The sequence below is a fragment of the Chryseobacterium viscerum genome (assembly GCF_002899945.2).
Classification (GTDB): Bacteria; Bacteroidota; Bacteroidia; order Flavobacteriales; family Weeksellaceae; genus Chryseobacterium; species Chryseobacterium viscerum.
Genome location: NZ_PPEG02000003.1, coordinates 1 through 230,686, shown reverse-complemented (window position 1 = coordinate 230,686; position 230,686 = coordinate 1). Strand labels below are relative to the sequence as shown.

General features: G+C 36.2%; 207 protein-coding genes and 1 riboswitch (1 of these 208 cut by a window edge). Of the genes, 88 read left to right on the top strand and 119 right to left on the bottom strand.

Annotated features, from left to right (window positions below):
* The 5 genes from pnuC to C1634_RS07590 all read left to right on the top strand — a co-directional run.
* Window positions 1-576, top strand: the 3' portion of a protein-coding gene (pnuC, locus tag C1634_RS07610; RefSeq protein ID WP_103233107.1) for a nicotinamide riboside transporter PnuC. The gene continues 96 nt to the left of window position 1, outside the view; the window shows 576 of its 672 coding nt (coding positions 97-672); its start codon lies off the left edge, out of view; it ends in the stop codon at window positions 574-576.
* Window positions 577-580: 4 nt separating this feature from the next.
* Window positions 581-1,264, top strand: a complete 684-nt coding sequence (locus tag C1634_RS07605; RefSeq protein WP_103233106.1) for a hypothetical protein — start codon at window positions 581-583, stop codon at window positions 1,262-1,264.
* An 89-nt stretch (window positions 1,265-1,353) separates the two neighbouring features.
* Window positions 1,354-2,121, top strand: a complete 768-nt coding sequence (gene dapF / locus C1634_RS07600; protein ID WP_109738161.1) for a diaminopimelate epimerase — start codon at window positions 1,354-1,356, stop codon at window positions 2,119-2,121.
* A gap of 33 nt (window positions 2,122-2,154) precedes the next feature.
* Entirely contained in the window at window positions 2,155-3,180 is a 1,026-nt protein-coding gene (gene mltG / locus C1634_RS07595) for an endolytic transglycosylase MltG (protein WP_103233104.1), read from the top strand.
* Window positions 3,181-3,313: 133 nt separating this feature from the next.
* A complete protein-coding gene (locus tag C1634_RS07590; RefSeq protein WP_109738160.1) occupies window positions 3,314-5,902 on the top strand; it encodes a TonB-dependent receptor domain-containing protein in 2,589 nt (862 codons plus the stop codon).
* A gap of 45 nt (window positions 5,903-5,947) precedes the next feature.
* Here C1634_RS07590 and C1634_RS07585 read toward each other — a convergent pair whose 3' ends face one another.
* The 3 genes from C1634_RS07585 to C1634_RS07570 form a co-directional block, all read right to left on the bottom strand.
* A complete protein-coding gene (locus C1634_RS07585; RefSeq protein WP_103233102.1) occupies window positions 5,948-6,400 on the bottom strand; it encodes an adenylyltransferase/cytidyltransferase family protein in 453 nt (150 codons plus the stop codon).
* A gap of 136 nt (window positions 6,401-6,536) precedes the next feature.
* On the bottom strand, window positions 6,537-7,559 hold the full coding sequence (gene galE / locus C1634_RS07580; protein WP_103233101.1) for a UDP-glucose 4-epimerase GalE: 1,023 nt from the start codon (window positions 7,557-7,559) through the stop codon (window positions 6,537-6,539).
* A 444-nt stretch (window positions 7,560-8,003) separates the two neighbouring features.
* The gene (locus tag C1634_RS07570; RefSeq protein ID WP_109738158.1) at window positions 8,004-9,128 is read right to left on the bottom strand and encodes a DegT/DnrJ/EryC1/StrS family aminotransferase; all 1,125 of its coding nucleotides are present in this window, start codon (window positions 9,126-9,128) and stop codon (window positions 8,004-8,006) included.
* A gap of 88 nt (window positions 9,129-9,216) precedes the next feature.
* On the opposite strand from C1634_RS07570, the gene C1634_RS07565 reads away from it, so the two are divergent.
* Entirely contained in the window at window positions 9,217-10,818 is a 1,602-nt protein-coding gene (locus C1634_RS07565) for a S8/S53 family peptidase (protein WP_109738157.1), read from the top strand.
* Window positions 10,819-10,995: 177 nt separating this feature from the next.
* Here the strand turns inward: C1634_RS07565 and C1634_RS07560 are convergent, their stop codons facing one another.
* Window positions 10,996-13,530: a phosphoenolpyruvate carboxylase gene (locus C1634_RS07560; protein WP_109738156.1), complete on the bottom strand. Its 2,535-nt coding sequence runs from the start codon at window positions 13,528-13,530 to the stop codon at window positions 10,996-10,998.
* 132 nt (window positions 13,531-13,662) lie between these two features.
* Here C1634_RS07560 and C1634_RS07555 point away from each other — a divergent pair, with 132 nt between their 5' ends.
* The 6 genes from C1634_RS07555 to C1634_RS07530 all read left to right on the top strand — a co-directional run bounded on the left by C1634_RS07555 (window position 13,663) and on the right by C1634_RS07530 (window position 18,464).
* Window positions 13,663-14,394, top strand: coding sequence for a hypothetical protein (locus C1634_RS07555; protein ID WP_103235083.1), 732 nt, complete (start codon window positions 13,663-13,665; stop codon window positions 14,392-14,394).
* Between the two features lie 190 nt (window positions 14,395-14,584).
* Window positions 14,585-16,069, top strand: coding sequence for a serine hydrolase domain-containing protein (locus C1634_RS07550; protein WP_109738155.1), 1,485 nt, complete (start codon window positions 14,585-14,587; stop codon window positions 16,067-16,069).
* Between the two features lie 88 nt (window positions 16,070-16,157).
* Window positions 16,158-16,724 carry a Crp/Fnr family transcriptional regulator gene (locus C1634_RS07545; RefSeq protein WP_109738154.1) on the top strand — a complete coding sequence of 189 codons (567 nt, stop codon included), beginning with the start codon at window positions 16,158-16,160 and terminating at the stop codon, window positions 16,722-16,724.
* A gap of 56 nt (window positions 16,725-16,780) precedes the next feature.
* Window positions 16,781-17,362: a peptide deformylase gene (gene def, locus C1634_RS07540; RefSeq protein ID WP_103235425.1), complete on the top strand. Its 582-nt coding sequence runs from the start codon at window positions 16,781-16,783 to the stop codon at window positions 17,360-17,362.
* A gap of 54 nt (window positions 17,363-17,416) precedes the next feature.
* The gene (locus tag C1634_RS07535; RefSeq protein ID WP_103235424.1) at window positions 17,417-17,821 is read left to right on the top strand and encodes a hypothetical protein; all 405 of its coding nucleotides are present in this window, start codon (window positions 17,417-17,419) and stop codon (window positions 17,819-17,821) included.
* 37 nt (window positions 17,822-17,858) lie between these two features.
* Window positions 17,859-18,464 carry a hypothetical protein gene (locus C1634_RS07530; RefSeq protein ID WP_103235423.1) on the top strand — a complete coding sequence of 202 codons (606 nt, stop codon included), beginning with the start codon at window positions 17,859-17,861 and terminating at the stop codon, window positions 18,462-18,464.
* Between the two features lie 252 nt (window positions 18,465-18,716).
* Here the strand turns inward: C1634_RS07530 and lpdA are convergent, their stop codons facing one another.
* Window positions 18,717-20,117 (bottom strand): dihydrolipoyl dehydrogenase, encoded by a 1,401-nt coding sequence (gene lpdA, locus C1634_RS07525; protein WP_109738153.1) that lies wholly within the window; start codon window positions 20,115-20,117, stop codon window positions 18,717-18,719.
* Window positions 20,118-20,216: 99 nt separating this feature from the next.
* Here lpdA and C1634_RS07520 point away from each other — a divergent pair, with 99 nt between their 5' ends.
* The 5 genes from C1634_RS07520 to C1634_RS07500 all read left to right on the top strand — a co-directional run bounded on the left by C1634_RS07520 (window position 20,217) and on the right by C1634_RS07500 (window position 24,307).
* The gene (locus tag C1634_RS07520) at window positions 20,217-20,624 is read left to right on the top strand and encodes a winged helix-turn-helix transcriptional regulator (RefSeq protein ID WP_109738152.1); all 408 of its coding nucleotides are present in this window, start codon (window positions 20,217-20,219) and stop codon (window positions 20,622-20,624) included.
* Between the two features lie 156 nt (window positions 20,625-20,780).
* Entirely contained in the window at window positions 20,781-21,944 is a 1,164-nt protein-coding gene (locus C1634_RS07515; RefSeq protein ID WP_103231769.1) for an iron-containing alcohol dehydrogenase, read from the top strand.
* Between the two features lie 204 nt (window positions 21,945-22,148).
* The gene (locus C1634_RS07510; protein WP_103231770.1) at window positions 22,149-22,610 is read left to right on the top strand and encodes a lipocalin-like domain-containing protein; all 462 of its coding nucleotides are present in this window, start codon (window positions 22,149-22,151) and stop codon (window positions 22,608-22,610) included.
* Between the two features lie 64 nt (window positions 22,611-22,674).
* The gene (locus tag C1634_RS07505; protein ID WP_103231771.1) at window positions 22,675-23,331 is read left to right on the top strand and encodes a GDSL-type esterase/lipase family protein; all 657 of its coding nucleotides are present in this window, start codon (window positions 22,675-22,677) and stop codon (window positions 23,329-23,331) included.
* Between the two features lie 10 nt (window positions 23,332-23,341).
* Window positions 23,342-24,307: a tetratricopeptide repeat protein gene (locus tag C1634_RS07500; RefSeq protein WP_109738151.1), complete on the top strand. Its 966-nt coding sequence runs from the start codon at window positions 23,342-23,344 to the stop codon at window positions 24,305-24,307.
* 39 nt (window positions 24,308-24,346) lie between these two features.
* Here C1634_RS07500 and C1634_RS07495 read toward each other — a convergent pair whose 3' ends face one another.
* From C1634_RS07495 to C1634_RS07475, 5 genes are all read right to left on the bottom strand, one after another.
* Window positions 24,347-25,699, bottom strand: a complete 1,353-nt coding sequence (locus C1634_RS07495) for a DEAD/DEAH box helicase (protein ID WP_103231773.1) — start codon at window positions 25,697-25,699, stop codon at window positions 24,347-24,349.
* Between the two features lie 184 nt (window positions 25,700-25,883).
* Window positions 25,884-26,393, bottom strand: a complete 510-nt coding sequence (locus C1634_RS07490; RefSeq protein ID WP_103231774.1) for a hypothetical protein — start codon at window positions 26,391-26,393, stop codon at window positions 25,884-25,886.
* Window positions 26,394-26,456: 63 nt separating this feature from the next.
* A complete protein-coding gene (locus tag C1634_RS07485; RefSeq protein WP_103231775.1) occupies window positions 26,457-28,106 on the bottom strand; it encodes an ABC1 kinase family protein in 1,650 nt (549 codons plus the stop codon).
* A gap of 118 nt (window positions 28,107-28,224) precedes the next feature.
* The gene (locus tag C1634_RS07480; RefSeq protein WP_103231776.1) at window positions 28,225-28,431 is read right to left on the bottom strand and encodes a cold-shock protein; all 207 of its coding nucleotides are present in this window, start codon (window positions 28,429-28,431) and stop codon (window positions 28,225-28,227) included.
* A 38-nt stretch (window positions 28,432-28,469) separates the two neighbouring features.
* Window positions 28,470-28,679, bottom strand: coding sequence for a cold-shock protein (locus C1634_RS07475; protein WP_103231777.1), 210 nt, complete (start codon window positions 28,677-28,679; stop codon window positions 28,470-28,472).
* Window positions 28,680-28,861: 182 nt separating this feature from the next.
* Between C1634_RS07475 and C1634_RS25940 the strand changes: the two genes are divergently transcribed.
* Together C1634_RS25940 and C1634_RS07470 are read left to right on the top strand one after the other, a co-directional pair.
* Window positions 28,862-29,026 (top strand): hypothetical protein, encoded by a 165-nt coding sequence (locus C1634_RS25940; RefSeq protein ID WP_165835285.1) that lies wholly within the window; start codon window positions 28,862-28,864, stop codon window positions 29,024-29,026.
* An 81-nt stretch (window positions 29,027-29,107) separates the two neighbouring features.
* A complete protein-coding gene (locus C1634_RS07470; protein WP_103231778.1) occupies window positions 29,108-29,290 on the top strand; it encodes a hypothetical protein in 183 nt (60 codons plus the stop codon).
* Window positions 29,291-29,349: 59 nt separating this feature from the next.
* Here C1634_RS07470 and C1634_RS07465 read toward each other — a convergent pair whose 3' ends face one another.
* Complete coding sequence (locus C1634_RS07465; RefSeq protein WP_103231779.1) at window positions 29,350-30,858, bottom strand: carbon-nitrogen hydrolase family protein; 1,509 nt, start codon at window positions 30,856-30,858, stop codon at window positions 29,350-29,352.
* A 54-nt stretch (window positions 30,859-30,912) separates the two neighbouring features.
* Here C1634_RS07465 and C1634_RS07460 point away from each other — a divergent pair, with 54 nt between their 5' ends.
* The 3 genes from C1634_RS07460 (at window position 30,913) to C1634_RS07445 (ending at window position 33,151) form a co-directional block, all read left to right on the top strand.
* On the top strand, window positions 30,913-31,566 hold the full coding sequence (locus C1634_RS07460) for a hypothetical protein (protein ID WP_103231780.1): 654 nt from the start codon (window positions 30,913-30,915) through the stop codon (window positions 31,564-31,566).
* 333 nt (window positions 31,567-31,899) lie between these two features.
* Window positions 31,900-32,646 carry a hypothetical protein gene (locus C1634_RS07450; protein ID WP_103231782.1) on the top strand — a complete coding sequence of 249 codons (747 nt, stop codon included), beginning with the start codon at window positions 31,900-31,902 and terminating at the stop codon, window positions 32,644-32,646.
* A gap of 202 nt (window positions 32,647-32,848) precedes the next feature.
* Entirely contained in the window at window positions 32,849-33,151 is a 303-nt protein-coding gene (locus tag C1634_RS07445) for a hypothetical protein (protein WP_103231783.1), read from the top strand.
* Window positions 33,152-33,203: 52 nt separating this feature from the next.
* Here C1634_RS07445 and guaA read toward each other — a convergent pair whose 3' ends face one another.
* The 10 genes from guaA to C1634_RS07395 form a co-directional block, all read right to left on the bottom strand.
* Complete coding sequence (gene guaA, locus C1634_RS07440; RefSeq protein WP_103231784.1) at window positions 33,204-34,733, bottom strand: glutamine-hydrolyzing GMP synthase; 1,530 nt, start codon at window positions 34,731-34,733, stop codon at window positions 33,204-33,206.
* A 138-nt stretch (window positions 34,734-34,871) separates the two neighbouring features.
* On the bottom strand, window positions 34,872-36,110 hold the full coding sequence (gene purD, locus C1634_RS07435) for a phosphoribosylamine--glycine ligase (protein ID WP_103231785.1): 1,239 nt from the start codon (window positions 36,108-36,110) through the stop codon (window positions 34,872-34,874).
* A gap of 90 nt (window positions 36,111-36,200) precedes the next feature.
* On the bottom strand, window positions 36,201-37,718 hold the full coding sequence (purH, locus tag C1634_RS07430; protein ID WP_103231786.1) for a bifunctional phosphoribosylaminoimidazolecarboxamide formyltransferase/IMP cyclohydrolase: 1,518 nt from the start codon (window positions 37,716-37,718) through the stop codon (window positions 36,201-36,203).
* A gap of 141 nt (window positions 37,719-37,859) precedes the next feature.
* Window positions 37,860-38,423 (bottom strand): phosphoribosylglycinamide formyltransferase, encoded by a 564-nt coding sequence (gene purN, locus C1634_RS07425; RefSeq protein WP_103231787.1) that lies wholly within the window; start codon window positions 38,421-38,423, stop codon window positions 37,860-37,862.
* Window positions 38,424-38,565: 142 nt separating this feature from the next.
* Complete coding sequence (purM, locus tag C1634_RS07420; protein ID WP_103231788.1) at window positions 38,566-39,558, bottom strand: phosphoribosylformylglycinamidine cyclo-ligase; 993 nt, start codon at window positions 39,556-39,558, stop codon at window positions 38,566-38,568.
* Between the two features lie 282 nt (window positions 39,559-39,840).
* Entirely contained in the window at window positions 39,841-40,392 is a 552-nt protein-coding gene (locus C1634_RS07415; RefSeq protein WP_103231789.1) for an NADPH-dependent FMN reductase, read from the bottom strand.
* A gap of 37 nt (window positions 40,393-40,429) precedes the next feature.
* Window positions 40,430-41,158, bottom strand: coding sequence for a pirin family protein (locus tag C1634_RS07410; RefSeq protein ID WP_103231790.1), 729 nt, complete (start codon window positions 41,156-41,158; stop codon window positions 40,430-40,432).
* A gap of 452 nt (window positions 41,159-41,610) precedes the next feature.
* A complete protein-coding gene (locus tag C1634_RS07405) occupies window positions 41,611-43,029 on the bottom strand; it encodes an MFS transporter (protein WP_103231791.1) in 1,419 nt (472 codons plus the stop codon).
* Complete coding sequence (locus C1634_RS07400) at window positions 43,029-43,547, bottom strand: nuclear transport factor 2 family protein (protein WP_103231792.1); 519 nt, start codon at window positions 43,545-43,547, stop codon at window positions 43,029-43,031. Before C1634_RS07400 ends, C1634_RS07405 begins: the two co-directional genes overlap by 1 nt.
* 9 nt (window positions 43,548-43,556) lie before the next feature.
* Entirely contained in the window at window positions 43,557-45,416 is a 1,860-nt protein-coding gene (locus C1634_RS07395; protein ID WP_109738150.1) for a glycoside hydrolase family 13 protein, read from the bottom strand.
* 206 nt (window positions 45,417-45,622) lie between these two features.
* Between C1634_RS07395 and C1634_RS07390 the strand changes: the two genes are divergently transcribed.
* Window positions 45,623-46,615 carry a sterol desaturase family protein gene (locus tag C1634_RS07390; protein WP_109738149.1) on the top strand — a complete coding sequence of 331 codons (993 nt, stop codon included), beginning with the start codon at window positions 45,623-45,625 and terminating at the stop codon, window positions 46,613-46,615.
* Window positions 46,616-46,686: 71 nt separating this feature from the next.
* Here the strand turns inward: C1634_RS07390 and C1634_RS07385 are convergent, their stop codons facing one another.
* The 4 genes from C1634_RS07385 to C1634_RS07370 form a co-directional block, all read right to left on the bottom strand.
* Window positions 46,687-48,843 (bottom strand): glycoside hydrolase family 97 protein, encoded by a 2,157-nt coding sequence (locus C1634_RS07385; RefSeq protein ID WP_103231794.1) that lies wholly within the window; start codon window positions 48,841-48,843, stop codon window positions 46,687-46,689.
* Between the two features lie 74 nt (window positions 48,844-48,917).
* Window positions 48,918-50,036 (bottom strand): SusE domain-containing protein, encoded by a 1,119-nt coding sequence (locus C1634_RS07380; protein WP_103231795.1) that lies wholly within the window; start codon window positions 50,034-50,036, stop codon window positions 48,918-48,920.
* An 18-nt stretch (window positions 50,037-50,054) separates the two neighbouring features.
* The gene (locus C1634_RS07375) at window positions 50,055-51,656 is read right to left on the bottom strand and encodes a RagB/SusD family nutrient uptake outer membrane protein (RefSeq protein WP_109738148.1); all 1,602 of its coding nucleotides are present in this window, start codon (window positions 51,654-51,656) and stop codon (window positions 50,055-50,057) included.
* A gap of 11 nt (window positions 51,657-51,667) precedes the next feature.
* Complete coding sequence (locus C1634_RS07370; protein ID WP_103235329.1) at window positions 51,668-54,421, bottom strand: SusC/RagA family TonB-linked outer membrane protein; 2,754 nt, start codon at window positions 54,419-54,421, stop codon at window positions 51,668-51,670.
* A 336-nt stretch (window positions 54,422-54,757) separates the two neighbouring features.
* On the opposite strand from C1634_RS07370, the gene metG reads away from it, so the two are divergent.
* The 3 genes from metG (at window position 54,758) to C1634_RS07355 (ending at window position 57,924) form a co-directional block, all read left to right on the top strand.
* Window positions 54,758-56,797, top strand: a complete 2,040-nt coding sequence (gene metG / locus C1634_RS07365; protein WP_109738147.1) for a methionine--tRNA ligase — start codon at window positions 54,758-54,760, stop codon at window positions 56,795-56,797.
* Window positions 56,798-56,812: 15 nt separating this feature from the next.
* Entirely contained in the window at window positions 56,813-57,175 is a 363-nt protein-coding gene (locus C1634_RS07360; RefSeq protein WP_103233825.1) for a hypothetical protein, read from the top strand.
* 77 nt (window positions 57,176-57,252) lie between these two features.
* On the top strand, window positions 57,253-57,924 hold the full coding sequence (locus C1634_RS07355; RefSeq protein WP_103233826.1) for a hypothetical protein: 672 nt from the start codon (window positions 57,253-57,255) through the stop codon (window positions 57,922-57,924).
* 211 nt (window positions 57,925-58,135) lie between these two features.
* Here C1634_RS07355 and C1634_RS07350 read toward each other — a convergent pair whose 3' ends face one another.
* The 7 genes from C1634_RS07350 to C1634_RS07320 form a co-directional block, all read right to left on the bottom strand.
* Window positions 58,136-58,840 carry a class I SAM-dependent methyltransferase gene (locus C1634_RS07350; protein WP_103233827.1) on the bottom strand — a complete coding sequence of 235 codons (705 nt, stop codon included), beginning with the start codon at window positions 58,838-58,840 and terminating at the stop codon, window positions 58,136-58,138.
* Between the two features lie 257 nt (window positions 58,841-59,097).
* Window positions 59,098-59,910, bottom strand: a complete 813-nt coding sequence (locus tag C1634_RS07345) for a siderophore-interacting protein (protein ID WP_103233828.1) — start codon at window positions 59,908-59,910, stop codon at window positions 59,098-59,100.
* 105 nt (window positions 59,911-60,015) lie between these two features.
* Window positions 60,016-62,226, bottom strand: coding sequence for a TonB-dependent receptor (locus C1634_RS07340; RefSeq protein ID WP_103233829.1), 2,211 nt, complete (start codon window positions 62,224-62,226; stop codon window positions 60,016-60,018).
* A 305-nt stretch (window positions 62,227-62,531) separates the two neighbouring features.
* A complete protein-coding gene (locus C1634_RS26285) occupies window positions 62,532-64,124 on the bottom strand; it encodes an MFS transporter (RefSeq protein ID WP_228410021.1) in 1,593 nt (530 codons plus the stop codon).
* A 109-nt stretch (window positions 64,125-64,233) separates the two neighbouring features.
* Window positions 64,234-65,349 carry an HlyD family secretion protein gene (locus C1634_RS07330; protein WP_109738146.1) on the bottom strand — a complete coding sequence of 372 codons (1,116 nt, stop codon included), beginning with the start codon at window positions 65,347-65,349 and terminating at the stop codon, window positions 64,234-64,236.
* A 24-nt stretch (window positions 65,350-65,373) separates the two neighbouring features.
* Complete coding sequence (locus C1634_RS07325; RefSeq protein WP_109738145.1) at window positions 65,374-66,684, bottom strand: TolC family protein; 1,311 nt, start codon at window positions 66,682-66,684, stop codon at window positions 65,374-65,376.
* 89 nt (window positions 66,685-66,773) lie between these two features.
* Window positions 66,774-67,619, bottom strand: coding sequence for a helix-turn-helix domain-containing protein (locus C1634_RS07320; protein WP_109738144.1), 846 nt, complete (start codon window positions 67,617-67,619; stop codon window positions 66,774-66,776).
* Between the two features lie 74 nt (window positions 67,620-67,693).
* On the opposite strand from C1634_RS07320, the gene C1634_RS07315 reads away from it, so the two are divergent.
* Window positions 67,694-68,167 carry an Mpo1 family 2-hydroxy fatty acid dioxygenase gene (locus tag C1634_RS07315; RefSeq protein ID WP_109738143.1) on the top strand — a complete coding sequence of 158 codons (474 nt, stop codon included), beginning with the start codon at window positions 67,694-67,696 and terminating at the stop codon, window positions 68,165-68,167.
* Here the strand turns inward: C1634_RS07315 and C1634_RS07310 are convergent.
* Complete coding sequence (locus tag C1634_RS07310) at window positions 68,164-69,231, bottom strand: DUF2891 domain-containing protein (RefSeq protein ID WP_103235023.1); 1,068 nt, start codon at window positions 69,229-69,231, stop codon at window positions 68,164-68,166. The genes C1634_RS07315 and C1634_RS07310 overlap by 4 nt on opposite strands.
* A 168-nt stretch (window positions 69,232-69,399) precedes the next feature.
* On the opposite strand from C1634_RS07310, the gene C1634_RS07305 reads away from it, so the two are divergent.
* Window positions 69,400-70,293, top strand: coding sequence for a DUF4349 domain-containing protein (locus tag C1634_RS07305; protein WP_109738142.1), 894 nt, complete (start codon window positions 69,400-69,402; stop codon window positions 70,291-70,293).
* A gap of 223 nt (window positions 70,294-70,516) precedes the next feature.
* Here the strand turns inward: C1634_RS07305 and C1634_RS07300 are convergent, their stop codons facing one another.
* From C1634_RS07300 to dnaA, 4 genes are all read right to left on the bottom strand, one after another.
* Entirely contained in the window at window positions 70,517-72,316 is a 1,800-nt protein-coding gene (locus tag C1634_RS07300; RefSeq protein WP_109738141.1) for a lytic polysaccharide monooxygenase, read from the bottom strand.
* A gap of 489 nt (window positions 72,317-72,805) precedes the next feature.
* Window positions 72,806-73,504: an SAM-dependent methyltransferase gene (locus C1634_RS07295; RefSeq protein ID WP_103234265.1), complete on the bottom strand. Its 699-nt coding sequence runs from the start codon at window positions 73,502-73,504 to the stop codon at window positions 72,806-72,808.
* A 31-nt stretch (window positions 73,505-73,535) separates the two neighbouring features.
* Entirely contained in the window at window positions 73,536-74,000 is a 465-nt protein-coding gene (locus C1634_RS07290; RefSeq protein WP_103234264.1) for a low molecular weight protein-tyrosine-phosphatase, read from the bottom strand.
* A gap of 99 nt (window positions 74,001-74,099) precedes the next feature.
* Window positions 74,100-75,554 (bottom strand): chromosomal replication initiator protein DnaA, encoded by a 1,455-nt coding sequence (gene dnaA, locus C1634_RS07285; RefSeq protein WP_109738306.1) that lies wholly within the window; start codon window positions 75,552-75,554, stop codon window positions 74,100-74,102.
* A 135-nt stretch (window positions 75,555-75,689) separates the two neighbouring features.
* On the opposite strand from dnaA, the gene C1634_RS07280 reads away from it, so the two are divergent.
* The 5 genes from C1634_RS07280 (at window position 75,690) to C1634_RS07260 (ending at window position 81,220) form a co-directional block, all read left to right on the top strand.
* Window positions 75,690-76,100, top strand: coding sequence for an acyl-CoA thioesterase (locus C1634_RS07280; RefSeq protein ID WP_103234266.1), 411 nt, complete (start codon window positions 75,690-75,692; stop codon window positions 76,098-76,100).
* Between the two features lie 301 nt (window positions 76,101-76,401).
* Window positions 76,402-77,250 carry a prephenate dehydratase gene (pheA, locus tag C1634_RS07275; RefSeq protein ID WP_103234262.1) on the top strand — a complete coding sequence of 283 codons (849 nt, stop codon included), beginning with the start codon at window positions 76,402-76,404 and terminating at the stop codon, window positions 77,248-77,250.
* Between the two features lie 364 nt (window positions 77,251-77,614).
* The gene (locus tag C1634_RS07270; RefSeq protein WP_103234261.1) at window positions 77,615-78,325 is read left to right on the top strand and encodes a hypothetical protein; all 711 of its coding nucleotides are present in this window, start codon (window positions 77,615-77,617) and stop codon (window positions 78,323-78,325) included.
* A 109-nt stretch (window positions 78,326-78,434) separates the two neighbouring features.
* A complete protein-coding gene (locus C1634_RS07265) occupies window positions 78,435-80,669 on the top strand; it encodes a DUF2339 domain-containing protein (RefSeq protein WP_103234260.1) in 2,235 nt (744 codons plus the stop codon).
* Between the two features lie 113 nt (window positions 80,670-80,782).
* Window positions 80,783-81,220 carry a hypothetical protein gene (locus C1634_RS07260; RefSeq protein ID WP_103234259.1) on the top strand — a complete coding sequence of 146 codons (438 nt, stop codon included), beginning with the start codon at window positions 80,783-80,785 and terminating at the stop codon, window positions 81,218-81,220.
* A 50-nt stretch (window positions 81,221-81,270) separates the two neighbouring features.
* Here the strand turns inward: C1634_RS07260 and C1634_RS07255 are convergent, their stop codons facing one another.
* Window positions 81,271-82,548 carry a replication-associated recombination protein A gene (locus C1634_RS07255; protein ID WP_109738140.1) on the bottom strand — a complete coding sequence of 426 codons (1,278 nt, stop codon included), beginning with the start codon at window positions 82,546-82,548 and terminating at the stop codon, window positions 81,271-81,273.
* Window positions 82,549-82,650: 102 nt separating this feature from the next.
* Between C1634_RS07255 and yidD the strand changes: the two genes are divergently transcribed.
* Together yidD and lgt are read left to right on the top strand one after the other, a co-directional pair.
* Window positions 82,651-82,902, top strand: coding sequence for a membrane protein insertion efficiency factor YidD (gene yidD / locus C1634_RS07250; RefSeq protein WP_047423501.1), 252 nt, complete (start codon window positions 82,651-82,653; stop codon window positions 82,900-82,902).
* 444 nt (window positions 82,903-83,346) lie between these two features.
* On the top strand, window positions 83,347-84,195 hold the full coding sequence (gene lgt / locus C1634_RS07245) for a prolipoprotein diacylglyceryl transferase (protein WP_103235391.1): 849 nt from the start codon (window positions 83,347-83,349) through the stop codon (window positions 84,193-84,195).
* A gap of 103 nt (window positions 84,196-84,298) precedes the next feature.
* On the opposite strand, the gene C1634_RS07240 is transcribed toward lgt, so the two are convergent.
* A complete protein-coding gene (locus C1634_RS07240) occupies window positions 84,299-85,816 on the bottom strand; it encodes an NAD(P)H-hydrate dehydratase (protein WP_109738139.1) in 1,518 nt (505 codons plus the stop codon).
* Window positions 85,817-86,061: 245 nt separating this feature from the next.
* Here C1634_RS07240 and mscL point away from each other — a divergent pair, with 245 nt between their 5' ends.
* Window positions 86,062-86,439: a large conductance mechanosensitive channel protein MscL gene (gene mscL, locus C1634_RS07235; protein WP_103235038.1), complete on the top strand. Its 378-nt coding sequence runs from the start codon at window positions 86,062-86,064 to the stop codon at window positions 86,437-86,439.
* Window positions 86,440-86,505: 66 nt separating this feature from the next.
* Here mscL and C1634_RS07230 read toward each other — a convergent pair whose 3' ends face one another.
* Window positions 86,506-87,465 (bottom strand): D-2-hydroxyacid dehydrogenase, encoded by a 960-nt coding sequence (locus C1634_RS07230; protein WP_103235037.1) that lies wholly within the window; start codon window positions 87,463-87,465, stop codon window positions 86,506-86,508.
* Window positions 87,466-87,551: 86 nt separating this feature from the next.
* Window positions 87,552-87,962: an LNS2 domain-containing protein gene (locus C1634_RS07225; RefSeq protein ID WP_103235036.1), complete on the bottom strand. Its 411-nt coding sequence runs from the start codon at window positions 87,960-87,962 to the stop codon at window positions 87,552-87,554.
* A 290-nt stretch (window positions 87,963-88,252) separates the two neighbouring features.
* Here C1634_RS07225 and idi point away from each other — a divergent pair, with 290 nt between their 5' ends.
* The 3 genes from idi to gcvT are packed head-to-tail and all read left to right on the top strand — an operon-like array spanning window position 88,253 to window position 90,321.
* Window positions 88,253-88,762, top strand: a complete 510-nt coding sequence (gene idi / locus C1634_RS07220) for an isopentenyl-diphosphate Delta-isomerase (RefSeq protein ID WP_103235035.1) — start codon at window positions 88,253-88,255, stop codon at window positions 88,760-88,762.
* Window positions 88,762-89,235 carry a hypothetical protein gene (locus C1634_RS07215; protein WP_103235034.1) on the top strand — a complete coding sequence of 158 codons (474 nt, stop codon included), beginning with the start codon at window positions 88,762-88,764 and terminating at the stop codon, window positions 89,233-89,235. Before idi ends, C1634_RS07215 begins: the two co-directional genes overlap by 1 nt.
* Before the next feature lie 9 nt (window positions 89,236-89,244).
* Window positions 89,245-90,321 carry a glycine cleavage system aminomethyltransferase GcvT gene (gcvT, locus tag C1634_RS07210; RefSeq protein WP_103235033.1) on the top strand — a complete coding sequence of 359 codons (1,077 nt, stop codon included), beginning with the start codon at window positions 89,245-89,247 and terminating at the stop codon, window positions 90,319-90,321.
* Between the two features lie 57 nt (window positions 90,322-90,378).
* On the opposite strand, the gene C1634_RS07205 is transcribed toward gcvT, so the two are convergent.
* From C1634_RS07205 to C1634_RS07195, 3 genes are all read right to left on the bottom strand, one after another.
* On the bottom strand, window positions 90,379-90,567 hold the full coding sequence (locus C1634_RS07205) for a hypothetical protein (RefSeq protein WP_103235032.1): 189 nt from the start codon (window positions 90,565-90,567) through the stop codon (window positions 90,379-90,381).
* Between the two features lie 78 nt (window positions 90,568-90,645).
* A complete protein-coding gene (locus tag C1634_RS07200; RefSeq protein WP_103235031.1) occupies window positions 90,646-90,987 on the bottom strand; it encodes a hypothetical protein in 342 nt (113 codons plus the stop codon).
* Entirely contained in the window at window positions 90,984-91,340 is a 357-nt protein-coding gene (locus C1634_RS07195) for an arsenate reductase family protein (protein ID WP_109738138.1), read from the bottom strand. Before C1634_RS07195 ends, C1634_RS07200 begins: the two co-directional genes overlap by 4 nt.
* Before the next feature lie 121 nt (window positions 91,341-91,461).
* Here C1634_RS07195 and C1634_RS07190 point away from each other — a divergent pair, with 121 nt between their 5' ends.
* The 4 genes from C1634_RS07190 to C1634_RS07175 all read left to right on the top strand — a co-directional run bounded on the left by C1634_RS07190 (window position 91,462) and on the right by C1634_RS07175 (window position 95,998).
* On the top strand, window positions 91,462-91,929 hold the full coding sequence (locus C1634_RS07190; RefSeq protein ID WP_109738137.1) for an acyl-CoA thioesterase: 468 nt from the start codon (window positions 91,462-91,464) through the stop codon (window positions 91,927-91,929).
* Window positions 91,930-92,161: 232 nt separating this feature from the next.
* Window positions 92,162-92,229, top strand: a riboswitch (Fluoride riboswitch).
* Between the two features lie 31 nt (window positions 92,230-92,260).
* Entirely contained in the window at window positions 92,261-93,568 is a 1,308-nt protein-coding gene (locus C1634_RS07185) for a voltage-gated chloride channel family protein (RefSeq protein WP_185145118.1), read from the top strand.
* A gap of 325 nt (window positions 93,569-93,893) precedes the next feature.
* Window positions 93,894-94,769, top strand: a complete 876-nt coding sequence (locus tag C1634_RS07180; RefSeq protein ID WP_109738136.1) for a LysR substrate-binding domain-containing protein — start codon at window positions 93,894-93,896, stop codon at window positions 94,767-94,769.
* Window positions 94,770-95,062: 293 nt separating this feature from the next.
* A complete protein-coding gene (locus tag C1634_RS07175; protein ID WP_103234004.1) occupies window positions 95,063-95,998 on the top strand; it encodes a YeiH family protein in 936 nt (311 codons plus the stop codon).
* A gap of 79 nt (window positions 95,999-96,077) precedes the next feature.
* Here the strand turns inward: C1634_RS07175 and C1634_RS07170 are convergent, their stop codons facing one another.
* From C1634_RS07170 to C1634_RS07135, 8 genes are all read right to left on the bottom strand, one after another.
* Window positions 96,078-96,266 carry a hypothetical protein gene (locus C1634_RS07170; RefSeq protein ID WP_103234002.1) on the bottom strand — a complete coding sequence of 63 codons (189 nt, stop codon included), beginning with the start codon at window positions 96,264-96,266 and terminating at the stop codon, window positions 96,078-96,080.
* 169 nt (window positions 96,267-96,435) lie between these two features.
* Complete coding sequence (locus C1634_RS07165) at window positions 96,436-97,677, bottom strand: MFS transporter (RefSeq protein ID WP_103234001.1); 1,242 nt, start codon at window positions 97,675-97,677, stop codon at window positions 96,436-96,438.
* Window positions 97,678-97,750: 73 nt separating this feature from the next.
* Complete coding sequence (gene rny, locus C1634_RS07160; RefSeq protein WP_103234000.1) at window positions 97,751-99,319, bottom strand: ribonuclease Y; 1,569 nt, start codon at window positions 99,317-99,319, stop codon at window positions 97,751-97,753.
* A 226-nt stretch (window positions 99,320-99,545) separates the two neighbouring features.
* On the bottom strand, window positions 99,546-99,833 hold the full coding sequence (locus tag C1634_RS07155) for a cell division protein ZapA (RefSeq protein ID WP_103233999.1): 288 nt from the start codon (window positions 99,831-99,833) through the stop codon (window positions 99,546-99,548).
* Window positions 99,833-100,135 (bottom strand): hypothetical protein, encoded by a 303-nt coding sequence (locus tag C1634_RS07150; RefSeq protein ID WP_109738135.1) that lies wholly within the window; start codon window positions 100,133-100,135, stop codon window positions 99,833-99,835. The genes C1634_RS07155 and C1634_RS07150 overlap by 1 nt, the downstream gene beginning before the upstream one ends.
* A 139-nt stretch (window positions 100,136-100,274) precedes the next feature.
* Window positions 100,275-101,057: a type IX secretion/gliding motility protein PorT/SprT gene (porT, locus tag C1634_RS07145; RefSeq protein WP_103233998.1), complete on the bottom strand. Its 783-nt coding sequence runs from the start codon at window positions 101,055-101,057 to the stop codon at window positions 100,275-100,277.
* Between the two features lie 3 nt (window positions 101,058-101,060).
* Entirely contained in the window at window positions 101,061-101,792 is a 732-nt protein-coding gene (ubiE, locus tag C1634_RS07140) for a bifunctional demethylmenaquinone methyltransferase/2-methoxy-6-polyprenyl-1,4-benzoquinol methylase UbiE (protein ID WP_103233997.1), read from the bottom strand.
* Between the two features lie 3 nt (window positions 101,793-101,795).
* Window positions 101,796-102,365, bottom strand: coding sequence for a hypothetical protein (locus C1634_RS07135; RefSeq protein WP_103233996.1), 570 nt, complete (start codon window positions 102,363-102,365; stop codon window positions 101,796-101,798).
* Window positions 102,366-102,466: 101 nt separating this feature from the next.
* Here C1634_RS07135 and C1634_RS07130 point away from each other — a divergent pair, with 101 nt between their 5' ends.
* Both C1634_RS07130 and C1634_RS07125 read left to right on the top strand, forming a co-directional pair.
* Entirely contained in the window at window positions 102,467-103,534 is a 1,068-nt protein-coding gene (locus tag C1634_RS07130) for a 3-oxoacyl-ACP synthase III family protein (protein WP_109738134.1), read from the top strand.
* A 69-nt stretch (window positions 103,535-103,603) separates the two neighbouring features.
* Window positions 103,604-104,809: a metallophosphoesterase gene (locus C1634_RS07125; RefSeq protein ID WP_103233994.1), complete on the top strand. Its 1,206-nt coding sequence runs from the start codon at window positions 103,604-103,606 to the stop codon at window positions 104,807-104,809.
* Window positions 104,810-104,946: 137 nt separating this feature from the next.
* Here the strand turns inward: C1634_RS07125 and C1634_RS07120 are convergent, their stop codons facing one another.
* The 3 genes from C1634_RS07120 to C1634_RS07110 all read right to left on the bottom strand — a co-directional run bounded on the left by C1634_RS07120 (window position 104,947) and on the right by C1634_RS07110 (window position 109,710).
* On the bottom strand, window positions 104,947-105,699 hold the full coding sequence (locus C1634_RS07120) for a polysaccharide deacetylase family protein (protein ID WP_109738133.1): 753 nt from the start codon (window positions 105,697-105,699) through the stop codon (window positions 104,947-104,949).
* Window positions 105,700-105,783: 84 nt separating this feature from the next.
* Window positions 105,784-106,749, bottom strand: coding sequence for an NAD-dependent epimerase/dehydratase family protein (locus C1634_RS07115; protein ID WP_103232400.1), 966 nt, complete (start codon window positions 106,747-106,749; stop codon window positions 105,784-105,786).
* A gap of 105 nt (window positions 106,750-106,854) precedes the next feature.
* Complete coding sequence (locus C1634_RS07110; RefSeq protein WP_103232399.1) at window positions 106,855-109,710, bottom strand: TonB-dependent receptor plug domain-containing protein; 2,856 nt, start codon at window positions 109,708-109,710, stop codon at window positions 106,855-106,857.
* A 237-nt stretch (window positions 109,711-109,947) separates the two neighbouring features.
* Here C1634_RS07110 and ggt point away from each other — a divergent pair, with 237 nt between their 5' ends.
* Window positions 109,948-111,636, top strand: a complete 1,689-nt coding sequence (gene ggt, locus C1634_RS07105; protein ID WP_103232398.1) for a gamma-glutamyltransferase — start codon at window positions 109,948-109,950, stop codon at window positions 111,634-111,636.
* Between the two features lie 200 nt (window positions 111,637-111,836).
* Here the strand turns inward: ggt and C1634_RS07100 are convergent, their stop codons facing one another.
* On the bottom strand, window positions 111,837-112,094 hold the full coding sequence (locus C1634_RS07100; RefSeq protein ID WP_103232397.1) for a hypothetical protein: 258 nt from the start codon (window positions 112,092-112,094) through the stop codon (window positions 111,837-111,839).
* 1 nt (window position 112,095) lies between these two features.
* The gene (locus C1634_RS07095; RefSeq protein WP_123921415.1) at window positions 112,096-114,147 is read right to left on the bottom strand and encodes an ADP-ribosyltransferase domain-containing protein; all 2,052 of its coding nucleotides are present in this window, start codon (window positions 114,145-114,147) and stop codon (window positions 112,096-112,098) included.
* Between the two features lie 290 nt (window positions 114,148-114,437).
* On the opposite strand from C1634_RS07095, the gene C1634_RS07090 reads away from it, so the two are divergent.
* From C1634_RS07090 to C1634_RS07075, 4 genes are all read left to right on the top strand, one after another.
* On the top strand, window positions 114,438-115,718 hold the full coding sequence (locus tag C1634_RS07090) for a dicarboxylate/amino acid:cation symporter (protein WP_103232394.1): 1,281 nt from the start codon (window positions 114,438-114,440) through the stop codon (window positions 115,716-115,718).
* A gap of 166 nt (window positions 115,719-115,884) precedes the next feature.
* Window positions 115,885-116,700 (top strand): helix-turn-helix transcriptional regulator, encoded by an 816-nt coding sequence (locus C1634_RS07085; protein ID WP_103232393.1) that lies wholly within the window; start codon window positions 115,885-115,887, stop codon window positions 116,698-116,700.
* Between the two features lie 115 nt (window positions 116,701-116,815).
* The gene (locus tag C1634_RS07080; protein ID WP_103232392.1) at window positions 116,816-117,349 is read left to right on the top strand and encodes a cytochrome b; all 534 of its coding nucleotides are present in this window, start codon (window positions 116,816-116,818) and stop codon (window positions 117,347-117,349) included.
* Window positions 117,350-117,361: 12 nt separating this feature from the next.
* A complete protein-coding gene (locus tag C1634_RS07075; RefSeq protein ID WP_109738131.1) occupies window positions 117,362-117,826 on the top strand; it encodes a DUF1772 domain-containing protein in 465 nt (154 codons plus the stop codon).
* A gap of 38 nt (window positions 117,827-117,864) precedes the next feature.
* Here the strand turns inward: C1634_RS07075 and C1634_RS07070 are convergent, their stop codons facing one another.
* From C1634_RS07070 to gyrB, 6 genes are all read right to left on the bottom strand, one after another.
* Window positions 117,865-118,755, bottom strand: coding sequence for a diacylglycerol/lipid kinase family protein (locus C1634_RS07070; protein WP_394337095.1), 891 nt, complete (start codon window positions 118,753-118,755; stop codon window positions 117,865-117,867).
* A gap of 4 nt (window positions 118,756-118,759) precedes the next feature.
* The gene (locus C1634_RS07065) at window positions 118,760-119,584 is read right to left on the bottom strand and encodes an RsiV family protein (RefSeq protein ID WP_109738305.1); all 825 of its coding nucleotides are present in this window, start codon (window positions 119,582-119,584) and stop codon (window positions 118,760-118,762) included.
* Between the two features lie 105 nt (window positions 119,585-119,689).
* A complete protein-coding gene (locus C1634_RS07060; RefSeq protein WP_109738130.1) occupies window positions 119,690-121,624 on the bottom strand; it encodes a transglutaminase-like domain-containing protein in 1,935 nt (644 codons plus the stop codon).
* A gap of 2 nt (window positions 121,625-121,626) precedes the next feature.
* On the bottom strand, window positions 121,627-123,519 hold the full coding sequence (locus tag C1634_RS07055) for a DUF3857 domain-containing protein (protein WP_109738129.1): 1,893 nt from the start codon (window positions 123,517-123,519) through the stop codon (window positions 121,627-121,629).
* Between the two features lie 393 nt (window positions 123,520-123,912).
* Window positions 123,913-124,335 carry a DUF5684 domain-containing protein gene (locus tag C1634_RS07050; RefSeq protein ID WP_103235178.1) on the bottom strand — a complete coding sequence of 141 codons (423 nt, stop codon included), beginning with the start codon at window positions 124,333-124,335 and terminating at the stop codon, window positions 123,913-123,915.
* A gap of 81 nt (window positions 124,336-124,416) precedes the next feature.
* A complete protein-coding gene (gene gyrB, locus C1634_RS07045) occupies window positions 124,417-126,351 on the bottom strand; it encodes a DNA topoisomerase (ATP-hydrolyzing) subunit B (protein ID WP_103235179.1) in 1,935 nt (644 codons plus the stop codon).
* A 232-nt stretch (window positions 126,352-126,583) separates the two neighbouring features.
* Here gyrB and C1634_RS07040 point away from each other — a divergent pair, with 232 nt between their 5' ends.
* The 3 genes from C1634_RS07040 to C1634_RS07030 are packed head-to-tail and all read left to right on the top strand — an operon-like array spanning window position 126,584 to window position 129,452.
* Window positions 126,584-127,927, top strand: a complete 1,344-nt coding sequence (locus tag C1634_RS07040) for a cytochrome ubiquinol oxidase subunit I (RefSeq protein WP_109738128.1) — start codon at window positions 126,584-126,586, stop codon at window positions 127,925-127,927.
* Window positions 127,924-128,928: a cytochrome d ubiquinol oxidase subunit II gene (locus C1634_RS07035; protein WP_109738127.1), complete on the top strand. Its 1,005-nt coding sequence runs from the start codon at window positions 127,924-127,926 to the stop codon at window positions 128,926-128,928. The genes C1634_RS07040 and C1634_RS07035 overlap by 4 nt, the downstream gene beginning before the upstream one ends.
* On the top strand, window positions 128,916-129,452 hold the full coding sequence (locus tag C1634_RS07030; RefSeq protein WP_317047486.1) for a ClbS/DfsB family four-helix bundle protein: 537 nt from the start codon (window positions 128,916-128,918) through the stop codon (window positions 129,450-129,452). The genes C1634_RS07035 and C1634_RS07030 overlap by 13 nt, the downstream gene beginning before the upstream one ends.
* A 36-nt stretch (window positions 129,453-129,488) precedes the next feature.
* Here C1634_RS07030 and lysS read toward each other — a convergent pair whose 3' ends face one another.
* The 4 genes from lysS to C1634_RS07010 form a co-directional block, all read right to left on the bottom strand.
* The gene (gene lysS / locus C1634_RS07025) at window positions 129,489-131,183 is read right to left on the bottom strand and encodes a lysine--tRNA ligase (RefSeq protein WP_103234142.1); all 1,695 of its coding nucleotides are present in this window, start codon (window positions 131,181-131,183) and stop codon (window positions 129,489-129,491) included.
* 387 nt (window positions 131,184-131,570) lie between these two features.
* A complete protein-coding gene (gene rlmF, locus C1634_RS07020; RefSeq protein WP_103234143.1) occupies window positions 131,571-132,503 on the bottom strand; it encodes a 23S rRNA (adenine(1618)-N(6))-methyltransferase RlmF in 933 nt (310 codons plus the stop codon).
* A gap of 3 nt (window positions 132,504-132,506) precedes the next feature.
* Window positions 132,507-132,881, bottom strand: a complete 375-nt coding sequence (locus C1634_RS07015; RefSeq protein ID WP_103234144.1) for a c-type cytochrome — start codon at window positions 132,879-132,881, stop codon at window positions 132,507-132,509.
* On the bottom strand, window positions 132,881-133,099 hold the full coding sequence (locus tag C1634_RS07010) for a hypothetical protein (protein ID WP_103234145.1): 219 nt from the start codon (window positions 133,097-133,099) through the stop codon (window positions 132,881-132,883). Before C1634_RS07010 ends, C1634_RS07015 begins: the two co-directional genes overlap by 1 nt.
* A gap of 192 nt (window positions 133,100-133,291) precedes the next feature.
* On the opposite strand from C1634_RS07010, the gene C1634_RS07005 reads away from it, so the two are divergent.
* The 12 genes from C1634_RS07005 (at window position 133,292) to lipB (ending at window position 143,399) form a co-directional block, all read left to right on the top strand.
* Window positions 133,292-133,744 (top strand): cupin domain-containing protein, encoded by a 453-nt coding sequence (locus C1634_RS07005; RefSeq protein WP_103234146.1) that lies wholly within the window; start codon window positions 133,292-133,294, stop codon window positions 133,742-133,744.
* A gap of 155 nt (window positions 133,745-133,899) precedes the next feature.
* Window positions 133,900-134,541 carry a hypothetical protein gene (locus C1634_RS07000; protein WP_103234147.1) on the top strand — a complete coding sequence of 214 codons (642 nt, stop codon included), beginning with the start codon at window positions 133,900-133,902 and terminating at the stop codon, window positions 134,539-134,541.
* Window positions 134,542-134,790: 249 nt separating this feature from the next.
* Window positions 134,791-136,215, top strand: a complete 1,425-nt coding sequence (locus tag C1634_RS06995) for an anthranilate synthase component I family protein (protein WP_103234148.1) — start codon at window positions 134,791-134,793, stop codon at window positions 136,213-136,215.
* 41 nt (window positions 136,216-136,256) lie between these two features.
* Window positions 136,257-136,859: an anthranilate synthase component II gene (locus C1634_RS06990; RefSeq protein WP_103234149.1), complete on the top strand. Its 603-nt coding sequence runs from the start codon at window positions 136,257-136,259 to the stop codon at window positions 136,857-136,859.
* A gap of 41 nt (window positions 136,860-136,900) precedes the next feature.
* Complete coding sequence (trpD, locus tag C1634_RS06985) at window positions 136,901-137,887, top strand: anthranilate phosphoribosyltransferase (protein WP_103234150.1); 987 nt, start codon at window positions 136,901-136,903, stop codon at window positions 137,885-137,887.
* 180 nt (window positions 137,888-138,067) lie between these two features.
* A complete protein-coding gene (trpC, locus tag C1634_RS06980) occupies window positions 138,068-138,847 on the top strand; it encodes an indole-3-glycerol phosphate synthase TrpC (protein WP_109738126.1) in 780 nt (259 codons plus the stop codon).
* A gap of 12 nt (window positions 138,848-138,859) precedes the next feature.
* Window positions 138,860-139,555, top strand: coding sequence for a phosphoribosylanthranilate isomerase (locus C1634_RS06975; protein WP_103235633.1), 696 nt, complete (start codon window positions 138,860-138,862; stop codon window positions 139,553-139,555).
* A 16-nt stretch (window positions 139,556-139,571) separates the two neighbouring features.
* Window positions 139,572-140,084, top strand: a complete 513-nt coding sequence (locus C1634_RS06970; RefSeq protein WP_109738125.1) for a hypothetical protein — start codon at window positions 139,572-139,574, stop codon at window positions 140,082-140,084.
* Window positions 140,081-140,629, top strand: coding sequence for a GNAT family N-acetyltransferase (locus tag C1634_RS06965; protein ID WP_109738124.1), 549 nt, complete (start codon window positions 140,081-140,083; stop codon window positions 140,627-140,629). Before C1634_RS06970 ends, C1634_RS06965 begins: the two co-directional genes overlap by 4 nt.
* A gap of 4 nt (window positions 140,630-140,633) precedes the next feature.
* Window positions 140,634-141,818 carry a tryptophan synthase subunit beta gene (gene trpB, locus C1634_RS06960; protein ID WP_103233735.1) on the top strand — a complete coding sequence of 395 codons (1,185 nt, stop codon included), beginning with the start codon at window positions 140,634-140,636 and terminating at the stop codon, window positions 141,816-141,818.
* An 86-nt stretch (window positions 141,819-141,904) separates the two neighbouring features.
* Complete coding sequence (trpA, locus tag C1634_RS06955; RefSeq protein ID WP_109738123.1) at window positions 141,905-142,639, top strand: tryptophan synthase subunit alpha; 735 nt, start codon at window positions 141,905-141,907, stop codon at window positions 142,637-142,639.
* 31 nt (window positions 142,640-142,670) lie between these two features.
* The gene (gene lipB / locus C1634_RS06950) at window positions 142,671-143,399 is read left to right on the top strand and encodes a lipoyl(octanoyl) transferase LipB (RefSeq protein ID WP_103233737.1); all 729 of its coding nucleotides are present in this window, start codon (window positions 142,671-142,673) and stop codon (window positions 143,397-143,399) included.
* A gap of 131 nt (window positions 143,400-143,530) precedes the next feature.
* Here the strand turns inward: lipB and C1634_RS06945 are convergent, their stop codons facing one another.
* Window positions 143,531-144,091, bottom strand: coding sequence for a DUF6705 family protein (locus tag C1634_RS06945; protein WP_103233738.1), 561 nt, complete (start codon window positions 144,089-144,091; stop codon window positions 143,531-143,533).
* Between the two features lie 9 nt (window positions 144,092-144,100).
* On the bottom strand, window positions 144,101-145,600 hold the full coding sequence (locus C1634_RS06940) for a hypothetical protein (protein ID WP_123921413.1): 1,500 nt from the start codon (window positions 145,598-145,600) through the stop codon (window positions 144,101-144,103).
* Window positions 145,601-146,299: 699 nt separating this feature from the next.
* Between C1634_RS06940 and C1634_RS06935 the strand changes: the two genes are divergently transcribed.
* Together C1634_RS06935 and C1634_RS06930 are read left to right on the top strand one after the other, a co-directional pair.
* Window positions 146,300-147,259 (top strand): protein-glutamine glutaminase, encoded by a 960-nt coding sequence (locus tag C1634_RS06935; RefSeq protein WP_123921411.1) that lies wholly within the window; start codon window positions 146,300-146,302, stop codon window positions 147,257-147,259.
* 106 nt (window positions 147,260-147,365) lie between these two features.
* Window positions 147,366-147,641: a hypothetical protein gene (locus C1634_RS06930; RefSeq protein WP_103233741.1), complete on the top strand. Its 276-nt coding sequence runs from the start codon at window positions 147,366-147,368 to the stop codon at window positions 147,639-147,641.
* Window positions 147,642-147,676: 35 nt separating this feature from the next.
* Here the strand turns inward: C1634_RS06930 and C1634_RS06925 are convergent, their stop codons facing one another.
* Window positions 147,677-148,429, bottom strand: coding sequence for an SDR family oxidoreductase (locus C1634_RS06925; protein ID WP_103233742.1), 753 nt, complete (start codon window positions 148,427-148,429; stop codon window positions 147,677-147,679).
* 266 nt (window positions 148,430-148,695) lie between these two features.
* Here C1634_RS06925 and C1634_RS06920 point away from each other — a divergent pair, with 266 nt between their 5' ends.
* From C1634_RS06920 to C1634_RS06905, 4 genes are all read left to right on the top strand, one after another.
* Window positions 148,696-149,328 (top strand): NAD(P)H-dependent oxidoreductase, encoded by a 633-nt coding sequence (locus tag C1634_RS06920; protein ID WP_103233743.1) that lies wholly within the window; start codon window positions 148,696-148,698, stop codon window positions 149,326-149,328.
* A 31-nt stretch (window positions 149,329-149,359) separates the two neighbouring features.
* Entirely contained in the window at window positions 149,360-149,794 is a 435-nt protein-coding gene (locus C1634_RS06915) for a MarR family winged helix-turn-helix transcriptional regulator (protein ID WP_109738121.1), read from the top strand.
* A complete protein-coding gene (locus C1634_RS06910) occupies window positions 149,795-150,220 on the top strand; it encodes an organic hydroperoxide resistance protein (RefSeq protein WP_103233745.1) in 426 nt (141 codons plus the stop codon). It begins immediately after the preceding gene.
* 161 nt (window positions 150,221-150,381) lie between these two features.
* Entirely contained in the window at window positions 150,382-150,816 is a 435-nt protein-coding gene (locus C1634_RS06905) for a hypothetical protein (RefSeq protein ID WP_103233746.1), read from the top strand.
* A 72-nt stretch (window positions 150,817-150,888) separates the two neighbouring features.
* Here C1634_RS06905 and C1634_RS06900 read toward each other — a convergent pair whose 3' ends face one another.
* The 9 genes from C1634_RS06900 to C1634_RS06860 all read right to left on the bottom strand — a co-directional run bounded on the left by C1634_RS06900 (window position 150,889) and on the right by C1634_RS06860 (window position 160,404).
* Entirely contained in the window at window positions 150,889-151,524 is a 636-nt protein-coding gene (locus C1634_RS06900) for a peptide deformylase (protein ID WP_103233747.1), read from the bottom strand.
* Window positions 151,525-151,729: 205 nt separating this feature from the next.
* Window positions 151,730-152,602 (bottom strand): ChaN family lipoprotein, encoded by an 873-nt coding sequence (locus C1634_RS06895; protein WP_109738120.1) that lies wholly within the window; start codon window positions 152,600-152,602, stop codon window positions 151,730-151,732.
* A gap of 181 nt (window positions 152,603-152,783) precedes the next feature.
* Window positions 152,784-153,812 carry a hemin-degrading factor gene (locus tag C1634_RS06890; RefSeq protein WP_109738119.1) on the bottom strand — a complete coding sequence of 343 codons (1,029 nt, stop codon included), beginning with the start codon at window positions 153,810-153,812 and terminating at the stop codon, window positions 152,784-152,786.
* A gap of 4 nt (window positions 153,813-153,816) precedes the next feature.
* The gene (locus tag C1634_RS06885; protein ID WP_103234971.1) at window positions 153,817-154,467 is read right to left on the bottom strand and encodes a class I SAM-dependent methyltransferase; all 651 of its coding nucleotides are present in this window, start codon (window positions 154,465-154,467) and stop codon (window positions 153,817-153,819) included.
* A gap of 2 nt (window positions 154,468-154,469) precedes the next feature.
* Window positions 154,470-155,243, bottom strand: a complete 774-nt coding sequence (locus C1634_RS06880; RefSeq protein WP_103234972.1) for a heme ABC transporter ATP-binding protein — start codon at window positions 155,241-155,243, stop codon at window positions 154,470-154,472.
* Window positions 155,243-156,283, bottom strand: a complete 1,041-nt coding sequence (locus C1634_RS06875; protein ID WP_109738118.1) for a FecCD family ABC transporter permease — start codon at window positions 156,281-156,283, stop codon at window positions 155,243-155,245. The genes C1634_RS06880 and C1634_RS06875 overlap by 1 nt, the downstream gene beginning before the upstream one ends.
* Window positions 156,267-157,145 (bottom strand): heme/hemin ABC transporter substrate-binding protein, encoded by an 879-nt coding sequence (locus C1634_RS06870; RefSeq protein WP_103234974.1) that lies wholly within the window; start codon window positions 157,143-157,145, stop codon window positions 156,267-156,269. Before C1634_RS06870 ends, C1634_RS06875 begins: the two co-directional genes overlap by 17 nt.
* 21 nt (window positions 157,146-157,166) lie before the next feature.
* A complete protein-coding gene (locus C1634_RS06865) occupies window positions 157,167-158,282 on the bottom strand; it encodes an HmuY family protein (protein ID WP_228410017.1) in 1,116 nt (371 codons plus the stop codon).
* A 16-nt stretch (window positions 158,283-158,298) separates the two neighbouring features.
* Window positions 158,299-160,404, bottom strand: coding sequence for a TonB-dependent receptor plug domain-containing protein (locus C1634_RS06860; RefSeq protein ID WP_109738117.1), 2,106 nt, complete (start codon window positions 160,402-160,404; stop codon window positions 158,299-158,301).
* A gap of 95 nt (window positions 160,405-160,499) precedes the next feature.
* On the opposite strand from C1634_RS06860, the gene C1634_RS06855 reads away from it, so the two are divergent.
* The gene (locus tag C1634_RS06855; RefSeq protein WP_103235000.1) at window positions 160,500-161,306 is read left to right on the top strand and encodes a T9SS-dependent choice-of-anchor J family protein; all 807 of its coding nucleotides are present in this window, start codon (window positions 160,500-160,502) and stop codon (window positions 161,304-161,306) included.
* 195 nt (window positions 161,307-161,501) lie between these two features.
* Complete coding sequence (locus tag C1634_RS06850; protein WP_103235001.1) at window positions 161,502-162,794, top strand: T9SS type A sorting domain-containing protein; 1,293 nt, start codon at window positions 161,502-161,504, stop codon at window positions 162,792-162,794.
* Window positions 162,795-162,966: 172 nt separating this feature from the next.
* Here C1634_RS06850 and C1634_RS06845 read toward each other — a convergent pair whose 3' ends face one another.
* The 4 genes from C1634_RS06845 to C1634_RS06830 form a co-directional block, all read right to left on the bottom strand.
* The gene (locus C1634_RS06845) at window positions 162,967-163,257 is read right to left on the bottom strand and encodes a putative quinol monooxygenase (RefSeq protein WP_109738116.1); all 291 of its coding nucleotides are present in this window, start codon (window positions 163,255-163,257) and stop codon (window positions 162,967-162,969) included.
* 88 nt (window positions 163,258-163,345) lie between these two features.
* Complete coding sequence (locus C1634_RS06840) at window positions 163,346-164,233, bottom strand: sulfite exporter TauE/SafE family protein (RefSeq protein ID WP_103235003.1); 888 nt, start codon at window positions 164,231-164,233, stop codon at window positions 163,346-163,348.
* 1 nt (window position 164,234) lies between these two features.
* Complete coding sequence (locus tag C1634_RS06835; protein WP_103235004.1) at window positions 164,235-164,426, bottom strand: hypothetical protein; 192 nt, start codon at window positions 164,424-164,426, stop codon at window positions 164,235-164,237.
* Between the two features lie 88 nt (window positions 164,427-164,514).
* The gene (locus tag C1634_RS06830; protein ID WP_103235005.1) at window positions 164,515-164,922 is read right to left on the bottom strand and encodes an RrF2 family transcriptional regulator; all 408 of its coding nucleotides are present in this window, start codon (window positions 164,920-164,922) and stop codon (window positions 164,515-164,517) included.
* Window positions 164,923-165,074: 152 nt separating this feature from the next.
* Between C1634_RS06830 and C1634_RS06825 the strand changes: the two genes are divergently transcribed.
* The 5 genes from C1634_RS06825 (at window position 165,075) to C1634_RS06800 (ending at window position 169,269) form a co-directional block, all read left to right on the top strand.
* Window positions 165,075-165,503 carry a DUF4268 domain-containing protein gene (locus C1634_RS06825; RefSeq protein ID WP_109738115.1) on the top strand — a complete coding sequence of 143 codons (429 nt, stop codon included), beginning with the start codon at window positions 165,075-165,077 and terminating at the stop codon, window positions 165,501-165,503.
* A gap of 111 nt (window positions 165,504-165,614) precedes the next feature.
* The gene (locus tag C1634_RS06820; RefSeq protein ID WP_103235289.1) at window positions 165,615-166,253 is read left to right on the top strand and encodes a hypothetical protein; all 639 of its coding nucleotides are present in this window, start codon (window positions 165,615-165,617) and stop codon (window positions 166,251-166,253) included.
* Between the two features lie 595 nt (window positions 166,254-166,848).
* Window positions 166,849-167,133: a bacteriocin-like protein gene (locus tag C1634_RS06815; RefSeq protein ID WP_103235290.1), complete on the top strand. Its 285-nt coding sequence runs from the start codon at window positions 166,849-166,851 to the stop codon at window positions 167,131-167,133.
* A 6-nt stretch (window positions 167,134-167,139) separates the two neighbouring features.
* Window positions 167,140-168,228 carry a TlpA family protein disulfide reductase gene (locus C1634_RS06810; protein ID WP_103235291.1) on the top strand — a complete coding sequence of 363 codons (1,089 nt, stop codon included), beginning with the start codon at window positions 167,140-167,142 and terminating at the stop codon, window positions 168,226-168,228.
* A gap of 375 nt (window positions 168,229-168,603) precedes the next feature.
* Window positions 168,604-169,269: a hypothetical protein gene (locus tag C1634_RS06800; protein ID WP_109738113.1), complete on the top strand. Its 666-nt coding sequence runs from the start codon at window positions 168,604-168,606 to the stop codon at window positions 169,267-169,269.
* Window positions 169,270-169,337: 68 nt separating this feature from the next.
* Here C1634_RS06800 and gldG read toward each other — a convergent pair whose 3' ends face one another.
* From gldG to kbl, 4 genes are all read right to left on the bottom strand, one after another.
* Entirely contained in the window at window positions 169,338-171,008 is a 1,671-nt protein-coding gene (gene gldG / locus C1634_RS06795) for a gliding motility-associated ABC transporter substrate-binding protein GldG (RefSeq protein ID WP_103233879.1), read from the bottom strand.
* Window positions 171,009-171,012: 4 nt separating this feature from the next.
* Window positions 171,013-171,741 carry an ABC transporter permease gene (locus C1634_RS06790; protein WP_109738112.1) on the bottom strand — a complete coding sequence of 243 codons (729 nt, stop codon included), beginning with the start codon at window positions 171,739-171,741 and terminating at the stop codon, window positions 171,013-171,015.
* 45 nt (window positions 171,742-171,786) lie between these two features.
* Window positions 171,787-172,338, bottom strand: coding sequence for a CopD family protein (locus C1634_RS06785; protein WP_103233881.1), 552 nt, complete (start codon window positions 172,336-172,338; stop codon window positions 171,787-171,789).
* 172 nt (window positions 172,339-172,510) lie between these two features.
* Window positions 172,511-173,707 carry a glycine C-acetyltransferase gene (gene kbl, locus C1634_RS06780; protein ID WP_109738111.1) on the bottom strand — a complete coding sequence of 399 codons (1,197 nt, stop codon included), beginning with the start codon at window positions 173,705-173,707 and terminating at the stop codon, window positions 172,511-172,513.
* Window positions 173,708-173,865: 158 nt separating this feature from the next.
* On the opposite strand from kbl, the gene C1634_RS06775 reads away from it, so the two are divergent.
* Window positions 173,866-174,744 carry a cupin-like domain-containing protein gene (locus tag C1634_RS06775; RefSeq protein WP_103233883.1) on the top strand — a complete coding sequence of 293 codons (879 nt, stop codon included), beginning with the start codon at window positions 173,866-173,868 and terminating at the stop codon, window positions 174,742-174,744.
* Between the two features lie 59 nt (window positions 174,745-174,803).
* Here the strand turns inward: C1634_RS06775 and C1634_RS06770 are convergent, their stop codons facing one another.
* From C1634_RS06770 to C1634_RS06675, 20 genes are all read right to left on the bottom strand, one after another.
* The gene (locus tag C1634_RS06770; protein ID WP_103233884.1) at window positions 174,804-176,735 is read right to left on the bottom strand and encodes a M1 family metallopeptidase; all 1,932 of its coding nucleotides are present in this window, start codon (window positions 176,733-176,735) and stop codon (window positions 174,804-174,806) included.
* Window positions 176,736-176,818: 83 nt separating this feature from the next.
* On the bottom strand, window positions 176,819-178,288 hold the full coding sequence (gene dacB / locus C1634_RS06765) for a D-alanyl-D-alanine carboxypeptidase/D-alanyl-D-alanine endopeptidase (protein WP_109738110.1): 1,470 nt from the start codon (window positions 178,286-178,288) through the stop codon (window positions 176,819-176,821).
* A 161-nt stretch (window positions 178,289-178,449) separates the two neighbouring features.
* Window positions 178,450-180,897, bottom strand: a complete 2,448-nt coding sequence (priA, locus tag C1634_RS06760; protein WP_109738109.1) for a replication restart helicase PriA — start codon at window positions 180,895-180,897, stop codon at window positions 178,450-178,452.
* A gap of 232 nt (window positions 180,898-181,129) precedes the next feature.
* Window positions 181,130-181,678 (bottom strand): DUF6705 family protein, encoded by a 549-nt coding sequence (locus C1634_RS06755; protein ID WP_109738108.1) that lies wholly within the window; start codon window positions 181,676-181,678, stop codon window positions 181,130-181,132.
* 355 nt (window positions 181,679-182,033) lie between these two features.
* On the bottom strand, window positions 182,034-182,588 hold the full coding sequence (locus C1634_RS06750) for a DUF6705 family protein (RefSeq protein ID WP_123921409.1): 555 nt from the start codon (window positions 182,586-182,588) through the stop codon (window positions 182,034-182,036).
* Between the two features lie 19 nt (window positions 182,589-182,607).
* Entirely contained in the window at window positions 182,608-183,243 is a 636-nt protein-coding gene (locus tag C1634_RS06745) for a hypothetical protein (RefSeq protein WP_109738106.1), read from the bottom strand.
* A 408-nt stretch (window positions 183,244-183,651) separates the two neighbouring features.
* Window positions 183,652-185,151, bottom strand: coding sequence for a hypothetical protein (locus C1634_RS06740; protein WP_123921407.1), 1,500 nt, complete (start codon window positions 185,149-185,151; stop codon window positions 183,652-183,654).
* 354 nt (window positions 185,152-185,505) lie between these two features.
* Complete coding sequence (locus tag C1634_RS06735) at window positions 185,506-186,414, bottom strand: AEC family transporter (RefSeq protein ID WP_109738104.1); 909 nt, start codon at window positions 186,412-186,414, stop codon at window positions 185,506-185,508.
* 251 nt (window positions 186,415-186,665) lie between these two features.
* Window positions 186,666-189,125, bottom strand: a complete 2,460-nt coding sequence (locus tag C1634_RS06730; protein WP_109738103.1) for a beta-mannosidase — start codon at window positions 189,123-189,125, stop codon at window positions 186,666-186,668.
* Entirely contained in the window at window positions 189,118-189,504 is a 387-nt protein-coding gene (locus C1634_RS06725) for a GxxExxY protein (RefSeq protein WP_103234401.1), read from the bottom strand. Before C1634_RS06725 ends, C1634_RS06730 begins: the two co-directional genes overlap by 8 nt.
* A 213-nt stretch (window positions 189,505-189,717) precedes the next feature.
* On the bottom strand, window positions 189,718-190,380 hold the full coding sequence (locus C1634_RS06720) for a copper homeostasis protein CutC (RefSeq protein WP_103234402.1): 663 nt from the start codon (window positions 190,378-190,380) through the stop codon (window positions 189,718-189,720).
* A gap of 21 nt (window positions 190,381-190,401) precedes the next feature.
* A complete protein-coding gene (locus C1634_RS06715) occupies window positions 190,402-190,956 on the bottom strand; it encodes a hypothetical protein (RefSeq protein ID WP_103234403.1) in 555 nt (184 codons plus the stop codon).
* A gap of 209 nt (window positions 190,957-191,165) precedes the next feature.
* The gene (locus tag C1634_RS06710; protein WP_103234404.1) at window positions 191,166-192,158 is read right to left on the bottom strand and encodes an isoaspartyl peptidase/L-asparaginase family protein; all 993 of its coding nucleotides are present in this window, start codon (window positions 192,156-192,158) and stop codon (window positions 191,166-191,168) included.
* Between the two features lie 146 nt (window positions 192,159-192,304).
* Window positions 192,305-192,787, bottom strand: a complete 483-nt coding sequence (locus C1634_RS06705; RefSeq protein WP_103234405.1) for a DUF6691 family protein — start codon at window positions 192,785-192,787, stop codon at window positions 192,305-192,307.
* 28 nt (window positions 192,788-192,815) lie between these two features.
* Window positions 192,816-193,379: a YeeE/YedE family protein gene (locus tag C1634_RS06700; RefSeq protein WP_103234406.1), complete on the bottom strand. Its 564-nt coding sequence runs from the start codon at window positions 193,377-193,379 to the stop codon at window positions 192,816-192,818.
* A gap of 12 nt (window positions 193,380-193,391) precedes the next feature.
* Entirely contained in the window at window positions 193,392-194,813 is a 1,422-nt protein-coding gene (locus C1634_RS06695; RefSeq protein ID WP_103234407.1) for an MBL fold metallo-hydrolase, read from the bottom strand.
* 85 nt (window positions 194,814-194,898) lie between these two features.
* Entirely contained in the window at window positions 194,899-195,693 is a 795-nt protein-coding gene (locus C1634_RS06690; protein WP_103234408.1) for a sulfite exporter TauE/SafE family protein, read from the bottom strand.
* Window positions 195,694-195,951: 258 nt separating this feature from the next.
* Window positions 195,952-196,593, bottom strand: a complete 642-nt coding sequence (locus C1634_RS06685) for a Crp/Fnr family transcriptional regulator (RefSeq protein WP_103234409.1) — start codon at window positions 196,591-196,593, stop codon at window positions 195,952-195,954.
* A 201-nt stretch (window positions 196,594-196,794) separates the two neighbouring features.
* Window positions 196,795-197,505, bottom strand: a complete 711-nt coding sequence (locus tag C1634_RS06680; protein WP_123921405.1) for a hypothetical protein — start codon at window positions 197,503-197,505, stop codon at window positions 196,795-196,797.
* A 19-nt stretch (window positions 197,506-197,524) separates the two neighbouring features.
* Complete coding sequence (locus C1634_RS06675; protein WP_109738102.1) at window positions 197,525-199,786, bottom strand: glycoside hydrolase family 20 protein; 2,262 nt, start codon at window positions 199,784-199,786, stop codon at window positions 197,525-197,527.
* A 234-nt stretch (window positions 199,787-200,020) separates the two neighbouring features.
* Between C1634_RS06675 and C1634_RS06670 the strand changes: the two genes are divergently transcribed.
* A complete protein-coding gene (locus C1634_RS06670) occupies window positions 200,021-200,836 on the top strand; it encodes a DUF4197 domain-containing protein (protein ID WP_103234982.1) in 816 nt (271 codons plus the stop codon).
* 361 nt (window positions 200,837-201,197) lie between these two features.
* Here the strand turns inward: C1634_RS06670 and C1634_RS06665 are convergent, their stop codons facing one another.
* Entirely contained in the window at window positions 201,198-201,851 is a 654-nt protein-coding gene (locus C1634_RS06665; protein WP_109738101.1) for a CoA transferase subunit B, read from the bottom strand.
* Between the two features lie 122 nt (window positions 201,852-201,973).
* On the opposite strand from C1634_RS06665, the gene C1634_RS06660 reads away from it, so the two are divergent.
* Complete coding sequence (locus tag C1634_RS06660) at window positions 201,974-203,776, top strand: ABC transporter ATP-binding protein (RefSeq protein ID WP_109738100.1); 1,803 nt, start codon at window positions 201,974-201,976, stop codon at window positions 203,774-203,776.
* Between the two features lie 48 nt (window positions 203,777-203,824).
* Here C1634_RS06660 and C1634_RS06655 read toward each other — a convergent pair whose 3' ends face one another.
* Complete coding sequence (locus tag C1634_RS06655; protein ID WP_109738099.1) at window positions 203,825-204,526, bottom strand: CoA transferase subunit A; 702 nt, start codon at window positions 204,524-204,526, stop codon at window positions 203,825-203,827.
* Window positions 204,527-204,920: 394 nt separating this feature from the next.
* On the opposite strand from C1634_RS06655, the gene C1634_RS06650 reads away from it, so the two are divergent.
* Window positions 204,921-206,453 (top strand): toxin-antitoxin system YwqK family antitoxin, encoded by a 1,533-nt coding sequence (locus tag C1634_RS06650; protein WP_109738098.1) that lies wholly within the window; start codon window positions 204,921-204,923, stop codon window positions 206,451-206,453.
* A 137-nt stretch (window positions 206,454-206,590) separates the two neighbouring features.
* Here C1634_RS06650 and C1634_RS06645 read toward each other — a convergent pair whose 3' ends face one another.
* Window positions 206,591-209,329 (bottom strand): fibronectin type III domain-containing protein, encoded by a 2,739-nt coding sequence (locus tag C1634_RS06645; protein WP_109738097.1) that lies wholly within the window; start codon window positions 209,327-209,329, stop codon window positions 206,591-206,593.
* A 295-nt stretch (window positions 209,330-209,624) separates the two neighbouring features.
* Between C1634_RS06645 and rplS the strand changes: the two genes are divergently transcribed.
* Window positions 209,625-209,981, top strand: coding sequence for a 50S ribosomal protein L19 (gene rplS / locus C1634_RS06640; protein ID WP_103232944.1), 357 nt, complete (start codon window positions 209,625-209,627; stop codon window positions 209,979-209,981).
* 71 nt (window positions 209,982-210,052) lie between these two features.
* On the opposite strand, the gene C1634_RS06635 is transcribed toward rplS, so the two are convergent.
* Both C1634_RS06635 and C1634_RS06630 read right to left on the bottom strand, forming a co-directional pair.
* Entirely contained in the window at window positions 210,053-210,496 is a 444-nt protein-coding gene (locus C1634_RS06635) for an SRPBCC family protein (protein WP_103232943.1), read from the bottom strand.
* A 312-nt stretch (window positions 210,497-210,808) separates the two neighbouring features.
* Window positions 210,809-211,591, bottom strand: coding sequence for an AraC family transcriptional regulator (locus C1634_RS06630; protein WP_103232942.1), 783 nt, complete (start codon window positions 211,589-211,591; stop codon window positions 210,809-210,811).
* A 76-nt stretch (window positions 211,592-211,667) separates the two neighbouring features.
* Here C1634_RS06630 and C1634_RS06625 point away from each other — a divergent pair, with 76 nt between their 5' ends.
* Window positions 211,668-212,810: an MFS transporter gene (locus C1634_RS06625; protein WP_103232941.1), complete on the top strand. Its 1,143-nt coding sequence runs from the start codon at window positions 211,668-211,670 to the stop codon at window positions 212,808-212,810.
* A gap of 122 nt (window positions 212,811-212,932) precedes the next feature.
* Here the strand turns inward: C1634_RS06625 and C1634_RS06620 are convergent, their stop codons facing one another.
* From C1634_RS06620 to rpsA, 4 genes are all read right to left on the bottom strand, one after another.
* Window positions 212,933-213,925, bottom strand: coding sequence for an alpha/beta fold hydrolase (locus tag C1634_RS06620; RefSeq protein WP_103232940.1), 993 nt, complete (start codon window positions 213,923-213,925; stop codon window positions 212,933-212,935).
* Between the two features lie 83 nt (window positions 213,926-214,008).
* Window positions 214,009-214,995, bottom strand: a complete 987-nt coding sequence (locus C1634_RS06615) for an EamA family transporter (protein ID WP_103232939.1) — start codon at window positions 214,993-214,995, stop codon at window positions 214,009-214,011.
* 124 nt (window positions 214,996-215,119) lie between these two features.
* On the bottom strand, window positions 215,120-217,741 hold the full coding sequence (locus tag C1634_RS06610; RefSeq protein WP_228410015.1) for a T9SS-dependent M36 family metallopeptidase: 2,622 nt from the start codon (window positions 217,739-217,741) through the stop codon (window positions 215,120-215,122).
* A gap of 519 nt (window positions 217,742-218,260) precedes the next feature.
* Window positions 218,261-220,048 (bottom strand): 30S ribosomal protein S1, encoded by a 1,788-nt coding sequence (gene rpsA / locus C1634_RS06605; protein ID WP_109738095.1) that lies wholly within the window; start codon window positions 220,046-220,048, stop codon window positions 218,261-218,263.
* Window positions 220,049-220,453: 405 nt separating this feature from the next.
* Here rpsA and C1634_RS06600 point away from each other — a divergent pair, with 405 nt between their 5' ends.
* Together C1634_RS06600 and C1634_RS06595 are read left to right on the top strand one after the other, a co-directional pair.
* Window positions 220,454-221,719, top strand: coding sequence for a carcinine hydrolase/isopenicillin-N N-acyltransferase family protein (locus C1634_RS06600; protein ID WP_109738094.1), 1,266 nt, complete (start codon window positions 220,454-220,456; stop codon window positions 221,717-221,719).
* Window positions 221,720-221,759: 40 nt separating this feature from the next.
* On the top strand, window positions 221,760-223,067 hold the full coding sequence (locus C1634_RS06595; protein ID WP_109738093.1) for a DEAD/DEAH box helicase: 1,308 nt from the start codon (window positions 221,760-221,762) through the stop codon (window positions 223,065-223,067).
* Window positions 223,068-223,218: 151 nt separating this feature from the next.
* On the opposite strand, the gene C1634_RS06590 is transcribed toward C1634_RS06595, so the two are convergent.
* A complete protein-coding gene (locus C1634_RS06590; RefSeq protein ID WP_109738092.1) occupies window positions 223,219-224,112 on the bottom strand; it encodes an SMP-30/gluconolactonase/LRE family protein in 894 nt (297 codons plus the stop codon).
* Window positions 224,113-224,370: 258 nt separating this feature from the next.
* Here C1634_RS06590 and ccoG point away from each other — a divergent pair, with 258 nt between their 5' ends.
* A complete protein-coding gene (gene ccoG / locus C1634_RS06585; protein WP_103234521.1) occupies window positions 224,371-225,813 on the top strand; it encodes a cytochrome c oxidase accessory protein CcoG in 1,443 nt (480 codons plus the stop codon).
* A 218-nt stretch (window positions 225,814-226,031) separates the two neighbouring features.
* Here ccoG and C1634_RS06580 read toward each other — a convergent pair whose 3' ends face one another.
* Complete coding sequence (locus C1634_RS06580) at window positions 226,032-226,913, bottom strand: AraC family transcriptional regulator (RefSeq protein WP_103234522.1); 882 nt, start codon at window positions 226,911-226,913, stop codon at window positions 226,032-226,034.
* Window positions 226,914-227,008: 95 nt separating this feature from the next.
* On the bottom strand, window positions 227,009-229,690 hold the full coding sequence (locus C1634_RS06575) for a reprolysin-like metallopeptidase (RefSeq protein WP_103234523.1): 2,682 nt from the start codon (window positions 229,688-229,690) through the stop codon (window positions 227,009-227,011).
* A gap of 182 nt (window positions 229,691-229,872) precedes the next feature.
* On the opposite strand from C1634_RS06575, the gene C1634_RS06570 reads away from it, so the two are divergent.
* A complete protein-coding gene (locus tag C1634_RS06570) occupies window positions 229,873-230,217 on the top strand; it encodes a MerR family transcriptional regulator (RefSeq protein WP_105703076.1) in 345 nt (114 codons plus the stop codon).
* The last annotated feature ends 469 nt before the right edge of the window (window positions 230,218-230,686 follow it).

Genomic DNA, 230,686 nt, shown 5'->3' with positions numbered 1-230,686 from the left:
GTGTATTTTTCGATTAAAAAAAATATCTGGGTATATCCTACCGGAATTATTTCTACGCTGATCTATGTTTATATTCTTTTCAATTTCGGGTTATTGGGAGACTGCCTGATCAATGTTTATTATTCTGTGATGAGTGTCTACGGATGGATTTTGTGGGCCAAAAATTCCGAAGACAATGTTCACGTGGAGGTTACCTGGGCCACTAAAAAGGAATGGATCTATGCCTCCCTCCTTTTTATCCTGAGTCTGGCACTGGTTACTCTTATTTATTACTACAAACCTTATATCGATAATCAGTTTTCTATGGAAGGAACCAGTTTAGGATTGTATCATCTGGACTGGGCCAATTGGATGGATGTTTTTACCACTTCAATATTTTTAGTAGGAATGTGGTTTATGGCCAAACAGCGCATTGAGAACTGGATTTTCTGGATTATCGGAGATCTTATTTGTATCCCTATGATGATTTTTAAGGGACTTGGGATCACTTCGGTTCAATATTTGGTATTTACTATAATGGCTATCTTAGGATACCTTAATTGGAAAAAAAGTTTTAAAGAAAAAAAAGTACAATAAAGTCATGAAAAATTTATTAAAAATAGCATTCAGTATTTTTGCTATTACCAGCTTAACATCTTGTTTAGCATATACCGATGGATACGGAAGCAATAATGGTGGTTATGGATACGGTGATCCCTATTATAACAACGGATATTACTATGCTCCTTCCGGATATTACGGAACTGGCGGGTATTACGGTAATGATGGCTATTATTACAGAAACAACGTTAATTACTACTATGATAATGGCATGCCCTATTATTATGACAATTATAATAACTCCAGAAGAAAAGTCTACGTAGAAAGAAGATCTACTGCTTCTTCAAGACCTCAAAATGGATTCCAGAATACACGTACGACCAATAACAATGGTTCATATAATAATAACGGAGGTTTCAACAATAATAGCAGCAGAACCAACAATGGCGGATTCAGAAACCAAAACAGCGGTTATCAGAACAACCAGGGAAATCAGAATAACCAAAACAACGGATTCAGAAACCAGAACAGTGGTGGATTTAGAAATCAAAGCAGCGGTACTCAGAATACTCAGGGAAGCCAAAATAACAGTGGATTCAGAAATTCTGAAAGCAGCACCAGATCAGAATCTTCCGGTGGCGGATTCAGAAACAGCTCAGGCAGCCAAAGCAGTGGCAGCAGTAGTTCAAGCAGACAACAGAGCGGCGGAGGCGGCTTTAGATAAAACGATTATAAATAAGGAAACGAACAGCTAACACTGTTCGTTTTTCATTTTAAATATATTAATTTTGCTTCTTCATTTAACAAGAAAATATGGAATTTTATAAATATCAGGGAACAGGGAATGATTTTGTAATGGTAGACAACCGTGATCTGCAATTTACTAAAGATAAGGAGAGTATTGAAAAATTATGTGACAGACGTTTCGGAATAGGAGCTGACGGTCTTATTCTATTGGAAAATGATCCTGGCTATGATTTCAAAATGGTATACTACAATTCTGATGGAGGAGAAAGTACCATGTGTGGAAACGGCGGGAGATGTCTTGTGGCATTTGCTTTTTTCCTGGACATTTTTGAAGATAAGTGCAAATTCATTGCTACTGACGGGGAACATGAAGCCGAAATCCATAATGGAATCATTAAATTGAAAATGATCAACGTAGATACTGTTTCACATGATGGAAATGACTTTGTTCTGAACACCGGATCTCCCCATTATGTAAAATACGTAGACAATCTGAAAGATCATCCTGTTTATGACGAAGGATATGGCATCAGAAATTCTGAAAATTATAAAGAAAAAGGAATCAATGTCAACTTTGTAGAAAAAATTTCTGATAATGAAATTTTCGTAAGAACCTATGAACGAGGCGTTGAGGACGAAACTTACAGTTGTGGAACAGGAGTTACAGCTTCTGCTTTAACTTTTCTACAAAAACATAATCTAACCTCTGTAAAAGTTAAAACTTTAGGTGGAAATCTTAAAGTATATGCTGAAAAAAGCGGTGATGCATTCCAGAATATTTGGCTGGAAGGTCCTGCAAAGCAAGTTTTTAGAGGTAAAACAGATCTTCTTTAAAAACAAAAAACTTTTAATCAACATTTAATAAGAATGAAAAAAGCTATTCTCATTATCATTCTGCTGGTTTTTGTAGCCGCAGGATTTTTTGGTTTGAGATTTTATAATAAATATTTAGGAAACAACGTAGAAAAGGACGGTTATGTTCTGATTCCTCATAGAGCAGGTTTTAAACAGATCCTCGACTCTATTGCTCCTTATATTAAAGACAGGGAATCTTTTGAAGCCGTGGCTAAAGAGAAGGGTCTTGATACCAATTTTAAAGCAGGGCGTTATCACATCGAAAGCGGAACGGGAAACAAAAACCTTGTGAATATGATCAAAGCGGGTAATCAAACAGCAAATTCTTACAGAATCGGAGATTTTGGAGATATGTACCAGATGATCGGCAAGGTGACCAAAAAAACAGAAATTGATTCATTACATTTTGTCAATGATCTGGATGCTGTGGCACAGGAGAAAGGCTATAAAAATGTTGAAGATTTAAAAAAATATTTTTTCATTGATACTTATAAATTCTTCTGGACAGTAAGTCCGAGAGAATTCTTCGCAAAGTTTGAGAATCAGTATAATGATTTCTGGACAAGTGAAAGAAAAAATAAGGAACAGCAATCCGGTCTTACAAGAGATCAGATCTACGCTCTGGCTTCTATTGTGTATAAGGAATCAGGAGGAAAGAAAGATGAAATGAAAACGATTGCAGGATTGTATTTAAACCGTTACAGAAAAGGCATGAAACTACAGTCTGATCCTACGGTGATCTATGCGATCAATAAGCAGACTAATTTTAAAGAATCTATTAAAAGAGTATTTTATAAGCATTTGTCTACACCATCACCTTATAACACTTATGCCAATGCAGGTATTCCTCCGGGACCGATTTGTGTAGTGGATAAGAATTCAATAGATGCTGTTTTAAATGCGGAAAACAACAATTATATATTTATGTGTGCTGATCCGGCAAGGTTTGGATACCATAAGTTTACAGCAAGCGCTGAAGAGCACGCTGTGAATGCAAAGGCTTACCAGAACTGGCTGAACTCAAAAAATATAAAATAAGCTTAGAAAGCACCTAAAAATTTATACAGCTAGAAAAACAATAAACAACCATAATGTTTTAAATATCAAATTGATATGGATATGTAAAACATTAAGGGTTATTCTTTCACGATTTTATACAAAAAAATAACCTATGAAGAATAAGACAGAAATTGTCAATATTTTCACCAAAAAAACTTTAGGACTCACCCTGGTACTTTCGGCGGCAGCACTGGCTTTTGCACAGGACAAGGCAGGCGTTTCAGGGACTATTGTCAACAAAAAAAACCAGCCGGTTCCTTATGCCTCAGTCACGTTTAGCAATAAAGTGACCAAGTCATTGAGCGATGCCGTATTGACAGATGAAAAGGGACAGTATAAGCTTCAGCTTATGCCAGGAGATTATGACATTACAGTAGAGGCTATTGATTACAAAAAAAGTGTAATCAGTAAAAACATTACAGCAGCAGGTAATATCGGAGCATTATCCATTGAACCTGAAGCAACCTCAACTGTTGATGGGAAAACAAAAGAAATTCAGGGTGTGGTTATCACCGCTTCTGCAACCAAAGCATATAAAGTAGAGCTCGATAAAAAAACTTACGATCCTTCACAGGACATCGTGAGCAAAGGAGGAAATCTTCAGGACGTTTTAACCAATGTTCCTTCAGTTTCTGTAGATACGGACGGAACGGTTTCTATGAGAGGGAATTCCAATGTGAAATTTTTGATCAATGGAAAGCCATCTTCCCTTCTTGGAATAGATGACGGAGCTAATGCACTGCAAAGTATCCCGGCTGATCAGATTGAAAGAATTGAAGTAATTACCAACCCTTCTTCAAAATTTGAAGCAAGCGGAACTGCCGGTATCCTGAATATCATTCTTAAAAAGGATAAGAAAATGGGCTTCAATGGTACTGTAACCGGAACTTTGGGCTATCTTCCAAGAACCAACCTTAACGCTAACCTTAACTGGAGAAAAGGCAACTGGACATGGTTCCTTAATGGTGGCGGCGGCTATCAGAAAAATGAAAGTACCATGAAGAATACGACCACCAGAAAGGATGATATTGGCAGCCTGGCTTCTGATGCATTCCCTTTTACACAGTATTCTCAACAAAATGGTAAAACGACAAGAGAAAGTGATACCTATAACGTTACGGCAGGCTTCACTCATGATTTCAGTGATAAAACGTCCATCAACTTTTCAGGAATGATCAGAAGTTTTGACACCGATCAAACAGGTCTTAATTCTTATAATGAAAGGCAGTATACTACTCCTACTTCTGGTGTAAGCAATGTTTTAAGAGAAAGAAACAGCTACGGAAACAATAAAAACCTGGCCACTCAGTTTGACTTTGGGCTTGACCAGAAAATTGGAGATAACGGACAGTTATTATCTGCATCTGCAAGTTACCAGACGAATAAAACAGACGGAACCAATAAAATTGTCCAGAGAACATTTATTCAAAATATTTTACAGCCTCTTGGCAACATTACTAATAATGTAAGCACAGATTCTAAAACTGATACATTCATCGGAAAAATAGATTATGAACTTCCAATAGGTGAAAAATCTAAATTAGAAGCTGGAGCACGTTATGATTATAATAGAAATACCTACAATTATTTTGTAGATCAAATTAATAATGGACAGCCTGCATATACAAGGTATGATTTTACAAGTAACACGGTATATTCTGAAAAGATTTTGGGACTTTATGCACAGTTTAAAAGTAAAATCGGAGAAAAATTTGCTTATCAGTTAGGATTAAGAAGTGAAACTTCAAAAATTGATGTCAACTTCCAGAATTTTGATCTCAACGGAAATCCGGCAAATACTCCGGAAGTCAATAAGAACTATACCAAGTTTTTCCCTTCTGTATTTTTAAGCTATGATCTGGCGAAGAACAATCAGATTTTGTTAAATTATTCAAGAAGAATCAACCGTCCGAGAGCTTTTTCTTTGATTCCTTTTATGTCTTTTGATGATGACAGAAACTATTTCAGAGGAAATCCTAACCTTAATCCAACGTACGAAAACTCTTTTGAACTTGGATATAATCTTTCGAATAAGAAAATCACCTTCAACCCGACTTTATATTTCAGAAAGTCTGAAGATGAGCAAAACAGGTATCAGTATATAGATCAGACAGGAGCCGTAAACACAATTCCTTTTAACGTAGGAACAGAAACCAATTACGGTTTGGATCTTAACGGAACTTATGACCCATTCAACTGGTGGAAAATCATGCTTTCTGCTGACCTTTACGGATATAAAAATACAGGGAGCTACAACTTATTCCCTGATAATCCAAAAACCTTCAATGATTTTTCTGGTTCAGGTTTCTCATACAGAATTCGTTTTAACAATACCTTCAAGCCTACCAAGAACTTAAGCTTTCAAATCCAGAGCTTCTACAGAGCTGCTGAGAAAACTGCTATGAACAACCGTAAAGCGATGTATGGTATAGATTTAGGGGTAAGCCAGACGATCTGGAAAGGAAACGGAATTATCGGATTCAATATCAGAGATATCTTTAATACAAGGAAGATGAAAAATTTCTCTGATAATGCACAGTTTACCAGGGAAATGGAGATGCAATGGCAGCCGAGACAATTTGCTTTGTCTTTCACTTACAAATTCAAACAGGGTGAAAAGGTTGATGCCAAACCAAAAGTTAAAAAAGACATTAACTCCAATACAAAAGGAGACGAAGAACAAGGCGGTGGCCCAATGTAATACAACAAAAATCCCGAAAATTACTTTTCGGGATTTTTTATTATTTTATTTTACAGTTTCTATTTTGTCGTCTTTTTCTTTTTCCGCCTCATAAATTCTTCTTCTTAAGTCGCTGGTGGAAAATCTGTGATCTCTTTTGTTGTAAAAGATTTCAATTCCTTTTTCTTCGCAGTACTGTTTCCCGGTAAAGTCTCTGTCCATGTAATCGTCTCCGATGATTCTTACATCAATTACAAAAGATTTCAGGATGTCCAACAGGTCTTCTTCCGTATAATAAGGAATGATTTCGTCTACAGCATTCACCGCTTTCAGTTGAATATATCGTTCAACGATAGTCTGGCTTGGCTTATTTTTGTTGGGACGATCGTGGGATGGGTCAATTTGAAGTCCTACGATTAAATAGTCACATACAGTTTTAGCTTCTTCAAGCATTTTGATGTGCCCAGCATGCAATAAGTCAAATGAGGAAAATGTAATACCTATTCTTTGTGTCTTCATATTAATGTTAAATTAAAGCTTCGCTGAAATCAATATTCTAAACAAAAAATTCAGAGAAGGTGTTTTTATAATTTGTTTTTATGATTGTTTTAAATTATTCTTTCATAGGACACAGAATATTTCTCAATATCCAAGTCTATGAATTTCTGGTGTTTAGATATTTTTGCCATTCCCAAACCGTTCTTAAGGATTCTTCCAAAGACGTTTCGGACTTCCAGTTCAGTTCTTTCTGAGCCTTCTCAGGATTGGCGTAAGCAACCGTAATGTCTCCTTCTCTTCTCTCACAGATTTGATAAGGTACTTCTACATGATTTGCTTTTTCAAATGCTTTTACCACCTCCAACACTGATGAACCTTTTCCAGTTCCCAAGTTGTAAGTATCAATCACAGCATCTGTTGTCGGGTCTTCCATCAACTTCTTCAATGCTGCAACATGCGCTTTGGCAAGGTCAACAACATAAATATAATCACGTACAGCTGTTCCGTCCTCTGTTGGATAATCGTCTCCCCAAATACTTAATTTCTCACGTATTCCTGCAGCAGTCTGCATTACATAAGGTACTAAATTATTAGGAACTCCGATTGGCAATTCACCAAGTTTTGCAGATGAGTGGGCTCCGATAGGATTAAAATATCTTAATACCGAAATTTTACGGTGATATGCTTTTGCAAAATCAATCAGGATTTCTTCTCCCATCTGTTTTGTTTTCCCATATACACTTTCAGGTTTTTTCAGCTGAGTATTTTCGTCTATAGGCATTACATCTGCCTGTCCATATACGGTACATGATGAACTGAAAATAAAGTTAGAAATTCCTCTTTCTTTAAACTCCTTAAGAATATTAATTAATGAGAATAAATTATTTTCATAATAATCCACAGGTTTGATCTGACTCTCTCCTACAGCTTTAGAAGCAGCAAAGTTGATACAGCCATCAATGTGATGGGCATCAAAAACCTGAGTAAGAAGTTCTTTTCTTCTCAAGTCAAAAGGATAAAAAATCGGCTTTTTACCTGTAATTTCCTCTATATTGTTTAAAATAAATCTCTCCGAATTGGATAAATCATCTACAATAACCACTTCAAAGCCGCTATTGATAAGTTCTACTACAGTATGAGAACCAATATATCCAAGTCCCCCTGTAACTAGTATTGCCATTCTATTTTTATTTTTTGTGTTTTCCTATATCATCTAATTCTAGAAATTGTACTCTTTTATTTTTAAAAATATTCGTCATCAATAAAAAAACCGACATAATAGAGAAAATAAAAAATAATATCAAGATATCACCTTTCTCAAACGAGTTTTGAATCATAAACTTTATATATTCAAAAATAAAAAATAATAAAACTAAAATATAGTTTAAATTTAAATATAGAATTGTTTTTTTGCTTTTAAATAAAAAAGTAATTAAACTTAAAAATGTACTTATAAATAGAGTCAGAGTAAGAAGAAAAATAAAATTCTCCATTGAAAATATTTCTCCTATACTGATTTCCAAAGATGATCTATAAGTACCAAAGCAAAAAAATAAAAATAAAAACAATTGGAATAGAAATACGACTACTCCAATTATTCTATATTTAAATATTGTATTTTTCATTATCCCATAAACTCAAGCACTGCATCCGTAATATACTTCAGCTGCTCTTCGTCCAGTTCGGTATGCATAGGTAAAGAAATTACCTGATCCAGAAGCTTGTCTGTATTCACAAAATCGGCATCATTACTTTCCTGATAGTATGCTTTCTGCTTTCTTAATGCTACCGGATAGTATATCATCGCAGGGATTTCTTTTTCTGTCAGGAACTTTTGAAGTTCGTTACGTTTTCCGTTCAAAATTCTTAAAGTATACTGGTGGAATACGTGAGTAGAATTTTCAGCTCTTTTTGGAGTCAGAATATTTGGGTTTCCTTCGAAAGCTTCATCATAAAAATCTGCAGCTCTTCTTCTTGCTTCGTTATAAGAATCAAGATGTGGAAGTTTCTTTCTTAAAACGGCCGCCTGAATGCTGTCTAAACGAGAGTTCACCCCTACTTCTTCATGGTAATACCTTTCGTACATACCGTGGTTTACAATACCTCTTAAACGGTGAGCCAGTTCGTCATTATTCGTGAAAATAGCACCTCCATCTCCGTAGCATCCCAGATTTTTTGAAGGGAAGAAAGAGGTTGTTCCTACCGTAGACATTGTTCCTGCCTGGTTTACAGTCCCATCAGAGAATGTGTATTCTGAACCAATTGCCTGAGCATTATCTTCGATAACGTATAAGTTGTGCTCTTCAGCAATTTTTAAAATCTCTTCCATATTGGCACACTGTCCGAAAATATGTACCGGGATAATTGCTTTTGTTCTTGGTGTAATTGCTTTTTTAATCTGTTCTGTAGAAATGGTGAATGTATCATAATCCACATCTACCAATACTGATTTTAATTTAAGCAGGTGAATTACTTCTACTGTTGCAGCAAAAGTAAAATCAGCTGTAATAATTTCGTCTCCTTCTTTCAGATCTAAAGCCATCAGCGCAATCTGTAAGGCATCTGTACCATTGGCACATGGAATCACATGTTTTACTTCTAAATAAGATTCCAATTCATTCTGGAAAGACTTTACTTCAGGACCGTTAATAAATGCTGCAGAATCCATTACATTCAAAACTGCATTGTCTACATCGTTCTTTATTTTATAATACTGACTTTGCAAGTCAACCATCTGAATTTTTTTCATATAATAAATATTTGTGTAAAAATAAGGAATTTAAAATCCTATCAAAAATTTTATTGATTTTGTTTTTATCTTTATACAAAATAATCTTATGAAAAAACTTTTACTCTTTTGTTTCCTAACTGGTTATCTCAACGTATCTGCACAGACGGAACTTGTTTTTGTTTATTTCACGGACAAGCCTAATAAAGCTGCGTTTTATGCTAATCCACTTTCGGAACTCAGTCAGAAATCACTCAACAGACGTACTGCATTGGGTATTTCGCTTAATGATCAGGATGCTCCTATTGAACAATCTTATCTTCAAAATCTTCAAAATTTAGGGTTTACGGTTACAGATTATTCCAAATGGCTCAACGGAGCAGCGGTAAATGCTACACTGGCACAAAAAACTTTACTTCAGTCCCAATCTTTTGTTTCATCTGTTGAAAGCTTTGCCAGAAACAGTTCTACTACCATAAAAACGGCACCGGTAAAATGGAAAGATGATGTTATCCTCAATAAAACGCTGACCAATTTTAACTATGGTTCAGGTGCGGGACAAATAGATCAGGTCAATATACGGCCTCTTCATCTGGCAGGCTATACCGGAACTGGAATTTCTATAGCAGTAATTGATGCAGGATTCCCCACAGTAAACACAGGAACTGCTTTTTCAAGGCTATGGACAGGCAATCATATAAAAGCCTCATATGATTTTGTAACCAAAACCGGAGATATTTATAATACAGCTCTCAGTCCGCACGGCTCTGTTGTTTTAGGGGCTATTGGCGGCTACCTGGAAAATATTTTTGTAGGAGCTGCCCCCGATGCTGATTTCTATCTTTACCGCAGTGAAAATGCTGCTGTAGAGATCCCGGAAGAAGAGTTATATTGGATTGAGGCAGCTGAAGAAGCAGACAGAAAAGGGGTGGAAATCATTACCTCATCACTTGGATATAATGTTTTTGATGATACCCGTTACAATTATACCTATGCAGATATGAATGGAAATACTTCCTTCATTGCCCGCGGAGCAGGAATTGCTGCTGAAAAAGGAATTTTTGTGCTTGCAGCTGCCGGAAATTCAGGGCAGCAGCCATGGCATTATCTTATGACGCCATCCGATAATGCTAAAGTATTTTCTATCGGATCTGTAGATTCTGCCGGAAATGCATCAGGATTTTCTTCTTACGGACCCAATTCTCTTGGAGTGGTAAAACCTGACGGAAGTGCTCAGGGTACCGGTACCACAACCGTTTATGATAATGCAACTCTCATTGTGAACGGAACTTCCATTGCTACACCCATTGCTGCCGGAGGTGTGGCGTGTCTTATCCAGGCATTTCCAACGATGAACAGGGAGCAAATAAGAACAAGATTAAGACAAACCGCTTCCCTGTATCCTGCTCATTCTGATCAGATAGGATATGGTATTCTTAATTTCGGAAGTTTGTACAACATCGTTCTGAATACTTCTGAACTTGTAAAAAAGGAAAAATTATCCATATTCCCAAATCCGGTTAAAAACATTCTCAATATTGCTTCAGAACAAGAGATCATATCTTTGGAAATCTATGATAACCTGGGAAGATTAATCAGAAAAAGTAATAACCAGAAATCGATAAAAGTAGAGGATTTTGCGAAAGGAACGTATTACCTGAAAATTCAGACAAAGGATAACGTTTTGTATGAAAAATTCTTAAAAGAATAATTTTTTTGTTTCTCGCAGATTCAGCAGATTCAATCCCATATAACATCTGCGCGATCTGCTTAATCTGCGAGAGATATTATCGTTTTAATAATTATGAGCTATAGTTACTGTATGGTTTATAATAAAAAAACGGGCTAAAGCCCGTTTCTATTGATATTCCTGTTTTTTTAAAATAATTTAAGCCGAGTTTCTGCTCGCATTAATATTCCCGAATAAAGAACGTGTCACCAGCTTCCCATAAGCTTCCAAATCACCTTCTCCTTTCTGAATCTTCATCAAGGCATACTGCTGTATACTCAACAATGGAAGTACAATCTTTTCACGGATCTTCACTGATTTTCTGGATAATGGATCTTCTTCCTGCAGCATTTTAAATCCTGTCAGCTCCAGCATAATATCTCTTGAAAGCTCATATTCATCGAAAAGAACATTCCAGAAGGCGCCAAACTTAGGATTGCTTTTAATATAATACGTCAGAGGGAAATACGACTTGTTCATACTCATCATTGAGTTCAAAACTAAAGTTTTAAAGAAATCCGAACCTTTATACAATTCTCTTACTTCTTCAAATCTCCCTTGTTCTTTCATCTTCTGCATCGCATATCCAAAGCCGAAGAATCCGGGAACATTCTGCTTTAATTGGGACCAGGAACCCACAAATGGTATAGCCCTCAAGTCTTCAAATTTCAGCTCACTTCCGTTTCCTCTTTTTGAAGGACGGCTCCCAATATTCGTTTTCCCGTAATATTCCAATGTACTCATCTCCTGAAGATAAGGAACAAACATAGGATGGGCTTTCAGATCAGAATATTTTTGGTAACTGATATCTGCTAATTCTATAATTAAAGCTCTCTCCTTTTCTGTAAGATCTTTCTTTGCATTTTTGAATACATCATTTTCCACCCCAGCCGTCAGCAGCTGCTCAAAGTTATATTTTGCCTGTTCTTTATTTCCAAAAATACTGGTGATTGTCTGTCCCTGAATGGTCAGTTCAATTTTATTATTGGCAATCGTTTTTCCTTGGGAAGCATAGAAATCGTGGGTTTTTCCTCCTCCCCTGGCTGGCGGACCTCCTCTACCATCGAAGAATACAACTTTAATATTATTCTGTTCGGAAAGCGTTGTCAGCAGTTCTTTTGCTTTATAGATCTCCCAATTGGCTTTTAAATACCCCCCATCTTTGGTTCCATCTGAGAACCCAAGCATAATAGTCTGTTGATTTCCTCTTTTTTCAAGATGCTTTTTATACACTGGATTCTGATACAGTTCATTCATCACATGTTCAGCATTGGCAAGACCTTCCATCGTTTCAAAAAGCGGAACAATATCCATGTTGATTTCTTCGTCTTTATACCCGCAAACCTTAAAGAATGCATAGACGTTCATGACATCTTTCACTGCATCAGAATTGGAAATAATATAGCGGTTCATTCCTCTCAACCCGTTTAGGTCCTGAATTTCCGAAATCTGTGAAACCGTTAATAAAGTATCCTTTACAATATCTTCAAAACCTTCTGTATTTATTTTCTCAGAAACCTGAATCAGCTGATTGAATTTCTGTTCATCATCTGCCTCTTCATTTCCATATACTTTTGCAAATACCTCATCAATGACTTTCTGATGAATCCTGCTGTCCTGACGGATATCCAAAGTAGCAAAGTGAGTTCCAAAGATCATCACACGATCTCTGAAATTAGCCAAAAGATCCAGGAACAAAGAGTTATGTTCATTCACCAATATTTTTTCTGCTTCATCAGCTTTCTTTAAAATATCTTCTGCCGTAATATTTTTTCCATCAAAAATGGCAGCATACAGTTCTTCGCTTAATTGAGTTAAAACTTCAGAAACCCCTCTGAAACTCAATCTTCTTCTGATGAATTTCAAATGGCTGTAATATGACTTCAGAATGGCTGAACGAAGTTCTTCCGCTACTCTTTTTGTCACATCAGCAGTTACAAAAGGATTTCCATCCCTATCTCCTCCTGGCCAGAAACCAAGCTGGATAATATCTTCATGAAGGTGGAAATGCCCGTTGCCAAAAGTCTTTTTGATCTTTGTAAACAGCTCTCCAATGGTATCATAATACACATATCTCAGGTATGAAATAATACTCAGGGCTTCATCTATAGGAGTGGGTTTTTCTTTATTAACAAAAGGGGTTTTCCCCAGCTGCTGCAGAAGCATATCAATCTGAGTGACAGAATCACCGGTAATAGCACCTCTTAAATCCTGAATAATTCTCTGTACTGAGCTTGGGTAAAACTGAGTGGGGTGTGCTGTAAATACAACCTTTATACTAAAATCCTTCAATTTTTCACGTACTTTTTCAATTTTATGATCCTGAAAAGAACGTTCAAAAAGATTGGTCACCGTACCGCTGTCGCTTTCAGAGTGAAGGTTGGGAAATGCCGCATCTTCAATACTGTCAAACAAAACCACCTGCCTTTCTATATACTGAATGATTTTGAAAAGCAGTTCAAGCTTTTGCTCTTCATTCTGAAGATCGGTATGGTTTTTAAAAAATTCTTCAACAATATCTTCAGGGGTTTTCCCGGCTTCATAGCCGGTTCTGCTTTCTTCATAAAGAAATGGAAGCAGCATCCCGATATTCGTCATTTTATCATAAGGCAGGCTCATAAATAATGAATTGTAGATCTGGAACTTATTTTCCACAATCTGCCTGAATTTTTCTGCGCGTTGGTCGTGTATCATAGTAACAAATGTAAGTGATTTTGAAATTAATTAGATTGACAAATGACAAAAAATATAGTCATAAAAATGAAATTTACATTAATTTTTGTTCAGGAAAATTGATTAGTTTTGGCTTCCTTTTAAAAACTTACCATGATCAAATTCAACTTCAATGCCGATGTGAATATCAAAACAAATGGAAATAAGGTCGATAAAAAGGGACTGAAGATCATTTTAATGGTATTTGGTTTGTTTTTTTTGCTTGTTATTTCTTCAATAATAGGTTTTCTCTTTTTCATTTCTAGTAGCCTAAATTCCATGGAACAGGCTGTGGATGATTATAATAAACAAGTAGATTCGGTTGCCGCTTTACCGGTTCTGAAATGTAAAATCTATACTGATAAAGCCATCATATCCCCTATGTCAGGAAAAGAGGCTGCATTCTATTTTCTTCGTGTTGGTTATGTTAATTATAATACTTATAAAATGACCAAACGTCCATCTGAAATTTACGAAAAGTTTGATTACAGCGTCATTGCAAAGTATCCTAAAGGGGCCCAGCTTTCAGTCAATAGCCAATTATATCCTATTGATTTTAAACTATGTATCGCAGATAATATAAGTGGTGCAGAACATTTCACACAGGACACTTACTCCACCAATTACAAAACATCTTACTATTTAAAAAATTATAGACCAACAGAAAATCATAAGATTTCTCTCTTAAAAGATCAGCACCCATGGGTTAACTCATTTCTTGAACCCTATGGTTTAACCAATCTGCTGGTGAAAGAATATGTTTTTAAAAATGGTGATTCGGTTTATATCAAAGGTAAAATTGAAAATGGCCGAATTGTTCCGTTTGTGGAGCATATGATCAACTAAATGATGTGATAAAAAATAACAAAATAGACTTTCATATTGTTATTTATTGTTAAAGCACTAAAATAAAGATAGTTGGATAACTATTATCATATCTGAAATATTAATAATATCTTTTTCATTTAAAATATTATTTACAGCAGACATGTAATGAAGTCAGATTCCAGGGTGTTTTACTTATAAATCCGTCCATATGAAAGTTCTATTAACCTCAGTATTTTTTCTATTAATGCTCCATGGGTCTCCACTTTTGGGGCAGAAAGCACCACAAAACACCTCTGACAGTATTGATATTTTTATCAAAGGTAAAATGGATCAGCTGAGGATCCCGGGACTTCAACTGGGAGTTATTAGGAATGGAAAAATTGAAAAGCTTACCAACTACGGACTGGCAAATATTGAACACCATACTGCCACACAATCTAAAACCGTTTTTTCGATCAATTCTATGACCAAAGCGTTTGTGGGAGTTGCTATTTTACAGCTTCAAGAACAGGGGCAATTAAACATAGATGATCCTATATCCAAGTACTTTACTGATATCCCCAATGAATGGAAACCCATCACTCTCAAACAATTACTAAGCAATACATCAGGTCTTCCCAATAATATTGATGAGAAAGAGCAGGTGCTGGGTGACGGAACAGAAGAAAAAAACTGGGAAATAGTGAGAAAACGTCCTATGGAATTTGTTCCCGGCAGCCAATTCAGCTATAATCAAACCGGTTATTATATTTTAGGAAGAATAATCACACAATTGAGTGGAAAACATTTCACACAATTTATTGAAGACAATCAATTCAAACCCTGCAAGATGCTTGTTACTCAATTTGGTGATTCCAACGATATTATTGAGAACAGTGCCGGGGCCTACTCTACGATCATTAATAAAGACGGTAAATGGATCAATGACGGATCTCTTCACATTGCATTTGCAAGCTTTCCTGTCTTTTTCCGGACGGCTACAGGAATTATTTCTTCGGCTGAAGATATCAGCAAGTGGCTAATTGCTTTGCAGGAGGGAAAATTGCTTAAAAGCGAAAAAAGCGTCAAACAACTTTTTACAACAATACCTCTTAATAATGGCAGTATTGGTGGTTTTAACAAGCTGACTAATGGATATGCTTTAGGCTGGCCAACAGTAGTACGATCTGAACATCCTGCCGCAGCTCCTGTTGGAGGTATGCGCTCAGCTCTTTTTGTATATCCCGAAGACCATTTGTCAATCATTGTTTTAACTAATTTGCAGGGATCAAATCCAGAATGGTTTATCGATGAAATTGCAGGATATTATATTCCTGATATGAAAATTGAAAATGGTTTTAGGCTAAGCCGTAATATGAAGCTTTTACATCATCAGATTATTCAGGATGGATATCAGAACATTGAAAAAGCTTATCAAAAAATACAGAAAAAGCAGAAAAAATTTAAGGTGTCCGAAGAGGAGGTAAATACCTGGGGTTACCAGCTTATGGGTCGCAACCTGAAAGATAAAGCGCTTCAGGTTTTCAAATTAAATACCATCTTATTTCCGAACAGTTCCAATGTCTACGACAGCTACGGGGAAATATTAGATGGATTAGGGTACCAGAAAGAAGCCATTATTAATTATAAAAAATCACTACAACTCAACCCAGGCAACACAAATGCTGCTGATTATTTAAAAAATAAAAGATAGTTTGAATATATTGATTCATCAATTTCAATCAAAAGAGGAATGCCCGCCTTTTTAAAAAACAGTAATTTTATAGATTATTTAAATATCTATGGGATATATCAGAGAATATTACGAACAGATCGTCAAGCTGCAGGAATCGGAATGGGCGTTTATAGCGGGACATTTTCACAGAAAAATTTTTGCTAAGAATGAGATTTTTACTCAGCAGGGCGATACAGAGAATTACTTATCTTTTATAGAGTCCGGGCTGGTAAGGTTTTATATTCCTGATGATGAGTATGGCTATACTTTCAGTTTTAGTTTTGAAAAAGAATTCAGCTGTGCCTATGATTCTTTTCTTACTCAAACTCCTTCTGAGTACGAAATGCAGGCTTTGACAGAGACTGTGGTATGGCAGATTTCCTATGATGATCTGCAGAAAATCTACAGCCAGACTAATGTAGGGAATCATTTGGGACGTTTTGCTTCTGAAAAACTGTTTCTGGCCAAAAGCAAAAGAGAGCTTTCTTTACTAAAACTTACAGCTAAGGAACGTTATCTGAAGTTATTTACAGAACAACCGGAAATGCTGAGACGCGTTCCTTTAAAATATATTGCTTCCTACATCGGAATTACACCGCAGGCTTTAAACAGAATCCGCAGACAGATTAATTAACATAGGTTCATTGTATATCCTTTCTCTTCTGCTGAACTTTGCTGAAAAATATGACAATGAATTTATCTATTCTCGCCTATGGAAACCGCATTTTAAAGCAGAAATGCCTGCAGATTGAAGAAAATACTCCTGACCTACAGACATTGATCGCCGACATGTGGGATACGATGGAAAACGCCAATGGCTGCGGTCTGTCCTCTTCTCAAATCGGAAAACCTTTACAGCTTTTCATTGCTGACAGTCAAGTGGCTTTTGAAAATTTTGATTCGGAAGACCGAATCCTGTACTTTGAGAAAAATGACAAAGGCATAAAAGAAACTTTTATTAATGCAAAAATCATCCACACTTCCGAAGAAACCTGGGAAGATTACGAAGGATGCCTGAGTATTCCCGGACTTTCTCAAAAGGTAAATAGACCCTGGAAAATTACTATTGAATATCTGGATCAGGATTTCATAAAGCATACTAAAGTCTTTACGGGTTTAACAGCCAGAATTATCCAGCATGAATATGATCACACGCAGGGAATTTTATATACCGACCGCCTGAAACCTCTTACAAAAAAATTGATGGAGTCTAAGCTTAAAAAAATTGTCTGTGGGAATATTGCTGTGGGATATCCGATGAAGTTTTTATAATTTTGATCACAAAATATTAATAACTAATTTTACTTTTCACACCATCCATAATCCATGAAAAAAATATTTACTTTTTTACTCATAGCACTTCTGTTCATCTCATGTGAAAAAGATTGTTACAATGCACCTCTGCCCATTCTTTTTAAGTTTGTAGATTCTAATGATGAAAATCTTATTGCCAACGGGACATTGACAAGCTATTCGATTCAGGAAGAAAATAATACCAGTGTACAATTATCCAAAACATCCGACAATATGGTTATTTTGGAAAACGTGGGTGCCTATAATGGTACAAAAAAATATAGTTTCTCTTCCAATGTTAAATCTTTTGATTTTTCAATACAATCATCAGAATTTAAAGGAGGATGTGATGGCTATCAAATCAATAAATTAACATTTACAGGCATAGGTATTGATGTAACTGATGAAAAAGGATATTATAAAATTGTATTCAAATAATTCTCTTTCTTAAATTTGCACTGGAAACACATTCTCTATGAAAGTAATCATCACATTTTCTCTGATATTCTCCAATCTGCTTTATAGCCAGATCAAAGTTCCCGATGATTATAAAAAAATTCCTGATATTCTTGATACCGTAGATTATCTCTATCCGTTTATTGTACCGGCTAAAGACTATGCTTACTGGCGCGTTTTCAGCAATGATATTGATTATGAAAAAGCAGTGATCTATGAAAGTCAGGCTCCCGATTTTATGACGATCAATGAACCTGTTCCTGAAAGAGGTTTTTTCCAGAAATGCATTGGAAACAACTGTTTTTCATATATTCTGGCGTGCAGAAATGAAAGATCTGTTTATTTTTCTAATGAACAGCAGTTGAGAGATTTTATCGGAACGGTAGATAATCTTCCTGAGGCTATTTTACTGGCAAAAACTTATGGTTATTCTGTAGATACCAATAACCGCTTTACCGGAGCCTATACCATTGAAGACCGTCATATTTCCTTGTATCTTATGCAGTCTAAGGGCTGTCCGGCTGTGAAAGAATCTTTTTTAGTTAAAATCAATAGAAAGACAGGAAAACTGGAAGCGAAAAGTAATGGTATTTATGCAAAGGATGAGAACTGTTCTTCTTTGTAGTATATTTTTTGAAAATGCTAAGGCGCAAATAAATTTATAAATGCTATGCTTTAAAACGCAAGGATTTTATCTTTGATAAAATTGATAACCGAATATTTTAAACCATTAAGATTTTTTAAGCTGATAAGAATAGTTAAGGGAATAGCTAAAGCTATTTTTCAGTGATCTGCTTTATTTTCCCTTCAGAGATGGATCTTAATTATTCTTCACTTCTTCACAGATCTTAATGGTTTAATTTTAATACTGCTTCTTTTATATATTAATCGCTCCTTGTCCGGAAGCAATCAGGTAAGCTTCTTTCAACGTTTCAGAATAGGTTGGATGGGCATAGGAAATACGGAACATATCTTCTGCAGTCACTTCAAATTCCTGGGCAATAACACCTTGAGCAATCAAATCGGCAGCTCTGGCTCCAATGATATGAACCCCCAGCACTTCACCATATTTCGGATCTACCAAAACTTTGGCAAAACCGTCCATATCCATTGAAGCCCGGGCCCTTGCACTGGCTGAAAATGGAAATTTCCCTACATTATAGGCTATATTATTTTTTTTCAGATATTCCTCGGTATATCCTACTGAGGCTACTTCCGGCCAGGTATACACCACAGAAGGAATTCGGTTGTAATGAATATGGCGTTTTTGTCCGTTAATGGTTTCTGCTACAAAAACTCCTTCTTCTTCAGCTTTGTGAGCCAGCATTGCTCCTCCAATAACATCTCCGATAGCATAGATATTGGAAGCTGATGTCTGATTATTTTCATTCACTTTAATAAATCCTCTCTCATCAATCTGTACATCTGTGTTTTCAAGACCGAGACCTTTTACATAAGGACTTCTTCCTACCGCCACCAAAATATAGTCTGCTTCCAGCGCTCCTTCTACTCCATTTTTATCTTTAAAAAACACTTTGGCAGCAGAACCTGTATTCTCCGTTTTATAAACAGCCTGATTAAGACGAATATCAATTCCTTCCTTTTTAAGAATTTTCTGGAGATTTTTTCCCAGTTCATGATCCATCGCAGCAATCAGATGGTCTGCATATTCTAAAATGGTCACTTTCGTTCCGATACGGCTGAAAATAGAAGCCATTTCTACCCCGATTACTCCTCCTCCAATAATCACCATGGATTGCGGTTTTTCTTGTAAGGACAATGCCTCCGTGGAAGTGATGATTCTTTTTTTATCAATATCTACCCCCGGAATACTTGAAGGTTTTGAACCTGTCGCAATAATATAATGCTGTGCAGTAATCTCTTTTACTTCAGATCCGTTTATAATTTTCACAGTAGAATTATTGACAAATCCTGCTGTTCCTGTCAGCCTTGTAATTTTATTTTTATTCATTAAAAAGTCGAGACCTCCGGTATTCTTTGAGACTACATCTGTCTTTCTCCCGTACATTTGTGAGAAATCGAGTTTTATAGTATCCAGTTTAATCCCGTGGTCATTGAACTTGTGCTGTGCATCTGCATAGTGATGGGTACTGTCCAGCAAAGCTTTGGTTGGAATACATCCTACATTGGTACATGTTCCCCCCAAGGTATCATACTTTTCTATAATCACTGTTTTATATCCCAGCTGTGCACTTCTTAAGGCTGCTACATATCCTCCGGGTCCTGAGCCTATTACGGCAATGTCATAATGATCCATTTGATTTATTAATTTTTTATGATTAAATTTACTTGCAAAATAAAAGTAAAATTAATAAAAACACTTTTATTTTGCAAGTATTATTTTAACATTAACAAAATGAGTAAAAAAAGATCCACCTGTCCGATCAGCTGTTCACTGGAAATGTGGGGTGACAAATGGTCCCTGCTCATCATAAGAGATCTTATGCTGAAAAAGGAATGTACCTATGGTGATTTTCTTAAAGCAGACGAAAAAATTGCCACCAACATCCTGGCTTCCAAGCTTCAGAATCTATTGGACAATGGCATTATTGATAAGAAAGACCATCCGGACAGCAAATTGAAAATTCTGTATTTCCTGACTCAAAAAGGAATCGACCTTATTCCTGTAATTGTGGAGATCAATCTTTGGGGCGATCAATACCTTACTATTCCTGATGACCGGAAAAAGCTTCTGGAAGACATAAAAAGGGATAAGGAAGATTTTATAAAAAGAGCAAAAGCCTATCTTTCTCCTGAAGTTTAATGAACTTGTGAAAGCATATAAAAAGAAATATTACCAATACTTCTAAACAGCTAACGGTAATAGTTTTCATAAAATTTAATAATAGCAATTTTAAAATTTCATTAACTCAGTTTTCCTTTTTCATTCCGTAAATTTGACTAAAATAAATTTAGAACAATGCTTAATTTCGAGTTTAAAAATCCTACAAAAATACTTTTCGGGAAAGGCGAAATCGCTAAAATTTCCAAAGAAATTCCTAAGGATGCAAGAATATTAATGATTTACGGTGGTGGAAGCATCAAAAATAATGGGGTATACGACCAGGTAAAAGAGGCTTTGAAAGATCATGAAGTATATGAGTTTGGCGGAGTTCCTGCCAATCCAGAATACGAAGTCTTAATCAATGCTCTTAGCTTTATTAAAGAAAAAAATATCACTTACCTTCTTGCTGTAGGTGGCGGATCTGTGATTGACGGAACCAAGTTTATCTCTGCAGCAGCCCATTATGATGGTGAGCCATGGGATATTCTGAAAATGCCGGTAAGAACATTTGAAGGGCAGGGAATGCCTTTTGGAAGTATTCTGACGCTTCCTGCAACAGGTTCTGAAATGAATTCAGGATATGTAATCTCAAGGAGAGAAACCAATGAAAAACTATCTTCAGGAGGTCCTGGACTTTTCCCACAATTTTCTGTGTTGGATCCGGAAGTTATCAGATCAATTCCAAAAAACCAAATCGTTAACGGAATTACAGATGCGTACACTCACGTATTAGAGCAATATATGACGGCTCCTTCTTCTGCCGACCTTCAGGAAAGAATTGCAGAAAGCATTCTGATCAGTCTTCAGGAAACAGCTCCTAAAGTGTTGGCCGATGACTTCAATTACGATGCTGCCGGAAACTTTATGTGGTGCTGTACAATGGCTCTGAACGGACTGATCCAGAAAGGAGTAATCACAGACTGGGCAGTACACGCAATGGGTCACGAACTGACCGCCTATTTCGGCATTGATCATGCGAGAACCCTGGCGATCATTGCTCCATCGCACTACCGTTACAATTTTGAAGATAAAAAAGGAAAACTGGCACAATATGCTGAGAGAGTTTGGGGAATAAAGGACGGAACTGTAGAAGAAAAAGCAGAACTGGGAATCAAAAAAATGGAAGAATTCTTCCACAGTCTTCATATTAAAACCAAACTTTCTGAATATACAGAAGACTTTAACGGAACGGCTGAAAAGGTTGAAAAAGCCTTTACAGAAAGAAACTGGGTAGGTCTTGGAGAGTATAAAAAACTGACTCCGCAGGATGCTTATAAGATTGTAGAGATGAGTTATTAATAGTTTCGGAGTGCGCGATTTCGAGATTCGGGGGTAAGTGTTTATATTAAGTTTCAAACTCAAAATAGATAACCCGAAACCCGCATCTTGTATTGCCACTCCTATAAAATTATTTAATTTACAAACATTCGTTTAAAAATTCGTTATTTCATTATAGATATTTCAAATTTATTTATATTTTAGCATATTCTTAAATTTGTGAAAATGAAAAAACAGCTACTTTTATTTGCCTTTTCTGCCCTAGCGCTTACTTCTTGTAAAGATGACAATCTTGATGCATACGAAATGGATATCATGAAGGGAGATTGGAAGGAAGTTAAAAGGGAAGTAATTTCCGGAAAAGATAATAAAACAGTGCTTTATACTGAAACTTTAACAGGGTGTGCAACCAAAAATACTCTTTTCTTAAGAACAGATTATTATGTAAGCTACACAGCGTATACGGGAGAAGGTGCCAATTGTACTGCAGCTCCGAAAACTGAAGGAAGATATACCTACGATGCTGATTCGAAAATTATTGGAATCAAACTTGGTGATGATGCATCAATCAACTACAAAGTGGAGGTCTTGACAGGCAAAGATCTTAAACTTGCTCAGCAATCAGGAATCTTTGATATGAATGGAGATAAAATTCCTGACATTCCTTACGTTACCTACAAAAGATAAATCATAGACTCCCGTTAATCGGGAGTTTTTTATTATTTTTATATCTAATTTAAAACTGAATATAATGAAGAAGATTCTTACAGCATTTCTGTTGCTGTGTTTTACTATTGCCTTTTCTCAGGAAAAAAAACCGATGTTCTGGCAGGACATTCAGGAATTCAAAAAACAGGATCAGCAAAACCCGCCACAAAAGGATGCCATTTTATTTCTGGGAAGCTCATCATTCACAAAATGGACTGACATCGCTGATTATTTCCCTGACAAAATGATTATCAACAGAGGATTCGGAGGATCAAGGCTTACAGATCTTAATGATTTTGCGAATGATCTTTTAGCTCCTTATCAACCAAAGCAGATCATTATTTACTGTGGTGAAAATGATTTTGCAGACAATCATCAGTTAAAAGCGCAGGTAGTTGTCGACAGATACAAAGCTTTTTATAAAAAAATACGTGAACGATTTCCTTCTATTGAAGTAGATTATATCTCAATCAAATACTCGCCGAGCAGAGAGGTGATCTGGCCACAAATGAAAGCTGCCAACAAAAAGATCGCTGCTTTTATGAAAAAAGAACCTCATGCTGAGTTTATTGACGTTACAAAAGCAATGGAAGATGCTAACGGAAATGTAAGAAAAGATATTTTTGTAGAAGACATGCTTCACTTTAAGCCGGAAGGATACAGAATCTGGACGAAGGTGATCACTCCTTATCTAAAATAAACTACAACCCATGATAAAAAAACCAATAACCACTCTTTTCTTTGTTTTACTGTATTCTCTTTCATTTTCTCAGGAAAAACCGAATGAAAAAACAGTTCTTCAGGAACTTTCAGACAATGCCTGTAAGTGTGCTGATTCTATTAGTCTGTCTAACCGGAAGAAGGAAGATATCCTAAAAGATGTCCATGAATGTATTGACAAATACACGGGAGCACTTCAGATCTCAACTCTTTTGAAAGGCGCAGAAAAACAGTCAGAAAAAGCCCCTGAAGTGAATGAAAAAAAACAGATTAACCTGACTTTTAACACCAATAAGGATTCACAGCAGTACAAGGACAGTTATAATGAAATTGAGCGCTATCTGATGCAAAACTGCAGAAGTGTAAAAAAAGCTACTCAAACTACTGAAACCAGCTATGACAAGTTCTCAAAGAATAGTACGGCCATTGATTTCTATCAGAAAGCTGCTGAAGCAGGAAAATTGGAAAACTGGAAGGATGCGATCCAATACTATGAACAGGCTGTAAAAATTGATCCAAAATTCATTTACGCCTGGGATAACCTGGGAATCACCTATAGAAAAGTCGGAGAATATGATAAGGCTCTTCATGCTTACAAACAGTCTTTAGCAACTGATCCAACAGGTAAAATGCCTTTACAGAATATTGCCATAACGTATGTTTATAAGAAGGAATACCAGAAAGCTATTGATGCATATAATGATTTTGACAAAGCATATCCAGGCGATCCGGAGGTTTATTATGGAATGGGGCAAGTGTATTTTACTCATTTGAAAAATAATGAGAAGGGGCTCGATAATATCTGCAAAGCCTACACCATTTATACTATGCAGAAATCTCCTTACCGGTCTGATGCAGAAACCATGATAGGGTATATCTACAAAAGTATGAAGGAGGAAGGCAAAACAGATAAGTTTAAGGAAATCTTAAAAAACAACAAGATCCAATTTGATTAGAAAAATAAAAACTCCCAAAAAATGGGAGTTTTTTTTATCTTATTTCTTTCTTTTAGATTTAGATATTGCTTTCTGCTGAGCTCTGTTGGCCCCGAATTTCTTAGGGGTCTTTCTTTTGGAAGGACCACCCCAGTTTTCTTTTGTATTTTTACTTTTCTTCTCGTGGAAAGCTCCTCCCCCGTCATTCAGTTTTACCTGTGCAGGATTTTTCATGACCACCTGATCTTCTTCAGCAGCGATCTTTTTAGGATTGATCTTAACGTCTTCCGGGAATTCATTAAACTTCAAATCTTTATCCATCAAAAGCTCTATATCAAGAATCAAAGGTTCTTCTTTTTTAGCTACAAAAGTAATTGCCTTTCCTTCTTTATCTGCTCTACCTGTTCTACCTATTCTGTGGATATACTGTTCCGGAATATCAGGCGTTTCAAAGTTGATCACATGGGTAATGTTTGAAATATCAAGACCTCTTGCCATTACATCCGTAGTAATCAAACCTCTGATCTCTTCATTTTCAAAACTTTTCATCGCTTTCAGCCTGTAATTCTGAGATTTGTTCGAGTGAATCACATCAAACTGCTCAGGGAAAAGCTCATCAATTTTGGTAAAGAGCAGGTCAGCATGTTTTTTATTATTATTAAAGATCAACACCTTAGACATATCTGTATTGTTCTTCAGTAAATGTTCAAGTAAATTGATCTTCGTATTAAAGTTTTCTACTTTATAAGCAGTCTGTTCTATTTTTTCAAGCGGCGTTCCAGATTTTGCCAATGAAATTTCTATCGGATTTGCAAAATACACATCCAACATTTCATCTACGGCTTCTGTCATGGTTGCAGAGAAAAGAATATTTTGTCTCTTCGCCTTCATCATTTCAAAAATATGGGTAAGCTGCGGTCTGAAACCTAAGTTAAGCATCTCATCAAATTCGTCAATGATCAGTTTCTGAACTTCTTTCAGAGAAATAGCATTATCTATGGAAAGGTCCATCACTCTTCCCGGAGTTCCAACCAAAATATCACAACCATTATTGAATAACAATTTCTGAGTATTGATATTTTTCCCTCCGTATATTCCAATAACTCTTGCAGTAATATTTTCTGTCAGTTTCTCAAGAATTTCAGTTACCTGTACTACCAATTCTCTTGTAGGAACAAGCACCAAAACAGTTGGATTCCCTGTTTTGCTATATTTCCAGGCTTTAAGAACGGGCAAAAGGTAAGCTAATGTTTTCCCGGTTCCAGTCTGTGCAATTCCCATCACATCTCTCCCTGAAAGAATAGGCTTCAAGCTTTTTTCCTGAATGGGTGTAGGCTCAAATAATTCTAAATCCGCTAAAACATCAAGAATTTTAACCGGCAGGTCAAAATCTGCAAAAGTGAGTTTTTCCATTTTGCAAAGATAGGTATTTAATTAGAAGTTGAAAATTAGAGGCAACAGATATTAGTTATAGGGGGCAGATATTAGGTAGCAGGTGGCAGGTAATTGAACTCAAGAATATTTCCTGATCATATAAAATAAATCAATATTGTATTTTGTACGCAACTATCAATACAATAACAAGCCACTTTATTTTCTAATTCACCTTAACACTGTTACTTTTGATTTTGATGTCATCATCTTCCCATTTACTCGAGGTAACGATAACGTATCCTTTCTTTTTCGGGTCTTTTTTGATGGGAAATTTGTCCTCTTCCCACTGATTACAATGGGTGGAAATAGAAGGAATTAAAAGCTTCCAGCCCGCTTTCCCTGATGTATACACCAGAAATCCCCGCCAACAGCTTGTACACCATCCGGGATAGATTCCAATTTCATCTTTTCCATCCTCATTAAGGTCTCCAAGGTTATATAGAGTTCCGTCATAAGCCGGCGAAACAGTAAACGGTTTTATCTTTTTATCACTGAAATAAACAGTGGTTTCACATTTTCCGTCACATTCATCAGTACAATCACTGACTTTAGTATAGGCATATTCTTTGGTTCCGTTTCCGTCAAAATCGCCCTGTACTTTCTCCTCTTTTCCTTCCTGAGCCCAACAATATGAGCTGAATAAGGTAATAGCTGTTATAATAAGTGTTTTCATTGTTATTTTTTGATTGTAAAATACGGGATCGGAATACATCCATTTTCAGCATTAACTTTTTCATCATTTCCTCGTAACTCTCAGCAAAAGTATTAAAACCAGAATCACTGAAAAAACAAAACCTAAGACCGCCACCAAAGACAGCTCCCCTATTCTCGGCCCGGATTCTGAAGAAAAAACAATGGCTGTCGCTATTATATTGGCACCTAAAATCATGGCTAAAATAAGATTGACCACACTGGATTTGATCAGCTGATTGGTTTTATCAATATTTTTGATCTCACTGGAAATGGTAAATTTATTTTCATCCAGCTTTTGGAGAACAGAACGCAGTTCTTTCGGGATTTCATCTACATTATCCGTAAAATTCATCATCCTGTCCATTCCTGTTTTCAAAAGATTCTTGGGACTTATTTTTCTGGTGAATATCTTCTTTGTATAAGGATGAAGACTTTTAACAATATCCAGATCAGGATTGATATTTCTTCCAACCCCTTCTATCAGACTGATCCCTTTGAATAAAAGATAGAAATAATCCGGCATATAAAGCCTGTTATCTTTTAAAATATTCTTCATCTTGTTGATCATCACCTGGACATTAATCTCCTGCAACGATGAGCTGTGAACAAAGTTCAGGATGTCTTCCACATCATTTTCAAACCTTCTCTCATCGGGAATCTCATAGCTTATCGCCATTTTCTTGAGGTAACGGACAATTTTATGGGAATTTTTAGCGACAAAACTTACAATAAGATTTTCAAGAATTTCTTTATCATTAGGCTGAATTTTTCCTACAGCCCCAAAATCAATGAAAACGACTTTGCCGTCTTTTTTTACCAGAATATTTCCGGCATGAGGATCAGCATGAAAGAATCCGTAGTCTAAAATCTGGGAAACAAACAACCTCAATCCTACTTCAGAAACGTTTACAGGATCAATACCATTCGCAAGAAGAACAGATTTATCAGTCACCTTTATCCCATCAATAAATTCCATACAAAGAATATTGTTGTTGGAAAATTCTTCGTAGACTTTTGGGACGTAGGTTTCTTTATTATTCTTAAAATTCAGACGGAACTGCAGGATATTATTTCTTTCATTTGTCAAAGAAACTTCTTCCAGTAATGATCTTTCAAAAGTGGAGATGGCCTGTTTCATATTCAGCTTCTCTCCTATCTCCGAATAAGCAGAAATCAGTTTTTCAATGTCTTTGATGAGCAGCAAATCATCTTCAATAACAGACTGAACATCGGGTTTTCTGAGTTTTAAAATAACAGGACTTCCATCCTTCAAAACGGCTTTATAGACTTGTGCAATGGAGGCTGTAGCCAGAGGTTCTTTCTGAATTTCCAGAAAATAATCTTTCACGGAGATATTGAATTCACTCTCTAGTGCTTCTTCGACATTCATGTCTACCACTTCTACTTTGTCCTGAAGTTTCTGCAGCTCCTGGATCAGTTCCGGAGGTAAAAGATCTTCTCTGCTGCTGAATGTCTGACCAAGCTTTACAAAGGTAGGTCCCAGCTCTTCAAGAGCCAGTCTTATCCTTTCATATACTGTTCCTTTCGAAATAATTTCATCTGAATTACCGGAAGCTTCTTCCTGCTTATTTCCTCCGTTCATCCTTGCCAGCATGTCTTTAAATCCATATTTACTCAATACGGAAATCAGTCTTGCGGATCTTTTCAGTTTTCTTTGCTGCTTGTCAAACATAGTGTTTCAATAGTAAGTGCAATTTACTCCAAAAACTATTCCCAACTACAGTTTTATAATGAGGCCTAAAAAAAACTGCCAGAATACCAGCAGTTTTTTATATGTTTATCCTTAAGATTTACGATGGTAAACTTAAATTACTTGCTTCCAATTTCCCTGTTTTTGATGTAACAATTTCAAATGAAACTCTCTCTCCTTCGGATAACGTTACTAATCCAGCCGCTTTTAAGGCGGAGTTATGAACAAAAACATCTGCCCCTCCACCATCAGGAGCAATAAAGCCATATCCTTTTGTTTGGTTATACCATTTAACTGTACCTATCATTTATTTATTATTTTTCGTGATTTTGAACTCTGTTTATTTTAGTTGCTATCTACAACTCTCACATTTTCTGCTTGTGCTCCCTTGTTTCCCTGTACAATACGAAATTCTACAATTTGCCCTTCTGACAAAAATTTCGAAGAGCTGGCAATAGCCGAATGGTGACAAAAAATAGCATCTTCTCTTCCTTCCGGGATGATAAAGCCGTAGCCTTTTTCTACATTATACCATTTTACAATTCCTTTTTGCATAGTTTTTAATTTTTATTAATGAATAAATATAATGATTTTAAAGCATATGTTAAAAATTCAAACCAATAATCTGTATTTTATAGATAAAATAACAACCATAATAACAAAAATCAACAATTAGTGACAAAATTTAATATAATTATATATATTTACAGCGTACAAATAAAACAAAAGTATTAGACATGAAAAATTTACGTAACAACAAACTTTCAAGAGAACAATTAAAAGGGATTGCAGGAAGCGGAATCATTATCGGAAACTGCTCTAACCAATGCTGCCCTACGGATGGAAGACCAAGATGCCCAAGACTGATCTGCCCTGCGGTAGTATGTCCTCAGTACATGTAATTTACTCCGGTAAACAACAATAAAAGTGATAAAAAATCGGTTTTTATTGCATACCACTATACTTAATCAAAAAATATTCAAATGAAAAATTCACGTAACAACAAACTTTCAAGAGAACAATTAAAAGGAATTTCAGGAAACGGAATCTCTACCAATAAAAAGTGTACTTATGATTGCTGCCCTACTGATGGAAGACCAGTATGTCAAGATTTCATGTGTCCTGATGTAATCTGTCCTGGTACAGGTACTCCTCCTGAGTATTAATAAAATACTTCATTAAATTTTAGGTAAAATAAAACAGAATGCTTTCGCATTCTGTTTTGTTATTTAAGATAGGTTTCATAGAGGTCTTTCCTTCTGTCATTCATCACCTGAACAGAACCGTTGTGATGAAGGTCTTTCAGTAAATTTAAATCAACATCCACAATTAAAGTCATTTCTGTATTGGGAGTAGCTTCTCCTTTTACAGCATTAGAAGGAAAGGCAAAGTCTGAAGGGGTAAATACCGCAGCCTGCCCGAACTGGATATCCATATTGTTTACTCCCGGCAGGTTACCCACACAACCCGCAATAGCTACATAACATTCATTTTCAATTGCTCTCGCAGCAGCACAGTGACGCACCCTGATATAGGCATTTTGCGTATCTGTAAGGTAAGGAACAAAAAGAACCTTCATTCCCTGGTCGGCCAGAATTCTTGGTAATTCTGGAAATTCTACGTCATAGCAGATCACAAGTCCTATTTTTCCGCAGTCGGTATCAAAAACTTTGATCTCGTTTCCTCCTTTCATTCCGTAATATTTTTTTTCGTTCGGAGTGATATGGATTTTTCGGTATTCATCAATACGCCCATCACGGTGCAACAGGTAGCTGACATTATACAAATCATTATTATCATGATCAAAAACAGGCATGCTTCCGGAAATAATATTGACATTATAACTGATCGCCAGTTCAGAAATTTTATTTTTTATTTCTTCACTTAATTTAGCTAGCTCGATCATACTGTCTCTTTCTGAAAGCTTATTGAAAGGGGCTAAAAGTGGTGTATTGAAAAGTTCCGGGAAAAGAACAAAGTCTGATTTATAGTCTCCCATTACATTAACAAAGAACTCTACCTGCTCATAAAAAGCATCAATATTTTTAAAATGCCTCATCTGCCATTGTACCAATCCTAAGCGGATAATACTATCCTGCATCGTATTGGGCTTTTTGCTGTAATAGATATTGTTCCACTGCAGCAAAACAGCATTTTCCAATGATGATTCATCTTCGGGAAGATATTTTTTCAGAATCTTTATAGGAAGGAAGTTATTGGAAAGCTGGAAAGACAGCACAGGGTCATAAATTTCCTTATCTCTTACTCTTCGGATATATTCTCTTGGAGAAAGCTCATCACTATATTTATGATAGTTCGGAATTCTTCCTCCCAGAATAATTGATTTTAGATTGAGCAGCTCACACAATTCTTTTCTGGCATCATACAATCTTCTTCCCAGACGCAGCTCCCGGAATTCCGGATCAACAAACACTTCTATTCCGTACAATACATTTCCTGTTGATAAATGGGTATTGAATGTATAATTTCCTGTAATATCAACATAGGTGTGGTCGTCCCCAAATTCGTCATAATTCACGATAATGGACAGCGCTACAGCAGCTAATTTCCCGTCTACGGTGATACAAATCTGACCTTTAGGAAATATTCTCGTAAGTTTTTCTATACTTTTTTTAGACCAGATAGATTCAGACATCTGAGGATACGCCCTTTTCATTGTCACAACCAATTCATCATAATCCTGAACAGTCAGGGGTCTCGTTTCTATTTGCATTTGATATAATTTTACTTAAATTTAAGGAAAAATAATTAAGAAAATATAATAGAAGTGGGTACTTACATAAAATACACTGATGAAAATACTATTGAAATACCAAAAGAACAACTTCATAGGCTTTCAGAATTTAACTGTTTAATTTATGATTCTACTACTAACGAGCTTAAAAAAATAGAGCGGTTTTCAAAAAACTATAGAACAAAGCAAATTGAACAATTAGGAGGTGAAATCTATCTTTCTTCGGAAGACCAATTACCGGAAGTCATTACTAATCACATAGATATTGGATCATTTGGCAAGCCTTGGACATTTTATTATAATAAAGAAAAGAACAATAAAGGAGAGGCTCAATGGGAGTATATATTTTATCGTAATGGCAGTCTGTTTGGCAAAGGTATTTTTGTATTTGATGATAGAAATAGAAAATTAGCCGGATGCGCAATAGATTTAATGACAGGTCTTATAACTGATAAATTTAAAAATTTTTATGGTGACCCTTCTGTATTTGATGATGAATTCCAAAACGAAACCATTCCTAATATTCAATTTAAATATAAAGAAGATGATTCTATCGAGGAAATTTATTTTCAGGATGAGGATTATTCGTTGAGAGATTTTCTAAATAATGACGAAATAAGTATGAAATTCAACTGGAAAGAAAACACCTATTATCATTCTTTTGAGCCCTTGTTTTCCTCAAATTAAAACATCTTTTTAAAACCTTTATTGATCAATGAAGCCTTATGCACTAACCTTAGCTGTAAGTATCCCAATTATTTTTATTGTAATAATTTTTTATCCAGACTCAGCAACCAATCTTTCACATAACTTAAACCTGTTTTCAGTATCTGAAATCAAACCTCAGGAAACGAAAAGTCTTGTTTATTTTTATTTAATGGGAGCAGTGTTTTTAAATTATGCTATTTTTCATAAACATATCCTATTCAAGCTGGTATATTGCTTATTAATTGCTTTAAATATTTTACTGATCATTACTTCATTAAAACAATTTTAACAAAAAAATAAGCAAAAATTCAAATGGATATTATAGCTAAATATAAAATACAATTTGGAAAAAGAAGGATACATCTGAATCAATTTAAAGTGATGGCTTCTGCTATACCTGTACTAGACGGCTTTATGTCTGAATTCAGATCTTTTTATGAATCAGAATCATTACTTAGCCTAATCAATCTTCATGATTCTCCTGATAAAGGAGAGACCCATTATATAACACAAGGAATGATGCTTGCCAGAATTTCTTATGACCGTACACTATTTTATCAAGAAGATGATCATTTTTATAAAAATGCTGATTATGAACCAGACCTTATTATTCCCACACAAGACTTCAAAGAAATTATTTTGGAATGGAGAAAACATTTACACCGTAATTTGTTTCTGGAAGACCAAAATTTAACCTTGCAAAAACATCATTTAGACTTTTACGATGAATATATAAATGAAAGAAAAATACATGTTGTAAAGTCCACACAGCCTTCACATCAATTAAGCGGAGATCTTGCTGTTTTTCTTAATAACACCCATCCTGATATACTCAATAAGATCATCCTGCACATTGAAGCAAGAAGTAAGATTACGTTTGAACCAACAACTTCTGATCATCAACTTTCTTTAACTATCAGCGAGATGTATTCATCAATAGAAAATATCTCTCAGAAGGTAGCAGTTCATGAAATTTTCACTTACGAATTAAGAGAGATTCTAAGAGAGTGGCTTATTTATATCAGCTACGGTCAGTTCAGAAAGCTAAAATTCATATAAACAATTTAAGTGAAACCAAGTATCTACTTTTAGCCCATAAAAACGCAGCCACAATAATTATGAAATTTTATCCATATGTAACCACGATTCTATTCAAGCTGATCTCTTGTCTATTAATTACTATCAATATCTTACTCATCGTTTTTTCATTAAAACAATTTTAATAGATTTCTTCAAACACACAGCATTTATATTATAAATTATGGAAAAGTTGATTTATCAAAAAATTCGGGAATATGATACAGAAATGGAAAGATTTGAAATTTCATTTACTGATCGTCCCTTACCAATAGATGATTTAATTAGTTTGTATAAATTTAGAAATGATATGGCTAGAACTGAAGATATAAAGAACCTAACACAAAAAATTCATGATGACTTTTGTCTCATAAAACAGCAATCTCATGAAAACATCAAGTTTGTCATTGCAAGATATGATGGAATGGCTAGAATGTTTTTTTTCAGTGAAGATTATTCTACAATTTTCTCAGATTATCAATCTTAACAAAAATCCCACCCAAACGGGCAGGATTAATATTTTAAATTCAAGTCAAAAATTATTCCCACTCAATCGTTGCAGGTGGTTTGCTTGAGATATCGTAAGCTACTCTGTTGATTCCTCTTACTTCGTTGATGATTCTGCTGGAAACAGTATCAAGGAACTCATAAGGAAGTCTGCTCCATGTGGCTGTCATAAAGTCGATGGTGTTGGCAGAACGAACTACAGCTGTGTATTCGTAAGTTCTCTCGTCTCCCATTACTCCTACAGATTTTACTGGAAGTAGTACTACAAATGCCTGAGATACTTTTTCGTAAAGGTCATTTTTGTATAATTCTTCGATGAAAATATCATCAGCTTCCTGAAGGATTTTCACTTTTTCAGCATCTACAGCTCCCAATACTCTGATTCCTAATCCAGGACCTGGGAAAGGGTGTCTGTATACCATGTGGTGAGGAATTCCTAATTCTTCTCCTACTCTTCTTACTTCGTCTTTGAAAAGCTCTCTTAATGGCTCTAATAATTCGAATTCCATATCTTCAGGAAGTCCTCCCACGTTGTGGTGAGACTTGATTACTGCAGAGGGTCCGTTTACAGACTGGCTTTCGATAACGTCAGGGTAAATAGTACCTTGAGCAAGGAATTTAGCACCTTCAATTTTGTGAGATTCTTCATCAAAAACATGGATAAATTCGTTTCCAATAATTTTTCTCTTCGCTTCAGGATCATCTACTCCAGCTAATTTGGTAAGGAATCTTTCTTTAGCATCCACCATTTTGATGTTCATATGGAAGTGTTCTCCATACTGACCCATTACTTTTTCTCCTTCATTCTTTCTCAATAATCCTGTATCTACGAAGATACAAGTCAACTGGTCACCAATCGCTTTGTGGATCAAAACTGCCGCTACAGAAGAATCTACTCCTCCTGAAAGTCCAAGGATTACTTTGTTATCTCCTACTTTCTCACGGATTTCCTCAACTGTCTTTTCAATATAATTGGTCAGTTTCCAGTTTTTCTCTGAGTTACAGATTCCGAAAACGAAATTTTCAAGCATTTTCCCTCCTTCTTCTGTATGAGAAACTTCCGGGTGGAACTGAACACAGTAGATCTTACTTTCTTCGTTCGAGATAGAAGCAATAACACCTGATTTTGCATTTAATTCAAAACCTGCAGGCAAATCTCCTACTTCGTCAAAGTGGCTCATCCAAACTACAGAATTCTGAGTAACTCCTTTCAATAAAGAACTTTCTTTAATGATCTCAAGATTTGCTTTTCCGTATTCTCCTTTTTCTCCTTTGTTTACTTTTCCTCCTAAAAGGTGAGCTGTCATCTGCATTCCGTAGCAGATTCCCAACACAGGAATTCCCTGTTCGTATAATTCTTTTTCAACCAAGTGGGCATTGTCTGCATTTACAGAACTTGGTCCTCCGGAAAGGATAATTCCTTTTGGCTGTCTTGCTAAAATATCTTGTAATGGTGTATTGTAAGGTAAGATTTCCGAGTATACCCCCATCTCACGGATTCTTCTTCCGATAAGCTGGTTGTACTGAGATCCGAAATCTAAAATAATAATACCGTTGTTCATTTTTGATAATTGATTTGTTTGAAAGATATCAGATTTCAGATTTTTGTTCTGAAGTCTGGAATCTAGTATCTTATATAATATTAACTGTTTTACAAAAAAAGACTTGGAATAGCTCCAAATCTTTTTTCGTGATTTTTATTAAAACTTTCCGATGTCTTCTCTATAGAAGCCGTAATCGAAATGTACATGACTTGCGTCTTCATAAACTTTTTTGCGGGCATCTTCAAAAGTAGCTCCTGTAGCTACAATGTTCAGAACTCTACCCCCATTGGAAACTACTTTGTCTCCTTTGCTGATAGCTCCTGCGTATAATAGTTTACTATGTTTCAGCTTATCTTCTCCTGTAATTTCGAAACCTATTTCGATATTTCTTGGATAACCTCCTGAACACATTACAAGACAAACTGCTTTTTCGTCTTTAAATTTAAGTTCAATATCTTTTCCGTCCATACAGTCCTGGATCACATCCAACAGATTGTTTTCCATCAACGCCATCAATACCTGAGTTTCAGGATCTCCGAATCTCATGTTGTATTCCAGAAGGTAAGCTCCGTTTTTCGTTACCATCAATCCGAAGAAGATGATTCCTTTAAATCCGAAACCTTCAGCCTTAAGACCTGTAATGGTAGGTTCTAAGATATTTTTCTCAAAATCTGCATAATGCTCCTGAGTAAACTCCGGGCTTGGTGCTACTGAACCCATACCTCCTGTATTAGGTCCTGTATCTCCGTTTCCGGCTTTTTTATAATCTTTTGCTGCTACACATGGGAATAATTTCTCCCCGTTAGAGAAAGCAATGATAGAAGCTTCAAAACCTTGTAAATATTCTTCAATAACTAAACGAATACCAGCATCACCATAAATTCTTCTGATCATGAAATCATGGATCGTAGCTTCAGCTTCTTCCAGAGTATCACAGATCACAACACCTTTCCCGCCAGCTAATCCGCTTGCTTTAACAACTAAAGGATACTGCTGTGTCTTTACATACTCTATAGCTTCGTTATATGAATCAAATACCACAGCTTTAGCTGTTTTGATATCATAGGTCTGCATAAACTTCTTAGAGAAAGCTTTACTTCCTTCCAGACTTGCTACTTTTTGGGTAGGGCCGAAAACTTTAAGATCGTGTTTTTTAAACTCGTCCTTTAAGCCCGCTACAAGAGGAGCTTCAGGACCTACAATCGTAAGATCAACCTTTTCTTTAATAGCGAAATCTCTAAGTTCTTTGATTTCTGATAAATGAACATTTTTCCCTATTACATCGGTAGTAGCATTCCCGTTGGCAAAAAACATTTTAGAAATTCTTGAGTCATTCTGAAGCTTTGCCGCTAAAGCAGATTCTCTACCGCCTTCACCTATGATTAATATTCTCATACTTTATATTATTATCTAGTCTTATTTTACAAATATATAATTTTGAATGCTAAAAAAACAATCCCTAATTATTTTTTAATTCTATTTTAATTAGTGGAAAAAGTGTCTAACACCTGTAAACATCATTGGGATACCGTGCTCATTTGCAGCTTCTACACTATCCTGATCTTTTACACTTCCACCTGGCTGAATAATAGCCTTGATACCCTCCTGAGCGCAGAAATCTACCACATCACGGAAAGGGAAAAATGCATCTGAAGCCAGTACCAAATCTCCGGAGAATTTTTCTTTTGCTCTTTCGATAGCCTGCTGAGTCGCCCAGATTCTGTTTACCTGTCCACCACCGATACCAAATGCCTGAATTCCGTTAGAAACTACAATAGCGTTTGACTTTACATATTTTACCACTCTCTGAGAGAAAAGTAATGCTTTCTTCTGCTCTTCTGTAGGCTGTACTTCTGTCACTACTTTGATATCATCAGAGAAATGAAGATCGTTATCCTGAACCAAGATACCACCATCTACTTTCACCCAGGTCTGTTTGTCAGAAACAGGGTTTACAATTTTGATGATTCTTAGATTTTTCTTTTTTCTTAAAACTTCAAGAGCTTCTTCATCGAACTCAGGAGCCATTACAATCTCAAGGAATGTTTTGTTTAATTCTTCAGCTGTTGCAGCATCAATTTTATAGTTCATTGCAACAATTCCGCCAAAGATAGAAACCGGATCACATTCAAATGTTTTTTGATAGGTTTCCAGCGCTGAAGTACCAATAGCAACTCCACAAGGGGTAGAGTGTTTTACTGCACAGCAAGCCATTTCTTCCTTGAATTCCGTTACCACTTTCCAGCAAAGGTCCATATCACGAAGGTTGTTGAAAGAAAGTTCTTTACCTCCAAGCTGTTCGAAATCTTTCATTGCTCCATTCTCGAAAGTAGAAACATAGTAAGCTGCTGTCTGATGAGGGTTTTCTCCGTATCTTAAGTCAGCCACTTTTTTGTAAGAAGCATTCAGATAAGTAGGATATTCTTCATCTAAAAGCATTCTGGAGATCGCAGCATCATAAGCGGAAGTAAGGTTGAATACTTTTCCTGCAAGCTTTTTACGCGTTTCGATGTATGTATCACCGTTTTGCTCCATTTCTATTTTTACAGCGGCATAATCTTCTACATCAGTGATTACGGTAACAGAGTCGAAATTTTTGGCTGCAGAACGAAGCATTGACGGACCACCGATATCAATAAACTCTACTTTCTCGTGTAAAGAAATGTCTTTGTTCACGTTTTCAAAGAAAGGGTAAAGGTTTACGATCACCATGTCAATCAGACCAATTCCGTGTTCCTGAACTGTTTTCATGTGCTCTTCGTTGTTACGAACAGCTAACAATCCACCGTGAACTTTAGGATGTAAAGTTTTCACTCTACCATCCAGCATTTCAGGAAAATTGGTAACCTCATCAATCTGAATTGGATTTAAACCAGCGTCTTTCAAATGTTTGAACGTTCCTCCTGTAGAGATCAACTCATAATTCTGAGCTTCCAAAAACTGCGCGAATTCTATTAATCCACCTTTGTCAGAAACACTGATTAAAACTCTCTTTTTACTCATTTTACTTTCAATTTTTTACTTTTTACAGCTATTTCAAACTGTGTCCGGGTCTTTCACCTCCGAACTTACTTTTATTTTACTTAGATTTCTTTGTATTAATGTAACAATGATCCACTTCTGCGCTGATACATTGTTATATTTTTAATTTCCCAGGACCTTATTGATCGCTATTGGAAATATTTCATATTCAATCTGATGAACTTTCTGGGCCAATGTTTCAGGAGTATCGTCAGCGGTTACTTCAAAAGATTTCTGAAGAATAGCTTCTCCTTCATCAATGCCCGGTGTCACAAAATGTACCGTTGCCCCACTCTCTACTTCTTTGGCTTCAATAACGGCATTGTGAACGTTCATTCCCCACATTCCTTTTCCTCCGAATTTCGGAAGCAAAGCAGGATGAATATTGATTATTTTACGATTCCAGTTTTCACAGAATTCAGATTTTAAGATGGATAAAAATCCTGCCAATACAATAAGATCTGTATTTTCAGGGATTACTTTTGCCAACTCACTGCTGAAATTCTTTCCTCTTGGAATGAGTATACTTTCTATATTGTGATTCTTTGCTCTTTCCAATCCGAAACATTCTCTGTCAGCAACTACCAAACTTACTTTTGCATTCTGGATTTCTCCAGCTTCAATCGTATCAATAATTCTCTGCAGATTGGTTCCTGAACCGGATACAAGTACAACGATGTTCTTCATATTTTTTTGGCAGCCTTGTCAAGGTTTAGAACCTTGACAAGGCTTTCTTTAATTAGCCCCGATTGCAGCGGCATCCTTTTTTGAAATGGCTTTTTAAAAAAGCATTGGTGAAAAAGATATAGCGGAAAGCGGGATTAAGCTTCTAAAATTTTAAATCGATTTTTTCTGCTCCTTCAGTGATTTCTCCGATTTCGTAAGCATCATCTAAAAGGTGTAATATTTTTTCAGCATGTTCAGCATCTACAACTATTACCATCCCTACACCCATATTGAATGTTCCGTACATTTCCTCACGGGCTACTCCTCCTCTCTTTTCCAATTCAAGCATAACGCTAGGAATTCTGATTTTTGATTCGTCAATAGAAGCACAAAGTCCTGCAGGAATAATTCTTGGAACGTTTTCGTAAAGACCTCCTCCTGTAATGTGAGCAATTCCTTCTACTTTCACTTCTTCCAATACTTTATGAATATCTTTATAGTATAATCTTGTAGGTACTAAAAGGGTTTCATATAAAGGTTTTCCTTCAAATTCTTCTTCGAAGTTCGGGAATACTTTTCTTACTAAAGAGAATCCATTTGAATGGAATCCTGAGCTTGGCAATGCAATGATTTTGTTACCTGCCTGAATCTTAGAACCATCAATGATCTGATCTTTTTCTACGATTCCTACGCAGAATCCTGCAACATCATAATCTCCTGGCTGATACATTCCCGGCATTTCAGCAGTTTCTCCACCAATCAATGCACAGTTGTTGTCCTTACAAGCTGCTACCATTCCCAGAACGATCTCAGCAGCAATTTCTGAATCAAGCTTTCCACAAGCCAGATAATCCAGGAAGAATAAAGGTTTTGCTCCGTGACAAAGAATATCATTGGCACACATTGCGAAACAATCAACACCAATAGAATCATATTTTTTGGTATCTAAAGCTACCTTCAGCTTTGTTCCTACTCCATCTGTTCCTGATACAAGAACCGGATTTTTGTATCCACCGATCTCATAGAAAGCTCCAAAACTTCCCAAATGATTAAGAACATTGGAGTTGTGGGTTTCACCGACCGCTTTTTTGATCTTGTCAACCGTTTTGTATCCTTCTTCTTTGTCTACTCCTGCTGATTTGTAAGTGTTGCTCATGTCTGCTTAGATTTTTAGATATCGGATTCAGATTTCAGATGATTAATTGTCTTGCATCTGGAGTCTTATGTCTTCTTATCTTTTAATATTTCAATTACTTTTATACTCGATTTTAGAAAACAAAAAAGCCGACAATCTTTTCAGATTATCGGCCGTTATTTTATCTCAGAATTTCAGAGCCCATAACTTTCCCTTTATGAGAAAAACATTGTTTATAGGAGGTCTGAATTTTCATCTCTTTTCTTTTTGCAAAAATAGTAATTTTAAATGAATATTCAAATTCTATTTTTCAAGGATCGTTTCAATGGCTGCAATCTTCTTGATTTTTTCTTTTAACTCATTGTTTTTCTCTTCATTAGAAATTTCCTGAGCTGCTTTGTCAAAGTTGTCATTAAAGAAAGGTAGTGAAAAAGTTTCTACCACATTTCCTCCATGGGAAGGGAAACGCTTTGATGCAGCTTCCAAAACTCCCGCTCCACCTCTACCTCCAGGAGATGTAGACATCAATAGCATTGGTACTTCATTCCAAACCGTTCTGTTTTTGATTCTTGATACCCAGTCGAACACATTTTTGAATGCTGTAGAATAGGTTCCGTTGTGCTCTCCTAAAGAAACCAATAATACATTGGCACCATCTATTTTTGCTGCAAAATCATGAGCTTCCTGAGGAACACCTCCCGCTACTTCTCTTTCGTGCTTATAGATTGGCATTTCGAAAGGATTTAAATCAATCACCTCTACTTCTCCATTTTCAAATAATGTTGATGCATAGGCTACCAACTGTTTGTTCATTGAAGCTTCTGAGTTACTTCCTGCTATTGCTAAAATTTTCATATATGAAGTTTATTTTTAAGATTACAAATTTAGTTTTTTATTTAAGATAAGATGGCAGATCCATTGGGACTTCCATTAATAATACTTCAGTATCTTCCACTGCTTCGATATTAAAGCTTTGCGTATCCCAAATACCCAATCCGTCTCTTTCATTCAGAACACGGTCTCCAATTTTTGCACTTCCTTTTAAAACAAATGCATAGACTCCGTTTCCTTTTTTGTTGAGCATATAATTTTTGCCGTTTCCTTTTTTAAAGTTGGCCAGGTTGAACCATGCATCCTGGTGAATCCAAACTCCATCATCATTTTTATCAGGGGATAAAATCTGCTGGAACCCGTTGATCTTTTCACCTTCTTTAATGCTTTTCTGATCATATCTTGGTTCAACATTCTGCTCTTTTGGGAAAACCCAGATCTGCAGGAACTTCACCTCTTCATCTTTATTTTTATTGTATTCGCTGTGCATTACACCAGTTCCGGCACTCATCACCTGGATTTCTCCTTTTTTGATTACCGCTGTAGTTCCCATCGAATCTTTATGTTCCAAATCTCCTTCCAAAGGAATGGATATAATTTCCATATCCCTGTGCGGGTGTGTTCCGAAGCCCATTCCCTGAGAAACGGTATCATCGTTCAATACTCTTAAAACACCAAAGTTTGTTCTGTCTCTGTTTTGATAGTTGGCAAAACTGAATGTATGGTAAGAATTTAGCCATCCGTGGTTGGCATGGCCTCTTGAATCTGCTTTATGATATACTGTTTTCATTTCTGTGATTATTTATGGTACAAATGTACGGTATGTGGATACTTTAAAAGTTGATGTAGGGTAAGAAAGGAAATTGGGGAGATAAAAGGGTAAAATATTAGGTAAGTTGGATTGCGCAAAGACACAAGGTATTTTCCTTTACCGTGCTTTTAAGGCGCAAGGATTTTATCTGCGATAAAATTTTATACTGATTATTATTTTTCCCCGCAGATTGAGCGGATTGGCCAGATTATGAAAGAAAACGCAAACATCTGTGTTATCTGTGAAAGATTATTATATTTTAATCATTAAGAAAAATCAATATATATAAAATAGGTTTTAAGTTTTGGCTAAAGCCAATTAATGAATGTATAAAGAGAAGACGGGCTAAAGCCCGTCCCTATTGAATTTTATGATGTTATTTCAAAACACCTCACTTTTCTAATTTCTAACCTCTAACTTCTAGTTTCTCATTAAAAATGCACCTGCTTGATCTCATCTTCAATTTCCTTCGGGGTTTCATCTTCAGATTTAACAAAAATCATGGTTACTACAGCTCCTATCAGCATGCAAACTCCACCTACCACGACATAATCCATCGCTTGTTTTCCAAAGATACCACTTACAATAGGTCCTCCGAACAAACCATTGATAATCTGCGGAATGACAATAAAGAAATTGAATATTCCCATATAAACCCCCATTTTTCTTTGTGGAATAACATCAATGAGCATCGCATAAGGCATTGCCAGAATACTGGCCCAGGCAAAACCTAATCCAATCATAGAAATCCATAAATGATCAACTTCTTTAATGAAATACATTGAAATAAGCCCTAATCCTCCACATAATAAGGCTAAAGCATGGGTTTGTTTTTTTCCAATCAGCTTAGCTATTGGTGTCAGTAAAAATGCAAATGGAATGGCCCAGAGATTATACATTCCAAAGAGTTTTCCCGTTAAATCCCCAGCATCATTAAATGCTTTTGAGTGGGTATCTTCCGGAGAAAGTCCTAAATGATGGGTTGCCAATGCACTGGTTGTAAATACCCACATCGTAAATAATGCAAACCATGAAAAGAACTGAACAATTCCCAGCTTTTTCATCTGTACAGGAATTGAAGCGAAGTCTTTGAAAATATCCGAAAATTTAGATTCATGTTTCTCTGCTTCTTTTTCGTCTTCAAATTCGGCAAATTCCTGTGGAGAATATTCTCTGGTGGTCATTATGGTATACAGAATAGAAATGATAAGCAATCCTGCCCCGATATAAAAAGAATAAATAACATTATCCGCAACAAATCCTTGAGGTGCTTCATTGGAAATTCCGATTTTGGTTAACCAATCCGGCAGATAAGAGCCCAGCACCGCCCCAATTCCAATCAGAATGGTCTGTACTGAAAATCCTATCGTTCCCTGATGTTTCGGGAGCATATCTCCAACCAAAGCTCTGAAAGGTTCCATTGCAATATTCACTGAAGCATCCATCATCGCAAGGAATATTACGGCTAATAAAAGAGCATTGGCGGCAAACATCTGAGTAACAGAAGCAGCATTGGGAAGTAGCACCAGCCCAACAGCGCATAAAACAGCTCCAATTAAAAAGTAAGGCTTTCTTCTTCCTAACGGACTCCATGTATTATCTCCCATATGTCCGATAATAGGCTGAACAATTAATCCTGTAACGGGTGCTACGAGCCAGAACCAAGATAATTCATGAACATCTGCTCCTAAGTTACCAAGAATACGGCTTGCATTTCCATTTTGTAATCCAAACGCCATCTGAATTCCGAGAAATCCCATACTCATATTAATGATCTGAAGCATTGATAAATTGGGCTTTTTTCTTCTTCCCAATACTCCCTTATCATATTTCCCTGCCATCTCTGCCATTATGACTTCAGTTTTTGGATTAATGCATCTTCAATAGGAGTCTTTTCAACCACTACTTTATCCACCACTTCATTCGGAACCGTCACAGAAAGAACATATTGCTTCACCTTCCAGCTTCCATTGATTTTTTCTACCACCCCTGAACCTCTGCAAATTTTCATTTGAGTATCCAATAATTCATCGAACCAAGCCAGTTTTCCGTCTTTGCTGAAGTAAATATTTCTTTTAAGGGAAGTAAAATTCCAGGTTTTCTTTTTGTCAAAATGAGGTTTCGCCCAAATCATAAATTCTTTTTTGTCCCAGATCTCAGTAGCATCTGTTCCAATAAAGGTAGATTCATCAGCAAAGAAATTAAAATAAGCATTATAATCTGCTTTTGCAGCAGCTACATTGAATGCATCAAGCATTGTGCTTATCTCTTTTTTTTCTTTGTCAAATGGAGTTTTTGATTGTGCACTCAATAAAGAAAATCCCAGTAAAAAAAGGATTAATGTATAAACAGTCGTTAGTTTTTTCATAGGTAATAATTATTTTTCAAGTTCAATGATGAGTGGAGTTTTTGCAGGAATATTCATATTGTTTTGTAATGAAATTTCTTTTCCTGAAATTACCTCTTTTCCTTTTGTAAAGCCATTAAGTGATTCTGCAAATCTTTTCAAGTCTAACGTATGATCTTTTTCATTATTGTTGACAACCACCATTACACTTTCTTTTTCATTATACCTGAAATAAACAAAAACACCGTCCTGAGGAACGAAATTTTTAGTTTTCCCATTATGAATCAAATCTTTACCTTTTCTCCAGTTCAGGAGTTTCTGAGTAAACTGGAAAAACTCTTTCTGCTCCGGAGTCTGAGAAGATGGGTTAAAAGCATTCTGTTGATCAGACTTCCAGCCTCCGGGAAAATCCCTGCGGATATCTGCATCACCTCCTGTCTTTTTATCTCCTCTCATTCCTATTTCTGATCCGTAATAGATCTGAGGAATTCCCCGTACCGTTGAGATCAGGGTAAGTCCTATTTTGTAAGCATTAGGATTTCCATTAAAGATTTCATTCCATCTTTCGGTATCATGATTTTCAAAGAAGACCAAAAGATTATTGATATCCGGGTAAAGGAAATCGCTGGTAAAAGAGTCATACATTCTTATCATCCCTTTATCCCAAGCTTCTTTTTCACTAAGAGCTTTAGGCATATTTTCAAAGAGCATAAAATCCATCACCGATGGTAAATTTGAATTGTACCCTTCTATTTCTCCTATTTTCGAATTTTTCTGCCATGCTGCAATTTGTGCTGCTGTATACAGCCAGGTTTCTCCTACAATATTGAATTTCGGATATTCATCAGTAATAGCTTTGGCCCATTTTGCCATGGCTTCTTTATCATTGTAAGGATAAGTATCTACACGGAATCCTCCTAATTCTGCATATTCAATCCACCAAATTGCATTTTGGGTTAAATATTTCAGGACAAGCGGATTTTTCTGGTTAATATCAGGCATTGTAGTATCAAACCATCCGTCCAGCGCATATTTTTTATCAATATCAGAAGCGTTGGTGTCAAATTGCGTTGTCGTTTTATAATTGGAACGCTTAAATCCTTTCTCCCCTTCATCAAACCAGTGTATCCAATCTTTTGAAGGAAGGTCTTTGATCATCCAGTGTGAGCCGCCCCAGTGGTTAGTAACATAATCCATCACCAGCTTCATATTTCTTTTGTTGAGCTCCTGAGATAAGGCTTTATAGTCTTCATTGGTTCCGTAGCGGGCATCAATTTTATAGAGGTCGGTCTGGGCATAGCCGTGATAAGAGTATACTTTTTCGTTATCTTCATTCACTGGAGTTAACCAAACAGCTGTAGCTCCCAAGTTCTGAATATAATCAAGATTGTTGATAATCCCCTGGAGATCTCCGCCATGTCTTCCGTTTGGAAGGCTTCGATCTGCTTTTTCTGTAAGCTCCGGTCTGGAATCATTTTTCTCATTACCATTGGCAAAACGGTCCGGCATGATAAGGTACATCATATCTTTTGAGGTAAAAGATTCCCGGTTGGCAGATCCCGGATTTCTTTGTTTCAGTTCATAGGTATATGAGCCTATATTCTTTTTACCTTTTCTGATACTGATGGTAAACTTCGGAACGTTTATTTCGTTGGTATTAATGGTAATAAAAGCATAATTCGGATTTTCTACTTTCCGGATTTCTTTGATCTGTACTCCATCTGAAAGCGTGATCTCATTATTGGCAATGTCTTTTCCGTAAACAAGAATCTGAAGTTCAGGATTTCTCATCCCTTTCCACCAAAAGGCAGGCTCTACTCTTTCCACTATTTTTTGGGAAAAAGCGACAGAAGCTATTGAAAGGGCAAATGCTGCATATATTGTCTTCATATTAGTGTTCAATTTAGCATTAAATTTTCATATATTATAGGTTTAATGGATAATTAGAATGCATCTTTTTTATCATTGTAAATATAAAATTTTAAGATACCACACCTGTTTTTTGATTTTTCCCATAAATAGTTAAATTTTTCATAAAAAATTCACCTGAAAATTTGACTTTTCATCCTTTTTATCTTTAGTTTTACAGAAAAAAGATGTTGGATTTCAGTAATATGTTCAAAACTGAGGGGCCGGATGTTGTTTACACCTGGACTATTCCTGTGTTTGCTGTAATTATTTTTGCAGAAATGGCCTATAGCCACTTCAATAAAGAAAAAATTTATGAAACCAAAGATGTAGCAACCAATGTTCTTTTTGCTTTGCTCAATTACGGGCTGGATATCATCATGAAAGGTTTTTCTTTGTTTGTGATGATGTTTTTTTATCACCACCGTATCTTCGACTGGCAAGAAGGAATATGGTATTGGATTGCGGTCTTCCTTGCTCAGGATTTTGCCTATTATGTTCATCATTATGTAGATCACCACTCGCGTGTTTTCTGGGCGGTACATATTACCCATCACAATTCTGATTATTTCAATATTAGTACGGGGTTTAGAAGTCCTGTATTTCAACCGTTGTACAGATATTTATTTTTCTCCCCACTAGCATTTATGGGCTTCCATCCATGGCATGTTCTGGTGGCTTATTCTGCAATACAGATCTATGGTACTTTTGTACACACCCAATCGATCAAAAGTATGGGCTTCTTGGAATATATCCTTGTAACTCCTTCCCATCACAGGGTACACCATGCCTGTAATATCAAATATCTTGATCGTAATATGGGAATGGGACTGATCATCTGGGATAAAATTTTTGGAACATTCGAAAAGGAGGATCCTGAGGTTCCTGTGAAATATGGCATCTATCCTAAGATGGAGTCTAAAGATCCGGCAACTACCCTATTCTATGAATGGCGAAGAATAGGCAAAGATATCAGACAGCCCGGAATTTCTTTTAAAACCCGATTGAAATATCTTTTCTACTCTCCGGGATGGAGACATGATGGTACCGGAAAAACGGTAAAACAGTATCAAAAGGAATATAAAGAAAAGAAAAAAAATAAAACTCCTTCCTTGAAGAAACAAGAACCAAGTACGGAATATCAATATTCACAATTGGACCAGCAGACAGGAGACCAATAATCTTTCTGCAAAAAAAATACCCCGGAACATCGAAAATTCAATGAACCGGGGCACCTTAGTGTATTTTCAAACTATTTTACTGGCTTGATAGAAACCGCGAAACCGCCACTTCTTACCATTTTAAAATTAATTTTTGACTTACTTGTAATCTCTTTCTTATAGATATTATAGCTTTGAGGATTATCAATATAATCAGCATCTTTTCCATCTTCATAGATCGTTGCCTCATATTTTACTCCTTTATCCAAGAATGAGAAGTCTACTGTATATTCACGTTTGTTTTCATCGGTAATACCTCCTACAAACCAGTTTTCAGTACCTTTTGCTTTTCTTGCCGTGATCACATAATCTCCTGGTTCTGCAGATAAGATTTTCGTATCATCCCAATCTGCTGCTACGTCTTTAATAAACTGAAACGCATCCATATGTTTTTTGTAGTTCTCAGGAAGGTCTGCAGCCATCTGAAGCGGCATATACATCGTTACATAAAGAGCCAATTGTTTTGCAAGCGTAGTTTTTACAAAACGCTTATCTCCAGGGAAATAATAGTCTAGCTTCGTCTGGAAAATTCCCGGCGTGTAATCCATAGAACCACCCATCCATCTTGTGAACGGAAGAACGGTCTGGTGATCAGGTTTATTTCCTCCGAATGCTTCATATTCTGTTCCACGGGCTGCTTCAGCAGAAATATAGTTCGGATAGGTACGGCTTTCTCCTGTAGGACGTACAGATTCGTGAGAATTGACCATGATTTTATAGTCGTTTGCTTTTTCAGCAATTCTATAATAGTGATTAATCGTCCATTGAGAATAATGATGTTCTCCTCTTGGAATGATATCTCCTACATATCCTGTTTTTACAGCATCATAACCATATTTATTCATGGTTTGGAATGCTTTGTCTGCCCATCTTTCATAGTTCGTAGCAGAACCTGAGGTTTCATGGTGCATAATCAGCTTTATTCCTTTTGAGTGTGCATATTCATTCAGCATTTTGATATCAAAATCCGGGTAAGGGGTAATGAAATCAAAAACAAATTCTTTGGAGTGTCCGAACCAGTCTTCCCAACCGATGTTCCAACCTTCGATCAATAATCCCTGGAATCCGTTTTCTGCAGCAAAGTCAATATATTCTTTAACTTTTGTATTGTTAGCAGCGTGTTTTCCATTCGGAGTCAGTTTAGCAAAATCGGTTTTTCCTAAATGAACATTTTCAGCGGTAGAATAAGCCCATTGTGATTTTCCGATGATCATTTCCCACCAAACTCCCATGTATTTTGTAGGGTGAATGTAAGAGGTGTCGGTATATTTTGTAGGCTCATTAAGGTTAAAGATCATTTTAGAATCCATCACCTGTTCTGCTTTCGGAGCTACAATAATAGTTCTCCAAGGGGTTACTGAAGGCGTCTGAATATATCCTTTTGCACCCTGTCTGTCAGCTGTCAAATGCGTTTTGAACTTATAGTTCTGTGCATCTACTTCCAGATGGGAAGCCGGATAATCTAATACTGCTGCCTCAGCAACGTTGATATACAAGGGTTCTTTTCCTTCTTTTTTAAGCATTAACGGAGACTGAACTGCATTTTTCACCAATGACTGAGAAGCGTTCGCATCGTAAGCTTTATCCCATTTTGAAGGGATTTCAGAAACTTTTGTTTCCTGATACTGGTATTCCTGAGAATCGTAGTCTGCTACCATCCACCATGCTTTCATGTCGGTAGGGAAATCGATTTCAGAGTCTTCTTCTCTGATAACGAAATAGTTCAGATTCTTTTGCTGAGGAAATTCATATCGGAATCCAAGACCATCGTTAAACAATCTGAATTTCACGACAATGCTTCTGTCTGTAGAAGCCTGATTCAGTGTAACAGCCAGTTCGTTGTACTGATTGATATAATTTTTCTTTTCTCCTAAAACCGGCTGCCAGGTTTCATTTTTGGAGTCTCTTTTTTCATCTGCCTTTACAAAACCGTTATTCAGGTCGTATTTTGCATCTTCTGGTTTGGCAATTTCAGAAGCGAATTTTATGGCTGTGTCTTTAAATAATCTCAATCCCAACTTAGAATCTTCAACTACTACCGCTCCGTTATACTTCAGGTTATAGTAAGGTACTCCTTCTTTCAGCTGAAAGTTCATTTCAAACTTCCCATCCGGAGATTTTAAAGATTGTGCTTTCACACCTGCGAACATCATTGAGAGCAAAAGCGCTCCAACTGTAATTTTCTTCATAATGACTATTTAATTAACTTAAAAATAGATAAAGTGCCGCGGTAAAGCAGCACTTTGCTTTATTTTAATTTGATTTACAATTTTGTAACGGTTAGCTTATAATATGCTGAATTGTGTAAATCCAGCTCAATTTTATAGTTACCCGCCTGTGAAACTTTATATCCGGAATCTCCTGTAACAGTTCCTTCGGTATTAAAATAAGTTTGCACTCCTTTTCCGGAGGTCAAGGTTTCATCATCTTTTTTAGGCTGGAATTTCAGAACCCAATCATCATTGGCTCTAAATTTAAATACACCTGTATTGCTTAATGCGATAGAATTAATCACAAAAGTCTTTGTTGCAGGATTGTATACAAAGTCAGTATCTGAACCCCATCCTGCAGGGGTTGCATCACCGATAACTCCAAAGTTTGCCGGCACAGAAGAGTAAGTATTCGCTGTCCAATTTACCTTAATATAATAGGTTCCTATTGCAGGGGCCTTTATATTTGATCCATCTAGTTTTAACTTTCCGGTATTGGTTCCATCGTCTCCTTTATTTCCAGGCCAATCCTGATTGATAGAAAATTTATATTTTCCATCATCATCACCAGAAACTGTATTGATCCAGATAAATCCTCTGTATTCATCATTTTTTCCCGGAGAAAACAAATTTGGAGAATTAGCCGGAGTCCAGTTTGCATACCCTGCTGCTCCCGCATATGCTCCCGGCACATTGATCTTAGGATATACCAGATCCGGGTTTGGTGTATAAGGAGTTACTTTGAGTGCAATTACATTGGAGTAAAAAGCTGCTGATCCTACGGAAGTTTTCAATCTTACCTCGATATCATTCACTACATCCGGTACAGCTCCAATAGAAAACATAGCTGCATTCATTGCTGCATGGGTAGCAGAGCCTGAAGTCATATCATTGGAGAAGTCAACGGCAGAGGTTTTTTTGAAACCATCACCCTTAATTCCAAATTCTATTTTCTGATTGGGAACGACTGCAATATTAAATGTTGGTTTTGTCCATGTAAAACTGATGACAGCACTATTGGCATTGAGCTCATTAAGAACAATTGCACTTTTATCAGCAGAAACTTTACCTGCAGAGGTTTCGTTGATAACAGCCTGATCCTCGTCTTTTTCACAGGAAATAACTAAAAGTCCTGTAAAAACTAAGGCTAATATTTTGAATAAATTTTTCATTTTCAACAGAATTTTAAATTAATACCCAGGATTCTGAATCAGGTTCGGATTTGCTACAATATCTTTAGCCGGTATTGGGAAAAGGTTTCTATAGCTTTCTACAGCTTTACCATCTTTCACATTTCCTTTCCATGGCCACACATAATCTCCTGTAGTAAATTTATTGAAACGAACAAGATCACTTCTTCTGGTTGTTTCCCAAGACAATTCTCTAGCTCTTTCATCTAAAATAAAATTAAGATTGATAGAAGATACGTCTCCGCTTGTATTTCCATACGCACGCTCTCTCAGCTGGTTAATATAACCAATTGCGGTAGCCTGATTTCCTCCAGCACCGCCTCTAAGCACCGCTTCCGAATACATCAGATAGATGTCTGCTAAACGATATAACGGAATATCAGCCTCAACCCAGTTGGTATGAGCTCCAGCAGAGCCATTGCTTTTAACATTTTTGAATTTGATAAAAGCATAACCATCCGTAAATGAACCTAAATCATTAATTTCCAAGTTCTGTCCTGTAGTAAAGAATCTTCCTCTTTTGTCACTTCCATTGGTAGGAAATAACCCTACAAATGATTTTGTAGTTCTTAAGCCACTCCATCCACCGTTCACTCCAAAGTCAACCGCTTTCATTTCTCCACCTATTGCAGCATGCACCAGGAAAGTCGTTCCACCGTTGGTTTGAGTATTGATTCCATCAAAGTTTACACTTAAAATCTGCTCCGGATTATTGATATTGTTATCCGCAAGGAATAGATCTTCGTACTTCGGCTTTAAGGAATAACCTGCTGCAATCACTTTGTTACAATAGGTGATACAATCTGTATTTCTCTGTGTTCCTGTGTATACTTCTGCATTTAAATATAATTTTGCCAACAATGACCATGCAGCGGCTTTATCTGCTCTTCCATACTCATTGGTTTTAGGGTCTTTTAATTCTCCTGCTACAGCAAGCAATTCAGATTCGATATAATTAAATAACGCTTTTCTTTCTATTCTTTTTGGCGGATTGATAGATCCCGGCAGATATGATTCATCTACAAAAGGCACATTTCCGAACATATCTATCGCATGATAATACGATTGTGCTCTTAGGAAACGGGCTTCTGCCCTCATTAATTTTGCCTGAGCAAGATTGTCTCCGGTAATATTATTGGCTGCTAATTTTTCATCCGTCACATTTCTCAAAAATTCATTACAAAAAGCAATTTCTGTATATACTCTATAATACATTGCCGCAATAAATTCATTGGAAGCATCCCATGTCATTTTGTGAAGGGTATGAAGGTTTCCATCGTTCCATCCAATAACTGCTTCATCAGTAGTCACCACGTTCAGGTTGTACAATAGTCTTGTATACTGGGAAAAACCACCATTGATTCCATTAATATCACTATCCGGCTGATCTCCGTCTCCACTTACCTGGCCTCCCATGGCAAGTCCTCCGTAAAGTTTTGCCAGAACATTTTTATAATTGGCAAAATCCTTATAAATACTGGCAGAAGTAACGTCTGTGATCGGTTCTCTTTCAAGATCTTTCACACAAGAAGCTGCCGTCAACAAAAATACTGCTGAAAGGGGCAATACTATATTTTTAAGTTTAATTCTATTTAGTTTCATTGAATTCTTATTTAAAATTGGAAGTTAAAGCCCAAAGAGTAAATCTTAGGCATTTGATAGTAACCGTTGTCTATTCCGCCAAAAACTTCAGGATCTACTCCAGAGTATTTAGTGATCACAAAAATATTCTGTGCCATGGCATATACTTTCAGATTACTTCCTTTAGTGAAAATTTCTCCGAAATTGTACCCGATATTAATATTATCTAATCTCAGGAATGAAGCATTCTCAACATAAATATCAGATTTATACTGAGGAACTCCGAATTGGTACTGAGGGGCAGTAGAGAATACATTCTGAAGGTATTCGTTTGTAGATGCAGACTGCAGTGAACTATTTGAAGCGGCATTATTATATACATAATTTCCTAATACTGCTCTTGCGCTCAATGCAAAATCCCAGTTCTTGTGAGATACTTTGGTAGAGAAACCTAAAATTGCATCAGGTGTCGTAGATTTGTAATAATACATATCTTTTGTATTGATTATTCCATCTCCATTTCTATCTACATAAGCACCATCAACTGGTTTTCCGTTCGTATCATATACCTGCTGGTATACCCAGAATGAATTAGGAGCATAGCCTACAGCATGAGCCTGGATTCTGTTCCCTGAACCTCCTTCAATTCCTCCGACTTCCATATTGAAAAACTCATCAGCTCTGTCTTTAAGCTTGGTGATAACCGGTTTGTAGTGAGTAGCATTAAAACTTACTTCCCAGGTTGTGTTCTGATTTTTCACCGGAATTACGGTAATACTTCCTTCAATCCCTTCATTTTTCATATCTCCAACGTTCTGCCAGCTTGCGTTACTTAAGCCCCCGGCAGGTTCATCGGCATATACAAGAAGGTCTTTCGTATCTTTTCTGAAGACATCTATTGAACCTGTAATTCTGTTTTTATTAAATCCAAAATCCAATCCTAAGTTTTTGGTCGTTGTTGTCTCCCAGGTAAGATTTGGGTTGTAGTTAGCAGGTCTGAACATAAAATAGAATTCATTTCCGAACTGATACCCTGCTCCCTGATAACTTGGATTGTAGGCTGCAAAAGCTGGGTAATTATTAGGTTTATTACCATTCAATGCTGGCAATTCCTGCTGACCCGTTTTCCCCCATCCTGCTCTCAGCTTTAAAGTGCTGATTGAGGATATATTTTTGATAAAGTTTTCTTCGTTAAGCTTCCATGCCAAAGAAACTCCCGGGAAAACACCCCATACATTATCTCTGGTTCCGTTAAAGAATCTTGAAGAACCATCTTTACGAACTGATCCTGAAATAACATATTTATTAGCTATCGTAAAAATAGCTCTTCCATAAAATGAGATCAAGGTATTTTGAGTTTCAAAATTCAAATCCTGCGAATTAATCCCCGTCCCTCTATAAGTTACAGCTCCGGGAAGTGAAATGTTAAAATCCTGATAAGCATACCCTGCAGTAATATCTACACCTGTATTGATCGCACTGATTGTCTTCACATAATTAAAATAGGTTTCCAAAAGCTTGTTTTTCTTTTCCATCGAATAGAAATTTGAGCTTCCTTTATCTTCAAAACCTGGTCTTAAATTAGCATTCTTAAATTTGTGTCCGTCACTTTTTGTGTAGTCATAACCAGCATTTACATTGAAATGCAGGTCCGGAAGAAAGTGAAATTTATAGTCTAACTGAATATTCCCCAATCCTCTGAGTACAGAAGAGACATCCCTTACCCCATTGATCATCCCAAGCGGATTTGAATTGGCATTCACATTATATCCTGTTGCAGATCCAGAATCCAGCCATTCATAATACCCTCCATAATTGGAATTTCCTGAATATACGGGTTGTGTAGGATCAAAATAGGTCGCTGCCTTGATCACTCCACCGTCTACAAATCTATTATCTGTAAATGTTCCTTTTGCATTCACATTCACTGATAAATGATTGTCAAAGAATTTGGGATTTAAATTCAATCCCACAGAAGTTCTGCGGAAAGAATTTGATTTTACAATACCATTCTGCTCATTATAGCCTAATGATAAACGATATGGCAAACCTTTAATACCTCCTGAAAGAGCAACGTTATTATCTGTACCCCACGCTGCCTGGTAAATTTGATCCTGCCAGTCGGTATTGGCATTTCCAAGTTTGGTTTTATAACCTGCAGGAGCATATGTATTCACAAAATCTCTAAATTCCTGAGCATTTAATACATCTACCTTACCCATTTTAGTGGAAACAGATGTCACTGTTGAGAAGTTTAGTTTAAATTTTCCGGCTGTTCCCTTCTTGGTTGTAATAAGGATAACACCATTAGAAGCTCTGTTACCATAAATGGCAGTAGCAGAAGCATCTTTCAGGATATCAAATGTTTCAATATCATTTGGATTAATTAAGGATAAAGGATCAGAAACACCATTCATACCTACGAAATCCTGAGGAACTCCATCAATTACAATTAAAGGCGAGTTTTCTCCACTTAAAGAAGAGGTCCCCCTGATTCTGATCTTTGTTCCGGAACCCGGTGCCCCACTGTTGTTGGTAATCTGAACCCCTGGTGTTTTACCCTGGATCAGCTGTCCGGCGGAAGTAGCTCCTCCGTTGAAATCTTTTGCTGTGACAGAGGTTATAGAACCGGTAAGGTCAGATTTTTTCTGTTTTCCATATCCGATCAAAACCACCTCTTCAATCTTCTTCTCCTGAGGAAGAGAATCTTTTTTCTGCGCGTGCATTACTGTACTGGCCAATAAAAAAGCGGGCGCGATTTTTAATACTGTTGTAAAGTTCTTCACAATCATATTCTTTTATAGTTTCGTTTTTTCAGTCATTTTTTGGCTTGGAGCCAGACTCGCAATTTATAAAAAAATTAGAATTATCATAAATTTAATATAATTTTAGTTAATTTTATGTATATTACGAAACCGATTTTAGTTAGTTTTTTAAAATCCAATATTTTACAGCGACTTATGCAATGCATAACATTTGTTTTAAATTAACAATATGTTAAACATTTGTTTAACTTTATTTCACATCGAACCTTTAGAAATTGCATAATTGATCATAATAACACCGTCAATAGCGGTATTCAGCAGATAATCCTTATCTTTGCAGTCAAAACTTTACTATAAATGTCAAACAGAAAGATGATTACGGCAGCTTTGCCTTATGCAAACGGGCCGGTTCATATAGGACATTTGGCAGGTGTTTATATTCCTGCGGATGTTTACGCAAGATTTCAGAGAAGATTAGGAAAAGATGTAGCGTTTATCTGTGGTTCGGATGAGCACGGAATTCCTATTACGATAAGAGCTAAAAAAGAAGGAGTTACTCCTCAGGATATCGTTGACAAATATCACGGGATCATAAAAAAATCTTTTGCTGATCTGGGAATTTCATTTGATGAATATTCAAGAACGACGTCTAAAAACCATTACGAAACCAGTCAGGATTTCTTCAAGGTTTTATACGAAAAAGGAAAATTCACAGAAGAAGTTTCTGAGCAGTATTTTGATGAGCAGGCAGGAGAATTCCTTGCTGACCGTTATATTGTAGGAACGTGTCCTAATTGTGGTAACGAAAATGCTTACGGTGACCAGTGTGAGAAATGTGGTTCTACCCTATCTCCTTCAGAGCTGATCAATCCGAAATCAATGCTTAGCGGAAATGTTCCTATCCTTAAAGAAACAAAAAACTGGTATCTGCCTTTAAATGAATATGAAGATTTTTTAAATGAGTGGATCATTGAAGGCCATAAAGATGACTGGAAACCCAACGTATACGGACAGGTTAAATCTTGGCTGAATGACGGCCTTAAGCCTCGTGCCATGACCAGAGATCTGAACTGGGGAGTTCCGGTTCCACTTCCAAATGCAGATGGGAAAGTATTGTACGTATGGTTCGATGCGCCTATCGGTTATATCTCTTTCACTAAAGAATGGGCAGAGAAAAACGGAAAAGACTGGAAAGATTACTGGCAGAGTGAAAACAGTGACCTGGTACATTTTATCGGAAAAGATAATATTGTATTCCACTGTATTATTTTCCCGGCAATGATGAAGGCTCACGGAGATTATATTATGCCTAAAAATGTTCCTGCTTTTGAATTCCTGAACCTGGAGAACGATAAGATCTCGACTTCAAGAAACTGGGCAGTATGGGCTCATGAATATGTAGAAGATTTTCCTGGACAGCAGGATGTTTTAAGATATGCTCTTCTTTCCTCAGCTCCGGAAACTAAAGACAACAACTTTACATGGAAGGATTTCCAGACTAAGAATAATTCTGAGTTGGTAAATATTTTTGGTAACTTCATCAATCGTGTCGCTGTTTTAATTAATAAATTCTTTGAGGGCAAAGTTCCTGAAGGAGATATTAATGCCCCTGAACTTGAACAGATTGGTAAAAGCGCAACTGAAATAAGAAATTATTTAGACAACTATGAATTTAGAAATGCCTTAACAGCTTTCATGAATTTAGCAAGATTTGGAAATGGTTATCTTCAAAACGAAGAGCCATGGAAAACTTTTGAAAATGATCTAGAAAAAACAAAGAACACATTATTTATCGGAGCTCAAATTGCAGTTGCATTAGGAAATTTAGCAGAGCCATTCCTTCCTTTTACAGCTCAAAAAATCTACGATATATTCAATGTTAGTCAATCAGATTGGACTACTGTTGAAAACTCAAAAGTTTTAATTGAAGCAGGACATAAAATAGTTGAAAAGGCGCCTCTTATTTATTCTAAAATTGAGGACAGCGTAATTGATACTCAGATCCAAAAGCTGGAAGATACAAAACAAAACAATAAAAAAACAAACCCTAACGCAAACCCTATGAAAGAAGAGATCACATTTGATGACTTTACTAAAATAGACCTTAGAACAGCAACTATTATAGAAGCTGAAAAAGTAGAAAAAGCAGATAAATTATTAAAACTTACTGTAGATACAGGAGTAGATGTAAGAACTGTTGTTTCTGGTATTGCAGAAAGTTTCACTCCTGAGGAATTAATCGGGAAGCAGGTAATGATCCTTCTGAACCTTGCTCCAAGAAAAATCAGAGGAATTGAATCTCAAGGAATGTTATTATTAACGACAAAACCAGACGGAAAATTATCTTTCGTAACACCGGACGACAACAATGTTGAGAACGGTATTGAGATTGGATAAATATTATCATTGTCTATGAAAAAAATAGTGTTTTCATTATTTGTTTTGGGTACATCTATATTAAGTGCTCAAAAACGGGAATACCTTCCGATCAACACTGATAAAAATGGTGTTAAATGGAGTTATTCATTTGATAAAAAAACTAACGATGGGTTTTATTCTTGGGTCAAAGTTGATTATACAGAAAAACAGGACCCACTAATGGAATCTAATGAATATTTTATAGAATTCAAATGCTCTGATAAAACAATGTCTGACCAGATCGTTCAAATCAACTACAGAGATCAGGAACATCAAATTGATAATAAGAAAATGCCATTCAGATCAATTTCAGAAAACAGCATGTTTTATTCATTAATAAAAAAATACTGTAAATAAAAAAGACCGTCTTAATGACGGTCTTTTTTATTTGATCAAATATATTTCTGTACCATTATGTATATATTTGCAGTCTGATGAAAGTCAATAGAAGTGTTTTAAGAAAACTCTCCAACAAAGAATTGGAGGCATATTTACAGGAAGGAAATCGTTTCGTACCGGATGCTGTTCAGATGACATTTGAAATTCTGGAAGAAAGAGGCCGTGTTTTCAGTGAGCAGGAAAAAACAGCTGTTCAGCAATTGATTCAAAATAAAAAGGAAAAAGAGCAGGCAAAACTTACAGAGGAGGTGGAAGTCTGGAAAGATCATGTTACAGAAGATCCCAATGCCGTCAAACTCCATTCAAGAATTGCGATTCTTGTAGTCAGTGTTTTCTTCGGCACCATTCCCGGAGCAATTCTACTTTTTCTGAATTTAATACAATTAAAAAAGTATCCTGCAGCCATCTTGGCACTGATCTATGGATTTCTTTTTTTCACGGTGCAAAAATATGTTCTGTTGTCCCATTTTGATCCCAATTCAGTCTCACGGTTGAGCCCGGAAATAGGCATTATAGCCGTAGGAGCACTTGGATTATTGGTTATTTGGGTTGTAGCTACTCCAAAAAAGTTGCCTTACCGCCAGAAGTCCTATATTCTTCCCGTGATTTTATGTATTGCAAGCGCTGTTCTGATGTATTTTTATTTTCAGGAATGGTTTTCTTACTATCCGTTGGCAAGAACCATCCATCTATTCAGACAATGGTAAGGAGCTTTTTCCCGCTATCCACTTTTACTCCTCGCACCTGACTCCCAACCCGGAGCATAAGCGCCGAAGAATCCCAACCGCATGCTGCGGGGTAACCGTTATTATCGGGGCTAGATAGTAGAAGCACAAAAAAAGTCATCCCGGTTTACAGAATGACAATATATAAATTCATGAGATTGCTTCGCTTGAGCTCGCAATCACTTGCTGTACATTATTTCTTAGTCAGTTTTGCTAAATAAGAATCTTCATCCTTCAAAACTTTTTTTATTTTGAAACCATTGTTTTCAGCTGCATTCTTCAAGGTATTGAAGTCAAGGTACAGCCAGGTGATGGGTTCCTCAGATTCTCCTTTGTAATGCACCACATACTCCAGTTCTCCATAATATCCTCCGGCAGGAATATAGACTCCTCCGTCTTTATCACGGTCAAACATATAAAGAATATCTGTACTGTCAATCAGAACCTGTCCTTTATCATTTAATAAAGTATGTAATTTCTGAAGATAGGTATCAATTTTAGCAAGGCTTTCAAAAACACCGGTACCGTTCATCAGCAATAAAAGGGTGTCGAAAGTCTCCCCGGAAAAATCAAGCATATTTTCACAAACTGCTTTTTTAATTCCTCTCAGCTGACAAACCTCAACGGATTTTGGTGAAATATCCAATGCAGTCACATCAAGATTTCTTTCATTTTGAAGATATAAAGAATGAGAACCTGCACCGGCACCAATATCCAGAACTTTTCCTTCGGATAACTGCAGTGCTTTCTGCTCAATATCATTCATTTCTTCAAAATCTCTGAATAAATAATCCACCGGAAGTTCATCCAGCTCAGAAATTGATGTTTCAGTCTGCAGATTTTCCGGATTTTCATTGTGGTAATAATCCCAGATCGCTCTGCCCATTAAATCTTTCATAGCTGCAAAGATACGGCTTAGGGGTACAAAGTTCAAAGTTTTCAGGTTAATGTTTCGGATTACGGGTTACGAGTTACGGGATTGTTGTTGCGAGTTACTATTATCTAGTTTCTTTTTGCTGCTGGTCTTATTAGATTGTCATTATCCTGGTTCTTGAATCTAAAATCTCATCTCTCCATTAATATTAGACTGAGTATTTTCCCTACTACCTACTCCTACTACCTGCTACCTGCCACCCTTTATCTGCTACCTGCCACCTACTCCATCGAATCCTTCTCACTATGTCTGTCTGCCTGCGATTCATTCTCCGCTACACCTGCTTTCCAGTAAGAATAAGCGTAAAGCTCTTGCGAAGTCCAGCTTTTCTCTTTTCTCAGATAGGTTCGGATTTCTTTTACGTTTGAAAATTCACAGGCGACATAGCCAAATTTGGTAATCTCAGGAATATCAATACTTTTTACAACATTGGCAATTTCACTGCTGATCTGAGGGTGGGCATTGTGCAGCCATTTAAAATCAATTTGAGCTTTGGTTTCAAGCAGTTGCTCGTCTTCTTTTCCATGAACTTCAATAATACAGGTTCCTTTTGCCGTCTCAGGAAGCGTTTCCAAAATAGCACTGATCACCGGAATGGCTGTAGCGTCTCCTACTAACAGATACCAATCTGCTGTTGGATACAATTCTTTACCTTCCAAACGCATCATCACCCCCAGTTTTGAACCTGCTTCAGCCTCTCTCACCCATTTAGAGGCAGGACCTCCGTCCCCATGGTCTACAAAATCGATAATTAATTCATTTTTTTCCAGATCAATTCCCCGGTGTGTATAAGTTCTGATGGCTGGAGCGACCTCTTTAGGCGGATACACCCACTGATGATTTTCATCCAGCGTCGGAAAATGAATTTCGTTCAAACCAGCCGGAGGGACTGCAATTTTATTATTGTCACCCACCACGGTATTTTTGAATACCTGAACTTCAGGTGAATATAAATACACTCTGATAAAGTGGTCAGTAATATATTCTTTTCTGGTTACTTCGGCAACGATCTGCCCTGTTGAAATTTTAGCCATAATTGATTTTTTTAAAGTTAAAATCCGGTTTCCGATCGATCTGAGAAACCGGATTTGAAATACAATATGTTTTCAGATCAAGGCACTTTTACCTTCATCTTATTTTTAAAATTCAAAAGTGTAAGAAAGATTGAATGTTCTTCCTCTTCCTTTATAATTGAACAGATCCGGAAGTCCATACGTAGAATATAAAACCTGGGAACGCTTGCTCCAAATAGTTTGATAATCCGTATTGAACAGGTTCTGGATTCCCAGATTGAATTTCCCCCAACTGAATTTATATCCCATCATAAAGTCTGAAGTATTGTAGCCTTCCACCACATTATTAAGTTCGTCTTTCTGCTTGAAGTTCTGTAATGACTGGAATCTGAATGACCAGTTTTTGATGTTATACCCGATATAGGTCACCAATTTTGACGGCGAAGCATTATAAATCTCCTGTTTCTGCCATTCTCCCTTATTATCTACCTCAGATTTGATCAAAAGTCCGCTTGCTCCGAAATATACCCCATTGTTTAAAGCATAGGAAACCTCAGCTTCGATTCCCATATTTCTTAATTTCAAATCATTCACAAGAATTTGGAAGGTCTTCTTATCCACGGCAACCGTTTTATCAGAATTACTCAGGAACCCGGCAATCTGAGCTCTTAAACCTCCTCTGTTGACACGGTATCCTACTTCAAACTGATTGGTTTTGATGGCTTGCAGGGGTTGTTCTTTTACATTGATACTGGAGACTACATCCCAGTTTGTTCCCACCAGTTTATACTGACCAATCCCATAAAACTTAGCAGGATCTGCTAAACTTGCTCCCTGGGAAAAGGTTCCCCAAACCTGATGCTGTTCATTGAATTTATATAATAGCCCCGCATTCGCCAGGGTCACATTATAAGAACTTTCACCTCCGGGAATTGCCGATGCTGAACTTCCATAGCCCATGGCAACTTGTGTCTGCTGTTCTGAACCGACAAAATCATCCATTTTCACATTGATATGCTGATAACGGATCCCTGCATTCAATTGAAGTTTTGGAAGAATATTATATTTTGCCTGAACATATCCTGCGTAGCTCTGTGAGTGGTTAGTAGGATATCTTCCCAGACTGTATTTTGTTTCATTGACTAAACCTCCGCTGGACATTGTCTTCGCAATATCATAGACAGATTGTGCTCCCTCAAATTTTTCAAAATCAAAATCTGCTCCATAAGTAACATTCAGTCCTCTCCATGATTTTGACAATAAAGCCTTAACCCCTGAATAATATGTATCCTGCTGAGAAGAGGACATATAAGGTATTTTCCCTGTCTGCAGAGTAACATTACCCGGGAATGGATAAAATCCTAACTTTTCACCACGGGTAGCCAACTGCACATACAGATCCTGGCCGCCCAAAATTCCGTTTCCGGTATAGGCTACCGTAGCCATATAACGTTCTGTTCCTACATTTTTATCGGAAGAAAAACCATCTCTCATTTGTAGCAATGAAGCATTTTTTGTCGTGAATGCACTTAGATTTTCACCCAAGAATAAACTTCTGTCTCCGTTAAACTTAGAGTTGTAATACTGAAGGGAAGCTGTTATTTTATGCTTATTGTTAAACTGATATCCTCCTGTAGCCAAAATGTCAATCGACTGGTTGTACTGAAGGTCAGTTTGTGTAATATCTGTAAAAAGCTGTTTCTGGTCTGCTCCATACACTCCACCGTTCTGCTGGTAAGCAACTCCCAGTCTTCCGAAGAACTTATCTCCTTTGGCAGCTATGGATTGAGCGGCACGGAAATCATGATCATCTTTGCCCATAAATCCTGTACGCACCCCCAATTCTGTTTCTCCACTAATCCCTTTTTTGGAAGGTATTTTGGTTATAATATTGATAATACCACCGGTAGCATTTCCTCCATAAATTGAACTTGCTCCGGAAAGGACTTCGATTCTTTCGATATTAAAAGGATCAATAGCATCCAATTGACGGCTGATAGAACGGATACTGTTTAGAGAAACTCCGTCGATCATCACCAACGCAGAGCGTCCTCTCATATTCTGTCCGTAATTGGTTCTTCCCTGGGGACCAATATCCATAGAAGGAATCAGAATCGACAACATTTCTTTGATAGGAACCCCGCTTTTAGCCTGTTCCTGAATTTTTTCTTTCTGTACTACCCAGACTGTTCCCGGAATTTCAGAGATTTTTGTGGGCTTTCTGGAAGCTACGATCACCACATCGTCAATACCTTTAGAGGCAATAGAATCTTTAGCGGTCTGGGAAAATAGTAATCCCGAAGCCAACAGACCTATGAATGCATACTGCTTTTTCATTCTTTCTACTCAAAGTTTTATAATCTCACAAAGTTAATCCTTATTTAGAAAGAATAAAAATAACAAGATATGAGATTTTCCCTTTTTTAGATGGAAGTTTGAAGAAGGGAGCTGGAAGTTATTGATGATCTGTAATCAATACAAGTTATAATAACTTCTTTTGAAGTAAAGGCTTGAAATAAAACAAATAGCTATAAACCGTCTTTCATTACTTCCCTCTTCCAGCATCCAGCTTCCCCCATTAAAAAGCGTAAAATCCCGGCCCACGAAAGACCAGGATTCTACTAGTGAAAAACAAGGTATCTTTATACTGCAGGACCTGCAGCATCTTTTATCTCTTCTAATAATTGTTTCCGTTCGCGCAGTCTTCTTCTTGCAATGACGGATTTACCGCCCAGAACTCTTACAAATCTGAAATACTGAAAGCGTTTTGCTCCAAAGTGATGCGTGGCAACATAAATCAGCACTCCAAATCCGACTAAAATAATATATCCGAATATCTTTTTGCTCGCTATGATAATGGCATTAAGCTGAATGGCTTTCATATTAGCCGCTACATTCTGAGGCGTAACGGTCATTCCGTCCATATAAACAGCCAGATCACCTATTGCTGTAATCTGGAAACGATATTGAAACCATGAGTACAGTGTTGAAAAAATTCCAACGGCAAGGAAAGTTCTCCAGACCAATACAAGTCCGATCGCCGCAAGCATTTCATCCATTTCAAGCTTATCCAGAGTATAAAACCATACAGAGATAAACAGTGAACACATGCCGTAGCCTTTTAAAAACATAGGCAGGTACCAGTTGTCATAACTGAACTCCAATACCATAGAAAAATACATAATAATGGCGTATCCGATCATTGCTGCAAAACCGGAAAAAATATACATTTTCAAAGGTTTTTCTTTTTTGAACCAGAAAATGGCGATGACTCCAGCCAGAATAATTCCGGGAATCATCAGTAAGCTCAGTCTTGTATTCGTCAATTGATCATAACCCAGAACCCCCACTGCAAAAGTATTCTGAATAGAAGCGGTTCCCAGGAACATTCCAAGCCAAAAAAGCATAAACAAACCGTGCTGTACATTGTTTTTTGTGAAAATTTTGAATGAAAGGTACGGTCGTTTTAATGTCAACTGACGGATAGAAAGCAGTGCGAAGCTCACAAAAGCAGTAATGCTAGCATAGATGATATTCTTTGAATTGAACCAATCCTGCTGTCTTCCAAACGAATATACATACGCCGAAAACATAAAAGTGGAAATGAAAAGCAAAATACTTAACCAATCAATATAATGCAGCGGAACCTTTAACGCAAAATATTTATCATGCATAAAAATCCAGTGTATCAATGCCAGTATAAAGCATAAAACGGCTGTAAACAGGTAAAACTGCTGCCAGTTGTAAAGAAGGGCAAATTCTGCGGCATAATAGGTAGCCACCTGATTCATCACCAGAACGAAAGTATAGAAAGCTCCATAAAATATCCCGCGGTTTCCAATCATGACCATCAGGGGAAGAAACAATTCTATGGTGACCATCATCTTCATAAAACCAATCAATAAGGAGGTAGCTATGAAGACCGCTGGCTGTAAAGTGGTCCCGTTCACATAGCTGAGCAGTCCTAAAAGTACCAGAAGGAGAACCAGCTTGTCCCTTACTTTGAACCTCATTTTGATTCTGATGACCACAGGCATACAGGCTCCCATCCCAATGGTAGTGGCATAGTTGGCCCACATAAAATATTCTGTCATGGCACCGGTACCACTTGCCAGAGAACTGATATTCCCTGTATACACCCCACCAATAGGCATTACCACAGCAAGCAGTAATACAATCAGCAGCAGCTGTACGGGTTTTGGTACCCAATCGCTATATAATCCTTTGTTGTACATGATTAATTTAGAAGTTAGAGGTTAGAAACTAGAAGTTAGTGGCTGAAAGTTTTCAGCTTAACGTCCGTATTTTCCAATCTTTTAATCTTTCAATGATTAAATCTTTTAATTACTGGCCGATATTCACATTCATATTCATTCCTGCGCTCAGTTTATCCAGATCTTCTTTTTTATTGGAAGCGGTGAATTCTATTCTTACAGGAATTCTCTGTTGTACTTTGATGAAGTTTCCGGTGGAATTGTCAGTCGGTACGCTTGAATATCTTGATCCGGTAGCCGCAGAAACGGCTGTTACGACTCCCTCGAATTTCTGTCCTCCTAAAGCATCGGCTGTCATTGCTATTTTTTCTCCTACTTTAATATTTGGCATCTGGCTTTCCAGGAAATTGGCTGTTACCCATTTCTGACCGTTCAGAACAATGGTAGCAACCTGCTGTCCCGGCTGGATCAGCTGACCTTCAGAGATGGTTCTTCTTCCCATCACTCCATCATAAGGCGCTGTGATCACCGTATACGAAAGATTTATTTTCGCCATATCCAAAGCAGATTTTGTTCTTTTGATCTCTGCATCATTGATTCCCAATTTGCTTTTCACTTCGGTAGTGGAAAGATTTGCCGACTGCTTTTGATTCACTAATGTTTCATAAGCAGCCTTTTGAGCATCATATTCTGTTTTTATCTGATCGTACTGTTGTCTTGTTACTGCTTCAGCTGCTAAAAGGTTTTTATATCGATTTAAATTCTGCTCCGCATTCCACAATCTGGCTTTTGCTCCGGCAATATTAGACTGCATAACGTTGATGTTATTGGAAACCGTGTTCACAGAGGAACTGGTGGCCGTTTTCTGAGCCATGGCATTCTGATAAGCAGCGTCAGCCTGTCCTAACTGGGTAATGATTTCGCGGTCATCAAGAATAACCAGTGTATCTCCTTTTTTTACATGCTGGTGTTCAATAAATTTAATTTCTTTGATATAAGCAGACACTCTGGTATTAATTGGATTAATAAATTCCTCTACCTGTGCTGCTTCTGTATAGGTTTTGCTTCCGATATGAAAATATTCACGGATCAACCAGAATAATCCGAAACCGATCACCAAAAAAACGATGATATTGGAGATGATGGCTCTGATTTTATTGGTTTTATTTTTCTTTTTCTTGTTTTCAGCAGTGGATGCTGCCGGAGCTGTCGTTGTATTTTGAGTGGTTTGTCCCTTGTTTTCCATTGTGTTGATTTTCAGTTTTAAAAATTAAAGTGTTCCTGTAGATTTCAAAAGGTTGTAATACTGATACAAAACATTGATTTCAGCGTTGGCATAATCAAGTTCTGACTGTAGTTTCTGGTTTTGGGCATCAATCATTTCTGCCTGTACTGCCAGTTGGTTCAGATATTTGGCTTCCGTAATCTTATAGTTTTCTTCTGCCAGTCTTTTGGAATCATTCAGGATATCCGCCTGCTGAATCGCTTCCTGATATTTTGTATAGGCTGCATTCACTCCCATATCTACGTTCTGCTGTACCAGAGTCATTGCATCATTCGCCTGATTTTTTTGCAGGGTTCCTAATTTTACTTTTTCTTTCGTTTTATACAGGGTATCTATATTATAACTCAAAGAAACACCGGTCTGCCAGCCTCCTGAATACATATCCAAAACAGGGTTTCTTGTTGTGATAGGTCTTTGCAGAGTATATCCTCCAAATCCGGCTACAGTAGGCGCATTATCTGTTTTTATAATCTCAATATTTTTATCGGCAACATCTATGTTTTTCTTGGCAGATTTTAGCAATGGGCTGCTTTCATGAGCAAGATTGGTATAGTAATCTATCCCTATTCCTGCTTCTTTATTGTTTAAAGTTTCAGTAGGAACAATTTCTGTGTCAGAGGATAAACCTAGCGCGATATTTAAATTATAATTAAGTATTTTTTTATTATTTGAAAGGGTCAAAATTCCCTGATCCAGGTTTTTGATAGCCAGCTCTCCACGAATCACTTCATTTCTGGTTACCATCCCCTGCTGGTAGAACTTCTGGATATTTTTAAGACGTTCCTGTGCCAGCTTTTTATTATTCTGAAACACATCTTCCTGGTTGATGATTTTATAGACATCCAGATAATTGGAAATCACTAAAAATTTTACCTCCTGCTTATTTTTCTCCAAGTCCAGTTCGGAAAGCTGCTCACGAAGCCCTGCCATTTCAATCGATTTGTTCACCAATCCACCTTTGAAGATCAGCTGTGTTGCCTGTACAGCATAAGAACTTCCATAATGCGGCATAGGAACTGTTGTAGAGTTTGAAAAATCCTTATCGATTGCTACCGCGTCTCCTAAATAGAACTGACTTGTAGAAGCTGTGATAGTGGGCAGTTTCTGAAGTTTAGCAACATTTGTGCTTTGTTTTGCAATACCAATGTTCTGTGCGGAAACTTTAAGCTGCTGATGATTCTGAACAGCGAGTTCCGCCACCTCACCTGCGGTCATCTGCTTGATCTGTTGTGAAAAAAACAGCGCAGGAAAAGCTGCTATCAAAACGGATAGTGCTGTTTTTATTTTCTTTGTCATTTTACCTTGTTTTACAGAAGCAAAGTTATAACAACAACAAAATCAATCAAATGTTTGATTTCGGGAAAAAGATGTTCAAATGTAAGATTTTAGTTTTCAAACTGATGCCTGTACTGTGTAGGGCTTACTTCAATATGTTTCTTGAAAAAGTGAGAAAATGAGTATTGATCGCTAAATCCGAGAATAGAAGAAATCTCTGAAACGGGTTTGCTAGAAGAGTTTAAGAGTACTTTAGCCTCATTGATGACAATTAAAGCAATGACCTGACTAGCAGACTTGCCTGTGATGGTCTTCACAACGGAAGAAAGATGTCTGGTTGTAATTGATTGTCTTTCGGCGTAAAACTCGACCGCCCTTTCTGTAAGATGATGTTCTGCAATATCAGTAAGAAACACAAACACGATTTCTTCCTGCCTGGACATCTGATTCATAGAGCTGTTATCTTCCTTGGAAATAATGCCCGCCATCTGATAGCAGAAAACAGAGAAAAGATGCTCCACCATTTCTTTCTTATAGAGCATTTCGGTCTCAGAATCCAGAATATATTTCAGGAAATTGACACTTTTCCAGACAACTTCCATTTCGTCCTCAGGAAAAGGAACGCCTTTGTTCATCTGCTGTCTGAAATAACGATAGGTAATCAAACGGTTAAACTTCAATGATAAAGCCGAAATAAATTCTCTTTTATAAGAAACCATCCGGGACTGAAAATCGTCTGTCACAGAAACCACTTCATAAATGGTCTGCGGATCGGTCACCATAAACATATTGGCAGAAACTTCCAGGTCACTGAAATGCTGACGAAGTTTTATTGTTCCTGATTTAATAAAAATAAAAGCAGGATTATCGGGACGGAAAGGCTTATCGACAGCAATTCTCTCGAAAATATTACGTTCCGTAAAAATATCGACTCCGAATTTTTCTAGGGCAGACATAAGACAAATGTAAGCAATCTTACCAGTGATTACAAAATTTTATTATTTTAGCGTTAATCCAATTCCCTGTCAGTATGAGAAAGGTTGATCTATTATTTGCAGAATACAGTAAAAGCCATAGAAACGCGGCCAACAAGTTCATTCACTGGATTTGTGTGCCTTTAATTTTCTGGACAATTTTGGGCTTTGCTTCCCTGATTCCGTCTCCTCATTTCTGTGCTTCCTACTTTGGATGTATGAGCATCATAAGCCTTTTTGTGATTGTTTTGATCACTTTATTCTATATCAGACTTTCTCTTTTGATCGCCATCGTAATGATTGTTGTCATGCTTCTATTGGAACACTTCATTTATCTCACCAATATCAGTTTCGGAAAGCAGTCCTGGATGGTTTATCTTTCTGTTTTCGTTATTACCTGGATTTTCCAATTTATAGGTCATAAAATTGAAGGAAAAAAGCCTTCTTTTCTCAGAGATCTACAGTTTCTTCTGATAGGACCGATTTGGCTTTTAGGTTTTATTCTTAAGAAGATCGGGATCAAATATTAATCTTCCAAAGCATACACCGCAAAGCTTGCCAGCCAATGATCTCCTCCATAATTTCCCTGGAATAATAAAGGTAATCCGTTGGCAAGAAATACATCTGCTTTTTTCTGAAAGTCTTTCTTTAGTGGATGATTCGCAGGAAGGGCCTTCGAGATCCCTTTCATACACCATGCTTTAGAGAAAGAAAGTCCTACTAAATGAACGGTCTGATAATCGCTAAGATCACTTACCACAGGGATTTTCTCAATATTTTCGAGACTTCTTTTTTCGTAGAAATTATTCAACCAGCCTATAAATTCTTTTTGAGGAAGAACTCTACGCATCAGATCTGCAATTTCAAGACTTGGCGAAAAGAAATCCGAACCATCAGGTTCCAGATACGCTGGTGTTTTCTGATCTTTCAGGAAAAAATATTTCGCCTTTTCGATCAATTGAGTTTCAAATTCTTTGTCTTTATTGGCTCGTGCCCAATCTATTGCAAAAGCCATTGCGAAAGCTGTATTGGGGTGAACTCCTGTTCTGTTCGGATAGGTCTGTTTTGGAAGATAAACCTTCCACGACTTAAGGATCTGATCAGTGAGTGGCTTTAGGTTCTGATGCCATATTTTAGCTTTTGGATGATCCCAATTAGTCAGTTCTTCATCCAGTTTTAATATCCATGCCCAGCCGTAGGTTCTTTCGAAAGTTCCTGTCAGCTGATATTTAGTAAAATAATCTGCTTCTGTCTGTAGTTTTTCTTTCTGAAATGATTCATCCAGAATTTTTTCAATCTCTTTGGCACTAGACAGATTGGGTTTTGTTTTCAAAAGTCTTGCAAGCATCCAATGTCCATGAACAGAGCTATGCCAGTCGAAACATCCATAAAAACTGGGGTGAAGAGCTTTAGGAGTCAAAGGAACTTCGCCTGCATTATTGATGATATGAGCTGTTTTATTCGGATATTCCTGATTGATACAGTGAAGAGGTTTATCGGACAATTTCATGGCCATCTCATCTGTAAGTTTCGGAGCTTCCTGGGCATACATCAGAAATGGTGAAAACACAAATGCTAAAAGACTTTTTTTCATGAATTAAAAATAGAAATAATTTATAGTCTCAGCAATTTTTCAGGCTGGTTTTAAAACTATTTATGGAATTAGCATTCAATATTCTTTTGTTTTACATTTTAATCATTTTTACAAATGACCATTTTTGAGCACACTTTTTGATCATATCCCTAAAAAACTAACATACCCATGAAAAACATTATTCTCCTATTATCAGGTCTTATTCTGATCAACTGCAGCAAATCAGGTGGTGAAAAACAGGAAGTGAAAGCCGACCTAGCGGAAGTTCTAACCGAAGATAAAACACCTTCTTCTTCACCTGCTCCTATGCCTCCACCGCTTTCTATTTCTGAGAAGGTAGCCTCCGATGAAAATGGAACCAACAAGGAAGTTTATACTCCAAAGAAAACAGATACGATCTCCAAAAAAATCATCAAAAACGGAGATATGAAGATTCAGGTGGGTGATATTAAAAAAACACAGAACCAGGTGAATGAGATCATCAAGAAAAACAATGCTTATATCCAAAAGGAAGAGTTTCAAAATACGGATATGGATGATAACCTTACTCTGATTATCCGTGTACCCCATAAAAACTTCGATGCATTGATCAGCTCATTTTCAAACGGAGTAGGATCTGTTTTGTCTAAAAATATTTCATCCAATGATGTGACAGAGGAATATACCGATGTGGCCATTAAACTGGCCAATAAAAAAATATATCTTGAAAAATACAGGGATATGCTTAAAAGTGCTGCGACCACGAAAGATATGCTGGAAATTCAGGAAAATATCCGGGAGCTTGAAGATGAGATTGATGTGGCTGAAGGCAGGCTTCGTTTTATTGATGACCGCGTGAATTACAGCACCCTGAACCTGAACTTATATAAAGAGAAAGTGAGAAGTTCAGCTACTTCAAAAATCGGTTTTGGAAGCCGCTTTATTGACTCTCTGACTGAAGGCTGGAATAGTTTTGTAAGTTTTCTGCTGGGCATGGTTTCATTATGGCCGTTCTTTTTAATCATTCCATTTATTGTGTTCTTTTGGAGGAAATGGAAATCTGGAAAAAAAGATAAAAATTAATTGATTAAAAAATCCGGGCATCTTCGATGCCCGGATTTCTACTGCATTATCAACAATTTAATTGTACTGTTTCCAGTATGACGTTAAGAACAAAAATAATGCAATAGCCGTGTTAAGGGCTGTTAAATATTTTTATTGGAAAAGCTAAAAAAGAATTAGTTTTTCATAGAATAAAACCACCTTGATGACAAGGTCGTTTTATTCTTATTTTAAATTTTCTTTATTACTTTCGGATCGTTTTCGTTATGCTGCTTCCATCTTTATAATGAATTCTCACAAAATAAATTCCGGCCTGCAGATGGCTGATATTAATGCCGCCTTTCGTTGGGTTAACAGAAGAAAGCATCTGAAGTCCACCAGGATTAATTACCTCCACTCTACTCATTTTTCCATAGTAATCTTCCGGTGAAAAACTGATCAGATGATCAGATACAATTACTGAAAGACCACCTTCTCTACTTGTAAGACCGGCCGTACAGCCCGGACCTTCTGTGCAGGCATTGATTACTTTCCAGACAGCATTACTTCCCGGAGTTTCTCCTGGATTAGCATACCATTTATTTTCCCATATCTCGCAGGCATAGAAAACCTTTGTACCTGCTGTTGGATACGTTTTTGCCGGACTATATTCTAGTGCTCCACAATAGGTAACCGGACCGCTTGATTGACAGCCTGGACCTTCTGTGCATGCACTTACTTCCTCCCATACCATATTTGTTCCCGGAAGTTCTCCCGGATTCACATACCATTTGTTTTTCCAGATTTTACAAGAGTAAAAAACTTTTGCTCCGGCTGTAGAATATGCATTGGCAGGATTATACTGCTCTGCTCCACAATACGTTTGACCATTCCCTGGAGTAATTTTCTTCGTTCTGACTTTTAATTCATTACTCATGTCAGAAATCTGATCGTTCATCGCCACAGATCTTACCGTATAACGATATTCCGTGTCTTGCGTTAATCCTGCTCGTGAAAAGCTTGTTTGAACGGTTTCTCCTACTTTGATCCCATTTTCAAATACCTGATAGTTTTTGATGCCTTGTGTATGGGTCGAAGCCATCCACATGAGTGAAACGGAGTTTTCAGTAGCTCCCATCGAATGGAGGTTGGATGGCGCTGTAGGTTTTTCAATTGTCCCTTCGCTGTTTGTTTTTACATTGAGTGGTGTACTTTTCCCTGAAGTGAGCCCTGAAGAGCCTTTCGCCTGTATTTCGTACGTATAAACCGTATTGGCAGTTAAGCCTGTATCTTCAAATGCAGCCCCACTTACCTGCTGTACGCTTTGTCCATTGCGGAAAACAGTATAAGATACCGCATCAGGCTGTGGAGTCCAGCTTATTTTAGCAGAAGAACTGGTTACTCCTACTTGTGTTAGTCCTGTAGGAGTCGCAGGTGCCGAAACTCCTGTTCCGGAGGTTACGTTAACGTCAATCACATTATAGAATGCATTAACGGTATCTGCTACATCCCAAACCGCTAAAATAATATGGTAACCTGTACGGTTGGCAGGAACTGTAATCTGATGAGAAACATTATCCTGCGGAGGAGTACCATTATGCGCGATTGTACCAATAAGTTCAAGATCCTGGCGGGAAAGAGGTTTATTGGGGTCCCAGCCTTGCTTTGTCATGTAATAATGCCATTTTGCAGTCGCGTGATATGCCGAGTATTTCCAGATAAAGGCATTCACACCCGTGGAGATATTGGTTTTCTTCCACCTGTCGGCAGTCTGGAGATCCAGTGTAGTGTCTCCTCCTATACTTCCATTAGCAGAAGCAATCTTTCCGTCTGCCGGACCCAATGCAGGAAATCCTTTTGGCGCTTCCAGAGAACCAGGCTCATTAATGACAGAACCGTATTTTCCAAATGCCACTGAATAGCCAAGCGAAGCTTTATCCAGGCTTCCCTGATATCCTCTTGAGGCAGGGCTTAGTACATATCCGTGTGCAGACAGATGAATTAATGAAGGTACCAGCATCGCAAGCATGAGCAATACCGGAAAAAAAATTTTACGTGTCATCATATTTTAAATATTTGGTGTTGATTTTATTGGATCAATTTTGTATAAAAATGAATTTTTAAACCATTATACTCTAAATAATTAAAGGAATGTAAAGGATATTAGCTTAAATCTATCAAAACAATTTACATTATAAAATATTTAATAAAAATCAAATTAAACAAATCAAATTAGTTAATATCTCAAGTTAAAACACAAAATAGCAATTCATAACATATTATTATTAACATATAATCACAATATTTTAAAACATAAAAATATGAAAAATCAAGTAAATTAATCACATATTATTGAAATAAATTGAGTTTGAATCAAGAATAAAAAACTTAAGAGAGAAATTGAAACTGGAAAACAATGTTAGTTCCATGATTTCTAAGGAATTAATAAAAACTCTTATAAATAAAAAAAAGCTAGGAGATTGATCCGATGACCAATTCCCAGCTTGTAATTCTAAAAGATTCCTATTAATTTATGAACTATAAGGAGTTTTATCTATTTCCCCAGCACAAATACGGCAGGAATTTTATGAAGTTCCGGCTTTTGTTTCTGCCAGTCTTTTATTGATTTTGTCTTAATGAATTCATGTTCAGGATCGTTGATATTAGCAGCGATACACAGCTTTGTATTCGGTGATAAAAACTTGCACAAATCTTCAAAAAGCGGGTTGTTTCTATACGGTGTTTCCATGAAAATCTGCGAATAGCCTGTTTTCTGAACAAGACTTTCGAGATTCATGATCTGTTTCTTTTTCTCTCCTTTCTCAATCGGAAGATAACCATTGAAGGTAAATTCCTGCCCATTGAATCCACTGGAGATCAACGCAAGAATAATAGATGACGGCCCTGAAATCGGAATCACTCTGATGTTTTTCTCATGACACCATTTTACAATAAGATTTCCCGGGTCTGCAATACAAGGCAGCCCAGCCTCAGATAATAATCCGAAGTCCTGCCCTTTCAGCATCAGTTCCTGAGCTTCTTTGATATCAGCATTTTCCGTGTATTTATCCAATAAGAAAAGCTTCAGATCTGACTGTTTCTTTTCCGGAGCAAAAAATTTCACAACCTTTCTCGCTGTCTTTTCATTTTCTACGAAGAAATAATCCGTTTGCATGATATAATCCTTCAAAATAGGTGAAAAGTGATCAATAGAAGTGTTTTCTGATAAATAAGCAGGGAGTAAAAAAAGCATAGGGGATTAATTAAAAATTATAGATTATGAATTATAAATTATGAGTGGGTTGAATCAGGTGGGCGGCAATTTTTTCACACCCTTCATCCAATAACTGAAAAACATGTTCAAAGTCTTTCATATCACCCCAGTATGGGTCCGGCACTTCTGTATTATCATATTCACCGGCAGCCTCTAAAAATAAAGAAACCTTCAGTTGTTCTTCTTTATTTTCTGCTCTGGAAGCAACTTCACGATATACCGAAGCATCCATACAATAAATCCTATCAAAGGTTTTAAAATCAGCTTTGGTAATAGGCCTTGACCTTTGTTTTGAAATATCAATATGATGGTTTGCAGCAGCTTTAACAGCTCTTTTGTCGGGATGTTCTCCTTCATGCAATGAAATGGTTCCGGCCGAGTCTACTACAAAATTTTCCGGTACCTTAGTTTTCATAATACCTTCTGCCAAAGGACTTCTGCATATATTCCCAAGACAAACCATTAATATTTTCATATGCTAATTATTTAAAAAGAGTCTTTGTGACGACAAAACTAAATAAAAAATGAAGAATAAAACTATCCTTCATTTTAATTTATTTCAGTTCAACACTGTTTATTGTTTGATTCTTTCTGTAAGGTCTTTTACGTACTTCTTGATTTCTTTATCAATTTTCGATACGTCTTTGATGGTATCACAAGCATACATTACTGTCGAGTGGTCTTTACCTCCCATTTCCTCACCGATTTTACTAAATGTAGAATTGGTTAATTCTTTAGAGAAGTACATGGCAAGCTGTCTTGGTAATGCAATTTCTCTTTTTCTTGTTTTTGAAAGTAATTGTTCTTTTTTGATTCCAAAATAATCACACACCACTTCCTGAATGTAAGGAATATTGATGATTTTTTTCTGGTTGGCAGCAATTCTGTTGATGGTCTCCTTCAACAATTCAAGACTCAGGTCTCTCTTATATACAGTAGAGTAAGCGATCACGGAGTTGATGACCCCGATCAGTTCTCTTACATTGGTTTTTGTTTCAACAGCAAGGAAGTCCAGCATATCTCCTGGAAGAACGATTCCGTCTCTGCTTAGTTTATCTTCGATGATTTGTCTTCTTGTAGATAGATCCGGAGATTTAATTTCTGCAGAAAGCCCCCATTTGAAACGGGAAACAATTCTGTCCTGAATATCCATAATATCTGCAGGCGCTTTATCAGAAGTAAGAATAATCTGCTTTCCGTTCTGATGCAGGTGATCAAAAATATGGAAGAAGCTATCTTGTGTTGCTGATTTTCCTGATAAGAACTGAATATCATCAATGATCAGTACATCTACCATTTGGTAGAAGTTAGCAAACTCAGTCTGCTTGTGTGCTTTGGCAGCAGAGATAAACTGCTGGATAAACTTTTCAGAAGACAGATAAAGAACTACTTTGTCTGGAAACTGATTTTTTACTTCAAGACCTACAGCCTGTCCTAAGTGAGTTTTTCCAACTCCGTACCCTCCATATAAGAATAACGGATTGAAAGCTGTTGCACCGGGTCTTTTTGCAATGGATCTGGCTACAGTAGCTGCGAATTTATTGCTTTCTCCTTCTACATAACTATCAAATGAATAGTCAGGTTTCAGATTAGAATCTATATTTACTTTTCTTATTCCAGGAACCACAAAAGGATTTACAATATTTGCAGAGAAACCTTGTGGCATTGTTTCCTGAGTTTTTGGAGTGGGAACACTTTGTCCCTTGATGTTCATGGTAACTGGCTTTTCTTCACCTTTTGGTCTGTTTTCCATCACAGAATACCATAATTTCACTCCTTTTCCTATATTTTTCTTCAGGGCAGCAGAAAGCAAGGATAAGTAATTGTCCTCAATATATTCCTTGTAAAAATCACTCGGTACGATAAGTGTAAGATTGTTAGCTACTAATGAAAGCGGCTGAATCTTATCAAATAACATATCGAAAGATTTTTCAAGTTTTTTCAGGTCAGAATTGTCTTCAGCTGCGTTCAGGTTATCACGCATAAACTGAAGGCATTTCTGCCATATCATCATTAAATTGTCATCCATTTTTATGCCCCGATTATTCTTTGTTTGTACTGTGTTTAGAAGGAAGACAAAGGTCCAATTTTTTCTTTTCAAAAAAAAATATTGCAGCTATTGATTATTTAAAAATATATTTGTATGTATAATTTAGCACCTAAAATGATACACACAACACACTCAATACGAGTACGTTACGCAGAGACAGATCCGATGAAATATGTATACTATGGCAACTACGCAGAGTATCTCGAAGTGGGAAGAGTTGAGCTCTTCAGAAGCATAGGAATTTCATACGATGAAATTGAAAACCAAGGAATTTGGCTTCCGGTTTCGGAATATAAAATTAAATATATCCGACCCGCTTTGTATGATCAAAAATTAGAAATTCATACTTATGTCAAAAAAATTCCGGGAGTGAGGATTGATTTTGAATATGAAATTTACAATGAAGAGCATATTAAAATAACAGAAGCTTCCACTACTCTATTCTTTCTGGATGCAAAAACGAATAAGGTCATCAAGTGTCCGGATTTTTTGATGGAACTGATTGAGAAGAATTGGAAGGTGTAGGTGGCAGATGTTAGGTTGCAGGTTGCAGGGAAAGTACTCAGTCTAATATTAATGGAGAGATGAGATTCTAGATTCAAGATTTAAGATTCTAGATTCAAGAGCCAAGATTCAAGATAATGACAATCTAATGAGACCAGCGGCAAAAAAGAAACTAGATAGTAGTAACTCGCAACAACAATCCCGTAACTCGTAACCCGAAACTCTAAACATTAAACCCAAAACCCTGAACATTAAGTTCCATTTATGAATTAATTCGCACCTTTGTAGCTTTATTTTAATCATCCCTATATATATTAATATTATGAAGATTGCATTTTTGGGACCTCACGCCAGTTTTACCCAGCTTGCCGCAGCGCAGCTTTTTCCTGATAACGAGCTATTACCACAAGCCAGTATTCTGGATTGTTTTAATGCTGTTGAAAACGGAGAAGCAGTAAAGGCGGTTGTCCCTTTGGAAAACTCTATTGAAGGAACCGTTTCGATGACGCTGGACTATTTATATAAGACTCCGTCTATTAAGATTGAAGCAGAAGCGGTAATGCCTATTGCGCATCACCTTATGATTCATCCGGAAAATTCTATTGAGAATATTGAAAGAATATATTCACATCCACAAGCTCTTGCACAAAGCTTCCATTTTCTGGATACTCATTATAAGGAGATTCCAAAACAGGACTTTTCCTCTACAGCCGCCGCTGCAAAATTTGTTTCAGAGAACAAGGACACTGCTATTGCAGCAGTAGCCAACCAATTTGCAGCCAATTTATATGGACTGAAAATTATCAACCGTAATATTCAGGATTTTGAACAAAACCACACCCGGTTTATTATCATCTCTAAGCAGCAGAACATGTATCAAAATGATCATCTGGAAACTTTAGGTGAAAAATCAGGAATGCTGATCACTCTTCCGGAAGATCATCCCGGTGGGCTTCATCAGGTTTTATCTGTTTTTGCATGGAGAAAGATGAACCTCAGCAAAATTGAATCCAGAACCTTGAAAACAGGACTGGGCAATTATTTCTTTTTTATTAATGTCGAAGGCCCCTGGAAAGAAGTTCTACATGGCAACGCCCTTAAAGAGCTAGAATCTATCCATGCAAATGTTGATTTTCTCGGAAACTACAAAGAATTCCTCTTAGAAAGCTAAAAAAAAAAGCAATACCTCTACTAAAACACTGCCTCCAAGGCAGTGTTTTTTTATTATAAACCCAGCTAATACATAGAAAAAAAAACAATTCTTTCATTGCAAATATTCTGCCTGTTTAGCTTATTCTAAGAAAAAAATAACCCACCATTATGGGAGAATTATTTTTTATTAAAACCCTTATAAACAGACGATTAATTAAAAAACAATTATAATAACTCGTAATTACATTATGAGGTAAAATCACTCAAAATACAAACATATGTTTAAATATATTACAACATATTAATATTAAAAATAAAATATTCACAATACAGAGTATAATTTTATTGTATATTTGTCCAGCAACTAATTAAAAATCTTGATCATGAAAACGAAACTTTACAGCTTAATGTTGGCATGTGCAACCGTACCTTTATTTTCACAGGTTGGTATCAACACAAGCACTCCAGCCGCTACACTAGATGTTAATGGAACATTAAAAGTTCGAGACATCCCAGCAGCCACAGCACTACCCGGATATCAGGTTTTAGCAGTTAACCAGGGAACCACTCAGGTTTTCTCAGTGGACCCGGCAATATTAATAGCCGCTTCAGGAACTAACAATACCGTATATTTTGCAAAAAAAACTACAGGTATCAGCCTTCTTTCTGTAGGTGTATTGGGAGATTTCAAACCTGTTAACTTTCTAGCAGCCGAAAGAACCATAGGTAGTGCAGCTTTATTTAATGATACTACTTCATCTTATACAATACCATCAGACGGAGTATATGCTGTATCTTATTCATTCCGTTTTGGAACAGGACTACAGGCTTCTTTATTAAGTGGCGGTACTGGTATTGGAATCACCAGAACAAGAGGTGCCGGAGCCGGAGTTACTACATTAATAGACTCCCGTCTTTTCAGTGGTGTCAATCTTCTAGTGGCTAGTTTAACTATCTCGGACAGTTATATTAGTGCACTCTATTCTTTTCAGGCAGGTGATAGAGTAAACTTTGGATTTATTGATCCGGGTATTAGCTTATCACTATTATCAACAAGTACTACATCTTTCTCCATTTACAAAGTATCCAACTAGTAAAACATATTGTTAGTTATCTATACCGTTAACCCATCACCGATATTGTGATGGGTTAATTTTTGAATAGCTTTTCAAACATTTCTTTATATTTGATAAAAACTATGAAATGAATGAATTTGTTGCTGTCATCCTAATCGTTATAATTTTCATCATTTTCAATAACCTGAATACCAAAATCAGAAAACTTGAAAAGGAAATCTCAGACCTTACTTATAAAATCAATAAGGCTCCGGCTCAGTCTGAAGTGATTCATAAAAAAACTTCAACGGAAGAAACTATTATTCCACAGCAAGTACAAACTCAGCAGGTCTATCGTGAAGAGGTAAAGCATAGTGAAGAACATCAAGAAATACCACCACCCGTTCAAAAAGACTGGCTGACTCCTGTTTTTGATTTTTTAAAACAAAATATCCTTACCATTGTTGGTATTTTTACCCTTGTTCTGGGGATTGGCTATTTTGTAAAGTATGCCATTGATAAAAACTGGATCGGAGAAACAGCAAGAGCAGGAATTGGATTGTGTACGGGAGCAGGCATTGTGCTTATCGGTCATTTTCTCAGAAAAAATTATACAGCATTCGCATCTATTATAACAGGAGGAGGAATTGCCGTTTTATATTTCACTGCTACTATTGCTTTCCGTGAGTACCATCTTTTTACCCAAAACACGGCTTTTATCATCACAGCACTGATTACCGCAGTATCTATTGTTCTGTCCTATTATTATAAGAGTGAAGTATTGATTATTTTTTCATTGATAGGCGGCTTCGCAGCTCCTTTGATGATCAGTACCGGACACAGCAACTATCTTTTCCTTTTCATCTACATCAGTTTACTGAATATAGGAATGCTTGCTGCAACATTGCTGCAACACTGGAAAAGCATTGGATGGACAGCTTATTTATTCACTACCTTTTATCTTTTGTACTGGACTGCTTACCACCCCGAACTTTTGAGTGTTGTCTTCTATATTCTTAGCTATATCATCTTCTATGTTTTTGCCTTATATGAGTACTTTAGGAAAAATACGCTTTCCGTTTCGAGTATTCTTATGCTTGCTCTGATTAATTTTTCAAGCATTATTGGCCTCGTTTATACATTTAATGAATTAAAATATGAACCTGCAATCCTCTTCCCGATAACTTTTGCAGTGATCAACGCTATTCTTTTCTTCAGGGAATATGGACGAAAAAATCATGGTTCCGCTTACTCTGTATTTGCAGGAATAACAATAAGTTTGATTACTACAGCTGTTGCAATACATTTCAAAACCCACCTCATCACAAGTGTGTGGGCAGTAGAAACAGCTTTACTTCTTTTTATCTGGAAAAAAACAGGTCAACGAATTTTCAAAATCTGTTTTTACGTTCTTTTCCCGCTAGTTATTATTGCGCAGATGATTACCTGGGCTGAATATTCTGACACAAAGAATCTTGGTATTGTTTTCAATCCGGTATTTTTGACCAGCCTGGTTACTATTGCTTCAACAATCATCAATCTATTGATATTAAAAAATACCCAGAAAGAACAAGAAGAGAATACAGGCAAATTTCTGGAAGACCTTATTACTGTAATCAGCTACGGGGTTATCTACATTGCTCTTCTTCTGGAAATCGTTTATCATATCTCCGATATGCCTTGGGCAGCCATTATCAATGTAGGATTGTTATTCAGCATCTTCTACATCTTTGTTCTGCTGCTTTTCAGAAAGAATTTAAAAATCAGTAACGGTTTTCAAAATGCATTGATTTACCTGTTTCTTTTTTTACTGATCCTGAATATCTCTTTTTCAACCTCTTCTGTAGTGACCGCTGTTTTATCAAAGAAACTGCAGCCCGGATTTTATCTGCTGCACCTTCTTCAGTGGATTCCTTTTATATATGCCTATATTAGGATGATCCCTTTTTCAGAATTTCACGAACGCAAAATATCTTATTGGGTTCTTTCATTCGCTTTAATCATTTCTATAAGCTGCGAGCTTCATCACTCCTATGTTTTAAATATTTCCAATGATATTCAACATTCCTATAAAGTAAGTGAACATTTTAATATTCTTTATTTACCCATCATATGGACAATTCTTGCCAGTATTTTTATTTATATGGGTTTAAAGAAGAATATCCAGGAATACAATAAGATTGGTTTTGCCCTAGTAGGTCTTATGGTGGTAAAGCTTTATGGTTACGACGTATGGCAAATGGACAATATCTCAAGAATCAGCGCCTTCATCATTCTTGGGATGATCTTATTAATAAGTTCTTTCGCCTTCCAACGTTTGAAAAACATCATCAAAAATATGGTTGATAAAAAAGATAAAAGCGAAGAAACCACTGATTTATAATGAGTATAAATGTTTTTATCTCTAAATAAAGTTTAAAACAATTCAAGATTTTATTCACATTTTATAAAAAATAACTATATTTATCACGTTTTTAACAGTTACATATTCTGATTATGAAAAAATTACTCTATTCTTTTTTAATACTATCTTCTGCCACTTTATTTGCACAGCAAAAAAATCCCGCTGTAAAGTTTGCAGTTGCTGACAATGCTATTGGAACAGTAGAACTGTTCAATGCAAGAAAAAATGTATTGCAGGTTTCTAAAGTATACAATACTCCGGCAAGCCTTCCCCAAAGTTTAAAAAAATACAGTTCTGTTTTTACAAAAGGGGTGACTGAATACAAATTCAAAAACGGAGAAAATATATTTGACAGAATGCCATTATCTGACATCAACGTACAATATAATGTTGCAGCAGATACTCCTGTATTTATTGAAGGATATGAATTTACAGATACAAGCACTGTGATTTATCCTGAGATCAAGAAAAGAGCAGAAACAAAAGATCACAACGGTAAGAAAACGCTATTTATTTACACTACCGAATAATTGAATACTATAAAAAAAGGATCCTGTTTTGCAGCATCCTTTTTTTATTTCTAATATTTATTGTTCCATTTTTTCTTGAGCTCTTCATAAATTTTCTTTTCCGTGGAATTATTACCTGGCTCATACAGTTTTATATTTTTGATTTCCTCAGGAAGAAAATCCTGGTCTACAAAATTCCCTTCATAAGAATGGGCATACTTATATTCTTTCCCATAATCAAGGTCTTTCATCAGCTTTGTAGGAGCATTTCTCAGATGAAGCGGAACAGGCAGATTTCCGGTCTGTTTCACCAAAGCCAGTGCTTCGTTAATCGCCATATAAGCTGAATTGCTTTTTGGGGAAACTGCCAGATATATAGCCGTTTCACTTAAAATAATTCTTGCTTCAGGATTCCCGATCACATTCACAGCCTGGAAACAATTATTAGCAATCACCAGTGCATTCGGGTTAGCAAGCCCGATATCTTCAGACGCCAGAATAAGCATCCTCCTGGCAATAAATTTAATATCCTCGCCCCCGGCAATCATCCTCGCCAGCCAATACACAGCTCCGTTAGGATCACTTCCCCGCATCGATTTGATAAAGGCTGAAATAATATCATAATGCTGCTCCCCGTTTTTATCATAAAGAGCCATTGTTTCCTGAAGGACTTCAAGAACATCAGAATTGATAATTTCTGTGGTTGTTGAATTTCTATACTGGTTCAAAACCAATTCTACAGAATTGATCAGCTTTCTGGCATCACCGCCCGAATATTGAATGAAAGCTTCTTTCTCAAGGATTTTAAAATCGGTTCCTTCCTCTTTATTGTATCTTTCGGAAGCGATATCAATCAATTCTTCCAGCTTTTCATAGCTTAAAGCTTTTAAAATATACACCTGGCTTCTTGAAAGCAATGCCGAAACTACCTCAAAACTTGGATTTTCTGTAGTGGCTCCTATCAAAACAATCCAGCCTTTTTCTACCGCATGCAGCAGTGAATCCTGTTGAGACTTGTTGAACCTGTGAATCTCATCAATAAATAAAATGGGGGATTTCCCAGAAAACAAATTCTGTTTCTTTGCATCTTCAATCACATCCCGTACATCTTTCACCCCGGAAGAAACTGCAGAAAGCTTATAGAATTTTCTTCCCGACTGCTCCGAAATAATTTCGGCCAAAGTCGTTTTTCCGGTACCGGGGGGGCCCCAAAGGATCAGGGAATTCAGGGCATTATTTTCAATCATTTTCCTGATCGTTCCTCTATCTCCGGTAAGATGCTCCTGCCCCAATACATCGTTCAGGGTTTTGGGTCTTAATTTTTCAGCTAATGGAATATTTTGATTCAAAGTAATTCTATTTTTTCAGATCAATGTTCCGGATTTCAGATCTCCGAAACTTATAACAAATTTAAACTAATTTTCATTTTTTTACCCTATTTTTGCATTGTTTTGAAACTTACATTCAATAAAATCATTACATTTCCGCTGGTAATTTTGATCAAATTTTACCAATGGTTCATCTCGCCCTTACTTCCCAAAAACTGCCGTTACGAACCCACCTGTTCTCATTATATGATCGAGTCACTTCGTGTTCATGGGATTTTTAAAGGTTTCTGGCTGGGATTTAAAAGAATTTTAAGATGTCATCCATGGGGAGGCAGCGGTTACGATCCCGTTCCACCTAAACATAAATGTCAATAATCAAACTATTAAATCAATAGAAAAATGAATACTATTTTTTTCAGAATTTATCTTGTGCTATTTGCGTTCATGACGCAGCTTCTCTTTGCACAGGAATACCCTGGAGGTTTATCTGACGGAACTTTAGATATCAACGGAAACAATGTTCCTGTAAAAATCTATTCAACCACTGAGTTGGGAGATCTGAGTACTTTTCCAGACAGAGAAACAGATAAAAGTCCATCTCTTGTTGTCATACTTAATGAATCCAATTTTGAGCCTACTAATTATGGTATTTCAACATTGTCAAGATTCAAAGATTCAAAATACCAGTTTTTTGATAAAAACTTTAAGCTGATTGATACATCCGCTACCCCTGACAATATTACGACATTCAAATATGCGGTAAAAACAGTGAAGCCAATCACTGATTCTGATAAGGTAGAGCTTGAAACTCCATTTAAAATATGGGACCCTTCAAAAGGTATTCATATCGGATCATTTACGCTTCATTTTTATAGCCTGATGTTTGTATTTGCTTTTGGTTTTGGATATGTTTTAATGACCAGAATCTTTAAGATTGATAATATAAACCAGAAATATCTGGAACCTCTTTTCACATTTACATTGATAGGAACGATCCTGGGAGCAAGGTTAGGGCATGTCATATTTTACCAGCCTGAATTATTCAAAGAAGATTTCTGGAGCGTATTTTTACCGATCAGTACAAAAAACGGGTTGAAATTTACAGGATTTTCAGGGTTAGCAAGTCACGGAGCTACCATCGCACTTATCCTTACAACTCTTTATTATTCATATAAGATTATCAAGAAAAATCCTCTTTGGGTATATGACAGATTGGGAATTGTAGTATCATTGGGAGGTGCATTTGTAAGAATGGGGAATTTTTTTAATTCTGAAATTGTTGGAAAACCGGCAGATCCAAATTCTCCGTTTGCTTTACTTTTTCCACAGCAAAGCAGTGAATATGGTCTTACCGTACCACGTTATCCAAGCCAGTTATTCGAAGCTGTAGGGTATGTTCTGCTGTTCATTTTATTATGGATCTTATACAGAAAAACAAATAAAAAATATCAGCAAGGCTGGTTATTCGGTCTGTTCTTTATCATTCTTTGGGCCATCAGATTCTTTGTTGAGTTCCTTAAAGAACCGCAAGGAGATGAGTTTATCCAGATTGGTGGTTTGAACACAGGTCAGGTTCTTTCTATTCCTTTTATGATTGCAGGAGTTGTGATTATGATTGTTTCTAAGAAATTCAAGATCACTCAGGCAGAAAACGAAAAACCTGAATAAATTTCAGCTAAAGAGCGAAACGCTAAAAAACTAAAGGGGCAGATTTGTAGAATTACAAATCTGCCTCTTTTATTATATAGATCTTAAAAAGCCTTTTTACTGATTATAAATTCCTCACCGCCCTCCTGTTCAGTTCATCAAAAACCTTCCCGAATTGATCAATAACATCAGTAGGAAGCATCGATTCTTTTGAATCTTTTTCTGAAGCAAGATCAGCAGCTCTTCCATGCAGCCACACTCCCAAAATACAGGTATGCTCTTCGGAATATCCTTGTGCTAACAGCGAAGTCAGGATTCCAGTAAGAATATCTCCGCTGCCTCCTTTTGCAAGGCCTGCATTCCCGGTTATGTTGTAAAATACATTTCCTTCCGGAGTAATAATTTGAGTATGATGATCTTTCAGGACAATAAAAACACCATGTTCTTTTGCTTTGGCTTTGGCGAGCTCAAGCCTTTTAAAAGAGTTTTCTGTACTGCCAAAAAGCCTTTCAAACTCTTTTGGATGTGGAGTGATAATTGACTTTTTGGGGATTAATTTCAGGTTTTTCGGATTTTCAGCAATGATATTCAAAGCATCGGCATCCAGAATCAGAGGCTGAGTATAGTTTTTCAGGAAATTCAAAAAGTTTTTCCCGGTATCTGGATCGGTTCCCAAACCAGGTCCTATTCCGCAAATAAAATCTTTATCAATTTCGAAATTTGTTACAAACTTCTCTCCTCCTTCTATGAACATCGCTTCAGGACATGAAGTCTGCAGTATTTCATATCCACATTCCGGAGCTAAGGTAAAGGTAAGTCCTGCTCCCGTTTTTAAAGCTGATTTTGTAGCGAGTACCGCTGCTCCTATTTTCCCATAACTTCCTCCTATGATTGCAGCTTTGCCATAAGTTCCTTTATGAGAAAATTCTTGTCTGGGGATAAATATCGGCTCTATCAACTGATCATCGATTACAAAATATTCTGCATCAGCTGTATCAGCATATGCTTTACTCAAATCAATATCCAGTACTTCTACTTTTCCTGTATATTTACCCGTTTCAGGATGAAGAAAAGTTCTTTTCCAGCATTGAAAAGTCAGGGTATAATCAGCTTTCAGAATAACAGCATCATTATCAAACATTCCATCTGCAGGCAGCCCGGAAGGCACATCAATGGAAATCTTAATATTATTTTTTTGATTCAGTTTTTCAACCAGCATTTTATGGTCTCCTTCCAAAGGTCGAGACAATCCTGTTCCAAAAAGGGCATCTATAATAATTGTTTTATCATCGAAATTATATGGCTCATTATGATCAAATTTCCTGACCGAAATTCCTGATATATCCCGAAGTCTTTTCAGATTGACAGAAGCCTCTTCTGAAAACTTCCTTTTGGAATCACTTATAAACAGATCCACATCAAAACCTTTCAGATAAAGCATTCTTGCCACCGCCAATCCATCACCGCCATTGTTTCCGTTACCACAAAATATGGCCAGTTTTTTATGATTTTTACAATGTTCAGAAATCCAGTGGGCAACAGCCATCGAAGCTCTTTCCATCAATTGAATGGAAGAAATGGGCTCATGAGAAATGGTAAACTGATCCCAATTGCGTATTTGTTCTGCGGTGAAAATTTTCATAAGTAAACTCAACTTTTAAGCAAATTACAAAAGATTTTTCATTATGATATCACGTCGTTAATAAAAATAAGGAGGGATCGTGAATGAGATAAAGGATCTCTATAAAGCCAAAATATTCATTAAAACAGGTTATAAAATTTCAATAGAAAATTCAATATTTTGGGAATAAAAAACTATAAAAAGTAGTGTTTTTTACATTTTTTAATTATATTTTTGTGTATATACTAATTAAAAAAATATAAATTATGGGATTTGTTAAAGAATTTAAAGAGTTTGCCTTTAAAGGAAATGTTCTCGATCTTGCTGTCGGTGTGATCATTGGTGCTGCATTTGGAAAAATTGTTTCGTCTTTAGTAGAAGATGTAATCACTCCTCTGATATTAAATCCGGCATTGAAAGCAGCGGGAGCAGAAAACATTGCAAAACTTACGTGGAATGGTGTTGCTTATGGAAATTTCCTTTCAGCAGTAATCAGCTTCCTATGTATTGCCGTAGTTCTTTTCTGGATCATCAAACTGGCTAATAAAGTTAACAAAAAAGATGCCCCAGCTCCTGCAGGACCTACAGATGATCAAAAATTACTGACAGAGATCAGAGATTTATTGAAAAGCAAAAATATATAATCTGTACATAACAGCTTAAACATAAAAAGCACCTCCATGGAGGTGCTTTTGTTATATCGTTTCAAATTATTGAATCTGTAAGATACTTGAAATCTGCTCTGCAAGGGAAAGCCCGATTCTGTCTTGTGCTTCAAGAGTAGAAGCTCCGGTGTGAGGGGTAAGAGAGATTTTAGAGTGATTAAGGATTTCCTTAGAAGGGGTTGGCTCATTAATGAAAACATCCAGTCCTGCAAATCTTACTTTACCGGAATCCAATGCATGGATCAAAGCTGTTTCATCAATAACTCCTCCTCTTGAACAGTTGACAATAGCCACTCCGTCTTTCATCATGTCAAATTCATTCTTACCAATCATATACCCGTCTTTCTGTGCCGGAACATGCAGGGTAATAAAGTCTGAATGTTTCAATACCTCTTGCAAAGGTTCAGTTTCTATATCAACATTAATGAATTGATTATTATAAAACTTCACTTTGATGCTGGCTTTTCCTATATTATTATCAGCAGCAACCACTCTCATCCCAAGTCCTAAAGCAATTCTTGCTACTTCCTGGCCGATTCTTCCCATTCCGATGATACCGATGGTTTTTCCTCTCAATTCAATACCGGCAGCATATGCTTTTTTAAGACCTCCAAATTCAGTATCTCCTACCAAAGGCATTTTTCTGTTGGAGTCCTGAAGAAATCTCGCTCCTGAAAATAAATGGGCAAAAACAAGTTCAGCCACCGATTCTGAAGAAGCGGAAGGTGTATTGATCACATGAATCCCTTTTTCTCTTGCGTAGTCTACATCAATATTATCCATACCTACTCCCCCTCTACCAATGATATCGATGGATGGGCAGTTGTCTATAATATCTTTTCTTACCTGTGTAGCACTTCTCACCAGCAGGGTGCGGATTTTATGCTCATTAATATAATCTACCAAAAATTCCTGTGGAACTTTTGTAGTGATCACCTCAAAGCCTTTTTCTGTCAATGCATCAATTCCAGATTGATCCAGGCCGTCGTTTGCTAAAACTTTCATAAAATATCAAGTATATTAAAAAATGAAAGATTTAAAAATTAAAGGAACAGGTTCACATTTAATCTTTAAATCTTTGAATTATATTTTTATTCGCCGTCTTCTTTGAATACTTCAATGGTGACTTGTTTTTCTACCAAATCCGTAAATCTTCCTTTATACCTTGTAGCTCTTACCAAGTGATTGTCTATCCAGTGATAATTTCCTCCTCTCGGTTTTCCGCAAAGCACACTGTGGTATTTGAAACCATGCTTATCCAGCCAGTCTATGGTGATTTGTTTCAGATTTTCGGTTCTTGAAGTAAAAAAGCAGATCTGATGTCCTTCGTCATACCATTTGTTGACAGTTTCCAGTGCATCAGGATAAGGTTCGCAGGTAACCATTCTTTCCGGTTCTTCGTTGGGAACGTCATCGGTAATGGTTCCGTCGATATCTATTAAGTAATTTTTTGTTCCATCCTTTAGAATAGGACTAATGTGTTCAATGTATTCTAATTCCATCACTAAATATTAAGTAACAAAGTTAGCGCTTTTACAACTATCAGGCATATTAATCTTACTTTATGTTAATATTTTACTACAAAAACTACTATTTAAAGAATAATATCAATATTTTATTAATCATTTCACTATAAATAGTTAAAATTTTTCGTTTTATATTTTCTTTTAATCAATAATTGAATTGACCTATAAGCCTACTTTATGCCCTCCTCTTAATAGCATTATTACAAAAAGTATGATGTTTATCTAAAAATTTCCAAAATACATTTATTACTCTTACATTTGTAGGAATGGAAGAATTTGTTGTTTTAGTAAATCCTGAAGATGAAGTTATGGGGCTGATGGAAAAACAGCAGGCTCACATCAACGGCCTGCTACATCGCGCTTTTTCTGTATTTCTTTTCAATAATAAAGGAGAAATGCTTCTTCAGAAAAGAGCTTCAGGAAAGTACCATTCTCCTAACCAATGGACTAATGCTGTATGCTCACATCCAAGAGAAGGAGAAACTTATGAGGAAGGAGCTGTTCGCAGACTGAAAGAAGAACTGGGAATAGAGGCCGAACTTTCAGAAAAATTCAATTTTATCTACAAGGCAGATGTGGGTGGTGGTCTTTGGGAGCACGAGCTGGATCATGTATTTGTGGGAAACCATGAAGCTGATTTCAATTTAAATAAAGAAGAAGTGGAAGAGGTAAGATTTATTTCCATACAAGATCTGGATAAAGAAATTTCTGAGCATCCTGAAAACTTTACGGAATGGTTCAAAATCATTCTGGAAGAATATAAACACCATTTTTAATGATGAAAAAAATATTGTTTTTTTCTGCTCTTTTGACAGGAAGTTTATTTTTTGGCCAAAAGGGAAAAGTATATGAAAATTCCAACTACTCCATTAATGTTCCTGACGGCTGGAAATCTACTAATGACAGTGAGATCATCAACATTTTTCCTACCAGCCAGATAGGTGCTATTACCATTTCGGAATATCATGATTTACCGCTTCCAAAAGAAGAAGTAAAAAAATTCATCCTGGCACTTTATCAATCAGAAGATCAGGAGAATAAAGTAAAAGATAAAAAGAGCCAAAAAGGATATACAGAATATCTATATGAGCACTTTGATGAAAAAGAAAAGCTGTTCTGGGTAACTAAAGCTTTTCAAAAAGACAACAACTTATATTTAGTTTCCATCAATTGTGGCCAGAAATTCTGGAACGGAAACTATATGACCTTATTCAATGAGACTTTTAACAGTTTTAAAATAAAGAAATAAAAATTAAATATGAAGAAAACAGCCTTGTACGACAAACATGTTTCTTTGGGAGCTAAGATCGTACCTTTCGCAGGTTTTGAAATGCCTGTTCAATATTCAGGGGTTACAGAAGAGCATTTTGCAGTAAGAGAAAAAGCAGGATTATTTGATGTTTCCCACATGGGACAGTTTTTCATCGAAGGGCCGGGTTCAAAAGACCTTTTACAATTTGTAACGACCAATAACGTTGATGCGCTTGAAAATGGAAAAGCTCAGTATTCTTGTCTTCCGAACGAAAACGGAGGAATTGTAGACGACCTTATCGTTTACAAAATGGATGACGACAAATATTTCGTGGTGGTAAACGCTTCCAATATTGACAAAGACTGGAATCATATTTCAAAATATAATACTTTCGGAGCTAAAATGACCAATGCTTCTGATGAAATGTCATTATTGGCAGTTCAGGGGCCTAAAGCTACTGAAATCCTTCAAAAGCTTACGGAAGTAAACCTTTCAGAAATTCCTTACTACCATTTTACCGTAGGAACTGTTGCCGGAGAAAATGATATCATCATTTCGAACACAGGATACACAGGAAGCGGTGGTTTTGAGATCTATTTTAACAATGAAAGTGCTGAAAAACTTTGGGATGCTGTAATGGAAGCAGGTAAAGAAGAAGGAATTATTCCTTGTGGATTGGCTTCCAGAGATACTTTAAGATTAGAAAAAGGGTTCTGTCTTTACGGAAATGACATCGATGATACGACTTCTCCTATTGAAGCTGGTTTAGGATGGATCACCAAGTTTGATAAGGATTTCGTTTCTAAAGATGTTTTCGCAAAACAAAAAGAAGAAGGAGTTACCAGAAAATTAGTTGGTTTTGAACTTACAGACAAAGGAGTTCCAAGACACGATTATCCTGTGGTAGATGCAGAAGGAAATGTAATCGGAAAAGTAACTTCCGGAACACAATCTCCTATGAAGAAAGTAGGTTTAGGTCTTGCGTATGTAGACAAGCCTTATTTCAAATTAGGATCTGAAATCTTCATTCAGGTAAGAAATAAGAACATTCCTGCAAAAGTAGTGAAAGCTCCTTTTGTATAATTGGAAAAAAATATTAAAAAAGAAGAGGCTGTGATGTGTTCACAGCCTCTTTTTTGTTTAAAGACAGATACAGCATATTTTTCTATCAGGAGAGCAGACATCGCCTACTCCGGGTGTATTGGAAATCACTCCGCCTGCACCCCCACATAATCTATTACAGTTAACCGGAAGAATGTTACCTCCACCATTAATTTTTTTTAAAGCTGATCTGTTAAGATTCTTTGTTTTTGAGAATTTGTTTATCATGATTTATTTTTTGGTAATCATAAAGTTAAGTATTTAATAATTAACTCATTGAAATAAATCACAAATTATAGATACAATTTATTTTGGAACATGCTGAAAACAATAATCATTACCAATACTGGTATAATGTTTACACCTTGTTCCTTTCTTTGTTCTTCCCAAGCATTGATTTCCTTTATTGATACCATTCACTTTTTTAGCACTGGAAACAATTCCATATACTGATGTTTTGCCGGGGTTACAGATCTTACAGGGTTGAAGCCCAATTTCCAATGCCTCATTTACAGAGAGACCAGAAGAAAAATTTTTCACCATTCTGCATGATGATAAATGAAACTTGGTCCCCGAAGGTGTTTTGTAAACCGTCTGCCCTTTTATACTGACAGCAAGACAAATCAATATGGAAATCAGATATTTCATTCATTGACTCCAAAAAATGTTTGAAGAGCTTCCACATTTGTCTTGTCATTTCCTACGAAAATCTCCTTATCTGTAATAAATACAGGCCTTTTTAGGAAAGTATAATGATCCAACAGTAATTCTTTAAAATCTTTTTCTGTTAAAGATTTCACATCCAAACCTCTCAATTTGATCTGCGTAGACTTTCTGCTGAATAATGCCTCGTATGATTTTGTTTTTTTATACATCTCGGCCAATTCATCTTTAGTGACTGGCGCTTTTTTGATTTCACGAAGTTCCCAGTCTGTAAGGTCAAATTGGGCTAAAATTTTTCTGCAGGTATCACATGTGTTGAGATAAAATACTTTCTTCATTTCTATTTCTAAATCTTTTGTTTGTTACAATTCTCTTTCATTGAAAGTTTCGTCTTTCAAAAGTAGGATTTAATCTAAAACTTTGGAAATTATTAAATAACTTTATTAAAATTTTATAAAGATGCAGAACAAGCCTATTACGTTTCAGTTTATTTCAGAGCCTTCAGATGTTAATTACGGAGGAAATGTACATGGAGGAAGCGTTATGAAATGGATTGATCAGGCGGGTTATGCGTGTGCGACAACCTGGAGTGGTAATTATTCTGTCACAGTTTATGTAGGCGGAATCCGTTTTTATGACCCCATCAAAATCGGGGAAGTGGTAAAAGTAGATGCCCAGGTGATCTATACCGGAACTTCAAGCATGCATATTGCGATCAATGTGTTTTCAAGAAACCTAAAACAGCCCAATTTTGAGAAAAAAACCCATTGTATCATCGTTTTTGTTGCCGTGGATGAAAATGGTAAAAAACTTCCTGTACCCAAATGGATCCCAACAACTGAAGAGGAAAAGCAGCAGGAAATATATGCTAAACGCCTGATGGACCTGAGAACCCAGATTGAGGATGAAATGAAACCTTTTTTGTAAGGGATGCGAGGTTCGGGATTTTGAAGTTTGAGTTTGAGAGTGGGAGTATTTGAGGGTTTGAGGATTCGAGAGCTTGAGAGTTTAATGTTGTGGGTATATAACCCGAAACTCTTAACCCGCAACCCGTAACCCGTAACCCGCAACGAATATAACTCGTAGCCCTAACCCTGAAACAAAAAAAAACCAGCAGCAAAAAAATTCTTTTTAAAAACAAATTCTTTTTATATTTGCAGTATCAAAAGGAAATGGTGTTCTTCCTTACCCAACCGCTTTACAAAAGCTGATGACGCCTGATTAATAGATTATTAACCAATAACTAATCAGGTATATTATGTCAAAAAAGCAATGGACACTTGGTAAAAAAGCAATTTTTCACACTTATTTTTTCTTCAGAAAATTTCCAGCGCTGCCCTATATTTTAAAATGGCTGTGTATCAGCATTATTATAGGTGCTTTGGTAGGAACAGCTTCCGCAGGGTTTCTTCAATCATTGGAATGGGCAACCAATTTCAGGGAAAATAATCTCTGGCTAATTGCATTACTTCCTGTTGGCGGATTTCTGATAGGACTCCTTTATCATTACTTCGGAAAAGATGTTGAAGCCGGAAATAATCTGTTGATTGATACAATTCATGACCCCAAAGGAATGATTCCGTTTAAAATGGCTCCTTTTGTTTATCTGGGAACCATCGTAACCCATTTATTCGGAGGATCTGCCGGTCGTGAAGGAACGGCACTCCAAATGGCCGGTGCTATAGCGGATCAGCTTACCAAGCCTTTTAAACTGGATAGAAATGAAAGAAAAATACTAATCATTGCTGCTATTGCTGCCGGATTTGGTTCTATTTTTGGGACCCCACTTGCCGGAGCAGTTTTTGGTCTTGAAGTTTTTCTGATCGGAAGAATACGGTATAATGCCATCTTTCCTGCTTTTGCCTCTGCTATTCTTGCAGACTGGGCTACTAATCTCTGGAATGTAAAACACACCCATTATCATATTGATTTTATCCCAAAACTTGAGTTTTTACCAATTCTCTACAGTATTCTGGCAGGAATTGCTTTCGGAATCTGTGCTGCGGCTTTCAGTAAAATCATTCATTGGATGGGATCTGTTTTCAAATCAAAAATTAAATTCCCTCCACTTCGTCCTGTTGTAGGAGGAATTATTATTGCGTTAGCTGTTTTTGCGATGGGCACCACCCGATACATCGGATTAGGAATTCCTGTGATCGTAGAATCTTTTGAAAAACAGCTTCCTTTGTATGATTTTGCTTTAAAAATGATTTTTACGATCATTACCCTTTCCGCCGGATTCAAAGGTGGAGAAGTCACTCCTTTATTTTTTATCGGAGCTGCATTAGGCAGTGCTTTATCTCTTTTTATTCCGTTGCCATTTGGATTATTGGCAGGAATGGGATTTGTAGCAGTTTTCGCCGGAGCTACCAATACGCCCTTGGCTTGTATGCTGATGGGAATTGAATTATTCGGGGCAGAATGCGGAGTGTATGTGGCTATTGCCTGTGTTGTTTCTTATCTTCTTTCCGGTCACAACAGTATTTATACGAAACAGAAAATCGGGGAAGCTAAGAACAGAAGGTATGAAAGTCAGCAGGATCAATCAGTTTCAGATTTTTTATAAAGGGTTATGGGATTCGTGGCGCGGGTTACGAGTTACGAGATTCAGGATGCGAAATGCGAGGTCACAGTTATTTGTTTATTTTGTTCTTGGTTGCGGGATGCTAGTTTTTATTAATTCTTAGTTCTTCACTTATAAAACCTTGAAACCCAAAATCCCTCAAACTTAAAACCACAAACCTCGAATCCCGGATCCCGGATCTCTCAAACCCTCAGACTCAAAAACCCCGAAACTCGTATCTCGCATCTCATCACTCTCCAACCCTCCCACTCTCAAACTCTCTCACCCACCTTCTCCATTTCCAACTATAATTCGTAATTTTACCCCCATGTTCGATTACAGACTAAAAGTTTTCCATACGGTAGCATCCCGATTAAGTTTCACTAAAGCTTCAGAAGAGCTTCATATTTCACAACCCGCTGTTACTAAACACATTAAAGAAATTGAAATTCAGGTAGGTGTCAAGTTATTTGATCGTAAAGGAACTTCTATCCAGCTGACTCAAAGCGGAAAGATTCTGTATGAACATGCTGAAAAGATAAGAAATGTCTACCGCGACATGGAATTTGAAATCAGCCAAATCAATCAGCAGCATAAAGGAAAACTGATTATCGGGGCAAGTACAACTGTTGCACAGTATATTTTACCTGAAATTTTAGCAAAATTCAATACTTATTATAAAGATATTAAGATCGAACTTCTTACCGGAAATACGGAGGCGATTTCTACACTTTTAAAAGAAGAAAAAATTGATCTGGGTATTATTGAAGGTGAATCTCAGTCTTCTTATTTTGAATATAAGACTTTTAAACCTGATGAAATTGTCCTGACCGCAAAATCAGATCACCCTCTTGCTCATAAAACCTTACATGTAAAAGATCTCTATCAGCTCGATCTGATCTTCAGGGAGCAGGGATCCGGGACTCTTGAGTTTATACAAAACCGGCTGAAGGAGAAAGAAATCAATATCAATGAATTAAATACGGTAATCCAGCTGGGAAGCAGTGAAAGTATCAAAAACTACCTTCTCCACTCCGAATGTATGGCATTCCTTTCTATCAGTACAATTCTGAACGAATTGAAAAACAATATCCTGACTGTTATTGATATTAAAAACTTCAGTATTGAAAGAGATTTCCACTTTATTCTTCCTAAGGGTGAACAGTCTGAACTGATCAAGCTTTTCCTGAGATTTGCAGAGTAGTCTCCTTATGATGTAAATCTATTAATAATAGAAAAATCCTATTATTTTTTAGCATTGTTATTAAAAACATACAAAGCTTTTAAGTTTTGGCTGAAGCCAATGGATTTTTTTTAATTTATTTGGCTGGGCTAAAGCCCAACCCTATTGATATAGTCAAGCAAAGAGTAAAATGTAACGATAAGATCTTTTATCTTTTATTACTTATAACTTTTAGTTATCCAACATAACAAAATACGATTTACTTTGTAATAGTATTTTCCGGAATTTTGATGCAGATTTTAAAAGTTCGCATTATGAAAAATTTCATTCAAAATGAAATGACACGGAAAGTATTTTTTATTGTATTGGCTGTTCTGTGCCTTACCCCACTTATATCTTCACCCATTGCTTTAGGTTTAGGTTTTGCCCTGGCTGTTTTTATAGGAAATCCTTTTGAGAAGCATCTTCATCATTATATTCATTTGCTGCTGCAGATTTCAATTGTAGGGCTGGGATTCGGACTGAAGCTCGATGAAGCACTTCACGCTGGAAAAACAGGATTGATGCTGACTGTTCTAAGTATTGTTACAGTAATGGTTTTGGGCTATTTTCTTGGAAAAATATTTAAACTGGAAAGACCTTTATCCTATCTCCTTTCTGCAGGGACAGCTATTTGTGGAGGGAGCGCCATTGCAGCGATATCTCCTATTATCAAACCAAGCACGAAACAGATTTCACTTGCACTGGCTATCGTTTTTACCTTAAATTCTATTGCTTTGTTTGTCTATCCTGCCATAGGGCATCTACTGAATCTTTCTCAGGAGCAGTTTGGCCTTTGGTGTGCAGTAGGTATTCACGACACAAGTTCTGTGGTAGGGGCCGCAAGTAAATATGGAGATGAAGCTTTGAAAATAGCAACTACCGTAAAGCTGGCGCGTGCCTTGTGGATTATCCCAATTTCATTGATTACCATGTTTATTTTTAAAACTAAAGACTCAAAAATAAAGATACCCTGGTTCATCGGTTATTTTATTCTGGCCATTCTTTTGAATACGTATTTCCCATTTTTTGACCGTTTCAGTACTTCAATAACTGTTGTAGCAAAATCCGGATTGAACTTGACCTTATTTTTCATTGGTTCTACTCTTTCTCTTCAGACGCTGAAGTCAATAGGATTAAAACCTTTACTCACCGCTGTGATCCTTTGGATTACGATAAGTGTTGGCAGTCTCTTTTATATTATCCATTAAAAGAGCAGAACCCTCTTGAAATCAAGAGGGTTCTGCATATTAAATGTGGAAATGTTTATTTCGTATTGAAATAATTTTTTTATACTGCAGACTGGTTACAAGTATAAACCTGTAGACAACCCATATATTGAGAGCAATATTCAGGGCCTGTTACAGATCCTGAGCAGCTGCATCCGCAAAGAGATAAATCTGGCTTACCGCTTATTCCTCCAGTAATATTTTTCAAGTCTTGTTTTCCTAGCTTTTTAGCATTTTTGATTGCGTTCATGTGATTTAGTTTTAATTAGATAAATTAGTTTTAGTTGTCTCCCAAAGTTAAACAAATATTAATTACTCGCAACAAAAATTAGTATAAAATTTAATAATTTGTTGATTTTAACTGAATTATTATATTCAAAATAAGAAATATCCTATTCTCGTTTTTTAAACAATTTAAATTATTCTGTAAACTCAAGGTCTTTATCGTGGGTTTCTGAGATCGTAAGCGAAGAATAAAATGCGAGTCCAAAAACTACGACTCCTACTATAGCAGCACTTTCTACAACCGGGAAATGACCTTTAAGGGAATCAAAAGCCAAAATCATAACAGGTACAAGCCCTCTTACCATATTGGGAACGGTTGTCGTTGCTGTATTTCTGATATTGGTTCCGAACTGTTCTGCTGCCAGTGTCACAAACATAGCCCAATATCCGGTTCCAAACCCAAGCCATACGCAGAACAAATAATATTTTGTTTCTGTATTGGTATTACCGAATAACATAACTGCCACCCCGATAACCGTAAAGATCAGCATGTAGAAAATGGCCATTTTACGGGATTTTAAAGCGTGAGAAATAAAACCACTCAATAGATCACCAACAGAAATCCCTATATAGGCCCACATAATTGCTTTTCCGGGATTGATGTCCTTGATTCCCAATTCAGGGGCAAATTGATTGGCTAAAACGGCCAGAATCCCTATACAGTACCAAGTAGGTAATCCTACCGCAATACATTTTAAATATCTTACCAATCTGTCTTTATTGGTAAAAAAGGATAGGAAATTCCCTTTTGAGACATTTTTATGAACGATATTTTTATAAATTCCGGATTCGGATACACTTATTCTCAGCAGTAATAACAGGATTCCCATTATTCCGCCAATGATATAAGAGATATTCCATCCTCCGGCCAATTCTACCGTAAGCTGAGCCACCACTGCTCCCATTAATCCAAAACCGGCTACCACTGAGGTTCCGATTGCTCTTAGATTCTTCGGCAGACTTTCAGAAACCAATGTAATTCCTGCTCCAAGCTCTCCGGCTAGTCCTATTCCTGCAATAAACCTTAAACCCGCATATTGATATACGAGATGCTCTTTTGGAAAGTAAGGAAGGAATCCACAGGCAATATTGGCTAAAGAATAAACGAGGATGGAGCCAAAAAGAACAGAAAGCCTTCCCTTTTTATCACCAAGGCTTCCCCAGAAAATTCCTCCGATAAGAAGCCCTATCATCTGGCAGTTCAGAATAAAGGTTCCATCCGCATCGGGATTAAGCCCTAATGCTTTTAAGCTCGGTATTCTAACGATTCCGAATAAAAGGAGGTCATAGATATCCACAAAATAGCCTAAGGCAGAAATAATAACGGGAATAGAGAAAATGTACTTCAGTTTTGAAGACAAGGACAGTTCTTGCATTTTTAAGTTTTGATAAAAATAAAAAACCTTTCAATTTCTTGAAAGGTTTTTATAAAATATCTTTTTCTGATTATTATCTGGCAATATTCACAGCTCTCGTTTCTCTGATTACTGTTACTTTTACTTGTCCCGGATAAGTCAGTTCATTCTGAATTTTCTCAGAGATATCGTAAGAAAGTTGAGAAGCGACTTCGTCATTTACTTTTCCGCTCTCTACCATTACTCTTAGTTCTCTACCAGCCTGGATTGCATAAGCGCTGGATACTCCCTCGAAGCTTAATGCTGCAGATTCAAGGTCTTTCAATCTCTGAATATAAGATTCCAGTACCTGTCTTCTTGCTCCTGGTCTTGCTCCTGAGATCGCATCGGCTACCTGAATGATCGGAGATAATAACGATTTCATTTCAATCTCATCGTGGTGAGCTCCAATCGCGTTTACTACTTCAGGGTTTTCACCGTATTTCTCAGCCCACTGCATCCCTAATAGAGCGTGTGGTAATTCTGATTCCTGCTCAGGAACTTTACCGATATCGTGTAGTAGACCTGCTCTTTTTGCTAATTTTACGTTTAATCCTAATTCAGCAGCCATTGTTGCAGCGATGTTTGCTACTTCTCTTGAGTGCTGTAGTAAGTTTTGTCCATAAGAAGAACGGTATTTCATTCTTCCTACGATTTTGATCAACTCAGGGTGTAATCCGTGGATTCCTAAATCAATGATCGTTCTCTTCCCTACTTCAATGATTTCCTCTTCGATCTGTTTTTTTGTTTTTTCAACTACTTCTTCGATTCTTGCCGGGTGAATTCTACCATCGGTAACCAATCTGTGAAGGGATAGTCTTGCGATTTCTCTTCTTACCGGATCAAAGCATGAAAGAAGGATCGCTTCCGGAGTATCATCAACGATAATTTCTACTCCTGTTATAGCTTCTAAAGCACGTATATTTCTACCTTCTCTACCGATAATTCTACCTTTTACTTCATCAGACTCGATATTGAATACTGATACTGAATTTTCGATAGCCTGCTCAGTTCCGATTCTTTGGATCGTCTGGATAACGATTTTTCTCGCTTCGTTTTTAGCATTCATCTGAGCTTCTTCCATGATGCTCTGAACGTGTGCCTGAGCTCTTGTTTTGGCTTCAGCTCTCATGGTTTCTACCAATTCTGCTTTCGCTTCATCAGCGGTATAATTAGATATTTTTTCAAGTATTTCTACTTTCTTAGTGGTAGCTACATCTAATTCCTGCTGTTTTCTTTCCAGAATTTCGTTCTTCTTAGCGTAATCTCCAATCTGCTTATCTAAATCTTTTTCAAGTTTTCCAGTCTTGCTAAGCTCGTCATTCAGCTTATGTTCCTTGTCTTTGGTTCTTTTTTCAACCTCCTGCATTTTCTTTTCACGGGATTGAATATCTGCGTCATGTTGAGATTTCAGTTCCAGGAATTTTTCTTTTGCCTGAAGGTTCTTTTCTTTCTTTATGGATTCGGCTTGTACGTTAGCTTTTTCTATAAGGTTTTCGGCATTTTTTGTTGCATCATCTATGATAAATTTTGCCTTAGTATTCAGTGAGCTTTTAGAGAAAAACATCCCTATTATCGCCCCAATAACTAAGCAGATAACGCCGGCTATAATGGCTGTTGTCATAATATATATTGAGTTTTAATTGTCTTCATATCCAAATAAAAAAGCCTACAATAATCCAGGGATTGAGAGTAAACTCCTAATCAACACGATTTGAACTGATTTCCACTGTCTGTAATCCGGAATCCGGCACGCCATTCGATGGACATTTGTTCGGTAATTGTTTAGCGTTGAGTTTACCTTTAATGTGTTAGAATTATTGTAGGCAGTAATTTCTCAGGAAAAAAATCTATTTCCCGACTTCATTCAACGATTGATTAATCTGCACTAATCTTTCGTTGGTAGAATTAATATTTTTTTCGTAGTTAAGAGAAACTACTTCTGCATTGGTTCCCAGTTTTAGGGCACACATTGCCAAAGCATCTTGTTTATCTCTTACATCGAAGTTTTGTTCAAAATCTTTAATCATATTCTCGATCTGCTTCCCTACTTTACGCAAAGTTTCTTCCTCTGCTGCCGGTACGTTCAGCGGATATACTCTTCCTGCAATGTTGACGGTTATTCTCCTTATCTCCATTATAATCCACTGTTTTGAAGCTGAGCAATACAGAAATCAATTTCTTTTACCAATCGGTTGATATGGTTTTTCATTAATCTATTGTGTTCAGGATTTCCTGATATTGCTGAATAAAGTTTTATATTTTTTTGTTCTTCTGCTAATACCTGATTTCTTCTCCTTTCTTCATCATACTTCTTCTTCAACTCTTCATGCTCACTATTTAATTCTTTTAAATTTTCAGTAAGATTTTTATAGTTCTTTTGCAGAGCCAAAATCTTTCGCTCTAATTCTGAAAAATTGTTTTCTAAATCTTGAAGCATTTCAGGTTTGTATATTCTAACTAGAAGCAAAAATAAAAAAATAATAACACTAACAAAAATAAAACGCTCTATATTTTGATATACCAACAAAAAAGGAGGTGCTAATGCCCCTCCTGTGTATTTTTAATGAAATATTTTTTTATTCAAATTTCAGAACGAACATTACTGCTCTTGTCTGTAACGTAGAAATTGCAGAAGCCCAGTAAGGAGGTGTAGTCGCGTTATCCGCCACTTTCTCATTATTCATGAAGAATGTTCCTCTGATGGCAGGAGTCAGTTTAAACTTGTTGAAATAGAACTGAATTCCCATCTCTGCAGACCAAGCAAAATTATGCGTTGTAGATCTGTAGATTCCCTGCATATTGTCATCTGTAGAAGTTGCATTAGACTGAAGGTTTACTACATAGTTCACCCCTGCTGCAACGTAAGGCCTTGAATTGTACCATCTTTGCCCATGAAGTTCCAAAAGTACCGGAATATCAATCAAAGTAGATTTAATTTCTCTTACTCTATCCTTTTCCTGTAAAGGGAACGGCATAAAAGCAGGATTCGTCAAAGATCCCCCTGCATAGATGTCATTGGATTGAGTATTAAAAGTCAACTGTCTTTGTGCAAACTGTAACCCCGGTTCTATCCTTACATCAAGATAATCGTTCAGTCTCCATTTTGCAATAAGCCCGGCACCGAAACTATAACTTTCCTTGGATGTGACAAGGTTTTCATTATCATTCATCCCATATTTTGGATGCAAAACAATGCGGTAATCCAGTCTGTTCCCGTTCAAATAAAACCCCCAACTAAATTTCTGCTCGTCGAAATCTTCCAACTTATCCATTCTGTTTCGGGTTCTGAATTGCGCGTTTGCAAAGACGGCAACATTTACTGAGGTTAAAACCAGTGCTTTTAATAGAAATTTATTCATAGGTTACTTTGTTGCTTTATAAATTGTGGCTATACCTAAACTTAATTTTTTATATTCAACTTTCTTAAATCCCGTATCTAAAAGAATTTGCTTCATCTTCTCCCCGAAAGGAAAAGCATTTACAGAATCCGGAAGGTATGTATACGCCCTACTATCCTTAGAAACCAACTTGCCAATGGCAGGTAATATATTTTTAAAATAAAACATATAAAATGGCCCCATGAAACCCTCAACCTTTGAAAACTCCAGTATATAAACACTTTTGTTATCTTTAACTACTCTTCTTAACTCTGCTAAACCTTTGGGAAGGTTTTCAAAATTCCTTACTCCAAATGCAACGGAAACAGCATCAAATCTATTGTCCTCGAAAGGTAGATTTTCAGCATCTCCTTTTTGCATGGAAATTTTGCCGTCTAATTTAAGTTTTTTTATTTTAATAACGCCAACATTCAGCATTTGTTGTGATAAATCTAAACCAACTACCTTAGAACCGGTTCCTTTTTCAATGGTAATTGCCAGATCTCCCGTTCCTGTAGCCACATCCAGCACTTCCTGCGGATTATCATTTTTCATCCATCTTACCAGTTTATTTCTCCACAAAACGTCAATTTTCATGGATAAAACATGGTTCAGAAGGTCGTACTTCGGTGCAATGTTGTCGAACATATCCTCTACCTGGCTCTTTTTTGTAGCCTCTGAATTGTAGGGAGTAACTTTGGTGATATCTTTTGTCAAAACTTAAAACTTGTAATATTCTTTGTAATAATTTAGGTAATCCTGCTTCCTGAAGATCTTAGATCTTGATTCCACTTTCTGGATATTCTTGATCACTTTATCATAGTCTTCATCTACATTGTAGTAAAAACCTTCTGTATAAAGCTTGTTGAAGCGTTTTGCTCCTCCGTAATAATCTTTTCCGTCAATGACTGTTTTGTCAAGCTTCGCCAATAACGAATCTTTTTTAAGATTATATCCGTAATACTGTTCGTTTACGTAGTAATCCTGATGGGTAATATTGATCAGACCACGAAGTTTATTCACTTCAAATGCCGAATCGTACAGCATTTTCTTATTCTGATCAAAAACCTGAATAGAGTTTTTACCTTTATTCAAATCCACATGCACATACTGCCCCGCTGAAATCACGCCTTCAGATCCGTTATTGATCTTAAAGTAATACGTATTCGGGGTAGGATTATCTACCACATAATAATTCTTCTTGGCTAAAAAAAGGAAGTAGATCCCAAAGGCAACGATAAACGCCACAGCTGCAATAAGTAAGCCTTTTAAGGACGAGTTGTTTTTCATAGATTGTAAAGTACAATTTTTGCAAATTTAATAATATTTTTAATTCTCTGTTATTAATATTAATTATTAACTTTGCATCTTTAAAAAAATCATATAAACGAATGCCGAATACGATCATTATTGGCTCTGGATCTTATATCCCGAACAGAGTTATTGGTAGAGATTACTTTATGAATTCCGAGTTCTATACTGAAGACGGAGTAAAGATTGAAAAGCCTGTGGAAGAGACCATTGCGAAATTTGTAGAGATTACAGAAATCGAAAACAGGAGGTTCATTGAGGATGATCTTTCCAACTCACAAATCGGTTATGAAGCTGCAAAAATTGCCCTTGAAGATGCAAAAGTAGATGGTGAAGATTTAGATTACATTATCTATGCAAGTAATTTCGGAGAAGTTACTGAAAACGGATACGCTGACTTCATGCCAACAATGGCAGCAAGAGTGAAGAATAAACTGGGGATCAAAAACAGAAAATGCGTAACGTATGATATGGTTTTCGGATGTCCTGGATGGGTAGAAGCTATGATTTTATCTGATAATTTAATTAAAGCTAAGGTTGCCAAAACCATTCTTGTCATCGGCGCTGAAACTTTAAGCAGAGTAACAGATCCCTATGACAGAAACAGAATGATCTTTGCTGATGGTGCCGGAGCAGTAGTGGTAAAAGCAACAGACGAAGAGAATGTAGGAATTATTGCCCACAACACGATTTGCGATAACGGACCGGAATTAAATTACCTTGAAAATCAGCCTTCCATCAATAAAGAAGCAGATCAGAAGCGCCTTTATGTAAGAATGTTAGGAAGAAAGATTTACGAATACGCTCTTAAAAATGTACCGGATGCTATTAAAGATACCATTACAGATGCAGGTCTTTCTATTGAAGATATAGACAAAATCTTAATCCACCAGGCTAACGCTAAAATGGATTACGCGATGATTGAAAGACTTCACAGACTTTATGATGTGAAAGAATACGATCACGCCATCTCTCCAATGACCATTCAGGACCTTGGAAATACATCTGTAGCAACCATTCCTACCATGTATGATTTAATAATTAAAGGAAAAATGGCAGGTCAATCGTTTAAAGAAAAAGGTAACGTTGTTATGACTTCGGTAGGTGCCGGAATGAACATCAATGCTATCGTTTACAGATTTCCTTAATAATATTTAATAAACAAAAAATATAAAAAGCACAGGGAAGTTTTTCTTTGTGCTTTTTTTGACCAGAACATGCAAAAGAATTTTTTAATCATCGCGGGAATCTTCCTGTTTTTGGAAGTGTATATTTATCAGGCTATCAGAACTCTTACTGACAATTCCTGGATCAAAATCGGATATTGGGTAATTTCGTTAGCCGTGTATGGAATTTTCGCCTATGAAGTCACTCATTACCAAAGGTCAGACCGAAGTATGGTAAGGGCTCAGATCATGATTTCATTATTTTTAATTTTCATCCTTCCAAAAGTTTTCGTGATTCTGTTTTTATTAATTGATGATATCATCCGAATTGGAGGCTATCTGATAGGTTTTGCCCAACCATCGGAAAATTTCTTCCCGGAAAGGAGGAAGTTTCTGAGCATTGTAGGTTTGGGAATGGGAGGCGTTCTTTCGGCTCTTTTCATAGACGGAATTACTTTTGGTAAATATCGCCACACCGTAAGAAGAGTAAGAGTTAATTTCGCCAACCTTCCAAAAAGCTTCAAAGGATACAAAATCATTCAGATTTCTGATGTTCATAGCGGAAGTTTCTCTGATCCAAGCAAATTACAGCACGCTATTGATCTGATCAACGAACAGAAGCCCGATCTGGTATTATTTACCGGAGACATGGTGAATAATGTGGCGGATGAGTTCAAACCTTTTATTCCTTTATTCTCAAAAATTCAGGCTAAAGATGGTAAACTTGCCGTCCTAGGAAACCACGATTATGGAGATTACGTAACCTGGGGATCCCCTGATGCTAAAAAGAAAAATCTGGACACCCTGATCGATTATGAAAAGCAGGCTGGTTTTGATATGTTAAGAAATGAACACAGGGTAATTGAAAAAAATGGCGAGAAACTCTACATTTTAGGCGTCGAAAACTGGGGTTTAAAACCTTTTCCGCAGTTTGGTAAAATTGACGATGCTTTAAAAGGCGTTCCTGAATCTGCTACTAAGATCTTAATGAGCCATGACCCTACCCACTTTGATTATGTAGTAAAAAAGCACCCTTCAAACATCCACCTGACCCTTTCCGGACACACACATGGAATGCAGTTTGGTTTAGATCTTAAAAATGTAAAATGGTCACCGGTACAATACCGTTACCCAAAATGGGCAGATTTATATGAAAGTGAAGGAAAACTACTGTATGTAAACAGAGGATTTGGTGTATTGGGATACCCGGGAAGAGTGGGTGTATTACCGGAGATTACTCTTTTTGAGCTGAGTTAGAGGTCCAGGCTTCGGGATGCGAGATTCGGGGTGCAAGTTACGTGCTACATAACATTAAACCTTGAATTTTCTCCCTAATCCCTGCAACCTAATCCCTGCAACCTAATATCTGCAACCTATCACCTATCACCTATCACCTAAAAAATATAATCTTTCATACGGGAAGTAGCCATTTCCCTGTCATTGAGAAAAGTAAGGAGGGCATCTAATTTGTCCTCCATTTTTTTGCCCGAAAATAAGCTTCGGTAAAAAGGAATATCAAAACGATATCTCTTAAAATCTGTAAACTGCCAGGTGTTTAGATAGATCAAAACAAATTCTTCATTCTGCAAAGTTTCCAAAACCATATTCTGATAATACTTCATCGGCAGGATCTGAAATACAAAATCATTATAGGGCAGCTGGCTGTAAGGAGAGATGCTTTCCGGAACAATACTCAGCCCATCCTCTTCTGTAATTTCGGTATCTCTTTTGAGTCTTTTGAAAGGGAAAAGAATATTCGCATTATCGATATTGGAGACATAATTAAATTCCATCAGCTTCAAATTTTCCTGCGGAACTTTTACATCTTTCTGACGAATTCCCCTGATCTGTTTTTCCAGAAGATCCTGAATATTTTTTTTGGCTTTTTCAATTTCTTCAGGATTGGAGTCTTTATTATAAAAAGCAATTTCATGCCCTTTGGATGAAATTGCTTTTATTAAATTCTGAAGTTTTTCAGTAAGGGAAACCTCAACAAAAAAACTTGATTTGATATCATGAATATCTAAAATTCTAAGAATTGCTTTGGTATTATCTTCTGTAATTTTTAGTCTCTCTTCATCGGTAATTTGGGAGCCATTTTTCACTTCAGCTTCAATACATGTGATGTTAAAAGTCAATAATACCATTTAAATTAAAGTTTAGATAAATTATATAAAATATTAAAAATCAATTGTTAAAGAAATATCTAATTAAAGTATTACTTTATATAATTAATCCTTTCCTAATTTTACTTTCAAATTCTTGATCATGTCCTTTGTCATTTCAGAAATTCCGAAATCATACGTCAATCCCCAGTCTTTTTTAGCGACTGAATCATCAATAGAAGCTGGCCATGAATCTGCAATTGCCTGTCTGAAATCTGGCTTATAATCGATGGCAAAATCAGGAATTTCTTTCTTGATTTCTTCTGACAATTCTTTTGGAGTAAAAGACATTCCACCCAAATTATAAGAAGAACGAACCGTTACACTTTCTTTTGGAGCATCCATCAATTTAAGAGTTGCATTGATGGCATCATCCATATACAACATCGGCATTCCTGTATCTTCAGAAATGAAACTTGTATATTTTCCATCTTCTATTGCCTTGTAAAAAATCTCAACAGCATAGTCAGTCGTTCCACCCCCTGCAGGAGTTTTCCATGAGATCAATCCAGGATATCTGATACTTCTTACATCCACCCCATATTTATCGAAATAGTATTCACACCACTTCTCCCCTGCCATTTTCGAAATTCCGTAAACAGTTGTTGGATTCAACACTACATCCTGTCCTACGTCATGTTTTGGAATTCCTTTTCCAAATACAGCAATAGAACTCGGCCAGAAGATCTTTTTAAGAAGCCCTTCTTTCGCCACTTCACAAAAATGAAGCAGTGGTTCAAGATTCAGTTTCCACGCGAAAATAGGCTGCTTTTCCGAAGTCCCGGATAAAAGCGAAGCTAAGTGGTACACTGTCGTAATTTCATAATCATGGATCACCTGTCTTACCAACTGAGTGTTGGTAACGTCCATTCTTTCATAGTGTCCGGCGGAAGTAATTCCTTCCTGCCATCTGTCCAATCCTGAAGCGACAACGTTCTCCGCTCCGTGGATTTCAACAAGTCTGTTTGTCAGTTCTGTGCCGATTTGTCCCAAGGCACCTGTAATCAGTATTCTTTCCGTATAGGATTCCATTTTTCAGATTTTTTTTAGAATTGTACAAAAGTAAAAAAAACATGCCAACCATAATAAAAAAGGTACACTTTCGTATACCTTTTATCATCCTAAGAAAAATATTGATTAAAAATTAAGATTCACTCTCGCAAAAAGAAATCTTCCATTCATCCCAAATTGAGAAACATTTCTGGAATAAACAAACTGATTAGAATTTGACAAATCGATAGTGCTTGGAGTTGCAGAATACACAACATTCCCGTTAGCATCTACTCCTGTTGCTCTTCTGGCTGCTACAGGCCCATAGTTTTTATCAGGATAAATATCGAAGATATTATTTGCTCCTATGGTCAGCCTAAACGATTTTGAAAAATTGTATCCCACAGAAAAATCTGTGATAACTTTTCCTCCCCAAACCGGGTGTTCTGTTTCTACAGCCTGTCCGTTGATAACTTGAGCCCCAACAATTCCGTCCCCATTTACATCAACCACATTAGGATCCGTCACTTTACCAAAATACACGTTTCTTAAAAGAAAGCTTAATTTATTTATTTCCAATGAATTATTTAAAGATGCTTTAAATCTTGGGATAGCTTCTTCAACATATACACGGCTTGCTTCCGAATAATATCTATTAACCTGCCCAGCCTGTATTAAAACATCTGAACCATGAATATCTCCAACCCTGTTTGTTTTAGAAACAGTAACAGCCAAATCTGAATTTAGCGAAACACTTCCTAAATGAGTCTTATGAGAGATTACTCCTTCCACACCTTTTGTCTGAGTATCAATGGCATTGGCAAAAAATGTAGCAGCTGTAGCATTGGCTGCATCAAAAGCAAGTTGTAAATTTCTTAAAGGAGTTCCATCTGCATAAGTTCCCGATGGTCTTGAAAACTGATCAGTAAGTACAACTCTATTATTTACTCTAGTATAATATCCGTCTAAAGTTACGCTAAGTTTAGCATCCGGAAATTTAGCCGTAAAACCAGCAGAAAAACTCTTAGATTCTTCCTGATTCAATTGCGGAATCCCCAGAATTTTAGCGGCATTGGAATCATTTGAAAAAGTTCCCACTTCAAAAGGAACTCCTCCTACAAATTGAGTGGAAGTGGAGTTAAAGTACATCTGCTGTAAAGAAGGCGCCCTGAATCCTGTAGAATGAGCGGCTCTGAAATTGAAGGTTTCAGTGATTTTATAGCGAGTAGCAATTTTATAATTAAATGTAGAACCAAAATCTGAATAGTTCTCATATCTTAATGCCGCACTTACAAGCCACTTGTCTGTAATATCCAATTCTGTATCAGCATAAAGAGCAACAGAGTTTCTTCCTTTACTCAATGCATTTTCCGGTCTGAAACCCGGAAAAACCTGAGAACCTCCCGGTCTGCTGTTTCCAAAGAAATCTGTAGGTTTCATATTTGCAGGAGTTGTCGGGGTCTGAATATTTCCGTTAACATCATACAGTGCCCATGAGGCTTCTTCCCCATTTGTAATTTTAAAATTCTCAAATCTGGCCTCTCCACCAAAAGCTACATTAAATCCTTTTAACCAATCCACTTTGGTATCGAAATCTGCATTGATGGTATTTTGTGAAAAGCCAAGCCCTCCTGCGTCGAAGCTGGTTTTACTTGGATATCTCATACTTGCATTGGCGGTATTTTCGATCGTATAATCAAACGTATTTTTTCCGAAAGTATTACTGATGTCGTAATTCACCCTGCCTAATTTTCCTTTAAACCCAGCAGAAAAAGAAACATCAATAACATCAGAAGATATTTCCGGTAAAAACCCATTGGGATAAATAGAAGTAGACGTTCTGTTCTGATTCGGTAATCTGTAAAATCCTGCAGCATTGCCATGTCTGTAAGAATAGCCTCCAAAAGCATATCCTCTCACCCCGGAAGCAATTTCAAATTCGGAATTAACAAATAACTGACCACTGGTAAGCTTGGATTGCCCCACCCTCATATTAAAATCATTTCTGGTCAATCCTCTGTAATCCAATTCATTATTAGTGACATCAAAATTCAATGCAGACTGCATCGCAGAAATGGTATTTGCATTCTGAATCTGGTTTAATTGCTGTGTGGTAAAATAGGAAACGTTTTGAGAATATTGCTTAATATCATTCAGAATTTGATTAGAATTTGGGGTATTATTGATATTTGAAAACAGGGAGGAAATATTGACTCCATTTTGTAAAGCCCGCTGTTCTACAGCATTATAAGCATTAAAGATATTGGAAGTATTGGCATTGGCTCTTCTTGTATCATCTCTTTTCATCAAACCACCTGTAAAGTTTATAAAACCATTTTTTCCAAGATTTACACCATAATTAAGGTCAAGCTGGTATTTCCCTCCGTCCCATCCTCCGGAATGGTCATTTGATCCTTTAGAATTAAATCCTCCGACTGTAATTGCTGAAGTCAGAGTATTTGTATTTTTCTTCATGATGACATTGATCACTCCGGCAATAGCATCAGAACCATACTGCGCTGAAGCTCCATCCCTCAATACCTCCAGCCTTTCAATAGCAAACGCCGGGATAGCATTCAAGTCTGTCCCTACAGATCCTCTTCCGGGTGAACCATTAATATTAACCAGTGAGGAAGTATGCCTTCTTTTTCCATTGAGTAAAACCAACACCTGATCTGGTCCCAATCCTCTTAATTGCGCAGGGTCCACATGATCTGTCCCATCTGCTACGGTTGCAGAGTTTGAAGTGAAAGAAGGTGCAGCGTAATTCAAAATTTGATTAAGGTCAGTTTGTGGACTTAATAATGACTGTGAACCGATATTAATTACATCTACCGGTACTGGTGTATCCGTTGCTACTCTGGCTTTATTTCTGGAACCGACAGTAATCTTCACCTCCTCAACAGTCTTAATACTTAATGAATCATTAGTTTGAGCCACAGCATTTGCTGAAATAAAAAACAGGGCTCCCACTAAAACAATTTTCTGGTAATTTTTTTTCATGCGTATTTTTTTCAAATGTATATAAATTACCATTTATAAAAAACACAATAATCAACAAATAATTAATTTTAGAAAATATTTAAACATATTTATCTTATTTAAATACAAAATAAACAATAAAACAACTTAATGATTGATAGTTTTATAAATTAACGAAATCTTCTTTATTTTATTTACTCTCTTGATATTGGGATTTTATTTTAAAAATGATATTTTTGTTTTAAACCTGTAATTTTTATGAAGAAAGTATTTTTAGTTGGAACCCTTCTCGCCTATAGTTTTTCCTGGTCACAGTTTACAAATTTCAATATTATCAAAGAGGTACAGGTCAAAAACAAAGGCGTTGTAGTCTCTGCACACCCTTTAGCCAGTGAAGCGGGGGCCAAAATCTTAAAAATGGGCGGAAATGCCTACGACGCTGTTACAGCTACACAATACGCCCTTGCTGTTGTATATCCTCAGGCAGGAAATATCGGAGGGGGCGGATTTTTGGTAGGTGTAAAAAATAATGGAGAAAAATTCACACTGGATTACAGGGAAACCGCTCCAAAAAAGGCTTCCAGGGACATGTATATCGATAAAAAAGGAAAAGCAGATACAGACCTTTCTCAAAACGGAAGACTGGCAGTGGGTATTCCTGGAAGTGTGGCAGGATTTTTCGCTACGCTGAAGTACTGTAAACTGCCTATGGAAAAAATTATTCAGCCTGCAATTGATCTGGCGGAAAAAGGATTTACCATCACAGACAAGGAGGCTGAAATGCTGAATAATCAGAGAGAAAAATTTCAGAGACATAATAAGTCTTCCATTATTTTTGTGAAAGATGCTCCGTGGAAAGCTGGAGATCTGCTGGTTCAAAAAGAACTAGCCGAAACATTGAAACTCATTCAAAAATTAGGACCAAAAGGTTTTTATGAAGGGAAAACTGCAGAGCTTCTGGTGGCTGAAATGAAAAGAGGAAACGGAATCATAACGCTGGAAGATCTTAAAAACTATAAAGTTGCAGAGAGAAAAGCGCTTGAATTCGATTACAAAGGAAACGATGTTGTAACGATGCCTTTACCTTCAAGTGGCGGAGTCCTTCTTGCCCAAATGCTGAGAATGGCAAGTTTTGAAAACCTTGAAAAATATCAGCAAAACTCTACAAAGGCCGTTCAGATTATGGCCGAGGCAGAACGAAGAGCTTTCGCAGACAGAGCGGAATATATGGGAGATCCAGATTTTATTCAGGATAAAACTGCCTATCTGATTTCTGATGAATATTTGAAAAACAGATGGAAAAGTTTCAGCTTTGATAAAGCAACTCCAAGTGCAGAAGTCGGTAAGATCATAGCACAGCCTAAAGAATCTATGCAGACCACCCATATCTCCGTACTTGACAAGGATGGAAATGCCGCTTCTGTAACAACAACTCTTAATGGGTATTACGGCAGTAAAGTACTGGTTTCAGGAGCTGGTTTCTTTTTAAATAATGAAATGGATGATTTTTCCATCAAACCGGGCGTACCCAATATGTTTGGAGCAGTAGGAGGAGAAGCCAATTCTGTTCAACCGAATAAAAGAATGCTTTCTTCCATGACTCCTACTATTCTTCTTAAGAATGGAAAACCTTATATGGTAGTGGGAACTCCAGGGGGTACTACAATTCCAACTTCGGTGTACCAATCTATTGTCAATGTTGTGGATTTTAAACTGAATGCCAATCTTTCAGTCAATGCACCCAAATTCCATCATCAGTGGCTACCAGAAACTATCACGGTAGAAAATAACTTTCCTGAAAGTACTATTTCTGAACTGAAAAGTAAGAATTACGTCATTGAAAAGATAAAATATATTGGAAAAACAGAAATGATTGTCCTTGACGAGAATGGAAACATTCATGCAGTAGCAGACGGCCGCGGAGACGATTCTGTAGCGGTGGAATAATCATTATTTTACGATTAACCCAATTATATATACAGCTACAGCTCCGGCTTGATTCTAAAAAGGGTGAAAACCTTTTTAGAATCAAGCCGGAGTTTTTTTATATCAAACTTATTTAAAATTTTATAAATATAAATGATTGGTTTTACCTTGATATTACTGTAGAACCAATCATTTTTTACTATGGTCAGATTAAATCATAACTAGCTCAAATCAGATTTTTTATACTTCTCTTTAGCAAGTTCCTTTTGGCGATAGTATTCTAACTTCTCTTCGGGTGTCATTAATTCCAGTTTCAATGTTCTGATTTCTTGTGATAATTTTCTATATTCTTCATAAAGATGAGCATTTTCAGAATGGTACTGCTCTAACTCTTGTTCGGTTTTAAAACCTTTTAAAATAATAGGTCTTAATTCTTCAGCTCGACTAATTTTCTTATTTAATAATTCTTGCTTTTCCATTTTATTTTTCGCTAATCGTTATTTTAAACATATCATTTCCGTTAGTAGGGTTTTTAATTTTCTCTATGTCTTCCACAATAAACTTCGTATTGCTTCTAAAAAGCACTTCTCGCTCAGCGGGTAATAATGAGGCAGTTTCTATGTTCTTGCCATTTTTTCCCGTAATTTTTATAAAAACATTATATCCTACATCATCAACCATCATTTCTTCAACAGCCATATAATCATAAGTAGAAGATGTAAAGCCTTTCTTTTCAATTGTCTTACCTATTGCATATTCTTTACTCAACATCTCAGGAGACATTTTTTCTAACCTGTAAAAAGTAGACGAGCTTGTTTTTGGTAATTTCTTCAAAGCATTATTGAGCAACTCTTTAAATGCTTTATATTCTTCTGTTATCGCAACTTCTCCTCTTAAAGCTCTGTTTAAACCAGAATAATATCCTGATGTATAAAGCCTTACTGCCGTTTCTTCTTCCAAAGATAAATATTTTGCCATATACCTTGTGTTGGAAAGTTCAACTAATATTTTCTGAAAAGCAGGATTTTCTCCCAAAACCTTTAAATATTTGGAATATCTTAATTTTGAAGCTAAAGAAGAAAAACTTCTAAAAGCACTCGCTTCAAACTCAGGTAATAAAGCAGCTGCAATATTTTCCAAAACCGTCCATCGGTCTTCAGCCAGTTGTTTTTCAGTAAAATAATTAGCAACAATTGTAGGTATGAAATAATCTTCCTTATCATCTGGTATTCTCAATGGAGTAAAGGCATCATTTATCCCTAATGTTTCAGAACCACTTTCCGAAGGAGCTTGATTCCCATTTTCATAAGAATGAATGGTAAAACCGACTTCAAATTTCTTCTCTTTTTCCAAAAATCCGCTCCAATACACAAATCTGTTTTCAACAACACCATTTTTCAATGTGTCTTTCATTTCGAGAGAATAGGTTATCGCATTTTGGTAATCAGAATTTTTCCATGCATTAATTCCCACTTTTGTCAATGCAATAATGAAATCTTCAAGATAGCCGGCTTTGAGTTTATTCAAAACTTTTCTTACTACGTTAGGATTGTTATTGACTTGTATGCTCCACCAAACACCATTTTTTACACCTTTTAACAAATTAATAACCGAAAGGTTTTCATTTGTCCCAGATGTATCAATAGCTTTTTCAGAAAGAGAGACAAAATCTTTCCAAAGTATTTCATCGGTAAGAGCTTCCAAGACAAAATCAGGAATATTTTCATATAAGGCATCAATAATATCAGGGTTGCTTTTAGCCGTTGCAAAAAAATGTTTATAATCTAGGATAATATCATTTTTCATTTGCTCGGCTTGTGAATTACCTTTTATAATTCTCAAAAATTCAATGAAAGTTTCTGCATTCCCAGTATAAAGCTTTATTGCAATATATTCATCATTCAGTTTGAAATCATAAGGACTTTCTGTTGCATCTGTTTGTAAATCAGAAAACTTCTTATCCTCTCCATCTTTATAGATAAAGTTAAGATTATAGGTTACTTTATAGTTATCAAAATAAATCCCAAAATTGTAAGAGTTGCTCAATAAGTTTTTTCTGGTATTCAGTTTGGATACATCAAAAACAGCCTGAGTTTCTTTATCGTTCTTTTTATATACAAAAGGTTTGTTATTTTTAATACTGCTGAATACAGGAGCATTAAATGAAGAAGAGCCTGAATAAATGGTTTTATCTTCCAACAAATATTTTTCTGGTTCAAATAAAAAGCTATTTATCAGTCCTAATTTTTCTTTTAAATCTTTTACAAGAAGTTCATAATTAATTCCACCTGTATAAAAATCTTTAGATAAAGCATCGTAATCTTCAGTTGTAGGTTTATAAAAAGCACTGTTTTTTCCAAAAGGTGTGTTTAATGCGTGCTCATTGGAAATTTCATCAAATATTTTGTTGGGTCTTATCCCTTCAAAATGGTCTTTACCACTTCCATAAATTCCTTTTTCAAGCCCTGCAAATTGTATGATACGGCTTCCTCGAAGTATTCGTTTGCTTTCTTCGTCAATTTTTTTTTCCATAAAATTATGTTTTAGTTGTTTTCTTTTCTGAAACCTTTCTAAAAACAAATGTAAATGGCAATAGCGACAAAACTTGACGTGTCAAAATTTCCTTCTATCCTTTTTTTGAAGGACTTGAGGAATATTTTTTGACAAATGACATATTTTTTTTCCAAATTTCCTCGACTACAATGTTTAGATGAGTTTATCCATAGATAAATTTTCTCTACAGATTCTTTTCAATGACATTTGTCATGTTTTTAGATAAATTTTCTTAATTTTCGCCCTTAAAAAAACAAAACGACTGTTCTTTGAAAGCAAAAAAAATATACAATCAGCTTTACTTCCAGGTTATTATAGCAATAATTGCCGGTATTTTTCTTGGAAATTTCTATCCTGAATTGGGAGAAAAGATGAAACCCCTTGGGGACGGATTCATCAAATTGGTAAAAATGATTATCGCTCCGGTGATCTTTATAACCCTCACCCTGGGAATCGCCCATATGACCGATCTGAAAAAAGTAGGAAGAATTGCCATAAAAGCAATGATCTATTTTTTCACATTTTCAACTCTTGCTCTTATCATTGGCTTATTTGTGGGGAATATCTTACAGCCTGGTCATGGTTTGAATATTGATCCTGCTACTCTTTCAGGTGACGTTTCACAATATCAGGTAAAAGCCCATGAGTCAACGCTTACAGGGTTTATTATGAATATTATTCCGGAGACTTTATTCAGTCCTTTGGTGGGTGAAAATATCCTTCAGGTTCTTTTGGTTGCAATTTTAATGGGTGTTGCGCTGGTTTTAACCAAAGAGAAAAGTCAAAAAGTAACCGACTTTTTACAGGATCTGTCAACTCCGGTATTTAAAATTGTTCATATGCTCATGAAGCTTGCCCCCATCGGTGCTTTTGGAGCAATGGCATTTACGATTGGAAAATATGGGCTCCATTCTGTATTGAACCTTATATTTCTGGTTGCTACATTCTATATTACTTCTATTCTTTTTGTAGTTCTGGTATTGGGAGCTGTAGCGTGGTATAACGGTTTTAATATTTTTAAGCTCATTTTTTACCTTAAAGAAGAACTTCTTCTCGTTCTGGGTACCAGCTCTTCAGAGTCTGCTTTACCGGGAATCATGGAAAAACTTGAAAAAGCAGGCTGTTCGAGGGCAATCGTAGGTCTTGTAGTCCCTACAGGGTATTCTTTCAATCTTGACGGAACGAATATTTACATGACCCTGGCCTCTCTTTTTATTGCTCAGGCTTTAAACATTCATCTTCCTATTGAAAAACAGCTGATGTTACTTTTGGTAGCTATGTTAAGTTCAAAAGGAGCCGCAGGCGTTACCGGTGCTGGATTTGTAACACTGGCAGCAACATTGGCGGTAGTTCCTGAGATTCCTATTGCCGGAATGACGCTAATCTTAGGAATTGATAAGTTCATGAGTGAGTGCCGTGCATTAACGAATGTTATTGGAAATTCTGTGGCTACTGTTGTAGTGGCCAATTGGGAGAAACAGCTTGATAAGGGGCAGCTTCAGTACTGCCTGGATCATCCGGGTGAGGTTGAAAAAAAGCTGGAAGTTTGATCTTCACTGAACGAATCATCCCAAAAATGTTTTTCCTAAAATATCTAGTTTAGAAGTAGTGTAGATCATCTATAGTATTTACAATATAGCTAAATTTATAACGTTATTCTTTGAACCATATTGATTAAGTCCAATAAGACAACTAACAATAAATCATAAATAGAGCATGGACAGCCATAATAATTTCACGCTCAGGAAGCCCGAAAACCCATTCCTCTCCACAATTGTTGAATATTATTTCTACATTGATATTCCAGTATCTCAACTCACTGAAGAAGCTGAATTTATGATACCCTTTCCTCGGATAACAGTTGGCTATTTTTTTGATCATCCTTTTATGGTCGTTAATAACACATTAAATAAATCCCAATTAATAAACACCGCCATATCAAGAATCTCCACCCAAAAAATAAACGTAAAGCCAACTACTGACAGAATAAAAATTTTAGGCGCCCACGTAAGACCTTTTGGATTGGCTTATTTTACTAAAAAACCTATAAACAAATTACCTTGGTTAATCAACACCCAAGAACTTTTTGGTAATGTCGCTAAAGATTTTATGCAAAAAATACATTTCTTGTCCGATACGGAAGAGATGTTCAATGCGATAGAAAATGTCTTTTTAGATAATATTCTTATTCGTGATTTATCACTTATCACCAAGGCCATTGATTTGATCGAATCAAACTTCGGGCATATTGAAATAACAGAACTTTCAAAACAATTAAACGTTACAGACCGTACTTTACGAAATCACTTCTATGAATATGTGGGATGCTCACCAAAGGAATATTTTCGTGTGGTCAAATTGAAACAAATTGCCTTTCAAATGAAGTACTCTGAAAATTCGTTAACACAAATTGCCCATGATAACAATTATTTTGACCAGGCACACTTTAATCATGAACTTAAAGATATAACAGGTCAATCTCCCAAAATTCTCCGTAAAGAAATCCCCAATTTCCGATTTTTACAATTTTAGCTTTTATACTATTTATACTTTCGTCATACAAGTAAAATATAACTTTTAATATCAGTCATAGAGCCACTATGAGACAAGAAAGTTATCGGGAAATTATAGACGAAAAAGTATAAAGATGAAAAAAATTATTAAAAACAACCTTTCTGAAAAGTACAGCAAAGGAACTATTATCATACACTGGATAAGCTTAGTTCTAATTATTTTATTGTTACCCACAGGATTTCTCATGCAGGAAATGAAAGCAGAAATGAGACTCAATTTGTTGAGGGTACACACTCTTTTCGGTATTTTGATTTTTGTACTTACCTTAATTCGAATTTTATTTTTCTTTCGAAATCAAAGGCCATCAAAGTTAGAAACGGGAAGCTCTTTTCATAATAAATTGGTAGTATGGATAGAAAGTTCTTTTTATTACCTACTCATCTTCTTGTGTTTATCAGGTATAACAACTCTTATAACAAGCAATCTTACAGAAGCTATACAAAATTCGGAAGCTTCCCTTTTACCAAAAAAACTGGATACTCCTCCACTCATTACCCACAGAGCATTAGCGATATTATTGATCGTTTTATTGATCGTACACATTGGAGGGGTTGTTACGCACTACTTGAAAAATAAAGAAAATACATTAAAGAGAATTTTACCTTAAAAATTTAATCCTATGAAAAAATACACATCCTTACCATTACTTTCTTTGATCACACATTCCCTTTTTGTAGGAGGATGCACGGTGATATTATTTGTGTTGATTCCTTTTTGGCAAAAAATAGGTGCTGAAGATTTTTTAACTTGGTTTTCACTCAACTCTAAATCGGTGGGATTAACCATGCTGCCTCTTGAAGCTGTACCATTAATAATTTCAATATCAATGTATATCATTGCCTATAAGCAAAGGCTTACAACCCAAAATATCTGGCTCGCTAACCTGATTTGTAATGTAATTATTTTAATCATGTTCTTTGCCTATTTCATGCCCGCTAATGCAGCTATGGCGTCTAAAAATATACCAATAGAACATGTTGCCGGAGAATTAAAAAGATGGGAAATAATACATAGCCTAAGAACATTCTTAGCAATCCTGGCAATTTTATTTTGTGGACTTGCGATGAGGAAAGAGCAAAAATAAAAAGGCTCAATTAAAAACTCATTACGGAGTATTACAAATTATATCAGAATATTCAAACTGGCGGGTTGTACCTTAACGTGGATGGGTGATTTGATCTTATTGAATTCCCCATCAAGATGCCAGTTTTTGGTATTGACTTTAAATGATATTTCAGAAACCGGAAGATAAGTAACATATTCATCATCTTTCAGCCTTTTAGTAAACATCCTGAAAGCAAACAGTGCAGAATAGGTCAGCGGGAATTTTTTCACCAACACCATATCAACCAGTCCGTCACTTTTACTTGCTTTGGGAGCAATGTAAGCATTATTACCAAACTGGCGGGTATTGGCAATGTTCAACATCAGATAACGGCCATTATACTGCTGGTATTCTTCATCAGTAAACTTCACCTTGATCGGCCTATAATTGAAGAAGGTCTTCAGGGAAACTTTGATATAGTTTTTGAACCCACGACTCGTTTTTTCAAATTCCTTGACCACTTTACCATCGAAGCCCGTCCCTGAAACATTGATAGAAAGCTTGTCATTTACAGTAAACGTATCAATCTTTCTGGAGTTTTTTGTTTTTATTTTTTCTAAAAGTTCATCAAGGTTTTTGCTGAAGCGGGTTTCATTGGAAAATCCGTTTCCTGAACCTGCCGGAAAAATAGCCAGAATTTTTTCTGTATTAATAAGGTTTCTAGCTATGGTAGAGATTGTTCCGTCCCCCCCAATTGCTACAAAGATATCCACCTCTTCGAAATGGGCCTGAATAAACTCATCTGTTCCCAGAATAGATTCTGATACATAATACAAGGGATTATTAACCTTTGTTTTAAGTTCGTTCAAAAACGGCTGATAGTTCTTTTTGGCCGAAAAAGGATTGATAATAAAAGCTACTTTTTCCATTACCGCAAAATTAAAAAATGCTTCCTGAACTGGAAGCATTAATTCACTTAATTTTCATTCTTTCTTTAAATTCTGCATTTATTGTGCCTTTAAGGTCTTCCCAAGAAATAGGAATCGTGATATCACCTGCTGCAAAAGCGGCAATTTCGTAAGGACTGTAATGAAAATACAGATTCTTGTTATCAAAATAAAAATTATCAGACGCCGGAATTTTCTCAACAAGAAGCATTTCTGAGTTTTTCACTCCTCCGTCACCATCCATTGTTCCGCTGTTAATTTTATCGATATTTTTCATCAGAATGGCTTCAATCTTATTTTTAGGCATTGAAGTAATATCTTTCAATTCTAGTTTTTTGCTGTTTTTAAGATCAAAAACTCTTTCTGAAAAACCATAATTATCATGAGCTCCTCCTTCATATCCGCTTCCTACATATTGAATATGCATATAGCCGTTTGTATTGGAAATCAGATTCATGTGTGAGCTTGAATACCAATTTTGCGCATAAGTAACGTCTGAAACCCATTCTTTATTATCATTTTTCATAGAACTGAAATAATCATTTTTTGATTTATCAAGATAGGTCTGAAGTCCGGTTTTGGAAAAGTCTTTGATTTTATCATTCTGAAAATAGATACTGTCTAGTAGCTTCTTATCTTTTAAAGCAGGGAAAACCAATAGTTTTGAGGTGAAAGAAACTTTTAAAGAGTCTGTAATCATTGTAGAATCGTTTACTTTCACAGAGTCTACCACAAATTCTTCGGATGTTTTATTTTCGGTTTTTTCTGCTGGTGCTGTCTTTTCATTTTTTTTGCAGGCAGTTATCGCTAAGAAAGAAGACAATGCTATAACAGCAATCGTGTTTTTCATAATTGTAATTTTTGGGATAACAAATACAAAAACCATTCAAAAGATGAATGGTTTTTGAAAAACTTTATTTTTTTATATTAAGTTTTGTTTAAGTTACCTTAAAAATTACTTTTTAACAAGGCTGATCACCTGATTTTCAAATTTTGAAGCAACTCCCCAGATTTGTTTAAATGCAGGATAATATTCTTTAGGATAATCTGAACTGCTAATTTTTGTCGTGGTAGTAACCTCTAGTTTATTTCCTTTTTGCTCCACAGAATAGGTATATGCTATTTCTTTATCTTCTGTGACGATCTTTTTAGATTTAGGCATCTCTTCAATGGTATATCCTTCAGGAATTTCAAGAATAACCTTTTTCACTTTGGTAATAGGCGATCCGAAATCAATAGGATATTTTCTGGCTTCAACCTGATCAAATTCATTAGAACTCTTGTTTAAGAACAACATTGGATTGATGATCATTTTCTTTCCTACTCTATCAATTAGATTTGATGAAGAGAATTTCATACTGCTTTCAAATTCACCATTTTCCAATACTTTTGAATTGATATCCGTGAAGTCCATTGAGAAATTTTCCTTATACTGTTTTTTATATTTCTCAGCATTATCATCATAGTTATCTTTGGCATACATCGCATAAGCACCAGTATCTTTATCAGAATAGGTTCCGGAAATGCTTCCATCATCATTGATTTTAGCATTGGCTGTAAGGAAAGTATTGCTTGATTTTGTATTGGTCATCTGAATCTGTAACGATTTACCCTTTGTCACAAGAATACCAAATTGGTTCCAGTTCTTAAGAGGGATTTCATCCAATGAAGACTGCTTGGAAGTTGCATCATAAATATGAAACTGGTCATTAAGACTGATCGCAGCCAATACAAAATTCATATTGGAAATATTAGGTGACACCAGATTGATCACACCGTTTTCTACTGTAGAAATAACCAGCGGATCTGCTTTAAGACCTGCTTCACGAAGCATCATTACCAGAAAAAGATTAATTTCTGCGGCATTTCCGACCTTCGTTTCTAAAAGTTTTTTGATACCATCCTCAGTATAAACTCCTCTGTCTTTATTCCAGGTAAATGTCTTCTGAACGTATGAAAAAATAGCATTTGCCTTTTCAAGATCAGTTTTCATTTCTGAAACTCCTGTCGGCATATTTTCTTTAGCTAATTTTGTTTTCTTCAATTGTTCTCCAAAGTCTTCATTCTCATAAAGTCTTTTCCCAATTTGATCCCATGATGATGAATAGAGTTTGAGTTCTCCGAAATTGGTAGAATTAAGTTCTGCGCCTATTTTTGTTCTAAAATTTCTATCATTTCGTACAAATTTTTCAGTTTTAAAGCCTTTTACATTTTCATAGGCAAATCGGTATGTTTTATACTGAGCGCCATACAGGTTTCTCTCTTCAACCTCTTTGTGTTTAGGCATCATTTCTCCGGTATAGTTTACATTATAAGACATGTTGATCGGCGCATCCAAAACGTATTCAGTATTCAGTGAAGGGGTATCGGACTCTATCAACACTTCCGGAATAATAAAACGGAAGGGTGATATGATTTCATACTGATATTCTAAAATAGACCCATTCTTCACATTGGGAAAAGCAAATTTCGTCAGGGTAACATATTTATTCTCTTTACTTTTGTACTGAGAACTCTTTTCCACTTTTACAGGAACTGCACTCCCATTTTCAAGATTGTAAGTAAAAGCCTTGAACTTGCCTAGTGATTCTCTATTGCTCCCCACATTATAAATAGGAATTTCAAGATTCAACCAATCTTCCGCTTTATCTTTATCATAAATCTTAACTCTGTAAAAGTATTTTTTGTGCAGATTCCCTGTGCTTGCATCTACCATAAAATAAGCAGATTTATACAAAATCTCGGCAGGTGCATTTTCATCCAATAAAGATTTTGCTTTAGACAGATCTGCATCATTAAATTTAGGTGGATTCAGAAATTCATATTTCTTCTGCGCATTGATCAATATTGCACTGGCAGAGCAAAGAAGCAATACTATTATTTTTTTCATGGTTATATTTTTGTTATTAAAATTTTTGAATTATCCATATTCAGAATTTTTTTTCTGAAACTTATGTACTCGTTATATTTCTCTTTTGGATACAATCCTTTGTTAATCTGCATCTTTCTGATCACTTTTACCCCGTCTTCACTTTTAACAAAACTTAGCTTATAGGATCCAAATTCAGAAGTAATACTGGAATTATCAGGAGTTTCATCTACTTTATAGCCTAAAGGAAGGACAAAAGCAATTTCATATTCATCTTCATAAGACATGTTGACCTCAAAAGGAAGTTCACGATTTTCGTCCGCTTTATAAATAACATCAGAAAAAATAGGAACCGATCTGAACAAAAGGCTGTTTCCGGCTTTTTTAGAGAAATTATTGGTTTTAAAGTCTAAATCATAGGTAATGACAGCATTATCTTTATCATTGTTGAAGTTTTTCATTTCCACTTTTTCAAAGTTTAAAATGTCAAAATTCAATTTCACTGCATCATTTTTTTCTTTGGGATTAAGATTGACAAACCTCAGATTATAATCATACTGATTTCCTGTGTAAGAAAAATTACCAGCCCCTGTAATACTATTATCCTCATTAAGATTCACTCTCAATACCTGCTTCTCTTTATTCTGCTCTGCTTTATAAACAGGTGTATTGATGAGTTCGATTCCCTTTGGGGTCACAGCAAGTACATTCCTATCGGTTGTACTGTAACTTAAATGGTTAAAAGCTATTTGTTGAGAGGTATTTTCAAGCCAGATATTCCCTTTTTCAGTCGGAACCATCAAGATGATGTGATTTCCCCCCATAGAAGGAAATTCCGGATCAAAGGAAACCTGTGAACGTCCGGAATTGATAATACAATAATTAGAAGGAATTCCTGCTTCGTTCAAAAGGATTTTCATATAATTCGTAAGTCCTTTGCAGTCTCCATACCCTTTTTTCTGAACCTCATCCGGCATCATGGGCTGCCAGCCGCCTATCCCTAATGACACCGCTATATATCGGGTCTTGTTCTGCATATACTGATAAATCTTCTTTACTTTATCCTCCACAGATCCCTGCAGCTGTAAAGAGGTAACTTCCGCTTTGATAGCAGGAGTAGATGCTGAAACAGGGATCAGAAGATCATTATAAATCCAGGTTCCGAAATCTGTCCAGTTATTTAAAGTTCCTTCTTTCCCTGCCAGATTAAATCTCGCCAGTGCAAAGTTGACTGAAGGTAAAATTTTAACAGGTTGTGGGATCATAAAAGCATCATCAATGGCAGGTACATTTTTGTATGAGTATGTTTTATCGTTTCCACTCCCACTTTCTATAACAGAGGTGTAATTGTATTTTGAAGGATAAATCTTAGATCTAAGCTCAATTCCTGAAGTGTTTATGATTTTAAACTGTGCTTCTTCCAAAGATGTTTTAGTGGAAGTAAAAGGGACAAAACGTGGGATAAAAACAGTATCTTCATCTTCTGCTTCATAAGAAAACTCAACAGTATAGGGGTATTGAGCCGGTGTATAGGAATAAAGCAATATTCTGTTATCAGAATAAAAGACCCCTTGGGAATTGTTGGCCATATCTTTAAAATCAGACTTTGACACACTTTTAATTTTTTTCCCGGCTTCATCGTAAATAGTAACTTTTATATTCGAAATGCTTTTTGACTTATCATAAGGAATATAAGCAACCGCCTCGTCATTACCGTCTTTATTTAAAACTGTAGTGACCGTGTTATACTGGTATTTTATTTCATCACGTTTATTGATCTGAACCGTCGTGAAATCCTTTCGTATAACAACATTAGCATTTTTCTTTAAATTCTCAGGAATTGCAGAAGCAGGATAGCTTTGTGCAAAATAGAATGAGGCAGCAGAGAGAGCTCCAAGGATTAGTATTTTCATCATAGTATTAAAATTAAGCAAAAATAAGAAAATCTTAATAACTGTTAAAAAAAATATAAAAGGCTTCAACGGGTGAAGCCTTTAAACTAATACTTAAAAAGTACTGTCTTAAATGTACCTATAAGGATATGAACACATTATCAACTTTTCATCATCAAATTCTGAAAAGTTAAAAACAGAATATCTAAACTCATTCTATCTTAGAAAATGTATTTATTCTGTATCATGAAGCGATACGCCTCATATTGTCTGCGCCTCAAATTTAGAATAAAATACAATCCCTATAATTCTGAACCTGTAGAATTAATAATAAAGACGGATACAATTAATTCTACAGCCCAAAAGGGTTATTAATAAAAAAAGACTCCATTTCTGGAGTCTTTAAGTTTTTTCTTTTTAATCATTTGGAACCAATTTACTATCATAAGGATCACTTCCAAGCCCCAATACAGGAATAAAAATAAATCCGAACAAGAGTATTAAAATAGTGTACAGAGGAGTTTCTTTAGCAAAACCTTTGGCAAGTCTGTCATATACTACCCAGCATGCATAAATATTCACTAGTGGAATAAAGAAAAGAATGATCCACCATATTGGTTTTTTCACAATCTCCAACAATACTATTGTATTATAAATCGGAATAAAGGCGGCCCAGGCATCCTGTCTTCCTGCTTTCTGAAAAATTTTGTATATGCAATATCCATAGAATATATAGCATAATAGGCCGAAGAACATGGTTCCGAGTCCTAATCCTGCAGCGGCTGCGCCAGACACTGCATCTGCCCCATTGTAAGGGTCTGTTTGTAAAAGAGTTAACATATTATTGTTTTTTTGGTTTGCCCAAATATAAAAAAAGCTTCTAAATAATTAGAAGCTTTTTGATTATATTTTTAAAAACGTTTATGCATCAATTTTTGCATATTTCGCATTTTTCTCGATAAATTCTCTTCTTGGTGGAACCTCATCTCCCATTAACATTGAGAAAACACTGTCGGCTTCCACTGCATTATCAATCGTTACCTGCTTAAGAATTCTGTGTTCAGGATTTAACGTTGTTTCCCAAAGCTGCTCAGGGTTCATTTCTCCAAGACCTTTATAACGCTGTACTTCTACCCCTTTTCCGTCCGGAGCCATTTCTAAAGTAAATTCCTCACGTTCTTTCTCATTATAAGCATATACCTTTCTGTTTCCTTTCTTTAATAGATATAAAGGGGGTTGAGCGATATAAACATATCCATTCTCAATAAGTTCCTTCATAAATCTGAAGAAGAAAGTAAGAATAAGTGTAGAAATGTGAGATCCGTCGATATCAGCATCGGTCATGATCACCACTTTATGATATCTCAGCTTAGCCATATTCAGGGCTTTGCTATCTTCTTCAGTACCTACAGAAACTCCAAGAGCGGTATAGATATTTCTGATTTCTTCGTTATCATATACTTTATGAAGCATAGATTTTTCTACGTTCAAAATTTTACCTCTTAAAGGAAGAATAGCCTGGAAGTGTCTGTCTCTTCCTTGTTTAGCTGTTCCACCTGCGGAATCTCCCTCTACAAGGAAAAGTTCAGATTCAGCTGGATCTTTGGATGAACAGTCAGATAATTTTCCGGGAAGTCCTGAACCTCCCATAGGAGATTTTCTTTGAACCATTTCACGGGCTTTCTTAGCGGCCTGTCTTGCTTTTGCTGCTAAAACTACTTTCTGAACAATAATTTTCGCTTCGTTAGGGTTTTCTTCAAGGAAATTAGTAAGCATCTCCCCTACGATTTTATCTACAGCACCGGAAACTTCAGAGTTTCCTAGTTTTGTTTTGGTCTGTCCTTCAAACTGAGGTTCCATTACTTTTACAGAAATTACAGCTGTCAATCCTTCACGGAAATCATCACCGGTAATTTCTACTTTTTCTTTTTGAGGAATACCTAAATCATCAGCATACTTCTTCAGTGTTCTTGTTAAAGCACGTCTGAAACCAGCAAGGTGAGTTCCTCCCTCATGGGTATTGATATTATTTACATAAGAGTGAAGATTTTCGTTGAATGATGTATTGTAACGCATCGCTACTTCTACAGGAATATCATCTCTTTCTGCTTCCATGAAAATAACGTGCTCCATAATAGATTCACGGTTTCCATCGATATACTCTACGAATTCTTTTAATCCTCCTTCAGAATGAAAAACTTCTGCAGGGAATGATCCGTCTTCGTTAGGATTTCTCTCATCAACAAGAGTGATTGTAATTCCTTTATTAAGAAAAGCAAGTTCTCTTAATCTTGTTGCAAGCGTATCATAATTATAAACAAGTTCCTGGAAAATGGTTGCATCAGGTTGGAAGAAAACTTCTGTTCCTCTTTCCTCGGTCGTTCCAATTTCCGCAACCTCTGTAAGTGCTTTTCCTTCTGAATATCTTTGTTGGTATAATTTCCCTTCACGGCTTACTGTAGCCACTAATAAAGTTGAAAGTGCGTTCACACAAGAAACACCCACTCCATGAAGACCTCCAGATACCTTGTAAGAATCTTTATCAAATTTCCCTCCTGCTCCAATTTTAGTCATTACAACCTCAAGAGCCGATTTCTGCTCTTTTTCGTGAAAATCTACAGGAATTCCCCTACCGTTATCTTTTACAGAAATACTTTCTCCTTGGTGGATCGTTACCAAAATGGTATCGCAATATCCTGCTAAAGCCTCATCAATAGAATTATCTACTACTTCATAAACCAAATGATGAAGACCTCTTACTCCTACATCTCCAATGTACATTGAGGGTCTTAGTCGAACGTGTTCCATTCCTTCTAAGGCTTGGATACTGCTAGCTGTATATTGTTTTTGACTCATATAAAATTAATAAATTTGCCTAATGCAAAGACTTACAAATATCGTGATTTTTTTCGACGTATGAAAGTTAAAAAGTGTCAAAAAAATGTAGAGTTTTCTTAGTAAAAATATAAAGAATAACAAGCCAATAAAAGATTCAAAATTAAAATGTATTGCTGAAATATCAACTGTTGTAAATCATATTCAACATCAATAATTTATGCGTAAATTTATTTACTGAAAAGTTGATATTATGGATGATTTTATAGCAGCACGCGCTCAGATGGCACTTTCTCTGGGCTTTCATATCATATTCTCCTGTGTGGGTATGGTGATGCCTTTTCTGATGGCTTTTGCCCATTGGAAATACCTAAAAACCAAAAATGAAGTATATAAAGGATTGACAAAAGCATGGAGCAAAGGGGTAGCTATCCTTTTTGCTACCGGAGCTGTTTCAGGAACCATGCTTTCTTTTGAACTGGGGCTTTTATGGCCTGGTTTTATGAAACATGCCGGTCCTATTTTCGGAATGCCCTTTTCTCTTGAAGGAACCGCTTTTTTCATTGAAGCGATTGCTATCGGCTTCTTTTTATATGGATGGGATAAATTCAACAAATGGTTTCACTGGTTCTGTGGATTTCTTGTAGGACTGAGCGGACTGGCTTCCGGAATTCTGGTAGTAGCCGCCAATTCATGGATGAACTCTCCGACCGGTTTTGATTATATCAATGGACAGTATCTTAATATAGATCCCATTAAAGCAATGCTGAATGACGCATGGTTTCCTCAGGCTCTTCACATGACTGTGGCTGCTTTTTGTGCGACAGGATTTGCTGTGGCCGGTGTACATGCCTTTATGATCATGCGAAAAAGAAATATTGAATTTCATACCAAAGCTTTTAGAATTGCTGTAGGTTTTGCCTTGATTGGAGCATTTGGAGCACCTTTAAGCGGTGATATTGCAGCAAAATCGGTAGCAGAAAGACAACCTATTAAGTTAGCAGCCATGGAAGCTCACTTTGAAACGGAAAAAGGCGCATCCTTTGTCATTGGTGGAATTCCTGATGAAGAAAAGGAAGAAATAAAATATGCCATTAAGATTCCTAAAGTATTAAGCTTTCTGGTGAGTAATGATTTCAATGCTGAAGTAAAGGGTCTTAAAGATTTCCCGAGAGATGAATGGCCTCCGATTGCAGTTGTTCATTATGCTTTTCAGATCATGATCTTCTTCGGAGTGGTGATGATTGGTATCGGGGTTATTTATTTATACGCCTTCTTCTTCAAAAAGGAATGGCTGAGTAAAAACTGGTTATTAAAAACCTTTTTAATAGCAACTCCTTTCGGATATATCGCTCTGGAAGCCGGATGGACGGTTACCGAAGTGGGAAGGCAGCCCTGGATCATTTACGGGATCATGAGAACAGTAGATGCCGTTACTCCCATGCCGGGAATACAGTATTCTTTCTACTTCTTTACCGCTATTTTCATATCCTTATCATTGATTCTTGTTTTTCTTTTAAAAAGACAAATCCAAATGGTACCGAAGCTTTACGATCCTACCGACTCTCAGTTTAACGATAAAAACAAACCATCATGATCTACGTTGTAATAGGTTTTCTCTGGCTATCCATCTGTCTTTATATTATTCTGGGAGGTGCTGATTTCGGAGCCGGAATTGTAGAGCTTTTTACCCATAAAAAAGCCAGAAATAAAACCCAGGAAATTATGTATGAATCCATAGCTCCTGTATGGGAAGCCAATCATATGTGGCTGATCATTGCGATTGTAATTCTCTTTGTGGGATTTCCCGAAATCTATACTACGATGTCTACCTATCTGCATATTCCTTTAGTCCTGATGCTTTTAGGGATTATTGCAAGAGGAACAGCGTTTACTTTCAGACATTATGATGCTGTAAAGGATAACTGGCAGGTTTTATATACCCAGATTTTCTACTATGCGAGTCTTTTAACACCTTTCTTTTTAGGATTAATTGCTGCGGCAACGGTTTCACATTCTATCAATCCTGATGCTGTAGGTTTTCTGGATTTATATATTTTCAGCTGGCTGAACTGGTTTGGGGTTTCTGTAGGCTTATTTACGGTAGCGCTTTGTGCTTACCTTGCTTCTATCTTTTCATTAAGAGAAACTCGTGACAAAGCTGATCTTTTATTAATGATCAAAAAATCCAAGCAGACGATGATCTTTGTAGTAATTACAGGAATATTGGTATTTGTTACTGCTTATATTTCAGATATTCCTCTTTTGATGTGGGTATTTTCCAAACCTCTGGGGATTATGTCTATTGCCTTTGCTACCATTGCCTTATTGCTTATTTTAAGAGCTCTAAACCGTCAAAAATTGCTTCCGGTACGAGCATTGGCAGGATTTCAGATGGTGATGATTTTGGTGGCGGCAACCTATCAGCATAATCCTGATATTATTTTATTAGGAAACGGGCAGCATCTTTCACTGCTGGAGCATATGGCACCTCCGAAAACGATTGCTGCATTGGGATGGGCTTTGATGCTGGGCTCCTTATTTATCCTTCCGTTTTTATTTTATCTGATGGCTTCTTTCAGTAAATTGAGAAAATAGGTAAAATATGCAGAGTTATAAAGATAAAGCAGATCTTAATTGAAGAGCTGAAGAAAAGATATCTGCTGTATGATCAGGAATTTAATGATATAAAAGAAGATGAAAAAGATCTTCTGCGGTCTGGAGTTGACAAAACGCCGTCGCAAAATATTTCCTATCAATTGGGATGGACCCACTTGCTTTTTCAATGGGAAGCTGATGAAAGAAAAGGAATTGAAGTAAAAACACCAACTCCGGAATATAAATGGAATAATTTGGGAGGATTATATCAGTCTTTTTATGATGAATATGGATCTTATAGCTTACAACAACAAAGAGAACTGCTGAAAAATAAGATTGATGAAATTATTGACTGGATAGAAAACCTTGATGATGATACATTATTTACTCCCGGGCAAAGAAAATGGGCAACGACTCCCGCTCAATGGCCGGTCTGGAAATGGATACATATCAATACCGCAGCACCATTTAAAAATTTTAGGGCACAGCTTCGGAAATGGAAAAAAGAAAAAGGTACAGAATAACTCTGTACCTTTTATATTTATATTTTCTGAGAAATATTAAGCCAATTTTATCAAAAGATTTTCGTCAATCTTCTCTACTTTCACAATATTATTTTTAGTCAAAGTCTTAGAAGCTTTATCCCATTTTTTTCCTGAAAGTTTAGACTTTTCTTTCACCTCACTTAGAGAAAATTGCTCACCTGATTTCAAAATATCAAGAATAGCATGTTCATCTTCTCCCAATTCAATTTGAGGAACCGCTTTTTCAGGTCTCATCTGAGGGAAGAATAATACTTCCTGGATTGACGCGTTATCCGTTAAGAACATGATCAATCTGTCCATACCGATTCCTAACCCTGAAGTTGGAGGCATACCATATTCAAGAGCTCTCAGGAAGTCCTGATCGATGAACATTGCTTCATCATCTCCTCTTTCAGATAATGCCATCTGTGCTTCAAAACGCTCTCTCTGATCAATAGGATCATTAAGCTCTGAATATGCATTGGCAATTTCTTTACCACATACCATTAATTCAAAACGCTCTGTTAAGCCTTCTTTGCTTCTGTGTTTCTTTGTCAATGGAGACATTTCGATCGGGTAATCTGTAATGAACGTTGGCTGAATGAAGTTTCCTTCACATTTCTCACCAAAGATCTCATCAATCAGTTTTCCTTTCCCCATCGTCTCATTTACTTCAATACCAATAGACTTAGCAAAATCGTATAATTCTTTCTCCGTTTTTCCTGTGATATCGAATCCTGTAAATTTCAGGATCGCCTCTGTCATGGAAACTCTTGGATAAGGAGCTTTCCAATTGATTGTATGCTCACCAAAAGTAGATTCTGAATTTCCATTAACCTGAGTGGCACAGAATTCCAATAATTTCTCAGTGAAATCCATCATCCAGTTGTAATCTTTGTAAGCTACATAGATTTCCATAGCGGTAAACTCTGGGTTGTGCGTTCTGTCCATCCCTTCATTTCTGAAGTTTTTAGAGAACTCATACACTCCGTCAAAACCACCTACGATCAATCTTTTCAGATATAATTCGTTAGCAATTCTTAAATATAATGGAATATCCAACGCATTGTGGTGCGTGATAAACGGTTTTGCAGCAGCTCCACCAGGGATAGACTGTAGAATAGGTGTTTCCACTTCAAAGTAACCCGCATCGTTGAAGAACGTTCTCATGGCATTGAACAATTTTGTTCTCTTCACGAAAATTTCTTTCACCTGTGGATTTACTGTTAAATCTACATAACGCTGTCTGTATCTTAGTTCTGGATCTGTAAACCCATCGTGTACAACACCATTATCATCCGTTTTAGCCTGAGGAAGAGGACGTAAAGCCTTGGTAAGAAGGATAAAGTTTTTCACTAAAACAGTCTTCTCTCCTACCTGAGTCGTAAACAATTCTCCTTCGATACCGATAATATCGCCGATATCCAAAAGGTGCTTGTATACTTCATTGTATAATTCTTTATCTTCTCCCGGGCAGATCTCGTCTCTGTTGAAATAAACCTGAATTTTTCCTTTAGAATCCTGCAATTCTGCAAAAGAAGCCTTTCCCTGAATTCTGCGCGACATCAATCTACCGGCGATCTTCACCTGTTTACTTTCAGAAAAGTCCTGTTTTATAGATTCTGTAGTGTCTGTGATTGTATATTCATCCGCAGGGAACGCATTAATCCCCATTTCAGTAAGCTTATTCAGCTTTTCTCTTCTAATGATTTCTTGTTCTGATAATTGCATTTCTTATTTTTCTAAAAGCGTACAAATTTAGGCATTTTTGAGATGACCATCAATTGATTTTTTCATAAATCTAAATTATTTCCAAAAAATTGAGTTCAGTGGATGGTTTTATAAGTTGGAAATGGATATCATTTTGAAATAAGCATTGGTCATTTATTTAACCACAGATTTACAAAGATGTTTGTGAAAATATAGAACTATACTCTATCATACCTGTATTCAGTTTTGCCTGAAGCCTACTTCTATTGATGTAGGAAACAGATTTAGAGATTTAATGGCAAAATAACTAGCCCCGATAGGAACGTTTACCCCGCAACATGCACTGGCATTGAGCGTAGGCGTGAGGAGTATGAGTGGATAGCGGGATGAAGCTCCCAAAAGAAATTATTATTTGGTTTTCCAACCCTTTCGGTTCTGCTGGGGAATAAATGTCCAGGCCAGCATTCTGCTGATTTTTTGTCCCTGAGCCATATCAATAGTTTTGATTTGTATAGCTTTTACCTTTTTTAAAAGATGAGTCAGCTTACTGAGATTTTCCTTTTTCGAAACCAGACATGTGAACCAAAGAACCTGTGATGAAAACACTGCGCTTTCATTAATCATTTTTGTAATAAAAGCCAGCTCGCCTCCTTCACACCATAATTCCGACTGCTGACCTCCAAAATTCAGCAAAGGCTGCTTGGGTTTTGATTTCTTGAGATTTTTTGTTTTTCTGACATTCCCTTTTATGGCAGACTCTTCAGAGTCATGAAAAGGAGGATTACACATAGTAAAGGTAAACCTGTCTTCAGGATTAATGATATTTTTAAAAATATGATCAGCATCAGGCTGGTTTTTCAACTGAATGACAGAGGAAAGATCTTCATTCTGGTCCAGAATATGTTGAGCATTTTTCAAAGAATCCTGGTTGATATCTGTTCCCAGCATTGTCCATCCATACGACCTGTGACTGATCAAAGGATACACAAGATTGGCTCCAGTTCCTATATCCAGCCCTTTTACAGCGTTTCCTGTTGGGACTTCATTAAAATCTTCAGCTAAAAGATCGGCAATATAGTGTACATAATCTGCGCGTCCAGGAATGGGAGGGCAAAGATTGGTGTCCGGAATATCCCAGCCTTTAATATTATAAAAATGTAAGAGTAGAGCTTTGTTGAGCAGTTTAACTGCTTTTGGAATACTGAAATTAATGGTTACCGTCTGATAAGCATTAACAAAGACATAGTGTTTCAGTTCCGGCACACAAGAAATGAGCTGATCAAAATCATAGGGATTACGATGCAGATTTCTTGTGTGCAGACTGGATTTTTCAGTGGACATATTTTATTTCTTCTGACTTAAAATATATTCCACCATTTTTTTGGCATCTTCTTTAGATACCTGTGGATGGGCAGCCATAGGCACGCTTCCCCATACTCCACTTCCGCCTTCTATAATTTTGGAAGCCAACAGTTCTGTATCCTTTTCAGAGTATTTACCTGCAATTTCCTTATAAGAAGGTCCTATCATTCTCTCATTCACAGAGTGGCATCCTGAGCAGTCTAATGTTTCCATGATCTGATCACCTGAAAGATTAGATTTTGCCGGTTCTGAAACAGCAGTTGTTTCAGAAGAAGCTGCCACTTCTGCTGTATTTTCTTTTTTAGAACAGGAAAGGATCAGAAGACCCAGAGTTCCTGCCAAAAGTATTTTTTTCATTATTTCTTCGCTGTAGAATCTGTTTTAGCAGCTTCAGTAGCAGGGGCAGCCGGAGTTGCAGCAGCTGGAGCAGCAGGCTTAGCAGTAGAATCTACAACAGTAGCTGTTTCTGGCTCTTCAAGCATTGTGTTGCTATCCTGTAAAGAGTGATCTGCTTTTTTTGAGCAGCTTGCTAATAATAAACCTCCGATAAATGCGATTGCTAATACTTTTTTCATTTTTTTCTAATTTGGAAACAAAAATATAAAAAATAAACCTTTAAACTTATGACAAATGTTTTCTTTGATAAATATTTTTTAAGATCTGAATTTCAGTAAAAAATATTTCAAACTTTAGGGATATTTAAATTGGGTTGCTATTTTTGTAAAACGGATTATCCGAACCAAAATCAATCTATTAATAAACAATTTATGACTAAAGAAAATGTATTTGGTACAGCTTTTTTTGTTGTGCTAACTTCCCTCCTTTTTTCGTGTGATAACTCATCAAACGAACCACAATCAGAGTATTCAGATAAAATTGAATCGGTCACTTTGCTAAAAACCACAAAATCATGGGACGGAACGACTTACCCTGCCTATCCAGGCAAACAACCTGAAATTTCTGTTCTTAAAATTGCCGTACCGCCTAACAAAGCATTGGACTGGCATAAGCATTCTGTAATCAATGCGGCCTATGTAGAGAAAGGAGAAATTCAGATAGAAAGAAAAGAAGATGGTAAAACGCAATGGGTAAGAAAGGGTCAGGTTCTTCCGGAAATGGTAAATGTAGCGCACAGAGGAAAAACCGGAGATCAAGGAGCAACGCTGATTGTTTTCTATAGTGGAACCCCTGATATTCCTCTTTCGGAACCAGTAAACTAGTTGTTTTAAATGTTATGTTCGCAACGGCACTTCGTTGAGCTAATGACAGTGTCTTTTGCTGAGTGAAACGCCTTTGCGACCAATTTAACAGTAATTTAATAACATCTTGGCGATCCCAGCGTTTAACAAAAGATTATTATAGTTATATTTAATCCATGGTTTTAATTTCAAAAATCCTGTTTTTCACCAGCCATCATGGTTTTTATACTGTGATTCTGCTGTTTGTATTCTTTGGGCTTCTCTCCTATCTGACAAAAAAAGCATTGTTTTTGATCCCGATCATTCCTCTCGCGATATTAAACGGGTTCGGAGGGCAGTTCTTAAATGCCTGGTTCCTGAATAAATATGGTGTTGAAAGTACCGCTATTATCACCTCTGATGTGGAAACCAATTCTACTCTCAATGAGATGTATATTCACGATTATGAAGCTATTGTGAAGAAACAGGATGGGAAATACACCACTACTTTTTTTTCCACTACTTCTGCATCGATCTATCCCATCAGTAATTCAATCAGAATACCCAGTGATAAGGATATTCCTGTAAAATACATACCCGGATATGAAAAGAACATAGTCATCCTTTATGATCAGTCCAGAGAAGGAAAAATTTTATTAGAATACGAAAAGCTAGCCCCCGTCAATTCTGCAAAAACCAAGTATGAGGCAGACAAAACGAATAAGGAATTCATTGAAGAATATATAGGCGCATTGGAAGAGTATGTAAAAGAATATGATGATGAAACTTACAAAGAAAAAATCAAAGAATTGAAACATGAGCTCAAACAGCTTAAATAACAAGCTCTTATATTAAGTTTTTTTATTTTTCTGATTTTTTTATTCATTGTATTAAAAAAATTTCTACATTTGTCCCATGTTTAAAATGAGCAACAATATTTGGTGGTGGCTTTCAAACTCTTCGTCGGGTCTGGAGGTATTGTCATGTTGCTAATCACACAGCAGAAATAATAAAATAAACAATATATAGGCTTTGACGGATACCGTTAAAGCCTTTTTTTATTCTTAAATCTTACAAAAAACAACACGATGTATACGAACACCATTACAATAAAAACTGTTTCGAAAAAAACACTGGGAGACCTTCATACTCCCATGAACATCTACCTTAAGATCCGAGACAAATTCCGGGATACTATTCTTCTGGAAAGCTCAGATTCAAAAAGTATTGATAACAACTTTTCCTTTATTGCAGTGAATGCCATTGCCGGAATTGAAGTGAAAAACCTGAACGAATACGAAATAAAGCTGCCTGCTTCCCCTCCTGTAAAGCAGTTTATTATGGAGCGAAATATCACAGATATATTTGAAGAATTCCGAAAGATTTTCAAATGTGAAGAAACTAATGATCCTATTGAACAGACAGCACAGAGCCTTTTCGGATATACAAGCTTTGAAGCGGTACAGTTTTTTGAAAATATCAACCTTAAAGCACAAAGTAAGGAAGTTGAAATTCCTGTTTTGAGATACAGATTATACCAATATGTGATCGCTATCAATCATTTCAATGATGAAATGTCCATTATTGAAAACTCTATTGATGGGGTAAAATCTGAGTTTCATCTGTTGGAAAACCTTATTAAGAACCAGAATACTCCGGTTTATCCTTTTGAAAAAACAGAGGAGGAAACTTCTAATATTACCGATGAAGAGTATATTGAACTGGTAAAAACAGCCCAAAAGCATTGTATGCGCGGAGATGTCTTCCAGTTGGTTCTGAGCAGAAGATTTGAACAGAAATTCAAGGGAGATGAATTTAATGTATACCGTGCTTTAAGAAATATCAATCCTTCTCCTTACCTCTTCTATTTTGATTACGGAAATTACAAATTATTCGGATCAAGTCCTGAAAGCCAGTTGATTATTAAAGACAACAAGGCAATCATTCATCCCATTGCCGGAACTTCAAAAAGAACAGGAAATTTTGAAGCTGACCTTGAAGCTATTGAAGTGTTAAAAGCTGATCCTAAAGAAAATGCAGAACACACCATGCTGGTTGACCTTGCAAGAAATGACCTTGGAAAGCTTGGAAAAAATGTAACGGTTACTAAACTTAAAGAAATCCAACTGTTCTCTCACGTTATTCATATGGTAAGTGAAGTGACAGCAGATATTTCCGGTGACCTCAATCCTCTTGAAATGGTTTCTGCCACTTTTCCTCAGGGAACCCTAAGCGGAGCACCCAAGCATAAAGCCCTGCAACTGATCAATCAATATGAAAAAGATTCCCGTGGATATTACGGAGGATGTATAGGAATGATCGGATTGAATGGAACCTGCAATCAGGCTATCATGATCAGAACATTCTTAAGCAAAAATAATACACTCTTTTATCAGGCTGGTGCCGGTCTTGTGGCAAAATCGGTTCCGGAAAGTGAACTGCAGGAAGTCAACAACAAGCTGAATGCTCTAAAAAAAGCAGTTGAAAAAGCTGAAAAAATAGTTGAAGGTTAAAAGTAAATTCAAACAACTAGCAACACACTAACAAAAAAGAAATGAACAACAATATAAACACCCAGCAGCCACAGCTTAAAGTTCTCGTTTTTGATAACTATGACAGCTTCACATATAATCTTGTCCAGATTATTGAAAGAATACTGAATCAAAGAGTGGATGTAGTAAGAAATGATAAAATTACTCTGGAAGAGATTGAAAAGTATGATAAAATAATCCTTTCTCCCGGACCTGGAATTCCTGAAGAAGCAGGTATTTTATTGGAACTGATTAAAGAATATGCTCCTACGAAAAGCATCCTTGGTGTATGTCTGGGACAGCAGGCTATCGCTGAAGCTTTCGGAGGAAATCTTATCAACCTGTCTGAAATTTTCCACGGAGTAGCCACCACCACGGAGCTCGTAAAAGAAGACACTAAACTTTTCAAAAACTTAAGTTCAGGATTAGAAGTCGGAAGATACCACAGTTGGGCAGTCAATACAGAAGGTTTTCCGGAAGAACTGGAGATCACAGCCGTAGATAAAGACGGAATGATCATGGCTTTACAGCACAAGACCTATGATGTGCACGGAGTACAGTTTCATCCTGAAAGCATTTTAACGCCTGAAGGAGAAGTAATCATTAAAAACTTTCTTTTAGGATGAAAACATTAGAAAACCCCTCAACAACAATAAAAACGCCCCAAATGAAAGAAATACTGCAATACCTGTTCAACCACAATACGCTTTCAAAATCAGAAGCCAAAGCGACTATGATTGAGATTGCACAGAATAAGTTCAATACCGCAGAGGTTACTGCTTTCATCAGTGTTTTCCTGATGCGGAATATTACCCTGAAAGAAGTGGAAGGCTTCAGAGAAGCTTTGTTACAGATGGCTGTCCCTGTAGATATTGATACCAGTGACGCTATTGATATTGTGGGAACCGGAGGTGACGGAAAAGATACCATTAATATATCAACATTGGCCAGCTTTGTGGTAGCCGGAGCCGGGCAGAAGGTAACAAAACATGGAAATTACGGAGCTTCTACCATTACAGGCTCATCCAATGTACTGGAAGAACTGGGATATCAGTTCAAAAACAGTTCGGAACAGCTGAATGAAGATCTTGAAAGAGCCAATATCTGCTTTTTGCATGCTCCCTACTTTCATCCTGCTCTGCAATCGGTTGGACTATTGAGAAAATCTTTGGGATTAAGAACATTCTTTAATCTTTTGGGGCCATTAGTGAATCCTGCAAAACCTAAATATTCTATGATTGGAGTTTACAATCTGGAAATTGCAAGAATTTACCAGTATCTTCTTCAAAAAGAGGAACGTGAGTTTATTTTGGTGCATGGCCTGGATGGGTATGATGAGATAAGCCTTACCGATGACAGCAAAATCATTACAAAAAACGGTGAAGAAATCTATTCTGCAGAAGATTTAGGCTTCAATCCTGTAACGCTGGAAGATATTAAAGCAGGAAGCTCCATTCAGGAAACCGCAAAAATATTTATGAATATCCTGGAAGGAAAAGGGACAGAACAGCAAAATTCTGTGATCCTTGCCAATGCTTCAGTAGCCCTTTACAATACTCATAAATTTGGCACGTATGATGACTGTCTTTTCTTGGCTCAGGAAAGTCTGCAAAGTGGAAAAGCCTTGAATAGCTTTAACCTTTTGATTAATTAGCCCTATTATTTTTTAACCGTTAAGAATTTTTAAGGGATGAAGAATAGTTAAGATGATAGCTAAAGCTATTTATTCAGCCACATCCTTTATTCTCATCTTTGATGGAACTTAATTTATCTTATCATCTTAATATCCCTTAATGGTTTATAATTTTTATCATCTTATTAAATTCTGTATCAAATGACTATACTAGATAAGATTATTGAACGAAAAAAAGAAGAAATTGCTGCTGCAAAATCAAGCGTTTCTGTCAACCAATTAAAAGACTCTGATTTTTTTGGAAGAAAAACCTATTCTCTGAAAGAATCTATCAAAAATAAAAGCGGGATTATCGCTGAATTTAAAAGACAATCCCCTTCAAAAGGGATCATCAATAATAATGTTCAGCCCTTGGAAGTGGTTTCCGCTTACGAAAATTTTGGTGCCAGTGGAATTTCTATTCTCACTGACAGTGATTTCTTCGGAGGAAATTTCGATGATATTTTAAAAGTTAGGAATGAAATTAAAATTCCGATACTCCGAAAAGATTTTATGATTGATGAGTACCAGTTTTATGAAGCCAAAAGTATAGGAGCTGACGTTGTTTTGCTGATCGCTTCATGTCTTTCCCCTGCTCAGGTAGAGGAATTCACGGCACTTGCTCATGAACTGGAAATGGAAGTCTTACTGGAAATTCATACGGAAGAAGAACTGAAGCATTGTAATTCAAAAATTGACCTTGTGGGGATCAATAACAGAAATCTTAAGGATTTCAAAGTTGACCTTCAGCATTCTGTTCAACTGAAAAACCTGCTTCCAAAAGACGTATTATCTGTTGCCGAAAGTGGCATTTACAACCTTGAAGATTTTAAATTTTTAAAAGAAAAAGGATTTGATGGTTTTCTGATGGGAGAATATTTCATGAAAAATACAGATCCAGCCAAAGCATTTGAAGATTTTTCATTACAAATTAATTCATAACGATTACCTACAATGAACCTGCAACTTACCCATCCTCTTTCCCCTCAACTCAAAGTCTGCGGCCTTACAAAACAGGACCAGATTCAAGAGCTGATTGCGATGAAGGTAGATTTTCTTGGCTTTATTTTCTATGAAAAATCGCTCAGGTATGTTTTGAACCATCTAAGCCTGGAAGAAATTGCAAGTATTGACCATCATGGAAAAGTAGGTGTTTTTGTGAATGAAGAAACGGATGCCATTACAAGGATTGTTCAAAAAGCAGGGTTGAATTTTGTCCAGCTTCACGGTGATGAAAATAATGACTTTATTATTGAATTAAGACAAAAACTGAATCCGGAAGTCGGGATCATAAAAGTGATAAGAATAGGAAATGACCCCTCCGAAAACAAAAATAGAATAAAACAAACTTTCAGTCAGCAACCTACAACCGATAGCCTACAGCCTATTTCCTATTACCTGTTTGATACTGATGGTAAAGCATTTGGTGGAACGGGAAAACAGTTTGACTGGACCTTATTGAATGAATTTGAGATTCCTCTCCCCTATTTTTTAAGCGGTGGAATTTCAGAAGACAATATCGGAGACATTGAAACATTGAAACAACAGCCTTTTGCTTTGGATATCAATTCAAAATTTGAAACGGAACCAGGAAACAAGAATATTGACAGGATAAAAAAGTTTAAAACTTTATACCAGCAAAATAGATAAAAAATAAAAACACACAATGATGAACATACATTTGCTAAAGAAGACATTTTATAAAACATTATTTCCACCCAAATTCGGAAATGAAAAAATCCAGAATCTGTATCACTTTGTTTCTCAAAATGACAGCAATATAGAACATTGGGAAGTAGGTGGATTATTGTCTAAATTCATTAGCACTATTAAAGATTTTGAAGAAAGTGACATCCAGTATTTTTTTGAGAGAATCAGCCTCTGGAACAGTTATTATCTGGTTATTATTTCTGATAAATTTTTAGAAAATCATGTAAGATCAGTGGTAAAATATGATTTAGGACTGATTTATGCTAAAATATTTCTGCTGTATGAAGATTCCGATCCTTATTATCTGATTGATAACCTGGAGATTGCAATCACCATGTATCAGTCAAAAATAGATAAAGCAACGTTAATTGATTTAATGCATAAAATAGAATTGTTATATTATAAAAAACTGATTACCAAGCAACAGTACGATTACCATCTCACATTTATTAATAGTTTAAACCCATGAAATATCAGATAAAAGCAAGCAAGGATTTACTGGAACGTGAGATAGAACATATCTTGCAACTTTGGGACGTTTCTGCCTGGAGTACTATGAAACCAGACTATTTCCGTGCTTTTTTCAAAGATTCGGAATTTCATTTCCTATTGGATGCCGATGAAAATATACTGGCGGTGATACGGCTGAATTTTGATTTTACCTTAAAAATATCAGATCGTAATTATTCATTTGCAGAAGTTGTAGGACTTGTTTCCGCCTATGAAAAAAAGGGATATGGAGCCGCTTTGGTCCACAGTTTCAAAGAGAATGTCATTCAGAGAGCCTTGGAAACGATTGGCTTTTGTCATTCTGATCTTCGACCTTTTTATGAAAAATGTTCGATCGAAATTCTTCATGACAAAGCCAAAATGATCAAAGAAAGTATCGATTCGGAATGGGTTGCCTCTGATGAAGATGATGATATTTTGATTTTTCACGCTTCACAGGAAAGAAAAGAACTGCTCAATCAGCTAAGCTTACAAAACAATGCTTATTTAATTACTAAAGAATAAAAAAATGAATTATAAAAACCCCGATGAAAACGGATATTATGGAGAGTTTGGAGGAGCCTTTATCCCCGAAATGCTCTATCCCAATGTAGAAGAATTACAAAATAATTATCTTGAAATTATAGAGTCTGAAGAGTTTCAGGCTGAATATCAGGATTTGCTGAAAAACTATGTAGGTCGTGCTACACCATTATATTTTGCTAAAAACCTAAGTCAAAAATATAAGACTCAGATTTACTTAAAACGCGAAGACCTCAACCATACCGGAGCTCATAAGATCAATAATGCACTGGGACAGGTTCTACTGGCAAAACGCCTCGGAAAAAAAAGGATCATTGCAGAAACCGGAGCCGGACAACACGGCGTTGCCACTGCTACAGCCTGTGCTTTGCTTGGTTTGGAATGTATCGTCTATATGGGTGAAATTGATATCCAGAGACAGGCCCCGAATGTTGCAAGAATGAAAATGCTGGGTGCAGAAGTGATAGCCGCTACCTCAGGCTCAAAGACCCTTAAAGATGCGGTAAATGAAGCATTAAGAGACTGGATCAACAATCCTGTGACGACGCATTATGTGATTGGAAGTGTCGTAGGTCCTCACCCTTTCCCAGATCTTGTGGCAAGATTCCAGAGCATTATTTCAAAGGAGATCAAAGAACAGCTTAAGGAGAAAATAGGAAGAGAAAATCCTGATTATGTGATTGCCTGTGTAGGTGGGGGAAGTAATGCTGCCGGAACTTTCTATCATTTTGTAGAAGAAAAAGACGTGAAAATCATTGCTGCCGAAGCCGGCGGTCTGGGAGTAGATTCAGGAAAATCTGCAGCGACTACGTTTTTAGGAACTCTTGGAGTCCTTCATGGAAGTAAAAGTCTTGTGATGCAGACCGAAGATGGGCAGGTTATAGAACCTCATTCTATTTCTGCCGGACTGGATTATCCGGGAATCGGGCCTTTCCATGCGCATTTATTTCAAGATAAAAGAGCAGAATTCTTTAGCATTAATGATGATGAAGCTTTAAAATGTGCTTTTGAACTGACCAAACTGGAAGGAATTATTCCTGCATTGGAAAGCTCTCATGCCCTTGCTGTTTTGGATAAGAAGAAATTTAATGAAAATGATGTTGTAGTCATTTGTCTGAGTGGCCGCGGAGATAAGGATATGGAAACATACCTCAAAGAAATCAGAAGTTAGATGCTAGAAATTAGTATAGCATTACCCAGGAAATAAAACTCCCTTCTAACTTCTCATCACTAATTTCTAACTTCTATAATAAAGAAATGAAAAAACTAAATATATACTTCACTGCAGGAATTCCACAACTGGAAGACACCGCTGATATTATAAAACTGATTCAGGATTCCGGAGCAGATATGATCGAAATCGGAATGCCTTATTCTGATCCCGTGGCAGACGGACCAGTGATTCAGAAAGCTCACGAACTGGCTTTACAGAACGGAATGACAATTGAAAAGCTATTATCTCAATTAAAAGCCATCAAAAACGAAATCAGAATTCCAATTATACTGATGGGATATATCAACCCTGTATTGAGTTTCGGATTTGAAAAGTTCTGTGCAGCATGTTCCGAAAGTGGTGTTTCAGGATTGATTCTTCCTGACCTCCCTCCTATCGAGTTTGAGAAAAATTATCAGTCTATATTAAAGCAATATAATCTCAATTTTACCTTTCTGGTAACCCCGGAAACTTCCGATGAAAGAATGATGTATCTGGATTCTTTAAGTTCGGGTTTTCTGTATGCAGTAAGCTCCTCTTCTACAACGGGGAATGAAAATGCGGTCTTAAAAAATGAAAACTACCTTTCCAGAGTAGCTTCCCTCCCACTTAAAAATCCAGTGATGATAGGATTCGGAATTAAGTCGAAAGAGGATTTTGAAAATGTAACGGAAAAAGCGGATGGCGGAATCATCGGAACCGCTTTTGTAAATATTTTACTTCAGGATAAAGACTGGAAGAAAAGTGCCATAGATTTTATCCATTCCATCAAAGGGTAAAATTCACTAAATTTGTATATCAAAAATTGAAATGAATACAAATCAGAATAAAGCAGTAGAATTTGAAGATTTAGGGATCAAAGAATATCAGCCTGCCTGGGATTACCAGGAACAACTGATGAAAAATATCATTGATACCAAAATAAAAAACAGGGATCTTCCCGAAGAACAGCATATTACGACTCCGAACCACCTTCTTTTTGTAGAACATCCCCATGTGTATACTTTGGGGAAAAGCGGACATGAAGAAAATATGCTTGCCGGTATGGATCAACTGAAAAAGATTGATGCCACTTTCGTAAAGGTAAATCGTGGCGGAGATATTACCTATCATGGCTACGGACAGGTTGTAGGCTATCCTATCCTGGACCTTGAAAACTTTTTTACAGATATTCATTTATATATGAGAAACCTGGAAGAAGTGATCATCAGAACCATTGCCGAATATGGTCTTAAAGGAGAACGTTCTCCTGGAGAAACCGGAGTTTGGCTGGATGTTGGTAAGCCTTATGCCAGAAAAATGTGTGCTATGGGAGTGAAAGCTTCCCGATGGGTAACCCTGCATGGTTTCGCATTGAATGTAAATACGGATATGCGCTATTTTGAATACATTATTCCATGTGGTATCAAAGATAAGCAGGTGACTTCTTTAAAAAGAGAGCTTGAAAGAGAACTGACACCGGAAGAAATGGAAGAATTAAAGGCTAAGATCAGAAAACATTTTGCAGACGTTTTCCAGGCAGAATTGATCTACAAATAGTCTATATAAAATAAGATATAACAATCATAAAACCAGTTTCAATAATTGAAACTGGTTTTTTAAGAATGATTGGCTTTACATTTACATTTTGGTAAAGCCAAACATTGTTATTCAGCTTTAAAATCTTTAATCTACTGTCTTGTTAAAGATATTGATGTCTTATAAGGTATAGTAGGTTGATAACTAGGTGGACATTCTCCCCATGTAATGTCAGCATCTTGTAACATAAGTATACTCATTTTATTAGGAGTTTCTGGTTTAATTCTTAAATAAACAATACCTTGTTCACCACAAGCAAATTCACTATTCCCGACAAAATCCATCATATATGCTTTTAAGTCAGGTTGAAAATTATCTCCTCTAAACTTAGTTTTTGTATCATCGGTTTCATTAAAAGTATTATAGATAATATTCCCATTAGAATCAGTTACTTTCATTCTTCCAATTAATTTATCTTTTTTTATATCCTCACCAAGATTTAATTTCTTTATAAAATTAAATTCATATGTTTTTCCGTTATAATTTCCCTTCCATGTTCCTGCATATTTATCAAGAGAGTTGCTGCTGTCTTTTATATATGTGAAATTTGGACAATTCGATGTTACTCTACATTGAGCAACTGTTTCCAATGATACTGTCTGTGCGCTACATGAAGCAGTAAAAAGCGTTAGTGCAAAAAATAAGTATTTCATAATTTTTTTTTAGTTTGGACAATTTGTTTCTGTTGTATCTGTTTTATCATCATTGAGTCTAATTTCTGTATTTGTTCCGTCTGAATTCATTCTATACAAACTTACTCCTCTTACGTTCATATTATCATTAATAAATTTAAGAAAACCAATTTCTAAACTTTTCTGATTTCCAATCCTATCTTTCATTAAATCCGTGTAAACATTTCTAAAAGCTTCAGCTTGGGCATCAGTAAAAGTTTTTATTTGATATTCGGTTCCAGTAAAACGAATTTGGTAGTTCACAGAACTCGAAACCATTACAGCATAAACCTCTCCTAAATCATTAAAGCTATCTTTTGCATTCTTTACCATATCCATGAAATATCTTACATCAGCAGGAGAAAATATTTTTATACCTAGCCTTGTGGCATTTGCTCCTTCTGTAGTATCATAATATGTAAAATCATCAACATGGGTATGCATGTAACCTTTAATATTTTTATTTTCAGATAGGTCAGAATTAGGAAGCCCTAAGGAATTATTAGTCTCAGTAGCTGTAGCATTGTCTTTATATTCGTAATTACCGTTATTTCTTTGTATAAATCCAGTTTCCATTTTTAATCCTGTATTAGATTCTAGCAAACTCATTTTGGCATAAAAGTCGGCGTTTCTTCTTTGGGCTTTTATTTTCCCACAAGGCGTATATTTTGGATGTACAAAGGTCGGAATTGTTGGTGTTCCTTCATTAGGTCCACTCCCTAAGCCTGTAATACTTCCCATGTCACCACCTCCTGGTGAACCATCATCTCCCAAGGCTGTACTTGCAGTACAAACTAATGCAACCGTAGTAATGTGTTGAGCCGGATAACCTCCTTCACTCTTCCATTTACAGCCTCCCCATTCACTTTCATTATCAGAGTTATGTTCTCCTGTATAACAAGAGAAATACATATCTACTGTCTTATAAGAACAAGATTCGACAACTCCCATACTCCTGTTAGAAACGACTCCTCCATAGGTTCCTTTAGTAAGTTCAATTACACTAGCTTTTCCTTTAGTTTTCACTCCTTTTCCCAAAAGTAAATCTTGTTTTTCCTGTGGAGTGAAATTGTAAGTTATTAAAAGCTCTTTATAACTGCCATCAGGTAGGGAAGCCAATACCAAATTTTCTAAAGGTGCATTTTCAGGTGCGTTTTCTCTTACCAGATTGAATGTGTAAGTGTGGAAAGTAGGTCCAGATTCAATGTATGTTACATTGTCTGTGTCAATCGAAACGCCATTTGAATAATCAATTGTTTTACCTGATGCGTTGGTTTTAATTTCTTGTAAATTGTCTTGTACCTTTTGTAATTCAGTTTTAAGAACTAATTTGTGTTTACTTTCTTCCAGACTAATTGTTTTGGAGGTTGGTCTGAATTGACTGCTATTGTTGTAGGTTTCTTGTTCTGTTAATTGTTCATTCCTACAGGAATATAACAAAACCATAATGGTTACTAATGAGAGTAACCTCGAAATAAATTTGTTTTTCATTGATGTGTAAAATTAAAAATTTGTATTTTTTTTCAAGCGTAAATATATAAAAATCATTAAATCTCTATCATGTTGGAGATATCTTTTTGTTTTTATTCTTTACTGTATTGCAAATGTATATCTGCAAAGCGATAAAAATGAAGTTTTTTATCCTGAATCAAGTCTTGTTTTCATATTCTATTTTTTTTGCTAAATTGAATTTATTCTTAACTATTACTCTTACTATCTGAAGCAAAGCTACAATCGTAAGGCGACAAACTGTGTCGTACTATAATATAAGAATGCATTTTTTTTGGTTGGAAATTATAAAAATAAGAAAGGCGTGAGACTGAAGCCAATCCGATAAAGAGGTACCGCGAAGAACCCAACAGTTCAGATATGACTCACAGCCCTCACGCCCATATAGGTACGAGGGCGTAAGCCTATCATTTTTAGAACTGTTTTAGAAAATTCGCGGTTTTCTTTATCCTAAATGATAGCTTACGCTTTTTTATTTCGTTAAAATCTTAAGTGCGAAGATATAAATATTTTTTGAACAGTAGGTGTGCAAATCATAAAATCAAATATTATACGAAATAATTTATTTTTTGAAAAAAAACCTTGCATATATTTTAATTTTTATTACTTTTAATATCACAAAATAGTGAACTATTATGATTAAAAAGTTCACGAAAAATTAACCACCAAAATATAAAAACTATGAAAAAATTTCTGCTATCCATGATGGTATTTGTGACGATGATGTCATTCAATGCCTGCTCAGATTCAAGCGCCAATCAGGATCCGAATCTTGTAGCAAAAGAGTCTAACGAAACTGCTATGAAAGATTTCGGCAAGACCGTCCCGGTAGGGATCGAGAAAGAAGATGGAAAATTCAAAATCTCATTTATGGTTACTGCCCAGCCTTATGAAATTAAGGACAGTAAAGAAAATGCAGCTTATATTTCCATGATCAAAACGGCTGTTGAGAACGAAACACCTATTCATGTTTTCCTTAAGGCCAATACTAACGAAATTGCAAAAGTAGACAAAGCAACAGATGATGACATCCGTTATTTTAAATCTGTCTTCACCAAAGAAGTAAAAGAAGAAAACAGAAAAGCGGTAAGTGTTATTCCTAACCTGGCCACTTTAAACAGTCTGTTTGCTCAAATCAAAAATCAGGCTTGCGGAACTTCTACGGCATCTTCACCATGTATCACATTCAGATATCCTGTTGATGGATGCTATGCAAGAGCTCACAAAATGAGACAAATATTACTGAATGCAGGTTACGACTGTGAAAAACAATTCGTATATGGTAACCTGAGAGCTTCTACAGGAACTTGCTGTGTATCTTGGGTATATCACGTAGCGATATTGGTAAGCTTTAAGAATGCTTCAGGAGTTGTTGAGAAAAGAATCATAGATCCTTCATTATTCTCAAGCGGACCTGTAACTGATACTGCATGGAGAGCTGCATGTACCAATACCAGCTGTGGATCTGCTTCTGTATCTTCTTTCGCCAATACGGCAGGAAATGTTTACTACAGAAGTCCATCAGGATCTTTACTGTATGATAACAATTATGTAAATACCAACTGTGTATTGAATATATTCTCATCCCTATCAGGATGTTCACCTTCTCCTGCACCGAGTGTAGCTAGCTGTGGATTTTAACTAATTTATAGAGAGCTCCTGTATTTATTGTAATATATTGCAGGAGCTTTTTCACTTAATACTTTTCGTTATGAAACCCTGGTCCTATTTATTATTACTTTTTATTATGATCACATCTTGTTCCGGTAACTCCAGTTCACAGAATTTAACCTGGTATAACAATTCCACTATAACCAATATTACCGAAGATCCGGACAAACCGAACGAGGTTGTACGTATTTCTATCGGTATAAGTGCTCAGGTTTTTTATCTTTCAAAAAAATCCACTGACTACAAAATTCTTATGGAAAAAGCGACCCAAAGCTTTAAGAAAAGTAAAACATATGATATAGGTATTGAAAATAAAACCAATATCATCAAAGAGATTAAGGAGGTCAAATAATCATTGATCCTCCTCAAAGTTTAAATGATCCGGCGTTATCTGATCACAGAAATCCCGGCATCTACTTTTATCTCAGCTCCATGGATGTATGAAGCTTCCTCTGAAGCAAGGAAAAGAACGACATTGGCTATTTCTGATGGTTCTCCCTGTCTTTTGAAAGGGATTGTAGGAATAATATCATCAATGGCACTTTCGATCTGTTCACCAGTTAAACCTGTATTATTAAAAATATTGGTTTTAATATGTCCCGGGCTTACTCCATTCACACGGATACCTCGTCCTGTGAGCTCTACCGCAAAGGTTTTGATGAAGGATTTTACTGCTGATTTCGCTGCCGAATACACCGAAAAATTAGGCATCGCAACATCTGTTGCCACTGAAGTATTGAAAATAACCGAACTTCCGCTTTTCATCAATGGCAACATCTGCTGAACGGTGAAAAAAGGTCCTTTTACCAGCACATTGAAAAGTTCATCAAACTGATTTTCATCGACGTATTCCACGGGTACAAATTTTCCGTACCCTGCATTGGCAAAGACCAGATCAATATGTTCCGTATATTTTCTGACTTCCTGCTGAAGGCTCATCAAGTCTTTCATATTTCCAGCATTGGATACAATTCCAGAAGCCTTCTCTCCTAGTTTTTCCAAAGACAGATTCACAGTTTCTTCACTTCTTCCTGTGATAATCACTGATCCACCTTCTTCAATGAATTTTTGGGCAGTGGCCAAGCCCATTCCATTGGTTCCTCCCGTAATTAAAGCGGTTTTGTTTTTAAATCTCTGCATTATTTTTAGTTTAAAATTCTATAGCAAAGATTGGAATAGCAGTGCTTTTAAAAAATCCGAATCGTGTGGAAATGATTAAAGGTAAAGTCAAATTCGTTTTTTCTCTTGCCTATTTTAGTTCATCAATAATCGCTATCAATAAAATCTTTCAAAATTAAATTGCGTACAATTTAATTTGTCATATATTTGCATAGTTAATTTACTTCAAAAAATTAAAATTGAAGTTCAGTACACACCAAGTAGTTTAATTTAAAAACAAAAGAAAAATGTCATTAATAGAAAATCTAAACTGGAGACACGCTGTAAAAGCTTATGATCCCAACAAAAAAATTTCACAAGAAGACCTTAATACTATTTTAGAATCAGCAAGGCTGGCTCCTACTTCATCCGGTTTACAGCCATTCAGAATTATTGTAGTAGAAAACCAGGAGCTGAAAGATAAAATGGTAGCCGGAGCTTTGAACCCTGAAGTGATGAGAGATTCTTCTCACGTTTTGGTCTTTGCAGCATGGGACAGCTATTCTAATGAAAAAATTGACAAAGTTTACGATTATCATACTGACGTAAGAGATCTTCCAAGAGGACGTTTCGGAAGCTATACCGATAAGATCAAAGAAATGTACAGCGCACAGTCTGCAGAAGAGCATTTTGCACACACTGCCCGCCAGACGTATATTGCTTTGGGTATTGCTCTTGCACAGGCTGCAGAGCTTAAAATCGACAGTACTCCGGCAGAAGGTTTCAGCAATGCTGTAGTAGATGAAGTATTGGGATTAAAAGAATTAGGACTAAAAAGTGTAAGTCTTTTATACCTTGGATACCGTGATGAAGCTAATGACTGGCTATCTTCTATGAAAAAAGTCAGAATTCCAATGGATGAATTTATCATAAAAAAGTAATACCTTCATCGAATCTTTCGTACTCAAACTTATGGAAAATCCGAAAACACCCAAATTAGAAAACCAGATCTGCTTCCCGTTATATGTAATTGCTAAAGAGATTACAGGACTTTATCGTCCTTTTCTTGATGAGCTCGACATTACGTATCCGCAGTACCTTGTGATGATGATATTATGGGACGGTGACGGCCTGACGGTATCTCATATTGGAGAAAGGCTATTTCTGGATAGTGGGACTTTAACTCCTCTTCTGAAAAGATTGGAAACAAAAGGATTCATCATCAGAAAACGTAAAAAAGAAGACGAAAGAGTGGTTGAAGTATTTTTAGATGAAGCTGGCAAAAAACTTCGTGAAAGGGCTTGTGAAATTCCTGGAAAAATCCAGAAAAAAATTGATATACAGCCTGAAGAGCTTTTACAGCTTAAAGAAACAGTTTTAAAAATCTTAAACAAAATAGAAAAATAAATGAAAACATTATATACAACCCAGGTTACAGCTCAAGGTGGCAGAAACGGACATGTGAAAAGTGAAAACGGCGTATTGGATCTTGAAGTAAGAATGCCTAAAGCTCTTGGAGGAGCGAATGATGATTTTGCCAATCCTGAAATGCTTTTTGCAGCCGGATATTCTGCATGCTTCGATAGTGCCCTGAACAGAGTAATCAGTCTTTCTAAAGTAAAGACGGGAGAAACTACAGTAACGGCACAGGTAAGCATTGGCCAACTTGAAAATGGGGGTTTCGGACTGGCTGCAGAGCTTGATGTGAACATCCCTGGAGTTTCTATTGAAGAGGCACAGGAGCTGACAGAAAAGGCACACCAGATCTGTCCTTATTCTAATGCTACCAGAAATAATATTGAGGTGAAGTTATCAGTAACTAACAACGACTAATCCAATTTTTTTTAAGCATAGTTATAACGAAAGGAGCTGTTTCCATGGAAACAGCTCCTTTTTATTTTTTTTCACAGATTTCACAGATGGGCACAGATGATTAAGTTTGTTGTAAATGATTGCGCCTATTTATTCTCTTAAAAATAGAGTAATTTTACGTAATGGAAATCATTATAGATATTGTTTGTCAGGTTTACGCAGGAAGAAAATCAAGAGAGATCATTGATTTGGTTTTGAATACTTTTATTCCCGGCTATGAAAAATTAAATCTGGATTATACCTATCCAAGGCATGACAAAGATTATATTTTCAAAACAGAAGATGAAATGATCAATTATTTCATTGAAACTCCTTCCATCGATCAGACCTTTTACTGGAATAAATACCATGACAATCCGAAGAGAATAATGGTAGGAGCTAACATTACTGATGATGATAAGCTTATAATGAGCTTAACGATGGATACTACTGAAGAAAAAAAGAATATGTATTTTAATCAGCTCAAAGAAATTTTACAATCTGATATTGGAATAGTTACATACGTGAATCCGGCAGAATATGAAGATGGAGAAGATTTTATTACAAAATATGGATAGAAAACAGAAATTCACTCAATCTTGACATCATTCATCATTTATAATTCATAACTCATAATTTATAATTCATCATTATCTTCTATCTTTCATCAGATCGCTTTTCTGATAGGCATCTACTTTTTTGTAAGAGTTATTTTTATCTTTTTCTTTTTTGTCGGAAATCAGGATTCCGGAAAGGTGGTCGATCTCATGCTGAAAAATAACGGCTGTAAAACCTTCCACTATTTCTGTATATTTCTGTCCTTTCAAATCCACATATTCCAGTTGAATCACTTTACTTCTGTAAAACTGATCTCTGAAATCAGGAATAGATAAATCTCCTTCAGGACCAAGGTTCTGCAGATCAGAATGCCAGACAATTACCGGATTGATAAAATATTCCAATGGAGTTCCTTCTTTGTCAAAACGCTGCACCCAAATAATTTTTCTGTTGATTCCCACCTGAGGGGCCGCAATTCCTACTCCACCATCTGTTGAAAGAAGAGATTCTTTCATTCTTTTGACCAAAACAGCGGTATTCGGGTCAAGAGGATCTGCTTCCGTAGAAATACTCAGCAATGTTTTATGCTGATTGTTATCTGTCGTCTGATAGATTGGCAGCGCAGTATTTGCATCTCCCTGATTAATAATTGAAAGCTCATTAGAAGTGAGTTTCTGGGCATTCGTTAAGCCTATAAAAAGGATCAGCAGGATGGGTAATTTCTTCATGTTTTTTGAATGTGGTACAAAGGTAAATATTGTAGAATAAAAATGATCATTAAAGAGTACCAATCATTATGTTTTGGCTAAAGCCGATGGAATTTGAATATAAAAAGTGAACGGGCTAAAGCCCGTTCCTATTGAATATCTATCATTCAAATTATTTGATTCATCACAAAAATCTGCTCAATCAGCATCATCTGCGAGAGAATAATTAAAAAGTCTTTGTCATATCTCCCGGAATAATCAGATTAAAATCTGTTGGGATATAATCTTTGGCGGGTACTTTCAACTCAGTATCGTCTGATTCGAAAACTGAGATTACTGCCATTTTTAGGTTAGGATTTTTCTGTTTGATATACCAGTAAATTCCACCAAATTCTTTGCTGTGGTAGTTTCCATTGTAGTGAATGAACATTTTTCCTTCCTTGTAGTTTTTCAGAATAGATTCAGCCATGGTAGCATCTTTTGTTGCCTGGGCTGAGATAAAATTCATCACTTTTGTTCCTTCAGCATGGTCACCCATCATCTTTTTCATCTCCTGATATCCGGGAGTGTCCAAAGTAACTTTGATAGGCAGCTGAGCAATATATGTTTTCTCTTTTTCGCTTAATTTATTTAAAGATTCAAGACCTTCCTTAGCGGTTTGAGATGCATATCTTCTTGGAATATTGGTTGCAATAAAGTTCAGTTTTTTATCTTTAGCAAAATCTACCAAAGGTTTGTAATCTGTACCGTAATTGTTCCATAAACGAGCGGAATCTTTTAATGTTTTAGCATCAAACTTTCCGTTTAAATATTGGTCCAACTGAGCCTGATTGTCTCTTTCAAACATTTCTGCTCCCAAAATAAGCTGACCGTTCTTTTTTGCAAAAAGTGCTTCTGTTATTTTAAGCTGAAGCCAGTGGTTGATAGAGCTGTTATGATTTTCACCAAAAAAAACCACATCATAATCTGCCAGTTCTTTTACCAGCTTATCCGTCTTTACCTCCTTTCCTTTTTTATCATAAAATTGATACGCTTTAAAGTCCTGTGCCTTTAACGAGCAGAAACCTACCAGCAGTATCGCGATGAAAATATTTTTCATTTTATTTTATATTTAAACACAAATTACACAAATATTTGGCTTTCTCTGTATTATAATAGTGAATTCGTTCATTTACAAATCTGCCTTTTTACTTCTTTATCCACTATCCGCCAAATTCTGAAATAAAAAAGACCGCTTTGAATTTTACAAACAAAACGGTCTCATTCAAATTATCTAATTATTACTTTTCTAATGATGCTACAAGATCCTTCCATTCCTGAAGTTCAGGAATTCCAGGTTTTCTTTTTCCGAAGAACTGAACGATAAAGTCTCCTTCATTGTTGAATACTTCGATAGCGGTTACTTCTCCATCTTCTGTTGGTTTTTTCACGATCCATGCTTCTGCAATTTTCGTTACATCCAGGTGTAAGTTGAAATCCGGGTCCATCACGTTGAACCACTGCTGGTGCCAAAGTGTTTTCTTTACATTTCCTGTGTGGATCTGGATAATTCCTCTGTTTCCTACGAAAACCATGATTGGAGTATTCTTTTCAGAAGCATCTTCAAGGATGTTTACCACTTTAGCATTATCAATTTTCTTAGCAAATCCTTCCGGTGCCAATCTTAATGCCTGTGTTCTGCTTACGCCATATTTTCTGGTCATCATGAAGAAATCATGCGTATCTTTTAATTCTGTCCATGCTTTTTTGAAACCTTCCACATCAATTTCTGAATCTGCTTTTTCAGCCTGTTTTGGAGCTACTGCTTCAAAAGTAAGTGCCTGATTCTGATCTTCTGCTTTGAATTTTTCTACAATGGCATCGAAAGCTGCTTCATTACTATCTTTAGTCAAATAAATCTTATGAAGCGCCAAGCCATCTTTTCCGAAAAACTGAAGGCTTTTCTTATCTCCTTCCGCTACTGCAAAAGCAAATTTCCAGTGGTTAAGGAAAATTCTAAGATCAATATCTTCACCTACAAAAAGTTGTGCATGAGGACTGCTGAAATCTCCGTTCAGGTACGTTCCTTTTCTTTCATGAACACATTCTTCATTACGGGTAAGGGCCATTACTTTTCCTAATTTTTCAGCTTCAGTAAGGATTCCCGGGAAATCTGGGTTCAGGGAAGTTACTCCTTCTCCAATGCTTGTTGCCAATAATTCTGCCTCACTTACTTCTAATTGTGCTGCTGCATTTCTTATTCTTATATGTGGATTTTCTGCTTTCAGAGCCTCCCATTTTTCCTTTAAATCATTAACTAATGTGCTCATTATTTTACTTTTTTATGGTTAAAATTGTATAAATTCTGTGTATTGTTTCGTTTCCTGTTTTACTCTTTATTTCTTCTTCTTTTTCAGAAGTTTTCATTCTTTGAAAATGACTTTTGGAAATCAATTCTTCCATTTCACTGTTGCTGTACAAGGTAAAATCAAATTCTGTAAAGGGTAGTTTTTCCATGAAATCCCTCTGCCCGAATGTAAGAACGAAGGTTCCGTCATCTTTCAGAACTCTGTAGATTTCATTTAAGAATTCCACTGGATTTTCCCAAAAATACACGGTATTCACTGTAAATATTTTATCAAAAATCCTATCCTGAAAAGGAAGTTTTTTTCCTTCATACAACACAAATTCTGCCTGATTTTCGAATTCTTCATTCAATCTTTTGGCTTCATTATGCATAGTTTCAGAAATATCAATTCCTGTATATTTCAGGTTCTTTGCGAGACTCATGATGCTTTTCAAATGTCCGGCATTTCCGTGTCCTATTTCAAGAATTTTCTGATCGTCATCTATCACAAGTGTTCTGATACTTTCTAACGTCATGCTGATGTTAGTGGCATTCATCATTTCACCGATCTCAATGCCTTTTTCCCCTTCTGGGTTGGCGAGATTCTGTGCGAGGATTTTGAGTTCTTCTTTTTCCATGGTTATCCAAAAATGATCATTGGGTTATTAGTAATAGGGTGTTCACAGATGGTACAGGGAAAATTATAGGCATTGCTGATATTTTCTGCTGTAAAAACTTCCTGTGGGGTTCCATAGGCGGAAACCTGCCCTGATTTCATTAATAAAATCTTATCTGCAAATTGAGCAGCAAGGTTCAGATCATGCAAAACAACAATAGCACTGTTGGCTTTTTTGGTAAAGTTTTTTATAATTTCCAACGCCTTATATTGATGTTTTATATCCAAATTATTCAAAGGTTCATCCAGAAAAACCAGCTTATGGGCAATCTCGTTTTCAAGCTGCGCCATTACCCTCGATAAGTGTACACGTTGCTTTTCACCTCCTGAAAGTGTATTGTATTCTCTTTCTTTAAGATGAAAAATATCGGTTTCGTACATCATATTGTTCATGGCTTCAAGATCTTCTTTCCCGGGTTGGGCATCAAAATACGGATACCTTCCCATCATAATTACATCTTTTACCTCAAGTGGGATATCATTGCTGTTATGCTGTGAGAACTTTGCTTTGTGTTTTGAAAGCTCTTTTATATTCCAATCTTTAATGGGCTTATCTTTAAACAAGACTTTGTTATTACCGGATTTCACCTCATCTGCCAAAACGCTCAGAAGACTTGATTTCCCAGCTCCGTTAGGCCCTACAATGGCTAAAAATTCACCATATTCCAAAGAGACATCTACCCCATCCAGAATACGGAATTCTTTATGTTTATAATTTATCTGGTGCGCCTTGATCATTACAGTGATTTTTTAAATTTTACCAAAATAGCGATGAAAATAGGACCTCCCATTAAGGCTGTCAAAATTCCGATCGGTAATTCTGACGGAGCCACAATACTTCTGCTGAAGGTATCTGCTGTCAACAACAAAATACTTCCACACATTGCTGATAATGGCAAAATAAAAGCATAATTGGATTTGAACAAAAGTCTTAAAATATAAGGTACAATAAGACCTACAAAACCAATTGTTCCTGAAAACGCCACACAGCTTCCTACCATTAAAGCTACAATAATAATAATCTGCCTTTTTAGTGTTTCCACATTGATTCCCAGGTGTTGTGCATCCTTTTCTCCCAACATCATCGCATTCAATGCTTTTCCTTTAGGCAGTAAAATAATGAAAGCAATAACCAGAACAATGGTCAGAATAATATTCTTTGTCCATGTTGCTGCTGCTAAACTTCCTAAGTTCCAAAAAGTAAGATCCCTGAGTTGTTCATCTTTTGAGATGTAAATCAAAAATCCTGTTATTGAAAAACCGATCGCCGTTATTGCCACTCCGGTAAGCAGCATCATAACTACATTGGTCTTTCCTCCGTTTGTTGAAATTTTATACACCAGCATCATTGATAAAAAAGAACCTATAAAAGCCGAGATTCCTACCAGTGAAAACTGTACTGCTTCAGGAAGATATTCTTTAAAATGCCCTCCTAAAACAATTGCAATTGCTGCCAGCAGAGTTGCTCCTGATGTAAGTCCTATTAAATCTCCCGTCGCCAAAGGATTCTTGAAAAGTCCCTGAAGACTTGTTCCTGAAACCGACAACATACTTCCTACTAAGATGGCCATAATAATTCTGGCTGCCCTTACGTCCCAAATCACATATTTATCACTCAATGATAAATGGGTGTCTCCTTTTATAAATTGCCACAGAACCATGAATGGAGATTTCCCTCCAAAATCATAGACTCCTGTATTAAGTGACAGTACTGCTATAATGGCAAGCAGTACCGCACTTATAATAAGATAAAAGTATAGTTTACTTTGTGCTTTCAATTAAAAGTTTGTTTAATCCTACTGCTGCTTCTCCTACTCTCGGTCCAAAACCTGAAACTAAACCTCCATCCATTGCGATGATTTTCTTATTCTTACCTGCGTTGGTTTGGGATACGCCCGGCATTTTTAGCGCTCCTTCATTTCCTCCTGCTCCCTGCAGACCCGTTTCGAAGAAGAACAATACATCAGGATTAGCTTTCACAACTGCTTCAGGGGTCAATGGTTTGAAATCTTCAAAATCAGTTACTGCATTTTCTCCACCTGCAAGGGTGATCAATGAAGCCATGGGTGTGTTTTTACCGCTAACCATCAACATATTTCCTCTTGCATAGATGAACAATACTTTTGGCTTTTTAGCAATAGGCTGTACCTGCTTCAGATCAGCATCAATTTTGTCATTTAATTTCTGATAATCTGTATTTCCAATAGCTTTTGCTACTTGTTCTATGAGTTTTTTAGTTCCTTCAACCGTGTATTCCTGTTTGAAAACCTCAGTCTGAATACCGGAAGATTTGATTTTCCCCATCAATTCCGGGTTGATATCTTTATCAGAAGCTAAGATTAATGTTGGAGAGACTGCCATGATTGGCTCAATCGTCATTGATCTCATGTGACCCAAATCTTTTGCTGTAGCTTTTAAGCTTGCAGGATAAGTACTTGTAACGTCTGTTGCAACGATTTCCTTTTCGTGGCCTAAAGCACTTACGATTTCAGTAATCCCGCCGTTTAAGGTTACAATTTTATTGTTGGTTTTTGGTGCTTCAGAAGTGGCTTCTGTTGTATTTTCTTTTGCGGCTCCTTCTGCTTTTTTGCAAGAATATACTGCTACAAGAACAGATGCTGCAAGGATGAATTTTTTCATGATATACTATTATTTGATTATTTATAAAGGCTCGAATTCAAAATTGGTGTATCCACGGTCTCCTTTCGCATTCTTCATGGTATTGAACCTCAATTTGAAATAGAAACCTTCAGCATCTTTTAATACAAAGAAACGGTCTGCATACACAAAAGGAACAGGGTTGGCTGCTGTACCTGTAGTTGTTCTCCATTTATCTCCAATAGCTCTCTGATCATTGAACACAAATTTTGCTGCCTCAACATCTTTCAACTTAAATGCACCATATGCAGCATCTAAACTTCCCGTAACATTTACCTGATAAGCTCCTACTCCATTAAGTGTATTTGTTGTTACAAAATCAGCATAAAAATAACTTCCTGCACTGGTTGTAGGCCCCATGAATACTTCATTGGTAAATGTTGTGAATGCTAAATCCCAGCTCTTTTTCTTAGGCTGAATCTTTACTGGAGTCCCTGTTTTCAGGTTGAAGAATGTAAAGTTGTACTCTGTATCTTTGGTAATGATATATTCTTTGATATCTGTTCCTGTTGCATTCAAATCTGCATAACGGATTTTATATCCATTCTGAGCTCTCAGGATTTGAATTTTTTTCCATCCTCTCGGATCACTGGATAATGAAACAGAACCAGCTCCAATATTTGATGAAGAAGGTATTTCTCTCCCAAGATTGATCAGATAAATAGGGTTTTCAGCATCATTTTCTTTTATGGCATCAATCCCGGAAGTCTGAGTTAAGAAATTTCCGTTCGGGTTGTCAACATATTTCATGTTTGCAGCATCAAATGTTCCCACCTGAGCGGTTTCTTTCAAGCCTGCCACATCAGATTCTTTTACCTTGCTTATATCTGTAGCATTGGGTATTTTAACTACGGTCATAGCAATAGATCCATTCAAAGTAACTCTGTATGCATCACCGTTATAAAAACCAAGATCCCAAGCTGTTCTGCTATTGACAGCCGGATTGGTATAGTCACTTAAGTCGATCCAAACCTGATTAGGCTCAGTAGGTCCTCCGATTTTCACATTGACTTCAGATCCTGTCATAGGAGGAACCGGAACCGGATCTTCATCTGCAGAAAGACAAGACTGTGTCGCCACCATGATAGAAAGAATAGAAAATATTTTTAAATACTTCATAATAATAACTTATTATTTAAAATTGAAACATTAATCGGGCAAAATAGCTTCTGCCGTAGTATAAATTCACAAAACCATTCGCTGCTGTATGGGCTGTTCCGGCAACTGCAGTAGAGTTTAATCGTGTTACATCAAATATATTTTTCACCCCTGCAGAAATTTCAAAATGTTTGTTCCAGAAAGGCTGGCTCACAATGAAATCCATCATATGAAAACTGTCTATCTTTCCAAGGCGGAAATCATTGGCTCCGTCTGATACATACAGTCTGTCCGGACCTGTGAATTTGTAATAAAGGGAAAAGTTGGTATCGGTACTTTTCAGTTTGTAGGTTGCTGATGCTCCTGCCTGTACCAAATACTGGAAATCTGTAGGGGAAGAAGATTTTAAATCATTCATAGATACAGATGTTCCGCTTACAGACCCTCTTAAAGATAAAGCAAACTGATCTTTTCTAAAATCTACATTGGCTGAAACCAATAGATTCTTAAAGTTATTAAAATTCATGTATTTATAGGTTGACGGTTCTTTTACCATCACCATTTCAATCCTGTCACGCACATCAAGATATAACGCATCTACTCCGTAAGCGATTTTCCAGTTATTTTCAGCAGCAAAATTCTGATTCCAGAAAAGTCCGGCTGAGAAACCTTTTTCAGGATTTAGGTCAGGATTTCCCTGCACATCATGATTGATATTTACAAAATACGTATACAACTCTTCATATTTAGGGAAACGGTTTGCAGATCCTACCACTGCTCTAAGGTTTGAATTCTCAGAAGTTTTATATCTGGCAGATAAAGAGTAGTTGTATTGATTATTAAAGTTCTCGCTCAAAGAAAGTCTTACTCCCGGTCTTAAGGAGAATTTGTCTGAAACATTCCATTCTGCAGAAAGGAAATTGGAATACGTAAATATCTTTCTTTTTACTGCTTCACTAAAGAAGTCTCCTGCAATCAATGCAGCATATCCGTTAGTATAGTCTAATTCATATCCTAACTGGAAGTCAAAAACTTTACTATCCAGAAAATTACTGAACATTCCTCTTGAATAGATAACATCTGTTTTATAATAAGATCGTTCTTCCTGTCTGCTTTTCACAGTTCTGTTCGGAATATCATAATTGTAGTCAGAAAATTTCCTATCCTGATTCTGATAGGAGAAATCTCCCATATAACGGATGTGCCCCAGATTGGTTTGAATATTGAATTGGTGAACCCAGCGGTCTGTATTGTACTTTCTGTCTCTACTTTCATAGGCTACTCCACCCAATCCGTCATTAAGAGGGTTTCTGTTGACTTCCGGATTGTAGAAGTTGAATTTTTCATTCAGATAAGACAGTTTATAAAAGAATGTCGTTTTATTTTTTGTATATCTTAATAATGCAGAAGCGTCATACTGATCTTTCGGGTTCCATTCATATCCTCTTTGGTTATCCTGTCCGAAGTATTTGTAACCTTTGCTCTCTCCTTCATATCCCATAAACTGGTTATGGTTGAAATTGATGCTTGCAAACCATTCATTATTGATATTGTAATCCACATTCAGATTCTGAATATGTCTTCCGTTTCCTCTTTTCTTAAGATCATACTGGTCTCTTACCGTTTCCTCCTGCAATGAGCCTCTTACACTGACCTTTTTTGAGCTGCTTTTCTTTGTAATAATGTTGATTACTCCGGCCACTGCGCCATTTCCGTATTCAACACCCATACTTCCTTTTACAATCTCAATTCTCTCTATATTGCTTAAAGCAATTTTGGTAAGGTCAATATTACTTCCCAATCCTGTGTCCCCTACTACTGGGATATTGTCTATAAGGATCTTTACATAGTCACCATTAAGTCCCATTATTTTGGCGGTAGAATTCCCTGAGCGTGAATCTGGAGTAATCTGTATATTAAGACTTTGATTTAAAACCTCGGCAACATTGGTTGCTGCCATATTTTTAATCTGCTCGGCATCAATAACGTCAACCTTATAGATAGATTTGTTGATGGACTGCTGCATATACTGTCCTGTGATAACAACTTCTTCAATTTTCTTTTGATTAAGAGAATCCTTTTCTTGTGCATTCATCCAGAAAGCCACGGATAATGATAGAACGGAAAGCACTTTCTTCTTCATAAGGGTACAAATTTTCGACAAATATAAAACTTTATTTAGAATCATTAAAAATAAATGTATATTTTTGTGGAATAATTCTAAATAAAAATAATCTCATGAAATTAAAATTACTTTTAGGAACTCTGATGCTTACAGCCATTACTGCAAACGCTCAGCTGTCTAACATCAATGAAAATTTTAATAATTTTACCATTGGGAACACTACTTTTCCACAGTCTGGATGGTCTGCCATCGTTGCCCCTATAACAGGTGAATTTCCTCCTGTACCTCCAAGAATGATTGTAGCCGGAGATACTAACAGAGCTGTTCAATCTTATGCAGGAAATAATGCTACGGGAACATCTTACCTGATTACGCCACAAATTGAAGCCCCTACAGGAAATAAAACGTTAACTTTTGATACAACATTAGTTGTTCAGTCTCCAGGTACGGGAACAATCCAGATAGGTGTGGCCTCCAATCCGGCAGATATGGCAACATTTGTAGCTGTAGGAAGTCCAATAAGCGTGACTACGATTGCTACGATTCAGAATGTAAGTGTAAATATTCCTGCTTCTACAGGATCATATATTGTATTTAAATTTACCCCGACAGCTTCACACACTGCGATCCAGGTTGATAATGTTGTGTATAATACAACTGCATCTCTAGGAGTATCAGACAGCAATAAATCAACGGAAAACTTCAGATTTGCATTAAGCTCTGATCAGTCTGCATTAGAATTTATCACAAAAAAAGATCCTAAGAATATCCAGATCTATTCTGCTGCAGGACAAAAAGCTGCAGAAGGAAAACTGAACGGACAAAGATTTGATATCAGTACACTTCAAACAGGAGTATATTTCATGAATGTTGAAACTGCAGAAGGAAAACTGATCCAATCAAAATTCATCAAAAAATAAGGTTTATTAGACTATTATTAGCCTTTATAAAGCCGGCAGGAGTAATTCTGCCGGCTTTTTCGTGCTCTCAATTTATCTTTTCAAAGCTATCATTAAAATAAAAACACGATAAAAATCATGTTTTTATTTAGAATGATTAAAAATAATTATATACTTTTGTGGAATCATTCTAAATAAGGATTTAAAAAATAAGTTATGAAAACAAAACTATTATTGGCTTCAGTATTGGCACTGTCTGTTCAGCAGACTGTTTTGGCACAAACTGACGCATTGGGATACTCACAGGTAAATATGACAATGGGGAGCGGATACCAAAACCGAGTGTTCGTAAACCTTGCAGATGGTAATATGATTTCTCAACCCGCCAATAGCTGGGATATTGCTTTTTATAGAAACTCAAACTTTGCATTCGGATCAAGAATAAATGATGCAAAAGATATAGAAGTATACACCGCTTCTACCAACTTAGCAGACTGGGATAATATCAATATCAACAATCTGACTTCCTGGGGAGCCCCTCTTTATAACCCAGACCAGACGACTGACTGGACTCAGGGAGCTTTCGAGCAGGGACCTGTGGTTTCTTCAAACCCTAATATTCCTTCAACAGGATGGGGAGTATACAATCCAATAAACCACCATATTGAAGGAAAAGCCATTTTTGTTTTAAAATATGCTTCAGGAGCTTATGTTAAACTTGCTATCGAAGATGCTTTTGCAGGATATACATTCAGATATTCAAAATGGAACGGTACAGCATGGGGAGCTACAGAAACAAGAACAATCGCCAACGGAGCGGATGATTCTTATTTTAATTATTTCTCATTTGACACAGGCGCAAAAGTTCCTAGCTTAGAGCCATCCAAAACAGCATGGGATTTTGTATTTACAAAATATTACACTTTTTATATGGGGTTCCAGATGTATCCACTTTCCGGGGCTATCCAGAGTCCGAATATAAAAGTGGCTATGGTACAGCCTGAAACTCAGGAAACAGCTACCTATACAATGCCTGCAAGTACAAGCTTTGCATCTGCTATTACAACAGTAGGACACTCCTGGAAAGGGATTGGAACAGTGAAAAATGATGTTGTATACTATATCAAAAAAGGAAGTGATTACTACAGAATGTACTTCACGACAAACGGTGGGGCAACTACAGGAAATATGTATTTCAAATACAAAAAAATCACGGAGACTTTAGGAATTACTGAAGTAGGGAAAAAAGCATCTTTCGGGATCTATCCTAACCCAACTACAGCTGATAAAAAAGTAACTGTTCTTTTTGATGTTAAAGAAAAAGCAGGTAATAAAGGAAGTGTAGAGGTATATGACCTTACCGGAAAAAAAGTATACTCTGCGGAACTTAGCAACCAGGCAGGATTCTACAAACAGGATTTGAATCTTTCTACGCTTACATCAGGGAATTACCTTGTTAAAATTACTTACGGAGGCCAATCGGAGACGAAAAAGCTTATCGTAAAATAAGATATTTTTATTTTAATACTTTCTATTTTTTCTAATAAAAGGGCGGTTTCAATAGTATGAAACCGCCCTTTATTTTTTAATAATCAGAAGATTTAGGAATTAACCATAAAACAAATAGCTGTACAGCACTCGTAAATCTTTCAATTTTAAATATTTTAATCTTTCAATTATATTAATATATTTTAAATCCTTTATATACTTCTGCTGAGCTTTCCAGGATTTTGGAAGCCTCTTTACGAAAATCTAAAAGGTGGTCCTCCCCGTTATGTCTGTTGTGGTGTTCAACGCTTTCCCAAAGCTCGATCAGGAAGAAAGTTCCCTTATTATCTTTATCTTCAATAAGGTCATACTGCAGACAGCCTTCTTCTTTTCTTGTTTCTTTCACAAGCTTCTGAAATAGCTCTACGGCATCCATCAGATAATTTTCATTAAACTTAAAAAGTGCAATGATATGTAAATTCATGTTCTAATATTTAGTGATGTAAAAGTAAAATATTTTCAAAACCGAATCTCTTTTTAAGGCTTTTATTTTTCCCAACCATGCATAATTTTTAATTTAAAACTGATTTATAAATAGTTATAGAACTCATTACAATCACCAGCGTTCCGATAATCACAAACATTTTCTTTACGGGAAGCTTTGCCGTAAGCATCGCTGAAAAAGGTGCTGTGATAATTCCGCCTATTAAAAGTCCAAGAATGATATTCCAGTGCTGGATTCCCAGAGTAAAGAAAAAGGTAACAGCAGCTGTTATGGTAAGGATAAATTTGGCTACGGTAGAACTTCCTACAGCAAATCTGGGGGTAAAAGCATTTTTAATCAAGGTTCCGGTTACCAAAGGGCCCCATCCTCCTCCGGCAAAAGAGTCTATAAATCCTCCTATCACTCCCAGTCTGGTCAGATTGGTTTTTCTTTTCAATGCCTTACTTTGTTTTTCTTTAAAAGCATTCGAAAGAATCTGGATCCCAAGGTATAAAGTATAAAAAGCAATCAATGTTTTGGTGATCTTCGCATAATATTCTCCAAGGTAAGTAAGACTTACGGCTCCAATAACTGCTCCAATAACAGCCGGCACAGCCAGTTTCTTCACCAAGCTCTTACTCACATTTTTCAACCTGATATGGCTGATGCTTCCCGCAGCTGTCGTAAAGCTTTCCGCAGAATGAATGCTTGCACTTACAATATGCGGCGGAATATTCAGAAGCATAAGGGTGGTTGTGCAGATGACTCCGTATCCCATGCCCATTGATCCTGCTACGATTTCTGCAAAAACTCCTACCAGAAGCATCCAGTAAAAAATGTAATTATCTTTTGCTAAAATGTTCAGGAGCTCATCCAGATATCCCAGTTCATACATTGAAAAAACGCCAATCGATATCGTGACAGCCGTCACAAAAAGGACATTAAGCCTTACTTGAATTTTTCTTGAAATCACCATATCACACAGTCGTTTTAATCCCTATTCTCTTATTATCAGCATCTTTGATATTAAAAACACATGATGATTGTTCGTATTTCTCACCTCTGAGTACAGGATTCTTTTCAGATACAGTATAAGCAGCTATCAGATGTACTGCAGGAATGAAAGATGTAAGCTTTTGTGATGGGTATGCTTCTTCTTTTGAAATCATAATTTATTCATTTGAAGTCATGCAAATATCTGATAAAAATATTTATCCTACAAAACAAGTAGACTATTAATTCAAAAAAAGGATCAGGTCAGTCGACCAGATCCATTAAAGTTTTACTTTCCAGAATATTCAGTGAAGCATCCCGAACCTCTATCAAAACATCGTGAAGTCCGCAGTGATCTTCATTACAGTCTTCGCACTTTTCATAGAAATTCAGACTTACACAAGGAAGCATGGCAATAGGTCCGTTTACAAGACGAATAATTTTTGCCAGTTTCACATTTTCAGGATTTTCTTTTAAAAAATATCCTCCACCCTTTCCTTTCTTACTGTCAAGAATATCTGCCTTTTTCAATTCGAGCAGAATATTTTCCAAAAACTTTAAAGGAATTCTTTTGTGTTCCGCAATTTCAGAAATAAGAATCGGACCTTCATTTCTTTTTTCTACAAGATATGAAAGTGCCTTAAACGCATATTGAGATTTTTTTGAAAGCATTACAGCAAAAGTAAGAAAATTGTTTAATATTTGAAAAAAGGCGGAAGAATGAAATTATAAAAGTGGAAAAGAGGAAATTTATACATCCGTAATTTTACGGTTTTCAATACCACATTTTTGCCTTTCTCCTATTAAATCATTATGTTTGCCATATGTTCAGTAAACAAGAGGCACAGCAATTAAAAAAGGAATTTTGGACCGCTTTTGGAAGATCATTTCCCAGAAAATGGATTCTTTATGATACCAAAATCAAGGACATGGCATTTAAATTTTCTGCCGACAATAAAAAAGCAGAGGTTTCTCTTGATATCGAAATGAAAGACGAAATCTTCAGAAACGCTTACTATGAAAAGATCTGGTCACTGGAAGATATTTTAAAAGATTTTGTCGGAGATTTTCAGAAAGATGAACACTTCATCCTTGAAAACGGCAAGATTATCAGCAGAATATGGATAGAAAAACACAATGTTTCTATTTTTAACAAAAACACCTGGCAAGAAATTTTTGAATTCTTTATAGACAAAATGGACGGTTTTGAAAGGTTTTACTATGAATATGAGGATTTTATAAAGGATATATAATATACCTGCGAAATAAATACTATTTTACGCTTCAAGCTAAGATAAAAAAGAAAACTTATCTTTGCGGCCACCACTTAAACTAATAGATGAAACTAACTAACATGATTAAAAATGAAAAAAGTGTACAAAAACATTTTTGGAGAGATCATTTCCAAAAATAATGCTGTGAAGCTAAACGAATATCATCTGTATTATTATGAAGAGGGTTCCGATTTCCTGAAAGAAATTGAATTTATCAACGAAGACAGTGTTTATAATATCAATTATTTTCTAAGTAACGATGAAGACGAGGCGCAGGTAGTAGATTATCTCAAGGAAAAGTCAGATTTTTTTGATATTGAAAAAAAAGAAGCTACCGACGGATTTATTATTTCCACCAATAAATTGTATTCCTTATCCGTGGACGATCTGCCCTTAATTTCTAAAACTGCTTTCAAAACAGATGATCCTGAAAACTTTATCTGTTCCCAGGTTATCGATAATGAAACTCACCAACCCCAACTTGAAAGAACTATAAAGTGCTGGTATACCACAGACGAAAATGGTGAAAAATATGCAGCTATAGAATGCAGCTATCAGGAAGACGGTAAACTGGAGCTGGCTGTAAAAAAGACCTCCGATCCCGAAGATGATGAAAGCTGGGCCCATTATGATTATGATACTTTCCAGGATCTTCAGTCGCAAATCCCAACTGATATCAGCTATTATAAAACAGCAGCCCTACTCCCAACAGAAGCCTATCAACAATAATTTATATTCTTTTTTATACCAACAACATCAAAAACTAGTACATGAAATAAATATCAATTTTTTTTTAATAGGAAGAGTATCAATGCCAACCTGCCCGATCTATTTACTATCTTCAGATAGGTCCAGATGGATGACTATGCAGAAATTCCTTTATAAAATCTCAGTGACTGGCTTTTCACCATCGCTCCGGGAAATCATTGCATAAAACTCACATCAGTATTGAGTGGATAAAACTATACAATCTAAAGCTGCAAAACAGCTCTACTGAAACAATAAAATAGAGAAACCTTCGGGTTTCTTTTTTGTTATAGACCTGTTCTGTTTTTGGACTAATACAGCATAAAGGCAAAATCGCAGCAAATCTTGTAAATTTGTAACCTATGATTTTAGAAACTGTTAATTTTCTTGATACTCTATATACAGATGAATGGACAGGATATAATGATTTACACAAATATTTCAATCATTCGATTCTTAATCATGGAAAAAAAGGAATATATAGATGGTAATATTAAAGTTTAACATAATAAAATTTCTCTCTTTGGCTTGATTTATATTTATATATTTGGTATTCAACCTTAAAACATAAAAAAACATGAAAAATTTAAAAAAATTATCAAGAAATGAACTGAAAGATGTATTTGGAGGGAATGTAGGTGATCCTTGTTCTTTATCTGTTCAGCAAGCTAACGGATCATGGATAACCTACCCTGGAAAATGTGCTTATGTTATGAATACCACTTCCTCTAATGGAGTAACCTGGGGTGGAAGTTATTATTGTGAAACAGGTACAGGGAATAGTCATGCCATTACTTCCAACAGTGGTGTAAGCCGTTGTACTGGTAAAGCAGGTTTAGGAGCAAGTACAGATTTAAGCTAAATTAGTATGAAAATAAGGAAAAATATTTTTTTGCATCTTATAATTTTATTGACATGTATTTATTCATGCAATAAAAAGCAAACTGTTAGGATTGTTGGGGATATCCCCAACCTTCCTGATGGTATTATGTACCTATGGACAGGAACAATGCTTGATAAAATAGACAGCGTACAAACAATAAAAGGACACTTTGAAATAAACCATGATTTTAAAGAGAAATTACCTATTTATATTGGGATATTTCATAGAGATAAGAAAAATGTTCAACGAGTTTTCGGATTTATTACTAACGTTCCTAAATGGGGATCTCCAACCTTTATGTCTGATCCTTTAATTACAATAAAAGGAAACATGGAAGAATATACTCCAGTAAACTTTACACCATCTCCTAGTGTAATTTTTGTAAATAGTCCCCGAATAAAGGCAGGAAAACAAACCGAAGCGCTATATAATACGGGTGATGCTATTTTTACAAATAATAGTCCTGATAATATAGATGTGATTAAAGAAAAAATTAAAAAATATCCTTATTCATATCATATCTTATACAATATTATTGGTAATAAAACGGTATTTAATACCACTCAGACTGATGAATTATTAAATTTATTTGATGAGGAAGTAAAACAAAGTAACCCTTACAAAAAACTCCTAAAGTATAATAATAAAGCAAAAGAAATTGGAAATATTAAAATGCCTGAACTGGAAAATTCGAATGGAAAGAAAGTTTCAGTATTGGACAAAAATTATAAAAAACATCTTTTAGTTTTCTGGGCTAGCTGGTGTGGTCCTTGCAGAATGGAAATTCCGATGCTTAAAAAAGAGTATGAAAAGTATAATAAAGATGTAGAATTTATTTCAATATCTATAGATGAGGAAAATAATGCATGGAAAAAAGCACTTTCAGAGGAGAAAATGTCCTGGAAACAATTTATAATAAACAGTGAAAATCCTGCTTATAATGATCTCCAAATCTTGTTTAAATTTAATAATACGATTCCTTATACGATTCTAATTGACAATAATATGAAGGTATTGTCTTCTTCTACAGGCTTATCCAGTGAAGAGGAATTTAATAGAGTAATTAATAAATAAAATCTGTACTCAATATAATATTATTGCTAAAAAAGGATGAAAAAACTATTATATGAGGTTTTTTCATCCTTTTTTAGGTTCTGCTTAATCAAAATAACAACCTTTATCCTTTAGAATCTTTATTTCATCTTCAGAATAAAACACATACATACTAACCAATTATTAAACAGATAATTAGGTGTTTCCACGCAAGATAATATTTGGTTGTTTATACTCTACCATTCCTCTTTTTTTTGTTGTTACTTTGAGTTCCTCAATCAGGAAGACCAGAAGGGAGTTATTATCTCCGAATAACTGATTGAGATTCCTATTCCCGGGAATTACCGACTCCTTATAAAGAGGGTAAAAACTAAACAACAACCAAAAAACAACAAAATGGAAACCATTGAAATCACAAGAACCGAAGTGGGGATTAATGATCCTTTTGAAAGGGTTATTTCCGAAGAACTATTAAGCCTGACTGGAGAATCTACAGAATCCTATTCTATTGAGGTTGCAGGACAGGGACAACTCACAGGACTTTCTTACACCGTGCCCGCTCATACAGAAGGCCGAATCAAAGCAAAACTTCAGATCAATGCGATGTCAAGCGATGATGTAAAAAAGCTTAACGACCTTGCTATGGGAATGCTGAATATTACTGCCAAAGAAGAAATCAAGGAGTTTGAAAAAACATCCGCGAGCGCCAATCTGTCTGTATGGACATGGTTTTTTGGTGGCGGAGGTGCTTCAGCATCTTATGAAAAAACAAAAAGTCTGATGAAATCAAAAGGGCTTAATGAAGCTCAGATCACCACATTGATGAATACTTTCCTAGAAATGGCAAAAAAAATGTCAACAGTACAAATTAATTTTTATGTAAACAATTCTGCAAACAGTTATTCCGTTTCCGGGGATCTTTATCTGTATACTGTTTCCGGAACGATCAAAACTGAAAAAGGAACATCACAGTACCGTATGTTATCAGATCAGGCTTCTGCCGGTGGTCCTCCTCCCGCGGGTGGTGGAGCTCCTTCTTCAGGGATTATTAAGCTGAATTAATTCCGATAAGACAAGGTTCAATAGTAACAAAAATCCCGAAAGAGCTCTCTTCCGGGATTTTATTTATGTTATCCAAATTTCTTTTTTCTCAACCAGAAGAACAGTCCTCCGATAAGACCGATAATCACCAGTGGAAGCAGTAAGTTCAGCCACTGCCAGTTGGCTTTCTCTTCAGTAATTCTTTGTCTGTCCAGAAGTCTTTCTTCGATGTTTCTGTTTCTCAGCTCCATCAGATTGCTGTCATCCAGCAAATAGTCTAAAGCATTTCTAAGGAACTGTTCGTTGCCAAACTGTTCGTTCGTCAGCAGATCTACTCCCAGCGGAAGCGGTTTTCCTTTGATTACTTTATTTCTTCCTACATCTCCGTCTGCAATAATGATCATTTTATTTTCAGGACTTGATGTTTTGAATCCAGGGTAAGATTTCCTTTCAATTCTTGATGCATACGCAGAATTAAACTTCCCTTCCAAAGCTACAGCAAATATTTTTGGTGTACTCGGTTTTTCCATTTGCCCAAGGCTGTCTACGCTTGCAATTTCTTTTAGATCTACATAGTTTGGAACCTGTTTTAGCAATGTTCTTTCACTGGATTCGAAAAGAACTTTTGTTTTGATATTCTTTCTTCCTCCTAAAGTATCGATAGAAGTCGGGAATTCAAATTTTACAGGATTGATATTTTTGGTGATCGGATTGTTATTTTCTGCAATTCCCAATGGAAAATAAGGCCAAGGCAAGCTTGTGTACTGAGGGTTCCCTCCTACTTCACCTGTTACAAGTCTTAATAAAGCAAACTTTTTAACGTCCTTTACCAAAGCAGGATTGATTCTTATCCCATAATTGAAAAAGAAGTCTGTCATATTGATATCTACCGGGAAAGGCATTACTTTTTTGGATCTTGTTAGGGTATCCATTTCAGCATTTACGGCATCAATCATCCAAAGTGTTTTCCCACCGTTCATGATATACTGATCAAGGATCACTTTTTCGTTATCTGTAAAAGCTTTTCTTGGTTTTGCAATCACCAAAGCACTCATTTGCTTCAATAATGGAATATCTTCTATAGAAAGTTCGGTTTGGTTTCTAGGAATAATGGGTCCTGCATCATAGTTTTCCATAGCCAGATGTACGAATCCCTGAAATTCATCTGGGTTCAATTCATCATGATTAACCAGAATTCCGACTTTCTTTTTCTTAGCGGCTGCAATATTTTTGATGTTGGAAACAAGATTGTACTCCAACCCTTCAATAGATCTTGTAAGCTGTTGATCTGCATCAATTCCTGCCTGCTGTACGACTAACGGAATAGAAGCCCCGTCATTTCCATATTTGAGGACTGCGTATGGGAAAAGGGTGATCTGTGAGATCTTTCCATCTTTTACATCCGGAAGAATAGAGGGCTGCATCCCCATTGCCATCAGGCTATCCTGAGACATTTTTGTTTTAATAGGGTCGATGAATTTAAAATCAATCTTCGGATTAATTTTTCTGAATTCTTCCAGCATGAATTTTGTTTCGCTCTGAAGCTGTTTGAAGCTTGCCGGAAAGTCTCCTTCCAGATACACTTCAACAGTCAGAGGTTTCTTTACAGACTCCAGTACTTTGATCGTGTTATCGGAAAGTGTATATCTTTTCTCTTTTGTTAAGTCTAATCTGATTCCTGAATACGTCAGGATAATAACCAAAGGAACAATCGCAAATAAGAAAATTCCCAGTGGAGATTTAGCATTGATCTTCTTCATGTTTTTACTTCTTTTTGTTAATAAAATGATTAGACAATACTAATGATGCTCCGATGACAAGGATAAAATAAGCCACATCTTTAAAATCAATAAGCCCTCTTGTAAAGCCTAAGAAGTGCTGGTAGAAACCTATATTCTGAAGAATAAAATCGGCTCCTCCCAATAGCTTGTAGCTCGCAAGCTGTTCGATTCCAAAATACATAATAAAGCACATGAAAACGCCCAACAGATAAGCCATAATCTGGTTCTGTGATAATGAGGAAGCCAAAATACCTACAGCGGCAAATCCTGCGATTAAAATAATCAGTCCAAGATAGCTTCCGAAAGTCATTCCAAGGTCAATATTTCCTGCAGGAACTCCCAACACATATACCGTATAAAGGTAAATTAATGATGGAATAAGGCATAGAATCCCAACAATCCATACGGAAAGAAATTTTCCGATGACCAATTCTGAAACTCTCAATGGCTGTGAAAAAAGCCAGTTTAATGTTCCGGTTTGCTGTTCTTCTGCAAAAGTTTTCATAGAAAGGGCTGGAATGATAAACATCAACAGCCATGGAACCAATACGAAATAGCTCTGCAAAGAGGCCATTCCGATCTCAAAAATATTAGAATCGTTGTCGAAAAAGAACAGGAAGAGAGTCGCTATCAAACTGAAAGCGGCAATGATCACCCATGCGCTCCAGTTTCCAAAGTAACTCCAAAGTTCTTTCTTTAAAATTGCAATCATAGTTTTTTTGTAAGATGTAAAAAGGACATGCGCCCTCGGCTACAATTATTTGTTTTTTTTATTTTTATTAACCAGTTTCACGGTCATCATGATCAGAAATACAAGAACGAAAAATCCTGTAATTAATTGCCACCAATATTCAATTGCCATTGATTTTAAAATGACTGTAAATACAACCAGAAACAAAATGAATGTAGCAATTTCATTCGCCTGTCTCAGTTTGATATTGGCAGTGGGTAGTGTATTTCCATTCAATGCTTTTAAATGAAGGACTTTTTTCCAGCACCAATAATGGTAAATCGCAAGTCCTATAAGGAATGTCAGTTTCAAATGAAACCATCCCATTTTCATAAGCCCCGGATTTAAAAAGATCATGACCAATCCGCATATTGTCATAATTACTCCCGCCGGAACGGTAATAATATTCCATAGCCTTCTGGCCATAAAGGTATACTGCTCTCTCAGAATTTTCTTTTTTTCTTCCGGAAATTCATCGGTATCCTTATAGTACACGAAAATCCTTACGAGATAAAAAATTCCCGCAAAGTAGCTTACCATAAAAATAATGTGCAGCGCTTTGATTATTGTATAAAGCATTCAGAAAAAATTAACAGCAAAGATAAGCTTATTATATAATTGTTAAAAATAAATTTCTTTTGATCAGGAAAATCCAATCAAAATAGGGTTTATATAAAAAATAGTTCGGCTCGGGGCAGCAAAGCTGCCCGAGCCGAACATTATATTTTCATTGTTGTAACCAATTCAACGATTAAGAGATCACTCCTAATTCTTTACCAACTTTTTCAAAAGCAGCAATCGCTTTATCCAAATGTTCTTTGGTATGAGCAGCAGATAACTGTACTCTGATTCTTGCTTTTCCTTTCGGTACTACAGGATAGAAGAATCCGATTACGTAGATTCCCTCATCCATAAGCTTTTCAGCCATTTTCTGAGAAAGTGGAGCATCGTAAAGCATTACCGGAACAATCGCAGCATCTCCGTCCGGAATATCAAAGTCTTTTGCTTTCATTTCTGTTCTGAAGTAATCTGCATTTTCCATTACCTGGTCACGAAGCGAAGTATTGTCAGAAATCATATCCAATACTTTTAAAGCAGCTCCTACAATTCCAGGTGCTAAAGAGTTGGAGAATAAATAAGGTCTTGAACGCTGTCTCAACATATCAATGATCTCTTTTTTACCGGAAGTAAATCCTCCTAAAGCACCCCCTAAAGCTTTTCCTAATGTAGACGTAATAATATCTACTCTCCCCATTACTTCATTAGCTTCGTGAGTTCCACGACCAGTTTTCCCGATGAAACCTGTTGCGTGAGAGTCATCTACCATTACCAAAGCATCATATTTATCAGCAAGGTCACAAACTCCTTTTAAGTCAGCAACGATACCATCCATAGAGAAAACTCCATCTGTAACGATAATTTTGAAACGGTGACTCTTTTCAGAAGCTGCAATCAATTGAGCTTCAAGATCCGCCATATTATTATTCTTATATCTATATCTCGCTGCTTTACAAAGACGAACACCATCAATGATCGATGCGTGGTTCAATTCATCTGAAATAATAGCATCTTCTTCTGTAAATAACGGTTCAAAAACACCCCCATTGGCATCAAATGCAGCTGCGTAAAGGATTGTATCTTCAAGACCTAAGAAATCAGCAATTTTTTTCTCCAAATCCTTGTGAATATCCTGTGTTCCACAGATAAAACGTACCGATGACATTCCATATCCATGAGACTGGATCATTTCCTGGGAAGCTTTCATAACTTCCGGATTGTTGGATAATCCCAGATAATTATTTGCACAGAAGTTCAAAAGCTTTTTTCCGTTCGCTTCTATTTCTGCACTTTGCTGAGAAGTGATGATTCTTTCTCTTTTGTAAAGTCCGTCATTCTCAATATTCTGAAGTTCATTCTGTAAATGTTGAAGGTATTTTTCAGAGATCATTTTTAGTAATTTTTTAGATGTGCTAATTTACTAAAAAGGCAGTAAAATAAAACCTTTTATAAGCTTAATTCTAAAAATTTGATATCACTTTCACTTTTAACACTATTAGTCTACAAAATTAGTAGGATAATATTTATATTTGCTTAAAATTCGAGAGTATGAAGTTAAAGCCGGTACAAAAAATAAAGACAATTGATTCTGCAACCTTTATTAGCAGCCATATGAAGCCTAGAATTCCCATTATTCTTGAAGACTTTGTACATCCGGAGAGCCCTGCTTTCAAAAAGTGGAATTATAATTATTTCAAGGAAATTGCAGGAGATCATATCGTAAATATATACGGCAGTGAATTGGACTCCTTAGACAGAGTGGCAAGTGATCCCATAGCCCAATCTACATTTTCAGAATATCTTGATCTGATACAATCTACTCCCACCGAGCACAGACTTTTCTTATTTAACCTACTGAAAATAAAGCCTGAACTTAAAAACGATATTATATACAATGACATTACAGATGGCAAAATACTAAAATGGCTTCCGTTTATGTTTTTTGGAGGGGAAGGTTCTGTTACCAGAAATCATATTGATATTGACATGTCTCATGTTTTTATTACTCAATTTCAAGGTATTAAAAGGATCTGGCTGTTTCCTTGGGAACAATCAGATTTCATGTACAAGCTCCCTTTTAATTTCCACAGTCTCACTCAGATAAAAAAACCTGATTACAGAAAATACCCGGCCTTACTCTATTTAAACGGCTATGAAGCCATCCTTCATCCCGGCGAAACACTTTATATTCCGTCTGGATGGTGGCATTATATACAATATGATACTGAAGGATATTCTGTTTCCCTGAGAGCGCTTCCATCAAGTCCGATAGAAAAATGGCGCGGCTTTAAAAACTTAGTCATCACCAGACACTTTGATAATTTTATGCGCAAAGTATTTAAAGAAAGATGGTTTAAGTATAAGGTAAAAGTAGCTCGGGCTAGAGGAGCCCGAGCTGCGAGAAAACAAAGAAGCTTTCAAATTTGAAAGCTTCTTTTTATGATGAATGTATTCAGTAGAGCAATTATTTACTCTTTACTGGTATTTTAATGTTTGATAAATTTGATATTTTTCTCATCCACAGTAATAATGTACGCTCCCGGAACTAATTCTGAAATTCCGATTGCCTTACCTGGCTGATAGGTCCCTTTTCCTACCAGTTTTCCATCAATAGCATGGATCACGAAATCTGAAGGTCTGTTGATTCCTTTCAGATTAATTTCATTCTTGGCAGGATTCGGATATAAGCCAAAGTTTTCCTTTTCAACAGAAGAAACACTTAAAGTATTGTCTTGAGTAACGGTAGAGTTTTTCTCAAGAATCTGGTATTCATAATTAAACTGAACACTTGCAATAGGGAAAGTTACGGACTGCAGGAAGCTTTGATTGTTTGAAGTGTTGTTAAGTACAAAATAAGCAGTTTGTCCTGCAGTTCCTGTCACTTTAATAGGTAAAGGCATTTCAAAAAAGCTTACAGTAGGGCTGCTTTGTGTCTGAGAAACCTTGAATAAAGCCTGGTTCCCACCTTGCATCCATTTTATAGTATACGTAGGATATCCTTCTCCATATACCCAATCATTGAAAAATTCTGTAAAATCTGTTCCTGTTGACTGAAGCAAAGAAGCATTAAAATCACTGGTACGTGCATAGCTGTAAGCCAGATTTGGTCTTGCATGATAATCTTTAAGTGCCTGATAAAAAGCAGCATCACCTAAAGCCCATTTCAACATTCTCAAAATATAGCCCCCTTTAGCATACGTCAGTCTGCTGTCGAATATTCTATTGATACTGGAAAGTCCCGTATCCGGTACATAAACACTTCCTGTAGAGCTTCCCATAATATAATTGGCCTGACTTTGCAGGAAATTCATAAATTCCGTGTTGTTCATCAGCAATTTTTCATTGGCAACATGCTCTCCAAAAGTAGCAAAACCTTCATTCAGCCAGATATCATTCCATGCACCACAGGTTACTTTATCGCCAAACCATTGATGAGCAAGCTCATGAGCGATAAGTATTTTACTCCAGCCTCCCATAGAAGACATTGTCTGATGTTCCATACCCCCTCCATACATAAATTCCATATGACCGTATTTTTCATTGCGGAAAGGATAAGTTCCAAAATAGGTTTCAAAAGTATTCATGATCTGTTTCGTCCAGTTAATATTTGCTATACTCGTAGCATTTGAATTAGTAGACGGATAAATATAATTCACAAAAGGAAACGGAGGGTTTCCAATGGTATCAGTAAGCTTAACAAAATTAGTAATTGAAAGTGCGATCAGATAGGCTGGTGTGGGATACATCGTTCTCCAGAAGGTAAGCTTCGTAGATGCTGTAGGAGAAGTTTCGGACATCAGTTTTCCGTTGGCTGCAACGCTGTAATTGGATGGCGTTGTAATTTTAAAATCAAATCTTTCGATCTTATCATTTAAACTTTGCTTGGTTGGAAACCAATCCTGCGCCCCATAAGGCTCGTTCAAAGTAGAAAGAACCGGAGTTCCGCTCTGCAGCGCTGTTTTGAAAGCATCATTACTTGTAGACGGTGCTCCTGCATAATAGATCGTAAGAGAGTCTAATGTATTGGCGGGAATAGAAGCCGGAAAATCAATCTTCAGTTCTTTTGAAGGAAGTTGCTGAAAACTAGTGATATTGACTCCGTGATATTTCACCTGAGAAACGGTTAAAGAATTGGAAAGATCAAAATAAATACTTCCCATACTCTGTGTCGGTTTAAAATGAGAAGTCACCGATCCGGAGATATTATACACCGCAGGATCCAGGCTGACATCCATTCTCTGGTATTGTAGGTCATAATTTAGGGTATTTGGGTTGGTATTCCCAATATTCATTTTTTGAGTAAAGGATTTTTTCTCTTTCTCAATTAACCCCTTCATATCGGTGTTTTGCTCATGTTTTTGGCCATAGAACTGTTGAGATAATAAAAATCCCAGCACCAAAAGGTACAATTTTGTCATGTTTAGAAAAATTTAATCAAATATAAAAAAAACCTTTTAATCAATGATTAAAAGGCTGTTATAATATATAAAATAAAAAATTTTTAAAGATCCAGTGCTGGTTCAAGAATTTTCTCCATTCTTTTTTTCACCATATCTACTGATCCGGAGTAGTTATTTACCATTAAAGAGAAAACCAATGTTTTTCCGGAATTTGTTTTCAGGTAGCCAGCTAATGTTTTTACTTTATTCAAAGTTCCTGTTTTAGCAAAAACCTGTCCGTTACCTCCTCCTATGAACATTCTTTTTAAAGTTCCGGATTGTCCTCCGATAGGCAGAGAAGTAAGGTAAGATCTGTAGTATTTCTGCTCCATCAGAGAAGTCAGAAATTTCACCTGAGAAATGGGAGTTACGTTATTACTTCTTGAAAGTCCGCTTCCATCAATATAGTTAAGACCATTCATATCAAAACCGGCATCTCTTAAGTGACCTGTCACTACAATTCTTCCTGATTCTGAAGTCTGATCCCCCATTTTCTGATAACCCACCGTTCTTAGCAAAGCTTCTGCCAATGAATTATCACTGTGCTGATTGGTATAATAAATAATATCACCTAAAGTTGGGGATTTGTATGCTGAAAGCATTTTTCTGCCATCCGGTGCTGCATCTGTCATTTTAGGACTTACTTTTCCGGTAACAGGAATTCCGCTTTTCACCAGTGTTGTTCTGAAAGAATTGGCAAGGTAAGCCGGAGCATCAGGAAGTTTGGTGGTTAAAGTCCCACTGCCCTCATACTTTTCAGCATATACCATCTGATGATTGTAAGGGGAAACATAGAAAAATTTCTTTTCTGGAGAAAATCCTCCTTTTTTCACGATCAGTTTTTCGTTGGCTGGATTGATCCCTTGAGTTGTCCCTACAGGCAGGTAGTAATTATTGTTTTCTAACCATACAACATTTTCCGGAAGCACTGAAATATTGCCTTTGAAAAGCGCTGTCTGAATGATAATATCACCATTTACCTTTTTGATTCCCTCTCTTGAAACTCCACCTACGAAATCTGAAATAATGTCTCTATAAGATCCTGCCCCTGCTTTGTTTGTTCCCAAAGAAGGATCACCGCTTCCTATGACATAAAGATTTCCATTTAAAACTCCGTTTTCATCTATAGTTCCTGAGTACTCCAGCTGCGTCATCCAACGGTAGTTTTCACCCAGCATGTTTAATGCTGTTTCCGTTGTCAGTAGCTTTGTCGTAGAAGCAGGTACTAAAGGAGTATTTTCATTGTACGAAGAGATTACTTTCTTCGTTTTCGGATCGTACACTACGAATCCCCAGGTTGCATTTTTCAGCACAGGATCCGCCATCATTGTGTTTACATTAATGTCTACCAGTTCTTTTGCTGACAAAACAGTTCTCTCCACGACCGAACTAACGGGCGAAGGCAGGTTTAAGCTGCTTTTCTGATTGTCATAATTCTGAGAATAAAGAACGGTAGAAACGGTAGATTGAGCCAGGAAAAGACCAGAAGCCAACACCGCCGCACTTGAAATATATTTTCTGAAATTTACCATCTATCTTCTTTTTGTTCTATAGTTTTGACTCTATAAAAAATGACAGGTTACATCATTCAATTTAAAAGCCAAACACTTAATCAACGTCCAAAAGTAGAAATTATTGTCATATAACAGACCACTATTACCCTATAAAAGAGTGTAAAGTTTGTTAAAAATTGTTAAAAATCCACAAAAACACCTTTTTTAACACTTTGATAAGCAGTTATTTCATCAAATTCTTTCAAACTTATCAATACCATGTTCTTGAATTTCTCATAGTTTTTACCACGGGGAAGCTTAAGCATAATCTGGAACTGATATAAGTTATTTAATCTTGCGATCTGGGCTCTTTCCGGTCCCAAAACACAATCTTCAGGAAGATATTTTCTTAAGATGGATCCCAAAAACTGAGAAGCACGATCTACTTTTTCATCTCTGATATGCTTCAACTCAATCATAATCAGCTTCGTAAACGGAGGATAATGGAATTTCTGACGTTCTGTAAGAATATATTTATAGATCTTCGCAGGATTGTTCATCTTAATCAGCTGAAATACAGAATGATCAGGATTATAGGTCTGAATCAGGATTTTTCCTTTCCCTGAAACCCTTCCTGCTCTTCCCGAGACTTGTGTGATCAGCTGATAGGCCCTTTCTTCCGCTCTGAAATCCTGTACATATAATAAGGAATCGGCTTTTGGAATAGCCACCAGCTCGATATGATCAAAATCAAGCCCTTTGGAAATCATTTGTGTTCCTACTACAATATCTGTTTCTCCGTCTTCAATCTTCTCATACAGCTTTTCATAAGCAAATTTCTTACGCATAGAATCTACATCCATTCTATCCACTTCATTTTCCGGGAACAGCTTGGAAACTTCCTCATGAATCTGCTCTACTCCTACTCCTCTTTCGTTCAGCTTTTCGGAATGACATTTCGGACAGGTTTTCGGTTTTGAAGCTTTCTGGCCACAATAATGGCATTTCATTTCGTTGGCTGCTTTGTGATACGTCATGACCACATCACAATTGGAGCAGTAATTCACATATCCGCAACTTTCACATTCTATCACATTGGAATATCCTCTGCGGTTGTGAAGAACAATTGCCTGATTCTTTTCATCTATGGTCTTTTTGATCTCCTCAATGAGCTTCAGCGAGAAGTTTCCTGAAACCTTTTTAGATTCCTGGGCTTCTTTGAAATTGATCAGCTCATATTCCGGCAGATTAACATTCCCGAATCTTTCATTCAGGAAGACATATTTCATTTTATCTTTTCTCGCCCGGTAATAACTTTCAACGGAAGGGGTTGCCGATCCTAAGATCAACCCTGCTTTATAAAAGCCTCCCAATACCAAAGATGCATCTTTAGCATTAAAATAAGGAGACACTTCCCGTGGTCTGTATGCCGAATCATGCTCTTCGTCTACAATAATAAGCCCTAAGTTCTGGTAGGGTAAAAACAACGCGTTACGAGTCCCGATCAAAATATGGATGTCATTTTGCTTCACTCTTCTCCATACTTCTACCCTCTCAAAATCTGTGAGTTTCTGATGATAGAAACCTAGCTGCCGCCCATATTTTTTTTCTAACCTCTGGGTAATCTGTTTGGTAAGAGAAATTTCAGGAAGCAAAAACAATACATTTTTTCCTTCTTTGATGCATTCATCGATTTTCTCTAGATAAATATGGGTTTTTCCAGATGATGTAACACCGTGAAGGAGAACATTTTTCCCTTCTTCAAAAGCTTCATCAATCTCGGCTTTAGCCAATTTCTGCTGTTCGGAAAGTTCTTCAAGTTCCTCAATTTCGCCTTCATAACTTTCAATCCTGTCTTTCTGCATGTAATACTCTTCAACAAGACCTTTATCTGCCAAAGGTTTGAAATGGGAACTTCCAAAATAACCACTTTCAAACAACTCAGCCTTTTTGATGGGGATATCAGGATTTTCCGTCTGCTTTTCCAAAATAAGAAGGAAAAGTTCTTTCTGCTTGGGTGCTTTATTCAGTTTTAAAAGAATTTCTGTAAGATTCTGATTGACTAAAATTTCATCATTAATTCTTACATAGGCTACTTCTTTAGCTTTATATTTTTCAGCAATTTTCTCATCAATCTCAATATACTGAAGGTCAATCAATGAGTTGATGGTTTTGATAATATCTTTTTTGGGAATAAATGCTTCAATATCTGTCAGATTGATCAGCTGTCGTACTTCAAGTGCCTGAATCAGGTACATTTCATTGACATCCAGATTTTCAAAATCAACAACAGCACCTGGTTTTAGTTTTAAATAAGTTTCACTTTCCAGTTTTAATGAAGAAGGAAATGAAAACCTGTAAATTTCTCCAAGACTGCACAGATAATACTCCGAGAGCCAGTTCCAGAAATCAATCTGTTCCTCAGGCATGATCGGTTTGTCATCCAGCATGCTGATGACTTCCTTTGCTGTGAAATTTTCCGGTGCATTATCATGAAGCTCAAATACAATTCCCGTATAGATCTTCTTCCCGCCAAATGGGACCAAAACTCGCATTCCAAGCTGGATTTCAGACATCATTTCTTCAGGAACTTTATACGTAAAAGATCCTTTCAGGTTCAGGGGTAAAACAATTTGAGCGTATTGCAAGGGAAATATTTAAAGTGTAAAATTAGATTTTTCTTTAGAGAATTGCAACTTTGCAGAGATTCTTTCCTGCCCCTTTCGCAGATCATTGAAACGCAATAATAGAGTTGTATAGTATTCTGGTTATTGCCTTTTATCTATTCTGTAGGAATATAAATTATTCAGGTACTTCAAAACCTTTTTTAACCTATTTATTATCTTGTTAAAGATAATATTGACTTTTTAGAAATCATAGTTATTGTTTTGTTAGAATAATATCTTTAGGTAGTGGTTGTGGAATCTCAGAATTATAATAAGGACAATCTACTGTTACAATCTCATTACGGTAAAAATATTTCCAATCCAATTTTGTTTTAGTAGGGTCTATAAAATTGATATTAATTGTGCCAGAAGTATTACATAAATCTGGGCCATTATAAATAAGAGAATATTTATCATCCACTTTTCTAAATTTTCCTCCCCATATTTTTGGGGTATCATCAGATAAATTTGTATTATCAAATAAAATATTTCCGTTAATATCTACAACTTTAAACTTTGCAATCAAATTGTCCTTATAGTATTTTAAATTCTCATTATACTTATTTGTTATCTTTTTAAAGGTTATATAGATAGTTTTATTATTCCAAGTACCTGTCCAAGTACATTCATAAGCAGGAAGCTCATTATTTGTATCTTTTAGATAGGCATTTTCAGGGATTTCATTGAATGTTCTTAATGGATAGGTTTGTGCATCGCACGAGATTGTGATGCAGAATAATATAAATAAAAATAAATTTTTCATAATTTATAAATTTAATTAAGGACAAGGTGTTGATTTTACAGGGGTTATCTTTACCACCATACCACAATTGAATATTTATAGTTTTACAGGAAAATTCACTTATATTAATGTACATTAAACCATTATTTAAGTTCCATCTTTTTTATCGGCTTTATCTTGCTTTCAATATTATATTGGATAACATTTTTCATAACTGAAAGATAAAAAATAACCTTGGCCAAAAACGGTCAAGGCTAACTATTTAAAATGAATAGCCTTACCTTGATATTGTGATAAAACAAATCATTTTTTATTAAGGTTAGAACCCTTTTAACCTATTGTCTTGTTAAAGATATTGATTTTTTAGAAATCATAATTATTGTTTTGTTAGAACAATATCTTTAGGCAGTGGTTGTGGAATCTCAGAATTATAATAAGGACAATCTACTGTTACAATCTCATTATGATAGAAATATTTCCAATTAAGTTTAGTTTTAGAAGAATCAACAAAACTGATAGATATATTTCCTGTTGTATTACAAAGATCAGAATCTAAATAAATAAGAGAATATTTGTCTCCGTATCTTCTAAAATTGACTCCTAAAATTTTTGCATTATCATCATTTGTATTTGTATTATCAAACAGAACATTTCCATTACTATCTAATACCTTAAATTTTCCTATTAAATAATCTCTATAATACTTAAAATCAGTATCGTATTCATTAGTAATCTTTTTGAAAGTTATAAAAAGCATTTTATTGTCCCATGTCCCTTTCCAAGTACCTTCATAAGCTGGAAGTTCATTATTAGTATCTCTTTGATAAGAATTTTCAGGGAGGTTAGTTTCAGTAGGTCTTAAAGAATAAATTTGTTGCGCTTTACATGAAAGAGTTAACATAAATAGTATAGATAAAAATATATTTTTCATAGTGTAAGATTTAATTGTTTTATGGACAAGGTGTTGATTTTACAGGGTTATCTTTTCCATCATACTCCAATCTACTAGTATTGCCCGTAGTTTTATCAGATTTGTATATTTCCAATCCGTTAATATTCACCTTTTCTTTCAAAAATTGAGTAAATAATTTTTCAACCACTACAGGATCAGACAATTCTGATTCAGTAAGATTTGAATACTCTTTATTATACCAAGTTTGCCAACTTTGTAATTGATCATAGAGAATCGCAAAGTTACCATCTCCGGAGTATTTAAGAATATAGTTCCCTTGTGAGGTTATTACCATTGCATAGGCATCCAACATTCCCCCTTTTAGTTTAGCATTTTCTACACAGCTTGTTAAAAAAGTTGTTATATCATATGGAGAAAATATTTTCACCACCCCATCCAAATTTAAATGAACATGCATAAATCCAAAATACTTGTTTCCTTCTGGTAATTTTACATTTCCATTAGGAGTATTAGGCATCTCTTCATAAGGAACAGCACCATATGCCGCTGCAAATCCTGTTTCTTGGCTTTTATTAAACATTTCCGTCTTATCCAAAATAGTAACTTTAGCTTTGAAATCTGGATTTTGATTTTGGACTTTGTTTCTAAATTTAACTAATGTGATTAGCTTCAAATACAGATTTTTAGAATAGAAATAAAAATACTTTTGTTAAAGCAAATTGTCATCCTGTTTGTTCAATTGGAGAATCTTTTCAAACAAGTTACAACCCAATATTTGATGACATTTTTTATAACTGTAAAATAAAAAATGACCGGCTTTACCTTTTATCTTAAATGTTGTGGTAAAACCAGTCATCAAATTATCAGAACAAGTGTGACAAATTCAAGTTATTTATCAAACTTTAATTCACTAAATCTTAATGTCTAATAATGTAATTGTATTCCATATTTATCCTAGAATTATTTTATTTTCTTATAAATTTTATATACAAAATAACCCAGCAATATTATGAAAATTAATGTCAAAATTTGTAGTACAAATAAACTAAAGCTAAATTCACTAATCGTTTGTTCCATAATTTTATAAATCTATAAATTCTATACTAAAAATATTTCCTGTTGTAGTATTAATTTTTATCCTTATCATTACTTTGTCCTTATAAACTGTTCCAAGACCTTCCACGAAAACGTTGTAGTTCTCATATCCCGTAACTTCTACAGTTAGAACATTTGCATTTGTATTTTGAGTATAGTCAATCTGTGTAAAAGACCAAACGCCTAAAGTAAGTCCAAGTTCACTTGATGTAACACTATCAAAAGCCCACCTATTATTAATTTTCTTTAATTTTACACGAACTTCTTCTCCACTTCCCCAAATTCCTGTTCTTTTAATCTTAGCAGAAACAATTTTTTCGGACCCATTCTCCTGCAAAACGACTCCTTCAGTAAATACATTATTTTTATTTAACAATGCTGTCTTAAAATCGGTTTTTGTATTAAATGCAATGGAATTACTAGTGTTAATTGAATTGTTGAAAACTAAATTTGATATCCCGTCTGGATTAATAAACCAATTTTGAAACTGCATCCAAGAAACATCAGGATTATCTTTTTGAAACTGCAATGCCCAATTAATAAATTCTCCGGCTTCAGCACTTCCAAAATTAACATCATAGTAAGTTTTTAAACCTTCATAAAATTCAGTATTAGCTGTGTCATAAAGAACAGCTTTCAAATCTACTGGAAGTTTTTTAACATAAAAAAAGAATCTACTAAAAGTTGGAATTGTCGGAGTATTTGTACCACTTCCTAAACCAGTAGTACTTCCCATATCCCCCCCTCCTGGTGAGCCATCGTCTCCCAAGGCTGTACTTGCCGTACAGACTAATGCTATTACGGTTAAGTGTTGAGCTGGGTAACCTCCATCACTAGCCCATTCACAACCTCCCCAAGTACTTTCATTACCTTGATGGTGGTCTCCAGAATAACAAGAAAAGTACATATCTACCGTTTGATAAGAGCAAGACTCTGCATCTCCCATACCTCTATTAGAAACGCCACCTCCGTATGTTCCTTTTGCAAGTTCAATTACAGTTGTTTTACCAGCTGTTTTCACTCCTTTTCCTGAAAGTAAATCCTGCTTTTCCTGTGGAGTAAAATTGTAAGTTACTAAAAGTTCTTTATAAGTACCATCAGGTAGAGAAGATAATACCAAATTTTCTAAAGAAGCAATTTCAGAAGCATTTTCTCGTACCAGATTAAATGTATAGGTATGAGAATTAGATCCATATTCAATATATTTTACATTGTCGGTATCAATAGAAATACTATTTTCATATTCAATTGTTTTACCCGAGACGTTAGTTTTGACTTCTTTTAGATTAGTTTGTGCCTTTTGTAATTCAGTTTTAAGAACTAATTTGTGTTTACTTTCTTCCAGACTAATTGTCTTAGACGTTGGTCTGAATTGACTGCTATTATTGTAAGTTTCTTGTTCAGTTAATTGTTCATTCCTACAGGAATACAACAAAACCATAATGGTTACTAATGAGAGTAACCTCGAAATAAATTTGTTTTTCATTGTTGTATAAAATTTGTGTTTTTTCTAGCTTAAATATATAAAATAATAAATTCAATGACTAATGTAATCCGGTATTTAATATACTGTCAACCGAAATTGCTGGAAGTATACTGAAAAATCAGATTAGGAACAGCTTACAAAGCTTATAGAATGTCAAAATAAACTAACATAGAGTCTGTTTAAAAAACAGTATAATTATAAGCAAAAGTCTTTTTAATATTTTTTCTCATATGTGAAATAGATAGTGGGATATTTGAACAAAATATTTTCAGACACAAATTTTGTGCACGCTTGAAGCGATAGAGAGAAACTCGGTGAGGTATCTATTTTAGGACATTTTTAATAATTTTGTCCTTAAAAAAGAAGTTCCGTGATCTGATACCAAAACGCGGACGTAAAAAATCCTATAATAATACTGACTCCAATGATGAGATTCGTCAGTTTTGTATTCAGTTTGAATTGTTCTGCAATAATGCTTGACGTCACTAATGTTGGCATTGCGGCTTCAAATATGGTAATTTTTGCAACATCTCCTTTTATTCCTAATAATAAAGCCATTCCCAAAACAATGGCCGGTGCCAGAATAAGCTTATAAAGCATTGACATAGACATTTGCGGGATCAGTTTTTTCCATCCGTTAAACTTCAATTGCAATCCGACTGAAAATAGAGCTAAAGGGCTTACTGTTGATGCTAATTTATCAAAGAATGGCTCTGCAGCAGTAAAATCAATGAATTGTGATAATACCAAAGCTGAAATACAACCGATTAACGGAGGAAATGTGACAAGTCTTTTTAAAATAAATAAGGCACTTACTTTTCCGGATTTACTTCCTCCTTTCACTGCGGCAATAATTCCCAGTGTAGAAAGAGAGAAAAACATGGTCTGATCACAAATAACGGCAATACTTAAAAGCCCTTCTCCATAAAAGGCACTGACTAATGGAAATCCGATGAAAGAAGTATTGCTGTAACCGCTTGCCAATTCTAAGGTACTTCTGGACCGCCTGGAATATCCCTTACTTTTACTGTAAAACATCATAAAGAAGAAACAAAACACCGCAACTAAAAATGTGGCCACAATCGGAAATAACATTTCAGCTGTCCATTTTACTTTAGGCAGATATTTAAACGAAACTGCCGGAAGAGCAAGATAAAGAATCCATGTATTGATACCTTTGTGGGCATCGGGGTGGATAGATTTTGTTGCTTTGAATATCATTCCTGCAATAATGCACACTGCAATCAGAACAAAATTTACCATAACTGTAAAGAAATATGCAGCAAATTTACGGCTGATTTTTGAGTTGGAAGGGTAAAATTTATATTTTTTTGAATAGAATCTCTAATGAAACTTTTCAACTTTACCCCTTATAGGTTTTGAAAACCTATAAGGGCTGGAGATCTTTTGCATATATCTTACCTTTTCATTACCTCCCAGAGACTTACAACCCATGTCAAGGTTTAAAACCTTGACATGGGTTGACTACTTGAGAGCGTTTTTTAAAATATATTTTAATTCTTCATCACTTCCCAAAGACTCACTACCTCAACTTTGTCCAAAGGTTTTGAAAGGGTAATTCTTTTGGAAGCTCCCGGTAACAAGTCAAAGAAATTATCACTGAAATGGGTGTCTCCAATTAGGTAAACATCTTTCGCCAGGATATCTGTTGATATTTCAATTTCAGTAGGTGAAATTTTTCTGATTTTAATCTCCGGTTTTGAAAGTTTTACATCTTTAGGCTTATTAAAAAAGAAAAGCTTTTCAAATTTTGTATCCTTCCCGGAACTGATCTTTAAAACAGCTTTCGACAGGTCAAACTCAGCCAACTCTGACTTACTGATAGTCCGTATCTTCTTACTGACATCAGCTTTTATATTGTCTGACTGACTGGCTTTCCAGAGTATTTTTCCTTTAAAATCAACGAGTTCAAATTGTGTATCAAGCTTCAGTTCATTCAACAAATCACTTATCAGGTAAACATCATAACTTTTATCTGTTTCAGCAACTGATATAAGTACCGGCTCAAAGCTTCTTCTTGCCTGATAATGGAACGCTTTCCAGTTTCCAAGATAATCAATAGAAGACCATGAAACCACGGGCCAGCAGTCATTAAGCTGCCAATAGAGTGTTCCCATATTGTAAGGTTTTGCGCGGCGATGAGCTTCAATAGCGATCTGCATTCCTCTTGCCTGCAACAGCTGTGAAACATAGTTGTATTTTACAAAGTCTGTAGGAATTTTATAATCACGCTTCAGATATTCGTTAATGATGTCCCAGCCTTTGGCATGCTTTTCATGTGCTTTTATTGTTGGATTCTGAAGAGTTAAATCCGGAGTTCCGGAAAACATTGATTTTGTGGTTTCAAGACTGGGCGTTCCCTGAAAACCATATTCAGACATGAAACGTCCCACTTTTTCGTTGTACATCTCAAATGGTTGTTCACCCCACCAAACACCCCAATAATGGGAATCGCCTTCTTTAAGGCTTTCTTTGTGCCCCCAACCGATTGACGGGGAACTTGGCCAATATATATTTTTATCAGACTTCAGATTTTCTGCCAATGCTTTCGGAATTACCTCATGAAACAGCTTTTTATAGTCTTTCCAAACCTGAAGAGAATCATTTTTCGAATATTTGAACTGTTTCTGATAGCCCCAGTTGACAATGGCTTCATCAATTTCGTTATTTCCGCACCATATCGCAATAGACGGGTGATTCTGAAGTCTGTTGACCTGATCTTTTACTTCTTCCTTTACATTGTTTAGGAATGCTTCATCTGCAGGGTAAAAACTTCCCGCAAACATAAAATCCTGCCAGACTAAGATTCCGTTTTCATCACAAGCTTTGTAGAACTCATCATCTTCATAAATACCTCCACCCCAGATACGAATCATATTCATATTCGCATCTTTGGTATCTTTGATTAGTTTTTGGTACTTTTCTTTGGTCATTCTAGGTGAAAAACTATCTCCCGGAATCCAATTGGTTCCTTTGATGTATAAAGGATGTCCATTCACTTTAAAGTAGAATGATTTTCCTTTTTCGTCCTTCTCCTGTACCAACTCAACAGTTCTTACTCCTATCCTGATATTTTTAACATCAATATTTTTCTGATCTTTTGAAAGTTTTACTTCAAAATGATGAAGATGGGCGTCTCCTCTGCCATTGGGCTGCCAAAGTTCCATCCCGCTTGTATTATAAGGAATCGTTATTGTATGAGTTCCTTTTTTTAAAGAGATTCTTTTGTGGATTTTATTGAGATCCAATGTATAATCTCCAGCATTTTGAACTTCAATTTCTACTTCAAAACGTAAATCTTCGGCAAACTTGCTCTGAATATTCTTAACGGTAATAATTTTGGCATTATTCCAGAATTCAAGCTGAACGTCTTTCCATATTCCTGCCGTAACCAGTCTCGGTCCCCAATCCCAGCCGAATTGATATTGAGCTTTTCTCATAAAACTTCTTGGGGATTCCGGCATGGTAAAAGGAACTTTTTTGGCTAATTCCTTCCCGGCATTCACCGCAGATGTAAACTTAATCTGTAATGTATTGTTACCTGCTTTCAGATATTGCTTCACGGGAATATTCCATTTTCTGAACATATTATCCGTTTTCTTTAATAACTTACCATTAAGATAAATTTCTGAAAATGTATCTAATCCATTAAAAACAAGATCAATATTATCGTTCTTTAATTCCTGAGGTGAAACCACAAAACCGGACTGATACTCCCAATCTTCATTTTCTACCCACTGTACTTTCTTTTCATTTTCATCTTTAAAAGGATCCGGAATCATCTTGTTATCCATTAAATCCAGATGGACGGTTCCCGGAACTTTTGCAGGAAGCCAGTTTTGATCTTTTGAGTTTTTGAACTGCCAGTTTTCGGAAGACAAGCTTCTTTGGGAAAACTGCCCAAAAAGTATATTTTGCATGAAAAGGAAAGTAAAAAGGATCGTTCTATTCATCAATAATTTTGTTTACAATTCTATGGATTCCATATTTAATAAGTTCATTATTAAAATTAATAAGCAATCCCAATTTTATATGAGTCTGTTTCAGATACGTCAATACCTGTGAGTGAAAAATGGGATGCAATTCCACCACAGATTTCACTTCTACAATGACTTTCTCTTCTACAATCAAATCAATTCTGTATGCATTTTCTATATATACTTCTTTATACGTTAAAGGTAAAGATAGCTGTTGCTTAACATTCAGTCCCAACATCTTTAATTCATAAGCTAAAGCTGTTTCATATGCATTTTCTAAAAGGCCAACTCCTAAGTTTTTATGTACTTCTATAGCAGCTCCTATTATTTTGTAGGATAATTCGTTTTCTGTCATTCATTTGTGTGTGGTTTTTATTAATTGCGTGGTTTTAAACGCAAAGTTTTACTATCTCTTTTTTTAATTCTAAGGGAGCAAAGATGGAATCAATTTCATTGATTCTTTCTAAGCATGCTGGCTATCCTTTCGCTTCATCAGCAACAAAGTTGCAACTCTTTGCTTTCTCTAATATAATGTATATCCATTTTAAACTTTACGTTTAAAATATTATTATTTACTCTTCAATGCCATCACTTCATCCGGATTGGCAAAAGCTCCACCGTCAGTAATAGCTGAAGAGTGGAAGTAACTCGCATTTGTGATGGCTCTTATTTCTTCAATATTGGATGAGCGAAGTCCGCCTCCTACGAGTATTTCAATTCTTCCCTTGGAAAGCTCAACCAGTTTTTTCAGATTTTCTTTTCCTTCAGATACATTGGGTTTCTGGCCGGAAGTAAGAATGGTTGTAAAGCCGCATTCTATTACTTTTTCTAAAGATTCTTCCAGACTTGCAGCGCGGTCAAACGCACGGTGAAATGTACATGGAAGTGGTGACGCCAATTCTACTAAAGCTTTATTCTGTTCAATATTAACCTCATCATTTTCATCCAGAATGCCGAATACAAAACCGTCAGCATGTAAAGATTTCAAATAAACCAGGTCATTTTTCATCTGTTCGAATTCTGAATCGGAATAGGTAAAATCTCCCCCTCTCGGACGGATCATTACAAAAATCGGGATCGTAATTTTCTCACGAAGCTGCTTCATGGTTTCAAAATCCGGAGTCGTTCCTCCTTCACTGAGTCCATCACATAATTCTATTCTATCTGCTCCATTTTCAAAAGCGATAACCGCCGATTGAGGGTTAAAACACGCTATTTCTATTTTTGACATTATATTGTTATCTATTTGATTTTACTTCGATTCACCCTGCAATACATCTGCAATCAAAAAGGAACCGTTTTCTTTTACTACTTTTATTACTGATGGATATTGGGCCTTAAAACCATCATCTCTCAACACGACATTGAAAATATATTCATCTTTTGAAGAGGATTTTAATTCACAGCTTCCCACTTCAATCTTGTTCCAATCCTGTGCTGTGATTAAAAAACCAACTCCAACTCCTGCTTTTTGGGTATCAAACTTGGATTTCCATTTGTTCTCAAATTCTTTTTCAGTAAGGCTTCCATCGACATCCATATCAACATTTGTAGCATCCGTTTTATACTCGAAATAGTCTTTCGTTGTCATCTTCTGCATATTCTTTTCTTCACTTCCGAGATCAGCTTTAAAGTAGTCTACAATACTTGTCTTCAACCATTTTTGGGCTTCTTCTCCTTCATTGGCGTCATTGTTCAACACTACTTTTTCTTTTATCTGCTGTGGTTCTACGGCCGTTTTCATCTCCTTCTTTTCTTCCTTGCATGCAATAATCAGAAATAGGGAAGCGATAATCGTTCTTTTCATATTTTTTGATCTATGTTTTGGCTAAAGCCAATAGGCTGTCATTGGTTTATTTAAATGGACTAAAGTCCATCCCTATTGAATTTTTAATTATTTTTTGTTGGAATAACGCAAAGACACAAAGATTTCTCTATCGTATTTTTAAGGTGCAACGATTTTATTTGCGATAAAATGTATTTATAATTCTTTGTAATACGGCTTCCATCATATCATTACTTTAGAGCAAACTCCGGTGTTTCAAGGCGGTTTCCTTTTTGATCATAAACGGCAAAATTGAATCCGTCCTGAATACAATACGAACCATATTCTCCCTTTTTATTAATTGCAATAAAACCAACCTGGATATCCTTCAGGTTTTTGTTTCTGCGCTGAGTGATCTTTACAATCCTATCTACAGCTTCTTTACACGCTTCCTGTGGGTTTCTGCCTTGTCTCATCAATTCCACTACAAGATGGGTTCCCACTGTTCTTATCACTTCTTCACCATGACCTGTTGCGGTAGCCGCTCCTACTTCGTTATCTACAAACAGACCTGCTCCGATGATCGGGGAATCTCCTACTCTTCCATGCATTTTAAAAGCCATTCCGCTGGTAGTACAGGCTCCGGAAAGGTTTCCCTGTGCATCCAACGCAATCATTCCTATGGTATCGTGATTTTCAATATTGGCAATCGGTTTATACTGGCTGGTTTTCAACCATTCTTTCCATTCTTTTTCGGATTCCGAAGTAAGAAGATTTTCTTTTTTAAACCCTTGCGAAAGGGCAAATTGTAAAGCTCCGTCTCCTACCAGCATAACGTGAGGTGTTTTTTCCATTACAGCTCTGGCAACGGAAATTGGGTTTTTCACATGCTCCAGGCATGCTACCGAACCGATATTATAATTATCATCCATGATACAGGCATCAAGGGTTACTCTCCCATCTCTGTCCGGACGGCCTCCATATCCAACACTTCTTTCTTTAGGATCTAATTCTACAAGACGAACTCCTTTTTCAACCGCGTCTAAAGCTTTTCCTCCTTTTCCAAGGATCGTCCATGCTTCTTCGTTGGCTTTTAATCCAAAATTCCAGGTAGAAAGGACAATCGGTTTGTTTACTATTTTATTGTTTTCAGGTAAGTCTTTAGCAATTAAATCTAAGGGATTTACGGCAAGTGCCAGAGAAGCTGCAGCGGTTTTTTTGATAAAGTTTCGTCTACTTTGCATATCAGGTTTATTAGGCCTACAAATTAACAATTTTCTGGCTGGTGGAAAAGCAAAAAGACCACAGAAAAATGATCTGCAGTCTTTTTACTTTTTCTCACCCTATTAGTCTTTAAAAAAATCAACATAGCAATATTTCAATAAAACTATCAGTGGGGCAATTTATCTCTAAAATATCCATATACCCAAGTTCCTGCGATTGCACTTAGAAAGGTAACGGATACTGCTAAAGCACCTGTTCCGATCTGTGCAAAAAGAGGTCCGGGACACGCTCCGGTAATAGCCCAGCCAAAACCAAATATCAATCCGCCGTAAATCTGACCTTTATTGAACTTTTTGGGAGTCAGTGTAATGGGTTCACCATATATTGTTTTTATCTTGAACTTTTTGATCACCCCTACTGAAATCATACCTACCAACACGGCACTCCCAATAATTCCGTACATATGGAAAGACTGCAGACGGAACATTTCCTGTATTCTGAACCAGCTGATCACTTCTCCTTTCACAAATATAATTCCGAATATAATCCCTGCAGCAAGGTATTTCAGGTTGTGATACCATTGATGGGTAAGGGTGCTTTCGTTCACACAAACAGCATCCTGATGACGCATATCTTTTTCTTTTATCATTATTTCAAAATTGTCTTAAAAATTAAATTTACAGGGAAAGGATAACAGGCAGAATAAGATTGGCCATTAAAAAACCTCCTACCATAAAACAGATCGTCGCTACCAAAGAAGGCCATTGCAAATTGGAAAGTCCCATGATAGCATGACCACTGGTACACCCTCCTGCGTATCTTGTTCCGAAACCTACTAAAAATCCGCCAACTACCATTGTGATCAATCCTCTCCAGGTCAACAGGCTTTCAAAGTTCATCAGCTGTATAGGCACCTGATTGCTGTAATCTGTGATTCCGTAGCCTGCCAGTTCGGTTTTCAAATCGGGATTAATTGTTATTTCTGCAGGATTAAGCAAAAAATTGGCTGCAATCATTCCTCCGAAAAAGATTCCGAGTACAAAAAATAAATTCCAGGCTTCTTTTTTCCAGTCGTATTTGAAAAAGTTTATATTTGCCGGGATACAGGCAGCACAGAGATGCCTTAGTGAGGAACTTATCCCAAAGGATTTATTTCCCATTATCAATAAGGCAGGGACAGTAAGACCAATCAGCGGACCTGCAATATACCATGGCCACGGTTCTTTTATAATCTCCAACATATCTTCTTTTTTTTAATCTAATTTATTTAAAATTTTTGTCTGGCACACAAAATCACTTTTAGGAATACTTGTAAGTGCAATAGCTTTAAAACCTCCTTCAATTTCTGTAAAATTCCTATATCCTCTTGCCTGAAGGATGCTTGCGGCCATTGTACTTCTGTAGCCGCTTCCACAATGCATATAAAAATGTTCTTCGGGCTGTAACTTATTAATCCATTCATTGATATACGCTAAAGGCATGCTGTAAGCTTCATGAATATGTTCTGCATTGTATTCACTTTCTCTTCTTATATCGATGATCTTTGCTTCTTTTTCTTTTATTTCGGCTTCAAACTGTTCTGCAGAGATGCGGTTGACAAAGTCTGTTTCTTTTCCCCTCTTTTCCCAGGCTTCAAAACCACCATCCAAAAATCCTAAAATATGATCGAATCCTACCCTGCTTAATCTTGTTACGGCTTCTTCTTCAGTTCCATTTTCTGTGATCAGCATGATGGGTTGGTTTACATCGGCAATTAAAGCTCCCACCCAAGGGGCAAAATCACCATCCAATCCTATATTTACTGACTTTGGGATAAAACCTTTTACAAATTCACGACTGGTTCTTACATCTAAAATCAAAGCTCCTGAGGCTTCTGCGATTTCCTCAAACTGTTCCGGGGATAGGGCATGCAGGCCCTGGGAAAGGACTTTATCAAAACTTCTGTATCCTTTTTTATTCATTATGACATTCATCCCGAAATAGGCTGGAGGAGGTAGAAGTCCATCTATCACTTCTTTTATAAAACTTTGTCTGTCTTTCTGATTCAGGGCATAGTTGGTTCTCTTCTGATTTCCGAGTGTATCTACCGTTTCTTTCTGCATATTTTTACCACAGGCTGAACCGGCTCCATGAGCTGGATATACAGTGATATCATTGTTTAAAGGCAAAATTTTATGGTACAAACTATCATATAAAAGTCCGGCCAGTTCTTCCTGAGTCATATTTGCCCCTTTTTGTGCCAGATCCGGACGGCCTACATCTCCGAGGAATAAAGTATCCCCGCTGAAAAGTGCTTTTTCAACGCCATCTTCATCAATCAACAGGTAGCATGAGCTCTCAAGAGTGTGCCCGGGTGTATGAAGAACTTTGATTTTAATATTTCCTATTTCAAATATCTGATGATCTTCTGCAATGATGACCTCAAATTCAGGGGTTGCAGTCGGTCCATACACAACAGGAGCACCTGTTTCATTGCTTAAATCTAGATGCCCACTGACAAAATCTGCATGAAAATGGGTTTCAAAAATGTATTTCAATTCTACTCCATCTTCTTGCAACCTATCGATATAGGGCTGTATTTCCCTTAGCGGATCAATGATTGCAGCTTCTCCAGCTGAGGTGATATAATAAGCTCCCTGCGCCAGGCATCCTGTATAGATCTGTTCTATTTTCATTGTATTATATTTTTTGATGTTGTTATCTGATACAAATCTCCCCCTTTCTTTTTTTCTCTACAGCTACTTTTGTTACATAAGAGATTTAAAGAAATATCTCCTTGGTAATAATATAAATGCCCATTATCAGGATAAACCATCCGAATGCCGGCTTCAGCTTCCTGCCATCTATCTTTTTTGACAACTGTGAACCTATTATAATTCCTGCAACGGCAATAGCGGTAATGGAAATTAATAGTTTCCATTCTATTTTTACATGGTCTACTGAAGATACGAAACCGATCAAAGAATTGAAGGAGATAATGACTAAAGAAGTTCCTATCGCAATTTTCATTGGAATTTTTAAAAGGTTGACCAATGCCGGAATGATCATAAAACCACCTCCAGCTCCTACCAATCCGGTTAAAACACCCACTATTGAACCCTGTCCTGCTGCCCGCAAAGCATTGTTCTTATCCGTAGTACTTTCTAAAGGTCCTTCAAAAATGCTGTTTCTTATCATTTTATAAGAAGCAAGAACCATTAAACCTGCAAAAATTAATAATAAAAAAATGTTTCTGGTAACAGTAAAGTTCTCTATTCTGAGGACTTCTTCAGGAATTAAGGGAAGAAGGTATATTCTGGTCAGAAAAATAGAAATAACGGAAGGAATTCCAAATACCAGTGCCATCTTAAAATCGACCAATCCTTTTTTAAAATATGACACTGATCCTACAAGACTGCTTATTCCCACTACAAAAAGTGAATATTCCGTTGCCAGAAAGACATCGATGCCAAAGAGATAAACCAGTACGGGAACGGTGAGAATACTCCCTCCACCCCCAATTAAACCGAGAGAAACTCCTATTAAAACGGCTGCTGTATATCCTATAATTTCCATTTCACTATTCAAATAATTCTGATGCAAAAATGGGAATGTGGAAGGAAAGCTACAGCTACTTTTGTTACATAAGGGGATTTTTTAACACGAATGGACACTAATATGTTCACAAAGAACACAGAGAAGTTCTTATGAAGAGTGTTAAGATTGCTTCTCCTAAGGTTCGCGATGACTGTTAACCACCCCGTCAAAAATTCTTTGAATTTTCGCCACCCCTCCAAAGGAGGGGAATGTGGGTACATTTGATTAAAGTGGGGTTTATGAGTTGAGAGTTTTCAGGAGGGTAATTTTGTTTCTGCCAAGCTTCAGCCTTCCTTCTTCTTCTAATTGTTTTAGAAGTCTTGACACCACTACTCTTACGGTTCCCAGCTCATTTGCCAGCTGTTCATGCGTTGTATTGATGATTTCAGAATGGGTAAGCTCTGATTTTTTCTGCAACAGATTCAGAAGTCTTTCATCTACTTTTTTGAAAGCAATTGCATTGATGATATCCAATAGTTCTTCAAATCTTTTATGATAGAGTCTGAAAATATAGTCTAACCATTCCGGGTGTTCTTTGATAAATAAAGACACTTTATCTACGGGTAGAAAAAGTATTTCGGCATCTTCTTCAATCTCCGCTTTTACAATGCTTTTTTCATTGTGCATCCCGCCGAGGAAAGACATGATACAGCTTTCTCCTGCTTTGATGTAATATAGTAAAATTTCGCGCCCGTCTTCTTCAGTTCTGATGACTTTCAGCATTCCTTTCATCACAATAGGAATGGAACGGATGGAAGCATTTTCATCTAAAATAATATCTCCTTCACGATAGTTTTTGGTTGTACCATACTGATACAGCTTTTCTACCAAATCCGGTGATGATGAAAATTCGGAAGAAAGTATGGTATTGTCCTGCATAATTTTAATTCTAATGGAAAAAGTATTGACGAAGTACAGGAGAAAAATGAGCTTCAGTTCAATTTTAAATCAACTATAACTGATATTTATTAGCTAAAATACAAAAATATGTGGAATGGAAAAATAGTGACGGCTGGAAAGGTGTGGATTTCAATTCCGTTGTAAAATCCGCATTTTACCAATACAATGTTAACTGCAGTATTATTTATGTTTTAGGTAATTTACCATTTGATTTACTAATATTGAATCTTTTTTATCAAATTGAAAGCATTTACTATCAGTATAATAATTTTTTTTATCTGAGTATAGATAGTTTGTCAACCATTCACTGCTTTTGGAATTTATAAAAGCTTTATCTAGTGATCTACCAATAACTCGTTCATTTTCAGAGTGACAGCTTAGGCAATTGTATTCATAATTAGTTAATCCAGTTTCTTTGTTTTTGTTTGAAAAATTCTTCTTATCTAAAATATTAGAATTGCCAATATTGTCTATTTTAAAACTAGATAATATTGTAGCAACTTTTCCCCTATCTTTTAATAGAGACGAGGATATAATAACCCCATCTAATGAATCTAATTTTGGAACATAAATATTATAAAACCCTTGTTTAGAATTTGGAATTTCAATTACTGCTTCTCTCCCATTTATTTCAATTTGTTCTCTTAAATGTTCACTTAATTTATTTTTGTAAATTTTATGATTATATCTTCCATAATTTATAAATATAGTATCTTCATTATTAGTTAAATATGCACTATAAGAATCAATCATCTTTGGTTCTATTAATTGCCAATCAGAAGGATAATTAAAACTAATTTTCCCTATTTTAAATTCTTTTGCTTTTACATTCTCAGGCTTACATGAGAACATAAAAAAAAACGATAAAATGAAGGCAATTGATTTGTACATAATATTGTGACTAATAAGGCTAATTTACGCCAATTTCATCCACAAACAGCCATGCTTTTGAGTCTGCTCCGGGATTTCCTGCCGGAATAATGCCTGCATTTTCAATGCTCACTTTCAGGTATTTTGCATTTTGTGATCCTATATTCAATCTGATTTTTCCTTTGGCATTTTGAATCTCTCCAGCTGCAATTTCCTTGATCATTTTAAAATTCTTGTTATCATCAGAAACAAAAATCTTTGCAGACTTGGCCAGGTGAATCCAGCTTCCTTTATTTTCAAGAGTATTGAAATAAACTTCTGAAAAGGCTGTTTTCTGACCAAAATCTATGGTTGCCACCACATCTTTTCCCTGAAAACCAAGCCATGTTTTACCGAGCTGTTTTACATTTCCGATAATACCATCTACTAGGGTAAAAGCACCTCCAAAAGAATAGTTTTCACTTGGCTGCTGCTCAAGACTTATACTTTTCCCTGTCGTCTTTGAAATCGTAAACTGTTGTGTAGAAACAGCGCTTTTCAACTGACCGTCTTCAAAATAAGCTGATTTTATCGTTAAAGAATTAGGAATCTGAACTGCTTTCTCATAGGTTTTAGAATTGATCGAAGGATCTGTTCCATCCAACGTATATCTGATCCCGTTTGAATTCTGTGAAGTTGATAGTTCATAGGCAATTCCGTTATTCGAAGGAATTACTTTTCCGGTGATGTTATAAATGCTTTTTGCATAGTTTACCTTCATTTTATCCAGAACTTTAAACTGATTGATCACCCTGTTTTCAAATTCTTTATAATTTTTAGGATCTGATGTTCCCCAACCTACTTCAGAAAGGGCCATTAATCTTGGAAAGATCATATACTGTACCTGCTTAAAGTCCAAAATATATTCTGTCCACAAGTTGGCCTGAACTCCCATAATATATTTAGCCTGCTCTACATTCAGTTCGGAAGGAATAGGATTGTAAGAGTAAACTTTATCTAAAGGAGTAAAACCACCAAAAGCATTAGGCTCAGACTGTGGATCTCCCTGGTAATGGTCGAAATAGCAGAATGCTCCGGGTGTCATTACGGCAAAGTGTTTTGATTTTGCCGCTTCAATACCTCCATTTACCCCTGTCCAGCTCATTACAGCTGCATTCGGAGCTAAACCTCCTTCTAAAATCTCGTCCCAACCAATAATTTTTCGTCCTTTACTGTTGACATATTTTTCAATTCGATGAATAAAGTAACTTTGTAAACCGTGCTCATCTTTTAAATTATTTTTCTTGATCAGTTCCTGGCAGTGCGCACATTCTTTCCATCTTGTTTTCGGGCACTCGTCACCACCAATATGAATGTATTGGGATGGAAATAACTTAATCACTTCATCCAGAACATTTTCCAAAAATGTAAACGTTTCATCTTTCGGACAGAAAACATCATCAAAAACGCCCCATTTTGTAGCGGATTCGAAAGGTCCTTTTGTACATGCCAATTCAGGATATGCAGATAACGCTGCCAGCGCATGCCCCGGCATTTCTATTTCCGGAACTACCGTAATATGTCTGTCCTGAGCATATTTTACCACCTCTTTTATCTGTTGCTGAGTGTAGAAATACGGTCCGTAAGGCTTTCCGTCAAATGTATTGTCAACGTAAGCCCCAATCATAGATTCTTTACGTTTTGAACCTATTTGAGTCAATTTTGGATATTTTTTGATCTCAATTCTCCATCCCTGATCATCTGTTAAATGCCAATGAAATGTATTCAGTTTGTACATTGCCAGATAATCGATATACTGTTTCACTTCTTCTACAGTAAAAAAGTGACGGCAGACATCCAGATGCATTCCTCTCCATGCAAACTTCGGCTGATCTTCGATCTTCATAGCCGGAATTTTTTTAGCTTCTTTATATTGTTCAAAAACCTGAATCAAAGTTTGTAAAGCCAGGAAATATCCTTGTTTGGTATAAGATTTTACATGAATCTGTTTTGGAGAAATTTCTATTGAATAATATTCTTTTTTCTGTTCAGCATCGGCTGCCGAAGCCGGAGGAAGTATAGAGTTGGTGATATGAATCCCTCCACCCTTTTGAACATCCTTAAATGTAAACTGAGATACATGTTTTTTGAAATATTCCGTTTCTTCTTTTGGTAAATCACCACTTAACATTAAAGTTTCTGGGATTATAAATTCTCCCTGCGAAAATTCAACTTTTTGAGGATAAGGGATTAGATTCAATTTATTTTGGGCAAAAATTACGTTTGAAATCAATACAAAAAATACTAAAAAAGTCCGTATCATTAGATGTGGTTAAGGTTTGAGCTAAGATAATTATTTTTCAAAACTCTTTGAGCCTTTTTAAAAACAAAATTTAAGCGCCTTCAATTGTTTAGATTCTTGGGAAATAGATAATTTACAGTTTGTTATACCATGTGCTTAGAAATAGTTCTACTGTATCCTGTGCATTATGGTTTGTTTTTTGATAAGTTTAGACGACTTAAAAGATTAAAACAATTAAATTTGTAAAAAAATACGATGAAAAAAAACATTTTTCTGGCAGCGGGAATATTATTCTCAATATCAACACAAGCACAAATTTTAGATATCATAAAATCTACCGTTAAAAACAAAACGGGTGTAGATCTTAATGTTCCGGTAAAAAATAATGGTACTGCAACTTCTACTACAACCACCACCACTACAGGTCATACCAACAACTCATCTGCTAATCTTGGAAATCTTACTTCCACTCAAATTTCTTCAGGCTTAAAAGAGGCTTTAAACATTGGAGTAACAGATGGTGTAAAAAAACTGGCAGTAACGGATGGCTTTTTCAAAAATGAGGCTGTAAAAATTTTAATGCCTGAAAAGTTAAGAAAAATTGATACCACGCTACGTTCCATCGGTATGGGAAGTCTTGCTGATGAAGGAGTGAAGCTTTTAAACAGAGCTGCTGAAGATGCCGTAACACAAGCGGCACCTATTTTCACTAGTGCTATTACTTCCATGACCATCACGGATGCTAAGAATATTTTATTAGGCAGTAATAATGCTGCAACAAGCTATCTTCAGGGGAAAACCCAGACTCAGCTGTTTAATGCTTTCCAGCCTAAAGTAAAGGCTTCATTAGGAAAGGTAGGTGCTGATACGCTTTGGAAAAATCTGATTTCAAAATACAATACGTTTACAGGACAATCTGTGACCACTGACCTTAACGAATATGTGACGACGGAAACAATCAACGGAGTATTCAAAATGGTTGCCGATAAGGAGAGCGGAATCAGAGATACACCTGCCATGAGAACGACAAGTATTTTGCAGAAGGTTTTTGGGGCTCAGGATGGGAAATAAATAAGAGGTTAGATATTAGAGGTTAGAAGTTAGATGACATACTAACCGTTAAAATATAAAAGAAGCTGTTTTATTGATGAAACAGTTTCTTTTTTTTGTTTTAATTTCTTTTGTCTTAAAACAAAAGAAACAAAAATTCAAGACCTGGATCTCTTCGCTAAAAATAAATTCTGTTCCCTAAAAATTCTAAACTTGCGCGAATTCAATATTCGTTAATCGGTTCTGAATTGGTCTCGCGCTTCGGACAATAGAATTTTCTTAACGGTCTCAGAAGTTATTTTCTTAACGCTCCGATTTCCTATGTCATAAAAAATTTCGGCCTCACAAAGTGAGGCCGAATATTTTATTTATTATAGTCTGATTAGAATTGCATTTCAGGAACGTCTCCTTCAATGATCAGATCTGCTTCTGTAGCTTTGATAATATCTTCTACTGAAACTCCCGGAGCTCTTTCAACCAGTTTAAATCCAGCCGGAGTTACATCCAGAACGGCTAGTTCAGTAACCACTTTTTTCACACAGTTTACTCCAGTTAAAGGAAGTGTACATTTTTTAAGGATTTTGCTTTCTCCTGCTTTGTTTACGTGCATCATTGCAACAATAATATTTTCAGCAGAAGCTACCAGATCCATAGCACCTCCCATTCCTTTCACCATTTTTCCGGGAATTTTCCAGTTGGCAATATCCCCATTTTCTGAAACTTCCATCGCTCCAAGGATGGTAAGGTCTACTTTCTGACCACGAATCATCCCGAAACTGAATGCAGAATCGAAGAATGAACCTCCTTCCAGAATAGTAATAGTTTGTTTTCCGGCATTGATGACGTCGGCATCTTCTTCTCCTTCAAAAGGGAAAGGTCCCATCCCCAAAACTCCATTCTCACTCTGGAATTCTACGGAAATACCTTCCGGAACATAGTTGGCAACCAAAGTAGGAATTCCAATTCCCAGGTTTACATAATAACGATCTTTCAGTTCTTTTGAAATTCTTTTGGCAATTTGTTCTTTTGTAAGCATAATAAAAACTTAGACTGCAATTTAATTATTTTCACTTGAATACAAAAGGGCTTTGTTGTATTCAACAATTAACACTGTTAGTTAAAATAATATCTGTAATTTTGCTCCATTATTTTAATCGAATGAAAATACTTTTTAAATATCTTAAACCTTATCAGTGGCTGATTCTCATTTCTTTATTTTTGGCTACTATTAATCAGGTTTTTTCTTTATTCGCTCCTGCTATTACAGGGAATATCCTTGACCAGCTGGTTACTCACCCTAATTTTTTTGATAAAGAAAAATTACTTCCCAGAAATCTGAATGAATATTTATATGGAAGCACAGTATACCATGGAGCTTTTTATTTCCTGGGTTTGCTTATTGGGACTGCAATGATAAGTAGAATTGCCAAGGCTTTTCAGGATTATGTAGTGAGCGTGATTACACAGAAGTTTGGGGCTAAAATATTTACAGATGGTTTAAAGCATTCTATGGCTCTTCCTTATCAGGAATTTGAGGATCAGAGAAGTGGTGAAACCTTATCTATTTTAACGAAAGTAAGAGAAGATACTGTAAAATTCATCACCAATTTCATCAATATTTTCTTTGGAATTTTAGTCAGCATTATTTTCGTTTCAGTGTATGCTATCCGTTTACATTGGTCGATCATGCCGGTTTATATATGTGGAATTTTTCTGATTGCTTTTGTTACCAATCTATTGAGCAAGAGAATAAAAGGGATCCAGAAAAATATTGTTACCGAAACCACTGCTTTAGCGGGAAGTACTACAGAAAGCTTAAGAAATATTGAAATTGTTAAGAGTTTAGGATTAACCAACCAGGAAGTGATCCGTTTAAATAACAATACTTACAAGATCCTTGGTCTCGAACTGAGAAAGGTGAAAAGCATCCGTTCTTTAAGTTTTATCCAGGGAACGATGGTCAATTTTCTTCAGCAAATGATTACTTTGACTTTATTGTATTTAATTTTCAAAAACATTGTAACTCCGGGACAGTATCTGTCTCTTATGTTTTATGGTTTCTTTATTTTCGGGCCAATGCAGGAAATCGGGAACATCATTATTTCTTACCGTGAAGCTGAGGCTTCTCTTCAGAATTTTGACCGCTTAATGAAAAAGGAAGTGGAAGAAAAACCTCTTCATCCTAAACAAATTGGTGCTATTGAAGAACTGGAATTCAAACACGTTTCTTTCAAACATCAGTCTGCTCAATATAAAGCTTTAAATAATATCTCTTTTGACTTGAAAAACGGGGAAACGATTGCTTTTGTAGGGCCAAGCGGTTCCGGGAAAAGTACATTGGTAAAATTGCTGGTTGGGCTGTACAGACCTCAGGAAGGAAATATTTTCTACAATGGTATCAACGGAAAAGAGTTCGATTTTGATGAACTGAGAAACCAGATTGGTTTTGTAACCCAGGACACCCAATTATTTGCAGGGACTATTAAAGAAAATCTTCTTTTTGTAAATCCTGCAGCTACTGAACAGGAAATCGCTATTGCTTTGCAGAAGTCAAGCTGTACGGGTTTGCTCGAAAGAGCAGAAAAAGGCATTGAAACGGTTATCGGTGAAGGTGGTCTGAAGCTGAGTGGTGGTGAAAAACAAAGAATTGCCATTGCACGAGCTCTTTTAAGAAAACCCCACCTTTTGATCTTTGACGAAGCTACTTCTGCACTGGATAGCATTACTGAAGAGGAAATTACGACCACTATAAAGGAGATTTCAAAAGAAAAGGAACAGATCACCGTGCTTATCGCTCACCGTTTAAGTACGATTATGCATGCAGATAAAATATATGTTCTTGAACGCGGACAAGTCGTTGAAACAGGTTCCCACAGCAATCTGATTTCAGAAAAAGGATTATACTACGCCATGTGGAGACAACAAATCGGAGAAAGAAAAACACTTACTCCTCAATCATAAAAAAAGCGCTGAATGTATTTTCAGCGCTTTTATTTTTATTATTTGAGCTTATTCTTTAGTTCTCACTGTTCTCTGCTCTATTCTTTTTTCAAATTTTTCTCCCTGGAAAATTCTTTGAATCATGATTCCCGGAATATGGATTTCGTTCGGGTCTAATTGTCCCGGCTCTACCAATTCTTCTACTTCAGCAATCGTAATCTTCGCAGCACCTGCCATCGGATGGTTAAAATTTCTCGCAGATCCTTTGAAGATAAGGTTTCCGGCGTGATCTCCTTTCCATGCTTTTACGATAGAATAATCTGCTTCGTAAGCGTGTTCCAGAATATGAGGTTTTCCTTTGAATTCTTTTATTTCTTTTCCTTCTGCTACTTCAGTTCCGTAGCCTGCTGGGGTATAAAAAGCAGGAATTCCCGCCTGAGCAGCTCTGCATTTTTCTGCTAAAGTTCCCTGTGGAGTAAGTTCTACGTCTAGTTCACCTGAAAGCATCTGTCTTTCAAACTCGGCATTTTCTCCTACATAAGAAGAGATCATTTTCTTGATCTGTCTTTTATGAAGCAGCAATCCTAATCCGAAATCATCTACTCCTGCATTGTTTGAAATACAAGTAAGATCTTTCACATCACTTTCTACCAAAGCATTAATTGAGTTTTCAGGGATTCCGCAAAGTCCAAATCCGCCAAGCATCAGTGTCATTCCATCATTAATTCCTTCGATGGCCTCCTTTGCATTTTTTACTCTTTTATCTATCATGAAATATTAGATTTTTCTGTTGGCTAAATTTAATAAATTTTCTTGTATATCCGATGACCGGAAAAGATTCTGTATTTCACACTTTTTAAAATAGTATTTACAGCCTTTAAAAACATATTATAATCAAAATTTCGCCACAAAAAACGAACACGCCTGTTCATTTTTTATCGTATTTCTCGCCAAATTGATTTATATTTGAGCCTTTAAACCCGGAAACATAGGATATTTTATCGTTTCTGGATATAATTTATTTTTTAACACAATTTTCAATGTAAAAATTATTTCACAGCAGACAATTACTGTCTCTTCTATTTCTTTTGACCTTCTGCAGGTTTACAATTCAACATCAATCATCACATTAATTATATATAAAAACCAAAGCTTAAATAAAAACATGAAAAAATTATTTACCTCAGCATTACTTGCATTGGTACTCAGCATCAACGTGTATGCACAGGAAAAAACTTATTTCGATGAAAACTGGGAAAAAACGACCCAGGATAAAATGGAATACTACCGTGAAACGACTCCTAAAGGAAAACTTACCCTTATCAAAGATTTCTACAAAGACGGAAAGCTCCAAATGGAAGGCCTTGCTTCTGACACCACTCCCAACAGTGAAGTTTTTGACGGAAAAGTAACCTGGTATACTCCTGAAGGAAAAATCATGAGTACAACGACATTTTCTAATGGTAAGCAAATAGGTGTTTCTCAGTCTTATGATGAAAAAGGAAGACTTACAGAGGATGTGGTTTATAAGACTGATGGTACTTTTGACGGAAAAGCATTCGTTTATAAAGATCCTGAAAATGAATATTTTTACAACAGTATTACCACTTATGAGAAATCTTTACCTGTAAAGACGATTGTTTATGATGAAGATGTAAAAGGAATAAGGTACGAAACCTATTCCAGCAAAGACGGCAGCAACGAAACCAAATATTACGGAGAAAAGGGAAAACTGATTGGTACAGCTTCTTCAGGTTCCGGGGAAAGCCTGCTGGTAGACTATTATCCGAATCCGATGAGGATTTCTAAAATCGAAAAATATAAAAGTGACGGAAGTGTAAAGGAAGGTGTTGTTTATGGTAAAAATGGAAAACTGCTGCAGGAACAGAAAAACAATAAAAAAGACGGCTATAAAACCACTTATGATGAATCTGGCAAAAAAATAGGCCATCTGGTGTATCAGTACAATAAAGAAAGTGATATTTTCAAACCGGTGGAGGGCGAAGATTATCAGCTTAGCTATGATTATACCAAGACCTCTGGTATTGATGTATACCAAAACGGATCTATTGTACTGAGTAAAGCTTTTGACGAAGAAGGGAAATTATTGTCTGAGAAAACTTTAAAAGAATATGTCACTCAAGAGATTAAATATTATTCTCCAGATGGAAAACTAAAATCTACGTTGACCTATAAAGATGAAATGCCTTATAATGGTACTGCTTATGAAGGTCTTAATGAAACGCTGTATAAAGACGGTATCATTGTGAATACAAAAAGTTTCTCTGAGGATCATAAATTGAATTATGAAAAAAAGATGAACGCTAAGCAAACCGCTTATGATGCAACGATTTATGACAATAAAGGGGTTATTTTGTACACCTTTAATCAGCCTTTGAGCGAAGAGGGAAATTATGATTACAGCTTCACAGCACAAGTGGTACAATACGTAAAGGGTAAGCCTGCCAGCAAGTCTTCGATAAAAGGAGGTATTCTTCAAAGCGGAAAGATTAAGCTAAGAACAGGAAATGGATCAAAGGAACTTGAACGTAGTGGAAAATGGATCCTGTTAAAAGTGTATAATACGGAAGGAAAACTTGTTCAGGAAACCAAGACTCTTGCTGATGCACAACGAGAATATGTATCTGCTGAAAACCAGACGATACTCAATGAGGATGATTTATACTATTTTGACTAATCACTACCTATCTATTAAAAGACAGTTTCAATTTTTGAAACCGTTTTTTAGTTAATAAAAGATCTTTGAAAAATTAAATAAAAAGAGGCTGTCATTTTTGACAGCCTCTAACATTATAATTGTGTTTAGCTTACTATTTACTGAATGATCAGTTTTAAAGTAAATAATTTTCTTCCGTGTACTTTTACAAAATAAACACCTGCCGGAAGGTTTTCATTCACCAAAGAGAAACGTTGGTTATTGATATTTTTCGATACATAAAGCAACTCTCCTGAAGCTGAGACTAATTCAATTTTTTCAATTGGGTAATCACTTTTAATAAAGGTAGGCTGTCCCGGTTTCGTTGGGTTGGGATACAACACTACGTTCTTCTCTGTACTTCTGGTTTCTTCAGTTCCCAACGTTGGTGAAGCAACCTGGAACTGCACTCTGTTGGAAACTTCTGTATAAGAGTCATTGGTAAACATTACCATATAATAGTTTCCTGGAGTTGCAGGTACCGCCGTTCCCTGAATTGTTTTCGTTCCCTGAGTTACTCCATCAAAATAGGTATAAGAAACAAAATTATCATCCGGCGTCTGAACATTTTGTGGATAAATTCCCAGCCAGTCTTTGATGATTCCCGGAGAATCCGTCCATGAAGCAGTAATATTTTCTCCTAAGGTATATACCGGTTTATTGATCCATAAATCGGTAACAATATCTCCTACTTTAAAGAATACCTTCTCTCCGATTCCGTTATATCCGTCTTCAAGTAAGTATTGAGCATAATAATATCCTTTCGGAAGTCCTGTGAAATTAAGGGTTCCTGATGCTGTAGTCACATAGCTCCATTTAATAGAAGCTGTAGTCCCGGCAGTTTGTCCCATTTTATAAATTCCGATCCAATCTTTCTGTAAACTAGGTCCGTCTGTAAAATTGATGACAACCGTTCCTCCAACAGGATAAGTATCAGCGGTAGCCTGCAGCTGAACTTTCGGTCCTACATAGAAATTTTTCCTTGGCGTGATTTCTGTATACCCACCGTTAGCAAAAAATCCTGCAAAATATTGACCTTTACTAGCCAAACCATTAGTGAAAGTAGCTGTACCAGCAGTCTGTCCATTGGTATAGATAAATCCTTGTGAAGTCGTTGAAGCCGGAGTTTGTCCTTTCTTATAGATCCCTACCCAATCCTGCTGATTTCCGGGACCTCCAGTATAAGTAGCCGTGATCGCTTCATTCTGAGCATATTCTGCTTTGTTTAAAGTAAATGTAGGATTTGAAACCACACTTCCAGTAACTTCAAACTGCTTCACATCACTCCAGTCGCTCCACTCAAGATTTCTGTCTCTGTAACGCGTTTTCACGTAATAGATACCGTTTGGAATAGAATTCGTAGCCAAAGTTGCTTTTGTAATATCTACCCCATCATTCAGGTTTTTGGTCTTATCCGGTGTTCCGTTTCCGTCTTTCCCGAACCAGTTTTCAAAATCACGGTAGAATTCTTTTTCAATCACAGAAAAATTGGAAGTTTTACTGATCATAAATTGTGTCGTATTCAAAAGCTCTCCATTTGAAGATGAAAAGGTACTTCCATCCAATGTCAAAGGTAAAGTAATCGGACCTGAGAAATTGTTTGTAATAGAAGGTTTCGCTGGTTTAGGCTGGTTTTTATACCTGTGGAAAGAATCTACCAGTACATTATTTTTCTTGTTGTATACTCCTCCGATAGAATAACATTCAATATCTACTTTACCTGTCGGAATATCTACTTCTACAATCTGATAGGTCCAGTCTGTCAATGTTTTCTGAACATCATCAAAATCCTTCTCATTAGACATTCCCCAATACTGATCCCAAGCTGTTCCTCCGGAGATGATCTGATAGTTGGGTGAATTTTTAAGCTGACCTCTGTGATACAGGTGATGGTGAGCTCCTACATGCATTAAGTATTTGTCAGAAGTTACCAGAAGTGGTACTGCATTTTCTCTCACCCAGGTAGAAATATCTCCTACATACTGCTCCGCCTGATAAGGTCTGTGGCTTAAAGAAATAATCCAGTCTACAGTAGCATCATTGTTAGCCGCTGTTAAGACCTGCTGAAGCCATGTTTGCTGTGCAGATCCCGTATGTTCTGAACTTAAACTTACAAATAATACATTACCGGCCTGCTGAGCATAATAATTTTCATTTCCTGAGCTTATTCCTTTATAACTAATTTCATCAATATAAAAGTGAGCATAGTAAGAATTCATCCCCATCGTACCATAGGTTTCATGATTTCCTACAGTGGTCTGAATAGGCAGATAAGGTGATAGTTTAATATTCTTTTTAAAGTGAACATTCTCATAATGATCCAATGTTCCCACATCTACCTGATCTCCCACCATAAAAGTAAGGGCAATATTATCAGACGGATCTGAAGTGGCACCGAATTTTTCCTTTAATTTCTTGTAGGCATTCAAGGTAAGAGTATCATATCTCGGTTCTGCTTTGATCTGGTTGTCTCCCATGATCAGGAAGCGGATCTTCCCATTAGCCGTTACAGGTTGTCCCGGTAAAGGAAGTGTTCTGAAATTATAAACCGCAGACTCACTGGTTCCCGTTTTTATCTTATAATAATACTTCGTATTCGGCTGTAGATTGGTAACCTTTGCCGTATGATAATAGTAATTGTTGTTGTACCCCGTATCCGAGAAGATATTGGTGGTTCCCGTTACTGTCACACTTAGATTCGTTGGAGAATCTCCATAGATCACAGTTGTTTCATTATTGGAAGCGGTCTTCCAATTGACGATCATAGAGTTCGGAGTCGGGTTTTGTAAATAAGGAAACAAAGCCTGCCCGAAAGCCATCTGGACCGCGAAACAAAAAAAGAAGAAATAATGTTTCATAATCGTTTTCGTTTTAAAATAACATATAGAATTTCGAATTGTAAATCAGTCATTTAAAAATCTTTACTCAGATTTTTTACTTCGGGCAAAAGTAGACTTCCCATGTAAACTCAGCCTGATGGTATTTTAAAGAAACCGTTAACTTTTTAACCAAACCAGAATGAAAAAATTATAGTTTTTAGTACATTAAATGTTTGGCATATTCAAAAACTATTTTGTACATTTGCAACCTGTTATTCAACCTCTGACGAAAAGCGTGTAAGTTGCTTAGCCTTAACATTTTATTTTATTAATAATGGATTTATTAAAGTACGTACAAGACAAGTACATTGCGAAAAAAGAATTCCCTGAATTCAAAGCAGGTGATACAATTACTGTGTATTACGAAATTAAAGAAGGACAAAAGACAAGAACTCAGTTCTTCAAAGGAACAGTTATCCAATTAAGAGGTACTGGTTCTACAAAAACTTTCACAATCAGAAAAATGAGTGGTGATGTAGGTGTAGAAAGAGTATTCCCTATTAACTTACCTGCACTTCAAAAAATTGAGGTTGATAGAAAAGGTAGAGTTAGAAGAGCTAGAATTTACTACTTCAGAGACCTTAGAGGTAAAAAAGCAAGAATCAAAGACGCTGCTTACAAGAAGAAATAATTCAGACAACAATACATACAAAAAGAGGCTGTTTACTTATAAACAGTCTTTTTTTTGTTAAAAACATTTCCTTAGTTTTTATATGGGGCTCCGGTTCCCGTTTCCAAAAAGAGCTTCAGACTTCCTATAAACTGGTTCCAGCCACCACAACAAATCGTATAACATTCCACAGCCGGATTCAAACCTACATGGGTAAGCTGCAGCAAACTGCTGTTTTCCTTTTGTTCCATTTCCCAGACTACCGTTGTTCCAATCCATTCTGTCTGATTTTTTAATTCAGGAATAGCAATCAGTGAATCTTCAACAGACCAGATCACTCTTGAATGGGGTATTGCTTCTTTTATTCGTATTGTCTTGTGAATATGGTCTCCAAATCTTACTGTAAATATATCTCCCATCTTTGCTGATTCACCAATAAACAGCTCGGACCACCAAAGAGGAATCTGATGAGCAATTGCTTCATAAGTTTTCTCTGCCGTAGCCTTGAGCTCAATTGTAGTATTATAATTGTCCATATCTTTTATTTTTTATAAAACTATTCTATTGACTTATACAATTTTATGGAAATAATTATTCAATGGACTTTGCATAGGGCAAGAAATATTGATGAATTTTTAAACCATTAAGAGCTTTTAAGCAGATAAGATGAGTTAAGAAAAATCTTATATTTTTAGAATAGAAGTCATCCTGACTTTCTTTTAGTATAATATCATACACTGTACACCCTATCAACGTTTAAAACCTTGACAGAGGTAACATCTTAGAGAAATTTTAAATCTTTCTTTTGGTTAAAGACACTATTTTCTCAATCTCTTTTTACTTGATGGCTATTCGTTTTTCATTAGATACTGCAAAGGAGTAGAACCTGTGTGTTTTTTAAAAAACTCAATAAAAGCACTGTCTGAAGAGAAGTCTAACATATGAGATACCTCTCCTATTGAATTGCCTTCTACCAAAAGCTCAATCGATCGCTGTAACCGCCATTGCTGTCTCCATTCCTGATAAGGCAATCCTGTTTCCTTTTTAAAAATCCGGCTGATTGTTTTTTCCACTGCTCCTGTGTGCTCTGCAAGATCTTTCAGCATAGGTGGCATGGAGTAACGTTGTGTCCATTCTTCGGCTATTTTTTTAAGGCGTCTGTCCTGAGGCATTTTTAGCTCCAGTTTTTCTTCCGGCGCTTTGTTCATTTCGTCCCAGAACACCTTTAAAAGATGAGTTTGATCAATTTTGAGATCCGACCATTCCCAAAAACAAATTCTTTCGATAATTTCTTTTAATAAAGGATTTACATGTAAAACGTTAAGACCGGAACCTATATATTTTTCGGCATAACTTGTATCAAAATAGATAGATCTGTAGGCGACAACATTTCGGAAATTTACACGGTGAATTTCATTGGCAGGAATCCAAAGCATTCTAAATGGAGGGAGAACCAACTGCCGGTCAGAAGTGGTGACGGTCATACAGCCCGATGGCGCATACAACAACTGAGCCTTCGTTTTATGAAAATGAAAGCCGGAATCATGCATCACCATATCAGAGGCTATTCCGATTACTTTTCCCGGAATGGAATCTGCATCAAACTCATCATTTTGCTTCAGTACAGCCATGTCCTATTTTTGATATTTTTTGTTTTTATATCATTATAAATATACATTGATTTTTTGGAAACTTTGCAGAAAAAAAATGAAGAAGACAAATCCTATCTGGCTGCTGACTCTGCTTGTAATGCTTCCGCAGTTTGTAGAAACCATTTACAGCCCTGTCTTGCCAATGGTGCAGGAACAATTCGGAGTGAAGGAAGAATCGGCCACGTTGACAATCAGTTTATATTTTATAGCATTTGCTGTGGGGGTTGCATTTTGGGGAGTACAATGTGATAGGATCGGAAGAAAGAAATCATTGGAATATGGACTTATCACTTACGGAATCGGGACTATGGCAGCCATTTTTGCGCCTAATTTTATGATTCTTCTTAGTGCCAGGATTATTTCTGCATTCGGAATTTCGGTGGGTTCCATTGTAACGCAGACGATTCTAAGGGATACCTATGATAAAGACAATATCAGCAAAGTATTTTCATGGATAGGAATTGGTTTATCGATCAGTCCAGTGGTCGGAATGATTACCGGTTCGGTATTGGCTGCTTCTATAGGACATCAGGGAGTATTTATAACATTATGCCTGCTGGCACTCTTATTTTTTATTCTCTCCAGAAATAAAGTTTCCGAGACTAGCTATTCAAAGAAAACAATCAACATCGGTACTTTGACCAGCCTCTTAAAACGGATGCTTCGTGACCCTTCGATCATCAAATGCTGTCTGCTGATTATGAGTTTTAATGTACTGTTGTTTTCGTACTATTCGCTTGCTCCGTTTATCTTTAAAGAAAATCAGTATTCCTCCTACGTTTTCGGATACAGCAGTATTATTCTGGCGGGTGGCACATTTGCAGGAGCACAACTTAACAGGTTTTTCCTATTAAAGAATATACCATCTGAATATTTGGTTAAAACTGGGGTATTATTAGCCTTTTTTGCTTCTATTTTGGTATGGATGCTGACAAGCTCAGGAATCTATTTTCTGATTCCCTATTTTTTCATTGTTATGGCATTCAGCATTGCGATCCCGAATATTCTGAGTACAGCGCTCGTTAATTATAAAAACGAAACCGGTAGCGCTGGGGCTCTATTGGGGTTAATTTACTATGTTATGATAGGTTTAGGGCTGATAAGCATTGGTTTTATACAAAACCTGGGAATTTCGTGTGTTTTGTTTTCGGGAATTGGAGTTTGTACTCTATTACTGTTTGGCCATAAGAAGAATTAATTTTGAAACATTAAGTTTAGTGAAGATGATAAGAATAGTTAAGTTTCATCAAAGATGAAAAATGAAGCAGAATCATTTATGAAAACTTAATGTTTCAAATATTTTATAGTTTTACCCTTATTCTATTGTATAAAATTATACAGGGCTTCAAAGAATTTCGGGTATACTTCTATATGAGGCAGATGTCCTACATTATCAATCTCTACAAGCTTTGAACCGGCAATTTCATGCTGGGTTTTCTTTCCCAATTCCTGATACTGTCCCATTTTCGGCTGCAGCTCTTTAGGCGCCCTATCCTTTCCTATCGCGGTTCTGTCTCTTGTTCCAATGATCAGCAGTGTAGGAACTTTGATATTTTTAAATTCATAACATACCGGTTGGTTGTGGATCATATCCGTGGTAAGAGCTGCATCCCATGCTACCTGAGGATAATCTTTATGGAGTGTCCATCCTGCTATCAGGTCAAGCCAGGGCTGATATTCCTGTTTCCATTTGTTGTCATAATAGAATTTCAGCTGATAATTTTTATAAGTTTCCGCTGTATTTTTAAGTTCGGACTGATACGCCTGATCGATAGTCTGATAGGAAGCAAAAGTTTTATAATCTTCAAGTCCGATCGGGTTTTCAAGAATCAATTTTTGTACTTTCTCCGGATACAGCAGGGTAAATCTTGTGGCTACCATTCCTCCCATAGAATGTCCCAGGACGATAGCTTTATCAATCTTCAGTTCATCCAGAACGGCTTTTGTATTTTCTGCCAGCTGTGAAAAAGAAAATTGGTAAGCATGAGGCTTGGAAGATTTTCCGAATCCGATCTGATCAGGAATCACCACTCTGAATCCTTTAGCAGACAAATCTTTGGCTGTTCTCTCCCAATACACTCCATTAAAATTTTTCCCATGAAGAAGCATTATTGTTTTTCCATTGGGTTTTTGTGGCTGTACGTCCATGTAAGCCATTTTCAAATCTTCGCCCTGAGATTGTAAAGTAAGGAAATGAACTTCATAAGGATATTGATAATCAGAGAGCATTGCATCCAGGGGTTTTACCTGTGAGAATATAAAACCGGACACCGTCAATGTAAAAGCGGCCATTATATTTCTGAAACGTTTCATGAAACTTTTATTTTAAGGATTAAAATTAAAAAAACCGCTCCAAAAGGAACGGTTTTAAACTGTTATTTTTATTTAAATATTTTTTAAGACACTTCTGCCATCGAAACTTCTTTTTCTTTTTTTGAAGGTAAATTCATCAAAACAATAGCAAAAAGAATCAGTACAATCCCTGCCCATTGGATGAGAAATACTTTCTCTCCCAATAAAACAAAAGCCATCGTTACAGAAACCGGAAGTTCCAGCGACGAGACAATACTTCCCAATCCTAATCCAGCATTCGGGAACCCAATATTAAATAAAATAGGAGGAATGATGGTTCCAAAAAGAGCCAGTATAAATCCGTAAGTCAGGAATATTGAATAGTTAAATGGATGAATATGTTCTGTATTTTCTGTAAAATTTAAGTATAATGATTTTAAACCATCAGAATACATCGGTCCTATCTGGGCAAAGAATAAAAATGCAAAAACGATTACAGATCCACCCGCCAGCATAATGAAACTCTTCCTGAAAACCGGAAGATGGGTAGCCAGTGTATTGGAAGTGAACATCGTTAAGGTATACGAAGCCGCCGCCATCAATCCCCAAAAGACTCCATGCCAGTCCAGCTCTATCTCCATATTGATTAGATTAGTTGCCAGAACAGTTCCCAGCAGTACAATAACCACGGAAACTACTTTTCTTGCATTGGGTAGTTTTTTTGCGATAATACTTTCTACCACTACACTGAACCATACAGACTGCATCAACAGGACAATGGCAATTGAAACATTGATATATTGTACAGCGATATAATAAAATAAGCTGGTTCCTCCCAAAGAAGTTCCTGCAAGCAGCAGCATTCTTACTTCTTTAGAACTTGGTTTCGATAATTTCTGCTTTGAGGTTAGGGTCTGAATAAAATTAAGGATCAAAAGTCCTATCAAACCTAAAACGAATTGTGAGGTAGTCACTTCAGAAGTTGTGAAGCCATCATGATAAGCCATTTTCACAAAAGTGGCTAACATACCGTATATACTAGCTCCAATCCCTACAAATAAAACACCTTTTAGTATATTTTTCTTCTTCATAATTTTTTTAACAGCCTGCAAAGGTACAATATATAAATTAAATCAGTCGGAAGCGTTGCGGTGATAGATAAATATAATCGCCACAAGCAAGCTTGTGGCGATTATAAAATTGATTATAAGTAAATTATTTTTTAACCATTACTTTTGAAGCCGTTTCGAAACCAAGTCCTTTTATTTTAACCATATACGTTCCGTTTACCAGGTTGCTTGTAGAAATTGCTTTCTTAGCATCCGGTGAAATTTTATTTTCAGAAGAAACCAGCTTACCAGACATATCATAAAGCTCTACACTTACTTTTCCAAGGGTATTACTTGGGAATTTGATATAAAACTCGTCTTTAGCCGGGTTCGGATAGATAGAGATATTCTTATTTTTATCAGAATTCACTTCATTGGTAGCCAGTACACATTCTTCCGGTACATTAAAGTCCTGAACCTGATCATTAATGTTATTCTTAACTCCTGCTGATGCATTCAACCCTAAACCTCTTCTTGCAAAAACACCCCAGATCATACACTTATCCTGTCCCCCAGTAGTCGCTAGCTCAGCAGCTAATATTGCATTTCTTCCATCAATAAAACTAGGGTTACATCCCTGAAGTTTCAGAGCATCTGTTACCAGTTGTAATACTTTTCTGCTTCCGTTAGGAGTCGTAGATAATACATCCGAAGAATACCCATATTTTTCAACATATTTCCAGTGAAGATCCCATAACATGGTAGCCCAAACAAAACCAATAGAATGTACATCCGGAACCACTGATGTTCCATTATTGTATTCCATTCCGTTGGTACTTCCGTATGTATATCCGTTTATAGTAAGATCTGTTGTGTATTTTTTAGGTCTGATACCACCTCCTGTAATCGCCTGACCTAATGCATAAGTACCTGTACCTCTCGCTACAGTAGAGTTATCCCCAGCTTTATTCGTAAGCATTAAAGCGAAGAAATCAGACCATCCCTCACCCATTTGCTCTTTGCTCACATTGGCATTCAAACATGATGAACCCGAACCAGTCATTCTGTTTGATATTCCGTGGCCATATTCATGGATTACAATTCCGTTATCAAAACTTCCGTCTGGCGTCATGTTTCCTTTTAGAGTAACATTTACGTTTGTACTTGCAGCAAGCTGAGTTTTTATATATTCTCCTTCAGAATTAATAATAAGCACTGAAGGTATCGTAATTGTAGCATCTGAACCCGCCATATTTCCTAAAGTAGCTCCATTCGCTGCATTGTTATAAACTATAGCCGCTTTAGCTCCCGCATCCTGAAGATTTTTTACTTTAACAGCAAAAGCACATGTTCCTCTTTCAACCAAACCAATTTTATCTATCAAAGAACCTATCGGTAAAGCAGTACATCCATCTAAAACTGGAGATAACGCTACATCTCCGGTTATCCCATTCATTGGCACCGGCATACCAAACTGAGCTGTTCCTGCTCCTGGTGTACGGGAAACAGCAGCGGTTGGAGCATTATAGAAAAATATTCTACCTATAGATGACCAAAGGTACATCTGCATTCTAGGATTATTACCATCTGATGGTGAAGAGAAGTTAGCATTATTCAGTCCACTTCCATCCTGTGCTTCTGCATATACAGAGTCATCATTTACCCCTCCGTTTCCAAAGTTATTCTGCTGAAAGTTTTTTGCAGATTCTGTAAATCCAAACTGATAGAAAACATCATGAATTCTGTTGTTCAGATAAAATAAATTGGTGATGGCTGCATTTCTGTTGTTTACAGGAGCTTCATTGATATTAAAAGGAAAATTAAAATTCCTTGTTGCTCCTCCTTCCGCCGGAGTTCCTGTAAGATAGTCAGGAGCCGTTAAAGCTGTTCCTGCCACATCTTCATAAGCGAAAACGTTATTTCCTCGGGTAACGGTATAATGATTAGTCCCATCAGAATGCCATCCTTCAGGGGAAGCATTCAGAAGCCAAGGATTGGTAAGAATTGATCTTGAACCAAAAGTAGGCGCTTCGATTGGCAGCGGAAATACATTATAGGTTGCATTATCCGGTACAAGCAAAGGAATATTGTTTTGCACTATATTATTTTGAGGTCCAACTAATGTATTCTCAAAATGGTCAGCATGGCTATAATCAGCATCTGAACTATAGGCATCATGATGGAAGTTACAAGAGAGTGTCAGATTATGTTTTACCAGAATATTTCCGTTATTGGCATCCACTAAAATGTTCCAGTAATTTGGAGATTTTGGCTCCATTAAGGTATATTCATATGCCAAACGCAGATTCCCATTCTCATCATTGGTATATACCAGTCTTTGATTGGCGGATGTAGCTTTTTTCTGAGTCTTTTCAAGATATTCAAGAATCGTAAAATTAGCAATATCAGAATTTTTCAGATCTTCAGCTATCTTTTGAAGAGCGAAAGTCTTGTTGATTGCAGCTGTACCTGATGTAGTTGCAGTATAATCTTTTACAAAATTATCTGTATAATAAACAATTTTATTGTCTTTAATCAATGCTGTTCCTACGGAGCTATAGATGGGTAGGCCATTATATGTCTGTAAAAATTTAACAACATTACCATTCAATGATTTTGACGGATCTACATTATCAATGATGATACTATTAAGATCAGATTTTTTATATTCCCTTATTTTGTTTTGAGAAATATAATCTTTAATCAGCTTTTCATTATCCTGCCCAAACAATATTGTTGGAAACGCAGAAAATACAGCAAATAAAATAGGTAGAGCTTTATTTTTCATATCCATTATTAAAGCCGCTAATCTACAAATAATTCACAAATCTTTACTATTTTTTTTAATCAAAATTTAATAATAAATAAATACTAATATAAAATAAAACCTAAAATCATTTTACATATTTCTCAACACCGAGAATCCCACCAGGGATTTATGCCTATCACATTATATTTAAAGCACTTCTAGCTATTTTTTATTTAAATATTTCACCAAACGAATCATTTATTATTAAATCTTTTAATGAATATAAACCTCATTTTTTTCAACTTATAATATCTTAAAAAGCTATCCTATTATAATTTAGGTTACTATATCATTGTCATTCTGACGAAGGAAGAATCTCATATATGGCTTAGATTCTTCATTTCACTTCGTTACATTCAGAATGACATTAAGATATCAAGATTAGTGTAAAATCTTATATAATTACCATCATTTATTTATAAAATTGTACATTCTTACATATAGGTACAAAAAAAGCCGCTCAAACGAGCGGCTCCTTATTTATGAATGGTTCAAAGATTATTTACCTTCTTCCATTTTTCTTTTCAACTCTGCTAATGCATCGATGTCTCCAAGTGTAGATCTTTCTTCATTGTTAGAAGAACTTACGTTTCTAGAAGAAGCTTCTTTTACGTTTTTCTTTTCTTCGTCTCTGAAAGTACCTGTGTGAGATACTACTACTCTCTTGAATTCTTTGTTGAATTCGATTACTTTGAATTGAGCATCTTCACCTTTTTTGATTTTAGATCCATCTTCTTTCTCTAATAATCTTGAAGGACAGAATGCTTCTACTTCAGCATCTTCGAATTGAACAGAAGCTCCTTTATCGTGAACTTCTACTGCTTTACCAGCGTGGATAGTTCCTTCAGCATATTTAGTTTCGAATTTATCCCATGGGTTTTCAGTCAATTGCTTGTGACCTAGAGATAATCTTCTAGCTTGGATATCTAATTCAAGAACTACAACATTCAATTTATCACCTACTGCACAGAACTCAGATGGGTGCTTGATTTTCTTAGTCCAAGAAAGATCAGAGATGTAGATTAATCCGTCGATACCTTCTTCTAACTCTACGAATACACCAAAGTTAGTGAAGTTTCTTACAGTTCCTACATGCTGAGATCCTACAGGATACTTAGTTTCGATGTTTTCCCATGGATCTTTAGACAATTGCTTGATACCAAGAGAAATTTTTCTTTCTTCTCTATCTAAAGTTAATACTTCAGCTTCTACTTCATCACCTACTTTCACAAAGTCACCAGCAGATCTTAAGTGAGTAGACCAAGACATTTCAGAAACGTGGATTAATCCTTCTACACCTGGAGCGATCTCAACGAATGCACCATAGTCAGCAAGAACTACTACTTTTCCTTTTACTTTGTCTCCAACTTTCATGTCAGCAGAAAGAGCATCCCAAGGATGAGCTTCTAATTGCTTCATACCTAATTGGATTCTTGTTTTCTCATCATCAAAATCAAGGATTACAACTTTTACAGTTTGTCCGTCCTCTAGGATTTCAGATGGGTGGTTCACTCTAGACCAAGAAAGGTCTGTAATGTGGATCAATCCATCAACACCTCCTAAGTCAATGAATACACCGTAAGAAGTAATGTTCTTAACAGTACCTTCAAGAACCTGACCTTTTTCAAGTTGAGCGATGATTTCTTTTTTCTGACCTTCGATATCTGCTTCGATCAATGCTTTGTGAGATACAACTACGTTTTTGAACTCAGGGTTGATTTTCACAACTTTGAACTCCATAGTTTTTCCTACGAACTGATCGTAATCTTTAATTGGCTTAACGTCAATTTGAGAACCAGGTAAGAATGCTTCGATTCCGTGTACGTCAACGATCATACCACCTTTAGTTCTAGATTTAACAAAACCGTTAACGATTTCTCCAGTTTCGTGAAGTTCGTTTACTTTATCCCAAGCTTTAAGCGTTCTAGCTTTTCTGTGAGATAATTGTAACTGACCAGTTTTGTCTTCTCTTTTGTCAACCATTACTTCTACCTCATCACCTACTTTTAGGCCTTGGTTGTAACGGAATTCGTTAAGAGAAATAACACCTTCAGATTTGAAGTTGATGTCTACGATAGCTTCTTTGTCAGTTAATCTTACTACTCTACCAACTAAAACGTCATTGTCGTTTAGGCTGTTAAGAGATCCGTTGTAGATTTCTTCTAAGTCGCTTTTTTCTTTTCTCGCATCTGCATCAAGACCTGATTCGAATGAATCCCAATCAAATTGTTCTGGTGCTACGTTTTGGTTTAAAATAACCTCTGCTGAATTTGTCTCTTTTGACATTTTCTAATAAAAATTTGTATTCCTTCTTTTTTAACGGTTTGAATAAATGCGGATTAAAAAATACGGAAGTAATTAATTGTAAGTAATTTACCCATCAAACCTTTTCGCCACAAAAGTGGGTGCAAAGATATGAATTTTATTTAAAACAAACAATAGGTTTTCTTTCACAAATACATCCAATAAATAACTGATTGTCAATATATATTTATTAAAAGAAGCAAGAACCGGGAATCAAGGGCTAAGATACTGAACAACCGGCATCCGGTTTTAGGCTTTAATTTTTGAGGAGCTGTGTCTCATTTATTTAGATTATCCATTCTTTAACGGAATATAAATTCATCAGCATATGATTTAACAAAAATATATTTCATTAATCAAAAGATCAATATCTATGAAAACTTTATTATGCAAAAATATTTCCTTTTAATTTTAATCAGTTTGTCAGGGTGTATAGCTACCATGAAAGCCTGTACCATATTCTCATGCTCCAGAGGAGGTGAAGTATTTGCAGCGGCCAATGAGGATGACACGACACCTTTCACCAGGATCTGGTATAATCCTAGTACCAAAGACCGCTATGCCTCTGTTTGTTTCGGAGCACCGGACATGCAGATAGCAGCAGCAATGAATGAGCATGGGTTATTCTTTGATTATACAGCAGCTAATTATGACCTTAGTAAATTGAACCTTACCAATCCTTATCCGGGAGATATTATGTGGGAAGTGCTTGGAAAATGTAAAACCGTAAAAGAAGCCATGGTTATATTAAAAAAGTATGATTATGTCTCATCTTCTAAAGTTTTAATAGCAGATAAAGAAGGTAATTCTATTATGGTAAATCCGAAAGGGATTGTTGAAAAAACAGGCGAATTTCAAGTGAATGCAAACTGCAATATGATCAACGGAAAACTATCCTGCTTAAGACCGGAAATGGCAACTGAAATGCTTTCTGCTTCAAAAGAAAATAATGTAGAGTTTTTAAAGAAAATCCTGGACAAAACGCATCAGGAAGGAGACCTAAACACATTATACTCTGCCATCTATGATCTGAAAAAAGGAATCATTTACGTTTATCTTTTCCACGACTACAATACAGTTTATACCATTGATTTGAAATCTGAACTCAAGAAAGGATACAAAGTAGAAAATCTTGCCGACCATTTTCCCGTTTCATTTGCATATGAAAATTTCTCAAAGAACCATTCTTTATACCTTAAAGAATCTATTTTCCAGGAAATGAAAGATAAAGGTATAGATACAACCATTGATCACTATATCGCAGAAAGTGAGAAATTATCGCCAAAAAATGAAAAGTTAAATTCCGCTATGTTGGAGGCAGCCTTACAACTCATCAAATATTCATGGAACGAACATGATAATGGCAGTGAATGGGGCTATTGGTTCAGTAAACCTCAGGGATATGATATAAAGAAGTATAAAGACAACAGATTGGCCTCTGCTGAAAAACTGCTGAACTATTTATCTGCTCACGAAAATAAAGATCTTAAGCTGCGGAATTTCATGTACGAAATATCAGGCTATATAAATCTTGTGCAGGGAAATACTAAAATAGGGAAAGAATTTTATGCCAAATCAATCAGCAATCCTGAGGAAGCATATCCAGTGACTTTGACAAGAGGAAATGAAATAATGAAGCGACTAAACAAATAGATTATTTCATTTAACCATTCCTTTATTCTAAATTTGCATCATGGAATTAGAATCAATTTATCAAAAACTGCAGATTCAAGACATGAATCAAATGCAGAAATCTACTTATAAAGCGTCTGAAAATAATACAGACATTGTTTTACTCTCTCCTACAGGATCTGGAAAGACTCTTGCTTTTTTATTCCCCGTTCTTCGGGATCTGAAAAAAAATGTTCAGGGAGTTCAGGCTTTGATATTGGTTCCAGCCAGAGAACTTGCTTTACAGATTGAGCAGGTTTTCAAAGCTATGGGAACAGATTTTAAAGTTTCTGTTTGCTATGGCGGGCATGATAAAAAAATAGAGGTTAATAATTTAATAGAAGCCCCAGCTGTATTGATCGGAACTCCGGGAAGAGTGGCCTATCATCTAAGGAATGATAATTTTGATCCGAAAACGATAAAAACACTGGTTCTTGATGAATTTGATAAGGCTCTGGAACTAGGCTTCCATGATGATATGGAATTTATCATTAATTCATTGAAAGGTACTTCCCAAAGGCTTCTAACCTCAGCAACTGAGATGGACGAAATTCCTGCGTTCACAGGGTTAAAAGATGAAAAAGTAATTAGTTTCCTTAAAGAAAACGAAGTAAAACCGGATATTCAATTAAGAAAAGTAATGACTATTTCTGAGGAAAAACTGGATACTCTTTTCAATCTGATTTGTAAAATCGGAAATAAGAGAACCCTGATCTTCTGTAATCACCGTGAGGCTGTAGACCGTATCTCTGAGCTTCTTCATCAGATGGGAATCGACAGGGAAACCTTCCATGGTGGTATGGAACAGGATGAAAGAGAACGTGCTCTGCTTAAATTCAGAAATGATTCTGCAAGAATCCTTATTACAACAGATCTGGCAGCCCGTGGACTTGATATTCCTGAGATAGAATCTATTGTTCATTACCAATTGCCTCCCAAAGAAGATGCCTTTATCCACAGAAACGGACGTACCGCAAGAATGAATGCCAAAGGTTTTGTATATCTGATTATGACAGAGGATGAAAACTTCCCGTTCATTAAAAATAATACGCCCGAAGAAAGTGTTGCCGGATTCACCAAAGTTCCGCAAAAAACACCTTTCCAGACGGTTTACATCAGTGCAGGAAAAAAAGACAAAGTCAATAAAGTGGATATTGTAGGCTACTTACTCAAAAAAGGACAGCTGCAAAAAGAAGATGTCGGGATTATCGAAGTAAAAGACACCACATCCTATGTTGCTGTTTCAAGAAGTAAAGTAAATACTCTTTTAAAAACACTTCAGAACGAAAAACTAAAAGGTAAAAAAGTAAAAATGGAAGTGGCTTATTAAGCTTTAAAGCCACAACAATTTCAAAGACATAGCATTGAAGCATTCGAAAATCCTACTCCTTTGATGGGGTGGCTTCAATACCAAAACAAAAAATAGCTCTGAAGTTTTTATGAACTTCAGAGCTATTTTAGTATAAAGAAATATCGATATATTATTTTATTCCTCTTACTCTGGTAGGGAAAGTATACACAGATTTTGAAGCGGTAATGAAGAGTATATCATTGTTTTTCCCTCCAAAGGTTACATTGGAAGTCCATTTTTCAGGAATAGAAATATGGTAAATCTTCTTTCCCAGACGGTTAAAAACATGTACCCCATCTCCTGTTAAATAAAGATTTCCATGCTTATCAAGCTCCATTCCGTCTGAACCCATTTCGCAGAAAAGCTTTTTCTCAGACAGTTTTCCATCACTTAATATATCATACACATATGTTTTTCCGGCATCAATATCTGAAAGGTATAATTTCTTCAATTTTTCACTTCCTACAATCCCGTTAGGCTGTGTAAATGTATCCAGCTTGGTTACTTTGCCTTCTTTATTTCTGTAGTAAAGACTTTTATGTGAAAGTTCCTGTTTAAAACCAATCCAATAATTTCTTTCATACAGAGGATCTGTAAAATACATTCCTCCAACAGCATCATTCCAGACATCATTCGGCCCATTCAGTCGTTTTCCTTCAAAACCTTTGAGCAGAACTTCTACTTTTTTATCTTTTGAGATCTTCCAGATCTCTCCCTGGTCATCCGAACAGGTAATTAAATATCCGTCTTTGTCAAAGTGTGTTCCGTTTGCTCTTCCCGTCTTATCTAAAAATTCTATGATCTGATTGGTTTTCCAGCTCCAATAATATATTTTATCGTTGGGTTGGTCGGTAAAATAGACATTCCCCTCTTGATCTGTTGATGGCCCTTCTGTGAAACTGAACTTGTCAGAAACCATTTCCGGCTTTACTCCTTCATAAAACATTTTACTATAATTTACTGATTGACAGTTTACCAATGCGAAAACCAAACCAATCATGCTTATTTTAAATATATTCTTCATGCTTCACTTTTAAAGCTGCAATTTACAATATGACCAACAGGTTTCAAAATATTTTCTCGTTTTGATACAATAAAAACTACAAATACAAAATGTCTCAATTGTCCTATTTTGGAAGTAGATCATATTAGTAGTAAAAGGATATAATTCGGAGCTTTGCAATAACAAGATCAATCACTTTTTTTTCATGAAAAAATCATTCTGAGAATAGAGATAGATCTGGATGAAAATAGCACAAAAATACTTTTATAGCATACAACAATGAGCGTAGAGTCCAACAACATCAAGTCCTTGGAAATTGAAAATGAAGATTTCAGAAATTCAGTGGGAACCATGGATGAAACCGGAAAGAGAAAGTGGATTTTCCCAAGAAAGCCTAAAGGAAAGTATACCAATTACAGGAATTATACCAGTTACGTTCTCCTTGCTTTATTTTTCGGATTGCCTTTTGTAACCATCAACAATAATCCTTTTCTTCTCATTAATGTCATTGACGGGAAATTCTTTATCGTTGGGCAGTCATTTTACCTGCAGGACTTTTTCATTCTTGCCTTAGGGGCAGTAACATCTGTCATTTTCGTAATGCTGTTTACCGTGGTTTTCGGAAGGATATTCTGTGGCTGGCTGTGCCCTCAAACCCTTTTTATGGAAATGATTTTCCGCAAAATAGAATACTGGATCGAAGGAGACCGAAATAAGCAGATGAAGCTCGACAGACAGGAATGGGATGCAGAGAAAATCCGAAAAAGGCTGACGAAATGGTCCGTTTTCCTTTTAATTTCACTTATCATTTCTCACTTTATGTTCATGTATATCGTGGGATATAAAGAGGTTTTCCGTATTATGAGTGAGGGCCCTGAAGGAAACTCATTGAAGTTTACCGCTATGATATTTTTTACAATGACCTTCTATTTTGTTTTTGCATGGCTTCGTGAGCAGGTTTGTACTTTAGTATGCCCTTATGGAAGGCTTCAAGGAGTATTGATTGACAAACAGACGATCAATGTCTATTATGATTTTAAAAGAGGGGAAGGCCGTTCAAAATGGAGAAATAATGAAGATAGAAAAGCGGCAGGAAAAGGAGATTGTATCGACTGTAATCAATGTGTGGTAGTATGTCCTACAGGAATTGACATCAGACACGGACAGCAACTGGAGTGTGTGAACTGTACAGCATGTATCGACGCATGTGATGAGGTAATGGAAAAAGTTGGCTTACCTAAAGGGCTGGTTCGTTATGCTACAGAATCAGAAATTGAAAACGGTGAAACGTTCAAATTTACTCCAAGAATGAAAGCTACCACTATTATTCTGGCATTATTGATAGGATTCCTTGGATTCTTAATGTATGATCGTGGTTCTATGGAAGCCAAATTCATCAAACCAGCAGGTTCTACATTTTTCGTTAAAAATGGTAAAATCACCAATACTTTTATCTATACCCTTCTGAATAAATCGAATGAAAAGAAGACCCTGAACATCAAAGTGATCACTCCAACAAATGCTGAAATCACTTATTTCGGTTCTGAAACAATCATCTTGAAAGGCGACCAGATCCTGAAAGGAAACATTAATATTTCTTTCCCTGAAGAAGACATTAAGCTCTCCAAACAAAATATGGTTATCGGTGTTTTCGATGAGAAAGGAAAACTGGAAGATTCGTTTGAGACTACTTTTGAAGGACCGTTTAAATTAGCTCTTTAGGTTGCAGATAATGGGTGATAGGTTGCAGGTTATAGATATTAGGTAGCAGGGATTAGGGATTAGGGATTAGGGATTAGGGATTAGGAAAAGTAGTTGATATTCTCATCATTCCCCTCCTCCGGAGGGGTGGCGAAAATTCAAAGAATTTTTGACGGGGGTGGTTTACAATAATCTCGCTCTCATTCTATTATCCTGATAAACTTTGAATTTTAAACTCATTACGCCTTATATTTCCTCATAAACTGAGTGGGAGTCATTCCGGAGCTTTTCCGGAAGACTCTTACAAAGTAAGAATATTCTTCATATCCCAGCCTGAAAGCAATTTCAACCAGGCTTTCATCCAGGTACATCAACATTCTTTTGGCTTCCAATACAACTCTTTCCGTAATAACATCAGTAGCTGTTTTTTGAACAACAGTCTGTACGATTCTGTTCAGATGCTTAGATGAAATCCCCAATAAGGAAGAATAATAAGCAATGGATTTATGAGAGGTGAAATCTTGTTCAATCAGGTTTTCAAAATCCTGATAATGTTTAAAATAAGAAAGTCCGGCAGCAGAAGCCAAGGGATCAAAATCCCTGGAAAACAATCTCGTAGCATTGATGAAAATCTGTGACATGAGTGACAGAATAAGGCCTTCTTTCATCAAATTTTTAGCCTGGTGCTCTTTCTCAAGTTCCTGAAATAATTTAATATTTTTCTTTACCTCCAAAGGATCCAGCTGAAGTTTTCTGGGAAAAGATACCGATCCAAAAAAGGGAAAATTCTTGAGCTTCTGATTTACATAATGCATTTCATAAAACTCTTGGGAACAAAAGAAAATATAGCCTTCTATATCTTCCGAAAGCTCCCAGCTATGAATCTGCCCGGGTGACAAAAAAAAGAGACTTCCTTCGGAAACTTCATATTTCTGAAAGTCGATCTCATGCACGCCTACTCCTTTGGTAAAAAGCACAGTTGCATAGAAATCATGTCTGTGAGGCTTTTCTATGTGACGATGTCCCACCACCAAATGATTCTTCATCGTGTTAAAATAAAAATCTGAAGTATTTTTACCTGCCTGGAAAAGATTGATATGAAGAACTGAGATTGGATTCATCACTTATATTTATATGCATCGTAAGGATCCACAAATTTAGACAAAAAAAGGACCGGTAGAGACCGATCCTTATTATCTTGTTATAACTAAGCTGTTTATTTTATGATGAGCTTGCTGTTATAAACTCCTTTTGAAGAATTGATGCTGATCACATATACTCCTTTAGGTACATTTACATTAAACTCTTTTGTATTATTCCCCTCGCTCTTATACGCTGAAGAATAGATTAATCTTCCACTCGAATCAAACATATTTACTTTAACATCTCCTTTTATATTTTGAGATTTAATAAAGAAATTACCATCACTTGGATTAGGATAAATCTTAATATCATCTGCCAATGGAGAATTGGTTTCTTTGATTCCTAATGATTGTGTCTGGCGGGTACATACCTGAAGTGTCCATCCATTGATCGTTCCTATATCTCCTGTATAGTTATCGGAAGCGAATAATTTCCACTGCCCCTGTGCAGGATGCCCTACAAAAATACCCAATGATTCGTTAGATTTTACCTCCCCCTGAATTGGAGTAGCACAAGCGACAGCAATTCCAGTATCACTGAATGTTGCCGTTATATTATCCTGAGAACCGCATTGTCTGTGCCATATCAAAGCAGAAGTTCCCAGAGGCCCTTCTATTCCCAAAGAAACATCACTTACATAGGTATGGGTAACGGAAGGAGTCACTTTAATTTTTGTAATGATTCCCGTATTATTAACGGTCATAGGTGCTGAAACCATAGGCGATGCAATAGCAGCATCTCCTCCAGGACCATCCGTAATAGGAACTGCCGGACCTCCATACGTATAGGTAGTACAGTTTTCCCCTTCTACTGAGTAATCAATCACAAAGCTAGGGCTTACCGCATAATAGATATTCCCTACAGCTTCTACCAAAATATAGGCATTCGTAGCAGTAGATCCTGCCGGAATTGTAACCTGCTCACTTCCATCGTTAGCAGTGTTAGCAGCAATAGTAGTAAAAGTCAGCCCTCCATCTGTAGACAGTTTAATATTTACATTAGCCGTGCTTACAGGAGCTTGGGTTGTATTGGCTACATCCCAAGTTACATTGACTGCTGATCCCGAAGAAGCAGACTGTCCAAATGCAGGAGCAGTCACTTTAAACGGCCCGGAAGCATTATTTACCGTGATCATCATTGCGTCTTTGCTGGTTTGAGGTGCAGCAATACTGTTATTTCTCACAGTCAGTGCGAAATTAAGATTTCTTCCTACTCCTGAAACAGTTTCCCATTTTGTAGTAAGAACACCTGCTAATACTTTATTGAAATCCGGGAAATATCTTACCGGAGTGTTTACAGGGCTTATGGATCTGAAGGTAGGACCCGTTGGCTTGTTCAGATAAGGAATAGAATTGTTTCCTGTCTGAGCTGAACCTGAATCCATTTGCTCCCATGTATAGGTATAAGGTGCTGTGTTGGCATCTGTAGAAGTTCCTTTAAGTACAAATGCAGTAGATTTTGGAATCACATAATCTGCTCCTGCATTAATGGATGGAGCGGGATTTGCAAAAGGAGTGTTTGTACCACAGGCCACACTGTTTATATTGTTTTTAATCTCTTGTACACTAAATCCATGAAAATAATCATTGGAATTAAACTGTACGTCATAGTTACTTGTAATTCCGGTATAAGCCATAATGGTAGAACCACTACCCGGCTCCACCAGTGATGCCAGATTACCTGATGCAGTACTGTAGCTGAATGTATGGTTAGCTCCTAACTGATGTCCCATTTCATGAGCCACATAATCAATGTCAAAATTATCTCCTTCCGGATAATTACTTGCAGTCCATCCCATTGCTTTAGTAGCATCATCACAGATATCCCCTGGCGCATATCCGTTTCCGTCTTCACGATCAAAAATATGTCCCATATCATAATTGGCAGCCCCAATAAGATTGGTAATGGCCGTCTGACCTGCCTGGTTTTGTTCTCCAGATGCAGTATAAGGATAACCAGGTGCAGCCGAATTAACATAAATTACGGCATCATTATTCGCTACCAGATTAAAATGAAGGGAAAGATCTTTTTCAAAAACACCGTTCAAACGTGTCAATGTTGTATTCATTGCTGCTAAAACAACAGCTTTCTTTTGTGCGTCTGTTGCTCCAGAAGGTGTTCCTGCTGCCGTAAGATGATACTGTGCATATTCATTTGTACAGGTAATAGCAAGTCTGAAAACATTAAAACCTGCCATTTTTTTATTGACAGCACTGTTTTTTTTTCCAGAATTTTTATTTTCCGGCTTGTTGGGTGTATCACACTCAAAAGGCTCTTTTTCCTGTCCTCTTCTCGAATTGGAATCAAAAACGGCATATACAGCTCTGTCTTCAGTATAGGGTTCAATAAACTCAGAGGTTCCGGATCTGGTTATCATGGAAGAAAAACCAACTGGAGAAAGACTGAATCTTACATATACAGAAGGATCTTCCAATCCTGTTCCTACATAAGATCTGATATCCGGAAATTTCGCCTGTAATTCAGGAGCCATGTTTGAGTATTCCCAAACCTGAAATTTTTCCAGCTTTCCATTGGCTGCGGGAAGGGAAATGACCACTCCTTTTTCGCTTGAAAAACGAACTGGAGCATTTTTCAATGTCTGTTTGAGTTGATCTGCATTTAACGCATACAACCCGGAAAATTCTAATTTTTCCTGTGATTTTTTAACTTTCTGAGACCTGACCTCAGTTCTTGTCCACTGTGAAAACCCTAGAAAAGGGATCATCAGTGAGAAAATAAAGAAATAATGTTTCATATCATTCTAATTTGGGTTTAAGTTCGTCTAAGATATTAAAAAATCAGATTTATTTCAATTTTTTTCACGCATTTATGAATAAAAATATTTATATATAGCAATGAAAGTCATACCGCACTTTTTACAATATATTTGGGTGAAACTTTAAAAAATTTTTATCTTTGAGGTTTAGGAGTTGTAAAATGAAAATAAATTTACCTGATAAACTGTATTATTCTATAGGAGAAGTAGCTAAAGCATTCGATGTAAACACTTCATTAATACGTTACTGGGAACAGGAATTCCCTATTATCAAGCCTAAAAAAAACAGAAAAGGTAACCGATATTTCACTCCTGAAGACATCAAAAACCTTCAGATGATCTATCACCTGGTAAAAGAAAAAGGATACACTCTGGACGGAGCCCGTATCGCTTTGACCACCAACAGTAAAATTTCCGAAACGATCACTCTCATCGACCGCCTGGAATTTGTAAAAGCTGAATTGATCAAGCTGAAAGAATCTTTGGGAGAAAGAGATGATGAATAAGCTTTTTTTAAAATATAAAGAACTCCGCTGCAATTAATTGCAGCGGAGTTCTTATTTATAGCCTCCAAGATTTATAAATTACGGAATTGCGTTGTATGAACGTATGTTGAAAGAATAAGGATGAAATGATGAGCAGACTGGAAAAGTTGTTTGAAAAGTAAGAGATAAAAACCACTGCTGGAGCAGTGGCTTTTATTGTATTTATGGACACGAGCGAGACGCTCGCCTTTACTTTGTACTTGTCAAAAGGGAGTAAATTTATTAAAAGAAAGCAGGGGTGAACTTGGACGCTCGCTAAGTAAGACTCTTCTGGCGCATTAGTCCTCTGCTTCCTTTTTGAATTTTGTTGAATAACTTTAGATAGAATGATAGACTTCAAGGTCTAATAAAGGCTTTAAAGAATTCAACACTTTTGTTTAATCACAATACTAAGTTATGGAAAATTATCACAATTACATTGGGATTGATG

Coding starts and splice junctions, on each gene's coding strand:
- C1634_RS06650 (WP_109738098.1), top strand. CDS start 204,921: ATGAAAAAATTATTTACCTCAGCATTACTTGCATTGGTACTCAGCATC.
- C1634_RS07305 (WP_109738142.1), top strand. CDS start 69,400: ATGAAAAACATTATTCTCCTATTATCAGGTCTTATTCTGATCAACTGC.
- C1634_RS07290 (WP_103234264.1), bottom strand. CDS start 74,000: ATGAAAATATTAATGGTTTGTCTTGGGAATATATGCAGAAGTCCTTTG.
- C1634_RS06850 (WP_103235001.1), top strand. CDS start 161,502: ATGAAAACAAAACTATTATTGGCTTCAGTATTGGCACTGTCTGTTCAG.
- C1634_RS07480 (WP_103231776.1), bottom strand. CDS start 28,431: ATGATAGGTACAGTTAAATGGTATAACCAAACAAAAGGATATGGCTTT.
- C1634_RS06740 (WP_123921407.1), bottom strand. CDS start 185,151: ATGAAAAACAAATTTATTTCGAGGTTACTCTCATTAGTAACCATTATG.
- C1634_RS06725 (WP_103234401.1), bottom strand. CDS start 189,504: ATGACAGAAAACGAATTATCCTACAAAATAATAGGAGCTGCTATAGAA.
- C1634_RS07505 (WP_103231771.1), top strand. CDS start 22,675: ATGAAGAAGATTCTTACAGCATTTCTGTTGCTGTGTTTTACTATTGCC.
- C1634_RS07150 (WP_109738135.1), bottom strand. CDS start 100,135: ATGCTTCAAGATTTAGAAAACAATTTTTCAGAATTAGAGCGAAAGATT.
- C1634_RS07550 (WP_109738155.1), top strand. CDS start 14,585: ATGAAAGTTCTATTAACCTCAGTATTTTTTCTATTAATGCTCCATGGG.
- C1634_RS06940 (WP_123921413.1), bottom strand. CDS start 145,600: ATGAAAAACAAATTTATTTCGAGGTTACTCTCATTAGTAACCATTATG.
- C1634_RS07380 (WP_103231795.1), bottom strand. CDS start 50,036: ATGAAAAATTTATTCAAAATATTAGCCTTAGTTTTTACAGGACTTTTA.
- C1634_RS07200 (WP_103235031.1), bottom strand. CDS start 90,987: ATGAAATATCTGATTTCCATATTGATTTGTCTTGCTGTCAGTATAAAA.
- C1634_RS06890 (WP_109738119.1), bottom strand. CDS start 153,812: ATGAGCACATTAGTTAATGATTTAAAGGAAAAATGGGAGGCTCTGAAA.
- C1634_RS06910 (WP_103233745.1), top strand. CDS start 149,795: ATGAAAACATTATATACAACCCAGGTTACAGCTCAAGGTGGCAGAAAC.
- C1634_RS07095 (WP_123921415.1), bottom strand. CDS start 114,147: ATGGAAAAAAAAATTGACGAAGAAAGCAAACGAATACTTCGAGGAAGC.
- C1634_RS07310 (WP_103235023.1), bottom strand. CDS start 69,231: ATGAAAAAAAGTCTTTTAGCATTTGTGTTTTCACCATTTCTGATGTAT.
- C1634_RS07080 (WP_103232392.1), top strand. CDS start 116,816: ATGAAAAAAATTATTAAAAACAACCTTTCTGAAAAGTACAGCAAAGGA.
- C1634_RS07230 (WP_103235037.1), bottom strand. CDS start 87,465: ATGAAAGTTTTAGCAAACGACGGCCTGGATCAATCTGGAATTGATGCA.
- C1634_RS07050 (WP_103235178.1), bottom strand. CDS start 124,335: ATGTTAACTCTTTTACAAACAGACCCTTACAATGGGGCAGATGCAGTG.
- C1634_RS07040 (WP_109738128.1), top strand. CDS start 126,584: ATGGATGATTTTATAGCAGCACGCGCTCAGATGGCACTTTCTCTGGGC.
- C1634_RS07490 (WP_103231774.1), bottom strand. CDS start 26,393: ATGAAAACACTTATTATAACAGCTATTACCTTATTCAGCTCATATTGT.
- C1634_RS07170 (WP_103234002.1), bottom strand. CDS start 96,266: ATGAACGCAATCAAAAATGCTAAAAAGCTAGGAAAACAAGACTTGAAA.
- C1634_RS07405 (WP_103231791.1), bottom strand. CDS start 43,029: ATGGCAGAGATGGCAGGGAAATATGATAAGGGAGTATTGGGAAGAAGA.
- C1634_RS06860 (WP_109738117.1), bottom strand. CDS start 160,404: ATGAAGAAGAAAGTGCTTTCCGTTCTATCATTATCCGTGGCTTTCTGG.
- C1634_RS06885 (WP_103234971.1), bottom strand. CDS start 154,467: ATGGAAAAAGAAGAACTCAAAATCCTCGCACAGAATCTCGCCAACCCA.
- C1634_RS06945 (WP_103233738.1), bottom strand. CDS start 144,091: ATGAAATACTTATTTTTTGCACTAACGCTTTTTACTGCTTCATGTAGC.
- C1634_RS07470 (WP_103231778.1), top strand. CDS start 29,108: ATGAAAAATTCACGTAACAACAAACTTTCAAGAGAACAATTAAAAGGA.
- trpB (WP_103233735.1), top strand. CDS start 140,634: ATGAATTATAAAAACCCCGATGAAAACGGATATTATGGAGAGTTTGGA.
- C1634_RS07000 (WP_103234147.1), top strand. CDS start 133,900: ATGGTTTTAATTTCAAAAATCCTGTTTTTCACCAGCCATCATGGTTTT.
- gyrB (WP_103235179.1), bottom strand. CDS start 126,351: ATGAGTCAAAAACAATATACAGCTAGCAGTATCCAAGCCTTAGAAGGA.
- C1634_RS25940 (WP_165835285.1), top strand. CDS start 28,862: ATGAAAAATTTACGTAACAACAAACTTTCAAGAGAACAATTAAAAGGG.
- C1634_RS07585 (WP_103233102.1), bottom strand. CDS start 6,400: ATGAAGACACAAAGAATAGGTATTACATTTTCCTCATTTGACTTATTG.
- C1634_RS07410 (WP_103231790.1), bottom strand. CDS start 41,158: ATGAAAACAGTATATCATAAAGCAGATTCAAGAGGCCATGCCAACCAC.
- C1634_RS06600 (WP_109738094.1), top strand. CDS start 220,454: ATGCAAAAATATTTCCTTTTAATTTTAATCAGTTTGTCAGGGTGTATA.
- C1634_RS06700 (WP_103234406.1), bottom strand. CDS start 193,379: ATGTTGGAGATTATAAAAGAACCGTGGCCATGGTATATTGCAGGTCCG.
- kbl (WP_109738111.1), bottom strand. CDS start 173,707: ATGATCTCTGAAAAATACCTTCAACATTTACAGAATGAACTTCAGAAT.
- C1634_RS06730 (WP_109738103.1), bottom strand. CDS start 189,125: ATGAATAGAACGATCCTTTTTACTTTCCTTTTCATGCAAAATATACTT.
- C1634_RS07330 (WP_109738146.1), bottom strand. CDS start 65,349: ATGGAAAACAAGGGACAAACCACTCAAAATACAACGACAGCTCCGGCA.
- C1634_RS07510 (WP_103231770.1), top strand. CDS start 22,149: ATGAAAAAACAGCTACTTTTATTTGCCTTTTCTGCCCTAGCGCTTACT.
- C1634_RS07065 (WP_109738305.1), bottom strand. CDS start 119,584: ATGAAAAACACGATTGCTGTTATAGCATTGTCTTCTTTCTTAGCGATA.
- C1634_RS07260 (WP_103234259.1), top strand. CDS start 80,783: ATGAAAAAATTACTCTATTCTTTTTTAATACTATCTTCTGCCACTTTA.
- C1634_RS07340 (WP_103233829.1), bottom strand. CDS start 62,226: ATGAAAAAGCAGTATGCATTCATAGGTCTGTTGGCTTCGGGATTACTA.
- C1634_RS06635 (WP_103232943.1), bottom strand. CDS start 210,496: ATGGACAATTATAATACTACAATTGAGCTCAAGGCTACGGCAGAGAAA.
- trpC (WP_109738126.1), top strand. CDS start 138,068: ATGACTATACTAGATAAGATTATTGAACGAAAAAAAGAAGAAATTGCT.
- C1634_RS06785 (WP_103233881.1), bottom strand. CDS start 172,338: ATGCTTTATACAATAATCAAAGCGCTGCACATTATTTTTATGGTAAGC.
- purM (WP_103231788.1), bottom strand. CDS start 39,558: ATGAGCAACACTTACAAATCAGCAGGAGTAGACAAAGAAGAAGGATAC.
- C1634_RS07085 (WP_103232393.1), top strand. CDS start 115,885: ATGGACAGCCATAATAATTTCACGCTCAGGAAGCCCGAAAACCCATTC.
- C1634_RS07240 (WP_109738139.1), bottom strand. CDS start 85,816: ATGAAAATTTTCACCGCAGAACAAATACGCAATTGGGATCAGTTTACC.
- C1634_RS06735 (WP_109738104.1), bottom strand. CDS start 186,414: ATGGTAAATTTTGTTCTGATTGCAGTGTGCATTATTGCAGGAATGATA.
- C1634_RS07485 (WP_103231775.1), bottom strand. CDS start 28,106: ATGTTTGACAAGCAGCAAAGAAAACTGAAAAGATCCGCAAGACTGATT.
- C1634_RS06900 (WP_103233747.1), bottom strand. CDS start 151,524: ATGAAGAAATTACCCATCCTGCTGATCCTTTTTATAGGCTTAACGAAT.
- C1634_RS06830 (WP_103235005.1), bottom strand. CDS start 164,922: ATGCTTTCAAAAAAATCTCAATATGCGTTTAAGGCACTTTCATATCTT.
- C1634_RS06845 (WP_109738116.1), bottom strand. CDS start 163,257: ATGAATTTACATATCATTGCACTTTTTAAGTTTAATGAAAATTATCTG.
- C1634_RS07545 (WP_109738154.1), top strand. CDS start 16,158: ATGGGATATATCAGAGAATATTACGAACAGATCGTCAAGCTGCAGGAA.
- C1634_RS06970 (WP_109738125.1), top strand. CDS start 139,572: ATGATGAACATACATTTGCTAAAGAAGACATTTTATAAAACATTATTT.
- C1634_RS07075 (WP_109738131.1), top strand. CDS start 117,362: ATGAAAAAATACACATCCTTACCATTACTTTCTTTGATCACACATTCC.
- C1634_RS06995 (WP_103234148.1), top strand. CDS start 134,791: ATGTATACGAACACCATTACAATAAAAACTGTTTCGAAAAAAACACTG.
- gcvT (WP_103235033.1), top strand. CDS start 89,245: ATGAAGAAAACAGCCTTGTACGACAAACATGTTTCTTTGGGAGCTAAG.
- C1634_RS07530 (WP_103235423.1), top strand. CDS start 17,859: ATGAAAGTAATCATCACATTTTCTCTGATATTCTCCAATCTGCTTTAT.
- C1634_RS06870 (WP_103234974.1), bottom strand. CDS start 157,145: ATGAAAAAATTCATCCTTGCAGCATCTGTTCTTGTAGCAGTATATTCT.
- C1634_RS06670 (WP_103234982.1), top strand. CDS start 200,021: ATGAAAAAAAACATTTTTCTGGCAGCGGGAATATTATTCTCAATATCA.
- C1634_RS06620 (WP_103232940.1), bottom strand. CDS start 213,925: ATGAAACGTTTCAGAAATATAATGGCCGCTTTTACATTGACGGTGTCC.
- C1634_RS06630 (WP_103232942.1), bottom strand. CDS start 211,591: ATGGCTGTACTGAAGCAAAATGATGAGTTTGATGCAGATTCCATTCCG.
- C1634_RS07280 (WP_103234266.1), top strand. CDS start 75,690: ATGATACACACAACACACTCAATACGAGTACGTTACGCAGAGACAGAT.
- C1634_RS06930 (WP_103233741.1), top strand. CDS start 147,366: ATGATCACATCTTGTTCCGGTAACTCCAGTTCACAGAATTTAACCTGG.
- dnaA (WP_109738306.1), bottom strand. CDS start 75,554: ATGGATGACAATTTAATGATGATATGGCAGAAATGCCTTCAGTTTATG.
- C1634_RS06825 (WP_109738115.1), top strand. CDS start 165,075: ATGTTCAGTAAACAAGAGGCACAGCAATTAAAAAAGGAATTTTGGACC.
- C1634_RS07400 (WP_103231792.1), bottom strand. CDS start 43,547: ATGAAAAAACTAACGACTGTTTATACATTAATCCTTTTTTTACTGGGA.
- C1634_RS06710 (WP_103234404.1), bottom strand. CDS start 192,158: ATGCAAAGTAGACGAAACTTTATCAAAAAAACCGCTGCAGCTTCTCTG.
- C1634_RS06855 (WP_103235000.1), top strand. CDS start 160,500: ATGAAATTAAAATTACTTTTAGGAACTCTGATGCTTACAGCCATTACT.
- C1634_RS06880 (WP_103234972.1), bottom strand. CDS start 155,243: ATGATCAAGGCGCACCAGATAAATTATAAACATAAAGAATTCCGTATT.
- porT (WP_103233998.1), bottom strand. CDS start 101,057: ATGAATAAATTTCTATTAAAAGCACTGGTTTTAACCTCAGTAAATGTT.
- C1634_RS06840 (WP_103235003.1), bottom strand. CDS start 164,233: ATGGTGATTTCAAGAAAAATTCAAGTAAGGCTTAATGTCCTTTTTGTG.
- C1634_RS06680 (WP_123921405.1), bottom strand. CDS start 197,505: ATGTACAAATCAATTGCCTTCATTTTATCGTTTTTTTTTATGTTCTCA.
- C1634_RS07035 (WP_109738127.1), top strand. CDS start 127,924: ATGATCTACGTTGTAATAGGTTTTCTCTGGCTATCCATCTGTCTTTAT.
- C1634_RS07070 (WP_394337095.1), bottom strand. CDS start 118,755: ATGCTTCCAGTTCAGGAAGCATTTTTTAATTTTGCGGTAATGGAAAAA.
- C1634_RS07325 (WP_109738145.1), bottom strand. CDS start 66,684: ATGACAAAGAAAATAAAAACAGCACTATCCGTTTTGATAGCAGCTTTT.
- C1634_RS06835 (WP_103235004.1), bottom strand. CDS start 164,426: ATGATTTCAAAAGAAGAAGCATACCCATCACAAAAGCTTACATCTTTC.
- C1634_RS07015 (WP_103234144.1), bottom strand. CDS start 132,881: ATGAAAAAAATACTTTTGGCAGGAACTCTGGGTCTTCTGATCCTTTCC.
- C1634_RS07360 (WP_103233825.1), top strand. CDS start 56,813: ATGAAAAAAATAGTGTTTTCATTATTTGTTTTGGGTACATCTATATTA.
- C1634_RS07055 (WP_109738129.1), bottom strand. CDS start 123,519: ATGATGAAAATACTAATCCTTGGAGCTCTCTCTGCTGCCTCATTCTAT.
- C1634_RS06935 (WP_123921411.1), top strand. CDS start 146,300: ATGAAAAAATTTCTGCTATCCATGATGGTATTTGTGACGATGATGTCA.
- C1634_RS07115 (WP_103232400.1), bottom strand. CDS start 106,749: ATGGAATCCTATACGGAAAGAATACTGATTACAGGTGCCTTGGGACAA.
- C1634_RS07395 (WP_109738150.1), bottom strand. CDS start 45,416: ATGAAGACAATATATGCAGCATTTGCCCTTTCAATAGCTTCTGTCGCT.
- C1634_RS07135 (WP_103233996.1), bottom strand. CDS start 102,365: ATGAAAAACAACTCGTCCTTAAAAGGCTTACTTATTGCAGCTGTGGCG.
- C1634_RS06575 (WP_103234523.1), bottom strand. CDS start 229,690: ATGAAACATTATTTCTTTATTTTCTCACTGATGATCCCTTTTCTAGGG.
- C1634_RS07345 (WP_103233828.1), bottom strand. CDS start 59,910: ATGGCTAAAATTTCAACAGGGCAGATCGTTGCCGAAGTAACCAGAAAA.
- C1634_RS06660 (WP_109738100.1), top strand. CDS start 201,974: ATGAAAATACTTTTTAAATATCTTAAACCTTATCAGTGGCTGATTCTC.
- C1634_RS07010 (WP_103234145.1), bottom strand. CDS start 133,099: ATGAAAAAAGTATTAGCAATCGCATTTATCGGAGGTTTATTATTAGCA.
- C1634_RS07195 (WP_109738138.1), bottom strand. CDS start 91,340: ATGAAGAAAGTATTTTATCTCAACACATGTGATACCTGCAGAAAAATT.
- C1634_RS07590 (WP_109738160.1), top strand. CDS start 3,314: ATGAAGAATAAGACAGAAATTGTCAATATTTTCACCAAAAAAACTTTA.
- C1634_RS07185 (WP_185145118.1), top strand. CDS start 92,261: ATGTCAAAAAAGCAATGGACACTTGGTAAAAAAGCAATTTTTCACACT.
- C1634_RS06590 (WP_109738092.1), bottom strand. CDS start 224,112: ATGAAGAATATATTTAAAATAAGCATGATTGGTTTGGTTTTCGCATTG.
- C1634_RS07125 (WP_103233994.1), top strand. CDS start 103,604: ATGCAAAAGAATTTTTTAATCATCGCGGGAATCTTCCTGTTTTTGGAA.
- C1634_RS07060 (WP_109738130.1), bottom strand. CDS start 121,624: ATGAAAAAAATAATAGTATTGCTTCTTTGCTCTGCCAGTGCAATATTG.
- C1634_RS07605 (WP_103233106.1), top strand. CDS start 581: ATGAAAAATTTATTAAAAATAGCATTCAGTATTTTTGCTATTACCAGC.
- C1634_RS07320 (WP_109738144.1), bottom strand. CDS start 67,619: ATGTCTGCCCTAGAAAAATTCGGAGTCGATATTTTTACGGAACGTAAT.
- C1634_RS06665 (WP_109738101.1), bottom strand. CDS start 201,851: ATGCTTACAAAAGAACAAATTGCCAAAAGAATTTCAAAAGAACTGAAA.
- lysS (WP_103234142.1), bottom strand. CDS start 131,183: ATGCAATTATCAGAACAAGAAATCATTAGAAGAGAAAAGCTGAATAAG.
- purH (WP_103231786.1), bottom strand. CDS start 37,718: ATGAGTAAAAAGAGAGTTTTAATCAGTGTTTCTGACAAAGGTGGATTA.
- ggt (WP_103232398.1), top strand. CDS start 109,948: ATGAAGAAAGTATTTTTAGTTGGAACCCTTCTCGCCTATAGTTTTTCC.
- C1634_RS07415 (WP_103231789.1), bottom strand. CDS start 40,392: ATGAAAATTTTAGCAATAGCAGGAAGTAACTCAGAAGCTTCAATGAAC.
- trpD (WP_103234150.1), top strand. CDS start 136,901: ATGAAAGAAATACTGCAATACCTGTTCAACCACAATACGCTTTCAAAA.
- C1634_RS07465 (WP_103231779.1), bottom strand. CDS start 30,858: ATGCAAATAGAAACGAGACCCCTGACTGTTCAGGATTATGATGAATTG.
- C1634_RS06690 (WP_103234408.1), bottom strand. CDS start 195,693: ATGGAAATTATAGGATATACAGCAGCCGTTTTAATAGGAGTTTCTCTC.
- C1634_RS06580 (WP_103234522.1), bottom strand. CDS start 226,913: ATGAATCCAATCTCAGTTCTTCATATCAATCTTTTCCAGGCAGGTAAA.
- C1634_RS07555 (WP_103235083.1), top strand. CDS start 13,663: ATGATCAAATTCAACTTCAATGCCGATGTGAATATCAAAACAAATGGA.
- trpA (WP_109738123.1), top strand. CDS start 141,905: ATGAAAAAACTAAATATATACTTCACTGCAGGAATTCCACAACTGGAA.
- C1634_RS06790 (WP_109738112.1), bottom strand. CDS start 171,741: ATGATTGCAATTTTAAAGAAAGAACTTTGGAGTTACTTTGGAAACTGG.
- C1634_RS07165 (WP_103234001.1), bottom strand. CDS start 97,677: ATGCAAGAACTGTCCTTGTCTTCAAAACTGAAGTACATTTTCTCTATT.
- C1634_RS07100 (WP_103232397.1), bottom strand. CDS start 112,094: ATGGAAAAGCAAGAATTATTAAATAAGAAAATTAGTCGAGCTGAAGAA.
- C1634_RS07390 (WP_109738149.1), top strand. CDS start 45,623: ATGTTGGATTTCAGTAATATGTTCAAAACTGAGGGGCCGGATGTTGTT.
- C1634_RS06595 (WP_109738093.1), top strand. CDS start 221,760: ATGGAATTAGAATCAATTTATCAAAAACTGCAGATTCAAGACATGAAT.
- rlmF (WP_103234143.1), bottom strand. CDS start 132,503: ATGTCCACTGAAAAATCCAGTCTGCACACAAGAAATCTGCATCGTAAT.
- C1634_RS06815 (WP_103235290.1), top strand. CDS start 166,849: ATGAAAAATTTAAAAAAATTATCAAGAAATGAACTGAAAGATGTATTT.
- C1634_RS07495 (WP_103231773.1), bottom strand. CDS start 25,699: ATGGAAAAACTCACTTTTGCAGATTTTGACCTGCCGGTTAAAATTCTT.
- C1634_RS07205 (WP_103235032.1), bottom strand. CDS start 90,567: ATGATAAACAAATTCTCAAAAACAAAGAATCTTAACAGATCAGCTTTA.
- C1634_RS07005 (WP_103234146.1), top strand. CDS start 133,292: ATGACTAAAGAAAATGTATTTGGTACAGCTTTTTTTGTTGTGCTAACT.
- C1634_RS07375 (WP_109738148.1), bottom strand. CDS start 51,656: ATGAAACTAAATAGAATTAAACTTAAAAATATAGTATTGCCCCTTTCA.
- gldG (WP_103233879.1), bottom strand. CDS start 171,008: ATGAAGAAGATCAATGCTAAATCTCCACTGGGAATTTTCTTATTTGCG.
- C1634_RS07180 (WP_109738136.1), top strand. CDS start 93,894: ATGTTCGATTACAGACTAAAAGTTTTCCATACGGTAGCATCCCGATTA.
- galE (WP_103233101.1), bottom strand. CDS start 7,559: ATGGCAATACTAGTTACAGGGGGACTTGGATATATTGGTTCTCATACT.
- purD (WP_103231785.1), bottom strand. CDS start 36,110: ATGAGAATATTAATCATAGGTGAAGGCGGTAGAGAATCTGCTTTAGCG.
- rny (WP_103234000.1), bottom strand. CDS start 99,319: ATGACAACAGCCATTATAGCCGGCGTTATCTGCTTAGTTATTGGGGCG.
- C1634_RS07225 (WP_103235036.1), bottom strand. CDS start 87,962: ATGGAATTAGAATACATTGAACACATTAGTCCTATTCTAAAGGATGGA.
- dacB (WP_109738110.1), bottom strand. CDS start 178,288: ATGGTAAATTTCAGAAAATATATTTCAAGTGCGGCGGTGTTGGCTTCT.
- C1634_RS06615 (WP_103232939.1), bottom strand. CDS start 214,995: ATGAAGAAGAAAAATATACTAAAAGGTGTTTTATTTGTAGGGATTGGA.
- C1634_RS07445 (WP_103231783.1), top strand. CDS start 32,849: ATGGAAAAGTTGATTTATCAAAAAATTCGGGAATATGATACAGAAATG.
- C1634_RS06895 (WP_109738120.1), bottom strand. CDS start 152,602: ATGAAAAATATTTTCATCGCGATACTGCTGGTAGGTTTCTGCTCGTTA.
- C1634_RS07475 (WP_103231777.1), bottom strand. CDS start 28,679: ATGCAAAAAGGAATTGTAAAATGGTATAATGTAGAAAAAGGCTACGGC.
- pheA (WP_103234262.1), top strand. CDS start 76,402: ATGAAGATTGCATTTTTGGGACCTCACGCCAGTTTTACCCAGCTTGCC.
- C1634_RS06905 (WP_103233746.1), top strand. CDS start 150,382: ATGGAAATCATTATAGATATTGTTTGTCAGGTTTACGCAGGAAGAAAA.
- C1634_RS07565 (WP_109738157.1), top strand. CDS start 9,217: ATGAAAAAACTTTTACTCTTTTGTTTCCTAACTGGTTATCTCAACGTA.
- C1634_RS07385 (WP_103231794.1), bottom strand. CDS start 48,843: ATGAAGAAAATTACAGTTGGAGCGCTTTTGCTCTCAATGATGTTCGCA.
- C1634_RS06965 (WP_109738124.1), top strand. CDS start 140,081: ATGAAATATCAGATAAAAGCAAGCAAGGATTTACTGGAACGTGAGATA.
- C1634_RS07130 (WP_109738134.1), top strand. CDS start 102,467: ATGCCGAATACGATCATTATTGGCTCTGGATCTTATATCCCGAACAGA.
- C1634_RS07520 (WP_109738152.1), top strand. CDS start 20,217: ATGAGTAAAAAAAGATCCACCTGTCCGATCAGCTGTTCACTGGAAATG.
- C1634_RS07560 (WP_109738156.1), bottom strand. CDS start 13,530: ATGATACACGACCAACGCGCAGAAAAATTCAGGCAGATTGTGGAAAAT.
- C1634_RS06775 (WP_103233883.1), top strand. CDS start 173,866: ATGAAGTTAAAGCCGGTACAAAAAATAAAGACAATTGATTCTGCAACC.
- C1634_RS06820 (WP_103235289.1), top strand. CDS start 165,615: ATGAAAAAAGTGTACAAAAACATTTTTGGAGAGATCATTTCCAAAAAT.
- dapF (WP_109738161.1), top strand. CDS start 1,354: ATGGAATTTTATAAATATCAGGGAACAGGGAATGATTTTGTAATGGTA.
- ccoG (WP_103234521.1), top strand. CDS start 224,371: ATGAGCGTAGAGTCCAACAACATCAAGTCCTTGGAAATTGAAAATGAA.
- lipB (WP_103233737.1), top strand. CDS start 142,671: ATGAATACAAATCAGAATAAAGCAGTAGAATTTGAAGATTTAGGGATC.
- C1634_RS07450 (WP_103231782.1), top strand. CDS start 31,900: ATGGATATTATAGCTAAATATAAAATACAATTTGGAAAAAGAAGGATA.
- lpdA (WP_109738153.1), bottom strand. CDS start 20,117: ATGGATCATTATGACATTGCCGTAATAGGCTCAGGACCCGGAGGATAT.
- C1634_RS06990 (WP_103234149.1), top strand. CDS start 136,257: ATGAACAACAATATAAACACCCAGCAGCCACAGCTTAAAGTTCTCGTT.
- C1634_RS07270 (WP_103234261.1), top strand. CDS start 77,615: ATGAAAACGAAACTTTACAGCTTAATGTTGGCATGTGCAACCGTACCT.
- def (WP_103235425.1), top strand. CDS start 16,781: ATGAATTTATCTATTCTCGCCTATGGAAACCGCATTTTAAAGCAGAAA.
- C1634_RS06705 (WP_103234405.1), bottom strand. CDS start 192,787: ATGATAAAAGAAAAAGATATGCGTCATCAGGATGCTGTTTGTGTGAAC.
- rplS (WP_103232944.1), top strand. CDS start 209,625: ATGGATTTATTAAAGTACGTACAAGACAAGTACATTGCGAAAAAAGAA.
- C1634_RS07215 (WP_103235034.1), top strand. CDS start 88,762: ATGATGAAAAAAATATTGTTTTTTTCTGCTCTTTTGACAGGAAGTTTA.
- rpsA (WP_109738095.1), bottom strand. CDS start 220,048: ATGTCAAAAGAGACAAATTCAGCAGAGGTTATTTTAAACCAAAACGTA.
- C1634_RS06975 (WP_103235633.1), top strand. CDS start 138,860: ATGAACCTGCAACTTACCCATCCTCTTTCCCCTCAACTCAAAGTCTGC.
- C1634_RS07535 (WP_103235424.1), top strand. CDS start 17,417: ATGAAAAAAATATTTACTTTTTTACTCATAGCACTTCTGTTCATCTCA.
- C1634_RS07515 (WP_103231769.1), top strand. CDS start 20,781: ATGCTTAATTTCGAGTTTAAAAATCCTACAAAAATACTTTTCGGGAAA.
- C1634_RS06645 (WP_109738097.1), bottom strand. CDS start 209,329: ATGAAACATTATTTCTTCTTTTTTTGTTTCGCGGTCCAGATGGCTTTC.
- C1634_RS07110 (WP_103232399.1), bottom strand. CDS start 109,710: ATGAAAAAAAATTACCAGAAAATTGTTTTAGTGGGAGCCCTGTTTTTT.
- purN (WP_103231787.1), bottom strand. CDS start 38,423: ATGAAGAACATCGTTGTACTTGTATCCGGTTCAGGAACCAATCTGCAG.
- metG (WP_109738147.1), top strand. CDS start 54,758: ATGTCAAACAGAAAGATGATTACGGCAGCTTTGCCTTATGCAAACGGG.
- idi (WP_103235035.1), top strand. CDS start 88,253: ATGGAAGAATTTGTTGTTTTAGTAAATCCTGAAGATGAAGTTATGGGG.
- C1634_RS07295 (WP_103234265.1), bottom strand. CDS start 73,504: ATGCTTTTTTTACTCCCTGCTTATTTATCAGAAAACACTTCTATTGAT.
- C1634_RS07355 (WP_103233826.1), top strand. CDS start 57,253: ATGAAAGTCAATAGAAGTGTTTTAAGAAAACTCTCCAACAAAGAATTG.
- C1634_RS06625 (WP_103232941.1), top strand. CDS start 211,668: ATGAAGAAGACAAATCCTATCTGGCTGCTGACTCTGCTTGTAATGCTT.
- C1634_RS06720 (WP_103234402.1), bottom strand. CDS start 190,380: ATGTCAAAAATAGAAATAGCGTGTTTTAACCCTCAATCGGCGGTTATC.
- C1634_RS06570 (WP_105703076.1), top strand. CDS start 229,873: ATGAAAATAAATTTACCTGATAAACTGTATTATTCTATAGGAGAAGTA.
- C1634_RS07500 (WP_109738151.1), top strand. CDS start 23,342: ATGATAAAAAAACCAATAACCACTCTTTTCTTTGTTTTACTGTATTCT.
- mscL (WP_103235038.1), top strand. CDS start 86,062: ATGGGATTTGTTAAAGAATTTAAAGAGTTTGCCTTTAAAGGAAATGTT.
- C1634_RS07570 (WP_109738158.1), bottom strand. CDS start 9,128: ATGAAAAAAATTCAGATGGTTGACTTGCAAAGTCAGTATTATAAAATA.
- C1634_RS06655 (WP_109738099.1), bottom strand. CDS start 204,526: ATGATAGATAAAAGAGTAAAAAATGCAAAGGAGGCCATCGAAGGAATT.
- C1634_RS06865 (WP_228410017.1), bottom strand. CDS start 158,282: ATGAAGTATTTAAAAATATTTTCTATTCTTTCTATCATGGTGGCGACA.
- C1634_RS07315 (WP_109738143.1), top strand. CDS start 67,694: ATGAGAAAGGTTGATCTATTATTTGCAGAATACAGTAAAAGCCATAGA.
- C1634_RS06920 (WP_103233743.1), top strand. CDS start 148,696: ATGTCATTAATAGAAAATCTAAACTGGAGACACGCTGTAAAAGCTTAT.
- C1634_RS07350 (WP_103233827.1), bottom strand. CDS start 58,840: ATGAAAGATTTAATGGGCAGAGCGATCTGGGATTATTACCACAATGAA.
- C1634_RS07300 (WP_109738141.1), bottom strand. CDS start 72,316: ATGATGACACGTAAAATTTTTTTTCCGGTATTGCTCATGCTTGCGATG.
- C1634_RS06695 (WP_103234407.1), bottom strand. CDS start 194,813: ATGAAAATAGAACAGATCTATACAGGATGCCTGGCGCAGGGAGCTTAT.
- C1634_RS06715 (WP_103234403.1), bottom strand. CDS start 190,956: ATGAAAAGAACGATTATCGCTTCCCTATTTCTGATTATTGCATGCAAG.
- C1634_RS06755 (WP_109738108.1), bottom strand. CDS start 181,678: ATGAAAAATTTATTTTTATTTATATTATTCTGCATCACAATCTCGTGC.
- C1634_RS07175 (WP_103234004.1), top strand. CDS start 95,063: ATGAAAAATTTCATTCAAAATGAAATGACACGGAAAGTATTTTTTATT.
- C1634_RS06770 (WP_103233884.1), bottom strand. CDS start 176,735: ATGACAAAATTGTACCTTTTGGTGCTGGGATTTTTATTATCTCAACAG.
- C1634_RS06610 (WP_228410015.1), bottom strand. CDS start 217,741: ATGAAAAATAAAGCTCTACCTATTTTATTTGCTGTATTTTCTGCGTTT.
- C1634_RS07190 (WP_109738137.1), top strand. CDS start 91,462: ATGCAGAACAAGCCTATTACGTTTCAGTTTATTTCAGAGCCTTCAGAT.
- C1634_RS06915 (WP_109738121.1), top strand. CDS start 149,360: ATGGAAAATCCGAAAACACCCAAATTAGAAAACCAGATCTGCTTCCCG.
- C1634_RS07265 (WP_103234260.1), top strand. CDS start 78,435: ATGAATGAATTTGTTGCTGTCATCCTAATCGTTATAATTTTCATCATT.
- C1634_RS26285 (WP_228410021.1), bottom strand. CDS start 64,124: ATGTACAACAAAGGATTATATAGCGATTGGGTACCAAAACCCGTACAG.
- C1634_RS06685 (WP_103234409.1), bottom strand. CDS start 196,593: ATGCAGGACAATACCATACTTTCTTCCGAATTTTCATCATCACCGGAT.
- C1634_RS06810 (WP_103235291.1), top strand. CDS start 167,140: ATGAAAATAAGGAAAAATATTTTTTTGCATCTTATAATTTTATTGACA.
- guaA (WP_103231784.1), bottom strand. CDS start 34,733: ATGAACAACGGTATTATTATTTTAGATTTCGGATCTCAGTACAACCAG.
- C1634_RS07155 (WP_103233999.1), bottom strand. CDS start 99,833: ATGGAGATAAGGAGAATAACCGTCAACATTGCAGGAAGAGTATATCCG.
- C1634_RS07120 (WP_109738133.1), bottom strand. CDS start 105,699: ATGGTATTATTGACTTTTAACATCACATGTATTGAAGCTGAAGTGAAA.
- C1634_RS06750 (WP_123921409.1), bottom strand. CDS start 182,588: ATGAAAAATATATTTTTATCTATACTATTTATGTTAACTCTTTCATGT.
- C1634_RS06800 (WP_109738113.1), top strand. CDS start 168,604: ATGGAAACCATTGAAATCACAAGAACCGAAGTGGGGATTAATGATCCT.
- C1634_RS06675 (WP_109738102.1), bottom strand. CDS start 199,786: ATGATACGGACTTTTTTAGTATTTTTTGTATTGATTTCAAACGTAATT.
- C1634_RS06925 (WP_103233742.1), bottom strand. CDS start 148,429: ATGCAGAGATTTAAAAACAAAACCGCTTTAATTACGGGAGGAACCAAT.
- mltG (WP_103233104.1), top strand. CDS start 2,155: ATGAAAAAAGCTATTCTCATTATCATTCTGCTGGTTTTTGTAGCCGCA.